The following is a 223,329-nucleotide window of genomic DNA, read 5'->3' as shown; positions in this document are numbered from 1 at the left end:
CGTGGCGAGCCGACGCGCGCGGCCGACGTGGCCGCCACACACCGAAGCCGCCCACTGCGCGCGCTCGGGGTCGACGTGGTCGCGGCGCACCAGGACGTCCGCGATCGCCTCCGGCGGCGGGGTCCGCAGCGCCACCAGGCGGCAGCGCGAGCGGATCGTCACCGAGATGTCCTCGGGGTGGTCCGACGGCGCGCAGAGCAGGAAGACCGTGCGGTCCGGCGGTTCCTCGACGGCCTTCAGCAGCGCGTTCGACGCGCCTTCGGTGAGCCGGTCGGCGTCCTCGATGATCACGACCTGCCACTGGCCGGTGGTCGGGCGGCGCGCGGCCGCCTGCACCAGGGCGCGCATCTCGGCGACCGAGATGGACAGGCCTTCCGGCACCACGAGCCGGACGTCGGCATGCGTGCCCGCCATCGTCGTGTGGCAGCCGGGGCAGGCGTCGCAGCCGGTGCCGGTGCTGCACTGCAGCGCCGCGGCGAACGTCCGCGCGGCCACCGAGCGGCCGGACCCGGGCGGGCCGGTGAGCAGCCACGCGTGCGTCATCGCGCCCGGCGGGGCGGGCTCGCCGGCGACGATCTTCGCCGCGGCGGACGCGGCCGCGGTCAGCGTTTCGACCGCGGCCTCTTGGCCGACCACCTGGTTCCAGACGCCGATGCGCTCGGTCGTCGTCACTTCGCCTCCACGCGAGGCTCATCGGGGGTTTCGACGGGCAGGGTGACGTCGATGTCGACGTCCAGCGGCAGCGTCACCGGCTTCTCCGTCGTCGGCGCCAGCGCGGACAGGCGGCCGACGAACACGGCGCGCAGCGCGGTGCGGATGCGCTCGGCGACCTCGGCGTCGGTGCCGTCGGCGTCGATCACGACGTACCGGTCCGGGTCGGCGGCGGCCATCTCGGTGAGCAGGTGCTGGACGCGCCACTGGTCGTTCATCGCGGACGACTTGTCGCGCGGCGCGCCGTGCGGCGCGGAGTCCAGCAGGACGGTCAGGTCCGGGCGCAGCCGCCCGGTCGCCCAGTCGGCGAGGCCTTCGAGCTCGTCGCTGTCCAGGCCGGCGACGGCCGAGAGGTGCGCCAGCGGCGAGTCGACGAACCGCTCCATCACCACGACCGAACCGGCGTCGAGCGCCGGCTGGACGTGCCGCTCGACGATGTCGGCCCGCACCGCCGCGGCGGCCAGCGCCTGGGCCCGCGCGCCGGTCAGCGACGCGCCGGAGACGAGGGCGGTGAGCCGCTTGTCGTCGAGCGCCGGGTCGGCCGCGACGACGACCGGGCGGGTGCCGCCGCGCATCCAGTCGGCGAGGTTGACGGCCTGGATCGCCGTGTTGATGGCGGTGGTGCCCTCGACGGCGATGAGGAAGCCGTTGACGCGCCGCGGCGTGCGGCGCAGCGCGTTGCGCAGGTCCGACAGGATCGGCTCGGTGCGCTTGTCGTCCATCTGCCGGTAGGCGAAGAGGCCCGCGACCAGCGCGATGGCGGCGCCGCCGATCATCACCGGACGGGTGCCGTCGATGGTGAGCGGGCTTCCCCAGACGGTGATCGTGTGGCGCTGCACCGCGCCGACGAGCAGCGGCACGGTGACCGTGGTGCCGAACAGCACCAGCTTCATCATCAGCTGGTAGATCGCGTTGATCCGGCCGCGGATCGCGTCTTCGACGCGGGAGCCGATGATCGTCACGCCGGTGAGGAAGGCGGTGCCGGCACAGACGCCGACCAGCACGACGGCGATCAGCGAGATCGTCAGGTGCGGCGACAGCGCCACCAGCAGGAGCGAAACCGCGGCCGCGATGATCGACAGGCCGAACAGCCGGTCGTGCGGGAGCCGGTGGGCGAGCTTCGGCGCGAAGACCATGCCGGTGGCGAGGCCGAGGAAGACCGCGAGGACGAGCAGGCTGAACGCCGAGTCACCGGCCAGCAGGCTCGAGGAGTACGGCTTGGCGGAGCCGATCACGGCACCGCCGGCGGCGAACGCCCCGAAGGCGCCCACCAGCAGGCCGCGCACGAGCGGCGTGCTGCGGATGAAGCGGAAGCCGTCGGCGATCATCGCGCCGACGCCGAGCTTCTCCTCGTCCGCGGCCTTGACCTTCTGCTCCGGCAGCGCGTGGACGTTGCGCAGCGACAGCTCGGGGATGCGCGTGGCGATGATGATCGCGCTGGCCAGGTAGAGCAGGCCGGTGATGATGACGACCAGCTTCGCGATGCTCAGGCTCGCGCTGTCGCCGGGGAACAGGTGGAAGGTCGTGTTGACGCCGGTGATGATCGCGTTCGCGCCGGCCGCGGTGATGACGGCGAGGCCGTAGGTCATCACCATGCCGAGCTGGTTGGCCGTCTCGACCTGGTCGGGCCGGCGGAGCAGGTTCGGGACCGCGGCCTCTTTCGAGGGGATCCACATGCTCGCCGCGCTGCCGACGAGGAAGTTGCCGACGAGCAGCCACCACGGCGCGCTGACGATCGCGACGGACAGCAGGAACCCGCACCGCAGCAGGTCGGCGACGACCATCACCTTGCGACGGTCGAACCGGTCCGCCAGCAGCCCGCCGACGGGGGCGAACAGCAGACCCGGCGCCAGGCCGGTGAGCACGACGCCGACGAACGCGAAGTTCTGGGCGAAGTAGTTGTCCGTCAGCTTCGTGGCCAGGCCGGTGAGGGCGAGGATGTTCAGCCAGTCGGCCACGCTGCACAGGTACGTGACGCCCCAGAGGCGCCGGAACGGTTTGATCGCCAGTACCCGCCGGACCCGGTTGATCGTGGACGCCTCGGCGCCCGACGACCCACCCGGGCCGGCCCCGGGTACCGATCGCACGCCCTCGCTGATACGCCCACCCCACTAGTCACGGCGGTGCCGGACGCCCTCGTGAGGTCGCCCGACCGTGAAGTCAGGGTAGCCCGATCGGCCCTTGCCGCGCGGACGGCCCCGAGGTCCCGGCGGGGTGGGGACCAGCGAGCGGACGCTAGTCGAACAGCCCGGTCACGCTGCTGACCAGGCTGGAGACCATCTCGATGGCGACGAATCCGAACACGATCAGCAACACCACGGCGAGCATGACCCCGGCCGCACTCGACGACGGCCGGTTGAACGCCGGCATCGACATCGACGGCAGCCGCCGCCGCTTGACGGGCACCACCTCGAGGTCTTCGTCGAAGTCGTCGTCCGCGTCCACGGGCGGCTTCCGCCGCAGGGGCCGCTGCAACGGCGGCCGGTTCGGCCAGGTGCGCCGCCGGTTCCGCTGCCGCGGGAGCAGCCCCATCGGCGGCCCTGCTTCCTCGCCGACACTGCTCGTGGTGCCCGCGGGTGGGATCGCCCCCGGGGTCTTGGCGTCCTCCTCCCGGAGGGTCTCCTCGACCATCCGGCGCACGGCCTCGTCGTCGTGCGGCACCGGCCCGGCGACCGGGACGGCGACGGGCTCGTGGCCATTCGCGACCGCGGTGCGTGGCTCGGGGTCGGCCGTGACCAGCCCCGAGACGGGGTCGGCGAACATTTCGCCGGGTGCTGCGGACAGAGTGCCGTCGCGCTGAGTGAGCTCGGGGGCATTGAAGAAGGGAGCCTCACCGTTCGCGCTCATGGTGACCACCTCACTACTGAATGTCCTCGCCTTTCCAGGGTAGCGACGCTGGCGGATAACGCATCCGCCCAATGGCTCTGTCTCCAGTGGAGGGTCGGTCACGCAGCGCAAGCCCGTGCCCGAACCCCCTGCAGTGTCCAGCCCGCCGGTGGCCCGGTCGACCGCCAATGGTGACGGATTGTAGTGAGTCCGATCACAGCGGCTTCCGGTGGGCGAGTGGCCGGCCGGTGGCCTGTGGTGACCAGTTTGCGGGGTTCTGGTCGGGTTGGGCATGGGTTTTGCCTGGAGACAGGGGTAGTGGGGGTGGGTCGGTTGGAGGTGCGGGCGGGGCGGTCGGAGCAGCGGCGGGGTTGGGGCGAACGGCGGCCTGCGGGGGCGGGCGGCAGGGGCTCGGGGTGCGGGCGCGCTTGGCCCGCGCGGTGCCGCCGGCTCGGCTCGGGCTCGGCTCGGGCTGAGCTGGGCTGGGCTCGGGCTGGGCTCAGCTGGCCCGGCCCGCGCGGTGCTCGGCTCGGCCCGGCCCGCGCGGTGCTCGGCTCGGCCCGGCCCGCGCGGTGCTCGGCTCGGCCCGGCCCGCGCGGTGCTCGGCTCGGCCCGGCCCGCGCGGTGCTCGGCTCGGCCCGGCCCGCGCGGTGCTCGGCTCGGCCCGGCCCGCGCGGTGCTCGGCTCGGCCCGGCCCGCGCGGTGCTCGGCTCGGCCCGGCCCGCGCGGTGCTCGGCTCGGCCCGGCCCGCGCGGTGCTCGGCTCGGCCCGGCCCGCGCGGTGCTCGGCTCGGCCCGGCCCGCGCGGTGCTCGGCTCGGCCCGGCCCGCGCGGTGCTCGGCTCGGCCCGGCCCGCGCGGTGCTCGGCTCGGCCCGGCCCGCGCGGTGCTCGGCTCGGCCCGGCCCGCGCGGTGCTCGGCTCGGCCCGGCCCGCGCGGTGCTCGGCTCGGCCCGGCCCGCGCGGTGCTCGGCTCGGCCCGGCCCGCGCGGTGCTCGGCTCGGCCCGGCCCGCGCGGTGCTCGGCTCGGCCCGGCCCGCGCGGTGCTCGGCTCGGCCCGGCCCGCGCGGTGCTCGGCTCGGCCCGGCCCGCGCGGTGCTCGGCTCGGCCCGGCCCGCGCGGTGCTCGGCTCGGCCCGGCCCGCGCGGTGCTCGGCTCGGCCCGGCCCGCGCGGTGCTCGGCTCGGCCCGGCCCGCGCGGTGCTCGGCTCGGCCCGGCCCGCGCGGTGCTCGGCTCGGCCCGGCCCGCGCGGTGCTCGGCTCGGCCCGGCCCGCGCGGTGCTCGGCTCGGCCCGGCCCGGCTCGGCTCGGCCCGGCTCGGCCCGGCCCGGCTCGGGCTGGGCCCGAGCTGGGCGAAGCTACCTTCCGGTCAGGGCATCTCCTCCTGTCCCAGGTCGATCATCTTGCGGCACCAGTCGCGCAGCATGCCGCGGCTGAAGGGGCTCAGCACCAGCTGGCGCAGGCCGTCGCCGCGGTCCAAGGCCGCCAGGGCGAACCTCCCCAAGTCCGTGTCCACCAGGACGAACCCGTGGTCGGGGAACTCCGCGCACAGGCCGCCGAACGCCAGCATGTCCAGGACCGCCGTGCCCGAACGGGGCCTCGCCAGGAGCTCGCGCATTGCCCATACGTCGTCGTCCTGGCCGTCGTGGACCAGGCCGTCGTCGTCCACCGACAGCCAGATCGCTCGGGGGGACGCCCCGAAGGGCGCCTCCGGCAGCTCCGCCACCAGCATCTCCGGCAGCTCCTCGAAGTCGGCCAGGTGGATCGCCGTGCGGCCCGGCAGCGCGCCCATCATGAACGCGCGCTCGCCGTCCGCGTAGCAGCGGATGTCCGCCGTCTCCGGCTCGCCGTCGAACACGCCGCACAGCGCCGCCCGCACCGAACCGCGCAGCATCAGCGACACCACCTCGAAGCCGAGCTCGTTGAGCTCGCCGTCCTCGCCGAACGGTGTGCCGTTGATCCAGGCCGCCCACGCCGTGTGCCGCTCGACCTCGGCCACCAGGTCCGCCGGGTCGTCCGAGACCGGGCCGTGGACCAGGATGTCGTGGTCGCTGACCTCCGGGTTGTACAGCCGGTCGACCGGGTCCCGGTCCGGCATCGCCGCCAGCACCGGACCGGCCGCCAGTTCGAGCAGCTCCCGGGCCGCCGTGCGCTCAGCCATTCCTTCCCCTCTCGCTCGGACCGGACTCGTCGTCCGCGCGCGGCTCCGGGACGCCGCTGTTCAGCTCGGCCGCCTCGAGGATCGCGTCGCGCACCGTCAGGTCCCGAGAGGCCGCCGCGACCACCCTGTCCACTCCCTCCCCGGACGTCGTCCGCACCGCCTCCTGCTCAGGCATGGCTCTGCACCGCCTCGACGATCCACTGCTCGGCCGTGCTCCGCGAGGCCGGACCCCACGTGACCGTCCAGCGCCCGGTCCGGCCGACCGCCGCGCTGAACTGGTACCGGCCCAGGTCGTTGTCCACCAGCCCGAACGCGCCGTGCGGGTACTCGGCCAAGATCGCGTCGCGCACCGCGAGGTCGACCAGCACCGTGCCCAGCCGCGGCCGGGCCGCGCACTCCCGGATCTGCTCCACCGCCCGCTCGCACCGGCGCGGGATCAGGCCGCCCTCGTCGGTCTCGATGCGCAGGTGCGGCCCGGGTCCCGGCGGCCGGTCGGGCAGGCCGTCGAACACCCAGCCCGGCAGCTCGCTCAGGAAGCCGGACCGCAGCCGCGCGCGGTTGCCCAGCTTGTGCAGCACCGTGGTGTAGTCCTCGTCGCCGAAGAACCGCACCTCCCACGGCTCCCGCCGGGCCGGGAAGACGCCGGTGACCACACCGCGGATGAACCCGCCGCGCAACGCCCGGTACAGCCCGACCGCTTCCGCCGTGACCTCGCCGCCCGGGGCGAGGCCGATCGCGGACATCCCGGCGACGAACCGGGTGTACTGCTCCACCTCGTCGGCGAGGCTCGACGCGGGCGAGGAGCGACGCCCCGGCAGCGGTTCGGTGTCCGCCAGCACCGGCGGGATCTCGAACTCGGGGTCGTAGAACTCCATCACCGAGGGCCGCTCCGGCACCTCGGCCGAGAGCGGGGCGATGACCTCGTCGATGACGTCGAAGACGGCGACTGAAGTGTTCACCCCTCGATTGAACACCCTGGCACCGACAATTTCTCGCACATATGTTCGAGAGGGTGACGTCCGTCGGTGAACGGTCGGCGAGCGGCTCACACATGCTCCGGCACCCGCCCGTCGACGAACTCCGCGAGCCGCTCCACGGTGCCGGGCAGCCACCACAACCGGCGGTGGCCACCCCGGGGTCTGCTCAGCGCCGCCAGGTGGCGGCCACGGTCGTCGTCGACGAACGCCAGCACCTCCCACCGCGACGGCGAGCCGTCGCGAGCGATGTCGAACTGGACGGTGCCGCGCCGGGTCCGCCGCAGATCGTCCACCAGGTCCAGGACGAGACACTCCTGCTCGGGCTCGAGCACTCCCCGCTCATCGGCGTCGAGGTACAGCCCTTCGCCCGGCGCCGGCGGCAGCGGAGGCAGGCGCGTCAACGCGAGCCGGAGCAGCTCCGCGACCGAACCCGGCGAAGGCCCGGAGAGCGACAGGCCGTCCCCGGCGATGCCGAACCTGTCTCGGTCGTCGAAGAACGCCGAGGTCCACGGCTCGTCGGACATCGCGACGGCGACGCCGCAGACTCCGCCGGTGCCGACGAAGCCGGTCAGCGACTCCATCATGTCCATGGCAGTGGAGCTGCCGGCGGCCGCCGCCCGGACCGGCTTGAGGATCTTGGTGGTCACCGTGTACACGGTGCGTGGTGTCTTGGTCACGCGTCCATGAAACCCGCGACCACCGACAATTTCCCGAACATCCGTTCGAGGTGTCACCCGAAAGTGTGGCCGGACGCCATGAAGGCCCCTGGCGCGCCAGGGGCCTTCATGAGCGGTCTTACTTGGCCTTCGTGGCCGTCGAGCCGCGCTTCGTCGTGGTGGACTTGGCGGCCGCGGCCTTGGCGGTCTTGCTCGTGCCCGCCTTGACCGTCTTCGCCGTCGTCGACGCCGGCTTGCGCGCCGGCGCCTTCCGCTTCGGCGCCGGCCCCTTGGCCCGCTTCTCGGCCAGCAGCTCCGACGCCCGTTCCGCGGTCAGCGACTCGATCTCGTCGCCCTTCCGCAGCGTGGCGTTGTACTCGCCGTCGGTCACGTACGGGCCGAACCGGCCGTCCTTGACGACCATCGGCTTCTTCGAAACGGGGTCCTCGCCGAGCTCCTTGAGCGGCGGCTTCGCCGTCGCGGAGCGCCCACGCTGCTTCGGCTCCGAGTAGATCTTCAGCGCCTCTTCGAGCGTGATCGAGAAGAGCTGGTCCTCGGTCGAGAGCGAGCGCGAGTCCGTGCCCTTCTTCAGGTACGGCCCGTAGCGCCCGTTCTGCGCGGTGATCTCGTCACCGGACTCCGGGTCCTTGCCGACCACGCGCGGCAGCGAGAGCAGCTTCAGCGCGTCGTCCAGCGTGATGGTTTCGATGTCCATCGACTTGAACAGCGAGCCCGTACGCGGCTTCGGCGCCTTCGCCTTGGCGGCCTTCTTCTGCGCGGCCGTCGCGTCTTCGGGGATCTCGATCTCCGGCAGCACTTCGGTGACGTACGGCCCGAAGCGGCCTTCCTTCGCGACGATGTCGTGCCCGCTCACCGGGTCGGTGCCCAGCGTGCGGCCCTCCTGCGGGGTCGCGAACAGCTTCTCCGCGATCTCCTGCGACAGCTCGTCCGGCGGCAGGTCCTCGGGCAGGTTCGCGCGCTGCGACTCGCCGTCGACCTCGCGCTCGAGGTACGGCCCGTAGCGCCCGACGCGGACCACGACCTTGTGCCCGTCGGCGTCGCTGAACAGCGGGATCGAGTTGATCTCGCGCGCGTCGATGTCCTCGACGCTGCCCTCGACCAGCTTCTTCAGCCCGCCCAGGCGGCCGATCGAGCCGTCGACGCCCATGTCGCCGCCGAAGTAGAACTTCGACAGCCACTGCGCGCGCTGCTCGTCACCGGCCGCGATGCGGTCGAGCTCGTCCTCCATGCCGGCGGTGAAGTCGTAGTCGACCAGCCGCTCGAAGTGCCGTTCCATCAGGCCGATCACGGCGAACGCGACCCACGACGGGACGAGCGCGGAGCCCTTCTTCCAGACGTACCCGCGGTCCTGGATGGTCTTGATGATCGACGCGTACGTCGACGGGCGGCCGATGCCCAGCTCTTCCAGCTTGCTGACCAGGCTCGGCTCCGAGTACCGCGCCGGCGGCGACGTGGTGTGGCCGTCCGGGTTCAGGTCCGACGCGGTGAGCGCCTGGTCCTTCTCCAGCACCGGCAGGCGGCTCTGCTTGTCGTCGGCCTCGCCACCGGTCTCGGTGTCGACCGCCTCGACGTACGCCTTGAGGAAGCCCGCGAAGGTGATCGTGCGGCCCGACGCGGCGAAGGTGCACTCCTCGCCCGAAGTCGCGTTGCCGACGATGCGCACGGACATCGTGGTGCCCTTGGCGTCCGCCATCTGCGAAGCGATCGTGCGCTGCCAGATCATCTCGTAGAGGCGGAACTCGTCGGTGTCCAGCTCGCCCGCGACCTGTCCCGGCGTGCGGAAGACCTCGCCCGACGGCCGGATCGCCTCGTGGGCCTCCTGCGCGTTCTTGACCTTGCGCGTGTACTGGCGCGGCGACGGCGAGACGTACTCCTTGCCGTACAGCTGCGTGGCCTGGCTGCGCGCCGCCGAGATCGCCGACTCCGACAGCGTCGTGGAGTCGGTACGCATATAGGTGATGTAGCCGTTCTCGTACAGCTTCTGCGCGATCCGCATCGTGCGCTCGGAGGTGAACCGCATCTTGCGGCCGGCCTCCTGCTGCAGCGTCGAGGTCATGAAGGGCGCGTACGGCTTCCGCGTGTACGGCTTCTCTTCGACGCTCGAGACCTTGAAGTCACGCTGCTTCAGCGCGTCGGCCAGGCGCCGGGCGTCGGCCTCGGCGAGTACGCGGACCTCGTTGTTCGACGCCTTGAGCTGCCCGTCCGAGCCGAAGTCGCGGCCGGTGGCCAGACGCGCGCCGTCGACGGCGACCAGGCGCGCCGGGAAGTTCCGCGGCGAAGCCTCTTCCCCGGCGTCCATGGTCGCCGAGATGTCCCAGTAGGACGCCGAGGTGAAGCGCATCCGCTCGCGTTCGCGCTCGACCACGATCCGGGTCGCCACCGACTGCACGCGGCCCGCCGAGAGCTTCGGCATGACCTTCTTCCACAGCACCGGCGAGACCTCGTAGCCGTAGAGGCGGTCGAGGATGCGGCGGGTCTCCTGCGCGTCGACGAGGTCGGCGTCCAGCTCACGGGTCGAGTCGGCGGCCGCGCGGATGGCCTGCTCGGTGACCTCGTGGAAGACCATCCGGCGGACCGGGACCTTCGGCTTCAGCGTCTCGAGCAGGTGCCACGCGATGGCTTCGCCCTCGCGGTCGGGGTCCGTGGCGAGGTAGAGCTCGTCGACGTCCTTCAGGAGGCCCTTGAGCTCGGTGACCTTGGACTTCTTGTCCGGGGTGACCACGTAGAGGGCCTTGAAGCCGTTGTCGACGTCGACGCCGAGGCGTGCCCAGGACTCGCCCTTGTACTGCGCGGGCACGTCGGCGGCACCACGCGGCAGGTCGCGGATGTGCCCGACGGAGGACTCGACGACGTACCCGCCGCCCAGGTAGGGGGCGATCTTGCGGGCCTTCGTCGGGGACTCGACGATCACCAGCCGCCGGTGCCCGGCGCCGTTGTCCGCCGAGGCTCCGTTCTTCTTGGTCCGTGCTCCTGCCACGCTGTCCTGCTCTCCGCTCATCTCGTCCCGCCAGGCGGAACTGCACCACGTCCCTGCCCAGGGCCCGCGTCTCGACCTGCCAGTGTGCACGCTGTTCCGGTCCGGACGGCGCGGAGGTGACCCAACACGCCGCCGGTCCTGTGTCCAGCGCATCGCCGCTGACCTCGACGATGTTTCCCCAACGTACCTGCCACGTGATTTCGGCCACGTCCCGCGCAGCCTAGCGCGTGACCGTCCGGATACCCTCCGTTCGACGGTGGTGGGCGCGGGGACGTGACCGCTTCACTGGTTTCCCCGCTCAGCCGAAAGGATCCGCCATGACCCGACGCCTCCTCGGCGCCCTGCTCACCGCCGCGACCGCCACAGTATTACTGGGGACGACCCCGGCGAGCGCGGCCGCGGCGAACTTCGCCGGCACGGTAGCGCTGTCCAACTGCTCGGGCTCGGTGGTGAAGCCGGCCGCGACGCCCGACACCGCCCCCGCGCTCGTCATGTCCAACGGGCACTGCCTCGAGACCGGCTTCCCGGCACCCGGGCAGGTCATCACCAACCGGTCGTCCAGCCGCACGTTCACGTTGCTCAACTCCAGCGGCGGCAACGCGGGCACCCTGCGCGCGAAGAAGATCGTCTACGGGACGATGACCGACACCGACGTGTCGCTCTACCAGCTCACCACCACCTACGCGCAGATCAGGTCGAGCTACGGGATTTCGCCGCTGGAGCTGTCCAACGCGCACCCGACGGCCGGCGCCGCGATCGACGTCGTCTCCGGCTACTGGAAGCGGATCTATTCCTGCAGCATCGACGGTTTCGTCTACCGGCTGAAGGAGGGCAGCTGGACCTGGAAGGACTCGATCCGCTACACGTCCGCCTGCCAGACCATCGGCGGCACGTCGGGTTCGCCGATCGTCTCCGGCGGCAAGGTCATCGGCGTGAACAACACCGGCAACGAGGACGGCGCCCGCTGCACGGACAACAACCCGTGCGAGGTCGACCAGGCCGGGAACGTGACCGTGCACTACAAGACGAACTACGGCCAGGAGACGTACGGCATTCCCGCGTGCCTCACTTCGGCCAACGAAATCGCCCTCACGCAGGCCGGTTGCACCCTGCCCCGGCCGTGACGCGCCGCCCGCGCCCGGTCAGGCCGTGCTCGTCACGGCCTCCGGGTGCGGGACCGGCTGCGGTGCCGCGCCGGGCCACGCCGCTTCGGCGCCCGGTGGCGGTTGCCCGATCAGTTCCAGCAGCGCCTCCAAGCGACGTTTCCCGGTGACCTTGACGGCCGGAACCTCGGCCTTCGGGCCGGTCAGCTTCGCCGCGACGCCCAGCGGCGTCAGCGCCTCGACCAGCCGCTCGTGCATGCCCGGCGCCAGCGGGTCGACGCCCAGCAGGTAACCCTGCGTGCCGGGGCGGCCGCCGGCGAGCGCCCACATCCGCAGCATCGCCCCGCTCAGCCGGAAGCCGTCCGGCACGGCTTTGCCCGAGTCGTCCTCCGCCGGGCCCGCGCAGCCCTCACGCAGCCATCTGAGCGCCAGCGGGAGCAGGTCGACGCGGAAGGACGTGCGCACCTGCGGATTGCCGCAGTCGGCCTTCGAGACCTGGGCGTCGGCACCGCGGCAGTGGAACTCGCGCGCCAGCACGTGCGCCCGCCACGGCTCCTCGACGACCACCGACAGCCGGGCGGCCGTGCGCCCGAAACCGGTGATCTGGCCGTGGCAGCACAACAGGCCGGCCAGGTCGCCCAGACCTGGCCCGCTGGCCTCGGCGGAGAAGAGCGAGATCGTCCGATCCACCGCGCCATACTAGAACACAAGTTCGATTCAGCGCGAGATCTTCACCTGGGAGATTGATCGAGCTGGCGGCACGCCGGAGCGCGCTGCTCCGCCGCGGCCAGCGCCGGCACGCCCCGGAGGCCCTTGAGGTAGTCGAGCGCGTCGATGCGGTCGAGCGTGGCCCTGGCCTCGCCGAGCGCCTCCTTCGTCGCCGCCGCGTCGCCGCGGACGGCGTCGATGCGCTGCCGGGCGCTCTCGGCCTGCGTGCGGATCTCGGAAAACTGGCCGATGACGTTCTCGCGGCCGCCGTCCCCGGACGGCACCGGGGGCGCGCCGAGCGCGGTCAACCCCGCCAGGCTCTGGTCGAGCCCGCCGACCACCGAGGAAAGCAGGTCACTGGACGTCCGGGACGCCTGCTGCGGCGTGCTGGGGTCCACGGTCGGCAGATCCGCCAGGGTGCGGACGAGGTGCGTCACCGCACCGCAGTAGGCGTCCGCCCATCTCGCCGCGGGATCGGCCTGCGGCACCACGGTCGTCACCGACAGACCCTGGTCCCGCGCCGGCGACTGCGCGGGAGCTTGCTGCCCGCAGCCGGCGAGGCCGATCGTGATCGTCGTGGTTAGGGCGGCGAAGACGGTTGACCGCGGCCGCACCTGAACACCTCCTGCTCGACGACGTCCCGGAAGGGCCGACGGTACCGATTCGATGCTGCTTCGCAAGTCGCCGAGCCAGGGTGGGATGTGCTGACACGCCCCGGGCCCGGCACGCGACGCTGCGTGCCGGGCCCGGGAACGGTGGTGCGTCAGGCCTTGATCTCCGTCGGGGAGTCGGTCAGGACCGTCCCCCGGCGCTTCGAGATCACGATGGCCGCCACGACGATGGCGAGCGCGACCAGCGAAATGATGATGCGCACCGCGGCGTTCTCGTCCGGACCGATCGAGAACTGGACGACGGCGGGCGCGATCAGGACCGAGACCAGGTTCATCACCTTGATCAGCGGGTTGATCGCCGGGCCGGCGGTGTCCTTGAACGGGTCACCCACGGTGTCACCGATGATGGTGGCCTCGTGCGCGGCCGAGCCCTTGCCGCCGTGGTTGCCGTCCTCGACCAGCTTCTTCGCGTTGTCCCACGCGCCACCGGAGTTGGCGAGGAAGATCGCCATCAGGGTGCCGCAGGCGATCGCGCCGGCCAGGTAGCCGGCGAGTGCGCCGGTGCCCAGGCCGAAGCCGACCGCGATCGGGGCGAAGACCGCCAGCAGACCCGGCGTCGTCAGCTCACGCAGCGAGTCGCGCGTGACGATGTCGACGACCTTGCCGTACTCGGGGCGGGTGGTGCCCTCCATGATGCCCGGGATGTCGCGGAACTGGCGGCGCACTTCGTAAACGACCGCGCCGGCGGCCCGGGACACCGCGTTGACGGCGAGACCCGAGAACATGAACACCACGGCCGCGCCGATGATCACGCCGACCAGCGTGTTCGGGCTGACGACCTGGTTGACGAACGACTTGGCCGCGTCCATGCCGGTGACCACGCCGTTGCCCATGCCCGCCAGCGTCTTCGTGATCGCGTCCGAGTAGGACCCGAAGAGCGCGGTCGCCGCGAGGACGGCCGTCGCGATCGCGATGCCCTTGGTGATGGCCTTGGTGGTGTTGCCGACCGCGTCCAGCTCCGTGAGGATCTGCGCGGCCTTCTCGTCGACGTCGCCCGACATCTCGGCGATGCCCTGCGCGTTGTCCGAAACCGGGCCGAAGGTGTCCATCGCGACGATGACGCCGACCGTGGTCAGCAGGCCGGTGCCCGCCAGCGCCACGGCGAACAGCGCGACGCCGCCGCCCAGCAGGTACGCGCCGAACACGGCCGCGCCGATGACCAGCGCGGTGTACACGGCGGACTCGAACCCGACCGAGATGCCGGACAGGATGACGGTCGCGCCACCGGTCTCCGACGTCTGCGCGACGTCCTTGACCGGCTTGTACTCGGTGCCGGTGTAGTAACCGGTCAGCTTCAGGATGACTGCCGCGAGCACGATGCCGATGATCACCGCGACGGTCGCGATGACCGCCGGGTTGCCCGCGTTCTCATACCCCGCGCCGAAGTCCGAGAAGCTGCTCGGCAGGTACACGAACGACGCGATCGCCGACAGCACCGCGGAAATGACCGCGGAGATGTAGAAGGAGCGGTTGATCGTGACCAGGCCGCCTTCGCCCGCGCGCGCCTTGGTGATGTAGACACCGATGACGGCGGTGATGACGCCGATGGCCGGCACGATCAGCGGGAAGATCAGGCCGTGCACGCCGAAGGCGGTGCTGCCCAGGATCAGCGCGGCGACCAGCATGACGGCGTAGGACTCGAAGAGGTCCGCGGCCATGCCGGCGCAGTCGCCGACGTTGTCGCCCACGTTGTCCGCGATGGTCGCGGCGTTGCGGGGGTCGTCCTCCGGGATGCCCTGCTCGACCTTGCCGACCAGGTCCGCGCCGACGTCGGCGGCCTTGGTGAAGATACCGCCGCCGACACGCATGAACATGGCGATCAGGGCGGCGCCGAAGCCGAAGCCCTCGAGCACCTTGGGCGCCTGGCCGGTGTAGACCAGCACGACGAGCGCGGCACCGAACAGGCCGAGGCCGACGGTGATCATGCCGACGACACCGCCGGTGCGGAACGCCACGCGCATGGCGATCTCGCGGCCGCCTTCCTCGCGCGACGCGGCGGCGACGCGCAGGTTCGCCTGCGTCGCCAGCCACATGCCGAGGTAACCGATCGCGAACGAGAACCCGGCGCCGACCAGGAAGAAGAGCGACCGGCCGATCTTCTCGTTCCAGTCGTCGGCGGGAAGTGCGAAGAGCAGGAGGAACACGATCACGCCGAAAATGGCGAGGGTGTTCCGCTGCCGCTTGAGGTAAGCGGCCGCGCCTTCCTGCACCGCCTTGGCGATGTCCTGCATCTTGGCGGTGCCCTGGCCTGCGGCCAGCACCTCCTTGAGCAGGACGTAGCCGATGACGAGTGCGGCAAGCGCGACCACGGCGACTACACCGACAATCGTGTAGCCACCTCCGGAGAGCGTGATGGACCCGCCCTCCGCGAGGAACTGCCGTGACATTCGTCCTCCAGGAGACGTCGCCGATCGCCAGCGTCGACGGCAAGCCGGGGGTTCGACACGGCCGACGCTGGCATGGACCCTGTACCGAGCGACACGCTAGCCGTGCGGCGATGCACGTCTCGCATGACGCTCACCACAGAGGGTGTGGATTGCGGGAGTGTATTGGTATCGCAACCAGCGCCTTTAAGGCGTCCCCGGGACAGTACATTCCGTTACCTTGTGAGCCTCCTCACTTGATCGATCCCTCTGGCCGGATTCCGTTGGGGCTCCGGCGATCTGGCGGAACTGTCGTACCCCTGTGCCAAGCTCGGCGGGTGGACGAATCACGGGGGCGGCGGCTGCTGGGGCGGGTGACCGCCGGCATCCCCGCGCGCGACGACCCGATCACGCACGTCGCGGACCTGCCGGGCCGGTCCGCGACGTGCGTGCCGTGGCCGTCGTGGGCCGATCCGGCGGTGGTGCGCGCGTTCGGTGACTGCGGGGTCGCGCTGCCATGGGCGCACCAGGCGGAGGCCGCGGCGCATGCGTACGAGGGCCGGCACGTCGTGATTTCGACCGGCACGGCGTCGGGCAAGTCGCTCGCCTACCAGCTGCCGGTGCTGTCGCGGCTGGCCGCGGGCGAGAAGGCGAACGCGCTGTACCTGTCGCCGACGAAGGCGCTGGGCGCGGACCAGCTTAGGTCGGTGTCCTCTTTGGACGTCCCGGGCGTCCGGGCGGCGTCGTTCGACGGGGACACGCCGATGGTCGAGCGGGACTGGGTGCGCGCGCACGCCAACTGGGTGTTCACCAACCCGGACATGCTGCACCGCGGGATCCTTTCGCAGCACGGGCGGTGGGCGGCGTTCTTCCGGCGGCTCAGCTGCGTGGTCGTCGACGAATGCCACAGCTACCGCGGCGTCTTCGGCTCGCACGTCGCTCTGCTGCTCCGGCGGCTTCGGCGTGTTGCCGAGCATTACGGTGCTTCGCCGGTGTTCGTGCTGGCCTCGGCGACGACCGCTTCGCCTGCTTCATTCGCTTCGCGGTTGACGGGCGTGCCTTGTGAGGCAGTGACGGAGGACGCGTCGCCGCGCGGCGCTCGGACGGTCGCGCTTTGGGAGCCACCGCTGCTCGACGAACTGACCGGGGAGAACGGCGCGCCGGTCCGGCGTTCGGCGGGCGCGGAGACGTCGCGGATCCTGGCCGACCTCGTCGTCGAAGGCGCGCGGTCGCTGGCGTTCATCCGGTCCCGGCGGGGCGCGGAGCTGGCCGCGCTGGGTGCGCGTCGCATACTGTCCGAAGTGGACCCGGCGTTGACGGAAACCGTTGCGGCGTATAGGTCTGGCTATCTTCCGGAAGAGCGTCGCGCGTTGGAGGCGGCGTTGTTGTCGGGACGTCTGCTGGGCGTCGCGACGACCAACGCCTTGGAGCTGGGCGTCGACATCGCGGGGCTGGACGCGGTGGTGCTGGCGGGCTACCCGGGCACGCTCGCGTCGTTCTGGCAGCAGGCCGGCCGGGCGGGCCGCTCCGGCGACTCGGCGCTGGTGGTGTTCGTCGCGCGGGACGACCCGCTCGACACGTACCTGGTGCACCACCCGGCGGCGCTGCTTTCGCGGCCGGTGGAGACGGCGGTGCTCGACCCGGCGAACCCGTACGTGCTGGCGCCGCAGCTGGCGTGCGCGGTGGCGGAGTTGCCGCTGACCGTCCCCGAGCTGGAGATGTTCGGCGGCGCGGCGGCCCAGGAGGTGCTGGCCGAGCTGGCGGAGCAGAAGCTGCTGCGCCGCCGGTCGAGCGGCTGGTACTGGACGTCCCGCGACCGGCCGCACGCCGAGGTCGGGATCCGCGGGACGGGCGGCGAACAGATCGCGGTGGTCGAGTCGGACTCCGGGCGGATGCTGGGCACGGTCGACCCGGGGTCGGCGTGTTTCGCGGTCCACCCCGGCGCGGTCTACCTGCACCAAGGTTCGTCATACGTCGTCGACGAGCTGGACCTGGACCAGGGGCTGGCGATGGTCCACGCGGAGAACCCGGACTGGACGACGACGCCGCGCGAGATCGTGGACATCGCGGTGCTGAGCACGCAGGAGAAGCAGGAGTTCGGCGGGGTGAGCGTGTGCCTCGGCGAGGTGGCGGTGACTTCGCAGGTGGTCGGCTACCTGCGGCGACGGCCGTCGGGTGAGGTGCTGGACCACACGCCGTTGGACCTGCCGGAGCAGAGCCTGCACACGCGGGCGGTCTGGTACACGATCTCGTCTTCGCTGCTGGGGCCGGCCGTACGTCCGCGGGTTTCGGGTTCGGCTTCGGGTTCGGCTGATGGCGAGGTGGGGACCGGGGGCCATCGGGTGGGGACCGAATCTGCGGGGCCGGTGGGGACCGGGGAGGAACCCCTGGCGAACGGTCGGGGGTCCGTTCACGAGGGTGGCAGGGCACCGGGGAGTGCCGGATTGGTTCCGGCACGAGTCCCCGGTGCCCTGCATGCCGCCGAGCACGCGGCGATCGGCCTGCTACCGCTGTTCGCTACGTGCGACCGATGGGACATCGGCGGGGTGAGTACCGCGTGGCACGAAGACACCGGGGAGGCGACGGTGTTCGTGCATGACGGCCATCCCGGGGGTGCGGGATTCGCCGAACGCGGTTATGCCGCGATTGTCCCGTGGCTGGCCGCAACGCGGGAGGCGATCGTCTCCTGCGAGTGCCCGACGGGATGCCCGTCCTGCGTCCAGTCGCCGAAGTGCGGGAACGGCAACGATCCGCTGGACAAGGCGGGGGCGGTGGCTGTCTTGGGAACCGTGCTCGGGGCGTTGCGTCAACACGGTGCCTAGACGGCCACTTGGTGGTTCATGGAGTTGTGTCGTGCTCCGCCTCGGCCGGGCTGGGACCGGCCGGCGGCGGTGGTTCGGAGTGGTTCAGGCCGCGGTGGACTGGACCAGCTGCGGGGCTTCGGCACCGGCCAGCGCGCGGACGAGCACGTCGTGCACCTCGGCGGCGTCCGGCAGCTGCCAGCCGCAGACCTCGGGCTTGACGCGCCAGTGCACGACACCGTGCTGGAACGGCGACGGCGGCAGCGGGATCCAGCTGTCCCTGCCGTGCCACTGGATCGAGGAGCGGGAGGCCAGCTCGGCCGGGATGTGGTCGGCGACGGTGGTCAGGAAGAGCCACCGGCCGTTCGGCAGCGCGATGATGGGCGCGGGGTGCCCGATGGCGCGCAGCAGGCGGCAGGCGCGCTTGCCGAGTTCGTCGTCGACCTCGATGGCGTCGAGGACGGTGCCGGTGGCGACGAGGAGGCTGTGGGTCCGGTCGGAGAACCAGGTGGCGACCTCGTGAGCGTGGGTGCCGATCTGCTCGCGCCAGGCGTCACTGGCCGGGACCGGACGACGCCAGGTGAGGTCGTCGCCTTCGGTGAGCGGAGCGGGGTTGACGCCCGGGAGCACCGGCCAGCCACGCCAGGCGAGACCGATCGCCTCCGCCCGCAGTTCGATGCGGAAGGCGCCGCGCCAGCTGTCCGGCCAATTCGCGTCCAACATTGTCTTTCCTGCCTTAGGTTCCGGTTCTCCGCGACCGGCTGGGACCCTGCCGTGGTGTCGCACATCTCACTTAACGGCAAGTTGCACATTGCCCGGAACCCCCGCGCGACAACCGGTGGTTACGCGGCGATGAACGCCCGGTAGTCCCTACGGCCCGACCGAACCCGTCGGCGCGGATCGACGGTGAACGGCAGCCGTCCGCGGACCGCTCGTCGCGCGAATCCCCAGGAGCGAAGGCCTGTCGCTCGGGTGAGCGGCGGCTTTTGCGAGGGGTATCGGCCCAGGTGAGCAGCGTGTTCGACCGCTCACCGTGCACTACCGACCGCTGCCCGTGACAATTGGCCACTTATCGTCCGCCCGGACGGATCAGCCGGTCACCGTGGCATACCGACCGGTCGGCGTCCGGCGAGCGGGCGGGCCGCGGGGGTCCCGGTGAGCGGTCGGCGGGCACGGCGATCCGGCGCGGTGGTTACGCCGGTCTCGCGCGATCGCCGGTCCGAGCGGGCCGCCGGTTGGGCCCGGCGCGGGCTCCGGCCGACGAGGCGGTCACGGCGGCAAGCCGACGGGGCGGGCGCCAACCTCGGCCGGCGAAGCGGTCACGGCGGCCCGCCAGCGGAGCGGGCGCCAACCTCGGCCGACAAGCCGACCACCGCGGCCAGCCGGCGGGGCGGGGGCGAGCCTTGGCCGATTGGCCATTCACCGCGGCCGGCCCGGGCCTCGGCCGATGAGCCGGTCACGGTGGCCGGCCCGCGGGTCCGGCTCGGGCTCTGGCGGATGGGCCGGCCAGTCCGCCGAACGCCAGGCCTGCTGCCTGCACCTCGACGAACGCGTCCAGTTGCTGCCATCTGCAGGCCAGGAGCGTGACCGCCATCCGGTCCGCGATCCACCTGGCGCGCTCGCAAGCCCTGGCTGGGCCTTCCACCGCGTGCGAGGCGGCCGCGAGCGCGCCCAGGTCGGCGGCTGTCTCTGCCCGGTGACGGGCGAGGACCGCCGTCGCCAGCCAGCAGCCGAGGACCGCTACTCCCGTCAGCGCTGCCACCGCCATCGCTGTCCAGATGGTGGCCACGCCGCTGTCCTCGCGTGGGTCAGCCTGGCTCACCGTCGGCCTCCGTCCCCGGTTCGGCGACCGCGTAGGCCGTCGCGTTCAAATGGACCGAGGGCAGCAGCCCGCCTGTCGGGTGGGCGGTCACCTCGACCGTTATCTCCTCGCCGTCCTGGCGGATGGCGAGGTTCGCGCCCGGCGGGGCGATCTGGTGGACCGCCGACGCCGCCTCGTGGGCCTGGCCTCTGGCCACAAGCCGCGCGGCTTCGCGGGCCGCGTCCGTGCAGCGGAGCTGGCTGGTCAGGAGCGTCAGGCCCGCGACCAGCAGGACCGTCACCACCGTCAGGCCGGCGAGGCCGAGGGCGGCTTCGACCGTCACTGCCCCTTCGTCTCTTCGGCTCACGACGGCACCGTCAGGGCCTTCATGACCAGGTTCGTCAGCCACGAGACGACCGAGTCGCCGGTGAGGAGGGTGTAGAGGACGGCCGCGAAAGCCGCGACGGCGACCGTGACGATCGCGTACTCGACCGTGGTGGAACCGTCGTCGGAGCGGGGCGTGCGCATGGGTTTCCCTTCAGTACTTGTCGGTGGTCAGAAGAGCGGGCCGAGCCGGCCGGCCAGGCCGAGGACGACCGGCAGCACGCCCAGGCAGAAGAAGGCCGGCAGGAAACACAGGCCGACGGGCAGTGCCAGCGCCACGCCGGCTCGTTCCGCGCGCTCCTCCGCTTCGGTGGCGAGTTCGTCGCGGAACCGTCCGGCGAGGTCGGCGGCCGCCGTGGCGAACGCGGCGCCCGAACGGGACGTCCGGATCGCCGCGGCCGCCAGTTCGCCGAGGCACGGGACGGTCTGGGCCCAGGCCTCCTCCGCCGAGGAACCGAGGGCGAGCAGGCCGGCGGTCGAGCGGAGGGCCGCACTCGCGTCGGCCGGCGCGGTATCGGCCACCGCGTCGAGGGCGGAAGGGACCGGCAGCCCGGCGCGGAGGCAGGCCGCGAGGAGATCGAGTGTCCTGGCGAGCCGGAGCTTGGCCGCCAGGTCCAGGTTGGGCGCGCGGGGGCGCCGGCTCCGGCGGACGGCCCGCCACCCGGCGGCGGTCACCAGGGCGCCGACGACCACTCCGGGGAGACCGCCGATCAGGACTGCGGTCGAGATGCCGCCGAGGGTGGTCGCGAGTTCGGGGATCGATCGAGGCCACTTGCGGGGTTTGGCGGTGGTGCCGGACAGCCAGGTGAAGCGCCTTGCCGCGGCTTCGTTCGGCCAGACGAGGAGAGCGGCGCCGCAGAGAAGGAGAGCTGTTGCGGTCATCGGCTACGCCTCCGGCCGCTCCGGGGACGTTGCGCGACGAGCGGGCGGGCGGTGGTGGTCATCGGAGCTTCACCCGGCCCGTCAAGGCTCGGCACCACGCCGTCCCCGCCCAAAGCAGGATGCTGCCCACCACCAGCAGCAGCTGGCCCGGCGTGCTCTCCGTCAGGACCTCCAGCGGGGACGCCCCCATCACCTGGCCGAGCGCTATGCACAGCGCCGGGAGGGCGGTGAGGACCGCTGCGCTGGCTCGGGGGCCTGCCAGCTTTGCGCGGGTTCTGCGCGCGAAGGTCAACGTTGCTTCCGCGTCTCTGCGGGTGGCCTCCAGGACGTCCGCCATCGGGAGGCCGTGGCGCTTGGCCAATGTCCACGCCGCCGCCAGTTCGGGGAGGGCCGGTGCCTTCAGGTCGCCGTCGAGGCGGGCCGATGTCGCCAATGCCCGCAAGTCGCCTGCTACCGGTGGGACCACCTCGGCCGCTGCTTCCGCCGCCGTCACCGGGTGGGCGCCGGAACGCAGCTCCGAGACCATTGTTCGCAACGCCGTCGCCGTGTGGGCTGCCAGCTCGATGTCCGCCGCCGTTCGGCGGTGGGCTTGGCGCTCCTGGTGCCAGGCCAGCGTCAGGACGCCCGCGGCGATCGCGCCTCCCGCGCCCGCCAGTACGCCCGCCGACGTGGCCGGCAGCAGCCAGCGGATCGCCGCCCACGCGTCGGGGACGCGGAACGTCGTCGGGGGCTCGACCGCGGCCTGGAGGCGGGTCGGGGCCGCCGGCCAGCACGCCAGGGCCGCTCCCAGGCACAGCGGGAACCACGGGGTGAGAAGCACGCTCAGCACGCGATCGCTCCCGTCGAGGCGAAGAGGTGGCGGTCGATCGTCCAGCGACCCGCTCGCCACACCGGGACGACTCGTGCGCGGCCGTGTTCCGCTCGGAGCACGCCCACTTCCGCCAGGCGGCGCCGGCCGCCGGGGTCTCGTCTCATGTGGAGGACCACGCGGATCGCCGCGACGAGCTGGCTGTGGACCGCGTCGCGGCCCAGGCCGCCCAATGCCGCCAGCGCCTCCATGCGGGCCGGGACCTCGGCCGGCGAATTCGCGTGGACCGTGCACGCGCCGCCGTCGTGGCCCGTGTTCATGGCCGCGAGCAACGCGCCCACCTCGGCGCCGCGGACCTCGCCGACCACCAGGCGGTCGGGCCGCATGCGCAGCGCCTGGCGGACCAGCTCCGGCAGGCCCACCGCGCCCGCACCCTCCACATTGGCCGGCCGGGCGACGAGGCTGACGAACTGCGGGTGCGCCGGGTGCAGCTCGCCGGCGTCCTCGACGCACACGATTCGCTCGGCCGGCTCCACCGCGCCGAGCAGCGCGGCCAGGAGCGTCGTCTTGCCCGCGCCCGTGCCGCCGGTGACGAGGAACGCCATCCGCCGTGAGACGACCGTCCGCAGCACCTTCGCGCCGTTCTCGTCGAACGCGCCGAGCTCCTGCAGCTTCGCGAGGTCGTGCGTAGCCGGGCGCAGGACCCGCAGCGACAGGCACGTGCCGTTCGCCGCGACCGGCGGGAGGACCGCGTGCACGCGGACGCGGCCGTGGGGGCCGGCCCCGGGGAGCCAGCCGTCCACAAAGGGCTGTGCGTCGTCGAGCCGGCGCCCGGCCGCGAGCGCCAGGCGCTGAGCCAGCCGGCGGACGGCTTCTTCGTCCTGGAACCGGATACCGGTGCGGGTCAGGCCTTCCGCGCCGTCCGTCCAGACCTCGGCCGGCCCGGTGACGAGCACGTCGGTCGTCGCCGGGTTCTCCAGGAGCGGCGCCAAGGGACCCGCGCCGACGAACTCGGCGCTGGCCCGGCGGGCCGCGTCGAGCACCGCGTCGTGGCCGAGGGCGCCGCCGGCTTCGGCCCGGACGGCCGTCGCGACCGCCACCGGATCGGCTTGGCGGCGGTCGCCGGCGAGGCGGTTGCGGACGCGGTCGACGAAGTCGGTCGTCACGGTCGCACCGCCGGGGGCCGGGTGGCACCGGGGTGGGCCGTCACACGGGTGCCCGCCAGTACGGTCAGGAAGTTCTCCGCACTGACCGGGCCGCGGCCGGCGAGGGCCAGGACCGTGGGCAGCAGGAGCTCCGCCACCCTGACCGGCGGGGCCGGCGGGTGGAGGCGGGGGCTCATCGGGCCGCCGCCCGGGCTTCGCGGCGGGCGAACGCCAGGACTGCCGATGCCGCTTTCGCCAATGGGCCCGCCGGCTTGGTCGGGAACTCGCCGCGCTCGATCGTCGCGGCCAGGCCGCGCTCCGGCTCCATCGACGCCAGCAGCGGCGGGCCGAGGAGGCCGACCGTCTGGTCCGCCGCGACGCCGGAGCGGGACCGTCCACACGCGACCACGCCGAGGCGTGCCGTCAGTGCCGACAGGGGCCGCAGCACCTGTTTCGCCGCCATGCAGGCGCGGAACTCGACCGGCGCCACCAGCACGACGAGGTCGGCCACCGCGACCGCCTCCGCCGCCGGGTCGCTCAGCGCGCGCGGGAGATCGCAGACCACCGTGCGGCCCGACCGGCGGCCGGCCGAGAGGACCGCCGACAGGGATTCGACCGCCGGGCCTTCGCCCTCCGGGCCGCACGCCAGCACCGGCAGGCTGCCGCCGCGATGCCTTCGCTGCGGTAGCGCCGTTGCCAGCGACGCTACCGAGACGCGGCCGCTCAGCCGGACCTCCGACCAGCGCGCTCCCGGGGTCTTTTCCAGCCCCAGCAACAGGTCCAGCCCGCCGCCGAGGGGATCGCAGTCGGCCAGCAGGGCGCCGCCCGGCTCCCGGTCGGCCGCCAGCGCCAGCGCCGCGGCGAAGACGGACGCGCCCGCGCCGCCCCGGCCGCCGACCACGCCGAGCACCAGGCCGGCCTCCTCCGCCGGGGTCTCGACGACGTCGGCGAAGGCGCCCGCGAGCTCGGTCTCCTCGTCCGGCAACGAGATCACGCGCTCGACGCCGCCGCGGAACGCGCTCTCCCACGTCCGCGGCCCCGGGTTGCCCTTGCAGACCAGCAGGATCCCGCCTCGCCGGGGCAGCACGGGTGGCAGCCGCGCCGCTTCTTCGTCGAGGACCACCAGTGGCGCGCGGGCCCAGTGGCCGCGGGCCGCCGTGAGGTCCGGTGCCCGGTCGAGCTCGCAGCCCGCGACCGCGGCCACGCGCAGGATTTCGTCGAGCACGGTTTCGTCCGCGGCGACCACGAGCGGTCGTTCCCCCGTCATGCGTTCCTCCCCCGTCGTCGGTGGGGGCCGTGGGTGGCCCGGGTTCCACCGTCGCGGGGGGCGGTACGGGGGCGCAACGGGGCGGACGGGCGGCTGTGGACAACCGGGGTGTTGTGGACAACTGCCGCCCGGGGCGCGGCTCGCGAGCCGGTCTTGTCGGTGGGGTGTGGCAAGATCGCGCCCGCCCGCGACGCACCTGCGGCGGGAAAGCCCGACGAATATCCGCATTCGACGAATTCGACCGAATCCGGGAATGGCTGATACGGCCTGGGGAAACGGAATCGAGAAAGGTTAGCGGAAGGCAAAAAGGCCCGCGCCGAAGGCGTGGGCCGAAAGGTAAGAGGAGAGTTAAGAGGGCGGCCCCCGCCAGGGGGGAGGGACGGGGGCCGCCGTGGGTTCAGCCCCGGGGGGTCGGACTGAACCGGCCCGGTTGGACACCGGGCTCCCTCACTGTAACTCCGCCGGTGGCCGGTTCGCGCGCCGGGCGAGGCACACAGTTCGGTAACGGCACGGCGCGCCGGAAGTGCCTGACTGTCATGGATTTTCCGCCCGCCGCGCCGCGCGGGTGGCGGATCGACGGGACGCGCCGCGATCAAGCTCCTATCCTGGGCACGTGGCCGAACCGAGCAGCGCGCCGTCGCGCATCCGGAAGCCGGGCCCGGAGCACGCGGTGGCCGCGTTCTTCGACCTGGACAAGACGATCATCGCCTCGTCGAGCGCGCTGGCGTTCAGCAAACCTTTGCTGAAAGAAGGATTGATCAACCGTCGCGCCGCGTTGCGAAGCGCCTACGCGCAGCTGGTGTTTTCGCTCGCCGGCGCCGACGAAAACAAGACCGAGCGGCTGCGGGCCGAGGTTTCCGCGTTGTGCGCGGGCTGGGACGTCGCCCAGGTTTCGGCGATCGTCCGCGAAACCCTGCACGACGTCGTCGACCCGCTCGTGTACGCGGAGGCAGCGGAGCTGATCGCGCGCCACCGCGAGGACGGGCACGACGTCATCGTGCTGTCCGCGACCGGCGAGGAGGTCGTCGCGCCGGTGGCGGAAATGCTCGGCGCGACCCGCAGCGTCGCGACGCGGATGCAGATCGTCGACGGCCGCTACTCCGGCGAAGTCGACTTCTACTGCTATGGCGCCAACAAAGCCGTCGCCGCGAAGCAGCTCGCCGCGACCCACGGCTACGACCTCGCCGAGTGCTTCGCCTACACCGATTCGAGCACCGACATCCCGCTGCTCGAGGTCGTCGGGCACCCGCACGCGGTCAACCCGGACAAGCTCCTGCGGCGCGAGGCCCTCGAGCGCGGGTGGCCGATCCTGGCGTTCGACCGGCCGATGTCGCTGCGCAGCCGGCTCCCGGCCCGGTCGGCGGGCATGGTCGCGCTCGGCGTCGGCGCGGTGGCGGCGGGAGCGACCTGGTACGGCCTCAATCGTCGCCGTCGGTCCCGATAGCCGACCAGCCGCCACCCACACGGCCGCAGGGCTTCCGGTTTGCTTGGCCCAGCCCCGAATTGTCCGTCGCGCAGGGTGCCGGTGTCACCCGATCCAGCCTCTGTACCGGTGCACCCATCCGCGCACTTGAAGTGACCGGGCTCACGGCGTAGAAAGTAGGTGCGGACGTTCGGTCGGCCAGGGAGCAGGTAGAAGAGAAGCCTGTTCCACCCCGGCAAACCTCCGTGCGCGGACTCCGGGTACCCACGCGCAGCGCGCCGCGGGAGGCTCGTCGTCTAGGGACTGCGTAGTGGGACGCCACACGCCGAGTCCATGTAGGTACGACCAGAGTTGCACGCTTGGTCGCCCGAGAAGTTCGCGCTTGCAGGCGGCGCCCGTTGGCCCTAGGCCACGGGCGCCGCCTCGTCTATGCGGAAAGCCCGGCGACGGCGAAGCCGGGGACAGCCCAGTCGCCGAGGTGGTCCGCCGCCCGTTCGGCCGCGCCGCACATGGTGCGAACGGCGACTTTCCTACCGATCCGGGTACGACCGGACCGTTCGCGCGGACGGTCGATGGACATCGACGGATTCGGTGAGTAGCTTCCCGATACTGGCGCCTCCGAGTGGACTTCTCACGTCCGCCGGGCGCCCGCAACTTTCTGGGAGGCTGGTCGTGACGACCCGAAATCGGAGGTTCCATGCGCTCGCCCTGCCCGTCGCGGGGGTGCTCGCCCTCACCGGTGTGGGTGTCGCGACCGCGGCGAGCGCACCGCGGGTGAGCGCCGACGCGCAGGCGGAAGCCGCGGCGTCGCAAGTGCTGCGGGGACTGACGCTCGAGCAAAAGGTCGGGCAGCTGTTCGTGACGTGGGTGAACGGCAAGTCGGCCGACGAGGTGAACCCGAAGAACCAGACCGACTTCGGGGTCGACACCCCGGCCCAGGTCGTCCGGAAGTACCACCTCGGCGGCGTCATCTACTTCAACAACGACTCGCGCGACAACTTCGACGACCCCGTGCAGGTCGCGAAGCTGTCCAACGGCCTCCAGAAGGCCGCCATCACCAGCGGGGCGCACATCCCGCTGCAGGTCGCCGCCGACCAGGAGGGTGGCACCGTCACCCGGATGGGCGCGCCGGCCACCGAGTTCCCGAACGCCATGGCCATCTCCGCCGGGCGGGACACCGGCCGCGCGACGAAGGCGGCGACCATCCTCGGCCAGGAGCTGCGGGCCGTCGGCATCAACCAGGACTTCGCGCCCGACTCCGACGTCAACTCCAACCCGGTGAACCCGGTCATCGGCGTCCGGTCCTTCGCCGGGCAGCCCGGCCTGGCCAGTGACTTCGTCACCGCCGAGGTCGGGGGCTTCCAGAAGTCCGTGGCCGCGACCGCGAAGCACTTCCCCGGCCACGGCGCCGCGCCGACCGACAGCCACACCGGCCTGCCGCGGATCGACAGCACCGAGGACCAGTGGCGCGCCACCGACGTGCCGCCGTTCAAGGCCGCCATCAAGGCCGGCGTCGACTCGATCATGACCGCGCACATCCAGTTCCCCAGCCTCGACCCGTCGCTCGAACCCGCGACGCTGTCGAAGCCGATCGTCACCGGCAAGCTGCGGGGCGAACTCGGCTACAACGGCGTCGTCATCACCGACTCCCTCGAGATGCAGGGCGTGCGCGAGCTGCACAGCGACGCCGAGATCCCGGTCCTGGCCCTCAAGGCCGGCGTCGACCAGCTGCTCATGCCGGTGCACCTCGACGTCGCCATCCACTCGGTGCTCGCCGCCGTGAAGTCCGGTGAGATCCCGATGCAGCGGATCGACCAGAGCGTGCTGCGGGTGCTGAAGCTGAAGTTCAAGAGCGGCATGCTCTTCGCGCCGTTCGTCGACCCGAACCGCGTGATGAAGACCGTCGGCACGCCGGCGAACCTCGCCACCGCCCAGGACATCGCCGACCGCGGCATCACGGCCGTCGCGAACGACGCCGGCTTGCTGCCGCTGAAGCAGAAGCCCGCCACGGCGCTCGTCACCGGCTGGGGCGCCACCACGACGACGACGCTCGCGCAGAAGCTGACCGCCCACGGCACGGCCGCGACGGCGTACCAAACCGGTCAGGCCCCGACGGACGCCCAGATCGCGCAGTCGGTCGCGAACGCCAAGAACGTCGACCTCGTCGTCGTGCTGACCAACAACATCGGCGGCTTCCCCCTGCAGACCAAGCTGCTGAACGCCGTGGGCGCCACCGGCAAGCCGGTCGTCGCGGTCGCCGCGCAGATCCCGTACGACGCCGGCTACCCGAGCGCCGTGCAGACCTGGCTGGCGACCTACGGCTACATCGGGCCGACGCTCGAAGCCCTGGCCAAGGTGATCCTCGGCGAGACGAAGCCGGTCGGGAAGCTGCCGGTCGACATTCCGGCGGGCACCGACGTGCACACCGTCAAGTACCCCTTCGGCCACGGGCTGACCTGGTGAACGTGAACCGGCGCCACTTCCTCGGCGCGGGCGCGCTGGCGGTCCCGGCTCTCGCGGGCGGCTCCGCGGTGGCCGGAGCCCAGCCCGAGCCCCAAGCCCAGAGCCATGGCCGGGTCCTCACCGGCGCGGAGCAGCTGGCCGCGCAGGGCTGGCGGTCGTTGAAGGGCCGCAAGCTGGGCGTCCTGTCGAACCCGACGGGCGTCCTGCTGAACGGCGACCACATCGTCGACTCGATGGTCGCGGCCGGCGTCAAGCCGGTCGCGGCCTTCGGGCCCGAGCACGGCTTTCGCGGCAGCGCGCAGGCCGGCGGCTCCGAAGGCGACTACACCGACCCTCGCACGGGCGTCCCGGTGTACGACGCGTACGGCGTCGACGCCGCGAAGCTCGCGACGCTGTTCACCAAAGCGGGCGTCGACACGGTCGTCTTCGACATCGCCGACGTCGGCGCGCGCTTCTACACCTACATCTGGTCGCTCTACACCGCGATGGTCGCCGCCGCGCAGGTCAAAGCGGCGTTCGTCGTGCTCGACCGGCCCAACCCGATCGGCGGCCGGGCGGCGGGCCCGCTGCTCGACCCGAAGTTCGCGTCCGGGATCGGACGGAAGCCGATCGTCCAGCAGCACGGCATGACCGTCGGCGAGCTGGCCCGCTTCTTCGCCGAGGAGTTCCTGCCCGGCGAAGGCGTCCGGCTCGCGCACCTTGACGTCGTGCAGGTCCGCGGCTGGCAGCGCGACACGCTCTTCGCGCAGACCGGCCTGAACTGGGTGCTGCCGAGCCCGAACATGCCGACGCCCGACACGGCGCTCGTCTACCCCGGCACCGGCATGTTCGAGGGCACGGTGTTCTCCGAAGGCCGCGGCACGACCAGGCCGTTCGAGATCATCGGCGCGCCCGGGCTCGACTGGCGATGGCGCGAGAAGCTCGAAGACCTGCGGCTGCCCGGGACGAAGTTCCGCGAGATCTACTTCGTGCCGACGTTCAGCAAGTTCGTCAACCAGACCTGCGGTGGCGTGCAGGTCGGCGTCGGCGACCCGCGGTCCTTCGACGCCATCCGCACCGCGGTCGCCATGCTCGTGACGGCCAAGGCGCTGCACCCGGACGTCTTCGCCTGGCGCCCGGACAACTACATCGACAAGCTCTCCGGGTCCGATCGCCTGCGGACCATGGTCGACGCCGGCGCGGGCGTCGACGAGGTCACCGGGGCCTGGCGGGCCGAGCTCGCCGAGTTCGACCGCAGACGTCGTCACTACCTGCTCTACCGCTGAGGGGGAACTCGTGCGTGCTAGGAAGGTCATCGCCGCGGCCACCGGAGTGCTGGTCGCGCTGACCACGTTGACCTCGGGAGCCAGCGCCATCGGACGCCACGACGACGCCGGCCGCTTCGACCGGCCGCAGCACGGCTTCGCCGCGCCGTGGACGACCCTGCGCGACGGGCGGCCGCAGGAGGTCAACCTCGACCCGGCGCCGATCAAGGCCGCCGAGGACTTCCTGGCGAGCTGGACGAAACCGGATGCCACCGGGCACCCGCACTTCTCCGGCGCGGTCGGCCTGCTGGCCCACGACGGCGTGGTCGTCGACCGCTACGCCGTCGGCGGCGCGCTGCGGTACGCCGACGCCGCGGGTACCGAACTGCCCGCCGGCCAGCAGGTGCCGATGCGCAACGACACCATCTTCGACATGGCGTCGATCTCGAAGCTGTTCACCTCGATCGCCGTGCTGCAGCTGGTCGAACGCGGTCAGCTCACCATCGACACCCCGGTGAGCCGCTTCTTCCCGGAGTTCGCGACCGGCGACAAGGCCGCCATCACGGTCAAGATGCTGCTCACGCACGTCTCCGGGTTCGACGCCGACCCGATCCCTTCGCTGTGGGCCGGCTACCCGGACATCCCGTCGCGCCGGCAGGCCGTGCTCGACAGCCCGCTGAAGAACAAGCCGGGCACGACCTACCTCTACTCCGACATCAACCTGCTCACCCTCGGCTTCATCGTCGAGAAGCTGACCGGGCAGAGCCTCGACAAGGTCGTCCACGACCGGATCACCGCGCCGCTCGGCATGGTCGACACCGGGTACAACCCGCCCGCGTCGAAGCTGAACCGGATCGCCGCGACGGAGTACGAAGCCAACCCGCCGCGCGGGATGGTCCGCGGCAGCGTGCACGACGAGAACGCGTGGTCGCTCGGCGGCGTCGCCGGGCACGCGGGCGTGTTCAGCACCGCGAACGACATGGCCGTCCTCGCCCAGACGATGCTCAACGGCGGCAGCTACCGCGGGCACCGGATCCTCCGCGAGGACACCGTGCGGCAGATGATGCTGACGAACTACAACCAGCAGTTCCCGGACGACGCGCACGGCCTCGGCTTCGAGCTCGACCAGCCCTGGTACATGGGCGCGCTGGCGTCGCCGGTCACCGCCGGGCACACCGGCTTCACCGGGACGACGCTGGTCATCGACCCCGAGTCGCGCTCCTTCGCGATCCTGCTGACCAACCGCGTGCACCCGACCCGCAACTGGGGTTCGATCAACACCGCGCGCCAGGTCTGGGCGACGTCGCTGGCCAGGGCGATGGCCGTCGAACCCAAAGCAGGGAAGGACGCCTGGACGAGCACGCTGGGTAACGCGAGCGTCGCCACGCTGAGTACCGGCCCGTTTACTACGCAAAGTGATCAAGCACGCGTGTCCTTTTACGCCTTCGTGGACACCGAAGGAAGCACTGATCCACTTCAGCTGCAGGCGTCCACCGACGGGGTGAACTGGCAACCGATCGCGCTCTCGGTTTCCGGTCCGGGCGCACCCTCCGGAGATGTGACGTCGCTCTCCGGACACGGGCACCGTGCCTGGTGGCGGGCCACGGGCACGCTTCCGCGTGGTACGGCGGTCAGCCTGCGGTGGCGTTACAGCACCGACCCCAATTACACGGGCCGCGGCGTTTCGGTCGACGGTGTGAAAGTCACCGAGAGCGGCCGATCACTCCTCGACGGTGAACGAAACCCTGCCGCGTTCGTCGCGGAGGGTTGGCACTTGAGCTCAAGGTGACGGCACTGTCGCTGACCGTCGAACATTCGGCCGAATTTACCGTCCGCTTGCTGCTTGCACCGCGACACTAAGTTGCCAAGTCGTTAGCTTGACCTCGTTAACAAGACCGACCTGGTTGGCGACTTTCTGGTCAGTGATTAATCGCAAATCCAGATCCGCAGACACGGACGGGTTGCGATCCGACCGAAGGGTGTGGGTAGCCTTGTCGCAGATGCCAACGGTTAGTAACTTTCCGACGGTGAGTGATACCGAATCCGTAGTCGGCACGGCACCGTCCGAGCCCGTATCGGTCCAGCCGGCCGTGCGGGACGCGGACGCCAGCCCGCTGGTCCGGATCCGGTCCCTGCTCCCCGGACTGGCCCGCGCCGAGCAGCGCGTGGCCAAGGTGGTGCTGGAAGATCCCGCCTCGGTGGCGAGACGCAGCATCACCGAGGTGGCCTTGGCCGCCAACACGAGTGAGACGACGGTGACGCGGTTCTGCAAGGCCGTCGGCGTCGGCGGGTACCCGCAGCTGCGCATCGCGCTGGCCGCGGACACCGCCCGCACCGAGGCGCGCACCACGCGCAACCTCGGCGGCGAGATCGGCCCGGAGGACGACCTGGCCGCCGTCATCGGCAAGGTCAGCTTCGCCGACGCGCGCGCCGTCGAAGAGACCGCCGACCAGCTCGACGTCGCCACGCTCGAGCGCGTGATCGAGGTCGTCGCCAGCGCCGGCCGCGTGGACGTCTACGGCGTGGGCGCCAGCGCGTTCGTCGCCGCGGACCTGCAGCAGAAGCTGCACCGCATCGGCCGCGTCTGCTTCTCGTGGTCCGACACGCACATCATGCTCACCTCGGCCGCGGTGCTGAGCCCCGGTGACGTCGCGATCGGCGTCTCGCACACCGGCGCGACCACCGACACCGTCGAGGCGCTGCGGGTGGCCCGGGAGCACGGCGCGATCACCATCGCCGTGACGAACTTCCCGCGCTCCCCGATCACCGAGGTCGCCGACTACGTTTTGACGACCGCGGCGCGGGAAACCACCTTCCGTTCGGGGGCCACGGCGAGCCGCATCGCCCAGCTCACCGTCATCGACTGCCTGTTCATCGGCGTCGCGCAGCGGCACATGGACGCGTCGGTCAGCGCCCTGGACGCGACCAGGGACGCGGTCGGCTCGCACCGCTTGGGGGTCAGGCCGGACGGTCGTCGCCGTCCGCGGGAAACCGGCAAGTAATGACCGGAGAAAATGTGAGGCGCATGATGACCGTCCCCACGCAGGCGGTGCACGTCGATTCGCCGACCGAAACCCGCAATCCCCGCACCACGGACATCGACCTGATGTCCACCGCGGGGATCCTGGGCGCGATCAACGCCGAGGACCGCACGGTCGCCGGCGCCGTCGCCGCGGTGCTGCCCCAGGTGGCGCGCGCGGTGGACTACGCGGTGGACGCCCTGCGGTCCGGCGGGCGGGTGCACTACGTCGGCGCGGGCACGTCGGGGCGCCTGGCCACGCTGGACGCGGCCGAGCTGGTGCCGACGTTCAACGTGCCGGCGGACTGGTTCATCGCGCATCACGCCGGCGGCGAGAAGGCCCTGCGCAGCGCCGTCGAAAACGCGGAGGACGACGACGGGGCCGGCGCGGCCGAAATGGCCGCCATGGTCCAGCCGGGCGACTTCGTGCTGGGGCTGACGGCGTCGGGCAGGACGCCGTACGTGCTGGGCGCGCTGGCCGCGGCGGCGCGCCAGGGTGCCCGCACCGGGCTCGTCTCGGGCAACCCGAAGGCCGCCAAGCCGGCGGGCGTCGACGTGCTCATCGCCGTCGACACCGGTCCGGAGGCGATCGCCGGCTCGACCCGGATGAAGGCGGGCACGGCGCAGAAGATGATCCTCACGTCGTTCTCCACGGCGACGATGATCAAGCTGGGCCGGACCTACTCGAACCTGATGGTCAGCATGCGGGCGACGAACGCGAAGCTGCGCGGCCGGACCATCCGGATCCTGCAGGAAGCCACCGGCATGACGATGGCGGACTGCTCGGACGCGCTCACCGAGGCCGGGGGCGACCTCAAGGTGGCGCTGGTGCACTTGCTGTCCGGCGAGGACGTCAAGAGCGCCGCGAAGGCGTTGCACGCGTCCGGTGGGCACGTGCGGAAGGCGTTGGACCTGGTGCGGGTGCGCGCTAGCTAGACCATCATCTGTTCACCTGTCTAACCTCTCAGATGAGGGAAGGCGGGTGGCGATGGTGGGGACGGACGACTCGCGGCGCGGGCTTTCGCGCCGCGAGTGGGTGTCGATCGGCGGGATGGCGGGGTTCGTCCTGCTCCTCAACGTCGTGGGCTGGGTGGTGCTGGCGGCCTTCGTCGCACCCCACCACTACGCGCTGGGCACGACGGGCGTGTTCGGGATCGGGCTGGGCGTCACGGCGTTCACGCTCGGCATGCGGCACGCGTTCGACGCCGACCACATCGCGGCGATCGACAACACGACCCGCAAGCTGATGGCCGACGGCCAGCGCCCGCTTTCGGTCGGGTTCTGGTTCTCGCTCGGGCACTCGACGATCGTGTTCGCGTTGTGCCTGCTGCTGTCGCTGGGTGTCCGCGCGCTGGCCGGGCAGGTCGAGGACGACTCCTCGGCGTTGCACAACGCGACGGGCCTCATCGGGACGTCGGTGTCCGGCGTGTTCCTGTACGTGATCGCGATCCTCAACCTCGTCGTGCTGGTCGGCATCCTGCGGGTCTTCCGGCGGATGCGCCACGGCGAGTTCGACGAAGCCGCGCTGGAGCACCAGCTGGACAACCGCGGCGTCATGAACCGGCTGCTGCGCGGCGCGACGAAGGCCGTGCGCAAGCCGTGGCACATCTACCCCGTCGGCCTGCTGTTCGGGCTGGGCTTCGACACCGCGACGGAGATCGGCCTGCTGGTGCTGGCCGCGGGCGCCGCGACGTTCGCCCTGCCCTGGTACGCGATCCTCGTGCTGCCGATCCTGTTCGCGGCCGGGATGAGCCTGTTCGACACCGTGGACGGCTGCTTCATGAACTTCGCCTACGGCTGGGCGTTCGCGAAGCCGGTGCGCAAGATCTTCTACAACATCACGGTGACCGCGCTTTCGGTCGCGGTGGCGCTGGTGATCGGGACCATCGAGCTGGTGTCGATCCTCGCCGAGAAGCTGGACATCACGTCGGGACCGCTGGCCGCGATCGCTTCGGTGAACCTGGACTACGTCGGGTTCGGGATCGTGGGGCTGTTCGTGCTGACGTGGGTCATCGCGCTGGCCGTGTGGCGGTTCGGGCGGATCGAAGAGAAGTGGTCGGCGAAGCTGTCCGGTTGACGCACAGCGCGAGCGCCGCGACGGCGGCGAGCGCCCCGGCGGGACCGACCCACCCCGGCCCCGCGGCGGCGAGGACGATCCCGCCGAGCGCCGGGCCGAGCGCGCCGCCGACGTAGATCGCCGAGCCGTTGACGCCCAGCGCGACGGTCGGGACGTCCGGCGCGATCGTGAAGAGCCGGTGCTGCTGCGGCACCATCAGCATCCCGCCGAAGACGCCGGCGAACACCGCGAACAGCAGCGCGCCAGGCAGGGACCGCACCGCGAGGTCCACGACGGCGAGCACGACCGCGGTGCCGGCCAGGGAAAGCGCGCGGACCCGCGCCGGGCCGAGGCGGTCGGTCGCGTGGCCGGTGACCGTCGTCCCGGCGAGCTGGCCGAGCCCGAACCCGACGAGCACCCACGACAGCACGGCGCCGCTCGCGACCGGGGCGACCAGCACCGGCAGGTAGCCGAACACGGTGAAGCCGGCGAGCGTGCCGAGGACCGTGATGAGCAGGACGCGGGCGACCGCCGGCCGCACGACGACCGCGAGCCGCTCCCGCAGGCCCGCCGCGGGCACGCGAACCTCGGGGATGACCGGGATCAGCGCCGCGACGACGACCGCGACGACCCCGATCGCCCACATCACCGCGCGCCAGCCGAACCACTGCCCCGCGAGCACGCCGATCGGGACGCCGAGCACCATCGAGACGCTCATGCCGGCGGCGACCGTGGACAGCGCCCGGCCCCGCCGCTCGTCGGAAGACAGGGCGCCCGCGAGGACGTAGGCGTCGGACTGGAACGCGGCCGCGCCCACCGCGGCGAGCAGCCGCGCCAGGGCGACCACGGTGAGCTGCTGGGCCGCGGCGGCGAGCGAGGTGCCAGGCGCCTGCTCGGATGGTAGCGCCGGCCCAGCCGATCGGCGGTTGTCCCCAGGCGCTCGCAGATGTGGACAACCGAGCTGCCATCGAGGCGTTTCGGCGGTTTTGTCGGCCGCTGCCGATAGACTGGACTCGGGGACGCCCCCCAAGGGAAGGGCGGGGGCTGCTGGTGTGGGCTGGCTGCCGGGGCTTGACAGCTGGGGCTTCCGGGCGTGCGATCCAGACGATCGCGAGCCATCGAGCCCAGTCGGGATCGGCGGCCTGCGGCCGCGCAGACCGGCCGTTGTCGAAACGATCCGAATGTGGCCGCGGTGGCCAGGACGCTGCCCCAGCCGGCAGTCGAGGCGATCGACATCGTGACGGTGCTGCAGGCCCTCGCCGATCCGGTGCGCCTGGAGATCGTCCGCGAGCTGTCACAGGAGACCGAGCCGCGCAGCTGCGCGCTCGAGGAGTACGACCTCGACATCACCGCCGCGACGCTGTCGCACCACTGGCGCGTGCTGCGCGAAGCGGGCTTGACCACGACGACCGTCGAAGGCCGCCGGCGATGGATCGTGCTGCGCCGCGAAGATTTGCAGAAGCGGTTTCCGGGACTGCTGAACGCTGTCCTGGCTTAAGAAGCCGCGTCCGAGATGCTCTTTGCTTCCCGCGCACCGGCTTCGAACGCTTCGCAGCAGAAGAGCAGCCACGCGCGGACGCCCTCGGGCTCCCCGCTCGCAAAGCCTTCCGCTGCTTCGAGATAGCGCGGGACCCGGCGGAAGAACGCGACTTCGGGAACGCTCAACGCCTTCGGGTCCAAGCCGGTCGCGATCATCGTCAGCCGGGCGGCCGCGCGGGCCACGACGCCGTCCGCGCTGCCGAACGGCTTGAGCGCCAGCAGTTCCCCGTGCACCACGGCCGTCAGGACCGGGCCCGGCACCGACGTCGCGCCCGTGACGAGCTGGGCCAGCAGCTCGAGCCGGCCGCCACCGGAATGCGGGCGCCCCAACGCGTCCAGGTCGTCGACGAGGTCGGCCGCGGCGAGAACGTGCAAGCGCGCCAAGGCTTGCAGAGGCGCGCGGCGCCACGTCGGGAGCAACGTTTCGAGGGTCTCCGCGACGCGCAGGGCGCCGGCCAGGACCGGGTCGGCGACCGCGCCGTCGGCGGGCAGCTCGGGGTTCGCGCCTTCGATGCCGGCGGACGCGCGGGCCGCGCGGACCGACGCCTCGGCCGCGGTCGCCGCGCCGCCGCGGAGGTTGGCCGGGAGGCGGTGGACCGCGAACACCGCGTCCTGGGCGGACTTCGCCGCCGCCGCGACGCCTTCGAGGCCGAGGAGGGGCTTGAGCGGATCAGGCATCGAGGACCTGGCCTTCGCGGGAGACCACGGGCGGCAGCACCGACCACGGGAAGTTGATCCAGCGGTCGGTGTGCCGCCAGACGTACTCGCACTTCACCGTCGAGTGCGGCTTTTCGTAGACGACCGCCGAGCGCACCTCGGCGACGTGCTCGAGGCAGAAGTCGCGGACCAGCTTGAGCGTCGCGCCGGTGTCGGCGACGTCGTCGGCGATCAGCACCTTCTTGCTCGTCAGGTCGACGACGTTGGGCACCGGCGGCAGCATCACCGGCAGGTCGAGGCGCTGGTCGACGCCGGTGTAGAACTCGACGTTCATCACGTGCAGGTTCTTCACGTCGAGCGCGTAGCCGAGCGCGCCGGCCACGAACAGCCCGCCGCGGGCGATGGACAGGATGAGGTCCGGCACGAAGCCGTCGTCGGCGATGGTGTGAGCCAGTTCACGGCTCGCCGTGCCGAACAGCTCCCAGCTCAGCTCTTCCCGCTCTTCGCCCATCGATCTCGCCCTTCGTCGTGGTCAGCCGAGCATAGGCAACCTCGAAGTGGCCTTTGACAATGCTCGAAAATTGGCTATCACAGGAAGCCAATGCTCCGCTTACGGTGATCAAGTGAGCGACTGGAGCACCCAACCGACCCTGTCCGGCGAACACGTGCGCCTGGAGCCGCTGACGCCCGAGCACGCCAAGGGCCTGCTCGAGGCGGGCGCCGATCCGGGCATCTGGGCGTGGCTGAGCATCCGGCAGCCGGGGGATCTTCCCGAAGCCGAGCGGATGGTCGAGCAGGCACTCGCCGACTCCGACCGGCGGGCGTTCGCGCAGATCGACGTCGCCTCCGGCCGCGTCGCCGGGACGACGTCGTACTACCAGGTCGTCGAGCAGCACCGGATCCTGTCGATCGGGCACACGTGGATCGGCGCGGACTGGCAGCGGACCGCGCTGAACACCGAAGCGAAGCTGCTCCTCCTCCAGCACGCGTTCGAAACCCTTGGCGCGCAACGGGTCGCGTGGGAGACCGACATCCGCAACCTGCGTTCGCAACGCGCCATCGAACGGCTTGGCGCGCTTCGCGAAGGAGTGCAGCGAGCGCACCGGATCCGGCCGGACGGCTCGTCCCGCGACACCGTCCTTTATTCGATGCTGGCGCCGGAGTGGCCGGCCGCGAAGGCCCGGCTGAACGAACGCTTAGTCACCGGGGCTCGCCTGGCGAGGTGAACCGGCCGGGCAACGTGGGTGCAACCTTTTACAAGGCGGACTAACGTCGCTAGCGTGCCGCTAGCCGTCATGTCGGCGCACTACAGGAGGCCTTGCAACCATGACCGAGCAGTCCCCAGCCCTGGACAACCTGCTCACCGAGAGCCGCACGTTCCCGCCCAGTGACGAATTCGCTGGCCAGGCGAACGCGAAGGCCGATCTCTACGCCGAAGCGGACGCCGATCGCGAAGCGTTCTGGGCGAAGCAGGCGGAGCGGCTGACGTGGGACACGAAGTGGACCACGGTACTGGACTGGACCAATGCGCCCTTCGCGAAGTGGTTCGTCGGCGGCAAGCTGAACGTCGCGTACAACTGCGTCGACCGGCACGTCGAGTCCGGGCACGGCGACCAGGTCGCGATCCACTGGGTCGGCGAGCCGGGTGACACGCGGGACATCACCTACGCCGAGCTGAAGACCGAGGTTTCCAAGGCCGCCAACGCACTCGCGTCCCTCGGCGTCACCGCCGGCGACGTCGTGGCGATCCAGCTGCAGATGGTCCCCGAGGCCATCTTCGCGATGCTCGCGTGCGCCCGGATCGGCGCGCTGCACAACGTCGTCTTCGGCGGCTTCTCCCCGACCGCGCTGCGGGCCCGCGTCGACGACGCCGCCGCGAAGATCGTGATCACCTCCGACGGCCAGTTCCGCCGCGGCAAGGCCGCGCCGATGAAGGCCAATGTCGACGAAGCGCTCGAAGGCGCCGAAACCGTCGAGAAGGTCATCGTCGTGAAGCGCACGGGCGACAAGCTCGAGGGCGACGTCCCGTGGACCGACGGCCGCGACCTGTGGTGGCACGAGCTCGTCGACGGACAGTCCGAAGAGCACACTCCCGAAGCGTTCGACAGCGAGCACCCGCTGTTCATCCTCTACACGTCCGGGACGACCGGGAAGCCGAAGGGCATTCTCCACACGTCGGGCGGCTACCTGACGCAGACGGCGTACACGCACCACAACGTCTTCGACCACAAGGCAGGCGAAGACGTCTACTGGTGCACCGCGGACATCGGCTGGATCACCGGCCACAGCTACATCGTCTACGGCCCGCTCGCCAACCGCGTCACGCAGGTCGTCTACGAAGGCACGCCGAACACCCCGCACGAGGGGCGGCACTGGGAGATCATCCAGAAGTACAAGGTCTCCCTCTACTACACGGCGCCGACGCTGATCCGCACGTTCATGAAGTGGGGCGCGGAGATCCCGGAGAAGTACGACCTGTCGTCGCTGCGGGTGCTGGGCTCGGTCGGCGAGCCGATCAACCCCGAGGCGTGGATCTGGTACCGCGAGAACATCGGCGCGGGCCGGACCCCGATCGTCGACACGTGGTGGCAGACCGAGACCGGCGCGATCATGATCTCGCCGCTGCCGGGCGTCACGTCGACCAAGCCGGGTTCGGCGCAGAAGGCGCTGCCGGGCATCTCCGCGAAGGTCGTCGACGACACCGGTACGGAGGTCGGGCACGGCGGCGGCGGGTACCTGGTGCTCGACAAGCCGTGGCCGTCGATGCTGCGCGGGGTCTGGGGCGACGAAGAGCGCTTCAAGGACACGTACTGGTCGCGGTTCAAGGACCAGGGCTTCTACTTCGCCGGCGACGGCGCGAAGTACGACAACGACGGTGACGTCTGGCTGCTGGGCCGCGTCGACGACGTGATGAACGTGTCCGGCCACCGCATTTCGACGACCGAGGTCGAGTCGGCGCTGGTCTCGCACCCGACGGTGGCCGAGGCCGCGGTCGTGGGCGCGACCGACCCGACGACCGGCCAGGGCATCGTCGCGTTCGTGATCCTGCGCGGCAACGCGGTCGACGGCGGCGAGGAGGCCATCCAGGCGCTGCGCAACCACGTCGCCAAGGAGATCGGGCCGATCGCGAAGCCGCGGCAGATCATGGTCGTGCCGGAGCTGCCGAAGACGCGCTCGGGCAAGATCATGCGCCGGCTGCTGCGCGACGTCGCGGAGAACCGGCAGGTCGGCGACGTGACCACGCTGGCCGACTCGTCGGTGATGGACCTGATTTCGTCGGGCCTGAAGTCGGGCAAGTCCGAGGAGTGAGCTAGCGTTCTCACTGACAGAGCCCTTCCGGCTTCGCGCCGGGAGGGCTCTGTCATGACCCCCCGAGTGGCACGGCTCGAACGCATGTTCTACGCTGTGCCGCGAACCACACCCCCTTCCCCGGGCAAGGAGACGACACGACGATGACCGTGGATGTCCTGACGCACGACGAGGAAACGGCTTCGGCCCCGGCTTCCGCACCGGAGGCTCCCGCCGCCGAGGCCGCTGTCGCCGAGTCCGCGTCCCCCTCTCCGGAAGGCTCGCCCGAGCCGGCCGCCGAGGAAGAGGCCCCCAAGCCCAAGCGCGGCCGCCCGAAGGGTGCGACGGCGTCGACGGCGAAGAAGACCCGCACGGTCGAGCTGATCCTCACGGTCACCGGCACCGCCGACGGCGAGTGGCAGGCCGAGCTGAAGAACGGTTCGAAGTGGGTCGCGAAGGGTCTGGAGATCCCCGCGGCGGCGGTGTCGCGCGCGGCCAAGGAGCTGCACGCGGACCTGTCCGGCCCGATCGACGAGGTGATCAACCAGGCCCGCGAGGCGCAGGCGGCGAAGGTCGCGGCGCTCGAGGCCGAGCTCGAGAAGGCCAAGCAGGCCCTCGCCGAGCTGGACGCCTGAGGCTTCACTCCAGGAAGCGCCCGGTTCCGCCTTGAGCGGGGCCGGGCGTTTCCGCTTTTCAGGCGATCGGCGGCCGGCCGGGCAGGGGTGACTTGAACTCCACCCACATCGAGTCCGTCAGCGCCTCCACATGGTGGGCCACCCCGCGTGGGTGGACCACCGAATCGCCGGGCTCAAGGACGGCCTCCACCCCGTCCACCGCGCCGCGCAGGCGGCCCGACAGCACGTAGACGATCGAGTCGTGGTCGTGCGCGTGCGTCGGTGATGCCACCCCCGCCGGGTAGTGGATCAAATACGCCAACCCGCTCGACGCCGTCTCCAGCAGCCGGAAGCGGCCCTCGCCGCCGTGCAGCGGGAGGCCCTCCACCGTCCGCAGCGGCTGCCACACCTGCTCCTCCATACCCGACATCATGACCCATCGCGGCTGAGAGTCCACACAGGACGGCTTAGGTAAGGCACGCATCAATTAGGCGTACCTGACAAAAAGAACAAGTCTCGCCACGATTCCGCATTCGTGTTTCACTTGTCGGGTGACCGATATTGCCGTGGAGCACGCCCACGAACCGCACCAGGGCGTCGGCGGGAAGCTGAACTGGCTGCGGGCCGGGGTTCTCGGGGCCAACGACGGGATTGTGTCCGTGGCCGGCATCGTCGTCGGGGTCGCCGGCGCGACCACCGAAAGCACCACGATCCTCACCGCCGGAATCGCCGGGCTCGTCGCCGGCGCCTTTTCCATGGCCGGCGGGGAATACGTCTCCGTGAGCACCCAGCGCGACACCGAACAGGCCTTGCTCCGGCTGGAAAAGCAGGAGCTCAAGACGATGCCGGAGGCCGAGGAGCGCGAGCTCGCCGGGATCTACGAAGACAAGGGGCTCTCGCCGGACCTCGCCAGCCGCGTCGCGCGGGAACTGACCGAAAAGGACGCCCTGCAGGCGCACGCCGAGGCCGAGCTCGGCATCGACCCGGACAACCTGACCAGCCCGTGGCAGGCGGCGTGGGCGTCGCTGCTCGCGTTCTCCGTCGGCGCGCTGCTGCCGATCCTGTCCATCGCCTGGGCCGGCGTCTCCCTGCGGGTGTGGGCATGCGCGGCCGCGGTCGTCGTCGGCCTGACGCTGACCGGGTACATCAGCGCCAGGCTCGGCGACGCGAACGTGGGGCGCGCGATCCTCCGCAACGTCGGCGTCGGCGCGCTCACCATGCTCGTAACCTACTTCGTCGGGGTGATCTTCGGGGTCACCGTGGGCTAGCCAGCCCGAGGCACTCTTTCCCGCCGAGGGCGCATCAGCTCAGTGGACGCCCTTCATCAGCTTGCGGATGAACGGGATGCCCAGGAACAGCAGCACGCCGACACCGATCGCGACCCCGCCGACCGTGCTGAAGTACGGCGCTTCGTCGTCCACCGTGTAGTACTCGGCGAGCTTGCCCGACATCGCCGTGCCGAACGAAATCGACAGGAAGTTCAGCGCCACCATCTGCGTCCGGAACGCCTCCGGCGCGAGCTTCGTCGACAGCGACAGCCCGACCGGCGAGAGACACAGCTCGGCGATCGTGAAGACGAACAGGATGCCGACCATCGCGAGCATCGGGCTCGCGTTCTTGCCGCTGCCCACCATCGGCAGGAACAGCAGGAACGCCGCGCCCATCAGCACGGTGCCGAGGACGAACTTCATCGGCGTCGACGGCTGGCGCTCGCCGAGCTTCGTCCACAGCGCCGCCAGGATCGGGGCGAAGACGATGATGAACACCGGGTTGATCGAGTTCACCCAGGACACCGGCATCTCCCAGCCGAACAGGTTCCGGTTCAGCCGCTGGTCGGTGTAGGCCGCGACGACCGTGAACTGCTGCTGGTACAGCGAGAAGAACACCGCGCTGGCGATGAACATCGGGATGAACGAGAACACCCGGCTCCGCTCGACGCCGGTGATCTTGCCGCTCGTCAGGATGACGAGGAAGTAGATCACCGAGATCACGCCGACCACCCACACGACGACGTCGGCGAGGTTGCCCGGGTTGACGACGCCGGTGACCACGAGCACGACGATCGCGGCGACCAGCACGACGGCGCCGCCGACCGCGAGCGCGCGCCGCGACGACGGCAGCGGGTTCGGGATCTCCCTGGCCTTGTCGCCGAGGTTCTTGCGGCCCAGCGTGTACTGGATCAGGCCGAGCGCCATGCCGATCGCGGCGAGGCCGAACCCGAGGTGGAAGCCGACCTCGGTCTGCGCCAGCCCGGTCAGCAGCGGGCCGACGAAGCCACCGAGGTTGACGCCCATGTAGAAGATCGTGAAGCCGGCGTCGCGCCGCTCGTCGCCGTCGGCGTAGAGCGTGCCGACGATCGCCGTCGCGTTGGACTTCAGCCCGCCGCTGCCGACCGCGACGCACACGAGGCCGACGCCGATGCCCGCCAGGCCCGGCAGCAGCGCCAGGCTGATGTGGCCGATCATGATCAGCACGGCGCTGTAGAACAACGTCCGTTCCGAGCCGAGCAGCCGGTCGGCCACCCACGCGCCGACGACGGCGGAGAGGTACACGAGGCCGCCGTACGCGCCGACGATGCCGAGCGCCGACTCCTGCGCCAGGCCCAGACCGCCCTGGTCGACCTTGTAGTAGAGGTAGATCGGCAGGATGCCGAGCATCCCGTAGTAGGAGAAGCGCTCCCACATCTCGACGCCGAAGAGGTTCGCCAGCCCTCGTGGGTGCCCGAAGAACCTCGTGTCCTGCTGGACCTCGGTAGAGGTGCTCACAACTGTCGTCATCCTTTGTCTCGGACTTCGTTGTCGCTTGGCATGCTATGAGCCCACCTGGTGACCCACCACCGACACCCCGTGTGGCGGCGGCCATAACGATCCGTGACAAAAAGTACTAAAATAACGTCAAGGTGCGCCGGGAAGTCTGGTCGGCAACAGTGATCAGCGACCCCGGGAGCCGCCCCGATGACCCGCCCGTTCAGCGAATTCGCCCGCTACCTGCGCACCGAGACGACCGGCGGGCTCATCCTGCTCGGCGCGACCGCGGTCGCCCTGGTCTGGGCCAACTCCCCGCTGCGCGACAGCTACCACGCGCTGCGCGACTTCCGGCTCGGCCCGGAGTTCCTGCACCTGGACCTGACGCTCGGCGACTGGGCGAAGGACGGCCTCCTCGCCCTGTTCTTCTTCGTCGCCGGCCTCGAGCTCAAGCGCGAGCTCGTCATCGGCGAGCTGTCCCGGTTCAAGCAGGCGATCCTGCCGGTCGTGGCCGCGGTCGGCGGCATGGTCGTGCCCGCGCTCGTCGCGCTTTCGGTCGGCTGGGGAACGCCGGGCATCGAACGGGCCTGGGCGATCCCGGTCGCCACGGACATCGCGTTCGCGCTCGGCGTGCTCGCGCTCACCGCGTCGAACCTGCCTTCGAGCGCGCGGGTCTTCCTGCTGTCGCTGGCCGTGGTGGACGACCTCGGCGCGATCATCGTCATCGCCGTCGTCTTCACGACCGGCTTCGACCTGGTCGCGGTGGCCGTGGCGGTGGCCGCGCTCGCGTTGTACGCCTTCCTGCAGCACCGCCGGGTCCGCACGCCGTGGCTCTACGTGCCGCTCGCGCTGGTCGTCTGGGTCGCCGTGCACTCGGCGGGCATCCACGCGACGATCGCCGGCGTCGCGCTCGGCCTGCTCACCCGCGTCCGGCCCGACGCAGGCGAGGCCGAGGCACCCGCGTTGCGGCTCGAACACCGGCTCCAGCCCTGGTCGGCGGCCGGCGCCGTGCCGGTGTTCGCGCTGTTCGCGGCCGGGGTCTCGGTCAGCGGCGACGCGCTCGGCGCGGTGTTCACGACGGCGTTGCCGCTCGCGGTGCTCGCCGGGCTGCTGATCGGCAAGGTCATCGGGATCCTCGGCGCGAGCGTGCTCGCCGTGAAGCTGCGCCTGGCGGAAAAGCCGCGCGGGATGGGCTGGCGGGACCTGGCCGCGTTGTCCGTGCTCGGCGGGGTCGGGTTCACGGTCAGCCTGCTGATCGCGGAGCTGGCGTTGCCCGAGGGGACGAGCGAGCTGACCAAGGCGGCGGTGTTGATCGCGTCGGCGACGGCGTCCCTCCTGGCGGCGGCCTTGCTACTCCGCCGTAGCAAGGTCCACGCAAGAATCTCCGACACACTGTGACGCCGCCGCGCCCGGTTTCCGGACACATGGCACGATGACCCGGTGAGCAGCCCCAAGCACGAACGCACCGGCCCCGACGGCGTGGGGGCCGTGCCTTACCTCCCGCTGTCCTCCGACACCGACGTCCCCGGCGACCAGTCGATCGGCAGGCTCGTCGGCGACGCGACCCAGCACATCTCGACCCTGGTCCGGGCGGAGATGGAACTGGCGAAGTCCGAGCTGGTCGGCGAGGTGAAGAAGGGCCTCAAGGGGGCCATCTACTTCCTGATCGCGCTGACAGTCCTGCTGTACAGCTCGTTCTTCTTCTTTTTCTTCCTGTCCGAAGGCCTCGCGGACTGGTTCCGGCCGCTGCACCGCTGGGGCGCGTTCGGCATCGTGTTCGTCCTGATGCTGCTGGTCGTGGGCGCGACCGCGTTCCTGGGCTACCGCAAGGTGAAGAAGTTCAAGGCGCCCGAGCGGACGATCGCCAGCGTCAAGGAGACGGCCGCCGCGCTCAAGCCGCACAAGGCGCCCGACGCCGACCTGACCACCACGCGCGACTGAGTCGTTGCACCCGTCCCCCGACCCGTCGAGCGTCCGGCTCGACGGCCCGTGGGCGCACCGCGACGTGTCCGCGAACGGCATCCGGCTGCACGTCGCCGAGCTCGGCGAGGGGCCCCTCGTGGTGCTGCTGCACGGGTTCGCCGAGTTCTGGTGGACCTGGCACCACCAGCTGCGCGCGCTCGCCGACGCCGGGTTCCGCGCGGTCGCCGTCGACCTGCGCGGCTACGGCGACTCGGACAAGCCGCCGCGCGGCTACGACGCGTGGACGCTCGCCGGAGACGTCGGCGGCCTGATCAAGTCGCTCGGGGCGCGCCGCGCCCACCTCGTCGGGCACGCGTGGGGCGGCCTGCTCGCCTGGACCGTCGCGTCGCTGCACCCCCGGCTCGTCGCGTCGGTGACGGCGATCGGTGCCGCCCACCCCCTCGCGCTGCGCTCGTCGGTCCGCCCGTGGCGCGGTCAGGGCCGCGCGGCCGGGCACCTCTTCCGCTTCCAGGTGCCGATGACGCCGGAGAAGTGGCTCGTGAAGAACGACGCCCAGGCCGTCGCGGACCTGTTCGGCGCCTGGGCCGGGAGCCGCTGGCGGTCCACTTCGGACTTCGACGGCAGCGTCGGGGCTTTCCGGCAGGCGATGCTCGTCCCCGGCGTCGCGCACAGCGCGCTCGAGTACTACCGCTGGGCGTTCCGCGCGCAGTTCCGCGGTGAGGGCCGCCGGTTCACCGAAGCCGTGGGCGGGCGGATCGCGGCGCCGACCCTGCAGCTGCACGGTGCCGACGACACCTGCATCCTCCCCGAGACGGCGACGGCGTCCGTGCGCTGGGCGGGCCCGCACGCCGAGCCGGAGCTCTGGCCGGGCGTCGGGCACTTCCCCCACCTCGAGGCGCCGGACCGCACCTCGGCGGCGCTAGTGGACTTCCTCAAGTGAGATGGCGTTCTTCGCCCGCTCGGTCGACTCCTCCGACGGGCCGCCCGTCGGGTTCTCCGTGGCGAGCGCCTGGTTGAGCGCCACGAACGGCCGCATCCGCCATTCGTAAGCCGCGAAGGCGGTTTCGTGGTCCGCGCGGCCCAGTTCCTGGGCGAGGACGTACGCGCCGACGAGCGCGAGGCTCGTTCCCTGGCCGGACAACGCGGACGCGCAGTAGCCGGCGTCCCCGACGAGCACCACGCGGCCGGCCGACCAGCGGTCCAGGTGGATCTGGGCCATCGCGTCGAAGTAGAACACCTCCGCGTCCGCCATGGCCTTCAGCAGCTTCGGCACCTCCCAGCCGACGCCGCCGAGCCGCTCGGCGATCAGCCGCTTCTGCTCCGGGACGGCCATCCGCGGCAGCGGTTCCGAGCCGAAGCCCAGCGTCACGCGCAGTTCGGTGTTGTCGCGCACCGGGTAGATCGCCCCGCCGGTCTCCTCGTGCCGGAACCAGACCTGCCAGTCCTCGAGGCCCAGGAAGTTGGCCGTGGGGAAGATCGCCAGGTACTGGCCGAGGTGGCGGACGAACTCCGCCTCCGGCCCGAAGGCCAGCCGCCGCACCGCCGAGTGCAGGCCGTCCGCGCCGACGACCAGGTCGAACGTCCGGAAGCCGGCGTGCTCGAACTCCACGCGCACGCCGTGCGGTTCCTCGGTCAGCGCCGTGATCGCGTCGCCGAAGACGTACTCCACGTCGGTCACCTCGTGCAGGATCGCGACGACGTCGTCGCGCAGGAGCTCGAAGTCGTCGCTGTCGAGCCGTCCGCTGCTGTAGGTGAACTCCTCGGACCGGAACAGCTCCTGGCCCTGACCGTCCACCATGGACATTCCCCGCATCCGGGTGCGCAGCGCGCGCAGCCGGTCGCCGAGGCCCATCCGGTCGACGACGTCGAGCGCCACCCCGCGCAGGTCGATCGCCTGGCCGCCGGTGCGCGGGCCGGGCGCGCGCTCCACCACCGTCACGGCGAAGCCCTGGCGCGCCAGGAACCAGGCGAGGGTCCCGCCGGCCACGCCGGCTCCCGAGATCAGAACGTTCCGCATCTTGTCCTCCAGAGTCGTACACTTCCTGCGTTCACCTTGGAGTCGACACAGCTGGAAGCCAACTTCTGTGCTAGCACAGATGAGGTTCTGTACTAGAACAGGAGACCGCCGTGAAGTACCTGGCCATCGCCGAGGAGCTGCGTGGCCGGATCGACCGCGGTGAACTCGCCCCCGGCGCGCGGGTGCCTTCGACGCGACGGCTCGCGACCGAGCACGGCGTCGCGATGGCGACCGCGGCCAAGGCGCTGGCCCTGCTGGGCCAGGAAGGCCTGGTGCACGCCGAGCCGCGGTCCGGCACGGTCGTCGCGAGCCGGAACCACCGCGGCGGCGGCCGGCGCGGGCTGACCCGCGAGCAGCTCGTGCGGACCGCGATCGCGATCGCCGACGCCGAGGGCCTCGGCGCGGTGTCGATGCGGGGCGTCGCGGCCCGCCTCGGCGTCGCGGCGATGGCGCCGTACCGGTACGTGCGGGGCAAGGACGAGCTGGTGCTGCTGATGGCCGACGCCGCGTTCGGCGAGCGCGGCTACCCGGCGAAGCCGACCGGGGACTGGCGCGAACGGCTGACGCTCGGCGGCCGCACGCTCTGGTCGCTCTTCAAGCGCCACCCCTGGCTGGCGCAGCTCGGGCCGATCACGCGCCCGCTGCCGCTGCGCAACCTCGCCGTCCACGGCGAATGGGCGCTCTCCGCGCTGGCCGAGCTGGACGTCGACGCCGCGACGCTGTGCGACCTGCACGTCCTGTTCTTCAGCCACGTCCAGGGCATGGCGGTCCACCTGGAACGCGAGCAAAGCGCGCTGGCGTCGTCCGGGCTGACCGAAGAGGACTGGATGGACCACCAGGGCCCCGCGGTGGCGGCGATGACGGCCGGGCACCCGACGTTCGCCCGGATGCTCGCCGACCTGACCGAGACCGGCTACGACCTCGTCCTGGACGACATCGTCGAGTCGGGCATGCGCGCACTGCTGGACGGCCTCGCGCTGCGGTTCGGGCGTTAGGCCGCGCAGGAGCCGGTGGAGACGTTCGTCGTCTGCGACGGCGCCGCGTCGACCTCGGCCCGCACCTGCTCGGCGGTGAGCGTGAAGCCGGTTTCCGGGTCCTCGACCGCCGCGCCGAACACGACGCCGATGACCCGGCCGTCCGGCGTCACCATCGGGCCGCCCGAGTTGCCGCTGCGGATCTCGGCGCGAACCGTGAAGACGTCCCGCTGCACGGTGTTGGCGTCGTAGATGTCCGGGCCGCGCAGGTTGATCCGGCCGCGCACCCGGGCCGGCGTCGCGCGGTACGGGCCGTCGAGCGGGTAGCCGAGCACGATCGCGCTGTCGCCCGCCCTGGCCGTCTCCGGCGCGAACTGCAGGGCCGGGGCGCGCAGCCGCGGCACGGCGAGCACCGCGATGTCGACCTCCGGGTCGAAGTAGACGACGCGGGCCGGGTAGTCGCCCTGGGTCGTCTCGATCCCGACGGTGTCGGTGCCGGCCACGACGTGCGCGTTCGTCATCACCCGCTGCGGCGCGATCACGAACCCGCTGCCTTCCAGCGACCGCGAGCACGAGCTCGCGCTGCCGCGGATCTTGACGATGCTGCCGTGCAGCTGCTGGACGGTTTCGCTGCTCTGCAGCGCCGGGTCCGGCGGCGACGTGTCGGCCGTCGGGGCCTTCTGGAACGGGTCGACGATGGACGGGAACCCGGAGGCGTCGAGCAGCTTGCGCAGCTGGCTCGGGAAGCCCTGCGCGGCTTCCGGCATGGCGTCGTTGACCTTGCCGAGCACCACCGAGCCGTTGATCGCCTTGGCGAGCCCCGGCACGCCGGACACGGTGGTCAGCGGCGTCGCGATCAGCCACGCCACCACGAAGACGACGAGGGCCTGCACGATCGCGCCGAGCGTCTTGTCGATGCCGGAGAGCTTGTCCGGGTTGATCTTCTGGCGGAGCTTGCGGCCGACGTAGACGCCGATCGCCTCGCCGAAGGCGACCAGGAACACGACGGTCGCGACCGCGAAGGCGACTTTCCAGACCGGGTCGTCGAAGAAGGCGACGACGACCGGCGCGAGCTTGATCCCGGCGAGCGCGCCGAGCACGACGCCGACGAGCGAGGGCAGCGCGACGATGACGCCCTGGTACGCACCGGACACCGCCGCCAGCACGGCCAGCAGCAGGACCAGCACATCGACCCAGTTCACCGCGTCACCCCTCAGCCAGCCGCGCCTGATAAGCGGCGAGCGCCTCGTCGAGGTCCCGGACGTCGCCCGAGTCCCATTCGCGCTCCCAGCCTCCCAGGCCGAGCAGGACGGACAGCAACCCGGCGGTGAAACCCCAGACGAACAGGCCGGAGACCTCGAACGCCGGGCCCTTCCACGGCGCGCCGGCCTTCTGGACCATGAACCGGTTGGCCGGGTCGGCCAGGTCGGCGAGCGCGACGCGGGCGACGGACGCCGTCTCGCCGGGGTCGACGGCGTGCACCGGCGACGGGGTGTCCCAGTGCGCCAGCACCGGCGTCACGGCGAACTTCGAGACCGGGACGAACAGCTCCGGCAGCACCGCGACCGGCCGGACGCCGGCCGGGACGACCCCGGTCTCCTCCTCGGCCTCGCGCAGCGCGGTGCCGATCGGGCCGCCGTCGCCGTCCTCGGCGCCGCCGCCCGGGAAGGCGACCTGGCCCGCGTGCGAGCCCAGGGTGTCGGCGCGGCGCTGCAGCAGGACGTCGGGCTCGCCGTCGGCCTCGCGTTCGCCGAAGAGGATGAGCACCGCGGCGGCGCGCGTGTAGGTGCCCTCGGGCGGGCTGAACCGGGTGAACGTCTTCGCATCGACCTCGCCGCTGACCTTGACCAGCGGCCGGAGCCACTCGGGGACGGACTCCGGCTCGACCAGCGGTCCGATCATGAAGTCCCTCCCACTGCCGCGCGCACCTGGTCAGTGTTCCCGAAGGTCGGTGGGTTCGCGATGAACCGCACTTCGCCGGCCGCGGTGACGAGGTAGGAGACCGGGAGCCGCGGCGGCACCTTCAGCGCGGTCCGGATCGGCCCGCTCTGCCCGTCGCCGTCGTAGACCGACGGCAGGTGCACGCCCAGCTTGGCGAGCAGTTCCAGCCCGTCCTTCGCGGGGCTCTGCACCTGGACGCCGAGCACGCGGACGGCACCCGGCTGCTTCGCGTACTCCTGGAGCACGGGCAGCTCGGTCCGGCACGGCTCGCACCACGACGCCCACACGTTGACCAGCACCGGAGCCCCGGCGAGGGCCTTGCCGACGTCGACGCTCGCGCCGTCGCCGAGGCAGTCCGCCTTGACGCCTTCGAGCTGCTTCACCGGCTGCTTCGTGCTGGGAGCCGGGCACGGCTGGAGCGCCGCCGCGGACCGGGCCGGACCCAGGTCTTCGGACGGCTTCGCGGCGCTGTCGTCACCCCCGCGGGGCAGCAGTGCGACGATGAGCGCCACCGCCAGCACGGCGGCGGCGAGCGCCCATTTGGTGACGGTCGTCACCGGGGCGCCGCCATGGCCAGAATGTGGTCCTTTTCGACCCCTTTGACCAGCTTCGCCGCTTCCTCGAAGCCGATCGGGCCGGTGCCGTACGACGGGCAGTCCCTGGCCAGCGGACAGGCACCGCAGGCGGGCTTCTTGGCGTGGCAGACGCGCCGGCCGTGGAAGATCACCCGGTGCGAGAGCATCGTCCACTCCTTGCGGGGGATCAGCTCGCCGACCGCGTGCTCGACCTTGACCGGGTCGTCCTCGGCCGTCCAGCCCCAGCGGCGGACCAGCCGGCCGAAGTGGGTGTCGACGGTGATGCCCGGGACGTCGAAGGCGTTCCCGAGCACGACGTTGGCCGTCTTGCGGCCGACGCCCGGCAGCGTGACGAGGTCCTCGAGCTTGCCCGGCACCTCGCCGCCGAAGCGCTCGACCAGCGCCGCGCCCAGGCCCATGACGGAGTTCGCCTTGGCCCGGTAGAAGCCGGTGCTGCGGAGGTACTCCTCCAGCTCGGCGCGGTCGGCGCCCGCGTAGTCGGCGGCGGTGCGGTACCGCTTGAACAGGGCGGGCGTGACGAGGTTCACCCGCACGTCGGTGGTCTGCGCGGACAGCACGACCGCGACCAGCAGTTCCAGTGGAGTGGTGAAGTCGAGCTCGCAGTGGGCGTCCGGATACACGTCGTCCAAGCAACGCTTCATCCGCCTGGCGCGTCTCACCAGAGCTAACCGGCTTTCACCAGCGCCCTCACGGGGGGCGTTCGTGGTGGCAGGTGGCACCCCGATAGCCTACGGGCGCCGTCGGACGAGCCGGTCAGTGCACCGGTGGACGACCGACACGCCAGAGCACCACCTCGGCGCAGTTTTCCGGCCGCCATGAGCGAGGATCTGGAGTAGATGCTTTTCACTGAGTGTTTCGGGGTCCGGTCATGACTGTCTGGTTCGTCATCCTGGTCCCCCTGGTGATCATGTTCTTCGCGCTGTTCATGGAGCGCGTGGAAAGCCGGCTCAAGCACGTCGCGGTGCAGGAGAACGAGGTCGAAGAGTTCCTCGAGCAGGCGCAACCCAACGAAGTCAGGGCGCTCTACGGGCACGGCATCGGCCGCGCGCTGGAGCTGTTCCGGCTGCGTAGGCTGGGCGGACGGGCAGCCAGGCTACGCGCGCGTCGCGTGCGGAGTTAGGCTCCACGTTCGAACGAGATCATCCGGTGGGCGCGCGCGTCCGACGGGCGATCTCGGGAGTACGCCCTAGACTGACGCGCAAGTGATCGGCGTCACGCTCTTCCACACACGGGAGGGCGTGAACGTTTCTCGACGAGGAGGCACCCGAGGTGGACGAAACCCTGGCCCGTGCGGGCATTTTCCAGGGTGTGGAGCCGGCAGCGGCGGAGGCGCTGGCCCAGACCTTGGAATCCGTGGAGTTCCCCCGCGGCCATGTCATCTTCAACGAGGGCGAGCCCGGCGACAAGCTGTACATCATCCAGTCCGGCAAGGTGAAGATCGGCCGCAAGTCCCCGGACGGCCGCGAGAACCTGCTGGGCATCTTCGGCCCGTCCGACATGTTCGGCGAGCTGTCCATCTTCGACCCCGGCCCCCGGACGTCGAGCGCGACCACGGTCACCGAGGTCCGCGCGGTCACCATGGACCGCCCGGCCCTGCGGCAGTGGATCTCGACCCGCCCGGAGATCGCCGAGCAGCTGCTGCGCGTGGTCGCGCGCCGCCTGCGCCGGACGAACAACATGGTCGCGGAACTGATCTTCACCGACGTCCCGGGCCGCGTGGCGCGGGCGCTGCTGCAGCTCGCGCAGCGGTTCGGCAGCCAGGAGGCGGGCCTGCTGCGGGTCACGCACGACCTGACGCAGGAAGAGATCGCCCAGTACGTGGGCGCGTCCCGCGAGACCGTCAACAAGGCTTTGGCTGACTTCGCCCACCGCGGGTGGCTGCGGCTCGAAGGCAAGAGCGTGCTGATCCTGGACCCGGAGCGCTTGGCTCGCCGGGCTCGCTGAGTTCTCACGTCGAAGGCTCCCTCACCCTTTCGGGGAGGGGGCCTTCTGCGTTGCGTACCCAAAACAAAGAGCCGGGCGCCACCCCCGACGTGGCGCACCGGCTCTTCGTTTGTCGCGCGGACCATCCCCCGACGATCCGCGCTCCCCGCCCTCCGGGATCAGGCCCCGACCCAAGTGCCGGAGGGAGCTGGGTTCTGTGCTGTTGTTCAACCATCACGGCCCATACCCACGAATTCAAGGCCATTCACTCTCAAGGACGCCGTCCCGGCCGTTTCGTTGCACGAGTTCACGGAGAATATCGTGACTGTTACCCGATCGAGACCCGGTGACGCACGCGACCCGTAAATAACTGGTACCCACGTACCACTCTGCGGCATACTGGTACGCGTGTCCCACTCTGAAGGTCGTACGTCTCTGGCCGACTACCGCGGCGCGCTGACGACCCGCGCCGCCCGGTGGCCCGCCGTCGCGTCCGTGCTCGCGCGCCTGCCGATCGCCATGATCGGCATCTCGGCCCTGCTCTACGTCCAGCGCGAGACCGGGTCCTTCGCCGCCGCCGGGCTCGTCTCGGCCGGCTCGCTCGTCGGCGTCTCGGTGGGCGCGGTGATCCAGGGCAGGCTGATCGACCGGTTCGGCCCGACGCGGCCGCTGCTCATCGTCTCGGCGCTCCTCGCGCTGTCCATGACCGCCCTGGTCACGGCCATCGAGTCGCACGCATCGACGACGGTGCTGGTGGCGTTCGCCGCGGCGACCGGCCTGTCGGAGCCGATGGTCGGCTCGGCCTCGCGAGCACTGTGGACGCGGCTGCTGCCCCCGGGTGGCGCGCGCAACGCGGCGTTCTCGTACGAGGCGATCAGCATGGAGGTGTTCTTCATCCTCGGTCCCGGCGTGGCCGGGCTGCTGGTCCTGGCCCCGTGGGCGGGCACGGGTCTGGTGCTGGGCGTCGCGCTGCAGTTCACCGGCGCGGTGCTGTTCGCGCTGAGCCCGGCCGTGCGGGCGTGGGGTCCTGCGGAATCTTCGTCCGGCTCGCTGCTGGGCGCGCTGGCCAGCCCGGGCATGCGGACGCTGGCGCTGGCCGCGCTCGGGTTCGGCATGGTGATCGGGTTCGTCGAGGTGGCGGTCCCGGCATCGGCGACCGAAGCCGGCGCTCCTTCGTTCGGTGGGCTCCTGCTTTCGGCGTGGTCGCTGAGCTCGGTGGCGTTCGGCGTGGCGTACAGCCTGCGACCGTGGCCGCGCCGGATGGGCCTCCGGCTGCCGGCGCTGCTCGGCGGCTTCGGCGCGTTGGTGGCGCTGCTCGCGTGGCCGTCGTCGCTGTGGGGTCTGGCGCTGATGATGCTGCTGGCAGGCGCGTTGATCACGCCCCAGTCGACGGCGCACTCGTCGGCGATCGAGCTGGTCGCGCCGTCCGGGACGGCGGCGGAGGCGTTCGGCTGGGTGCTGACGGCGGTGACGTTGGGATTGGCGGCCGGCCAGTCGGTCAGCGGGTACGTCGTGGAGCACGCCGGCCCTTCGGCGGCGTTCCTGACGGCCAGTGTGGCCGGGCTGGTGCTCGCGCTGCTGGTTTGGCTGCTGCGGGGGACGGTCCGGGCGCCCGCTTCGGCCGCCGCTGCTCGGCAGCTGGCCGGCGTCAGCTAGGCATTATCGCAGGTCAGCGGCGTCTTGCGGCGGTTTTGTCGGTGGTCGCCGCTAGCTTTGCGGGCATGGACGTCACCGCGCCTGCCCACCGCCTCTCGGCGGCCGTTTCCGCCGCTTCGCGGCTGCTGCCCGCCCGCGCCGGGCTGCGCCTGCGTGCGGACGCGGCCGGGCTGACGGTCGCGGGCAGCGACCCGGATCTGGCCGTCCGGTTCGACTGCCCGGCGACCGCCCACACGGACGGTTCGGTCACCGTCCCGGCGGCGCCGCTGGCCGAGACCTTGAAGATGCTCGACGGCCTCGTGCGCTTGGTCGTCGAGGGTAGCCGCCTGGCCCTGCGGGTCGACAACGCCCGGTTCGCGCTGCCTCTCTTGTCCACCGAGGCAGGCCCACCGGCTTCGGAGCCGCCGCTCGTGTCCGAAGTGGACGGTGCAGCGTTCGCATCGGCGCTGCGGATCGTCGCGGGAACGGCCTCGAAGGACGACCCGCTCCCGCTGTTCACGGGCGTTCGGCTGCAGGCGGGCGACCGCCTGACGTTGACGGCGTCCGACCGCTACCGGATGGCGGTGGCCCGGTTACCGCTGCGCTCCCCGGGTTCGTTGGACGTCCTGGTTCCGGCAACGCTGCTGGCCGAGGCGGCACGCCAGGCGAAGGGCGTGGTCGGCTTGCACGCGGGCCCGGGCCGGTTCGGGTTGAGCTGGCCGGGCGGCTTGGTGAGCACGGCGGTCCTCGACGCGGGGTTCTTGTCGGAAGACTCGATCCCTTCATCGGCGGTCGACACGAAGGTGACGCTGTCGGCGGACGCGCTCGGGGCGGCGGTCCGTCGGGTCGGGGTGTACGCGGAGGACCGGCGAGTGCTGACGTTGGAGGTCGGCGATTCGCAGGTCCGCTTGGCGAGTGCGCGCCAGGACACGGGCGAGGCGGAGGAGACGCTGAAGGCCGAGGTCAGCGGGGGTCGGACGTCGCCGTCGTTCCAGGCCCGGTACCTGCTCGACGCGTTGCAGGCGTTCGCGGGCGAGCGGGTCGAGTTGTCGATCCAGCCGGGGATGCGGGCGTGCGTTCTTCGGTCGGCGGAGCCTGGGGAGGTGGAGCTGACGTACTACCTCATGCCGATGCTCAGCCGATGATCTCGGTCAAGTCCCGGAGGGCGACTTCCGCGGCCGGTCCGTGGGTGAACTGGCTGACGGTCAGGTTGGTGCTCCCGAAGCGCCGCTTGTAGACCTCCCGCAGATTCGGCGAAGAGCGGCCGAGCATCCACTCGATCGTTGACGTGCTGGTTCGCAGGAAGTCGATGGGCTGGCGGCCGCGCACGTACAGCTCGGCGCGACGCTGGCCGCGGTGCAGGACCAGGCCGACCAGATCGGCGACGAGCAAGCGTTTGCGCATGGTGTCGCCGCCGGTCCACTGCGCGGTCTTGAACTCGGCGACCCGCCGGTCGGTTTCGAGATCGAACGGGCGGTCCGGGTCGTTTCCCGAAGCCAGTGACGGGCGACGGGCGATGCGCTCGCCGGGTTCGAGGATGTTCGGGAGCGTGCGGATGATCGTCGCCGCATGGATGAGGTCGTTGACGCGGCCGGCGTGCCGCCGCACCAACAGCGCGGCCTGAAGCAACTCATCGGTCATGCCGCCATCCCAGTGATCGAAGTTCCCGAGATCGGCTCCGTCCAGTCGCTGCTCCATGCGGCCGATGCGAGCCGTCAGGTCTTCGGCGGTCAGAAAGTCGACGAGGGACGCGAACGCTTTTGCCGGAGTTGCCCCAACGAGCCCATCCTGAGAAGCGGATTCTTGAGGGAGCGGGCTCGTCGGGAACCCGAGCCGGCGGAGGTGCCGGATCGCCGTGTGCGAGATGAACTCGTTCCGCGACACCCCCAAAGCGCGCTCGAAGAGCTGCCTCGGCGGCCACCGCTGGTCGCCGATGGCGACCCAATGCGTGCGGATCGGCTCCGGGCCACCCCGTGCCGCCGCGCTCAGCACCTCGGCGCGGGTCAGCCGGTGCTGCTCGCCGTTGAGTACGAAGTCGATCGTGTGCTCGTCGTTCACAGGCGGTGAGTCGCGCGCACCGCTCCTCTTGCTACACCGGCTGCAGGGTGCCGAAGCGCTTCAACGTGCGGATCATCGGGGCCGTCTCCACCTGCTGGACTCCCGCCAGCCCACCCAAGTCCTCCGCCAAGTACGCGTACAGCGCCGCGTCGTCGCGGCAGCCCACGTTCGCCACTATGTTCGCCGGGCCCGTGGTTGCCGCCGCGAAGGCCACCTGGGGGTGCTTCGCCAACGCGAGCCCCGTCGACTCCAGTGCCGATGGGGCCACCGTCAACCACAACGTCGCCGTCAGGGGGTAGCCCAGCAGGGCCGCGTCCACCTCCACGTCGAAGTACAACGCTCCCGACCCCCGCAACGCCGCCAACCTCCGACGGACCGTCGACTCCGAACGGCCCGATGCCGTCGACAATGTCGCCATGTCGACGCGGCCGTCGTGGGCCAGCGCCGTCAGCAAGCCCACGTCGCCCGGCTCCGGAAAATACGAAACCGACGTAAGAGCCGGCCGCAAAGCAGCCACCTGAGCAGCAGACAACGCGCTGGACCGGCCCGGCCACCCCGCCGGCCCGCCCGCGAACCGGCGCAGCAGCCGGTACGCCGTCATCGACACCACCCGCGGTGTCCGCGGCAACTGCCCCAGCAGCAACCCGTCCGTCTCCTCGCGCAACGGTGCCCGGACGAAGCACACGATCTCCGTCCCGCCCGACATCAAGCTCACCCACTGGGTGTCCGACCGCCGGGCCAAGGCCGCCGCGATCGCGCCCGCCGCGTCCGGGACGCAGCGCAGCCGGACCAGCCAGTGCACCTGCCCCAGCGGCGCCGCCTCCGGGACGCCCACCACCCGCAGCACCCCGGACGAACGCAGCTTCCGGTAGCGGCGCGCCACCGTCTGGTCCGAGACCCCCAGCACCGACGCGATCGTGCTGAACGACGCCCGCCCGTCCAGCTGCAGCGCGTGCGCCAGGCGGCGGTCCAGGTCGTCGAGCAGGCCGGATTCCACCAAATCAGCCTAGGCAGTGTCGGATTCCGCGCACAACACGAGCACAGGAGGAACAAAAGAGCGGGAGCCCGAATCCTGGAGTCATGCACATCGACCACACGGTCTTCCTGACCAGGGACTACGAACGCACCTGGCAGCGCTACGAGCAGCTCGGCTTCACGCTCAGCCCGCCGTCGCGGCACTTCGCGGCGACGGCCGAAACCAGCGAACCGGTCCCAAGCTGCACCGCGAACCGTTGCGCCTACTTCGGCGGGTCCTTCCTCGAACTCATCGGCATCGTCGACGAAGCCGCCGGCGACCCCTGGCACGTCCTGCCGATCCTCGACGCCCGCGGCGACGGCCTCCACGGCTGCTCCTTCGGCGTCGACGACTCCGACGAAGCCGCCAGAAGGCTGCGAGAAGCCGGCCTCTCGAACTCGGGTGTGCTGAAGCTGCGACGGGACGTCGAACTGCCGGAAGGCACTCGCACCGCGCGCTTCCGCAGTGTCCACATCAGACGCGACCGCACCCCCGAAGGCATCCTCCACACCGCCGAGCACCTCACCCCGAAGTACGTCCACCAGCCGCGCTACCTCGATCACCCCAACGGCGCCAAGGCCGTCGCCGGGATCGTCCTCGTCGTCCCCGACGACGAAATCGCCGCCTACCAGAAGCGCTACGACGTCATCACCAACGGCCGGCACCTCGTCGACATCGTCGGCGTGAACGACCTCCTGCCAGGAGAAACCCCGAAAGAACTGCCCTACTTCGCCGCCCACGGCGTCGTGGTCGCGGATCTGGCGAAAGCGCGGACACTGATCGAGCAGCACGTTCCGACCACGACCCACCGCAACGGATTCTTCGTCCGCGCCGAGGACGCCCTCGGGGCCGCCGTCTACTTCGAACAGGAGGCACGATGATCGTCGAAACCACCACCGGCCGGATCCGTGGCACCGCACACGAGTTCAGAGGAATCCCTTACGCCACTGCAAAACGATTCGAAGCGCCGGCAAGGCCGGAGCCGTGGACCGGCGTCCGCGACGCGCTCGAAGCAGGCCCCGCGGCGCCGCAACCGCCGTCACGCCTGGAGCACGCCCTCGGTCCGATGCCGCTGCCACAGAGCGAGGACTGCCTGAGCCTCAACGTCTTCACGCCGTCGACCAGCGGGAGCCGGCCCGTGCTCGTGTGGATCCACGGCGGTGGGTTCTCCAGCGGCTCGGGCGGCCAGATCTGGTACACCGGCACGCGCCTGGCCCGTGAGGCCGACGTCGTCGTCGTGACGCTCAACTACCGCCTCGGCGTGCTCGGATTCCTGCACGCCGAAGGGATTCCGCCGAACCTCGGCATCGCCGACCAGCTCGCCGCGCTCGAATGGGTCCGGGACAACATCGCCGCGTTCGGTGGGAACCCGGCCGAAGTCACCCTCAGCGGACAGTCGGCCGGGGCGCAGTCGACGCTCACGCTGTGGTCGGCACCGCGTGCCCGAGGGCTCGTCAAGCGGATCGCCCTGCAAAGCGCCCCTCTCGGCTTACCACCGTCCACATCAGACGAAGCCGCCGCGAACAGCCGGCTGCTGCGGGAAGAACTCGGCGAAGACCTCCGCGCGGCGCCAGTGGAGAAGCTGCTCCGAGCCCAGCTGGCCGTCGCGGCCAAGACCGCGAAGCCCGGCTCACTGGAAGTGCCGTTCCAGCTGGTCGCCGACAACGACCTCGTCGCGAAGGACCTCATCGAAGCCGCACCAGAGGGCCCGGCGCTGATCAGCTGGACGCGAGAAGAACTGCGCGCCTTCGTCCCCGACGCGCCCCAAGAAGTGATCGACCAAGCGAACGGCTTCTTCACCAGCGACCGGCTGGTGGAGAAACTCGGCGCCTTCACCTACCGCTTCGACTGGCAGGCCCCGGGCAACCGGTTCGGAGCCTGCCACTGCATCGACATCCCGTTCCTCTTCGGCACCCACGACGTCTGGGACGCGCCGATGCTCGAAGGCGCCCCGAAAGGCCTGGAGAACGCAACCGGGCTGCGCGAAGTGTGGGCCGCCTTCCTCCACGGAGCGCGGCCCGGCACGCTCAGCCCGCCGAAGCTGCCTTGACCGCGGCTTCGACCTCGGCGAAGGACGGGTTGACCAGCGCGGTCGACCCGACGATCACGGTCGGCACCGTCTCGTTGCCGTTCGCGACCTCGCGCACGCGCGCGGCGGCGGTCGGGTCCTCCCAGATGTTGATCTTGCGGATGTTGAAGCCGCTCTTCGACATCGGCCGGTCCAGCGCGGCGCAGAACCCGCACCCCGGGCGCCAGTAGAACTCGACCTCGACGTTGCTCATCCCTGTTCCTCCGACCGCAAGTAGTCCAGTTGCGCCTGCACGCTCAGTTCGGCCGGCGCCCACAGCGCCCGGTCGACGTCGGCGTACACGACCTCGACGACCTGGCGCGGGGTGGCGTCCGCACCCAGCTTCTTCAGAGCGGAACGCACCTGGTCCAGCCGCTGTTCCCGATGGGCAAGGTACTCGGCGGCGGTCGCGGCCAAGTCGGGCAGCTCTGGACCGTGCCCAGGGAGCCCGAGCGTGCCCGCCGGCAGCTCGATCAGCTTCCGCAGCGAGCGCAGGTAGTCGCCGAGGTCGTGCAGCACCGTCGTGCCGCGGCCGAGGATGGTGTCGCCGGTCAGCACCTGGCCGTCGAGCACCAGCGACACCGAGTCGTCGGTGTGGCCCGGCGTGTGCAGGACGCGGAGGGAGAGACCACCCGCCGAGATCATTTCACCGTCCACAAAGGACGACGCGCCGATGCACAGCGACGGGTCGAACGCCCGCACCGGCGCGCCGACGCGCTCGGCGAACCACGGCGCGCCCTCGGCGTGGTCGGGGTGGAAGTGCGTGAGCAGCACCAGCTCGACGTCGCCGACGCCGGCCAGCAGTTCGAGGTGCTCGAGGTCGCGGTAGCCGGGGTCGACGACGACGGCGGGCGAGTCCGGCGCCGCCCGCAGCACCCAGCTGTTCGTGCCTTCGAGCGTCATCGACGACGGGTTGTTCTCCAGCAGCACCGACGCCGTCTCGGACACCTGGCGCAGCACGCCGTACGCGGGGGCACTCATCGCTTCTCCAGCACGACGCGGACGTGGTCGTTCTCGCGGACGAGCGTCGGCGCGATGCGGACGATCTCGCGCTGCTCGTTCAGGATGTCGTCGGCGGTCGCGAACTTCGCCAGCTCGCTGAGCGTCAGCCAGGTCGGCGGCATCAGCATCCGGCGGCCTTCGCGCGCGTCGGCGATCGCGTCTTCGGGGCGCTGCCAGCCGGAGCTCGACGCCTCCGACGTCGCACCGTCGGCCTGCTGGCCATCCGGCAGCTTCGCGACGTAGAAACGGGTGTCGTACCGGCGCGGCTCCTGCTCGGGCGTGATCCAGTGCGCCCACGGGCGCAGCAGGTCGGCTCGCAGGGTCAGGCCCGCGTCGGCGAGGAAGCCGGCCAGCGACACCTCGCGCGTCTCCAGGGCTTGGCGGGCGGCCGCGTACGGCGTCACGTCGGTGAGCACGGCGTCGGCGCTGCCGGCGAGCAGCACGCCGGACTCCTCGAACGTCTCGCGCACGGCCGCGCAGGTCAGTGCCCGCGCGAGCGCGTCGTCGCAGCCGAACCGCGAGGCCCACCACGACGGGTCCGGGCCGGCCCACGCGACCGACGCGTCGGCGTCGCGCTTGTCGACCCCGCCGCCGGGGAAGACGGTCATCCCGCCCGCGAACGGCATGCCCTTGACCCGGTGCTGCAGGAAGATCTCGACGCCGTCGGCGCCGTCCCGGACCAGGATCACGGTGGCCGCGTCCTTCGGGACGACGGGCGGCCCGTCGGCGTTCGCGCGGGTGGCTACCCCGGCACCGACGGGGAGGTCGAAGACAAACTCCGTTGGCTGCTCCACCACCGGAACATACCTCCGGACCCCCGCGTTCCGTCGCGCAGTTGTGGCATCCCAGACACAGCGAAAGCGGCACTTTCATGTGAAAGTGCCGCTTTGCGCCGCAAAGCCTAGGGGGCGGTCCAGCCGCGCTGGTCGCCGCCGGAGCGGGAAGCGCCGTTGAGCCGCATCTTCGCCGCCTCGGCCCGCTCGCGCTCGGCCAGCTCGGCGTGCAGCTCACGCAGCAGCGCCCGGTCGCGCTCGCTCAGGCTCGGGTCGTCCAGGTCCAGCGCGGGCAGCTCGACGACCTCGTGCATCGACGGCTTGCCCGCGGCGATCTCGCGGCCCTTCTCCGGGTCCTCGGCCAGCGCCTGCCGCAGCTGCGCGACCTCGGCCGGCGTCAGGTCGGCGGTGCGCTCCGCCCGCGTCTCGGACCGGTCGGACGACCGCTCCGCCCGCGACTGGCGGGGCGGCTCCGGCGCGGGCGGCGGCGACACGATCGGCACCACCGGGGCCACCGGCTCCGGCGGGGTCGTCGTGGCCGTGCTCGACCGGATGCTGTGCCTGCTGCCCGACGACTCCGCGACCGGCTCGGCCTTCACCGTCACCGGCGGCTTGGCCGGCTCGGGCCGGTACACCGAGGTGGACGACGTCGTGCTCCCGGTCACCCACGCCGGCGACGCGGCCGCCGAAGCGGCCTGGTGGTACTCGGAGTGCGCGACGCCCGGACCGCTGACCTCGACGACGGAGTGGATCCCGGCCCGGCGCAACGCCGTGTCGACGCGGAACGCGACGGCGGGCGGGTTGCCCTCCGGCCCCAGCTCGACGAGCACCACTCGCTGCGGCAGCGCGCCCGGCACGCTGCCGGCCGGGGTGTTGCGCCACACCGCGTGCACCGACCGGACGTCCGGCAGCACCTGCAACGTGCGGTCGAGCGCCTCGGCGATGCCGAACTCCGGGGAGTTCTCGCCGCTGAACCGGTGCGTGTTGACCGGCTCGGCCTCGTCGACCAGCAGGTCGTTCGCCAGCGTCGCGTCCGACCGGCTCATCTCGAGGACCAGCGCGAGCTCGCGCTGCTCGGCGGAGCTGACCGGGATCCGGCCCGCGATGAGCGTGCCGGTGGTCAGCTCGACCGCCTCGTCGATGTGGGCCCGGGCGATCAGCTCACGCGCCTCGGTGAGCGCGCTGTCGTCGATCCGGCCCGCCAGGGCCAGCAACAGGTTGTGCAGGCGCAGGGGCACCGAAAACCCGTCCATGGGCGGGCCGTCGTGGACCTCCACCATTGCCTTGCTCCCTCCCAGCTCGCTGGCGGGCGAGCGTTATGCGGCTACTAGCCGGTTCCCTGCAGCGGCGCCCACGCAGACCAGTTCCGAATCGGCCAGCGCGGCCCGGTGGTACTCCGGCAGGTCGAAGCGCGGCGGGATGACCTCGACGCTGGGCTCTTCGTCGCCCAGAACGCGCAGCACCCGCTGCAGTTCGCCGGTCAACCTCGGCAGACCGTTGAGCGCGGTGATCAGCAGGACGCGCTTGGCCGTGCCCTGCCCGACCACACCGACGTGTCGCCAGCTCTGCCGCACTTCCCCCACGTCCGGGCGTCCTCGCAACGTTGCGTGGATCAACACGGACACGGAGTCGACCGAGTTAACCCATTCGGGCGCACTCGCCGTGAATGTGTACCGGTTCTCGGCAACGTCGTCTACCCCCAGCGTCGAACTGACCTGGTGCCAGTCGGCGCCGTGCGGGATGAGACCCGCCACGAGCAGGCGGTACTCCGTTTGGTCGAGGTCAATCCTGTGCTTAAGCAAAGACCTCGGCAGGGTCCGGGCGAGGGTGCCCATGGCGCCCTCGCCGAGCCAGTCGCGGAACCGCCACAGCAGCTGGTCGGGCAGCCGCCCGGCCAGCCGGAGCAGCAGCTCGTGGGTGGACTGCTCGATGTCCGGGTCCATCACTGCACCTCCACGATCAGTTCGACCTCCACCGGCGACCCGATGGGCAGCTCCGCGACGCCGACGGCCGAGCGGGCGTGGATGCCCGCGTCGCCGAAGACCTCGCCGAGCAGCTCGGACGCGCCGTTGACGACCGCCGGCTGGCCGGTGAAGCCCTCCGCGGAAGCCACGAAGCCGACAACCTTGACGATCCGCGTGACGTTGTCAATGCCCACCAGCGCGTGCACGGCCGCGAGCGCGTTGAGCGCCGACGTGCGGGCGTGGCCCTTCGCCTCTTCGGGGCTGATCTCCGCGCCGACCTTGCCGGTCGCGGCGAGGACGCCGTCGACGAAGGGCAGCTGGCCGGAGGTGTAGACGTGCTGGCCGCTCTGGACGGCGGGCACGTAGGCGGCCAGCGGGGCGGCCACGCCGGGCAGCTCGATGCCGAGCTCCTTCAGCCGTTCGCTCCAGCTCACGCGGGTCAGCCCTTCGGACGCTTGAGGTACGCGACGTGCTGCTCGCCGCTCGGGTTCGGCAGCACGGTGACCAGCTCCCAGCCGTCCTCGCCCCACTGGTCGAGGATCTGCTTCGTCGCGTGGATCAGGAGGGGGACGGTCGCGTACTCCCACTTGGTGGCGCTCATGAAACGGGAGCGTAGCCAAGCGGGCAAGACCACCGGGGACGGCCGCCGGAAAACGGCGCGCGACGCGCCGGAGTGTGGTCCATCTCACGCCGACCCCAAGCGCCCCAATGTGGCCTTCGGTGCGTCAGACGCACCCAAGGCGGCCTTCGGTGCGTGAGACGCAACCAAGGCCACATTGGGGCGCTTTGACGACCGCTAGCGTGGGCGCGTGGAAACGTGGCGCGTGATCGCGACGGCGCTGCTCGCGGCGGCCGGGCTGCCCCTGGTGCTCGTCGTGATGGCGAAGGTGCGCGACCGGACCCAGAACTCCGGCCAGGTCGCGCTCGGCGGCGTGATCACCTTCACGCTGCTGCTCGTCGTGGGTGTGCTCACCCTCACCGTGCTGCCCGGGCTCGTCGCCTGGGTGCTGGTCGCGGCGGTCGCCGCTGCGGTCAGCGTCATGCTGCTGGCCAGCTGAGAGCTGATTTAGGGTGAAGAAGTGACCACTCCCCATGCCGGCTGGACCGACGAGCTTGCCCGCGCCCGGCTGCACTTCGTCACCGGCAAGGGCGGGACGGGCAAGACGACGCTGGCCGCCGCGCTCGGCCTCGCGCTCGCCCGCGAGGGCCGCCGCGTGCTGCTCATCGAGGTCGAAGGCCGCCAGGGCATCGCCCAGCTCTTCGACACCGAGCCGCTGCCCTACGCCGAGCAGCGCATCGCCGCCGTCCCCGGCGGGGGCGAGCTGCGCGCGCTGCACATCGACGTCGAAGCCGCGCTGCTCGAGTACTTCGAGATGTTCTACAACCTGGGCTTCGCCGGCCGGACGCTGCGGCGGATGGGCGCGATCGAGTTCGCGACCACCCTCGCGCCGGGCCTGCGGGACGTCCTGCTCACCGGGAAGATCAAGGAGTGCGTCGGGCGCACCGAGTCCGACGGGCGGCACACCTACGACGCCGTCGTCGTCGACTCGCCGCCGACCGGCCGGGTCGTCAAGTTCCTCGACGTCACCAAGGCCCTCACCGACCTCGCGAAGACCGGCCCGATCCGCGGCCAGGCCGAAGGGGTCGTGCGGCTGCTGCACTCCGGCGAGACGGTGGTCCACCTGGCCACGCTGCTGGAGGAGATGCCGGTCCGCGAGACCGTCGAGGCCGTGGCCGAGCTGGACGGCGCCGACCTGCGCCCGGGCGCGGTGCTGGTCAACCGGGTCCGGCCGCCGCGGCTGCCCGCGCGGTCGGTGACCGCCGCCGCGGACGGGCGCGTCGACGCCTCCCGCGTCCGCGACGGGCTCGCGACGGCCGGGCTGAAGCTGCCGCAGGCGACCCTGGACGCGCTGGTCGACGAGACCGTCGAGCACGCCGTGCGGGTCGCCGCCGAGCAGCGGGCGCGCGAGCAGCTCGCCGAGGCCGACCTGCCGACCCTGGAGCTGCCGGAACTGACCGACGGCGTCGACGTCGCGGCCCTCTACGACCTGGCCGAGGCCTTGACCGACCAGGGGGTGCGGTTGTGACCACCATCGACATCGACGCGCTGCTCGACAACGAGGAAAGCCGCGTGATCGTCTGCTGCGGCTCCGGCGGCGTCGGCAAAACCACCACTGCGGCAGCGCTGGCCCTGCGCGCGGCCGAGCGCGGGCGGCAGACGGTGGTGCTGACCATCGACCCCGCGCGGCGGCTCGCCCAGGCCCTCGGCCTGCGCGTACTCGGCAACCACCCGAAGCAGGTGCAGGTCGAGGGGTTCGAGCCCAAGGGCGAGCTGTGGGCGATGATGCTCGACATGCGCCGCACGTTCGACGACATGGTGCGCGTGCACGCCGGCCCGGAACGCGCCGAGCAGCTGCTGAAGAACCCCTTCTACCAGACCATTTCCACGTCGTTCTCCGGCACGCAGGAGTACATGGCGATGGAGAAGCTGGGCCAGCTCGCGGCGACCGGCGACTGGGACCTGATCATCGTCGACACCCCGCCGAGCCGGTCCGCGCTGGACTTCCTGGACGCGCCGACGCGGCTGTCGTCCGCTTTGGACGGCCGGATGATCCGCCTCCTGACGGGACCGGCGAAGGCCGGCGGCTGGGGGCTGCGCAAGGTCGTCAACGCGGGGTTCTCGATGTTCGCCAAGGCGGTGTCGACGATCATCGGCGGCCAGCTGCTGACCGACGCGTCGGCGTTCATGCAGGCGTTCGACAGCATGTTCGGCGGCTTCCGCGAGCGCGCCCGCAAGACGGCGGAGCTGCTGCGCTCGTCGGGGACGTCGTTCCTGGTGGTGGCCGCGCCGGAGCCGGACGCGCTGCGCGAGGCGTCCTACTTCGTGGAGCGGCTGTCGTCGGAGTCGATGCCGCTGGCCGGGCTGATCGCGAACCGGACGCACCCGGTGCTGGCATCGCTGTCGGGCGCGGAGGCGCTGGCCGCGGCCGAGACGCTGCAGAACGCGCCGTTGGCCGAGGCGGTGCTGCGGCTGCACGCGGACCGGGTCAGCCTGGCAGCGCGCGAGGAGCGGCTGCTGGCGCGGTTCACCCGGGCGCACCCCGAGGTGGCGCTGGCCCGGGTGCCCGCGCTCGCCGGTGACGTGCACGACCTCGACGGCCTGCGCGACATCGGCGTGAAGCTCGCCGGTTGAGCCGTCCCGCCGCCAGATGACGTGAATGACTCATTCATGTCATCTGGTGACAGGGTCCCGGCAAAGTCAGGTCAGCGCGGCCGATCCGGTCGCCCGCACGTCATGAACGGGTCGTTCACCTCGTCAGACGACATGAACGACCCTTTCATGACATCGCCGCGACGCCGGGCAGGCCACGCGGCCACGACTTTGCCGGAGCCCTGTCGTCTGGCGACATGAATGAGTCATTCACGTCATCCCGGAACCGGCTCCCGAGGCGAGCCGGCCCGGTAAGAGAAGCGCCGTGGGGACGCGGCGGCAGGGCCGCGCCGCCCACGACGGCTTCAGCCGACTTCGACCCGCTCCTCCGCGTCCCGTTTGGCCGCGTCGAGCAGGTCCGCCCAGCTCACCACGTCGGGGCGGCGGCGCAGCAACGCCCGCCGCTCCCGCTCGGTCATGCCTCCCCACACGCCGAAGTTGATCCGGCCGTCGAGTGCTTCGGCGAGGCATTCCGTCCGGACCGGGCAGCCCATGCAGACCGCCTTGGCCCGGTTCTGCTCCGCGCCCCGGACGAACAGGCCGTCCGGGTCGGCGTCCCGGCAGGACGCGTTGATTCGCCAGCTCGACTGGTTGGTTTCCATACCCCCAGCTCCCTACCCTGGTGATCGACGCACCAGCGGGGAAAGGCACTGCGCTCCCTGCCCCCGCGAGCGTGTCTCCCTCTGCTCACGTCGGTTCCGGGCACCTCCCCGGTGCCGGTGCCGCCGTTCGGACCAAGCGAGCTCCCACCCGCGTTGATCCATCCGTCGGCTTGTCTTCGTGAGACGTTGACGGACTGTAGGGGCCCTCGGTTCCCCCCGTCGAGACCCAGGATGCCTTCCGTTACCAGATGTCACCGAAGGGGGTCGGTTTTGTCACTGAATTCACACCCTCGAAGACACGGCGTCACCGGCACCTGACCCGTCCCGGGTAGCCTGGCCCTCGTGCGAAAAGCGGATGGTTTGTTCAAGCTCATCGGCCTCTGTCTGCTCGCGGGGGTGCTCGTCGCCGGCATGCTCTTCCCCGTCGTGGGGGCCGCCGGGGTCATGTCCAACCAGGCCAGCGAGACGGTGGAGAAGACCTCCTCCGACCTCGCCGACATCCCGCCGCCCCTGGTGACGACGGTCACCGACAGCACCGGCAAGCCGATCGCGACCCTGTACGACCAGTACCGGCTCCCGATCAACGAGAACCAGATCAACGAAGCCATGAAGTGGGCGCTGGTCTCGGTCGAGGACAAGCGGTTCTACGACCACCACGGCGTCGACTGGCAGGGCACGCTGCGCGCGGCCGTCAGCAACAGCACGGGCGCCGACACGCAGGGCGCCTCGACGCTGACCCAGCAGTACGTGAAGAACTACCTCATCAACGTCGTCTACCGGAACGACGAGGTCGGCCAGAAGAAGGCCCAGGAGCAGTCGATCGCCCGCAAGCTGAAGGAAGCGCGGATCGCGATCCAGCTCGAGACGAAGCTGACCAAGCAGCAGATCCTCGCCGGCTACCTGAACATCGTCGAGTTCTCCCGGCAGATCTACGGGATCGGCGCCGCCGCGCACGCGTACTTCAACACGACCCCGGAGAAGCTCACCGTGCCGCAGGCCGCGCTGCTGGCCGGGCTGGTGAACAACCCGATCAACAACGACCCGTGGAAGCACGCGGACAAGGCGACCGCGCGCCGCAACCTGGTCCTCGACCGGATGGTGGAGAACAAGAAGCTGGCCAAGGCCGACGCCGACCGCTTCAAGGGCGAGCCGCTGGGCGTCGTGCCGGACTTCCCGGCGAAGCCCGCGGCCAACTGCATCGGCGCCGGCCCGGAGTCCGGGTTCTTCTGCCAGTACGTCGAGGACTACCTGCTCAAGGCGGGCGGGATGACGAAGGACCAGCTCTACACCGGCGGCTACACGATCAAGAGCACGCTGGACGAGCGCGCCAACCACGAGGCGAAGGTCTCGGCGGAGACGCAGGTCGGCAAGACCCAGAAGTACGTGGCGAACACGTTGTCGCTGATCAGACCGGGCAAGGACCGGCACGAGGTGGTCGCCTTGGCGGCGAACCGCGACTACGGCCAGGACCAGGACGCCGGCCAGACGACGTACGCGCTGCCCACCGGCGTCTACAACACCGGTGGCGCGGGGTCGACGTACAAGATCTTCACCTCGGCCGCGGCGCTCGAAAAGGGCGTGGCGGGGATCTATTCGCCGGTCCAGGTACCGGACACCTACGTGTCCCACGTGTTCAGCGGTGGTGGCAACAACTGCCCGCCGACGGGACCGCCGCTGCGGTCGCGCTGGTACTGCGTGGGCAACGCCGGTGACTACAGCCGGATCGCCCAGGGCGCGACCCTGCAGACGGCGCTCGCGACGTCGCCGAACACCGCGTTCGTCGAGCTCGAAGACCGGCTCGGCAGCACCGCGCCCGGCATCGACATGGCCCGGCGGCTCGGCATGCGCGACACGATGGCGAGCAACGCCGGCGGCGGCACGGTCGATCCGAAGTCGGACAAGGACGAGAAGCGGCTGAGCCAGGCCGAGTACTACGGCCCCAGGGGCAGCTGGCCGGGCTTCGGCGCGTTCACCCTGGGCTTCAGCCCGCTGAGCGGTCTGGAGCTGGGCAACGTGGCGGCGACGATCCTGTCCGGCGGCGTCTGGTGCCCGCCGACGCCGATCGCCGGCGTGACCGACCGCAACGGCCAGCCGGTGCCGGTCAAGGAAGCGCCGTGCGAGCAGGCGGTGCCTGAGGGCTTGGCGAACACCCTCGCGGTCGGCATGAGCAAGGACGACCAGCCGGGCGGCACGTCGGCCGGCGCGGCGAGCGCGGTGAAGTGGGACCGCCCGATCATCGGCAAGACGGGTACGACGCAGGGCAACGTCTCGGCGACGTTCGTCGGCGGAACGCCCCAGCTGGCGGGTGCGGCGATGACGTTCAAGTTCGGCGGTGGCCAGGGCGGCATCTGCGACGGCAACGCACCGGGCACCGTCCGGGTCTGCCCCACCGGGAACATCTTCGGCGGCAAGGCCCCGGCCCGGACGTGGTTCGGCGCGATGAAGAACATCATGGCGGGCCAGCCGGTGGTGCCCCTGCCGCAACCGGATCCGCAGTACATGGGCGGCGGCGCCCGGTAGCTCGGCAAGGAGGGCCCGCGGGAAACCGCGGGCCCTCCTTCAGTTCTGCGGCATGTCCGACAGGATCTCGGTGTTCCACCACTGGTAGAGCTTGTCCAGCTCGTCGTTGTCCTTCACCTTGGTGGACAGGAGGATCCCCGCCACCAGCTCCTTCTTCTCCGTCCAGACCAGCTGGGCCGGGTCGCCGAGGAAGCACGTCAGGTACTCGCCCGGGATCGGGTTCGGGACCTCGGCGCGGTAGTACGTCCCCCAGATCTTCGGGTACTTGTCCGGCCGGCACGCGCCCTGGGCGTCGTTGCGGGTGAGGCCCTGGGTCTTCACGATGTCCTGGAAGAACGCGTCCATCGCCGCCGCGTCCGCGAAGCGCAGGAACCGCGCCCCGGTTGGCTGCTGGAACACCACGTTGCCGATCTTGACGTCTCCGACGTTCGAGTCCGTGCACTCGGCCGCCGCGGCCGCGCCGGGCGGCGGCGCGGCGGGCACGCACGTGTACTGCTTGTAGACCGCGGGAAGCGCGGCGAACAGCTTGCTGTCGGGTGCCGGTTTCGATTCCGAAGTGGACGGTGGCGCGGTCGTGTCCGAGGTCGTCTCGGGCGGCGTCGACGGCGGGGAGTCCGTGACGGTCATGGGCGTGATCGGGCCCGGGCCGCCGGTCTGGGTCGTCTTGTCCTTGGTCACCACGTACGTGATCACCAGCGCCACCACCACGACTCCCGCCAGCGCGGCGCACAACGCGATCCACCGGTTCCGCTGGGACTTCGCCTGCGGCGCCGGCTGCGGCTGCACCGGGATCGGGGCGCTCCGCGGCCCGGTCGGCGGACCCGCGTACGTCCCGGTCGGCGGACCTCCGGAAGGCGCGGTCGGCATCGGCATCGGGCGCGGCGGGGTCAGCGGGGCCGGCCGCGTCGGCGGGTGCGCCGGGGCCGGGGTCGTGTGCTGCCACGTCGGCATCGGCGGCGCCGGCGCGGCGAGGGCCGTCCGGACGGCGTCGGCGAACGCCCGGGCCGTCGGGTAGCGGCCGGCCGGGTTCTTCGCCATCCCGCGCGCCACCACCGCGTCCAGCGCCGGCGGCAGGCCCGGCCGCTCCTGCGACGGCACCGGCGGCGGCGCGTTCAGGTGCGCGCCCATCTGCGCGGCCGCGCCCTCCGCCGGGAACGGGCGCCGCCCGGTGAGGCACTCGAAGAACACGCACGCGAGCGCGTAGACGTCGACGAGCCCGGTGATCGGCGCGTCGCCGAAGCGTTCGGGCGCCATGTAGTCGAGCGTGCCGATCACGTTGCCGGTACCGGTGATCGACGTCCCCTCGGCCGTCATCGACCGCGCGATGCCGAAGTCCACCAGGTACACGAAATCCGCGCTCGTCACCAGCACGTTGGACGGCTTGACGTCCCGGTGCACCAGGCCGTCTTCGTGGGCGGCGTCGAGCGCGCCCGCGACCTGGTCGACGATCCCGGCGGCCCGGGCGGGCTCGAGCGGGCCGTCTTCCAGCAGCTCCTTGAGGTCCTTGCCTTCGACGAGCCGCATGTCGAGGTACAGGCGGCCGTCGATCTCGCCGTAGGCGTGGATCGGGATGACGTGCGGCTCGCGCAGCCGCGCGACGATCTGCGACTCGCGGCGGAACCGCGCGCGGAAGGCTTCGTCGCCCGCGTTCGGCCCGGACAGCAGCTTCAAGGCGACGACGCGGTCGTGCGCGGTGTCGTAGGCGCGGTGGACCTCGCCCATGCCGCCGCGGCCGAGCAGGCCCTCGATCCGGTACGGCCCGAACTGCTCCATCGTTCTCCCCAAGCCCCCCGGCTCAGATCCCGTCTATCGGGCCGACGCAAATGCTAAGCGGCAGGTTCCCCGGAACGGCGGCGAGTTCACCCAACCGTTGAGCACGTATCCTGGACCTCGTGAGCACGCTCAGTAACACAAGCACGTCGGGGGCGACCGCGAAGCGCCTCGCCGCGGGGACGGTGGCGCTCGGCGTCGCGACCCTCGGTTACGCCGTCGGCATCGAACGGCGCCACTGGACCCTGCGCACCGCCGAGCTCCCGGTGCTGGCGCCCGGGTCCCGGCCCTTCACGATCCTGCACGTCTCGGACCTGCACATGCTGCCGGGCCACCGCAGCAAGCAGCGCTGGGTCGCCGCGCTCGACGAGCTGAACCCCGACCTCGTCGTCAACACCGGCGACAACCTGTCGCACCGCACGGCGGTCCCGTCGGTGCTGCGCGCGCTGGGCCCGCTGCTCGACCGGCCCGGGCTGTTCGTCTTCGGCAGCAACGACTACTACGCGCCGAAGCCCAAGAACCCGGCCCGGTACCTGATGCCCAAGGGCAAGAAGAAGCGCATCCACGGCGTCCAGCTGCCGTGGCGCGACCTGCGCGCGGCGTTCGTCGAGCACGGCTGGACCGACCTGACGCACGTCCGCCGCACGATCGACGTCGGCGGCCAGGCGGTGTTCGCGGCCGGCGTCGACGACCCCCACCTGCGCCGCGACCGCTACACCGACATCGCGGGCCCGGCCGACAGCGGCGCGGCCGTCCGCCTCGGCGTGACGCACTCGCCGGAGCCGCGGGTCCTCGACACGTTCGCCACGGACGGTTACGACCTGGTCCTGGCGGGCCACACCCACGGCGGCCAGCTCCGGCTCCCGGGTTACGGCGCGCTGGTCACGAACTGTGAGCTGGATCGCAGCCGGGCGCGAGGCGCGTCGCGGTGGGGCGCGCACATGTGGCTGCACGTTTCGGCCGGGCTGGGGACGTCGCCGTGGGCGCCGGCCAGGTTCGCGTGCCCGCCGGAAGCCAGCTTGTTGACCCTGGTCCCGCGCGGGTCGGGCTCGCCGAAGTCGCGTAAGACGGCCCCCCGAAAAGCCCGAGACACGGTCCGCTAGACTTCTCCACGACCCGTTAAGCAGTACCTCGGGGTGTGGCGCAGCTTGGTAGCGTGCCTCGTTCGGGTCGAGGAGGTCGTGGGTTCGAATCCCGCCACCCCGACGAGAGCACCGAGAGGGCCGTGTGTTGGCGGAAAGCGCCAACCACATCGGCCCTCTCGGTGTTTTTTGGGGTCGAACCCCAAACCCCGCCGGGCGGCTTCGCCCCCGGACCCCCGTGCGTCCCGGCTATCGCATTGCCGTCACCTCGACCCAGCACTGGCTGAAATCGCCGTCGCCGCCGCGGGTCCACATCCAGGCCGAACGCGCCGCGCTCGCCAGCTGGTCGCGGTCGCGGCCTTCTTCCTTGAGCGCCGCGTCCAATCTCGACTCCACGTACTTCGCCAGGTCGCGGTAGCTCATGTCCGAGCGGTAGCGGGCTCTCGACACGACCTCCGTGAACCCCGCCGTGACGCACTGGTCGGCGATCACCCGGCCCGCGAACGGGTTGCCGCCCGCCTGCCGGCGCAGCAGGTAGTGCCCTCTCAGCGCCGCGTCGACGTTCGCCGTCTTCGGGCGCAGCCTCGCCTTGCTCCAGTCCGATGTGGACAATGCCAGCCTGCCGCCGGGGCGAAGCACCCGGCGCAGTTCCGCCAACGCGTCCAGCGGGCGGGACAGGTGCTCGAACAACGCGTGGGAAAACGCCACGTCCACACTGCCGTCGGCGAACGGCAGGTCGTACGCGGACGCCACCAGGAAGTCCACAGTGGACCTGCCGGCCCGGCGGGCGGTGTCGCGGGCCATCGCGATCTGCCCCGCGTCGAGGTCGACGCCCGTCACCCGGGACTCCGCGGCGAGGCCGAGCGTGATCGAACCCGGGCCGCAGCCGAGGTCGACCACCCACATCCCGGGCTTGAACAGCGGCTGGGCGAACGTCGCGCGCTCCGCCGCCGTGCGCGCGGACATGATCGAAACCGCGTCTCGCCCGTAGCCCGGCGCGTAACCCTCCAGCACCCCGCACACAGTACGGCCAGAAGGTGGCAGGATCGAGGGGTGAGCACGCAGTCAGCGAACCAATATCCGCCCGCGGTGGTCCCGGACCGGCTGTTCGACGACGCCGAAGCCGAGAACCGCTGGCGCGCCCGCTTCCACGCCCCGCGGATCTCCACTCCCGACTGGGCCCGCGACGCCCCCGACGCCAACATCTACGTCTCCAATTCCAGCGGTGTCTGGGAGGTCTACGCCTGGAACCGCGCGACCGGCGAGCACCGCCGCGTCACCGACCGGCCGAACGGCACCCTGCACGCGACGCCGTCCCCGGACGGCGAATGGATCTGGTGGTTCGACGACACCGACGGCGACGAGTTCGGCTCGTGGGTGCGCGAGCCCTTCGCCGCGACCGAGGGCAGCGAACCCGAGAAGGCCGTGCCGGACGTCCACGACGGCTACCCGGCCGGCCTCGAGATCGGCGCGAACCTCGTCGCGGTCGGCGTCTCGACCGACGACGGCAGCGAGCTGTTCGCCCGGATCGGCGGCGAGACGCGGCGCTTCTACAACCACGCGGACGACGCCGGCATCGCGTCGCTGTCCCGCGACGAGAGCCTGATCGCGATCTCCCACTCCGAGCACGGCGACTCGCGCCACCCCGCCCTGCGGGTGCTCGCCACCGACGGGTTCGGGACCGTCGCCGAGAAGTGGGACGGCGAGGGCAAGGGCCTGACCGCCCTCGAGTTCTCCCCGCTGCCCGGCGACCAGCGCCTGCTGGTGCTGCACGAACGTCGGGGCCGCGAGGAGCTGCTCGTCTGGGACGTCCGCGAGGACACCGAGACCGAGATCGAGCTCGACCTGCCCGGCGAAGTCGTCGCGGGCTGGTACCCGGACGCGCGCGCCCTGCTCGTCGTCCACTTCCACGAAGGCCGCAGCTCGTTGTACCGCTACGACCTCGACTCGGCCGAACTGTCCTCTGTGGACACGCCGGCCGGGCGCATCGGCGGGGCCGGCGTCCGTCCGGACGGGACGGTCGAGTACTCGTGGTCCAGTGCCGCCGAGCCGGCCGCGGTCCGGGCGCGCACCGCCGACGGCACCGACTCGGTGCTGCTGGAGCCGCCGGGCGAGCGCGCGCCGGGGTCGGAGCCGGTGACCGACGCGTTCGTCGAAGGCGTCGGCGGGCGGATCCACGCGCTGGTCTCGCGGCCGTCCGGCGCGCCGGAGGGGCCGCTGCCGACGGTGTTCTCCCTGCACGGCGGCCCGCACGCGGCCGACGAGGACCGCTTCTCCGCTTATCGGGCGACTTGGCTCGACGCCGGATTCGCCGTCGTCGAGGTCAACTACCGCGGTTCGACCGGCTACGGCTCGGCCTGGCGCGACGCCATCGAGGGCCGGCCGGGGCTGACCGAGCTGGAGGACGTCGCCGCGGTGCACGACTGGGCCGTCCAAAGTGGACTCAGTGATCCGGCGAAGTGCGTCGTGAACGGTGCTTCGTGGGGCGGTTACCTGTCGCTGCTCGCGCTCGGCACGCAGCCGACGCGGTGGGCGGCGGGCGTCGCCGGGGTGCCGGTGGCGGACTACGTCGCCGCGTACGAGGACGAGATGGAGCAGCTGCGCTCGTTCGACCGCGCGCTCTTCGGCGGCTCGCCGGAGGACGTGCCGGCGGTGTACCGGGAGTGCTCGCCGATCACGTACGTCGACGCGGTGACGGCGCCGGTGCTCGTGCTGGCCGGCGACAACGACCCGCGCTGCCCGATCCGCCAGATCGAGAACTACCTCGACCGGCTCGGCGGCCGCGACCTGCACCACGAGTTCTACCGCTACGACGCGGGCCACGGCTCGCTGGTGATCGCGGAGACGATCAAACAGACGTCGATCGAGGTCCACTTCGCCCTGCGGGCGCTCGGCCTGCGCTGACCCACCCCCCGCACTTTCACGTGAAAGTGCCGCCCCCAGGGCCGCACTTTCACGTGAAAGTGCGTGCGTCAGCGCTCGGAGTGCAGGACGCCGCCGGTGGCCCAGTGGTCGGCGCCGATCTCGACGAGCGTCACCTGGACGCCTTCCGGCTTGCCGCCGCACGTGCGGACGAACGCGTCGGTCAGCTCCCGGACCAAGGCGCTCTTCTGGGCCGGGGTGCGGCCGGGGAACATGGCAACGCTGATCATCGGCATGACGCGCAGCCTAGAGCCCCCGGTTCACCGACTGCAGCTTCGTGACCGCGGCGGCGTCGCCTTCGAAGTCGAGGTTGACGGCGTCGCGGCCGAAGACGAACAGCAGCAGGTCGACGGGCTCGCCGACGACGGTGACCGGGTCGGGCCCGGTCTTGACGGCGGCCTCGCGGCCGTCCTTCGTCCGGAGGGTGACGCCGACAGGCGCCTTGCGGAGGTTGAGCTTGGCGGCCTGCCGCGCGGACTTCCAGGCGGCGGCGTCCCGGGTCGCGTCGGCAGGCCGGGGCTCCCAGCCGGGCTGCGCGCGCCGGACGTCCTCGTGGTGGACGAGGAACTCGGCGGTGTTGGTCAGCTCGTCGAGCGGGCCGACGGCGGTCGGCCAGAACTTCGCCGGGCCCTTCCGGACCTGCTCGACGAGGGTGCCCCAGGGTTTGGCGGCGTAGCGGTCCTGGACCTTCCGCGTGTACCCGGCGAGCGCGGGCACGACGATCCCGGGAGCGGCGTCGGGCCGGTGCTCGCGCACGACGAGGTGCGCGGCGAGGTCCCGCGTGGTCCACCCTTCGCACAACGTGGGCGCGTCGGGCCCGAGTTCGGCGAGCAGGGAGCTCAAGGCCTGGCGTTCGTCAGCAGCGACACCCATGTGGTCGACGTTACCCGCCGGTACAAGCTCCGGGCGACGGGAAGAGACGCCGGGCACGTGTCGTTGACCCAAGACGTGAGCCGACTCTTCAGCCCGATCACCGTCCGCGGCCTGACCCTGCCGAACCGCGCGTGGGTGTCGCCGATGTGCCAGTACTCCGCCACCGACGGCGTCCCCGGCGACTGGCACCTCGTGCACCTCGGCCAGTTCGCCACCGGGGGCGCCGGGCTCGTCATGACCGAAGCCACCGCCGTCGTCCCGGAAGGCCGGATCAGCCCGCAGGACACCGGCATCTGGAACGACACCCAGGCCGGTGCGTGGCGCCGGATCGTGGACTTCGTGCACGGCCAGGGCACGGCCATCGGCATGCAGCTCGGCCACGCCGGCCGCAAGGGCTCGGCGCACCGGCCGTGGGAAGGCCCCGGCAGCGTCCCACCCGCCGAAGGTGGCTGGCAGAGCGTCGGCCCGTCCGCGACGGCGTTCGGCCAGTACGCCACCCCGCGCGCGCTGACCACGGACGAAGTGGCAGCCCTGCCGGAAGCGTTCGCGGAAGCCGCTCGGAGGGCCATCCAAACCGGGTTCGACGTGCTCGAACTGCACTTCGCGCACGGCTACCTCGTCCACCAGTTCCTGTCGCCGCTGTCGAACACCCGCACCGACCGCTACGGCGGCGACTTCGAGGGCCGCACCCGGCTCGCGCTGGAGATCGCCGACGCCGTGCGGGCGACGACGAACGTCCCGCTCTTCGCCCGCCTGAGCGCCACCGACTGGACCGACGGCGGCTGGTCGATCGACGACTCCGTCCGGCTCGCGAAGCTGCTGGCCGAGCGCGGGATCGACCTGATCGACACCTCGACCGGCGGCAACACGCCGAACCCGGACATCCCGGTCGGCCCCGGCTACCAGGTGCCGTTCGCCGAGCGGATCCGCACGGAGACGGGCCTCCCGACCGGCGCGGTCGGCATGATCACCGACCCGCACCAAGCCGAGGAGATCATCGGCAACGACCAGGCGGACGTCGTGTTCCTGGCCCGCGCGCTGCTGCGGGACCCGCACTGGCCGCTGCGCGCGGCGAACTTGCTCGGCGCGGACGTGCCGTGGCCCGACCAGTACGCCCGCGCCAAGTCCTGGCACTAGTGGTGGAAGGCGGTCGCCTTCGCGGGATCCTTCGGGCGGCCGCCCTCCTTCGCCAGCTCCGGCAGCACCCGGGCCAGATCCGCCAGCAGCAGGTCCGCCAGGTCGTGCGTGAAGCCGTTGCGGACGACGATCCGCAGCACCGCCAGATCGGTCCGGTTCTCCGGGAACGTGTACGCCGGCACCAGCCAGCCCCGCTCGCGCAGCCGGCGTGACACGTCGAAGACGTCGAACCCCGCGTCCGCGCGGGTCGTGAACGCGAACACCGGCAACTGGTCCCCGCGAGTCAGCAACTCGAAGGGCCCGAGCCCGGCGATTCCGGCGGACAAGTGCAGAGCGACGTCTCGCGAAGCCTGTTGCACCGCCCGGAAACCTTCCCGGCCGAGCCGGACGAACGTGTAGTACTGCGCCGCCACCTCGGCGCCCGGGCGGGAGAAGTTCAACGCGAACGTCGGCATGTCGCCGCCGAGGTAGTTGACGTTGAACACCAGCTCCGACGGCAGCGCGGCCCGGTCGCGCCACACCACCCAGCCGACGCCCGGGTACACGAGGCCGTACTTGTGGCCCGACGTGTTGATCGACGCCACCCGCGGCAGCCGGAAGTCCCACTCCAGCTCCGGGTCGAGGAACGGCGCGATCATCGCGCCCGAAGCGCCGTCGACGTGCACCGGGATGTTCCAGCCGGTCCGCGCCTCCAGGTCGTCCAGCGCCGCGGCGATCTCCGCGACCGGCTCGTAGCTGCCGTCGAACGTCGAGCCGAGGATCGCCACCACGCCGATCGTGTTCTCGTCGCAGCGCGCGACCGCCTCCTCGGCCGTCAGGTGGTACCGGTCGCCGTCCATCGGCACCAGCCGCGGTTCGACTTCCCAGTACTCGCAGAACTTCTCCCAGCACACCTGGACGTTCACGCCCATCACCAGGTTCGGCTTCCCCGTGCGCCCGAGCTTCGACCAGCGCCGCTTCAACGCCATCCCGGCGAGCATGCAGGCCTCCGACGACCCGGTCGTCGAGCAGCCCATGATGTCCGCCGGGTCGGGCGCGTGCCACAGGTCGGCGAGGATGTTCACGCAGCGGCGCTCCAGCTCGGCCGTCTGCGGGTACTCGTCCTTGTCGATCATGTTCTTGTCGACGCACTCGGCCATCAGTTCGCGCGCCTGCGGCTCCATCCACGTCGTGACGAACGTGGCGAGGTTGAGCCGCGCGTTGCCGTCGAGCATCAGCTCGTCGCGCACGAGCTGCAGCGCGGTGTCCGGGGGCAGCGGGTCGTCGCGCAAAGTGTCGTGCGGCATGACGAAATCCGCCGCCAGTGCCGGGTTCGTCCCGGCGTAGAACGGATTCGTCCCGGCCGCGCGCTCCGGGCGGCCGGCGTTCCCCTGATGCAAGACCATGCCACCGAACGTACTGGCCGGCACCGACGAAAAAGGGCCGCTCCGTCCGGAACGGCCCTTTCGTGGCGGAAAATCAGGCCTGCTGGGCCTGCCACATCCAGTGCGCCTCTTCGAGCGCGCGGGTGATCTCGATCAGCAGGTCCTGCGTCACGAGGTCGCTCTTGTCGGTCTCGTCGATGCGCTGGCGCAGCCGCTCGATGAGCGCGGCGAGGATGTCGACGATCGCGGCGACCGTGGACTCCACGGACTGCCAGTTGTCGGGGTACTCGGGCACGCCCGAGCTCTCGACGACGGTCTTCGCCTTGCCGTTCGGCGAGATGCCGATGGCGTTGGCGCGCTCGGCGACCTCGTCGACGTACTGGCGCGCGGTGGTGACCAGCTCGTCGAGCTGCAGGTGCGCGCTGCGGAAGTTCGCGCCGACGACGTTCCAGTGCGCCTGCTTCGCGATGAGGGACAGGTCGACCAGGTCGACCAGCGTCGCCTGCAGGGCGTTACCGGTGATCTCCTTGTCGGCCTCGGAAAGCGGGCTCTTGATCGGAGACTTGCTCATCTCTGCGGATCCTTTCCTCGGACTCGTGCGGAAGGGGTGGTCAGACGGTGGCGGACAGCGCGACCTCGATGTTGCCGCGGGTCGCGTTGGAGTAGGGGCACACCTGGTGGGCCTGCTCGACCAGCTGGTCGGCCTGGGCCTGCTCGAGACCCGGCAGCGAGACGTTCAGCGCGACGCCGAGGCCGAACCCGACCTCCTGCTTGAGCACGCTGACCTCCGCGGTGACGGTCGAGCCGTTCAGCGGGACCTTGGCCTGGCGCGCGACCAGCTGCAGGGCGCTGTGGAAGCAGGCCGAGTAGCCGGCGGCGAAGAGCTGCTCGGGGTTGGTCTTGTCCCCGCCGGGGCCGCCCATTTCCTTCGGGATGGCCAGGGACTCGTCGATGACGCCGTCGGACGAGGTCACCTCGCCGTTGCGGCCGTCGCCGCGCGCCGTCGCCACCGCGGTGTAGATCGCCTGCCCCATGCTCAGCCTGCCTTCTGTCCCGGACGCTCCACAGCGAGCGTCTCACTGGACACAACATCCCGCACCCGCGGAACAGTGCCCCCACATGGCAGGCATCACGTCGATCGATTACCCGGCGGCCACCGGGCGAAACGTCATGCGGCGCGCGTCACCGCGAATTCGGCGACCTGCCGCCCGATCAGGCGAAGGGTGCGGACACTCTTCTCGTCCGACGCGCCACCGCCTTCGTCGAACTTGGTCTCGGCCGAGTTGATCGAACCCCCCAGCGGGGTGGCCCAGCCGCGCAGCGCGTGCGTGATCGTGCGCAGCTGCTCCAGCGTGGTGACCGCGGCCTGCCAGCCGTACGCGACGGCGGCCAGCCCGACGGCGCGGCCGTCGAGGTAGGGACGGCGGTCGTCACGCAGGTCTTCGACGTAGTCCAGGGCGTTCTTGACCAGGCCGGACAGCGCGCCGTGGTAGCCCGGCGAGACGACGATGAGCCCGTCGGCCTGCCGCACGGCTTCGATGAGGGTGGCGGCGCGCTCGTCGCGGTCCGGCTCGCCGGCGTCGTAGAACGGCAGCACCAGTTCCGGCCCGGCGAGCAGCCGGGTCCGGACGCCGACTTCCGCCGCGCCCTCGAGCGCGATCCGCAGCGCGCGTTCGGACTGGGAGCCCTCCCGCAGAGAGCCGCCGATCCCGAGCACGTTGAGCGTCCTGGCTGAAGTCACGTCTTTCAGGCTAACCCCTCGACTTAAGTGGATATCCAGAGTTTGGGACCGAGGGCCACGTCACAGCTGGACCTGTTACCTACTGACGAGTAACGTCCCTCGCGACCCTCAGGAGGCAACGATGGCGATCCCGCTCCCGGTCCGCGCCCAGGCCGCGGCGTCCCAGCTCGCGTTCTGGCTGCCCACGCCGTTGCGGCGGGCGGTCGCGGGGCGCCCGGTGCGCCGCGACGGCCAGGAGCTCGCGCTCGACGCCCAGCTGCTGCTCCGGCTGCAGAAGCTGTCCGGCGCCGAACTGGTGCAGGGGTCGGTCGAGCAGTCGCGCGCCCTGCTCGACGTCGGGCGGCACCTGGTCAGCGGCAAGCCGATCGAGCCGGTTTCGGTGCGCGAGATCGCCGTGCCGACGCCGGATGGCGACCTGCCGGCGACGCTCTACACGCCGGCCGGGCTGCCCGAGAAGTCGCCACTGCTGGTGTTCTTCCACGGCGGCGGCTGGGTGATCGGCACGCGCGCGAGCCACGACAACGCCGTCCGGTTCCTGGCCAAGCACGCCGGGGTGCGGGTGCTGTCGATCGAGTACCGGCTGGCCCCGGAGTTCCCGTTCCCGTCGGCGACGGAGGACGCGCTCGCGGCGTTCGAGTACGCGGTGGCGAAGGCGAGCGACCTCGGCGCGGACCCGGCGCGGATCGCCGTCGGCGGCGACAGCGCGGGCGGCAACCTCGCCGCGGTCACGGCGCAGCAGGCGGTGCGGCGCGGTGGCCCGGCGCCGGCGTTCCAGCTGCTGATCTACCCGGCGACGGACTTCGCGCGGCGGTACCGCTCGCAGGACCTGTTCGCCGAGGACCTGTTCCTGACGGACGTGCACATGAAGTGGTTCGAGGGCCACTACGTGCCTTCGGGCACGGACCTGACCGACCCGCGGCTGTCCCCGCTGCGCGCGGACGACCTGAGCGGCCTGCCGCCGGCCCTGATCGTCACGGCGGGCTTCGACCCGCTTCGCGACGAAGGTGAGGCGTACGCGGAGAAACTGCGTGAAGCGGGTGTCGAGGTGGCGTTGCGCCGGCACGAGGACCTGATCCACGGGTTCATCAACTTCACGGGGGTGGGCACCCGGTTCCGCGAAGCGCTGGCCGAGACGGCGGGCGCCCTGCGGCAGGGTCTGTCCAAACGCGACTGAGTACGTCCGCCACGGCTCTCTCCCCCGCCCGGACGTAGTGAATGACTCATTCATGTCGCCTGACGACATGAATGAGTCATTCACGTCGGCCGGTGACAGCGCTGCTTCACGCCCGGCACCACGAACCCGGAGCCCGGCGCGGAGGAATGTCCGCGACCGGGCTCCGGGTCCCCCTGTTTTCCGGTGGCTACGAGCCGGGAACCGGCAGTGGTGGCACCGGCAGCGGCGGCACGGGCAGGCCGCCGAGAAGCCCGCCGAGGATCCCGGTGACGGCGGCCAGCAGGGCCTTGACCAGGTCGCTGACGATCTTCAGCGGTCCCGGCAGGTCCGGCAGCGACGGGATCGGCACCGGGAGCGGCGGCAGCTGGCGGGCCTTGGCCGTCGGGTCGGCCAGGAGCCGGCTGGACTCGTCCGCCCGGCCCTTGGCCAGGCCGGCGAGCTGCTCGGTGTCGGTCTGGACGGTGTAGCGCTTCCCGGCAGCGATGTCCGCGAGCACGGGGCTCAGCTGACCGAGGTCGGCGCGCGTGGCCCCGACGTTGGCCGCGTAGGCCACCTTGGTCAGGTCGTCGCGCATCTGGAGCACCTGCGCGGCGAGGGCCTGGGTGCTGGAGGAACCCTTGCCCCCGTCCGGGCTCGCCGGGCTCGCCGAGGCGATCCCCGCCATTCCGACCGCCAGCAGACTGCTCGCGGCTACCAGGGCGACGGATCGCCCGAACTTGCCTTTCATTCCTACCTCCTGGCGTCGAGACCTGACGGGGTAAATCGATACCCCCCGTATCGGAGATAGGCCACCCGATCACCGGTTGGGGACGTTTTCTAACCCTTACGTGCCGGATGCGCGAGAGGCGAACTGGCCCGCAATTGATTAACGTCGAAAGCTTGCCCGTCCCCCTGAAGATCATCCTGATCGATTCTTCCCGTCACCGCTGGTAGCGGATGTCCACTGTGGAGCAGTTGGGTCACTCACGCGGGTGTAAACGGTGATCATTTGGCTTCATCACTCCGTCGGACCGCGTGTCGCGACTGCTCCAGACGGGTCGTCCCCCACGCTCGCACCGCCACCCACACGGTGTTGCCCGAGGTGAGGGCGGGAATGCGAAATCAATTCCGGAATCGGGCGCCGGGAAAGGCGGGGAAACCGCGGTCGGGGCGCGGTGGATGGGACGGGAGACACGGATGGCCGATCGGGGCGGGCCGGGCTTCCGCCTACCGACCGTACGCGCGCCGACCTCCCCGTAGGGCAGCCGCGCCGCACCGACCGCCCGCGCGAGCACCCCCGCCACACGCGCGCCGATCGCGAGCACACCAGCCCGCCGCCCCAGCGCCGCCGAGCCCTGCCCTACAGCGGCAACCCCGCCTCCAGGTGCGCCACCGCGCGATCCAGCACCAGCAACGTGTCCATCTCCGGGTCCGCCGCCGCGCCGACGAACGCCGCCAGCACCACCCCGACCACCGCCCCCGCCCAGTTGCGCACCTCGAAGTCGTCCGGCGCGCGGCCCGTTCGCTCGGCCGCCATTCCCGCCAGGAGCTCGATCCCCTCGGCGAACTTGTCCATCACCGCCGTGCGCAGCTCCGGCTCGCGGAACACCAGCAGCTGCCGCTGGCGCTCCTGCTCCCACGCCTCGCCGGACAGCTGCTCGCGGATCACGTCCACCGTCGCGCGCAACGCGCCGATCGGGCTCAGCTCGGCCGGCTGGGCCAGCGCCGCCGCGATGAGCAGCGGGTCGAACGGGTCGTACAGCACCGTCTCTTCCTTCGTCGGGAAGTAGCGGAAGAACGTGCTGGGCGAGATCTCCGCCGCCGCCGCGATCTGGTCGACCGTCGTCGCGCTGTAGCCCTGCTCGTGGAACAGCCGCAACGCGTGCCGCTGGATCGCGGCGCGCGTCTTGGCCTTCTTGCGTTCCCGCAGCCCCGAGGGCTCACCTGGCGACGACGTCATGCTCCGATTCTCGCGGCCGCACTTCCGGGGCCACCCGCCCGGGCAGGAACAACAGCGCGAGCAGCGCACCCACCACCCCGAGCCCGGCACACACCCACAGCGTCGCCGCCATGCCGTCGGTGAACGCCACCCGCGCGGAGTCGGCCAGCGACGGCAGGTGCAGCTTCTCCGCGACGGCCACCGCACCCGACGCGCTGCCGCGCACCGCGTCCGCCACCGGCGCCGGCAGGCCACCCGTGAAAACACCGTCCCGGTAGACGCCGTTGAGCACCGTGCCCAGCACCGCCACCCCGATCGTGCCGCCGACCTGGCGCAACACCTGGATCAGCGCCGATCCGGCCCCCGAGCGCCCCTCGGTGAGCGCGCCCATCGCCATCGACATCAGCGGCGGCAGCGTGCACCCCGTGCCCAGGCCGATGACGCTCTCCCAGGCCACGGTGACGCCGTAGCCGTCCGACGGCGACGTCGCCGAACCCCACGCCAGCCCGGCCGCGAGCAGCGCGAACCCCGCCGTGACGACCACCCGCACGCCCACCGCGGCGACCAGCCGTTCGGCGATCTTCGCCGACACCAGCATCCCGCCGATCAGCGGCAGCAGCCGCACGCCGGTCTGCAGCGCGTCGGCGCCCTGCACCGCCTGGAACAGCTGCGGCAGCACGAACAGCAGACCCATCAGCGCGAACGACGCCATCGTCGCGAGCACCGCGCCCCAGACGAACCGCGGCTCGCGGAACAACGCCAGGTCGGTGAGCGGCGCGGCCGTCCGCGTCTGCGTCCAGCCGAACACCGCGAGCACCGCGGCTCCGAGCGCGATCAGGCCGTACGTCACCGGGTCGGCCCAGCCGTGCTCGCCCGCGTGGACGAACCCGTACGTCAGCGCGACCAGGCCGGCGGCCGAGAGCGCGATGCCCGTGAAGTCGATCGCGCCCCGGCCGGAGCCGGCCGTCAGCGGCACCAGGACGAGCACCGCGACCAGGCCGACCACGGTCAGCGGGACGTTGATCAGGAACACCGAACCCCACGCGTAGTGGTCGAGCAGCCAGCCGCCGAGCAGCGGCCCGAGCGGGATGCCGACGAACGTCGCCATGACCCACGTCGTCAGCGCCTTCGCCCGCTCCTCCGGCGGGAACAGGATGTTGAGCAGCGAAAGCGACAGCGGGATGAGGAACGCGGCGCCGGCGCCGAGCACCACGCGGGCGGCGATCAGCTGGCTGGGCGTGCTCGCGTAGGCGCAGGCCAGTGAGGCCAGCCCGAACAGCGCGAGCGCGCCGAGCAGCAGCTTCTTCGGGCCGAACCGATCGCCCAGCAGGCCCGCCGGCAGCAGCAGGGCGGCCAGCGCGAGCGTGTAGGCGTTGCCGAACCACTGCAGCTGCGTGGTCGTGGCACCGAGGTCGACGGCGAGCGTCGGCACGGCGACGTTCAGCACCGTCAGGTCGAGCCCGACGGTCAGCAGGCTCACCGCGAGCGCGCCGAGCGCCCACCACCTGCGGGGCTGGAGTTGAGTCATAGCGACCCCCAGTTGATAGTGACTACCAAATGATAGTAACTCTCAAAATCTCCGGACGCCACCCGGAAATAACTTGCACGCGCGTACCACCTTGGGTTCTCATCGAGACGTGCCGTTCCAGCCGTACCGCCGGGTCCTGTCCGTCCCCCGAGTCCCGTCGACGATGGCGCTGATGTTCGCGGCGCGGCTGCCGATGACCATGAACGGCGTGCTGATGACGCTGTACGTCGTCACCGGGCTGGGCCGCGGCTACGGCGCCGCCGGGCTGGTCGGCGCCGGCGTCACGCTCGGCATGGCGCTCGGCGCGCCGCTGCTGGGCCGCTGCTTCGACCGCTACGGCCTGCGCCCGATCGTCGCCGTCTGCGGGATCGGCACGACGGTGTTCTGGTTCGCCGCGCCGCATCTGCCCTACGCGGCGCTCGCCGCGGTCGCCGTCCCGGCCGGGATGCTCTCGGTGCCCGCGGGCTCGCTCGCGCGGCAGGTCCTGGCCGCGCTCGTCCCGGTCGAGGAGCGCCGCGCGGCGTACTCGCTCGACACGATCTCCGTCGAAGCGACGTTCATGATCGGTCCCGCGATCGGCATCGCGGCCATCACCACGCTCTCCCCGACCTTCACGCTGAGCGCGCTCGGCGCGCTGTTCGGCGGCACGGCGTTCCTGATCTGGCTCATCGACCCGCCGATCCGCGAGTCGGTCGAGCCCGGCGCGTCCACCACCCGGCCGCCGCTGCGGAGCTGGCTGACCGGCCGGCTCGTGGCGACGCTGCTGATCGCCGCCGGCGCGCTGTTCGTGCTCGTCGGCACGGAGCTGGCGACGCTCGCGGCTCTGCGCGCGAACGGCGACATCGGCGTGACGGGGCTGGTGATCGCGGTGATGTGCGTGGCGTCGATCGCCGGCGGCATCGTGCACGGCGCGGTGAAGAAGTCGCTGCCGCAGGGCCTGCTGATGCTGCTGCTCGCGCTGCTGGTGGTGCCGGTCGGGCTGGCCGACCACCCGTGGTGGCTGCTGATGCTGGTGCTGATCCCGACCAACCTGCTCTGCGCGCCGACGCTCGCGGCGACCACCGAGACGGTCAGCCGGATCGCCCCACCGCAGGTCCGCGGCGAGGCGATGGGGCTGCAGGACGCGTCGACGCGGCTCGGCCTGGCGCTGGGCAGCCCGGTGGTCGGCTTCGCGATCGACCACTCGAGCCCGGCGTGGGGTTTCGCGGCGGCCGGGCTCGGCGGCCTGGTGATCGCCTCGGCCGGCCTGCTGCGCCGGCGCGCGCCGGAACCGGCCGCGGAGCCGGTCCCGGCGCTGGCCGAGAGTCAGCCGTAGCTTTCGCGGGTCAGCCGCAGGCCGCGCGGAGGGCGTCGAGCTTCTTGACGTTGCGCTGGACCCACTGGGCCACGACGCCGGCGTCTTCGATGCGTTCCTTCTGCACCTCGACGTACGACCCGGCCATGCCGAGCAGCGCGTTCTTGACGTCCTGGTCCTGGACGTCCGAGGCGAGCTCGCGCAGCCGCTTCTCCTTGTCCGCGGCCCGCGCCTTGAGCTTGTCCGGGTCGACCAGCGGGTTCAGGTCCGCCAGCCCGAGCGCCTCGGTGCAGACACCCACCTTGTCCACGGTCTTCGACCCCTGGTCGACCGCGTTGCGACCTCGGCGCACCCGCTCAGCAGCAGTGCGGCCCCGGCCAGCAGCGCGGCCGTCGTTCCACCCCTCGTCATGGCGCCAAGGTACCGCTCAGCCCTTGACGCAGACCACCTGCTTGAGGTGCGCCACGACCTCGACCAGGTCCGTCTGGGCCTGGATCACCGTTTCGATGTCCTTGTACGCGGCCGGGATCTCGTCGACGACCCCCGAGTCCTTGCGGCACTCGACGCCCGCCGTCTGCGCCGCGAGGTCGTCGGCCGTGAACAGCTTCTTGGCCTTGGTGCGCGACATCCGGCGGCCGGCGCCGTGCGACGCCGACTGGAAGGACGAGGTGTTCCCGAGGCCGCGGACGATGTACGAACCGGTCCCCATGCTGCCCGGGATGATCCCGAGGTCACCCGATCCGGCGCGAATCGCGCCCTTGCGGGTGACGAGCAGCTCGACGCCGTCGTAGGTCTCCTCGGCGACGTAGTTGTGGTGGCACGAGATCGCGTCGTCGAAGGTCGTGCCCGGCACCACCTCGGCGAGCGCCAGCTTCACGAGCGCGACCATCGTGGCGCGGTTGCGCGCCGCGTAGTCCTGCGCCCAGAACAGGTCGCGCCGGTACGCCGCCATCTCGGGCGTACCCGCGACGAACACCGCGAGGTCCCGGTCCGGCAGGTCGGCGTTGTGCGGCAGCTTCCGCGCGACGGCCATGTGCCGTTCCGCGAGCTCCTTGCCGATGTTGCGCGAACCCGAGTGCAGCATCAGCCAGACGCGGCCTTCGTCGGCGCCACCCTGCTCGAGGCAGACCTCGATGAAGTGGTTCCCGCCGCCGAGGCTCCCGATCTGGCGCGCGGCCCGGTCGTGCAGCTCCTGGACGCCTTCGTGCAGCCGGCCGAAACCCTTCCAGAAGGCGTCCCAGCCGCCGACGCCGTGCACCTTCGCGGGGTTCACGGGCGTCTTGTGCAGCCCGAAGCCCACGGGCACGGCGCTTTCGATCCGGCGACGCAGCTTCCCGAGGTCGTCGGGCAGCTCGGCGGCGGTGAGCGACGTCCGCACGGCGCTCATCCCGCACCCGATGTCGACCCCGACGGCGGCGGGCGAAACGGCGTCGCGCATCGCGATGACGCTGCCGACGGTGGCGCCCTTGCCGTAGTGCACGTCGGGCATCACGGCGACGCCGTGCACCCACGGCAGGTTCGCGACGTTCTGCAGCTGCCGCATGGCCTGGTCTTCGACCGACGCGGGATCCGCCCACATCCGGATCGGGACGCGCGCGCCGTCGACAGCGGTGTACATGGTTTCCTCCCCTTGACTTGCTTGCGGTGCACAGGATCCCCCGGCCGCCGCCAAAACACCAACGCGATTTCTTCGTGAGCAAAAAGAAATCCGCGGCGGCGATCGGTCCGGCAGAATGAGCCGGCCGTCCGGAAGGGACGGTGCGGGGGAGGATTCGTGAAGACGTCGTGGCGCGCGCTCGTCGCCGTCCTGTTGCTGGCCGGGTTCCCGGTGCTCGTGCTGCTGCTCGTCGGTGGCTTCGCCGTCGCCGAGTACTACGCCTTCCGGCAGTCCGGGCTGCTGGCGATCAAGCTCGGCATCGTGTTCGTCCCGGTGTCGTTCGCGCTGCTCAAGGCCCTGTTCGCGATCGAGCGGACCCGCGGTGGCGACCTGCCGGGGGCGCCGGTGACGCCGGCAGAGCAGCCCGGGCTGTGGGCGCTCGTCCGGGAGCTGGCCGACACTGTCGGCACCCGCCCGCCGGACTCGATCACGCTGGTCAGCGAGGTCAACGCCGGCGTGCGCGAACGGACCGGGTGGCTCGGCATGCGGGTGCGGCGGCGCGAGATGTTCATCGGTGCCCAGCTGCTCGCCGGCCTGCGCCACGACCAGCTGTGCGCCCTGCTCGGGCACGAGCTGGCGCACTACACGAATCGCGACACCCGGCTCGCCGGGCTGACCTACCGCGGCCGCCGGTCGATCGAGAAAGCGCTGACCGGCCTGGCCGGCGACGGTTGGTTCGAAGGCCTGGTCCGCAAGCTCTTCGTGCTCTACGCGAAGCTCTACTTCTCGGTGTCCGCGGCGGTTTGCCGCCGTCAGGAGCTCGCCGCCGACGTGGCCGCGGCGAGCCTCGCCGGCACCGCGGCCGCCACCACCGCGCTGCGCGAGGTCGAAGCCCTCGCGGTGGCCTGGGACTTCTACCTCGACCGCTACGTCTCGCTCGGCTGGGACGCCGGCTACCTGCCCGACCGGCTGGCCGCCGGGTTCCAGCTGCTGCTCGCCGACACCGAGCGCGCCCAGGAACTCGAGAAGATCCGCCGGAACCCGCCGGAAGAGCAGACATCGCGCTACGACACGCACCCGCCCACGCCGGCTCGGATCGCCGCGCTGGAGGCCCGGCCCGCGGTGCCGGCGCGGCCCGACGGCGCCCACCCGGCGAGCGAGATCCTGCGCGCCCCGGTCGCGACGCTGGACGCCGTCATGACCGAAGGGCTGTCACCCGAGGCGAAGGCCAAAGGGCGGCTCGACTGGGACGCCCTCGTGAACGTCGGTCTCCACCACACCGGTGCCCGGTTCGCCGCCGAGGTCCTCGCCGGGCGGACCCTGGCGGCAGCCCTCGACCTGATCGACACGGGCCGCGCGGCCCGTGCTGGCCGACCCGGCGAGCAAGCCGCCGGCATCGGCCGGGCCGCGGGCGAAGCGCGAGTTCCTGGCGACGTCCGTCCGCGAGCGACTGTCCGCTGTGGTCACTCCGGTGCTGGCCGAAGCCGGCGTGCTGCGCTGGAAGCTGTCCTGGTCCGGTCCGCCGGAGCTCGTCGTCGACGAGCCGTACGGCACCGACCTGCCCGCCGCCCTCGACGCCGCCGCGGCGGCCGACCCCGACACCGTCCCCCTGCGCCGCCTGCTCACCGCGGCCGGCGCGCTGCCCGTCCCTTCCTGAGGAGAAACCCTTGCTGTCCCTGTTCAACTCCAAGCGCCGCAAGGCCGCCGTCGCGCTGGTGAAGGCCGCGCGCGCCCGCGGGATGAGCGTCGAGGACTACGCGAAGACGCTCTCCCCGGCGGAGCTCGCGCAGTACGTGCCCGAGGACGACAAGCCGAAGGTCGAGATGCCGGACGTCGCGCTGTGGGGCCTCCCGCCGGACGACGCCGTCACGTCGGCGAAGTTCGTCGCCGACGCCCGCCTCGCCGAAGCCGTCGCGGCTTACCGCGCCGGAGACTGGCAGCCGGGTGCCGCGCTGCTGGACGACCTCGGCACCGACTGGGACCGCCGGGCCTTCGCCGTCCAGCAGCTCGGAGACGCCGCGGCGGACGACGACGCCCCGCTGAAGGCGTGGCGGACGGCCGGGAGCGCGGCCGCCGAAGCCGTCCACGCGCAGGGGCTGGTCGCGCTGGCCTGGCAGATCCGCACGTCGTTCACCCCCGAGCACGTTTCCGAAGACCAGTGGGCCGGGTTCTTCCGCGTGCTCGAGGAGGCCGAAGCGGCCGCCCGCGCCGCGGCCGAAGCGGCGCCGGACGACCCGACCCCGTGGTTCACCATGCTCACCGTCGCCCGCGGGCGGCAGTACGGGAACGACGACTTCCGCGCGGTGTGGGCGGAACTCGTGGGCCGCGACCCGCTCCACCGCCATGGCCACGAGCAGGCGCTGCAGTACTGGTGCGCGAAGTGGTTCGGTTCGCACGAGCAGATGTTCGCCTTCGCCGACGAAGCCGTCGCGAAGGCGCCGAAGCTCGCGGGCCTGGCTCTCGTCGCCGCGCACGAAGCGGAGGCGAAGGAGGTCGAGGCGTGGAAGAGCGAGCGGACCGGGCGCGCGCTGGACGTCGTCCTGCCCTGGCTGGCCGGTGCAGGCCGGGACCACCCGGCGAACCTCCGCGACCGCGCGTACGCGGCGAAGGCGCTGGTGGTGAACAGCCGCTGCGACGAAGCCGTCGAGCAGTTCAAGGTGCTCGGCGCGCACGCGGACGCGCTCGTCTGGGCCTACGGCGGCAAGCCGGTGTTCGAGTTCGTCAAGACGCGCTACCTGGCCTGCCACGGCGCGACCCGGCCGTGACCCGTGCGAAGGCCCCGCACCGGATCCGGTGCGGGGCCTCCACTGTGGACGTCAGTGCTGGTCGGCGATCAGTTCCGCGATCTGCACGGCGTTGAGCGCCGCGCCCTTGCGGAGGTTGTCGTTCGAGATGAACAGCGCCAGCCCGCGGCCGCCCTCGATGCCCTGGTCGACGCGGATGCGGCCGACGTAGCTCGGGTCGTTGCCCGCCGCCTGCAGCGGCGTCGGGACCTCCGACAGCTCGACACCGGGAGCGTGCGTCAGCAGCTCCGTCGCGCGCTCGACCGTCAGCGCCCGCTCGAATTCGGCGTTGACCGAGATCGAGTGGCCCGAGAACACCGGCACGCGCACGCAGGTGCACGAAACGCCGAGGCCCGGGATGCTCAGGATCTTGCGGCTCTCGTTGCGGAACTTCTTCTCTTCGTCCGTCTCGAACTCGCCGTCGTCCACAATGGACCCGGCCATCGGGAGGACGTTGAACGCGATCGGGCGGACGTACTTCTCCGGCTTCGGGAAGTCGATCGCCGCGCCGTCGTGGGTCAGCAGCGAAGCGTGCTCGGCGGCCGCCTTCACCTGACCCGCCAGCTCGTCGACGCCGGCGAGCCCGCTGCCGGACACCGCCTGGTACGTCGACGCGACCAGCCGGACCAGCCCGGCCTCGTCGTGCAGCGGCTTCAGCACCGGCATCGCGGCCATGGTGGTGCAGTTGGGGTTCGCGATGATCCCCTTGCGCGCTTCCTTGATCGCCTGCGGGTTGACCTCGCTGACGACCAGCGGCACGTCCGGGTCCATCCGGAACGCCGAGGAGTTGTCGATCACCGTCGCGCCCGCCGCGGCGAACCGCGGCGCCTGCGCCTTGGACGTCGACCCGCCCGCGGAGAACAGCGCGATGTCCAAACCGGACGGATCGGCCGTCGCCGCGTCCTCGACCGTGACTTCGGTGTCGCGCCAAGGCAGCTTCGAACCCGCCGAGCGCGCCGAAGCGAAGTACCGGAGCTCGGCGATCGGGAACTCCCGCTCCGCCAGCAGCTTGCGCATGACCGCGCCGACCTGGCCGGTCGCGCCGACCACCCCGACCCGCAGACCTTCCGCCATCAGCGACCACTCCCCGCGTAGACCACAGCTTCCTCGTCGCCACCGAGCTCGAACGCGTCGTGGATCGCGCGCACGGCGTCGTCGAGCTGCGCGTCGCGGATCAGCACCGAGATCCGGATTTCCGAGGTGTTGATGATTTCGATGTTGACGCCGGCGTTGGCCAGCGCTTCGCAGAACGTCGCCGTGACACCCGGGTGCGAGCGCATCCCGGCGCCGACCAGCGAGACCTTGCCGACGTGGTCGTCGTAGAGCACCGACTCGAAGCCGATCTCCGCCTTGACCTTCTCCAGTTCCTTGACCGCCTTGGCGCCGTTGGCCTTCGACAGCGTGAACGTGATGTCGGTGCGGCCGGACACGGTGCTGGACACGTTCTGCAGCACCATGTCGATGTCGATCTCGGCGTCGGCGATCACGCGGAAGATCCGGGCCGCGGCACCGGCGTGGTCCGGCACCCCGGTGACCGTGATCTTGGCTTCGGAGCGGTCGTGCGCCACACCGGTGATCAGGGCTTGTTCCACGGGGATCTCCTCGATAGAACCGGTCACCGTCGTGCCCGGCTTGTCACTGTAGGAAGAGCGGACTCGGATCGGGACGCCGTAGCGGCGCGCGTACTCGACCGAACGCAGGTGCAGGATCTTCGACCCGCTCGCGGCGAGCTCGAGCATCTCCTCGTAGGGGATGACGTCGAGCTTCTTCGCGTCCGGCACGATCCGCGGGTCGGCGGAGTACACACCGTCCACATCGGAGTAGATCTCGCAGACGTCGGCGTTCAGCGCGGCGGCCAGCGCGACGGCGGTGGTGTCCGAGCCGCCGCGGCCGAGCGTGGTGATGTCCTTGGTGTCCTGCGCGACGCCCTGGAAGCCCGCCACCAGCGCGACATAGCCCTGCTCGAGGGCTTCGGTGACGCGGCTCGGGGTGACGTCGATGATGCGCGCGTTGCCGTGCACCGACGTCGTGACGACGCCGGCCTGCGAACCGGTGAACGACCAGGCCTCGGCGCCCTGGGCCGCGATGGCCATGGCGACCAGCGAGTTCGAGATGCGCTCACCCGCGGTGAGCAGCATGTCCATCTCCCGCTCCGGCGGCGCCGGGTTGACCTGCTGCGCCAGGTCGAGCAGTTCGTCGGTGGTGTCACCCATCGCCGAGCAGACCACGACGACGTCGTTGCCCGCCTTCTTCGTGGCGACGATCCGCTCCGCTACGCGCTTGATCCGGTCGGCACTTTCCAGCGACGATCCGCCGTACTTCTGGACCACGAGGGCCACGCCCGAACCTCCTCGCGGGCCGGGCGGCTCCCTGGTGGGCACCGGAGAGCCCCCGCGTCCCATGATTTGCAGTGGAGCCTACCGGGGCGGAGACGGCCCGCCACCCTCTTGACGTGGGGCGGACCCCCGGCGCGGGTCGCTCGGAAGTAAATCTTCCGTAACACCAAGGAAATGCGCGGAGCCCTTCCTCCCGAGTGACGCACAGCACTCGTGGGTATGGTCAAGATCGTGCGAAAGCCAGCTGTGACGAGCGTCCCGATCGCTTCCCTGATGGCCGAGCGGTGGAGCCCGCGGGCGCTGGACGCGTCATTTTCGGTGACTGAGGACCAGGTGCGGGCGCTGCTGGAGGCGGCCCGCTGGGCCCCGTCGTTCGGCAACACCCAGCCGGCCCGCTACCTGGTGGGGCTGCGCGGGACCCCGTCGTTCGACGCGATCCTGGCGACGCTGAACTCGGGAAACCGGGCGTGGGCGCACCGCGCGAGCCTGCTGCTGATCGGCGTGATGGTGACGACGAACGAGAAGGGCTCGGTGCCGTACGCGGAGTACGGGCTGGGGCTGGCTTCGGAGAACCTCGTGCTGCAGGCCGTGGAGCTGGGGCTGGTCGCGCACCAGATGGCAGGGTTTTCGGCGGACGCTGTTCGTTCCGCGTTCTCACTCCCGGATGACGCTGTCCCTCGCGTCGCCATCGCGGTGGGCTCTCCCGCGGCCCCGGAGGTGCTCGAGGAGGACTGGCGGGTCGAGCGCGAGAAGTCGGAGCGGGTGCGGCTGCCGCTCGAAGAGTTCGCGTTCACCGATCAGTGGGGCAAGCCGGCGCTCTAACTCGGCAGGACGATCGCCCGGTCGCGTACCCGGTCGAGGGCCGCGTAGGGGACCACGGTGCCGACGTCGTCCACGGCGGCGAACCCGCCGACTTCCGCCCTGATGTCGACGATGGCGGCGGCCGTCTCCCGATCGTGGCGATGGTGCCTTCCGGTGTGCTGAAGCCGACCGGCGACGACCGTGCGTTACGAGCCCGCGCCGATCGTGATCACCGCGAAATCAGGAGCCCCCGCCGACCCGGCGGATGATCTTCGCGAGGATCCCGGACACCACGAGCCAGAAGATCGCCGCGATGCCGTAGTTCACCAGCACCCGCAGCTTCTCGTCACTCGGCGTGAATAAGTCGCTGAACCCCAGCGCCAGCGAATCCGCCCAGGACTTCACGAACGACACGATGCCGTTGTCCGGGTTCGCCGAGCCGACCGTGAAGATCACGTGGATCACCAGCAACGCGGCGAAGATCAACCCCACCCAGCGGACGATCGACGCCAGCACCGAGGCCGCCCGGCCGCCCGCGCCGCGCCAGTCGACCGGGGCCCGGCGGGAGACCTTCGTCTCCTCCGAAGACGACGCCGACGACGACTCTGCGTGCTCACCCATGCTCGCAGTTTCGCACGGCGACCGGCCAATGGCTACCCACAGGTAACCCCCGGAACGGGCCGCCCGGCTTCCCTCGCCCGGCGTTCCGTGGTTATGGTGGGGGCGTGGCGCGTGCTCTCCTGCTTCGGTGCCGCGACGGGGCCTGACCGGACCGGCTCCTCGTCGCGGGGCTTCGTGGTGCCGGTCGCACCCGTCTAGCTGGAGACCTTCGAAATCCCATGAGCAAGATCCGCAAGCCTTCGCGTCCCGCGCCCGCTGACCAGCCCGCCTGGAACACCCAGCGCGGCACGTCCATGCCGGTGCACCGCTACCGCCCCTGGTACGACCTCGTCGAGAACATCGACCTGCCCGACCGCACCTGGCCGACCAAGCGCATCGAGCGCGCGCCGCTGTGGTGCGCCGTCGACCTGCGGGACGGCAACCAGGCCCTGATCGACCCGATGTCGCCCGCGCGCAAGCGGAAGTTCTTCGACCTGCTGGTACGCATGGGCTACAAGGAGATCGAAGTCGGCTTCCCGGCCGCGAGCCAGACCGACTTCGACTTCGTCCGCGAGATCATCGAAGAGGGCGCCATCCCGGACGACGTCAGCATCCAGGTGCTGACCCAGTGCCGTCCCGAGCTGATCGAGCGGACCTTCCAGTCGCTCGAAGGCGCGCCGCGGGCGATCGTGCACATCTACAACTCGACCTCGATCCTGCAGCGCCGCGTCGTCTTCCGCGAGGAGCGCGAAGGCATCAAGAAGATCGCGACGCAGGCCGCGGAAATGGTCGTCGAGCTGGCCGCGAAGCAGCCGGACACCGACTTCCGCTTCCAGTACTCGCCGGAGTCCTACACCGGCACCGAACTGTCCTACGCGCTCGAGGTCTGCAACGCCGTCACCGAAATCTGGCAGCCGACGCCGGAGAAGCCGGTCATCCTGAACCTGCCGGCGACCGTCGAGATGGCGACGCCGAACGTCTACGCCGACTCGATCGAGTGGATGAGCCGGAACCTGGAGCGCCGCGACTCGGTGATCCTGTCGCTGCACCCGCACAACGACCGCGGCACCGGCATCGCCGCCGCCGAGCTGGGCTACCAGGCCGGCGCCGACCGGATCGAAGGCTGCCTGTTCGGCAACGGCGAGCGCACCGGCAACGTCGACCTGGTCGCGCTGGGCATGAACCTCTACAGCCAGGGCATCGACCCGCAGATCGACTTCTCCGACATGGACGAGATCAAGCGGACCGTCGAGTACTGCAACCAGCTGCCGGTCGGCGAGCGCTCGCCGTGGGGCGGCGACCTGGTGTTCACGGCCTTCTCGGGCAGCCACCAGGACGCGATCAACAAGGGCCTCGACGCGCTGAAGGACGCCGCCGACAAGGCGGGCGTCCCGATCGACGAGTACCCGTGGGAGGTCCCGTACCTGCCGATCGACCCGAAGGACGTCGGTCGCACGTACGAGGCCGTGATCCGGGTGAACTCGCAGTCCGGCAAGGGCGGCGTCGCCTACATCATGAAGGCCGAGCACCAGCTCGACCTGCCGCGGCGGCTGCAGATCGAGTTCTCGAAGGTCATCCAGCGCTACACCGACTCCGAGGGCGGCGAGGTCGACCCGGCCACGATGTACAACGCCTTCTCGGCCGAGTACCTGGAGCTGAAGACGCCGCTGGAGCTGGTCCGCCAGCACGTCCGCGACAACGGCGACGGCGAGTACGACATCACCGCGACCGTGAAGGTGGAGGGTGACGAACACGAGGTCACCGGCCGCGGCAACGGCCCGATCGCGGCGTTCTTCGACGCGCTGTCGACCGTGGGCTTCGACCTGCGGCTCCTGGACTACTCCGAGCACACGCTCTCCCCGGGCGACGACGCGCGCGCCGCGTCGTACATCGAGTGCGCGATCTCGGACCGGGTGTTCTGGGGCATCGGCATCGACCCGTCGATCGTGACGGCGTCGCTGCGCGCGGTCGTCTCGGCGGTGAACCGCGCCAACCGCTGAACCTGTGGGCCGCCTGTCGGGTTCCTGTGAGTCCTCCTCGATCAGGAGTTTTCCGGGCCCGGCGGGCGGTTAATGGAGATGTGGACGCGACTACGGCCGGACTGCTGGTGCTGTTCGTCGTCTCGCTGGTGCCGCTGCTGCCCACCGAGGTGACGCTCCTCGGCATGGGTGTCGCGGCGGCGCAGGGCGGGACGTCGCTCGCGGTGGTGATCGCCGTCGCGAGTGCCGGCTGCCTGGCGTCCGACCAGGCGCTCTACGCCCTCGGCCGGTTCGGTGGCCGGGCGGCGCTGAACCGGCTGAGCCGGCGGCGGAAGATCGCCGCCGGCATCGGCTGGCTCGACGGCCGGCTGCAGCGCCACCCGCGGCCGGTGCTGGTCGTCGCCCGCTGGCTGCCCTCCGGTGGCACGATCGGCGCCCTGCTCGCCGGTTCCCTCCGGTGGCCGATGGCGGAGTTCTTCACCGCCTCCGCCGTCGGCGTCACGCTCTGGACGTCCTACGTGGCCCTCCTCGGCTACGCCGGCGGCCAGATCATCACCGAACCCGGGATCAGCGTGCTGGTCTCCCTGGGCGTGGCGCTGGTCCTGGGTTCGGTGATCACCTACGGCGTCAAGCGGTCCGCTAAAGCGATTTGACCGCTTCGAGGATCTCCGCCGGCTCGGTGCGCGTGACGAAGTCCGGGTGGACGTCGACGAACCGGAGCACCCGGGCCTGGTCGACCACGAGCACCGCCGGGTGGACCAGCTCCCAGGTGCCGTTGACCTGCTCGAGGTCCGTGCCGAGCGTCTGCATGGCTTCGCGCACGGGCGCGGAAACCGGGTAGCTCAGCCCGAGCCGCCGCGCGACCGTGCTGCCGGCATCCGAGAGCACGGGGAACTCCAGGTCCGGGAGTGGGCCGTCCGGCCGCTGCGGGCTGATCGCCACCAGGCTCGCGCCGAGCGGTTTCAGCTCGGGCAGCAGTTCCCGCTGGTAGGTGCGCAGGGTCAGGTTGCAGTACGGGCACCACTGGCCGCGGTAGAACACGAGCACCGCCGGGCCCTCCGCGACCAGCTCCGCCAGTTTCGTCGGCGTGCCGTCGGCGCCCGGCAGCTCGAAGTCTTCGATCTCGGCGCCCACTTCGGCGAACTTCGTTCCGGCGGCCCGGCGACGGTCCGCGTCGAGAACTTCGGCGATCTCGGGCGGCAGAGCGTTCCGGAGCTGGTCGTTCAGCCCGGTCAGCGCGGTTTCGAGCGTCATGGGATCCCCCTAGCTCGTTGTACTAATCGGTACAGTGAGGCGAACTGTACTATTCAGTACATGGAGGCGCAAGCGGCTTCGACCCCGCGCGGCAAGCGGACCCGCGACGCGATCGTCGACGCGGCGGCCGCGCTGATGTACGTCGACGGCGTCGCGGGCACGAGCGTCGACAAGGTGCTCGCCGCGAGCGGGGCCGGGAAATCGCAGATGTACCACTACTTCAAGAACAAGGAACAGCTGGTCGGGGCCGTGATCGACCGGTACCTCGAGCAGATCCTCGGCAACCAGCCGGCGATCTTCACGCTGTCCTCGTGGGCCGATCTCGAGACGTGGACCGAGCAGCTGCTGGACGTCCACCGCCGCGCGGGCGGGCCGATCGCGTGCCCGCTGGGCAACCTCGCCGGCGAAGTCGGCGACAACCCCAAGCTCGCGCCGCTGGTCGACCAGGCCTACCGGACGTGGGAGTCCCACTTGGAACGCGGGCTGAAAGCGTTGCGCGACAAGGGAGAGCTCGCGCCGGACGCCGACCCGGCGCGGCTGGCGCAGGCGGCGATGACGTCCGTCCAAGGTGGACTGCTGCTGGCCCACATCCGGCACGACCTCACGGCGCTGGAGGACGCGTTGGGCATCGCGCTGGCCTACCTGCGCGGCTTCAAGCGGTGAGCTGGGCGACTTCCGCGCGCAGCTCGTCGATCACCTGGGCCACCGCCGGGCGCTGCAGGGCGCCGGTGCGGCACACCGCCTCCACCAGCCGCGCCGCGCGGATCCCCGCCAGCGGCCTGCTGACCAGGCCGCTGCCGCGGCGGGTGTCGATCGTGTAGCGCGGGACCAGCGCGATGCCGTGGCCCGCCGCGACGAGCCGCTCGGTGATGCGGAAGTCGTTGATCCGCTGCACCACCACCGGCCGCACGCCGGTGCGGACGGTCAGCGAGCGCAGCACGTCGTCCACCGGGAAGCCGTGGTCGACGCCGATCCAGCGTTCGTCGGCCAGCTCCGCGAGGTCCACCCGCCGCTTGGCCGCCAGCCGGTGCCCGGCCGGGAGCGCGACGTCGAGCGGCTCCCGCAGCAGCGGCACCACGTCCAGGCGGTCCCGGTCGAACTCCGGCGCGTGCTCGTCCCGGTGCGCGACGACGACGTCGTAGTCCGCGACCAGGCCGGGCACCTCCGGCGGCGTCATGTCGACGTCGCGGACGTCGACCTCCAGGCCGTCGTACCCGGCGACACGGGTCAGCAGGCCCGGCAACAGCATCAGCCCGGCCGACTGGAAGATCGCGAGCCGCACGCGCCCGCGCGGCGCGCTGCGGTAGGTGTCCAGTTCGGACTCCGCGCGTTCGAGCGCGGCCAGCACCTCGTCGGCGCGGGCGACCAGCGCGCGGCCGGCGTCGGTCAGCCGCAGCCCGCGCCCGGCCGGTTCGGTGAGCGGCAGCCCGACCTCGCCCTGGAGCGCGCGCAGCTGCTGCGAAACCGCCGACGGCGTGCAGTGCAGCGCCCGCGCGGCCGCCGTCACGCTGCCGCGGTCGGCGAACTCGCGCAGCGTGCGCAGGCGACCCAGGTCCACGGCCCCAGCGTAGTTGAAGCGCGGCTACACAGTGGCGACGCTTTCGGTGGCCGTCGCTTCACGGTCGTGGCGCAGCCGCGCGACCGTCCCGGCGCTGACCAGCGCGACGATCCCGGCCACGCAGCCGAGGGTGAGCACCGACGGCGTCAGGCGGTGGTCGGCGAGCTGCATGACGTAGGCGAACAGCGGCGACAGCGTCAGCAGGATCGACGCGGTGATCGGCTCGGTCCGCCGGATGCCGACCTGCAGCAGGTAGAGCGGCAGCGCGACGCCGAACAGGGCGATCAGCGCGGACGGCCCGAACGCCGCCCCGACCGCCGGCGCGTCGTCGACCGCGACGAGCGCCCAGGTCATCGCCAGGATGAGGAAGAACCGCACGGCGAGCACCCGGCGCGGCGGCAGCTCGGCGTCGCTCAGCCGCTTCGAGTAGATGACGTTGGTGACCGAGCCGACGCCGGTGATGAGCACGAGCACGACGCCGACGAGCGTCTCGCCGGGCGTCCGGTCGAGTCCACTGTGGCCAGTGAAGGAACCCCAGACCAGCAGCGCGATCAGCACCCCGATCCCGACCGCGACCCAGGCCTCGGCGCGCAGGATCGCGGTTCCCTTGCGCAGCAACGGGTTGAACGCCAGCGTCAGCACCGGGCCGAGCGCGATGCCGACGACGTTCACCACGGCCGGTTCGAGGTAGCGCAGCGCGAAGAGCATCGAAAGCCAGGTCGCGGCCGTCGTCACGTTGATCATCACGACGTCGCGGCGCAGGTCGCGCAGCGGGCGGAAGGTCGTGGCCACGCCGTCGCGCAGGAGGGCGAACCCCAGGAAGAACACGGCGGCGAGGGTGAAGGACACCGCCGCGACGGTCGCCGGCCGCAGCTGTTCCAGCTGGTTTCCGGCGAAGACGTCGAGCGCCGCCGTCAGCGCCGCGAACCCGGTCAGCGGCAGTACGCCTCGCAGCATCGGAAACTCCCAGTCGTCGGCGGACGCCCATCGTCACCGGATCCGGACATCCCGGGCAATAGCGTCCGGGCGGGGTGAGCAAGGCCCGAGAGGAGACGTCCACCGATCGGCCCAGGTCACGGGTGGTTTTTGTGAAGCTGGGCTACAAGGTTCGTGCAGATAATCTCGCTGGTCCTTCACTGTCGGCCTTGCGAGAGTGGAGGCATGCCCACCCGTGACCGCCTGCTCGCCGTGCTCGTCGCCGTCCTCTGGGGCCTCAACTTCCTCGCCATCCACGCCACGCTCGGCCAGTTCCCGCCGGTGTTCGCGGGCGCGCTGCGGTTCGCCGTCATCGCCGTCCCGACGATCCTGTTCGTGCCGTGGCCGAAGGTGAAGGTGCGGCACCTGCTCGGCTACGGCCTCGGGTTCGGCACCGGGCAGTTCGCGTTCTTGTTCATCGCGATGGACACCGGGATGCCGACCGGGCTCGCGTCGCTGGTGCTGCAGGCGTCGGCGCCGTTCACGGTGCTGCTCGGCGCGGTCTTCCTGCGCGAGCGCGTCACGCCGCACCAGCTGGCCGGCATCGCGCTGGCCGTCGCCGGGATGGTGGCGATCGCGTGGCAGCAGTCCGGGCACGCGGCGCTGCTGCCGATGGTGCTGACGCTGCTGGCCGCGCTGAGCTGGGCGTTCGGCAACCTGAGCACGCGCAAGGCCGAGCCGGACAACCCGCTGCACTTCACGCTGTGGATGTCGGTGGTGCCGCCGCTGCCGATGTTCGCGCTTTCACTGGTCATGGAGGGCCCGGCCGCGCAGTGGCGCTCGCTGACGACGCTCGGGACGCCGACCGGGCTGACCGCGCTGGGCGGGCTGACCTACGTGGTGCTGATCGGGACGGTCGTCGGCTCGGGCCTGTGGACGACGCTGATGCGCCGCAACCCGGCCGGCGTGGTGTCGCCGTTTTCGCTGCTGGTGCCGGTGGTCGGGCTGACGGCGTCGTTCGCGATCCTCGGCGAGCGGCCGACCTGGCTGGAGGTCGGCGCCGCCATCGTCGTGATCGCGGGGGTGCTGCTGGGATCGCTGCGGCCGGCGCGCAAGCCGTCGCCGCCGGAGCTGGCGACGGTCTAGGCCGCGTTTTCCTCTTGCTTCGGCGTCACTTCTTCGCCCTCGTGCTTCTTGCCGAGCCGCTTCTTCATGACGAAGAAGACGACGACGCCGATCACGATGGCGGCGACGAGGCCGTACTTGGAGAAGTTCCCGAGCCACTCTTCGGCGACGACGCCGAGGTAGTAGACGGCGGCGGTGGTGCCCCCGGCCCAGACGATGCCGCCGGCGGCGTTCGCGAGCAGGAACTTCGGGTAGTGCATCCGAAGCGAGCCGGCGAGCGGGCCGGCGAGGATGCGCAGGAAAGCGATGAAACGGCCGAGGAAGACGGCCCAGACACCGCGTTTGTTGAAGATCCGTTCGGCGTTGGCGATGTGCGTCGGGCCGAAATGCTTCGGGAATTTCCGGCCCGCCCAGGCGAACAGCCGTTGCCCGCCGGTCTTCCCGATCAGATAGCCGATGCTGTCCCCGATGATGGCGCCGGCGCTGGCGAGGATGCCGATCCACAGCGGGCTCAGGTTGCTGTGCTGCGAGGCCAGCAAGGCGGCGCTGACCAGCACGATCTCGCCGGGCAGCGGAATGCCGAGGCTTTCGATCATGATCACCGCGCCGACGATCAGGTACACCGAAAGCGGCGGGATCGCCTCCAGCCATTGGTCGATGTGCACTGTTCGTACCCCCTGCTGTCGCGGAATCTGCTTTTCGCAGGGTACCGGGGGTGGGGTGCTGGAGGCGGCCTACTCAGGTATTGCCAGGGGTACGACTTCAGTCGGGGGTCACCCGGTCGGTTCGGAGTTGTCCACAGGGTTCACCCCCATGTGGACAACTTGTGGGCGGTGGGGGCGAGCGGCCGTTTTGGTCGGTGGGCGCCGATAGACTGGACGTGGGCACGCCCCCCCCCAGGGACGGGCGGGGTCTCGGCAGGGCGGGGTCTCGGCAGGGCGGGGTCTCGGCAGGGCGGGGTCTCGGCAGGGCGGGGTCTCGGCAGGGCGGGGTCTCGGCAGGGCGGGGTCTCGGCAGGGCGGGGTCTCGGCAGGGCGGGGTCTCGGCAGGGCGGGGTCTCGGCAGGGCGGGGTCTCGGCAGGGCGGGGTCTCGGCAGGGCGGGGTCTCGGCAGGGCGGGGTCTCGGCAGGGCGGGGTCTCGGCAGGGCGGGGTCTCGGCAGGGCGGGGTCTCGGCAGGGCGGGGTCTCGGCAGGGCGGGGTCTCGGCAGGGCGGGGTCTCGGCAGGGCGGGGTCTCGGCAGGGCGGGGTCTCGGCAGGGCGGGGTCTCGGCAGGGCGGGGTCTCGGCAGGGCGGGGTCTCGGCAGGGCGGGGTCTCGGCAGGGCGGGGTCTCGGCAGGGCGGGGTCTCGGCAGGGCGGGGTCTCGGCAGGGCGGGGTCTCGGCAGGGCGGGGTCTCGGCAGGGCGGGGTCTCGGCAGGGCGGGGTCTCGGCAGGGCGGGGTCTCGGCAGGGCGGGGTCTCGGCAGGGCGGGGTCTCGGCAGGGCGGGGTCTCGGCAGGGCGGGGTCTCGGCAGGGCGGGGTCTCGGCAGGGCGGGGTCTCGGCAGGGCGGGGTCTCGGCAGGGCGGGGTCTCGGCAGGGCGGGGTCTCGGCAGGGCGGGGTCTCGGCAGGGCGGGGTCTCGGCAGGGCGGGGTCTCGGCAGGGCGGGGTCTCGGCAGGGCGGGGTCTCGGACGGGCGGGGTCTCGGCAGGGCGGGGTCTCGGCAGGGCGGGGTCTCGGCAGGGCGGGGTCTCGGCAGGGCGGGGTCTCGGCAGGGCGGGGTCTCGGCAGGGCGGGGCGGCGGCGATGTCATGAAAGGGTCGTTCATGTCGTCTGACGAGGTGAACGACCCGTTCATGACGTGCGGGCGACCGGATCGGCCGCGCTGACCTGACTTTTGCCGGGCCCCTGCCAGGGACGGGCAGGGTTCTGCTGCTGCCGGTCAGGGCTTCAGCTTCGCGGCCCGAGCCTGCAGATACCCCTGCTCCGGCAGACTCAACGTCCGCCGAGCGGCGGCCAAGTACGCCTCCCGAGCCCCGGCGAAATCCCCCACCTCCTCCAGCAAGTGCCCCCGCACGGCGTCCACCCGGTAGTGCCCCTCCAGGTCCACCTCAGCCAGCTCCGCCAACCCCGCCTCAGCCCCATGGACCTGCGCAAACGCCACCACCCGGTTCAACGTCACCATCGGCCCCGGAGCCACGACCCGCAGCAGGTCGTACAGCGTCAAGATCTGCGCCCAGTCCGTAGCTTCCGCCGAAGCCGCCTCGTCGTGGACCGCCGCGATCGCCGCCTGCAGCTGGTACGGCCCGATCGGGGCCGAGACCAGCGCCTCCGTGATCAACGCCGTCCCCTCCGCGATCATCTCGGCGTCCCAAAGCGAACGGTCCTGCGACGCCAACGGCACCAACGCCCCCGAAGCCGACACCCGGGCCGGACGGCGGGCCTCCGTCAGCAGCATCAGCGCCAGCAACCCCGTCACCTCGCCGTCGGCCGGGAGCTCCTGATGCAACCCACGGACCAGCCGGATCGCCTCCGCCGTCAGCTCGACGCGGCTCACCGCACCGCCCGAACTGGCCGTGTGGCCCTCCGTGAAGATCAAGTACAGCACCTGCAGCACCGCCGCCAGCCGCTCGGGACTCGCGTCCCCGGAGAACCGCTCGCCGCGCAGTGATCGCTTTGCCCGGCTGATCCGCTGGCCGATCGTCGCCTCCGGAACCAGGAACGCGCGGGCGATCTCCGCCGTCGTCAAGCCGCCCACTGCCCGCAGGGTCAAAGCCACCTGCGAAGGCCGCGAAAGCGACGGGTGGCAGCACAGCAGCAGCAACGTCAGCGTGTCGTCGACCGCGACCGGCGCGGGGTCCGGAGGCTCCGCCCAAAAGACTGCCTCCTCGCGCCGCTGCCGGGCCGAATCGCTGCGCCACTGCTCGATGCGCCGCCTGGACGCCGTCGTGATCAGCCACCCCTTCGGGTGGTCCGGAATCCCCGAAGACGGCCACTGCTGCGACGCCGCCAGCAGCGCCTCCTGGACCGCGTCCTCGCACGCCTCGAAGTCGCCGTAGCGCCGGACCAGCGCCGCCAGGACCTGGGGCGCCAGCGACCTCAGCAGCTCCGGGTTCACAGCTCCGGCCCGTGCAGGCCCATCACCGGCCGCACCTCCACCACCCCGAACGCCGCCTCCGGGACGCGGGACGCGATCTCCAGCGCTCGATCCACATCCGCGCAGTCGAGCAGGTAGAAGCCCGCGAGGAACTCCTTGGCCTCGGCGAACGGCCCGTCGGTCGTCGTGCCGGCGCTGATCGTCGTCGTCAGCTCCGGGTACGCCAGCCGCTCGGAGACGATCCGCTCGCCGGACTCGTCGAGTTCGTCGTTGAGCTGCTGGTAGTACGCCAGCCCGGCGGCCCGCTGCTCCTCGCTCATCCCCTCCCACGCCTGGCGCGATTCGGGGTTGCCGTAGATCAGCACCACGTATTTCACGAACGCCTCCCGGTCGGTGTCGAAATCCGCGCGGCGGCGCCTACGTCCCCTCCGAAGGCACCACACCCCAGGAGGATGGCATGACCGAGCAGCGGATTCGCGAACTGATGACGGCCCGTGCGACGGCGATGACCGCGCGCGACGCCCAGGCACTGGCGGCGCAGTACGCACCGGACGCCGTGGCGTTCACCCTCGCCCCGCCGCTGGTGCACCACGGCGAAGACGTCGAAGCCCGCGAAGCGTGGTTCGCGGGCTTCGACGGCCCGATCGAGTACGAAACCCGTGACCTCGAAATCACCGTCGGCGGGGGCATCGCGTACTGCCACGCGCTCACCCGCCTGTCGACGACGCCGAAGGGCCTGCCGCAGCCGTTCGAGCTGTGGTTCCGGTCCACCGTCTGCTTCCGCGAGCAGGACGGCGACTGGCGGATCACCCACGTCCACGACTCGACGCCGTTCTACATGGACGGCTCGATGAGCGCCGCGCTCGACCTCAAGCCGTGAAAAAGGGGCCGGCCGGGGCGAAACCCCGGCCGGCCCCCAAAACGAGAACTCAGAGGATCTCGGCGGCCGTGCCGACGTCCGGCGGGCCCAGGTCGGGGTTCAGCGCCCCGGTGAGCTCCACCAGCTCCGGCTCGACCGCGTGCGGCTGGATGCGCCCGTCGCGGATGTCCTCCGCGTAGTGGCACGCCACCCGGTGCCCAGCGCCGATTTCGCGCAGCTGCGGGCGGTCGGTGTCGCACAGGCTCGCCTGCTTCCACGGGCAGCGCGTGTGGAAGCGGCAGCCCGACGGCGGGTTCGCCGGCGAAGGCAGGTCACCGGCGAGCAGGATCTGCTCGCGGGTGTCCTCGACCTGCGGGTCCGGCACCGGGATGGCCGACAGCAGCGCCCGCGTGTACGGGTGCAGCGGGTCCCGGTACAGCGAGTCGGCGTCGGTCTCCTCGACCAGCGCGCCCAGGTACATCACGCCGATGCGGTCGGAGATGTGCCGCACCACCGCGAGGTCGTGCGCGATCACCACGTACGTCAGGCCGAGCTGGTCCTGCAGGTCCTCCAGCAGGTTGACCACCTGGGCCTGCACCGAAACGTCCAATGCGGACACCGGCTCGTCGGCGACGATCAGGTCCGGCTCCACCGCCAGCGCCCGCGCGATGCCGATGCGCTGGCGCTGCCCGCCCGAAAACTCGTGCGGGTACTTCCGCAGCGACGTCTCCGGGAGGCCGACCGCGGCCAGCAGCTGCCGCAGCCGCCGCTGGGTGGCCGCCTTGTCCTTGTCGAGGCCGTGCGCGTGCATGCCCTCGACCAGGATGGACTCCACCGACTGGCGCGGGTCCAAACTGGACATCGGGTCCTGGAAGATCATCTGCATCCGGCGCCGGGCCTTCCGCAGTTCCTCTCCCTTGAGCTGGGCGACGTCGGTGCCGTCGAACTTCACGGACCCGGAGGTCGGCTCGTTCAGCCGCAGGATGGCCCGGCCCAAAGTGGACTTGCCGCAGCCCGATTCGCCCACCAGCCCGTAGGTTTCGCCGCGGCGGATGGCCAGGTCGACGCCGTCGACCGCGTACACGTGCCCGACCGTCCGGTCGAACACGACGCCGCTCTTGATCGGGAAGTGCACCTTGAGGTCGTCGACCTCGAGCAGCACGTCACCAGCAGGACGGGTCATCGGGCTCCTCCTCCCGCCGCGACCGCGGGCCGCACGGGGTTGTGGCAGCGCAGCAGCGCGTTCCGGTCGGGCACCAGCTGCGGCTGGACCTCACGGCACACCTGCAGCGCGTTGGGGCACCGGGGGGCGAACGCGCACCCGTGGTCCCACGGGATGTTGTCGGCCACCGAACCCCGGATGGGGATCAGCTTCTCGCCGCGGCCCGCGTCCAGCCGCGGGATCGACGCCAGCAGGCCGTGGGTGTACGGGTGCCGCGGCTCGGCGAACAGCTGGTGCCGCTGCGCGCGCTCGACGATCTTGCCGCCGTAGAGCACGTTGACCTCGTCGCAGAGCCCGGCGACGACGCCGAGGTCGTGCGTGATCATGATCAGCGCGGTGCCGGTGTCCTGCACCAGTTCCCGCAGCAGCGCCAGGATCTGCGCCTGGATGGTGACGTCCAGCGCGGTGGTCGGCTCGTCGGCGATGAGCAGCCGCGGCCGGCACGCCAGCGCGATCGCGATCAGCGCGCGCTGCCGCATCCCGCCGGAAAGCTGGTGCGGGTACTCGGAAAGCCGCCGCGACGGGTCGGGGATGCCGACCTTGTCGAGCAGGTCCACCGCTTCGACGGACGCCGCCTTGCGCGCCATCCCGCGGTGGCGCTCCAGCACCTCGGTGATCTGCAGCCCGATCGGGATGACCGGGTTCAGCGAGGACAGCGGGTCCTGGAACACCATGCCGAGGTCGCGGCCGCGGCGGTCGCGCATTTCGCGGTCGGACAACCGGAGCAGGTCGGTGCCTTCGAAGCGCACCGAACCGCTGACCTTGTTGCCGCGCTTGGCGAGAAGCCGCATGATCGCCAGCGACGTCACGGACTTGCCGCAGCCGGACTCGCCGACCAGGCCGACCGTCTGGCCCGGTTCGACGTCGAAACTGACGTTGTCCACCGCGGTGAACGACTGCTCGCCACGGCGGACGAACTGGACCGTGAGATCACGGACCTCAAGGAGTGCCATGGGGGTTCACCGCCTGTTCTTCGGGTCGAGGGCTTCGCGGAGGGACTCGCCGAGCAGCGTGAACCCGAGCGCGACGACGATGATCGCGATCGCCGGGTAGTACGCCAGCTCGGGCCGGACGTCGAGGAACTGCCGGGCACCCTTGCTCAGCATGATGCCCCACTCCGCCCGGTTCGGGTCCGGGTCGCCCAGACCGAGGAAGGACAGGGCGGCGGCCTCCAGGATGGCGGTCGCCAGGGTCAGCGTGGCCTGCACGATGACCGGGCCGAGCGAGTTCGGCAGCATGTGCCGGAACACGATCGCGCCGCGCTTCACGCCCAGCGACGTCGCCGCGAGAACGTGGTCGCTGCTGCGCTGCGTCAGCATCGACCCGCGCAGCAGCCGCGCGAAGATCGGCACGCCGATCATCGACACGGCGAGGATCACCGTCCACTGGCTGGGCTTGGCGAACAACGCCGCCACCGAGATCGCCAGCAGCAGCGACGGCACCGACAGCATGACATCGACGAGCCGCATGAGGACGGTGTCGACCCAGCCGCCGAACGCGCCGGCCAGGCCGCCGATCACCACGCCGACGAGCACGCCGATCACCGTCGCCAGCACGCCGACGAGGAGGGTGTTCTGCGCGCCGACGATCAGCCGCGACAGCTCGTCGCGGCCGAAGTCGTCCACGCCGAGCGGGAAACCCGGCTGGGCGCCGGGGATGATCCCCTGGCCGAGCGCGACCTTGTCCTGCAGGTACCGCTCGAACGGGTCCTTGGGCGCGATCAGCGGCGCGAACACCGCCAGCAGCACGAACAAGCCGGTGATCGCGGCGCCGGTGATGGCGACCGGGCTGCGCAGCATCCGCCGCAGGGCTTCGCCGCCGAGGCTGTGCCCGCTCGCCGCGGCGAGCTTGTCGATCGGCTCTTTCTTCTTGTTCAGCAGAGTGTTCATCGCACACGCACCCTCGGGTCGATGATCCCGTACGAGACGTCGACCAGCATGTTCACCAGCACGTACACCAGTGCCCCGAACAGCAGCAGCGCCTGGAGCCGGGGGTAGTCACGCCGTTCGATGCCTTCGGCCAGCAGGAACCCGAGGCCGCGGAAGTTGAACACGCGCTCGGTCAGCACCGCGCCGCCGAGCAGCGCGCCGGTCTGCAGGCCGATCGTGGTGACCACCGGGAGCAGGCCGTTGCGCAGCACGTGCCGGCGGCGGACCACCGGCTGCGTGAGGCCCTTCGAGTTGGCCGTGCGGATGAAGTCCTCGTTGAGCACTTCCAGCACCGACGCGCGGGTGATCCGGGTGATCACCGCGAGCGGGATGGTCGCGAGCGCGAACGCCGGGAGGATCAGGTGCTTGATCGCGTCCCAGACGGCGTCCCACTCGCTGGTCATGATGCCGTCGAGGACGGCGAAGTTCGTGATGGCGGTGGCGTCCAGCCCGGCGGTCTGCCGGCCCTGCGACGGCAGGCCCAGCGGGCCGGCGAGCAGGTCCTGCATCATGTAGCCGAGGAAGAACACCGGCACCGCGACGCCGATCAGCGTCAGCACGATGATCACGTTGTCGGCGGCGCCACCGCGGTAGCGCGCCGCGAGGTAGCCCGCCGGGATGCCGATGAGCACCGCGATGATCATCGCGGAGATCCCCAGCTCGATGGTGGCCGGCAGGAACGTGCCGATCTCCGACATCACCGGCTGGGTGGAGACCAGCGAGGCGCCGAAGTCACCGGTGACCGCGCGGCCGAGGAACTTGAAGTACTGGATGATGACCGGCTGGTCGAGTCCCAGCACGTGGTTGAGGTTGGCGATCTTCTCCGGCGTTGCCTTGTCGCCGAGGAGGGCGGCCGCTGGCCCTCCGGGCAGCGAGCGGAGCCAGGCGAAGACCAGGATGGACAGGATGAGGAGCGTCGGTATCGCTTGTAGCAGCCGACGCACGAGAAAACGGAGCACTTGGTGTCCTTTGGGGCCAGCCCGGGAGGTACGGGCATGGGGTGGGCGCGGTAGCCCCCACCCCATGCCTCACAGGTGGAACGTCAGTTGACGGTCACGGTGTTGAACCGCTCGTCGGTCAGCGGACTGGCGACCAGGCCCTTGACCTTCGGGCCGACCACGATGGCGGGCGGGCCGTAGGAGATCGGGATCGCGGGCAGGTAGTCCATGATCTGCTTGTTCACTTCCTGGTACGCCTTGGCGTGCGCGTCGCCGGCGGGCGAAGCGTCCGCGGCGGCCAGCGCCTGGAACAGCTGCGGGTTGTCGAACCCGAACTCCGGCTTCTTGCGGCCGAAGAAGGTGCCGACGAAGTTCCCGGCGTCGTTGTAGTCACCGGTCCAGCCGAGCAGGTGGAGGTCCTGCTTGCCGAACTTCTGGACGTCGTCCTTGTAGCCACCGTTCCACGGCTTGGCGACGGCCTCGACCTTGATGCCGATGGCCTTCAGGTCCTCGGAGATCGACGTGAAGACGTCCGCCGGGTTCGGCATGTACGGACGCGTGACCTCGGTCGGGTAGTAGAACTTCAGCGTCAGGTTCGTCGCGCCGGCCTGCTGCAGCAGGTCCTTGGCCTTCTGCTGGTCGTACGGGTACTTGGTGACGTCGTCGGTGTAGCCGGAGATCGTCTTGGGGACGAACTCGGTGGCCACCTCGGAGCCCTCGGGCAGCTTGCTCTTGACGAACTGCTCGCGGTTGATGCCGTAGGCCAGCGCCTGGCGGACGCGGACGTCCTTCAGCTTCTCCCCGGCCGGGCCGGACTGGTTGATGCCCAGGTACAGCACGTTGAACGGCGGCCGCACGAGCACCTGCTCGCCGTCGCCGCGCAGGAGGTTGTAGTCCGCGGGCGCCGGGTAGTCGTAGCCCTGGATGTCGCCGGCCTTGAGCGCCTGCTTGCGGGCGTTCTCGTCCGGGATGACCTTGAAGATCAGCTTGTCGAGCTTCGCCGTCTGCGTCGGGCTGGTGTCGTTCTTGACGAGGGTGATCTCACCCTTGCCCTGGTCCCAGCTGTCGAACTTGAACGGCCCGGTGCCGACCGGGTGCTTGTTCGCGTACTCACTGTAGGTGAACGAGTCACCGCTCTGGGTGACCTGGTCCGCGTTGTACTGCTTCAGCGCGGCCGGGCTCTGCATCGAGAACGACGGCAGCGTGAACGCCGCCGGGAACGCGCCCTTGGCCTTGTTCAGGTTGAGGACCGCGGTCGCCGGGTCCTTCGCCTCGCAGCTCTTGTAGACCGGGTCGCTGTACTCGTCGCTCTCGTTCTTGGCGAAGCCGCCGAAGACGTCGGCGTAGTAGATCATCTGGCTCTGGGCGGCGGCGCCCTTCATGTTGAACCAGCGGTCGAAGTTGAAGCACACCGCGGTGGCGTCGAACGGCGTGCCGTCGGAGAACTTCACGCCCTGCTTCAGGCTGAAGGTCCAGGTCTTGCCGTCGTTGCTGGGCTCCCACTTGTCGGCCAGGGAGGGCTCGAGGTCGGCGGTGCCCGGCTTGTTCTGGATCAGCGTGTCGAAGATCTGCCGCGTGATCCGGAAGGTCTCGCCCTCGTCGTTGAAGATCGGGTCGAACAACTTCGGGTTACCGGCCGCACCGAAGATCATCGTGCCCCCGGAACCACCCCCCGCGCCCTCTTCACGCTTGGATTCCGCACAAGCGGACAGCGAAACCGCGAGCGCGCCGGCGAGCCCGATCAGGGCCACGCGGCGTGTTCGGGTCAGCCGCAATTGCTGCATCTGGCACCCCTTGGGAGATGTTCGGGTTTCAAAGTCACCGTCCGGTCGGTCAGGAACTCGACGGACGATCGGTGTGCCCAGCGACACTAGCGGGAAGTCGGCCTGGGCTTAAGTACGTGAGGTTACGATCGCGCTACGTGGGCGCCGATTTGACCGCAATGTGTCCGTAAATCGTGACAAAATGTGACCGTTTGTGGCCCGCAACTCCGGCCGGTGCCGGATCACTAACTCAGATGGCGGTACCAACGTTAGCCCGGTCGTGGTGGCGCAACCGTTCCACCTTGATCGATCCGGAGTCCAGTGTGTACACAGGGTGACCGAACGAACCCCTACGAAAGTCGGGTTCCGGCGGCTTCGCGCGTGCCGTCGACGGCGAACCAGCCCCGTTCGAAGCGCTGCCAGCGGCCCAGTTCCGCCTGTGCGGCCGCACCGTCGCGTTCGACGGCCCGGGCCAGCCGATCGGCTTCCGGTCCGCCGGAAAGCCAGCAGAGGTGCGAAAGCAGGGGTCTTACCGAAGTGCGGCCGCTCGAAACGCCCTCCAGCACCAGGACGTCCGGCACGGGCACCCGGACGAGCTCGCCCGGCCGGGGCGTCCCGCTGGTCCAGTCCATCCGCCGGTACGCGCCTTCGACGCCGGCCGCGAGGGGCCGCAGGACGCCGTCGACCAGTCGCGGCCACCAGGAAACCGGGTCGTCCCAGGTCGCGAAGGCGTCGGTGCTCACGAGCTCGGTCCGGCAGCCGCGAATACGCAGCTCGGCGACGACCTGGGCGGCCAGCGTGGACTTCCCCGCGCCCGACGGGCCGTCGACGGCCAGCAGCCGCACCGCCCCCAGCCGCGCGGGCGCGGCGAGCAGGGCGTCGATCACGCGGTCACTTGCTGACGCGCTCGACCTCGGGAAGCCCTTTGACGTCGTCCGGCGCGGTCGTGCGCGCCTCCAGCTCGGCGATCCGGCCCGCCAGCTCGCGCTTGGCGTCCTCGAGCTCGCAGCGCAGCAGCGCGATCTCCTCGACCGACGTGCGCACCTCCTCTTCCAGGTGCCCGACCTCGGTCGAGAGGTGCAGCGACACCAGGGCCAGCACGACGCCGGCGAGGAGGAAGACGAAGTTCGACGGCGTCTGCACGCCGGTGTGCTCGGCGAGGAACTCGGCCGCCTGCGGCAGCACCGCGAGGACGACCACGCCGACCGCGACGACGAGCCACACGCCCGCGTACTTCTCGCGCAGCTTCCGCCGCCGCATCATCTCGAGGACGACGAACAGCACGACACAGGCGACGACGATGCTGAGGACGCGCCAACCCTGCATTTCTGCTTCCCCTTACGCCGAGTCGGACGAGTCGACCGCGGGCCGGCGGCGCACCAGCGCCAGCAGCAGCGCGAGCCCGGCCCGGCTCAGGTAGACGGCGGACTTGATGGGCGAGTGGCTGGGCGTGCCGCCCGCCCGCTCCCGCATGACGACCGGGATCTCCTTGATGGTCAGCTTGGCCCGGATGGCCATCACCAGCGACTCCACGGTGTCGCCGAGGTACTCCGCCGGGTAGTAGCCGGCGAACAGCCGGATCGCGCGCGGCCCCATCGCCTTGAAACCCGACGTGACGTCGGTGAGCTTGGTCTTCGCCAGCCGCGAGAACACGATCGAGAGCGCGACCATCGCGTACTTGCGCGGCCCGCTCGCCTTGTACGAGCCCTTGCCGGCGAACCGGGAGCCGATCACGATGTCGGCGTCGTCGAGGCCGCGCAGCAGCGCGTCGAGCTCGTCGGGGTCGTGCTGGCCGTCCGCGTCGACCTGCACGACGACGTCGTACCCGCGGGCGGCGGCGTAGCGGAAGCCGGTGCGCATCGCGCCCCCGACGCCCAGGTTGACCGCGAGGCGGGCCACTTCGGCCCCGGCCGCGCGGGCGAGCTTGGCGGTTTCGTCGACCGAACCGTCGTCGACGACGAGCAGGTCACCGCTCGGCAGAGCGCGTTTCACCTGGTCGATGACCGAAGCGACGCTCGCGGACTCGTTCAGCGCGGGCATCACGATGAGCACGCGGCGGCTGGTCACGGAGGTGCTGGACACGCGATCACTCTAGCCTTTCACTGCCCGTTACCGGCCGCGGACCCTGGAGCCGCACCAGCTGCGACGACGCCCTGCTGGCCCTCGATCTCGTACACGGTCGCACCGGGGTTGCGGAACACGACCTTGAAGCCCGGGGTCGTGTCGAGGTGGCTCAGGCCGGGCCCATTGCTGGTGTCCTTCGTGACCTTGCCCTGGCCCACGAAGACGTACCGGACCTTGAGGTCGGTCAGCAGCTCCCGCACGCGCGGGAACTTGTCGATGTCGTCGAGGTAGACGCCGAGGTAGCCGGCCGGAGTGTTCCCCTCGGCGCCGTAGAACGTCCACTCGACCGGCTGGACGCCGTCGAGCGCGTACATCCAGACCGAGCCGTCGGCCTTGCCGTTCATCACCCGCTCGCCCGGCGCGACGTGCGCGGCGAGCCAGTCGAACGCCGAGCGCTCGTCGTTGCTGACCGTCGGGCCGCCGCTGTAGTTCATCTGCAGCCGGGCGGCGTTGCGGCCGATGTAGCCGCCGCGGCTCAGGCCGCCGATGACGACCACGAGCAGCACGACGCCGACCGCGGTGAGCGTCGCCGGCGAAACGTTCGGCAGCCGCCCGCCTGCCTTGCGCGCGATCCAGCGGGCGGCGGTGTCGGTGAACTCGCCGAACGCGACCGCGCCGGCCAGCGGGACCAGCGCGCCGATCCGCCAGTGGTCGTTGTAGAAGATGCCGGTGAGGGTGTGGATGAGCGGCGTCTCGAGCGACACGGTGGCCGCGAACAGCCCCCCGAACACGACGTAGGCGGCGACCATCCACAGCATCCGGCGGTGCTTCACCAGCAGGAAGATGCCGATCAGGGCGGGCACGCCGATCCACCACTGCGGGAACGCGGCCATCGGCGAGAAGGTGAGGGTCTCCCCGAGGCCGCCGGTGACAGTGGCCTCCGACGCCCAGAACGCGCTGGTCACGCCGCCCGCGTTGTACAGCGAAGGCAGCGCCAGCGGCAGCCCGCAGACGACGGCGAGCGCGACCGTGGCCCCGAGCGAGGCCGCGGACCGGCGCCAGTCGATCCGCTCGAACTTGAAGAGCACCGCGAGCAGGATCAGCAGGAAGTACACGACGACGACGAACGCGACGCTGGTGTGCAGGCCGATCAGGCCCGCGACGCCGACGCCGATCGCGACCGGGCCGGCGATCCCGCGCGGCTCCAGCAGCCGGCGCGCGAGCGCGAGCATCGCCGGGATCAGGGCGACGCCGGCGACGTACGGCCAGAGCGGGCCGCGCCACAGCGAGTCGTACGGGAAGTTGGTGAACGACGCCGACACCGCGGCGGCCGCGGCGACCGCCAGCGCGGGCATCCGCCAGACGTGGCCCATCGCCGCGACGCCGATCGGCACGCACAGGATGACGGTGAGCGCGCCCATGTTCAGCGTCGGCATCATCGCCAGGCCGGCCTTGTCGAAGACCAGCGCGAGCAGGGCGTGGTAGGTGTCGGGGTAGAAGTAGTTCGTCTGGTTCGGCAGGTTCGCGATGGTGCCGACGGTCGAGGGCCGGGCGTCGCCGTGCTCGGCGATCCAGCGGACGAGGTTGGCGTGGAACGGCGCGTCCCAGCCCTGCTGGACCTGGTTGAGCCCGCGGGCGCCGCGCAGGAACGTGACGATCCCGACGAGGCTGCCGGCGCCGACGCCGGCCCCGATCAGCAGGTGCTCGCGCAGCGAGCGGGCGGGAGCGGCCGCTTCGGCGTCCTTCTCGGCCCAGTCGGGGTGGCGGCGGGCGGTGAACCGCTGCACCAGGAACGCCAGGCCGAAGCCGACGGCCGACAGCACGAGCGTCCACAGGGCGACGTCGAGCGTGGTCCAGCGGATGCCGAGCCCGCCGAGGACCGGGACACCCAGGCTGACGATGCCGAACGTCAGGATCGGCGCGGCGGCGGCGAGCAGCCAGCCCCGCAGCCGGATCGCGGCCCCGAAGACGAGGCCCGGCAGCCAGAAGGCGAGCACGACCAGAAGTACGTTCATGGTTTTCCGCTGTCCAACCTCACCGGCGTTCCCCGCCGATCCTGTCCCGGTTCCGGCCGGGTCACCCTACTGGGACGTCCGGGGCGGGCCGCACGTTGCCCGGCCGCCGCAGGACGAACATCAACACGACCACCAGGCCCAGCGTGGGGCCCCCGGCCAGCCCGGCGACCGCCTTGAGGATCGGGTCGCCCGGCACGAGCAGCAGCGTCGCGGCGGTGGCGACCGCGACCACGGCCCAGGTGACGAGCACCTTGTTCGCCTCCTTGCGGGCCACCAGCACGGCGGTCATCAGCTGCAGCGCCGTGAGCAGCACCGCACCCCACACCATCCACGCCACCCACCAGCCCTGGGCGACGAAGCCCGAGCCGTAGAGCAGGGAGACCAGCCACGGCCCGATCAGCCAGCCGACCAGCCCGCCGACCACGCCGACCACGATCGTGCCGAGCGCGCCGGCCGCGAGGAGCTTCCGCAGCCGGTGCTGCCCGTCTTCGGTGCCCGAAAGCCGGACCACCGTCGGCACGGCGAGCGCCTGCAGCGGCGAGAGCAGCAGCAGCGGCACCCGGGACACGGTGAGCGTCGCGAAGAGGACGCCGACGTCGCGCTCGGAGCCGCCGGGCGCCAGCAGGCTCACCATCGCCGGGTAGCCGGTGATGACGCTCGCGGTCAGCGCGGCGCCGGTCAGCAGGACCAGGATCCGGCCGGTCACCGGGCCCCAGCCGTCGCCGTCGGCGTGCGGGTCGACCAGCCCGGAGACCGGCTTGACGAACAGCAGCCAGGCGAACGAGCCCGCCGCGGCCGCGATCGCGTACGACGTCACGCCGGTGAGCCCGGCGGCGGCGATCCCGAACAGCACGAGCACGCGGACCGCGGCCTCGGCCACGACCAGCCAGGAGTACGGCTTGATCCGCTGCTGCCCGACGAGCAGGCCGCGGGCGGCGAACTGGCAGGCGAACGAGATCGCGCCGCACAGCACGATGACGCCGAGCGCGGTGTTCCCGGCGTAGAGCCGGTCCGACAGCACCGGCACGGTCATCGTCAGCCCGGCGACGACGGCGACGGTCACGGCACCGACGGTCAGGGCGCGCAACGCGGGCTTGCCGGCCTTGCCGCCGTCGAGCGCGGCGACCGCGGACTGGCGGGACAGCTCCTGCTCCAGCGGCGACAGCGCGCTGCCGAGGCCCATCAGGATGCCCCAGAACGAGAGGTAGACCTTGCTGTTCTCCGGGCCGAGCCAGCGGGTGGCGAGCAGCGTCAGCACGTACCCGAGCGCGATCGCGACGAGCAGCGAGACGCCGATCTTCCCGGCCGAGCGCCCGGTCTCCTTCGCCAGGCTGCGCCCGTCCGCCTCGTCGGGCTCGCGAGTCACCGGTGAGCTCATCGTCCCCGCCGCCGGCGGGCGCGCAGCGCCATGACCAGCCCGCGGACCGCGCCGGCGCCGAAGCCGGCGCCGAACACCGGGGCGAGCTTCGCGACGGCCTTGGCCTCGGCGGTCGTCGCGCCGAAGCGCGTCACGGCGGCCCCGGCCGCGGCCGAACCGGCGGCCGCGAGCAGCACGGCCGTCTTCGGGCGTTTGACCGCGACGCCGAGGCCGAGCAGGCCGACGCCGAACGCGGCGAACAGGCCGTTGCGGGCCGGGCCGGGCGAGCCGAGGTAGGAGTCCACGAAGGTCGTCCCGCGGAAGTAGGCCTGGGCGGCGAACTTCTTGAAGCTGTCGCGCCCGTGGTAGGTCGCGGAGAACTCCGGCGCGAGGAAGATGCGGTGGCGCTCGGCGATCCAGCGCAGGACGCCGGTGTCGTCACTGGCGAAGCGCACGTCGTCGAACAGCGATACGAAAGCGTCCGAAGCCGCTTCGAGAACGCCGCGCGGCGCGGAAAAGAATCCGGTGCCCTTCGGGAAGAGGTCGAACTCCTCGATGCCGAAGGACATCAGGCGCGGGTCGGCGCAGTAGCGGCGCCAGGGAATCTTCACCAGGCCGGCCATGAAACCGGCGTACGGGTTGTTTTCGGAGGCGACGTTGACGTGGCCGTTCCACACCGTGCGCTCGGGGTGGTCGACGAGCTGGTCGCGCAGGAAGGTCAGCGCGCCCTCGTCCACCACGACCCGGCTGTCGAGCAGCAGGATCTGCTCCCCGGCGGCCTTGGCGATGCCCGCCCGCCGGGCCTCGAACCGGCCCGCGTTGGCCTGGCTGACGACGGTGATTCCGTGGCGTTCGCGCAGCTCGTCGAGCCGCGACGGCGTGGCGTCCGAGCTGCCGTCGTCGACGACCACGACCTCGATCGGCCAGTTCGCCGTCTCGGCCGAGGCGAGCAGCGCGCCGACACTGCGTTCGATCCAGTCCTGCTCGTTGTAGACCGGGATCACGACGCTGAGCGAGGGGAGGAGCGGGTTCGCACTCACCGGGCCGAGGCTACCCGGCGGCCCCCGCGGGAGGTCGGCCAGTATCCTTACGCCACCGCACCCGACCTGAAATGGGCTCCTCTGGTGATTTCCTTCATTCTCGGCACCACCGCGGAACTGATCAAAATCGCGCCCGTCTACCACGGGATCCGCGAGCGCGGGATGCGGCCGAAGATCTGGTTCACCGCGCAGCACGTCGACGAGGTCGCGGACGTCCTCGCGGACCTGAACATGCCGGAGCCCGACGTCTGGCTGGTGCCGGAGGAGAAGGCCCACAACCTCGAGTCGCCGGCGCAGGTGCCGGGCTGGGCCGCGCAGGTGCTGCGCACCGCGTGGAGCCGCCGCCACGAGCTGCGCGCCGCGCTGACCGAGGACGGCCGTCCCCCGCTGGTGCTGGTGCACGGCGACACGTTCACCACGCCGTACGGCTCGCTGATCGGGAAGCGGATCCTCAAGTCCCGCGTCGGGCACGTCGAGGCGGGCGCGCGGTCGGGCAGCATCCTGTCGCCGCTGCCCGAGGAGCTCAACCGCAAGATCGCGGCGAAGATCGTCGACATCCACTTCGCGCCGAGCGCGCGTGAAGTGAACAACCTCCGCAACGCCCGCGGCGTGGTCGTCGACACCGAGGCGAACACGGCGATCGACGCGATGCGCCTCGCCATCAACGGGCCGCTGGACGTGCCGAACCTGCCGGAGAAGTTCGGCCTGGCCACGCTGCACCGCTTCGAGCTGGTCTCGCGCCCGGACAAGTACCGCGAGGCGCTGGAGATCCTGCGCGAGCAGAGCCGCAAGATGCCGATCCTGTACATGGCGGGCGCGCCGGAGCGCGAGAAGATCCGCGCGCTGGGCATCGGGAACATCTTCGACGACCAGTTCATCGTCCAGCCGAAGATGCGGTACCTGAAGTTCCTCCCGCTGGTGGCGCGCGCCGAGTACGTCGTCACCGACTCGGGTGGTCTTTCGGCCGAGTGCTACTACCTCGGCCTGCCGTGCGCGGTGCACCGCGAGCGCACGGAGACGCCGCAGCACCTCGGCGAGACGGTCGTGCTCACGGAAATGCGCGGCGACAAGCTGCAGAACTTCCTCGACACGTACCAGAACCGGCGTGGTGAGTCCTGGATGGACAAGTACCACCCGTCCGAGATCGTCGTGGACACGCTGGCGCAGCTCGGCTACTGCTGAGGTCTCTTTGGGGTGACCCCGCGTTTTTCCGGGGGTGAGCCGGGCAAAGTGTCGCCATGATCCACATCGGACTGGCGGCGTTGCTGGCGGTGGTCCCGCCGATCGACCAGGCGTCGGTGCGTGACGCGGCGCTTTCCTCGGGCTTCCAGGAGGCGTACGTCGCTTCGGCGGGCCCCATCGCGCGGGAGATCCACGCGGCGTACGACATCCCGGCGTCGGTGACGGTGGCGCAGTCGATCCTGGAGTCGAACTGGGGCCGCAGCCGGCTGTCGGTGAACGAGCTGAACTACTTCGGCTTCAAGTGCGTGACGCCGACGAGCCCGGGGCCGATCGCGTTGCGGTGCGCTTCCTACCCGACGACGGAGTGCATTCCGGCGCCGTGCCACCCGGTGGACGCGTTTTTCCGCTCGTACGCGTCGGTTTCCGACTCGTTCCGCGACTACGGGCGGCTGCTGACGACGTCGTCGAACTACGCGGCGGCGTTGCCCGTGCGGGATGATCCCGACGCGTTCGTCCGGGCGGTGGCGCGGAAGTACGCCACCGACCCGGAGTACGCGAACAAGGTGATCAGGTTGATGGACCTGTACGACCTGAGGCGCTTCGATCGGTGAGCTTCCGGATGTCCCGGTCGAAGTTCCGGCCGGTCAGGTCCGCGAACTTCTCGAAGAACTCGACGCCGCCCTTGGCGAGGGCGAGCAGGTCCTCCTCGCCGGCGACACCGCTCCGGCGCGTGCCGTCGTCGAACGCCCGGGTGAACCGGACCAGACCACCCGGGATCGGCTCGAGCCGGAGCACGCCGGCCAACGGGGCGACGGGGAACCCGTCAAAGGACACGGCGGCCCGAGAGCGCGCGCCCCAGGGTCAGTTCGTCCGCGAACTCCAGGTCACCGCCCATCGGCAGGCCCGACGCCAGCCGCGTCACGCTCAAGCCCGGGAAGTCCCGCAGCATCCGGACCAAGTACGTCGCCGTCGCCTCGCCCTCCGTGTTGGGGTCGGTGGCGATGATGATCTCCTTGATGTCCGCCTCGCCGATGCGCTTGAGCAGCTCGCGCATCCGCAGCTGCTCCGGCCCGATGCCCGACAACGGGTCGAGCGCGCCGCCCAGGACGTGGTAGCGGCCCTTGAACTCGCGCGTCCGCTCGACCGCCAGGACGTCCTTCGGCTCCTCGACCACGCAGATGACCGTGAGGTCGCGGCGCTCGTCGCGGCAGATGCGGCACTTCTGCTGCTCCGAGACGTTGCCGCAGACCTCGCAGAACTGCACGCCCTCCTTGACCTTGCCGAGCACGTCCTGCAGCCGCGCGATGTCGGCCGGGTCGGTGGCCAGCAGGTGGAACGCGATCCGCTGGGCGCTCTTCGGCCCGACCCCGGGCAGCCGCCCGAGCTCGTCGATCAGGTCCTGGACGACACCTTCGTACAAGTTCGTCAGCCGCCGAAGCCGAGGCTGCCGAGGTCCGGCATGCCGCCACCGCCGCCGAGCCCGTTGGCCAGCGGGCCGAGCTTCTGCTCGGTGAGCTTCTGCGCGTTCGCCGACGCGTCGCGCACCGCCGCGACGACGAGGTCGGACAGCGTCTCGACGTCGTCCGGGTCGACGACCTTCGGGTCGATCTTGAGGCTCTTCAGCTGGCTGTCACCGGAGACGGTCGCGGTGACCAGCCCGCCGCCGGCGGTGCCGGTGACCTCGGTGTTGGCGAGCTCTTCCTGGGCCTCGACGAGCTTCTGCTGCATCTGCTGCGCCTGCTGCATGAGCTGGGAAATGTCGAAGCCGCCGCCGGGTTGCGCCATGATTCGCTCGGTCCTCTCTGCACGCCTGTGTCAGCCACCAGGGTAGTCGCGCCACGCGGGGTGCCGGGCTGTGGCACCGTGGTCGCCGTGCGACGCGCGACTGTCCCCTTCCTGCTGGCCGGTGCCCTGCTGCTCACCGGCTGCTCCGACGACGTCCCGGCGGCGCCGGCCACCTTGACCACGAGGACGGTCACGCCGGCGACCGTGACTTCCACGCCGGCTCCTCCGCCGGTCACTTCGTCGTCGGTCGCCGCGCCGCCGCCGGTCGCGGCCGGGAAGGTCGTCGTGCTGGATCCCGGGCACAACGGCGGGAACGGCGCGCACCCGGCCGAGATCAACCGGCAGGTGCCCGCGGGGCGCGGGCAGACCAAGCCGTGCAACACCACCGGCACTTCGACCAACGCCGGCTACCCCGAGCACGCGTTCACCTGGGACGTCGCGCAGCGCGTCGGAAAAGCGTTGTCAGGCAAGGGAATCCGCGTTGTCTACACGCGACAGAACGACACCGGCGTCGGCCCCTGCGTCGACCGCCGGGCGGCGATCGGCAACGAAGCGAACGCGGACGCGGTCGTCTCGATCCACGCGGACGGTTCGACCGCGGCGGGCGCGACCGGCTTCCACGTGGCGTATTCGTCGCCGCCGTTGAACGCGGCGCAGGGCGAGCCTTCGACGAGGCTGGCGCAGGTGGTCCGGGACACGCTGCGCACGAGCGGCTTCAGCACGTCGAACTACATCGGCGGCAACGGCCTGTCGGCGCGGGCGGACCTGGCCGGGTTGAACCTGTCGACGCGCCCGGCGGCGCTGGTGGAGTGCGGCAACATGCGCAACGCGGCGGAGGCGGCCCGCATGACGAGCGCGGAGGGGCGCCAGCAGTACGCATCGGCGATCGCGGCGGCGATCGAGGCCTACCTGGCTTCCTGAGCCGCGACGACGGCGTCGCCGTTGACCGTGGCCCACTTCGTGAGGACGCCGATGGGCTCGACGAGGGTCTGCCCGAGCTCGGTCAGGCGGTACTCGACGCGGGGCGGCGCCTCGGCGTACGCGCGGCGGTCGACGAGGCCGTAGCCCTGGAGCTTGCGCAGGGTCTGGGTGAGGACCTTGCGGGAGATGCCGCCGATGAGGTCGACGAGCTCGCCGTGCCGCCGCGGCCCGCGGCTGAGCGCGAACACGACGACGACCGCCCACTTGTCGGCGATGATCTCGATCGCCAGCCGGGCCGGGCAGTCGGCGAGGAAGACGTCGCCGGGGAAGTCACCCATGGGAACCAAGGTACCGAGCGGTTCCTTTCGGGTTCCTAGGCTCGGGGGCATGGAACTTCCCGAAAGCTGCCACCGCCTGTTCGAGCGGCCGTTCAACGCCGTGCTGACGACGATCAACCCCGACGGCTCGCCGCAGACCTCGATGGTCTGGGCCAGCCGCGACGGCGACGAGATCGTGATGGGCATGGAAGGCCGACGGCCCAAGGTGCGCAACATCCGCCGCGACCCGCGGGTGACGGTGCTGATCGAGGACCACGACGGGCACGACGCACGGGGGCTGCCCCAGTACCTGCTGGTCCGGGGGACGGCCCGGGTCGCCGGACCGGACATCGCCGACGAGTTCACCGCGCTGATGGACCGGCAGGCCCAGCGGTACCTCGGTGTCCCGAAGTACATGCTGGGCAACCAGGGTTCGCCGACCGCGGTGATCGTGCGGATCACCGCGGACCGGGTGACGGGCATCGGCCCCTGGGCGTCGTGAAGGTCAGTCCAGCGGGCGGGCGCCGAGGTGGTCGGAGATGAGCTTGCGGGCGACCTCGTCCGGGTCCTGGTCCGGCGGCGGCGGGGGCGGCGGCGGGGCCGGGCTGGCGTCCTCGTTGTAGAGGTCGTCGTCGTCCTCGTCGGCGGGTTCCGGGGGCAGCGGGATGTCCGGCTCGCTGGTGGTCACCTTCGGCCGCGCCGGCGCGGCGGGGGCCGGGGCGGGCGCGGGCCGTTCGACGGCCGGTGCGGGAGCGGCCGCGGACTGCCGGGTGAACGACCGCTCCGGCGCGGGCGCGGCCTGCTGGACACGCGCGGCGGCGGGCGCGGCCGGGGCGTTGCCGTGGACGCAGCGGACCTGCCAGTCGCCCCCGAGGACGTCGGACAGCGCGCCGGCGATCTTGCGGGCGTTGTCCTGGTCGGACAGGCGGCGGGCCAGGGGTTCGGACTTGTGGGTGAGGGTGAGGGAGTTGCCCTCGACGCTCGCGACGGTGGCCTGGGTCAGCATCGCTTCGAGGCTCCGGCCGCCGGTGAACTTGCGCAGGGCGGTCATGAGCTGCGGCCAGACGTTCCGGATCCCGGCGGCGTCGAGGGCACCGGAAGCCGCCGGGGCGCTGGGTTCAGCGGGGGTGGGCGGCTGGGACGCGGGAGCGGCCGGCTGGGCCGGAGTGCCGCCGCCTGGCGTGCGCGGGGTTCCCCAGCCGCCATCGGCGGACTGGGCAGCGGGTTTCGCCGCCGGGGCCGGAGTGCCGGCGTTCGCAGCTGCCGGTGCGGGAGCCGCGCCGCCGGGGGTGCGCGGCGTTCCCCAGCCGCTCTCCGCGGAACGGGCCGCTGGTGAGCTGGTAGCCGTGGCAACCGCCGCCGGGGCCGGCTCAGGAGCCACTGGTGCGGGTGCTGGTTCCGGAGCCGCCACCGGCGCCGAACCCCCACGCTGCGAAGGACGGGAGAACTCCCGCTCCGGCGCCGCCCGCACGGGAGGCTCCACGCCACCCTCCGCGGGCGCGCCACCCCCGCCCGCCAGCGTCGCCCGGCGCTCCAGCCGCTCGATGCGCGCCAGCAGCGCCTTCTCCGCCTCCGTCACCGACGGCAGCAGCATCCGCGCGCACAACAGCTCGAGCACCAGCCGCGGCGAAGTCGCGCCGCGCATCTCCAGAAGTCCATTGTGGACGATGTCCGCGTACCGGGACAGCGTCGCCAGGCCGATGCGTTCCGCCTGCGCCACCATCCGGGTCAGCTCTTCCTCCGGCGCGGACACCAGCCCGCCCGCGGAGTCCGGCACCGCGCGCAGCAGCACCAGGTCGCGCAGGCGGTCCAGCAGGTCCGTCGCGAAGCGGCGCGGGTCGTGGCCCGCCTCCGCGAGCTTCTCCACCGTCGAGAACACCGTCGCGGCATCCTCCGTCGACAACGCGTCGACCATGTCGTCGATCAGCGCGACGTCCGTGACGCCCAGCAGCGCCACCGCGCGCGAGTACGAAACGCCCTCCGGGCCGGCGCCCGCCAGCAGCTGGTCCAGCACCGACTGCGTGTCACGCGCCGAACCGCCGCCCGCGCGGATGACCAGCGGGTACACCGACGGCTCGACCTCGACGCCCTCCGCGGCGATGTTGCGCTCCAGCAGCGCGCGCATCGAGCTCGGCGGGATCAGCCGGAACGGGTAGTGGTGCGTGCGCGAGCGGATGGTGGTCAGCACCTTGTCCGGCTCGGTCGTCGCGAAGATGAAGATGACGTGCTCGGGCGGCTCTTCCACGATCTTCAGCAGGGCGTTGAAGCCCTGCGTGGTGACCATGTGCGCCTCGTCGATGATGAACACCCGGTACCGCGACTCGGCCGGCGCGTAGAACGCCTTGTCCCGCAGCTCGCGGGCGTCGTCGACGCCACCGTGGCTCGCCGCGTCCAGCTCCGTGACGTCGACGCTGCCCGAGCCCTCCGGCGCGAGCGCCTTGCACGAGTTGCACTCGCCGCACGGGTCCGGCGTCGGCCCCTTCACGCAGTTCAGCGAGCGCGCCATGATGCGCGCGCTCGACGTCTTCCCGCAGCCCCGCGGACCCGAGAAGAGGTAGGCGTGGTTGATCCGCCCGGCGGACAGCGCCGTGCGGAGGGGTTCGGTCACATGCTCCTGCCCGACGACCTCGGCGAAGGTTGCCGGACGGTACTTGCGGTACAGCGCGAGAGCCACGTCGCGAGGGTACCGGGCACCACCGACAACCTTCGCCGTGCGGTCAGGGCAGCTGGGCCAGCAGGCCGTTCACCTTGGCAACGTGGTCCGCGGTGAAGGCCTCACGCGCCCGCGCCTTGGCCAGTTCGGTGTCCAGGTACGGCTGCAGACCCGACCGCGGGCCGTCGAGCACGCCCTCCGCGACGGCGTTGACCTCGGGGCCGTCGGGCAGCGTCCGGGTCACGTAGACGTCCAGGTCGATCAGGTGCGCTTCGTGCTGACCGTGGGCCAGGAACTCGCGGACGTCCGCGACGGTGCCGTCCAGCGCCTGCTGCGCCCACGACTTCGTCGCGGGGCCGCCGGCCGCCATGATCTGGGCGACCTCGACGCGGTCGTCGGTGTCGCGGCCCGGGTAGTCCCCTGTGCGCAGCAGCGCGGCGACCCCGGCGTACGTCCCGGCGAGCGCGTCACGAGCGGCCTGGCGCAGGCCGGCGCGAGCCGTGGGGTCCGCCGCGATCGCCGCGACGGCGGCGCGGTCGTCGGTCTCCTGCGCGGCGGCGAGCCCGCTGCGCACGAACGTGACGACGTCGTCGTCAGTGCCGCTCAGCGCGGCGCGCGCGGCGTTCTTGACGGCGGCGCCGCCGTTGCGCAGCAGGTAAACCGACGCGACGGCCGTTCGGCACGGTCAGCGCCGGGTCGGCCGCGTCGGCGAGCAGCTTGTCGTTGTCCGTCTTGGCCTGCGCGGCGCGGGCGGCGGCGTCGCGGGCCTGCTGCCGCGCGGCGGCTTCGGCGCCCGCGGCCGCCCGGCCGTCCTGCTGGGCCGCGGACTGCTGGGCCGCGAGCCGGTCGGCGTTCGCCTGCCGCGCGTCCGACGCGATCTTCCGGGCTCGTTCCCCGGCCAACCGCACGATGAGCGGGTGGTGGGCGGCCGCGCCCGCCTTGGCGCCGTCGAGCTGGCCCTGGAGCGCGGCGAGCTCGGTGTCCCCGTTCGCGGCGACCTGGCGCCAGACGGAGAGGAAGTACCGGACGTCGGCCGGGATGCCGTCGAGCGCGGCGGCCTTCACCTCCGGGCCGCCCGCGGCGAGCGCCTGGTCGGTGGCGATCCGGTCGTCGGTGTCGCGCGCCTGCTGCAGACCGGTTTCGAGGAACGCCCGGACGTCGGCGGGGGTGCCGTCGAGCGCCTTCTGAGCGCGCTCGTTCACGACCGGGCCGCCGGTCGACAGGACCTGGGTGACCAGCACCCGGTCGTCGTCCAGGGCCTGCCGGCGGTCGGTCGCCAGAAAGGTCTGCAGGTCGGCCGAGCTGCCGAGCAACGCCGCTTCGGCGGCTCTGGCGACGCCGGGGCCAGGTACCCCACGGCCTGGGCCCGGTCGGGCAGGACGTCCGCGGCCGCCGGCGTCGCGAAGACACCGGCGGCGAGCGCCGCGGCGACGATTACTGCGTTCGCACGCAAGGAAAACCCCCTCGATCGATGATCGTCCCGCTCCCTCGTCGCCGGGCCGGTCGGAATGTTTCCGATACGCTGCGGCTTCGTGAGCCGTTCGCGAAAACCCGGTCCGGTGCCCGGGCGGTACCCGGTCCGGTTCGGGACGGCGGAGCTGCTCCGCGACGCCGACCGCGGCAACGCGTGGCTGGTGTCGGTGGACGGCGTCGCCCAGTCGTACGTCGACCTCGACGACCCGGCCAACCTGGAGTTCGATTACGTCCGCCGCTTCGGCGACGTCGTGGACCAGCTGCCGCCGGGGCCGGTGGACGCGCTGCACATCGGCGGGGCGGCGTGCACGTTGCCCCGGTACGTGGCGGCGTCACGCCCGGGTTCGCGGCAGCTGGTGTTCGACGCGGACGGCGAGCTGGTGGAACTGGTCCGCGCCCAGCTCGGGCTGCGGGTACCGGGCCTGCGCGTCCGCATCACGGACGGCCGGGCCGGCCTGGCAACCCGCCGCGAAGACACAGCGGACCTGGCGGTGGTGGACGCGTTCGAGCGGGCCACGCTGGCGGGCGGCCTGGCGACCTTGGAGGCAACCCGCGCGGTCGCGACGATCCTGCGTCCGCCGGGGATCTACCTGGCGAACATCACGGACGGCTCGGGTCTGCCGTTCGCGCGCCGTTTCCTGGCGACGCTGCGGGAGGTGTTCCCGGAGGTCCTGCTGCTGGCGGACCCGGCGGTGCTGAAGGGGCGCCGCTTCGGCAACCTGGTGTTCGCGGCCTCGGCATCCCCGCTGCCGACGGCGGAGATCGCCCGCCGAACGGCCTCGGCGGCGTTCCCGACGAGGTGCGTGGAGGGCGCGGAGCTGCGGAAGCTGGCAGGGAGGGCAACCCCGATCACGGACGAGGACCGGCCACCCTCGCCGCGGCCCCCGGACGACGTACTGGGCCTGTTCTAAGAGGCAGACCACCCAACGGGCGAGGTGGAAGGCCACGGAAGACCCGCAAACCAGGAGGAGAGGCACCGTGGGGGTCCGGGGGCTCGGCCCCCGGGTGAAACGACGGAATGAAGGGCCCGGCGAAGGGGCGAAGCCCCGAGAGCCGGAGCCCGAAAAGAAGGGGACCCCGCGCACCCGTCAGAGCCTGCTTATCCTTGCTGCCTTCCGGCCCTGGGGAGGTTCACAGGGTGGACGCCGCGCGGGGTCCGTGGATCAGTGTAGCGAAGGGCTCTCAAGCCCCCGCGCCCGCCTGGGCCCGGGCCTTCTTGAACGTGTTGTGCAGCACCGCCAGCAGGGCGTCGCGCACCGAAAGCTTCTGCCGCGCGTCGAACGTGATCAGCGGGACGTCCTCGCTCACCGCCAGCGCCCATCGGACGTCCTCCAGGTTGTGCCCGAGCGATCCGTCGAACATGTTCACCGCCACCACGAACGGCAGGCCCGCGTTCTCGAAGTAGTCGACCGCCGGGTAGCAGTCGTCCATGCGGCGGGTGTCGACGATGACCAGCGCCCCCAGTGCGCCGTGGACGAGGTCCTGCCACATGAAGCCGAAGCGGTCCTGGCCGGGCGTGCCGAACAGGTACAGCTTCACCTCGTCGTCGATCGTGATGCAGCCGAAGTCGAGCGCCACCGTCGTGGTGGTCTTGGCCGGGACGTGGCCGGTGCTGTCCACCGAAGCCGCCACCGACGTGATCGCCGCCTCCGTCGTCAGCGGCTTGATCTCCGAGATCGACGACACCGCCGTCGTCTTGCCGACGCCGAAGCCGCCCGCGATGACGATCTTGACCGGGGCCGGTGGGCGGGCCGCCGGTTCAGTGAATGGCTTCGAGTCCACGAATGACCCTTTCGATCATGCCGAGGTCTTGCGACGTGTGGTTCGCCGGCCGCCGGACGACGACGTAGCCCAGCTCGGCGAGGTCGGCCACCAGCACGCGGGCGACGCCGATGTGGAGGCCGAGCATGGCCGCCACCTCGGCGACCGACATGGTGTTCCGGCAGAGGGAGACGATCTCCTGCCGTTCGAAGGTGAGCTTCGGGTGCGACGCCGCGCCCAGGCGGGACGTCATGACCTGCGCCTCGATCTCCAGGCTCTGGTCGACCGGCTGGGCCCGCCCCGAGGTCATCAGGTACGGCCGCAGCAGCGAAGGTTCCTCGGTCATCACGACCCCACGGTGTTCTTCAGCTCCTCGATGAGCCCCGGCGTGAGGACTTCGGTGGCGCGGTTGGCGAACATCGCCATCTCGTAGGCGATCGTGCCGAGGCTCGCCTGCTTGTTGGCCAGCACGCCGAGCGAGCAGCCGATGCTGATGGTGCAGACCAGCAGGTACCCGTGCTCCAGCTCGATGATCACCTTGTCCGGCGAGCCGAGCGGGTGGCTTTCGGAGACGCCGTGGGCGAGGCCGAGCATGGCGGAGGAGATCGCGGCGAGGCGGTCGGCGTTGGACCGCTCGAGCTCCGACGACATCGCGATCAGCAAGCCGTCGGCCGAAACCGCGATGGCGGCGATCGCGCCCGCCGTGTGCTGCGCGAAGCGGCTCACCAGCCAGTTGAAGTTCTGGGCTTCGACACTGACGCCAGCTGCGGGGATGCTCATTTCCTGCTCTCTTCTGCTCGTTCCGTCACACGACCGGCGACCACGCCTCGCGGCGGGCTGTCTGCCGTCACCACGTCCGCCTTGGCGAGGCCGGCGGCGAACGCGTCGAACGCCGCTCGCTCGGCCGCCGGGTCCCGCCTGGTGCGGTTCACGACGGCGCGGGCGATCGGCCTGCCCGCGGGCTGCTGGCGCAGTCCGGGGGCGAGCTGGGCACCCGGGACGCGGCGGACCAGGCCGTCCCGGGACTGCGGGGCGGCCGGGACGCCGGCCGGCGGGGTCGCGAGGTGGTGCGACGCGGGCATCGCCGAGTCCCCGGGCACGCGCACCGGCAGCGACGCGCCGTCGCCCGGCGAGGGCACGGCCGCACTTTCACGTGAAAGTGCGGACCCCTGGTCGTCACTTTCACGTGAAAGTGCGGACTCGGCAGCTCTCGCGAAGGCGCTCTGGAAGCCGTCCATGGCGGTCCGGGTCGCTTCCGGGTCGTGGCGCGGCTGGTCGCCGGCCACCGGCGCGGTCGTGCCCGGGCCGGGCAGCTGGGCGCCGCGGACGCGGCGGCGCAGGCCACCGCGGGTCTCGGCGTCCGGTTCGGCCGCGGGCGGCTCGGCGGGTTCGGCCGGTTCGGCGTCCGGCCACACCGGTTCGAGCTGGTTGAACCAGCGGAAGCCGTTGGCGTGCGCGACGCCGAGCAGCGCCGGGATCGCCGGCGCCGGCAACGGCTCGACCGGCCGCGGACTGTCCGAAGTGGACACCGCGACGGCCTCGGCGGGCCGCGCCTCGACCGGGGTGGGCGCCGGTGCCGGGACCGGCACCGGCGGGCGCAGCCCGGACCGGTGGCTGAACAGCGACGGCGGGATCGTCAGCCGCGCGGTCACGCCGCCGGTGGTCGGCGTCGCGAGCAGTTCGACGCCCAGGTCGTGGCGCCGCGCGAGGCGGCCGACGACGAACAGGCCGAGCACGCTGGTCGGGGCCAGCTCGAGGCGTTCGCGCTCGACGAGCCGCTGGTTCTCCTCGGCCAGCTTCTCGGCGGTCATGCCGATGCCGTGGTCGACGATGTTCACCAGGCACGAGCCGTCGGCGAGCAGCATCGTGTCGACCTCGACCACCGACCCCGGCGGCGAGAACGACGTCGCGTTCTCCAGCAGCTCGGCGAACACCAGCACCAGGTCGGCGCCGAGGGCCGACGACAGCAGGATTTCCGCGACGACCCCGAGCTTGACGCGCTGGTAGTCCTCGATCTCGGCGAGCGCCGAGCGCAGGGCCGTGGCCAGCTCGATCGGGCCGGCGATCCGGGCTTCGTCGCGGGTGCCGGACACGACGAGCAGGTTGTCGGCGTTGCGGCGCAGGCGGGTGGAGAGGTGGTCGAGCCGGTAGAGGCTGGCCAGCAGCCGGGTGTCCTGCTCGTTGCGCTCGACCTCGTCGATCAGCGCGAGCTGGCGGCCGACGAGGTTCTGCGTGCGCTTGGCGACGTTCGCGAACATCAGGCTGGTGTTGCGCCGGGTGAGCGCCTGCCGTTCGACGAGCTCGGCCGCAGTGGTCTGGACCCGGTTGAACGCCGCGGCCAGCTTGCCCAGCTCGTCGTCGGAGACGACGTCGATGGTGGCCAGCCGGGGGATCTGCTCCTCGGCTTCCTCGGTGTCGGTCACGCGGACGAGCTCGGTGCCGGCGAGGTCGGCGACCGACGTCGCCGCGGTGGTCAGCCGCCGCAGCGGCCGGGCGATCGACCGGGACACCGCGACGGCGAGGAAGGCGACCAGCAGGAACAGCAGCCCGGCACCGGCACCGACCGTCCAGGCCAGCCGGGTGCCGGCGTCGGCGCGCCCGGTCGCCGAGTCGGCGATCTCGCCGGTGGCCCGTTCCTGCACGAGCTTCCGTTGCCCCGCATGGGTTTCCGCCGCGGCGAGCACGTCGGCGACGTACTGCGTGGTGCCCGCCGCATCCCGCGGGTTGCCGACCTGGGCGGCGAGTTCGTCGACGCGCCGGCCGGCGTCGCTCTGCTCGACCCGGACGACCAGCGCGGCCCGCTCGCTGTCGTCACCGTCGTCGCCCTGCTTGACGAACCGGTCGATGAAGATCGGCACCTGCTGGGTCGCGTCGTCCAGGATGGACTGACCGGCGTCCGGCGACACGGCGGTCACGATGAGGGCCATGGCGCGCAGCGAGCTTTCCTCGTTGGCCCGCAGCAGCGCGTCCAGCGCGGTCAGCTCGCGGGTGCCCTCGGCGTCGCTGGTGAGCTGCGGAACCAGGCGCAGGGAGTCGATCACCGCATCGATCACGGCGTGGTAGGTGCGGGCCACGCTGTCGAGCGCGACACCGCGCCGGGCGGCGTTCTCGCGCAGCTCGCCGAGCGAGCCGATCCGGGTCAGCGCCGCGGAAAGCTCGTCCGGGGCGTCGGCGCCCAGCGACCCGCGGACGTCGGCGATCATCGCGTCGACCGCCTTCTGCTGCTGCAGCATCCGGTCCGGGCTCGCCGACGGCGTCGCCACGAACGCGGCCGTGAGCAGCCGCTCGCGCTGCAGCTGCCACATCAGCCCGCCGAGCTGCTGGGCCTGGCGCGCCACCGTCGCCGACTGCGACGCCGCCAGCGCGCTGTTCGCCTGGGTCAGCACGAACGGCACCGACACCAGCACCACCGCGGCCAGCGGGGGCAGGAGCAGCAGGTTCAGCTTGCCGCGAATGCCGAGCCGGGCCAGGATTCCCCCGCCGCCGGCCCGTTCCGCGGTCGCCCCGCCGTGCCTCATCCCGCCACCTTCCTCCTCTGCCGTTCTCACTCGACCGCGGCCACCCGGCTCACGTGCCCGCGGTGCTGCTCCCGGACGAGGTCCTCGATCCGGGCGCGCAGCGCGAGGAACCGCGGTTCGCGCTTCACCGCCAGGTCGCGCTCGGCGGGCAGCGTCACCTCGACGTCGGCGGCGATCCGGCCGGGGTCGGAGGCGAGCACCACCACCCGGCCGCCCAGGAACACCGCTTCCTCGACGTCGTGGGTGACCATCAGCACCGTGGTGCCGGTGTCGGCCCACACCTGGCGGATGAGCACCTGCATGTCCTCTTTGGTCTGGACGTCCAAGGCGCCGAAGGGTTCGTCGAGCAGCAGGACGTCCGGTTCGCACGCCAGGGCCCGCGCGATCGCGACGCGCTGCTTCTGGCCGCCCGAAAGCTGTTTCGGCAGCGACTTGCGCACGGCGTCGAGCCCGGTTTCGGCGAGGTACCAGTCCACGCGCTTGGCGCGCTCGGCCGCGTCGACCGGCAGCAGCTCCAGTCCGAACGCGACGTTCTTCTCGACGCTGCGCCACGGGTAGAGCGCGCCGGCCTGGAAGACGAGCCCGCGGTCCGGGCCCGGGCCGGTCACCGGGACGCCGTCGAGCACGATCTCGCCCTCGGTCGGCTTGCCGAGCCCGGCCACCAGCGACAGCAGCGTCGACTTGCCCGAGCCGCTCGCGCCGACGACGCAGACGAACTCGCCGCGCAGCACCTCGAGGTCGACACCGTCGAGCGCGCGGGTCACCTTGCCGCGCACGGTGTAGTCCTTGGCGACGTTCCGCAGTTCCAGCGTCATGCCGCCCACTTCCCGACCCGCGTGCGCAGCAGGCGCAGCAGGACGTCGATGAGGAGCCCGGCGATCCCGATGACCACGAGCACGGCGAAGATCTTGTCCGTCTGCAGGAACCGCTGCGCGCGGACGATCCGGTAGCCGAGGCCGGCCGAGGAGTTGATCAGCTCGGCGACGACCACGAAGTTCCACGCCGCGGCGGCGTTGACGCGGATGGCATCGATCATGCCTGGCAGCGAGTGCGGCACGACGACCTTGCGCAGCACTTCGCCCCGGCGCGCGCCGAGCGTGTAGGAGACGTCGATGAGCGCGCCGGGCACGCCGCGGACGACGTCGGCGGTCATCAGCGTGTTGAAGAAGACCGTGCCGATGAAGAGGATGGCGATCTTCGAAGGCTCGCCGAGGCCGAGCCAGATGATCAGCAGCGGGATGAACGCGCTCGCCGGCAGGTAGCGCAGCAGCCCGATCAGCGGTTCGAAGAACGCCTGCCCGGCGGTGAAGGTGCCCATCAGGATGCCGAGCGGCACCGAGACGAGCACCGCGAGGCCGAAGCCTTCGAGCACCCGCTGGGTTGTCGCCCAGAGGTCGTCGAAGAGCTCACCGGTGCCCGCCATGTCGGCGCCCGCCTTGACCACCGCGGCCGGCGACGGCAGGAACGTCGAGTCGACGGCCCCGCTGACGCTCAGCACGACCCAGGCGAGGAACGGGATCGCGAAGGACAGCACCGCCAGCGTCCAGCGCGCCCCCGCGGAAATGGGCGTGCGCAAGGAAAAGAGCGGCGACGCGGCCTTGGGCGCGGCCCGGCGCGGCAGCGGGGCCCACCCCGAGCGAGCCGACTCACGGCGCTCGGTGAGCTGCTGGGCCGGACCGGTCACTGCGGCGCGGCCTTCACGAACTGGTCGTCGAACAAGCCGTCCAGCGACGGCCGCTGCTGCGCGAGCCCGGTGCTGACGATGAAGTCGACGATCTTGTTCGCCTGGAAGTCGAGGTGCTGCGCGGTGACCCCCGGCGTGAACGCGTCGATGTTCTGCTGGCGCGTGAAGATCGTGGTGCCGGCGTCGTAGGTCTTGTAGTCGGCGTCGGACACCCCGCCGCGCTTGGCCATGATCCCGACGGCCGCGTCCTTGTTGTTCTTGATCCAGGTCAGCGTCTCGAACCAGGTGTTGACCAGCGCCTGGACGTCCTTCGGGCGCTCCTTGACCAGCTTCTGCGACGTGACGAGGTGGTCCGGGATCGCGCCGGGGAACTCCGCCGACGTCGAGATCGCGCGGCTGCCCTGGCGCTCCAGGGCCTTCGAGGTGAACGGCGCGAACGCGCCCACCGCGTCGACCTGGCCGGCGACGAACGCGGCCGCGGCGGCGTCGGTCGGCAGGTTGACCAGCTCGATGTCCTTTTCGGTCAGCTTCGCCTCCTGCAGCGCGAGCAGCAGCAGGTAGTGGTCGACCGTGCCCTGCTCGACCGCGACCTTCTTGCCCTTCAGGTCGGCGACGGCGTTGATGCCCTCCCGCGCGATGATCTTGTCGTTGCCGGTGGAGTTGTCGTTCACCAGCACGATCGACAGCTTGGCGCCGCCGGAGGCCGAGGAAAGCGTGTCGTTGAGGGTCTGGCTGTTCGCGTCGATGGCCCCGCTGGACAGGGCGTTGATGCTGTCGGTGTAGTTGTCGAAGTACTTCAGGTCGACGTTCACGCCGTTCTTCGCGAACAGGCCCTGTTCCTGCGCCACCTGCCAGGGGAACCAACCCGGCCACGCGCTGAACCCGAGGGTGATCTTGCCGCCGGTGCCGGAGGCGTCGCTGTCGCTGCACCCGGAAAGGGCGGTCACACCGGCGAGGGTCAGCAGGGTCAGGAGCACCGTCAGCCGACGGGGGCGGAAAGTCACAGCGAAACTCCCAAAGGCGGGGGAAGTGGAGTGTTGCGGCGCCGAAAGCGCACAGTCATCGCTGCTCTCTTCCAGACGCACCTGATCGGGTCACGGGCAAGAAAACACGGACAGGGATCACCCACACCCAGTGAGATCCGGTCCCTCAGCGCACCGGATCAGCTACCCCTTGTCCCTCACCCGGCGGACAGCCTAGCGAGTAGCACAAGATCCCCACAACGCTTCGACAGTGCATCCGAACGAGTGACCATCAACCGTGTCAACCAGCAACATCGACGTCTTCGAAGATCAAGTACACGGGTGTTTCTGTCGGCCGCCCGGCCAAGATCGCGGCCGCGAGCCCGTGCAGTTGCACGGGCCGTAGCCCCTCGTCGTTACGCCACACTGTGATCATCACCGAGGGCTACCGATCGGCACCGAACAATCGTTCGCAATTCACCACTCAGCGGGATCGCGTTCGAACAGGTGTGCGCCTCCGTCGATAGCGCATCGGCTCCGGATCCGCGAATGGTTCCTCGACTGTTAACACGCCTGAAACAATCGACCCAATTTCGATCAATTGACCGATTTCGTCAGGTCGTAAACCGTCGTCCCGCCGACGGTGACCGGCGCGAAATTCCGCTCGACCCACGACTCGATCTCGCCCGAGGTCCCGCGGCCGCCGCCGAAGCCGCCGCGCCCGCCGGCGACGTAGTAGTGGATGTCGCCCGCGGCGACGTACTGCTCGAACTGCGCCAGCGTCGGCGCCGGGTCGCTGCCGGAGAAGCCGCCGATCGCGAGCACCGGGCGGTCGCTCGAGAGCGCGAGCCCGGCCGCCTGCATCGCCCCGCTCTGCGCCGCGGCCCACTTCGTCGTCGTGCTCTTCAGCAGGTCGATCACCGCGGTGTCGGCCTGCCCCTCGCCGAAACCGCCGGGGCGGAACCCGCGTCCACTCGCGACGGACGGGCCGGAGGACGGCGTCCCGCCGGAGTGCGCGGTCGCCGCCGTGGCGACGGTGAAGGACGCCGTCCCGAGCAGCGCGCCGCACAGGCCCACGGCGGCCACGACCGGACCGGCCCGCCGGACGCGGTCGGCGCCGAAGAGCAGCGCCAGGACGGCGGCCGCGGCGAGCACGAGCAGCGCGTAGCGGATCCACGGCTGCCACTCCGGTGTCCGCGCGAGCAGCACGAACCCCCAGACCGCGGTGACCGCGAGCAGGACGGCCAGCACCGCGCGGGCCGCGAAGTTCGCCCGGCCGCGCCAGAGCTCCCGCGCGGAGATGCCCAGCGTGCCGGCGATCCCGGGGGCCAGCGCGACCGTGTAGTACGGGTGGATGATGCCGCTCATGTAGCTGAAGACGACCGCGGTGCCGACCAGCCAGCCGCCCCACAGCAGCAGCGCCGCCCGCGTCCGGTCGGTGCGGGGCGCGCGGCGCGTGAACCACAGGCCGGCGACCAGGCCGATGACCGCGGCGGGCAGCAGCCACGACGCTTCCCCGCCGAACTCGCCGCCGAACAACCGCGTCAGGCCGGTTTCGCCGCCGAAGCCACCGAAGCCGCGGCCGCCGCCTCCGGCCGGGAACGTGCCCCCGCCACCGCGGCTCTCACCGAAGATCCGGCCGAGGCCGTTGTAGCCGAACGCCAGTTCCAGCACGGTGTTGTCGGTCGAACCGCTGATGTACGGCCGGTCGGCGACCGGCCACAGCGCGACGGCCGCGATCCACCAGCCCGCCGAGACGACCACGGCCCCGGCCGCGGCGAAGAGCTGCCCGATGCGACGCCCGAGCGACGTCGGCGCGGCGACGGCGTACGCCAGCACGAACGCGGGCAGGACGAGGAACGCCTGCAGCATCTTGTCGAGGAAGCCGAACCCGATCGCGACCCCGGCGAGCACCAGCCACTTCGTGCTCCCGCGTTCGAGCGCGCGCACGACGCAGTAACCGCCGGCGACGAGCAGCAGTACGAGGAAGGCATCGGGGTTGTCGTACCGGAACATGAGCGCGGCGACCGGCGTCAACGCCAGGGCGGACCCGGCGAGCAGGCCGGCGCCGGGGCCCGAAAGCCGCCGGACGGCGAGGTAGAGCAGGCCGACCGACGCGACCCCGGCGAGCGCGTTCGGCACGAGCAGGCTCCAGCTCGAGAAGCCGAAGATCCGGCCGGACAACCCCATGATCCAGAGGGAGAACGGCGGTTTGTCGACGGTGACGACGTTGCCCGGGTCGAGCGAGCCGAAGAACAGCGCCTTCCAGCTCCACGTGCCGGCCTGGGCGGCCATGGCGTAGAAGTCGTTGGCCCAGCCCGTCTTCGCCAGGTCCCACAGGTAGAGCAGGCCGGTCCCGAGCAGCAGCGCGGCCACGGAAGGCTTGACCCACCGCGGTTTCCGGACGGCGTCGGGAGCGGGCTGGGCGTGTTCGGGCGCCGACAGCGTGGTCGTCATGGCGTTCACCGTGTCGGCACCGCATGTGGTGAACTTGTGCCGAAGCTGTGCGCCGGCTGTGCATCGGCCCCCGATCGGGTGGTGAGGGTCATGACGGAGAACGGGACCGCGGAGTACGCGGCCGAGGACGGCTTGCCCGACCTGGTGCGCCGGGCCGTGGCGGCCGCCGAGCGCACCGGGTTCGGCTGGTCCTGCCGCCCCGCTCAGGGCCGGTTGCTGGAGTTGCTGGCGGGCGGCGTCGCGGGGGGCGCGATCGGCGAGACCGGGACCGGCTGCGGAGTCGGCCTCGCCTGGCTCGCCGCCGGAGCACCTCCCGGGACGACGCTGGTCAGCGTCGAACGGGACCCCGCGCGGCACGCGGCCGCGGCGGCGGTGTTCGCCGACGTGCCCGCCGTGCGTCTTCTGCTCGGCGACTGGACCGATCTGGCCGTGGCGGCGCCGTTCGACCTGCTGGTGCTGGACGGCGGCGGGCAGGGCAAGGGCGCGGAGCCACCACTGGAGCCGCGCGACTGGCTGCGGCCGCACGGCACCCTGGTCATCGACGACTTCACGCCGATGACATCGTGGCCGCCGACGTTCGAGGGCGAACCCGACACCGCACGGCTGCACTGGCTCCGGCACCCGGACCTGCTGGCGACCGAACTGCGCCTGGCGCCCGGCCTCGCGACCGTCGTCGCCCGGTACACCGCGAGGCGCTAGGCGGGCGTCGGCGCCGCCGGGAAGGTGATCTCGAACTCCGTGCGCCCCGGCCGGCTCTGCACCCCGACGCGGCCGCCGTGCGCGCCGACCACCGCGGCCACGATCGCCAGCCCGAGGCCCGTACTCCCCGCCGCGCGGGAGCGCGAGTTGTCCCCGCGGGCGAAGCGCTCGAAGACGTCCGGGAGGACGTCCGGCGGGATGCCCGGGCCGTCGTCGGCCACGCGCAGCCGAACGAATCCGTCCGATGTGGACAGTGTGGTCGTCACCGTCGTGCCCGCCGGGGTGTGCGTGCGCGCGTTGGCCAGCACGTTGATCACCACCTGATGCAGCTGCCCCGCGTCGCCGAACACGCCGATCGGTTCGCCCGGGACGTCCATCAGCCACTTGTGGTCCGGGCCCGCGACGTGGGCGTCCGCGACCGCGTCGGCCACCAGCCGGCACAGGTCCACCCACTCGTGCACCACCGGGCGCCCGGAGTCCAGGCGCGCGAGCAGCAGCAAGTCCTCCACCAGCGTCGTCATCCGGCGCGACTCGGACTCGACGCGGCCCATGGCGAACGCGACGTCCGGCGGCACCTGCTCGCCGCTGCGGCGGGTCAGCTCCGCGTACCCGCGGATCGCCGCCAACGGCGTGCGCAGCTCGTGGCTCGCGTCCGCGACGAACTGGCGGACGCGGTTCTCGCTCGCGTGCCGCGCGGACAGCGCGTTCGCGACGTGCTGCAGCATCCGGTTCAGCGCCGAGCCGACCTTGCCGACCTCGGTGCCCGGATCGGTGTCCGCCTCGGGAACCCGTTCGGACAACGCGACTTCGCCTCGGTCGAGCGGCAGTTCGGAGACGCGCGTCGCCGTCGCGGCCAGCCGGTCGAGCGGCTTCATCGTGCGCCGGATCGTGGCCGCGCCGACCGCGCCCGCCACCAGGATCCCGGCGAGCGCGACCCCGCCGAGGATGAAGCCCAGCCGCCAGAGGGTCTCGTTGACGTCCTTCAGCGGCAGGCCGATGACCGTCTTCTCGCCGTTCGGCGACATCGTCGAGACCACGCGGTACTCGCCGAGGCTGCCGCCGAGGTCGATGCTGCGCTGCTTCCCGTCGGACGGCACCGCCAGCAGCGCCCGCACCTGGTCCGCCGGGATCCCGCGGAACGGCGGCTTGCGCTTCGACGGCGCGCCGACGCTGGAGTCGAGCACGCTGCCCTGGGCGAGCGGTCCTTTTTGGACGACGGCGAGCGTCCCGTCGCCCTGGCCGAGCGCGCGCAGGGGGTCCGGCGGCGGGGCGTCGCCGTACGGCCAGGTCGACCGGTCCGGCGCGTGCGCGGCGCGGTCGGTCGCCGCGGCCAGCCGCTTGTCCTGCTGGCCGACGAGGAACTCGCTCAGCGCGAACTCCGTGACCACGCCGACGACCAGGCACACCAGCGCGAGCAGCGCGGCGAGCTGGACGATCAGCCGTCGTCGAAGCGACCACGGCCGGCGCGCGCGCTTCGGTTCAGCCTGCGGGCTTGAGGACATACCCGGCGCCCCGCATGGTGTGGATCATCGGCTCGCGGTCGGCGTCGATCTTCTTGCGCAGGTAGGAGATGTAAAGCTCGACGATGTTGGCCTGGCCGCCGAAGTCGTAGCTCCACACGCGGTCCAGGATCTGGGCCTTCGACAGCACGCGCTTGGGGTTGCGCATGAGGTAGCGCAGCAGCTCGAACTCGGTCGCGGTGAGCGGCACGAGGTCGCCGCCGCGGTGCACCTCGCGGCTGTCCTCGTCGAGGGTCAGGTCGCCGACGACCAGCTGCGACCCGCTCGCCCCGGTGACGCCACCCGCGCGGCGCAGCAACGCGCGCAGGCGCAAGGCGACTTCTTCGAGGCTGAAGGGCTTGGTGACGTAGTCGTCGCCGCCCGCGGTGAGCCCGGCGATGCGGTCCTCGACCGCGTCCTTCGCCGTCAGGAAGAGCACCGGCAGGTTCGGCGCCTCGGACCGCATGCGACGCAGGACTTCGAGGCCGCTGAAGTCGGGGAGCATGACGTCGAGGACGACGGCGTCGGGCCGGAAGTCGCGCGCGATCCGGACGGCCTCCGTGCCGTCGCCCGCGCTGCGCACCTCCCAGCCCTCCATGCGAAGGGCCATCGACACGAGCTCGGCCAGCGTCGCCTCGTCGTCGACGACGAGGACCCGCACCGGGCTCCCGTCGGCGCGGCGCAGGTCGGCCTTGCCGGGGCCGGGTGACGTGGCGTTCATAGCGGTCATAGTGCCATCTTCTCGGCGGCTCATCAGTGCTCACTGTGACACCGCTGTGCGTTTGCTGTGAGAGTTCGTTCGTTCGAGGCACAGCGCCCGCTGACGCCGCGCACAGCTCAAACACAGCCACGGCGGTGAACCTGGCCGGGACCAGTGTGGGCACCACCGGAGGACACGATGACGACCGAGCCGAACACGCCGCCCGAAGGCGCCGCGAACACCCCGGCCTGGGGTGAGCCGGCCCCGGCCAACTGGGGCGACCCGGCCCAGGCCGCGCCGAAGAAGGGCTGGTCCGGCAAGAAAACGGCGATCGCGGCCGGCATCGCCGTGGTGATCGCGGCCGGCGGCGGAGCGGCGATCTGGGCGGGCACGAGCAGCGCGGACAACGCGGCCCAGCAGGGCCCAGGCGGTTTCGGCGGCGGCCAGTTCCCCCGCGGCGGCCAGGGCCAGGGCTTCCCAGGCGGTGGCTTGGGCGGAGGGATGGCGGCACTGCGCGAAGCGCTGCACGGCGACTTCGTGGTGTCGAACGGCAGCGGCGGTTACACGACGGAGCGGCTGCAGACGGGCGACGTGACGGAGCTGAGCGCGACGTCGGTGACGTTGACGAGCAAGGACGGCTACAAGCAGACGTACACGATCGGTTCGTCGACGCAGAAGACTGGCGACGTGAAGCAGGGCGACACGAACGTGACGGTGGTGGCGAAGGTCGAGGGCACCACGGCGACGGCGACGTCGCTGGGGCAGGGCTTCGAGGCGGGCCAGGGGCAGCGGGGCCAGCGCCGCGGCGGGGAGTACTCGGCCCGCCCGACGAACTGAGCGAGAAAAAGAGCCCGGCCTCCAAGCCCAAGCGCCCACCTCAGCCGTCCGGCACGAGGTGGTGGCGGTAGGCGTAGACGACGGCGTGCACGCGGTCGGGGAGCCCGAGCTTGCTGAGCACGCGCGAAACGTGCGTCTTGACCGTCTCCTCGCCGACGTGCAGCTGCCGCGCGATCTCCGCGTTGCTGCAGGCGTTGGCGATGAGCAGCAGGACCTCGCGTTCGCGAGAGGTCAGCCGGGCCAGCTCGGGGGGTTCGGCGGCCGCAGGCTCGAGCACCGCGGCGAACTTCGCGACCAGCCGCCGCGTCACCGAGGGGTCGATGAGCGCGTCCCCGCGCGCGGCCACCCGCATCGCGGCGACCAGCTCCTCCGGCGCCAGGCTCTTCAGCAGGAACCCGCTCGCCCCGGCGCGCAGCGCGCGGTAGACGTACTCGTCGGCGTCGTAGGTGGTGAGCACGAGGACGCGGGTGTCGTTGCCCGGCGCGGCGAGGATGGCTTCGGTCGCGGCGAGGCCGTCGAGGCGGGGCATCCGGACGTCGAGGACGGCGACGTCCGGGCGCAGGCGCGCGGTCTCGGCGACGGCTTCGCGGCCGTCGGAGGCCTCGCCGACGCAGGTGAAGTCGGGTTGGGTGTCGAGGAGCGCGCGCATCCCGGAGCGGAACATCGCGTGGTCGTCGGCCAGCAGGACGCGGATCATGTGCTCTCCACCGGGAAGGTCGTGCGCAGCTGCCACCGGTCGTCGGATTCGCCGTAGGAGACCTGGCCGCCGAACAGGGTGACGCGCTGGCGGATGCCGGCCAGGCCGCGGTGGGCGTGCTCCTGTTGCGGGACGCGGCCGGCGCGCAGGCCGTTCGTCACCGTGAGCACGACCTCCGTGCGGCCGTGGTTCAGCTCGACCTCGACCGGGCCTTCGCCGTGGCGCAGCGCGTTGGTCAGGGCTTCCTGGGCGATCCGGTACAGGGCGACGTCGAGCGAGCCGGGCAGCTCGCGGGGTTCGCCGCGCAGGGTCAGCCGGGTCGGCAGGCCGGCCGCGCGGACGGTCTCGACCAGCTCGTCGAGGTTGTCGAGGCCGGGTTGTTCGGCGTTGGGCTGGGCGTGCAGGAGGTCGAGGAGCCGGCGCAGGTCGGCCATCGCCGAGCGGCTCGCCGACTCGACCGCGCCGAGGGACCTGCGGACCGGGCCGTCGCCGTCGGGCAGGCCGAGCCGGGCCGCGCCGGCGTGCACGCCGATGGCGCTGACGTGGTGGGAGATGACGTCGTGGAGGTCGCGCGCGATGGTCGTGCGCTCCTCGAGGACGGCTCGTCGGACAGCTTCTTCTTCGTGCTGGCGGCGTTCGTCGGCTTCGCGTTCGAGGTCGGCGATGTAGGCGCGGCGGGCCGTCGTGTACCGGCCGACCAGCCAGGGCAGGAGGCCGCTGACGCTGACGCTGATGGCGGTCAGCCGCCAGTCGGCGGCGGTGCGGCCGCCCCCTTCGATGCAGCCGGCGACGACACCGGCGAGCAGGGCGAGGAGCGCGAGGACGGCGGGTTTGGGGCGCAGCCACGCCCCGGCCCGGTAGCCGGCGATGAGGATGCCGGAGTTGTTGCCGACGACGTAGCCGGTGCAGGTGCAGAGGAGAAGGGGCGAGCCGGCGAAGAGGACGGCGTGCGCGAGGGCGACCCAGCCGGAGTACCGGGCGGGCCCGGCGAGGGCGGCGTTGACGGCGATCCCGCCGAGCAGGACGACCCAGGAGCGCCAGTCGGCATCGCCCCCGCCGATGGGGCCGCGAAGGGCGAAGAGGGCGGCATCGCAGACAACGCAGACGAGCGCGACCAGCAGCGACTGGCGTCGCAGGGAGCCGCGGATGTCGTGCACAGCTGCCACTGTGCCCGAAGGCGCGGCCGAAGGGAGTCGACTTCGGCATCTGCGCGAAGAGAACTGGCCGCCTACCGGCCCGGCGGGTGGCCACCGGCGAGGTCCGGCTCATCGACGCCCAGCCGGCTCCGGCTGCGCGACGGCTACCCGGCCAAGCCGGTCCCGTGGGCGGTAGCCGCCCGACCAAGCCGGTTCCACGCGCGGCAGCTGCCCAGCCGAGCCGGTCCAAGCGCGACAGCCACCCGACCAAGCCGGCCCCGCGGGCGGGCAGTTGCCCGACCAAGCCGGTTCCGTGCGCGGCAGCTACCCGGCCAAGCCGGCCCCACGCGCGACAGCCGCCTGACCAAGCCGGTTCCGCGGGCGGGCAGTTGCCCGGCCAAGCCGGTTCCATGTGTGGCAGCCACCCGGCCAAGCCGGCCCCCCGCCCGCCGCCGCGCGGACTCGTGCCGGACGGGCGGTCCGCCTAAGCTGGGCCGATGAGGCGGTGGATCACCCTCGCGGCCGGGGTCGTGCTCGTGCTGGTCGGCGCCGTCTGGGTGCTGCAGGGCATCGGCGTCATCACCGGCAGCTTCATGACCGGCCAGAAGCTGTGGTTCCTGATCGGGCTCGTCGCGTTCCTGGTGGGCGTGGTCCTGGTCGCGGCGAACCTGACGCGGCGCAAACCTACTTCGTGAAGATCTCGAAGATCGGGTAGCCGGGCGCGATCTCGCGCAGCTTCTCGTCCGACGCCTTGGCGTCGACGCCGTCGAAGAACACGCCGACCTCGAACTTCCAGCGCTTGAGGTACGCGCGGAGGATGCCCGGCTTCTCGTCGTCGGCCAGCTCCCGGAAGGTGAACGCCTCGACGCGCTTCCCGACGCGAAGCGTGCCTTCGCCGGCGACGCGCAGGTTGCGCACCCACTGCGTCTCACCGCGCGGAGCGACGAGGTAACGGACGCCGTCGACGGTCAGCAGGTTGACCGGCACCGACCGCGGCTCGCCGCTCTTGCGCCCGACGACGGTCAGCACCCGGCTGCCCCAGACGCTCACGCCCATCCTGGTCAGCTTCGCGACGACCTCGTTGAACGTGCTGGTGGCCTTCTTCGGCTCGATGTAGCGGGCGGCGGTCATGGCGTCCTCCGGGAAATTTGGGAGAGCAGTGCTCTCGGTTAAGAGCAGTGAACACCCTTGAGAGCACCGCTGTCAAGAGCAGTGCTCTCGGTTTTGTGCGGCGCTCTCGTCGTGGCACACTGATCCGCATGACCGCGACCCGCACCGCGCGCGAACGAGCCCGCGCCGAGCTCACGCAGGAGATCAAGGACGAAGCCCGCCGCCAGCTCGCCGAGGTCGGCGCGCACGGGCTGTCGCTGCGCGCGGTGGCGCGGGAGCTGGGGATGGTGTCGTCCGCGCTGTACCGCTACTTCCCCAGCCGCGACCGGCTGCTGACCGACCTGATCGTCGACGCCTACAACGCGATCGGCGAGGCCGCGGAGAACGCGGACCCGGGTGAAGGGGATCCGAAGGAGCGCTGGCTGGCCATCTGGCAGGGCACGCGGGACTGGGCGCGCGCGCACCCCCACGAGTACGCGCTGATCTACGGCTCGCCGATCCCCGGGTACGCGGCACCGCAGGACACCGTCGTGCCGGCTTCCCGCGTCGCGCTCGCCCTGGTCAAGGTGCTCACGCAGACCGAGCTGCGGGCCGAGGGCGACGTCCCGCCCGAGCTGCGCGCCCAGGCCGAGACGCTCACGAAGGCCCTCGGGCTCGTCGCCGGCCCCGAAACCGTGGCCCGGCTGCTCATGGCGTGGACCCAGCTGTTCGGCGCGATCAGCTTCGACCTGTTCGGCCAGTACGTCGGCAGCGTCGACCCGGCCGACGCGTTCTTCGCCCACTCGGCGAAGCGGATGGCGGAGTTCGTCGGCCTCTAGGCTGGGGGCGGGAGTCCAACGGCGGAAGGCGGCGCGACGTGACGGGGTGGGCCGGGAAGGTCGGCAGGATCCGGGTGATCGGGACCGGGGTGATGGGCCGCGGGATCGTCCAGCTGGCCGCGACCGCGGGGGTGACCGTCGAGCTGGCCGACGTCCGGCGCGAGGCCGTCGCCGAGGCGATCGACCACGTAGGCGCGATGGTGGACAAGCTGGCCGCGAAGGGCAAGCTCGACGACCCGGCGGCGGTGCGCGAGCGGCTCGTGCCGGTGGACGCGCCCGGCGCGCCCGCGGCCGGCGTCGACCTCGTCATCGAGGCCGTGCGGGAGGACCTGGCGACGAAGCGGGCCCTGTTCGCCGACCTAGAGCGCGTCTGTCCACAGGAGACGATCTTCGCGACGAACACCAGCTCGCTGTCGGTCACCGAGATCGCCGCCGACCTGGCCGAGCCCGGACGCCTGATCGGCCTGCACTTCTTCAACCCGGTGCCGCTGATGCGCCTGGTCGAGGTGGTCCCGGGCACGCGCACGCACGACTGGCTGCCCGCCGAGGCGCTCGACCTGGTCCGCGGCTGGGGCCACGAGCCGGTGCTGGCCAAGGACGCGCCGGGCTTCCTCGTCAACCACGCCGGCCGCGGCCTGAACACCGAGGCGCTGCAGATCCTCGCCGAGGCGCTGGCCGAGCCCGCCGACGTCGACCGCGTCGCGCGGGAAACGCTCGGCCTGAAGCTCGGGCCGTTCGAGCTGCTCGACCTGACCGGCCTCGACGTCTCGCACGCCGTCCTGGAAAGCATCTGGAGCGGCTTCCACGGCGACCCGCGGCTGCGGCCGTCGTGGCTGACCCGGCCACGCGTCGCCGCCGGCCTGTTCGGGCGCAAGAACGGCGAAGGCTTCTACACCTACGCCGACGGGAAGCAGCAGGTCGCCGACGAGCCGGCCGCGCCGCCGAAGCCGTCGAGCCCCGTGTTCACGGCGGATGAGCACCTCGCCCGCGTGCTGTCGGCGGCCGGCGTGCAGGTGGTGTCGGACGCGTACCCGGACGCCGTCCTGCTCGTGCCCCTGTACGGCGAGTCCACAGTGGACGCGGGTACCCGCGCCGGGCTGCCGCTGGACCGCGTCGCGGGCGTCGACCCGTTGGGCGGCTACGACCGGCGCCTGACGATGTCCGTCCACCCGGGACTCGACCCGGCGGCGGGCCGCGCGGCGTGGGGCGCGCTGGCGGCGACGGGCCGGCCGGTCACGGTGGTCCGCGACGGCCCTGCCCCGATCGCCCAGCGCCTGCTGGCCTCGATCGTCAACACGGCGTGCTTCATCGCGGGCCAGCACCTGGCGACGCCGTCGGACATCGACACGGCGGTCCGGCTGGGCCTCGGCTACCCGCGCGGCCCGCTGGAGTGGGGCGACCTGGTGGGCGGCGACATCGTGCTGCGCATCCTGCGCGGCCTGGCCGCGACGACCGGGGACCCGCGGTACCGGCCGAGCCCGTGGCTCACCGAGCGGGTCGCGCTCGGACTGCCGCTGACGTCGGCCGGGACGGCACCCGCCGATCTCCGGTCCTGAACGGACAGCGGGCCGCCTCCGGAATCCCGGAGACGGCCCGCTTTTTGTTCAGCTATCAGGAGAATCCGTCACCACGGACGGTCGACCGCTCCCGTCTGCGGCGTGTAGGTGATGTAGCCGCCCTGGAAGTCGCTGCGGTACACCCCGCCCGTCACGTACTCGTCCGTCGTCGGGTAGCGCAGGTACGACCGCTCCCAGCCCAGCGCCGCCCAGCGCTTGCGGATCTCGCCCTTGATCACGTGCGCCCCGGTGGCGTTCGTGAAGTAGATCGAGTGACCGAGGCTGAAGTGGTTGAACCGGCCGACGCCGTCCGGCGTACCGTCCTCGTCGTTCGTCGGGTAGCCGAGGCCGCGCTCGTACCCGTACGCCGCCCACTTCTTCCGGATCTCGCCGTAGATCGCCCGCGCGCCCGTCGAAGGCGTGTAGTAGATCGAACCGACGTTGTTGCCCTTGATGAAGTGGTTGAAGCGGCCGATGCCGTCGGGCGTCCCGTCTTCGTCGTTCGTCGGGTAGCCCAGGATCGCGCCGTAGCCGAGCGCCGCCCACTTCTTCCGGATCTCACCGTAGATCGCGTGCGCACCCGTCGCGGCCGTGTAGTAGATCGAGCCCACGTTGCCGCCGTTGTTGAAGTCGTTGAACTGCGCACCGTCCGAAGTGGACGCGGTGTCGCTCGTCGGCGGGCCGAGCTTGGTGAGCCCGCCCATGGCGACGTACTTGTCCAGCACCGGGCCGGTGATGAACTTCGTGCCGCCCACGGCACTCCAGTACAGGCGGCCGTTCGCGTACGCGCGGTAGTGGACCGCGCCGTCGGTGACCTCGGCCGCCGTCGGCGCCCCGAGCTTCGCCTGCAACGCCGGGTCGGCGTTGTAGCGCTGGTCGATCGGGGTCGCGTAGTTCGCCGTCAGCGTCAGGTCGCTCGTGCCGACCGTGACGACCCACGTCGTGTCCGTGGGGCCGCCCTGCCAGCCGGTGAACTTCGAGACGCCGTCGGTGCCCAGCGGCGAGGCTTCGACGTCGAAGCTGGCGCCCTCGGTCACCAGCGCCGTGCTGACGCCGCCCTCGACCGGGATGCTCAGCGCCGCGGGCTGCGTGCTGAGCAGGGTGATCCGGTGCTGGCGCGGCCACGCCGTGTACGTCTTGGACGTGGTGACGCCCGCGCTGTCGGTCACCGCCGCGGTGAACTCCATCCGGGAGTCCGGGTGCTCCGTGAACGGCTGCGCGAAGCTCGCTCCGGTGCCGCCGGCGCCGGGGTGCGAGTGGCAGGTCGCCTCGCTCGGGCAGTGCCGGACCGCGCTGGTCCAGGTGACCGTGAGCGGGCCGTCCTCGGTGTCGGTCGCCGTGGCGCTCAGGCCGACCTGCTGGTTGACCGCGAACGTCGCGGTGTCGCCCGGCGTGGTCAGCGTGAGCTGCGGGGTGTGGTTGCCCGGGGCGACCTTGATGTCGGTCGTGCCGGTGAGCCCCAGCGGGTCCCGGACCGTCAGCTTCGCGGTGAACGACTCGGTCCCGGCCGCGTACTGGTGGCTGGTGGTGGGCCCGGCGTCGGCCGCCGTGGTCCCGTCACCGAAGTCCCAGTCGTACTTCAGCAGGTCGTTGTCGTAGTCGACCGACGTCGAGCCGTCGAAGGACACCGTGCGGGTGTCCGGGTCGGTGGTCGTCGTGGCCTTGGCGACCGGCGCGGTGTTGCCCGCCGAGTAGCTCAGCCGGCGCAGGTTGCCGCTGAGGATGTCGGCGTAGACGATGTCGCCGTTCGGCGCCGCCGCGAACTTGACCGGGCCGCCGATGCCGGTGAAGACCGGCGGGTTCTCCGGGGCCTGCGTGAGCTTGCCCTGGTCGTCGTAGCGCAACGTCCAGATCTTGTTGGTCACGTAGTCGCCGAAGAAGTACGAGCCGCGGTAGGACGCCGGGTAGCTGGATCCGTTGTAGACGATCCCGCCGGTGACGCTGTTGCCCTGCATGGCGCCGGTACCGTGCTGGTACTCGAAGATCGGCGCCTGGTTCGGCACACCGGCGCAGCCCGCGAGCGTGCTGTAACCCGGGGTCGCGTGGTTGCCTTCCCAGCACGGCCAGCCCTGGTTGGACCCGCGCTGGACGACGTCGACCTCTTCCCAGGTGTTCCAGCCGACGTCACCGACGACCGGCAGGCCGGAGTTCGCGTCGATGGTCATCCGGAACGGGTTGCGGAACCCGCGCGCGAAGACCTTGCTGGCGGTCGACGCCGGGTTGGCGGCGTCGTAGTACGGGTTCCCCGGCACGCCCTTGCCGTCGGCGGCCAAGTGGAAGATCTTGCCGTACGGCTGGTTGATGTCCTGCGAGCGCAGCGCGCCCGGGTCCACCTTCGTGAAGTCGCCGTTGTCCCCGATGGACAGCCACAGCGTCCCGTCGGCGGCGGGGATGACGCCGTTGATGCCGTGGACTTCCGAGATGCCCGGCACCTCGAACAGCGCCTGCTCACCGCCCAGCGACGCGGGCGCGCCGGCCGCGTCCAGGCCCACGGTGAACTTCGAAAGCCGCATGACGAAGCCGCCGGTGACGTTCAGCGAGCGCGTGACGTAGATGGTGTGCGACGTCGCGTAGTCCGGTGCGACGGCCAGTCCGACCAGCCCGATGTCACTGATCTCGCGGGTCGGCAGCGTCGCGATGGTCCGCGGCGTCCCGCTGGTCGGGACCCACTGGACGCGGCCGTTCTTCGCCGTGGCGAGGACGGACTGGTCCGGCAGGTACGCGAAGTCGGTGAGCTGGTACTGCCCCGTGCCGGTGCTGATGTCCTGCAGGACGAACCCCGGCGGGAGCGAGGTCGCCGCTGCCGCCACCCCCGTGGTCACGACGGGCAGCAGCGCCCCTGTCAGCACCGCGGCCACGAAGGCGTGACGTAGTGCTCTGAGCTTTCCCAAGGCCATTTGGCCCCCCTTCCCAAGCGATCACTTATCGCCTGAACAGGGAGGCCAGTTGCACTCGGCCGAGTGAATTTACCTTACTGTGACCTACTGTCCGTGCTCGTTACGGCACAACCTGCACGACGTCACCGATGTGCAAAGTGTTGAAGAACTTCAGGGACGCGCTCGCCGACAGGTGGATGCAGCCGTGCGAGTAGACCGAGAGGCTGCCGGTGTGGAAGGCGTCGCCCGGGTAGAAGAACACCGAGTTCGGCATCGGCGCGTTGTCGAACTCCTTCGACAGGTGCATCTTCTCCTTCGACAGCACGTGGAACGTGCCGGTCGGGGTCGCGTAGCCCTTGCGGCCCGGCAGCATCGGCACCGGCCCGTAGACGACCTTGCCGCCCTGCAGGATCCACGCCTTGTGCGCGGAGATGTCGACGCAGGCGGCGGTACCGGAAGCGGCTGCCGCGGCGGCGCACGGGACGCCGGGGTCGCTCGCCGGAGCCGCCGGCTTGGGCTTGGGCTTGGGCTTCGGCTTGGTCGTCGTGGTGGTCGGCGCCGGCTTGGTGGTCGTCGGCGTCGGAGTGGCGCTGGCCGTCGTGGTGGGGGCCGCGCTGGTGGTCGACGTGGTGGGCGTCCCGCCCCCGGTCCCGGCCGCGGCGACGGCCCCGCCGCCCGCGTTCGGCGTCGCCGCCCCACCCCCGGAGCAGGCGGCCAGCACGAACGCGGTGGCCAGTGCGGCCGCTCCCGCCAGAAGCCTCTTCACGATCCGTAACCCCCAGTGTCGATCCTCGCTTGTGGACACCCGTAAAGACGGGGTTCACCCGGTCGAGGTTCGTCCGGGAAGGTCACGATTCGGTCAGTCTCAACCCGTGGGTTGAGCCCGGGATCAACCCCGGCCCGATCCCCGAGCCGACGAAACCGGGCCGCCGTTCACCGAAGCTGGGAGCACCGACAGAACCGAGGAGCCCGAAATGCCCAGCGCCGCGAACGTCCTGCTCTACGTGGCCATCGCCGCCTACGTCTTCTACCGGGTCGTCTACAAGCAGGTCCGCGGCACGCTGCTCAACCGGCGCACGCTGACGGTCATGCCGCTGATCCTGGTCGCCGTCGGCGCGTACCTCGCCGCGAAAGCGCTGCCCGGCGCGTCGGCCGCCGAACTGGGCCTGCTGGCCGCCGATCTCGTCGTCCTCGCCGGGCTCGGGGTGCTGCGCAGCACCACCACCACGCTCACCCCGCGCGACGGCACCACCTTCCAGAAGGGTTCGGCCGTCACCATCGGGTTGTGGGTGCTGACCATCGCCGTGCGCGTCGGGCTCGTCGCGCTCGGCACCGCGCTCGGCATCGCCGGCCCGCTGACCTCCGCCTCGATCGCGCTCACCCTCGGCGTCAGCATCGCCGTCCAGAACGCCACGACCTACGTCCGCATCCAGCGGCGTGGCCTGCCGCTCGCCGACCAGCGCCCGGCGGCGCTCAGCCGCTGACGCGCCCCAGCATCCGCGCGTACATCCGGCCCGGGCTGGGCACCGACGGCGGCAGGAGGAACCCCGGCAGCGGCGGCAGCGCGCCGACGAACGCGCCCAGCCGCTCGTACAGCACGGCCGCGCCGGGCGGCCGGGCTTCCGGGTCCTTCGCCAGCATCTCGGCGAGCAATGCGTTGAGCGGCTTGGGCACCCCCGGCACCGGCGGCGGCAGCTCCTTGACCTGCCGTTCGAACACGGCGTACGCGGTGGGCCCGTCGAAGAGCCGCCGCCCGGTGAGCATCTCGTGCAGTACGCAGCCCAGCGCGTAGAGGTCGCTGCGCGGTTCGGCGCCGCCGCGCTGGATCTGCTCGGGCGCCATGTAGGACGGCGTCCCCAGCAGCTGCCCGGCCCGCGTGAACTGCGCGGCGTCCGCCTCGCGCAGCACCGCGAGCCCGAAGTCCATCACCTTGACCCCGCCGTCCGGACCGAGCATCAGGTTGGACGGCTTCAGGTCCCGGTGGCACACCGCGAGCGCGTGGGCGGCAGCGAGCACCGCGCACGTCTGCGCCGCGATCGCCGCGGCCCACGGGATCGGCAGCGGCCCGTGCTCGGCGAGCAGGTCGGCCACGGTCACGCCGTCGACGAACTGCATGACCTGGAACAACCGGTCGTCGTGGGTGCCGTAGTCGTACAACGTCGGCACGCCGGGGTGGTCGAGCGTCGCCAGGATCCGCGCTTCGCGGGCGAAGCGGGCTTCGAGCTCTTCGTCGCGGCCCGGCAGCCTGAGCAGCTTGATCGCCACGCGCCGGCCCAGCCTGCGGTCGTGCCCGCCGTGCACCGCGCCCATCCCGCCGCGGCCGAGCGGCAGCTCGTCGAGCTCGTAGCGGTCGGCGATCAGCATCCGTTCCCCTAGTGGCCCGGCTTGAGCCGTCCTTCGACAAGTCCAGCGAAGCCTAGCCGGACCAGCTCGCGGCCCGTTTCCGCCGTCTGCCGCAGGACGGTGTCGAACTCGGCCAGGCGGCGGAAGACCCGGCCGTACTCGCGCTGGACGTCGATGGCCACCCGCGGGATCCGCACGCGCCTGCCGTCGATCCGCGTCGACGCCGACGCGGCGGGCAGGTCGGCCGCGCGCAGGCAGCCGGCCAGGAAGTCCGCGTCCAGCCGGTCCGGGTCGACGCGGTACACGGTGAGCCCGGCACCGACCGGCGCCGACGCTCCACTGTGGACGTACGCGATCCCGGTCACGGACGCGACGACGTCACCGTCTTCGGCGATCGGGTGCTCGCCGTCGGTGCGAGCCGCGTGCTTGACCTCGACGACTCCCGCCTTGACCAGCTCGCCGATCGTCGTGAACGCCGGCTCGCTGTCGGCCGCTTCGAGCGGCGGCAGCTGCGGCGTCAACTCGGCGAACCGGCCTTGCACGGCCTGGAAGGCACGGCCGAGGTCCTCGTCGCGACCGCGGCGCCGGGCCGGCGTCAGGTCGACGTCGTCGTCGAGCAGGTCGATGATCCGGACGCCGGATTCGGGACGGGCGCCGAACTCCCGCCACATTTCGTCCACTGTGGACAGGTCGTCGCCCGCCTCGGCGAGCAGCACGGTGGACGGCGGGCGCTCCCCGGGCACCGGCCGCCGCAGCAACCAGAGGTCCGGCCCCGCCTGAGTCAGCGTGACGACCGCGCGGACCGCGCCCGCGCGCAGCAGGTTGCCGCGGATGCGTTTGCCGCTGCGCCGCCCGGCCGCCGCGCCCGGCATCAGGATCGCCACCGTGCCACCGGGTTCGACGTGCGCGAGGCAGTGCTGCACCCAGGCGAGCTCGGGCTCGCCGCGCGGCGGCAGGCCGTACTCCCAGCGCGCGTCGCCGACGAGCTCGTCGTGCCCCCAGGCCCGTTCGTTGAACGGCGGATCGCACAGCACGGCTTCGGCGGTCCGGCCGGCGAAGGCGTCTTCGCGCAGCGCGTCGACCGCGTGGACCTCGGCCTCGATGCCACGCAGCCGCAGCCGCAGCGTCGCGATCGAGGCCGTCATCGGGTCGCTGTCCTGGCCCAGCACGGTTTTCGCGCCGCTCGCCAGCGCGAGCGCGCCGAAGCCGCAGGCGGGGTCGAGGATCGTCGACACCGGACCGGCGAGCCGGGCCATCAGTTCGGCAACCGGCTCCGGCGTGGCGGACAGCCGCCGCGAATGCGCCTCGAAGTACCGGTGGCACAACAGCTCGAAGGACTCGAGCGGGCCTGCCCGGTGCGTCATCTCGCTGAGCAGGGTGATCAGCTCGGGGTCGTCGAGCCTGCTGTCGAAGGTGTCGAGGAGCCCGGCCTGGAAGGCGAAGAAGACGCCGGCGCGGCTCACGCGCTCGGCGAGGTCGAGGTCGTCGCCCAGCGCGCGCAGGCGCTGCCAAGCGCGTTCGCCGGCGGACAGCTCGAACTTCTTGCCGCGGGCGCGGAACCAGCCGGCGACGGCGGACAGGCCGAACAACGGGCTGGACGCCGTGCCGCCGACCGGCGCCGGGAAGTCCGGGTAGCGACGGCGCCAGTTGCTCACCGCGGCCCGGCCGACCCCGGCGAGCCGCGCGATGTCGGCCGCGCTGACCGTGGCGTCGTCGTCCATGGCGGGCACTCTATCGGAGAATGCTCCATTCAGCCGAGTTGCTTGTGAACTCAGTCAACCAATGCTTTCATGGGTGGCATGACACACGATCGGTACGTCCTCCGGTACGCCGCGGGGTCGGACGTCGGCAGGCGCCGCAAGGTCAACGAGGACTCGCTGTACGCGAGTTCCCGCCTGCTCGCCGTCGCCGACGGCATCGGCGGCCAGCCGCACGGCGAAGTCGCCAGCGCGACCGCGGTCGACGTGCTGCGCGAGCTCGACGTCGACCTCCGGAGAATGGACCTCACGGGCGTCGACCTGGCGGCGACGCTGGCCGGCGTGGTCAAGTCGATCGACGACCGGCTGGCGGAAGTCGCTTCGAACGAGCCGACGACCGAGGGCATGGGCACGACGCTGACGGCGCTGATGTTCGACGGCGCCGAGTTCGCGGCGGCCCACATCGGCGACTCCCGCGGCTACCTGCTGCGCGGCGGCGACCTGCGCCGGCTGACCCGCGACCACACGCTGGTGCAGGCGCTGGTCGAGGACGGCCGGGTCGCGGCCGAGGACGCGGCGACCCACCCGCGGCGGTCGCTGCTGATGAAAGCGTTGCAGACGACCGGCTCCGGCGACCCCGACATCTGGACGTTCAAGGCGAAGCCGGGCGACCGGTACCTGCTGTGTTCGGACGGCCTGAGCGGCCCGGTCACCGAAGCGACCCTGCGCGACGTCCTGGACTCGAACCGCGAGCCGGCGGACGTGATCCCGGCGCTGATCCGCCTCGCCAACGAAGGCGGCGGGCCGGACAACATCACCTGCGTGGTGGCCGACGTCACGAGCTGACCCACCTTCACGGGAGAGCGGAGCCATCCGGTATCGTCTCTCGCGGAGGATTGGCCGAGCGGCCTAAGGCGCACGCTTGGAAAGCGTGTTGGGTTCACGCCCTCGCAGGTTCGAATCCTGTATCCTCCGCCCGTTGAACAGGCGAAACGCCGGGCCCGGTGCCCGGCGTTTCGTCGTTCGCGGTTCCGGAACCGGTGACGCGCCCCGGCCGGGACTCCGCCGATTGTCCCAATGTGAAAGCTTCTCGAACTTTCGCGCGGAAATTTTGGGTACACACACGGAGTTACGCGTGGGGCTGATCGCAGCCCGCTACTCCGGTCGCGCTAGTCTCACCCCGAACCAAGCCCGACGCTTCCAGAAAGGCCAGCAGTGGCACGAAAACCGCTCTGACCTGCGACAGCGCCGGCCAACGACGTTTCGCGTGCGGTCGTGCTGCCGGGCCACCCCCAGCACACACCGTGATCGGTCTGGCCCCGGACGTTCCCACGTCCGGGGCCTTGCTGATTTCGCGGTCGCGATCACTCCGCACAATCAGATGATCACGCTCAGTCGTTGGATCTGTTTCAATAGAAGTCCCCCTCTCAACCACCCCGATTCCGAGGAGTATGAGGCCCGATGGCCGGAGTCGAAGAGATCCGCGCTGGCATCGCACTCGCCAACGAAAAGGCGTCCGCGAGCATCGCCGCCCTGCAACAGGCAGCGCAGTCTCTCGAAGAAGCGCAGCAGTCGCTGTCGCAGGCGACCCAAGGCAGCAGCCAGCACGAAGTGAGCCAGGCCCACGGTCTGCTCGCGGAAGCCCTGCAAGGCATCAACGGTCTGCAGAGCACCGTCCAAGCGAGCATTTCCTCCGCCGACTCCTACTCGGCGCGTCTCTAGCGGGATGACGCTAGCCGAACTCCACCAGCTGCTCACCGCTGTCGTCACCGGGCTCGCCGACGCGCGAGCCCACTCCGAGCGCGCCACCAGCCTGCTCGGAGAAGCGCGACAGGCTCTCGTGGACGCCCAGGCCAAGGCCGATCCCTGGCTCCCTTCGCAGTACGCACAGGCCGGCGAGGGGCTGGACCAGCTCCTCGGCCGCCTGGCTTCCGCGGAAGATCTGGTGAGCGGATACCGGTCGCGTTTGTAATCCTTGCAGGGGACACCGTTTTTGGGGACGCCGATGGCCAACAGGGCAGCCGAACAACGCAACCGCGTCGAAACCGCGCTCGACCGGGTACGCCACCAGATCGGACTGGTGCTGGGCGCGGCGGCCGGTGCGCGCCAAGCCGCGGAGGCCGACCTCGCGAAGCTCGAGCTGGAGCGGGACATCGTCCGCGTCGGCATGAACCACGCGACCACCGAGCAGCAGAACGAATGGGCCAAACACCCCGCCGCACACGAGGTGTTCGGTGCGCTCGGCAGTGCGCGAAGCGCTTTCTACACCGACTGGAGCCAAGGTCCGGCGACGCTGCGCGAGCTGGTCGCGCAGAACGCGCCGGGCCCGGCCGGGCTGCCGCCGGGCGACTGGCTCGGGCGCGTCGGCCACAACGCCGGTCTCACGTCGCCGGGCCTGTGGCGCGTCGGTTCCGCGACGGCTGCGGGCAATGACCCCAGCCGCACGTTCGATGTCGCCGTCCCGCTCCTCGACGAGTCGCACCTGGCGATTACGTCGGCGCCGAAGACGCGGCCCGTCATCGACGGCATCGTCCAGAACCTGCTGCTCCGCGTGCTTTCGACGTTCGAAGCCGGCGCGGTGCGCGTGCACCTGTGGGACATCGGGCAGCTGACCGCGATCCTGCCGGACCTCTACCCGCTGAGCCGCACGAGCGCGCTTTCGCTGTACGACCCGGGCCGGCTCGAGGACCTTCTCGACGAGCTGGCCGGGCACATCCGCCGCATCCACGCCAGCTGCATGTCCGCCGGATTCACGTCGCTGCGGGAAATGCGGCAGAAGACCGGGCAGCGGAGCGAGCCGTTCCGCGTCGTCGTGCTGTACGGCAACGGCGAAACCCTGGAACCGGAACGCGCCCGCGACCTCAAGCGCGTCGCGAGCGGCGCGCTGGCCGCCGGGATCTGCCTGATCATGGTCGACGTGCCGACGGCGGTGAGCGCGCCCGTCGAGACGCTGAGCCTCGTCGACGACCGGCACGCGATCAGCAGCATGACCGGGACCGACCTGACCGTCGCCCTCGACCCGCCGCTGCCGTCGGGGCAGGTGATCCGCGCCGTCGCCAAGATCGCCGAAGCGCTGATCGCCAAGCAGGGCGGCCCGCGCTCGTTCGACGACCTGCTGCCGGCCGAGATCGGCCACGAGAGCTCCGCGCGGGAGCTGCGGGCGCCGGTCGGGTTCTACGAGGGCGAGCCGGTCGAGGTCGTCATCGGCGACGCGAGCCCGCACGCCCTGATCGGCGGACCGTCCGGTTCGGGCAAGACGAACTTCCTGTACGCGCTGCTCGGCAGTCTCGCGGCGCGGTACACCCCGGACGAGCTGGCGCTGTACCTGCTGGACTTCAAGGAAGGCGTCTCGTTCGCCGGACTGGCGCCGGGGCGCAAGGACGCGAGCTGGCTGCCGCACGCGCGGCTCGTCGGCGTGAACGTCAACACCGACCGCGAGTTCGGCCTGGCGCTGCTGCGCTTCCTGGCCGACGAGCTGCGGCGCCGGTCCGCGGCCGCGAAGGAGCACGAGGTCACCAACCTCGCCGACCTGCGCGAAGCCGACCCGGGTGGGCACTGGCCGCGGATCGTCGCGGTGATCGACGAGTTCCAGTACCTGTTCGCGGGCCGCGACCAGGTGACGGCGGCGGCGACCCAGCTGCTGGAGGACATCGCGCGGCGCGGCCGGTCGCAGGGCATCCACCTGGTGCTGGCCAGCCAGGACGTCGCCGGCATCGAAGCGTTCTGGGGCAAGCCGGCGGTGTTCGAGCAGTGCACGCTGCGCATCGCAATGCCGAAGGCGCGGCGGGTGCTGGCCGAAACGAACAACGCGGCGGTGTCGGCGCCGAAGTGGCACGCGGTGATCAACCACGATTCCGGTGTCGCGCACGGCAACCAGCTGGCGCACATCCCGGACGCGAGCAGCAAGAACGTGTTCGTCCGGCTGCAGCACCGGTTGTGGGAGGCGTACGCGGGCTACTTCCCGCGGCCGCGCCTGTTCGACGGCGCGCATTCGCCGATCCTGGAACAGTTCCCGGCGTACCTCGACCTCAAGACGAACGCGAAGCCGCGGGCGCTGCTGGGCCAGTCGATCGACGTGACCGAGACGGCGTGCGGAGTGGACCTGCCGCGGGCACCGGGCCGCAACGTCGCGGTGCTCGGGTCGGCGACGGCCGAGGCACTGTCCATCATGGACTCGGCGGCGCGGTCGCTGTCCCGGCAGTACGAAACCGGCGAGGTCGAGTTCCTGCTGAGCTGCCCGATCGAGGCGTGCGCGCCGGCCGCGCTGGAGCTGACCGAGCGCCTGCGCACGGACGGCCACGCGGCGACGCTGGTGGACGACCTGACCGGCGTGCTGGAATCGATGACCGGCGCGATGGCGGGCGGCGCGAAGATCCTGCTGCTGTACGGGGTCGACGCGGCGCTGCCGACGTTGGAGGCGAAGGCCGTCGGCCAGCTGAAGAGCGGCCTCGACCACCTGCGCGTGGTGCTGAAGCAAGGGCCGGGCCACGGCATCCACACGATCGGCTGGTGGCGCAGCATCGCGCGGTTGAAGGACACGCTGGGTTTCGCCGGCACCGACGACATCGGCACGTGGGCGGCGCTCGACGTCCAGGGCAACGAGCTGGCGCCGTTCGCGGCGGGCCAGGTGGTGCACTGGTCCCCGCGCCCGGGCCGCGCGTTGTTCTTCGACCGCACGACCCACGGCGCCCCCGAAGTGATCATCCCGTTCCAGCGTCCGGAGAACATCCAGTGACCGACGACGGCGCCACCGCGGCCATGCGGTACAAGGAAATCATCGCCCTGTCCCGCGGCTCGGCGGAGAACCTGCGCGCGTGGGAGTTGCAGCGCGCGGAGGCCTTGGAAGCGGAGATCGAGGCGGCCCGGACCGCGATCGAGGCGGCGGCCGACCGAGAGGCGCGAGCGGCCGAGCGCGCAACGCGCTGGTGGAAGATGGCGCTGCACAACATCCAGGGCTTGCTGTGGCTCGACCCGGGCGACGAGCCCCGCCCGGTGATGACGGCGCGTCCGGCGTACCTCGACCGGTACCTCGAGGAGGTCAAGCCGAGTTACCAGGAGCTGGTGCAGGCGGTGCTCGCGTTGGGCTGGCGGGCCAAGCGGGCGGCGCCGAAGCGCGGGGACCAGCCGCCGGTCTAGGTCAGACGTCGAAGACGGTGTCGTAGGGCTCGTCGTCATCGGTGGGCGCCGGCCGGCGCACCGGGGCAGGCCGCCCGGCGGCGGCGTCCTGGATGGCGGCGGTGATGGTTCGGCCGAGCGTCTCGGCGTCGAGCCGCATGGCGTCCGGCGCGAGCCGCACCTCGCTGACGATCCCACCGGGCCCGGTCAGCACGGTGACCATCCGCGTGGTGTGCTCACTTGCCGCGATGAGGCGCCGGTTTTCGGCCTTGCGGTCCTCGATCTGCTTGAGCTGCCAGCGCATTTCCTCGATGAGCTGCGCGTTGTTCACCGTGCCTCCTGGTGCCGCAGGAATTCGTAGTTCCGGCCGTTCCGCTGAACGGTGTAGCCCCTGCTGTGCGCCAGCACCATCAGCTCGACGAGGCTCAACGAGGTGTAAAAGACAGCCACCCGATGACTCGGGCGCCCATCGAGGTGCGCCGCGACCTCGTGCAGCAGGGGGTTGCCGGTGAAAGCCGTTTGGGGTGCGCCCCGCGCGAACTCGTACCGCGAGGCCGCGGGATCGGGCGCCATGGCATAGCCGTGCGCCTGAGCCGTGCTGAGCACATCGGGAACAGTCAGCAGGCAGTCACGGTAGGGGACGTACACGAGGGGCCGGCCGTCGAGCTGCTGGACGAGCCGGCGAATACGTTCTCGCCGGGTCTTTTCCCGCTTGTTGTTCACGAAGATGAACACCCCCGCGGCCACCAGGACGATCGCGGCGAGGGTTCCGGCTGTCCCGAACATCTCCGCTTGGCTGCCCTTGAACTGCGAGCCGGCAACGATGACCTCGCCGCTCACGACACGTCCTGGCTGCGCAGGCTCCAGGCGACCTTCGCCGTCGCCTCGGCGACGGCCGGCCAGGCGTCTTCGGACTCCGCGACCACCGAGAGGATCACCACGGACCGGCCGTCCGGCAACGGGATCTGGTACTCCGCCTTGATCTGCGTGCGCACGTCGTCCTCGGGCAGGTGAAACTCGCCGCCGCTGATCGCAACGAGAGCCGGGCCGATCGGCAGCCGCACCGGCTGGACCACCGCGAGCTTGTGCCGGCCGCGGTACTGCTCGGCCATCGCCGCCACGAGGGCGTCACGGTTCCCGGGCGCGGGGTCCGGCCACCGCGCCACCCCGAGCGTCAAGGTGGCGACGTCACCCTTGCGGCGACCGACCGCGAACTTGCCGAACACCCGGATTCCGTTCGCCTGCATGGTCGGGACCAGCGACATCAGGTAGCTGCCGAACTCTTCGACGGACGTCCCGGACGCCACGTTCTCGGCGATGGTCCAGGCGTGCCCGCGGTTCATCTTGTCGTCGGCGCCCACCGGCATGCCGGCGAACCCGGGCGGCAAGTCGATTTGGAGAGGCATCAGTTCCACACCTCGTCTTCCGCCCGCGCACGCCGGCGCTCCGGCGCGTTGTCCGCTCGGACGCCCGCTTCGGTCGCATTGCCCAGCGCCACCGCAACCCACGGGGCGGCCCCGACGATGATCGACGAACCGGCCGCGGCCCACTGACCGGCGTCTTTGGGAAGCCAGTAGTTGGTGAAGTCACCCCACGGACCTTCGAAGCTCTTGCCCGTCGCTCCGGCGGCAGCCTCGCCGGCGAGTTGCTCCGCCGGTAACCCGTAGGTGGACAGCTTGAGCGCCCACGTCGGTACGCCCGGTACCATGCCGGCCAGCGATGTGGCCGCCCCCATCGCATCGAAAGCGAGCGTCTCGGGGGCCACGTCGGCTCCGGCGGCCTTGGCCAGGGCGTGTCCGCTCAGTGCCCCCAGGCCCATCCCGGTGGCGATGGCGCCCGTCACCTCGTCCACCGGGGGCGGCAGGACGTCGCTCAAGATGCCCAGGCCGTTGCCGATGTCGCCCGCCACGTCGGAGAGCTTCGAAATCAGCTCCGCGTGGTCCTGGACGAAGTCCCAAGCCTGGTCCACCCCATCGGCGAGGGTGTTCGACAAGTCGACAAGTGCCCCGCCGACGGCGTCGCTCAGCTTGTCGAGGACGTCCGGCTTCTGCGGCGCCAGCTCCTTCGCCTTCCGCAGCGCCGCCGCGACCCGGCCCGCCGCCTCCGTGTGCTCCTGCTGGAGCTGCTTCGCCGCGTCCTGGACGTTCTGGCAGCCGTCGATCGCGGTCTGGAGCTGTTGGCCCGCGTTGTCCAACAAGCGCTGAGCGATCTGCAGCGACTGCTGGTCCGGGAACGTCCGGTTCGCCAGCGCCAGGTCCGGGTTCGCCCGTGCCGCTTCGGCCGCCTTCGCCGCCGCCTCGGCTCGGGCTTCCAGGTCCGCCGCTCGTTTCTGCAGGTCACCAAGGTCGTGCGACCACTTTTCGAGTGCGTCGGCCGCCGAGCCCATCGATCGCGCCGCGCCCTCGAGGTACTGCGGCAACGGGCCGATGCGCCTGGCGAAGGCCTCACTCGCCTCGCCCTGCCAGATGCCCTGCTTCCGGACGATCTGCCGCAGCGAGTCGTCAGCCTCGGCGAGGTCCTTGCTCACCGCGCGGTACTTGCCGGCCAGGTCGGTGCTGCCGTCGAGGTCGCCCGGCGCCGGGTCGAAGCCCAGGGCCGGGAAGTCGCGGGTGCTCACAGCCCGTCCAAGATGCCCGTGATGCCACCCGTTGCGCCGCCGCCGACCATGCCGTCGTCGCCGAGCACGTCGCCGATCGGCTGTTCGACCCTCGGGTAGGTCCCCCTCGTCCCGCAGGCGGGCCCGTCCCCCAACACCGCCGAGCCGAACTTCGACAACCCCTCGCCGAACTCCGCCTCGATCTGCTCGTACTTCCCCTTCGCCCGCGTCAGCCGCTCAGTGATCTCCGAAGCCGCGTCGCCGAGGCGCCCGATGCCGTACCCCCATGCCTCCTCGAACTCGACGCCCGCCTTGCCCAGGTCCGCCGTCCCCAGCGAGCCGAACGCCCCGCCGCCGCCCAGCTTCCGGTTGGCGTCGGCCATCCGGCCCGCCGCCGTGTCGAGGTCGCCGATGAGCTTGCCCAGCTCGTCGGCCTTCACCGCATACCCGTCCACGCCACCCTCCCCTGTGGTCCGTCGAAGCTCAGACGGCCCTCCACGCTGCGTGGTTCCATAGTCACCCATTGGCGCGGACACGGAAAAGGCCACCATCGGGGCAAAGCGCCCGACGGTGGCCCTTTTCCAGCGGAGACTTACGGGAAGTACTTGCCCAGTACCTGCTCCAGGTAGTCGAGCAGGTCGTTGAGCCCGTCCTGGATCGCGTTGCCCGAGCCCGGCCGGAACCGGATCACCTGCGGGTCGTGGTCGCTGGCCTGGTCGGCGAACTCCGCGTTGATGTGGACGACGTCGTAGTCCACCCCGCGCGGCGCCTTCGACGCCAGGATGTGGTCCAGCACCTGCGACTGGCCCTCGAACACGTAGCTGTACCGCTCGGCCTCCGGCACCGACGCGATCAGGTCCTTCAGCGCGCCACCGGCGGTGAGCGTCTGGACCGCCGGCGAGAACGGGTAGTCGTTCAGGTCACCGGCCACCACGATGTTCGCGCTCTTGTCCGACGCCAGCAGGGAGTCGACGAACCCGCGCAGCACCGTCGCCTGCTTCGCCCGCTGCACCTCGGAACTGCGCACCGGCGGCTGGAACCGGCCGTGCGTCGGCTGGTCGCCGCCCTTGGAGTTGAAGTGGTTGGCGATGACGAACACCGTGCGGCCCTTGAAGACGAACTCGCCGGCGAGCGGCTTGCGGCTGTTCTCCCAGGCTTCGTTCGTCGGGTCGACGCGGCCGGGCGACGCCGTCAGGTGCGTCTTCCCGTGGTCGCGGACGACGCCCACCGCGGTCGTCGGCGTCCCACCCGGACGGTCCACGAAGGACACGCGCGCCGGGTTGAACAGGAACGCCACGCGGATGTTGCCGCCCGGCTGGCCGCCGTCCTGGTCGTTCACCGGGTCGATCGAGCGCCACTGGTAGCGCGGGCCGCCCTTGGCGACGATGGCGTCGGTGAACTTCTGCAGCGTCCGGTCCGCCGCGACGGTCCCGTCGTCGGTCGCGCCCGTGTTGTCCTGGATCTCTTCCAGGTTGACGATGTCCGGCGTCGCGAGGTGCGTCACGATCGCCTCGCCGAGCCGATCGTACTTCGCCTGCGGGTCACCGGGCGCCAGGTTCTCGACGTTGTACGTCGCGACCGCGAGCTCGCCGGACCGCTGCTTGCGCGTGGTCTCGGCCGGCAGCCCGTTGTCCTTTTCGGTCCCCAGGACGCTGGCGAACAGCGTGTAGCCACCGAAGTTGCTGTACTCGACCGGGCCCGACGTGGTGCCGGTCAGCACGTCGCCGACGTTGAGCTTCGGGAACGGCCGCTGGTCGAACGGGATCAGCGACGACACCTTCATGACGCCGCTGTTGAGCTGGTCGTAGCCCAGGTAGACGCTGCCGCCGCGGACCGACTCGTGCTGGTCCGGCTTGGACGTCACGTACAGCTCGTTGAACGAGTTCGACGGGCCGACGACCCGCGCGTCGGTGACCGAGACGATCTCGCTCTCGTGGGACTCCCAGAAGTCCAGCGCGTACTTGGCGGGCTCCAAAGTGAGCGGTTCGATGTTCCCGCCGGGCGACGGCGCGTACGTCGTCGGCACGGTGTCGGGGTTCAGCACGGTCGGCGCGGGCAACGCGTTCCCGTGCGAGCCGACCGTCCACTGTGCACTGCTCAGCTCGGTCAGCGACTGGTAGTTCGACGTCGCCGGCGCGTCCGGGTAGAACTCGCGGACGGTGCCCGTCGCGACCACCGCGTCGCCGACCGCGACGGCCGGGCTGGTCGAGCCGGTGTAGACGAACAGGCCCTCGCTGGTGCGCGGGTCGGTGTCCGGATTCGGGTCGGTGAGCCAGAACCCGCGCGAAGAGCCGAAGGTGCGGGTCGCCGTCACGACGCCGGTGACGTCGCTGACCTTCTTGTCCTTGAACGGCGAAATGCGCGTGGTGCCCTGGATTTCGTGGATCTTCGCCGGGGTGCCGGGTTCGCCCGGGTTGCCGCCGCCGGTCGACTCGCCCTTGCTGTTGGTCGGGGTCGGGTCGCCGACCGCGAAGTCGGTGGCGTTGTCGTCGGTGTCGGCCAGCGACGCGGCGCGCGCGACGGACGTCGTGTTGGACGGCGCGGCCGTCGGGGCGCCTTCGCGCACGGTCGCCGTGCCGAAGCCGACGAGGTCCTTGATCCGCGTGTCGGCGGCGCAGTCCGCGGCGGTCTTGCAGGTCAGCGCGGTGGTGCCGGAGACGAGGGCGATCGTGCCCGCGGTCGCGGACATCGCGATCGCGCCGGTCGCGTCCGGGGCCGGCAGCGCGACCGTGCCGCCGCTGCCCTTGCCCTCCGCGACGAGGTAGCGCCCGCCGGGCGCGACGCTGCCGGTCAGCTGCGTCACCTGCCACGTGCTGGACGCGCTCGGCGAACCGGGCAGGTACTGGACGCTGAACCCGTCGACGCTCGCGGCCGCAGTACCGTGGTTGGCGAGCTCGACGAAGTCGTTGGTCAACGTGGCGCCGGAGTTGCCGCCACCGCCGTAGACCTCGGCGATGACCGCGTCGGCGCTCGGCGCGGCGAGCGCGGCCGGCGCGGCCACCCCGCCGAGTACGAGGCCGGACGCGACGGCCGCGGTGAGCGCGGCCTTGCCTCTGTGGGTCTTGGTCACCCTGAGTCCCCTTTGTGCTTGAACAGTCGTGGCATAGTCCCCCGGGCAAGTGAGGAGGAGGAAGACAAAGATGCAACGATTCGTAACAACTACTTTCGTCGTCACTCGTTCGGCAGAGCAGGTTTCGTGATCACGCTGGTACTCGGCGGAGACGTCAATGTTCAGGGGCGTGCGACGCCGTCGACGGCGTTCGAGCGGCTGGCACCGCTGCTCAAGGGCGCCGATGTCCGGTTCGCGAACCTCGAGGGTCCCCTCGACGCGGCGATGGCCGAAGCACTGACGTCCGGCGGCATCGACGTCGTCTCGTGCGCCAACGACCTCACTGTGCCGGCGACCCTCCCGGTCCTCGACCAGGCCGGGATCGCGCACTGCGGCGCCGGCCCGGACCTCGCCGCCGCGCACGCGCCCGCCGTGCTCGAACGGGCCGGGCAGACGGTCGCTTTCCTCGCGTACACGTCGCTTCGCCCCTACGGCGCGCATCTGGACTTTCCCGGCGTCGCGCAAGCGTTTGCGACGACGGCTTACCAGCCCGACCCGCGCGTCGCGGAGATCCCGGGCCGGCCGCCGCTGGTGCGCACGACACCGGTGCCCGAACACCTCGACCGGCTCGTCGCCGACGTCAAGCAGGCCAAGGCGGCCCACGACCACGTCGTCGTCTCGATGCACTGGGGCCTGCCGGGCCCTGAACTGGCCGAGTACCAGGTCGCCTACGGCCGCGCGGTGATCGACGCCGGCGCCGACCTGGTCGCGGGCCACGGGCCGCACACGATCCAGGCCGTCGAGGTGTACCGGGGCCGCCCGATCCTCTACAGCCTCGGGAACCTCGTCTTCGACTGGCCGGCGATGCGCGGGCGCCACGTCGACGGGCTGCTGGCCGGCTGCATGTTCGGCGACGAGCCGCGCCTCGAGCTGATCCCGGTGCGGCGCAACGCCGACAACGAGTGCGTACCGCTCGCCGGAGACGAGGCGGGCAAAGTGCTGCAGTACGTCGCGGATCTTTCGGCACGGCGCTTGACGACCGTCACCATCAGGGAAGGAATCGCGTCGGTAGCTGTTGGTGCGTAACCATTTGCGCGCGGGCTGTGACAGGTTTCGGCGCCGGTGTCACCCATCCGGCGCATCTGCCTTAAATGCTCCCTAAGACCGGGAACAACCCGCGTGAAGCGGCGGTACGGTCTGCGTGAGCCGCCGGAAAAGTGGCACAGACCACTCCTCGACAGCTCTCGACCAGCACGAACACGTGGGGGAGGGAGAACCATCATGTGGGGGCTGATTGTTCTCAGTTGCGTGTTCGTGCTGGTGCTGGGGATAGCCGCGGTCGTGGACCTTCGGGACCACGACCGCGGCGAACACCGGGTCTAGCGCACGGCCTGCTTCGCCTTGTAGCGGCCGAGAAGCGAGCGAGCGCCGGCAAGCGCGACCCGTCCGGCGCCCTTCGCGCTCGCGGCCAGGACCGTCGTCCAGTCGAAGTAGTCCCGCCAGAGCACGATCCGGCCGGCTTCGACCTCGAACGTGCCGCACACCCAGAACTCCGCTTCCCACGCGCCCCGGCGCAGCACGTCGGTGCGTTCGGTGAGCACGACGTTGCCGTCCGCGGCGATGTGGTGGGTCCGCGCCTCGAACCCGGAGCCGTACTTGGCCATGAGGCGCAGCTGCTTTTCGACCGCGGCGACGCCGCGAGCGGGCGGCAACGGCACGTTCTGGTACACGATGTCGCTCGCCGCGAACGTCAGCGCTCGGTCCACGTCGAGATCTTCGAGAGCCTTGAGGAAACCGGTCACCACTGCCTGGGGTTCATCGGTCATGACCCCAGGCTAAGGCTCAGAAGGGCCGATCGCCCGCGATGGCGACGCGCTCCGCGATCCGGACGTGCGGGTGGTAGTCGTTGACCGCGTAGTGCTGCGTCGCGCGGTTGTCCCAGAAGGCCACCGAGCCGGGCCGCCAGCTGAACCGGACCTGGAACTCGGGCGTGTGGGCCTGCAGGAACAGGTACCGCAGCAGCCGGTCGCTCTCGTCGCGGTCCATGCCGACGATGTGCGTGGTGAACGCCTGGTTGACGAACAGGGTGCGCCGCCCGGTCTCCGGGTGCGTCCGGACCACCGGGTGCTCGACCGGCGGGAACTCGTCCTGCCACCGCGCGAGCAGCGCGGGATCGGAGAACCGGTCGAAGCCGGGGAGGTAGTCGTGGACGGCGGTGAGCCCGTCGATGCGGGCGCGGACGTCTTCGGGCAGGTTGTCGTAGGCGGCGGCCATGTCGGCCCACATCGTGTCGCCGCCGACCGGCGGCACCTCGATCAGCCGCAGCACCGAGCCGAGCGCCGGGTTGGGCCGCCAGGTGACGTCGACGTGCCAGATGTTCTCGTAGCCGGGCATGGCGGCGGTCCGCTCGAAGCGCGTGACGGCGTCGTCGTCACCCTTCGGGATGAACGGGTTGGTCTCCAGCTCGCCCCAGTTCGCGGCGAACGCGCGCTGCTGCGCCGACGTGATGTCCTGGTCGCGGAAGAAGAGCACCTTCCACTCGAGCAGGGCGCGGTTGAGCTCTTCGCGCAGGTCGGGGGTGAGCGGCTCGCGCAGGTCGACGCCGTCGACCTCCGCGCCGATCACCCGGCCGAGCGGGCGGATCCGGAAGAGCTCGTACGTTTCCCGGGGATTGTGCAGGACGCGCGGGCCTTCGACGATGCCGTCGGCGGGCGTGCGGGCCTCGCGCAGCTGAATCCGGGCAGGGACGTCTACGGACATGGTTGTGCTCCAAGGGTTTTCGGGAGGGTTCGGACGCCGGGCTCGCGTCAGGCAGGGGGCGAGCCCAGGCGGCCGCGGCGCAGCAGGAGCTCCACGGTGCCTTCCCCGACCGACCGCTTGGAGGCGCGGCCGTGCCACCGGATTGGCGTGCTTTCCGAGGTGGCGGGCATGCGTTCATGGTCGCCTTCTTCCCGGCACGCGGTCAAGACGTCCACTTGGTGGAACGCTGTTCAACGCCGCAGGTCACCGCGATGCGGGGCGGCTCGGGGCCATGAGGCAAGATCTTCCACGATCGGGTGAGCGCCCTTGACGACGGAGGTCCCCATGCCGGAAGGCAGAGGCTCGCGGATCGACAGTGACATCCCGGGGCTGCGCCCCGGGGCCGGGGGCTTCGCCACCCGGAACCCCCCGACGAAGCCAGACCGGCTGCGCGCGGCCGCCGACCTGCTGGATCAGGCCGCGGCCGCGGACGACAAGGCGGCGGGGAGGTTCGCGGAGGCGCGCGTCGATTCGACGCCGTTCGGCATCTCGGCCCAGGCCCGCGAGCTGGCGGCCCGCTGGGCGGCGGCCCTGGCGGCCCGCGAAGCCGACGCGAGGGTGCTCGGCGACGCGACGTCCGACCTGGCCGGCCGCCTGCGCATGACGGCGGAGAGCACCCGCAGCACCGGCTTCCGCGGCCGCATCGCGGTGGCGCCGTGACCTCGCTCGTCGAGGTGTTCGAGCACCCGGCCCTGACGTCGGCGGCGTCCGCGCTGGCGGAGCTGCGAGCGGCGGCGGGCCGCATCGGCGCCCCGGACCCGGTCGCGGCCCTGCGCCACCTGGACTGTTCACCGCCATCGATCAACGCGTCGGCTACGGCGGTCGACGCGGGGGCGTCGCTGGTGACGTCGGCGTCGACGGAGTTCCGCACCGGCGTCGAGCACGCGGAGACGGGCGGCAGCGCGGAGACGTTCGGTATCTGGGCGGACACAGTGGACGGTCAGTACGGCGCGGCGGCCCGCGCGGCCGCCGCGACAGCCGCGTTGGGCGCCCGGATCGCCTCGGAGCTGGACACGTTGGCGGTTTCGACGGCAGCGCAGGTGCGCGAGCTGGCAGCGGCAGCCGCGGCATCGGTGGCGGCGGTCCTGGCGGGCGACCGCTCGGCCGAGGTGGTGAGCACGGTCAGTTCGACGTGCACGGCGGTGGTCCGGACGGTGTTCGCCCAGGTGGCGTCGTTGTCTTCGCTGGTGGCTGAGCTGGAGCCCCTGACGTCGCCGGCGGTCGAGCTCAGCTGAACCGTTCCCGCGCCCAGTCTTCGAAGGGCCGCGCGGGGTGGCCGGTGACCGTGGGGACGTCGAGCGAGACGGGTTCCGGTTCTGCCACGAGAGACGCCCAATAGGGCAGCGCTTGTGCCGCGAATTCTTTGCCGAGCTGTGTTATCGCTTCCTGTTCGGGTTGTTCTTCCCAGCGGACGGGCTTTCCCATCGCTTGCCCGATGATCTTCACCTGGTTTGCCTGGCTCAGGGCCTCCGGTCCGGTCACGAGGTAGACCTGTTTCGCGTGGTCTTCGGTGAAAGCTTTGACGGCCATGTCGGCGACGTCTTTCTCGTGCACGAGGGATCGTTTGGCTTGTCCGTACGGGGCGCGGACCTTGCCGGTTTTGGCTTGGGCCACCCAGCCGAGGGTGTTGGTGGCGAGGCCGGTGATGCGGAGGAAGGTCCAGTCATCGGTGACTTTCCCGATTGCGCTTTCCACTTCGCCCCAGAATCCGCCGTCCTCTGCTGCCGCGGACGAGACGTAGACGACTTTCTTGTCTTTGAAGGGTTTTACGGCTTTGTTGATTCCTTCGGAGGAGTAGAAGGGCCAGACGAAATAGACGGCATCAACCCCTTCGGCGGCTTCGGTTGGGTCCGTGATGTCGCCAACCGCGACTTCGCCCTGGCGGGCTTTGGACGGGTCCCGGACGAGCACTCTGACGTCGATGCCTTGGTCGAGCAGGCCGGTGACGACGTGGCGGCCGGTGTTGCCGGTGGCCCCGGTGACGAGGACCTTCATGTGGCGCTCCTTGGTGATCGGGTCTTACCGACCACGCTCACACTTCAAGTCCCCTTCAAGTCAAGCCGGCCGGGAGAAGCCACCGGGAACGCACGAACCCCCGGCCAGCTGAGCTGACCGGGGGTCCGGATGAGAGCGGTGGCGGTGGGATTTGAACCCACGGACGGGGATTAGCCGTCACACGATTTCGAGTCGTGCTCCTTCGGCCGCTCGGACACGCCACCGCCGAGAACAATACCCGAGGGCCTGCCGCGGCCTCACGAGGGGTCGATACGGCGCCCGGACCGGAGCCTGACCTGCGCCTCCCGCACCGCGCGGCCCGCCCGTACCCGGACGTCGTCGACCGCCGAGCGGAACTGGGCCGAGCGCTTCTGAGCGCGGCCCGATGACTCCAGACGGCGGTTACCGGTCACCTCGCCGGCCTTCTCGCGAGCACTACCCACTGCCTGCTGGATCTTGTGCTTCATCGTCATACCGGAGGAGTACCCAGAAATCAGCGACGCGTAGCGAAGTACGTCTCCAGGACCGCGGCGCACTCGTCGACCAGCACGCCTCCGTGCACCTCAGGCCGGTGGTTGAGACGGCGGTCACGCACCACGTCCCACAGCGACCCCACCGCGCCCGTCTTCGGCTCCCACGCCCCGAACACCAGCCGCGCGATGCGGGCCAGCACCAGCGCCCCCGCGCACATCGTGCACGGCTCCAGCGTCACCGCCAGCGTGCAGCCCTCGAGGCGCCAGCCGTCGCCGACCACGGACGCCGCCGCGCGCAGGGCCAGGATCTCCGCGTGTGCCGTCGGGTCGCCCAGCTCGACGCGCGCGTTGCGCGCCGCCGCCAGGGGGACACCGTCGGGGCCGAACACGACCGCCCCGATCGGGACGTCCGCGCCCGGAGCCCGCGCGGCCTCCAGCGCGGCCTCCACGGCCTCGGTGTCGGACAGCCGTCTCAGAGCTCGTCCAGGAGCTTGGCGAACTCGCTGCCGAACCCGCAGCGCTGCGCGACCATCTGCAGCTGCTCGTCCGGGTAGAGGTCGACCTCGCCGACGATGACCTCCAGCTCCGGCCCGGGCAGCCCGAGGTCCGCGAGGATCCCCAGGTCGCCCTCGGGCCAGACGGAGTCGTCCTCCTCGTCCGGTGGATCGACGCGCAGGACGTCGAGGACGTCCGCCGCGATGTCGTAGTCCAGCGCCGCCGCCGCGTCCGAGAGCAGCAACGACGGCCCCCGCGGGCTCGGGCGGACGATGACGAAGAACTCGTCGTCGACCGCCAGGAGCCCGAAGCTCGCGCCGGTGGAACGTAGTTTGCCCAGTTCAGTGATCGCTGCGTCCAGCTCGGTCAGCGCCCCCGGGTCGAGCGCACTGCACCGCCACCGACCGTCTTCCCGGACCACGGCTACCGCGAAGCCCGTGACCGGCTCATCCACCGCCATGCGCACACCGTATTCCGCCGCTCGACCGAACGCACGCACGGTGCGCCCGAAGCGCCGCATGGGGCACTATCGGGACCATGACCGGCCCCACTGACCTGCCCACCCTGCCCGGCACGCCGTTCGCCGGCCTCCTCGACGACGCGCGGGCGCTGCAGGACCGCACGGTCGCGCTCCGGCGCGTCGTCCACCGCCACCCGGAGCAGGGGCTCCACCTCCCGCGCACCCAGACGGCGATCAAGGAGGCCCTCGCCGACCTGCCGCTGGAGATCACCGAAGGCAAGGCCACGACGTCGCTGACGGCCGTCCTGCGCGGCGGGAAGCCCGGCCCCGCGGTGCTGCTGCGCGGCGACATGGACGCGCTGCCGCTCACCGAGGAGACCGGCCTCGACTTCGCCTCCGAGGACGAGGAGTCGATGCACGCGTGCGGGCACGACACGCACGTCGCGATGCTGGCGTCGGCGGCCCGGCTGCTCGCCGGGCGCAAGGACCAGCTGGCCGGCTCGGTCGTGTTCATGTTCCAGCCGGGCGAGGAGGGCCACCACGGCGCCCGGTTCATGATCCACGAGGGCGTGCTCGACGCCGCCGGGACGCGGGTCGAGCGCGCGTTCGGCGTGCACATCCTGGCCAACGCGCGCAGCGGGCTGCTGCAGGTGCGGCCGGGCCCGCTGATGGCGTCGGCGGACTCGTTCCACGTGCGCGTCACCGGCAAGGGCGGCCACGGCTCGGCGCCGCAGCACACGATCGACCCGGTGCCCGCCGCCGCGGCGATGGTCGGGGCGCTGCACACGATGATCACGCGCCGGGTCAGCGTGTTCGACCCCGCCGTGCTCTCGGTGACCCGGATCCAGGCCGGCACGACGTCCAACATCATCCCGGAGACCGCCGAGCTCGAGGGCACGATCCGCACGCTCTCCGAGCCGACGCGCGCGCTGGTCCGCGCCGAGCTGCCCAAGGTGTGCGAGCAGGTCGGCGCGGCGTACGGGTGCCGCGTGGTCGCCGACGTCGAGCCGGGCTACCCGGTGACGGTGAACGACGACCGCGTCGCCGCCGAGGTCCTGCGGCTCGGCGCGGAGGTGCTCGGCCAGGAGAACGTCGAGCTGCTCGCCGACCCGCTGATGGGCGCCGAGGACTTTTCCTATGTCCTGCAACGCGTCCAGGGCGCGTACGCGTTCCTGGGCGCGTGCCCACCCGGCGTCGACCCCGCCGAGGCGGCGGCGAACCACTCCAACCGCGTGCTCTTCGACGAGGACGCGATGCCGAGCGGCGTCGCGATGCTCGCCGCGTTCGCGCTGGACGCCCTGCGTTAAGGCCCGGTCCTGGATGGCCTCCCGTCCTCCAGGTGGCCGGCGAAGCGGCGGCGCCACCCCGGCGTCTCCAAAACGAGGTCGTACCAGCCGTTCGTCGCCGGCACCGGGTAGTCGTGCGACCCACCCGGCGGAAGGGTGACGTCGTTCAGCGCGACCGGCGCCGGCCCGCTGTTGGTCACCGTGACGCGCAGCGCGGGCGCCGGCGTGAACGTGACGGACGCGTCGAGGCCCGCCTTGCCGGAAGCCTCGACGACGAAGCCGTTCGGCCCGTGGATCGCGATGTCGTACGCCTCGGCGTAGGGGACTTCGCCGGTCATCTCGGTCTTCGGGGCGACGTCGAAGCGTTGTGACGCTCCGCCCGCGTGGTAGGCGTACGCGGCCAGCTGCAGCGTCTGCGTTCCGTGGTTGGCCAGGTGCAGCTTCAGCACACCCGGCCCGGCCGTGACCCAGGCGACCGGCTGGTACGGCAGCGGGCGCGCCTTCGCCGTGCCGGGGTCCTGGACGAGCGCCCCTGGCCCCAGCCCGGGCTTCGGCAGCCGGGACTGCGTCCGGTCGGCTTCCGCGCGCAACGCGTCCGCGTCCGGCAGCAGCGGGATCGTCGTGTCGTGCGCGCGGAAGTCGAAACAGCTGGTCAGGTCACCGCAGATGGCGCGGCGCCAGGCCGAGATGTTCGGCTCGCGCACCCCGGTCCAGGTTTCGAGGAACCGCAGCACCGACGTGTGGTCGAAGACCTGCGAGTTCACCCAGCCGCCGCGGCTCCACGGCGAGACGACGGTCATCGGCACGCGCGGCCCCAGCCCGATCGGCAGCGGCGCGCCGGACGCCCCACCCCTCTCCGGCCGATTGCCCGGCAGGTACTCGCCCGGGGTTCCGGGTGGCGGCGTCGGCGGGACGACGTGGTCGAAGAAGCCGTCGTTCTCGTCGTAGTTGATGAAGACGACCGTCGACTCCCAGAGCGAAGGGTTGTCCCACAACGCTTTCAGCATCCGCTGGATGTAGGCGGCGCCGTCGACCGGCCGGGCGGCGGGGTGCTCGCAGTAGCCGTACGGCGCCACGACCCACGACACCGCGGGCAACGTCCCAGCGGCGCAGTCCGCGAGGAACTCCGCCAGCACGTGGTCGAGCTCCTTGCCCTTCCCCGAATCGGGCAGCAGCTTCGTGCGCAGGTTCGCGCGCTCGGCCAGCCGCCGCTTCACCGGGTCCATCGAGTACAGCGCGTCGTGGAAGTTCTGGAACAGCCACAGCGGGTTGTCGCCGTAGTCGCCGACGAAGTGCTCGGGGACGCCGCGCTCCTCGTCGTTCGCGTAGATCCGCCACGTGATCCCGGCGGACTCGAGCCGTTCGGGGTAGGTCGTCCAGCGGAACGACGGCTCGTAGTCCGGGAAGTTGTGCGTGACCGGGCCGCCGGCAATGCCCTCCGGGTCGATCGTGCCGGTCCAGTGGAACAGCCGGTTCGGCTGCGTCGGGCCCTGGATCGAGCAGAAGTAGTGGTCGCACAGCGTGAACGCGCTCGCCAACGCGCGCTGGAACGGGATGTCGTCGCGCGTGAAGTACCCCATCGTCATGGGGCTCTTCGCGGCGACCCACGCGTCGTACGCGCCGCCGTTCCACGCGCGGTGCGTGCTGTTCCAGTCGTGCGGCAGCTCGCCGAGGTCCTGGCCGTCCACAACGGACGTGTCGACCCGGAACGGCAGCACCGGCGCGCCCTTGCCGCGCTGGCGGAAGACGTCCCGCAGCGCCGCGCGGTCGCCGAAGCCGCGGACGCCGGCCATCGTCCCGTAGTAGTGGTCGAACGACCGGTTCTCCTGCATGAGCACCACGACGTGGCGTACGTCGTCGATCGTCCCCTTGCGCGGCGGCGCCGCACACGCGGCCGTCAGCGAGCCGGCGACGGTCGCCGCGGCCGCGCCGCCGAGCACCGTGCGCCGCCGGATGCGGCCCATGCCTGCCTCCTCGCACGAGGTTCTCCCACGTCGGCGAACCAGGTAGCTTCGCCGACGGGAGAGAGGTGGAGCCATGCTCGGTTCAGCGGAACTGGTCGCCTTCGCACCGTCGACCGACCTGGAACGTTCACGTGCCTTCTACACGGATGTCGCCGGGCTCGAGTTCATCGAGCAGACCCCCTTCGCGTGTGTGTTCCGAAGCGGAACGACCATGCTGCGCGTCACCGCCGTCGCCGAATTCACGCCCCAGCCGTTCACGGTGCTCGGCTGGGCGGTCGCCGACATCCGGGTCGCGGTGGCCGGCCTGCGCGACCGGGGCGTGGAGTTCCTCACGTTCGACACGCTGCCACAGGACACCGACAAAATCTGGACCACGCCTGGCGGGCGGATCGCCTGGTTCCGCGATCCGGACGGCAACGTGCTGTCCCTGACCGAGTTCACTGGCGATTAAACAACAGTGTTGATTTAATGGGTGGATGACCGAAGCCGACCGCCTCGCCCAGCTCGCTGACCAGGAAGAACGTCTCCAGTTCACGAAGTTCGACAACGAGACGGCGCTGGCCCTCGGCGCCCAGCTGCTGGCCGCGGCGCGGGAGCGCGGGCTGCCGGTGACGATCTCGGTCCGCCGCGGCGGCCAGCGTCTCTTCCACGCGGCCCTGCCCGGGACGTCCGCGGACAACGACGCGTGGATCGACCGCAAGAGCCGCGTGGTCGACCGCTACGGCCACAGCTCGCTCTACGTGGGCACGCAGTTCCGCGCGAAGGGCGGCTCGTTCGAGGCGGACTCGCGCCTGGACCCGGACGAGTACGCGGCCCACGGCGGCGTGTTCCCGGTGCTGGTCCGCGGCGTGGGGCCGGTCGGGACGGTGGGCGTGTCCGGGCTCCCGCAAGCCGACGACCACGCGTTCGTCGTCGAGCAGCTGGAGCTGTTCCTGGCGTCCTGATGTCGATCCGGCGCCTCCCCGGGTGACGTACTGGTACCCGGCATCCGAGGAGGCACCATGAGCAAGCTGATCGCCACGACGTTCCTGAGCCTGGACGGCGTCTACCAGGGCCCGGGCGGCACCGACGAGGACACGTCCGGCGGGTTCGACCTGGGCGGCTGGGTGACGCCGTTCTACGAGGAAGGCATGGCGGCCCTCGCTGAGGAGTGGATCGCCCGCGCGGGCGCCTTCCTGCTCGGCCGTCGCACGCACGACATCTTCGCCGCGCACTGGCCGAAGGTCACCGACCCCGCCGACCCGCTGGCGTCGCGGCTCAACGGCCTGCCGAAGCACGTGGTTTCACGCACGCTGAAGGACTCTCCGTGGGCGGGCACGTCGATAGTGGGCGGCGACGTCGTCGAGTCCGTCCGCGACCTGAAGTCCCGGCCGGGCGGCGAGATCCAGGTCCACGGGAGCGGCGAGCTGCTGCGGACGTTGCTCGACCACGACCTCGTCGACGAGTACCGGCTGTGGTTCTTCCCGGTGGTGCTCGGCAAGGGACGGCGGCTCTTCCCGGACGGAGTCGTGCCGAAGAAGTTCGAACACGTCGAAACCCGGCGCACCGGCGCGGGCGTCACCGTGCTCGTGCTGCGGCCCGCCGGAAAACCGGACTTCGACACGTTCCGGCTCGTGCCGGAATAACAGCTGGACGATCCTGCTACCGTCGAATCCATGCAGCGCGCAGCGAACACGACGACGCCGGAAAGTGTCCCGGCGCGCTGATCCATGCTCACGAAAGCCCGGGGCGGTCGCCCCGGGCTTTCGTCTTGTGGTCCTCCGCCTCGCCGTCCACGAGGAGTCCACAGTGCACGACCACCGCAAGCTCGGCCGCGAACTCGGCCTGTTCGGCACCGACCCGCTCATCGGCGCCGGCCTGCCCTACTGGCTGCCCGACGGCGCCGTCGTCCGGCACAGCCTCGAGCAGTACGTCCACGGTCTCGAACGCCACGCCGGCTACCGGCACGTCCACTCGCCGGTGCTCGGAAAACGGGAACTGTACGAGATTTCCGGGCACTGGGCGCACTACCGCGACGACATGTACCCACCCATGGACGTCGACGGCGAGCAGTTCGTGCTGCGGCCGAGCCTCTGCCCGCACCACGCGCTGATCTACCGTTCGCGCGGCCGCAGCTACCGCGAACTGCCGCTGCGGATCGCCGAGCTCGGCGGGATGTTCCGGAGCGAGCTGTCCGGCGTGCTCGGCGGGTTGAACCGGGTGCGCGCGATCCAGCTCAACGACGCGCACGTCTTCTGCACCCTCGACCAGGTCGAAGCCGAGGCCGCCGCCGCGCTCGCGTTGATCCGGCAGGCCTACGACGCGCTCGGCATCCGCCCCGCGCGCTACCGCCTGTCCCTGCCCGGTCCCGGCGGGAAGTACGTGCCCGGCAACTGGGACGGCGCCGTGGCGATCCTGCGCTCGGTCCTCGACGGCCTCCCGTACGACGCGGTCGAGGGCGAAGCCGCCTTCTACGGCCCGAAGATCGACGTCCAGATCGCCGACAGCGCGGGTCGCGAGTCGACCCTGTCCACCGTCCAGGTCGACTTCCACCAGCCCGAACAGTTCGGCCTCGAGTACGTCGGCGCGGACGCCGCGAAGCACCGGCCCGTCATGGTGCACCGCAGCATCATCGGCAGCGTCGAACGCGCGGTGGCGCAGCTGGTCGAGGTCCACGGCGGCGCGTTCCCGGCCTGGCTGGCGCCGGTGCAGCTGCGGTTGCTGCCGCTGTCCGCCGCCGAACTCCCCTACGCGCGGTCGCTGTTGGACAGTTGCGACGACCTGCGCGTCGAGATCGCGTCCGAAGGCAGCCTCGGCGCGCGGATCCGGGACGGCCGGCTGGTGCCGTTCCAGGCCGTGATCGGGCCGCAGGAGGTCGCCGCCGGGCAGCTCTCCGTCCGGTTGCGCGACGGACGCCGGGTGGACGCCCAACCGGTGGAGGACGCGCTGGCATCGATCCTGGAGGCGGTCAGGCCGCCATGGCCTCGGCCAGCCAGTCGAAGGCGGGAGCCAGGCTTTCCGGTGCCGCCCAGCCGTTGATCACCCCCAATAGCTGCATATAGCGCTCGCGGCGCGGATCGTTGGCGACGTCGAGCCATTCCCGGAGCTCGCCGGGTTCGCGCCCCAGCCCGTCGACGATCGCCTTCGCCGCCGGGGACCTCGGCACGATCCCGGCCGCGACGGCCGGGGTGACGGCGTCCCGCACCTCGGCCGCCAGGTCACGACGCAACCCGGCTTCGTGACGGTCGGCGAACCGGCGCAGGTTCGCGCGGAACTCCGTGTCCCGCATCAGCGCGGCCAGCTCGAGCCACGCCTCGGCCTGCTCGGGGCTGGGGTCCTCGGGCAGGTCCGGGGTCAGGGTCCGGGCGATCCCCGCCAGCTCGGGACGAGCACCCAGCGCATCGGCGAGGAAGTCGCCGATCAGGCACTGCCGCTCCACTTCGGACAGCAATGCCCGCTGGTGCGAGAGACTCGTTTCCTCGGGGCACGAGCCGCGGTCCGCCACCGCGTTCAGCACCTCCCTTCGCCGGCGCAGCACGCCGATCTGCGCCTCCACCGCCGCGGCGTGCTCCGCCGCCACCTCCGCGACGGTGGTCTCGCCGTCGATCACCCGCCGGATCGTGGCGAGGTCGACACCGAGGTCGCGGAGGACCCGGATGACGTCGAGCCGGGCGAGCGCGGCGTCGTCGTAACGGCGCTGGCCCGCGGTGTTGCGCCCGGACGGCGGCACAAGGCCGCGATCCGAGTAGAACCGGACAGCCTTGACCGTCAGCCCGGTCCGGTGAGCGAGTTCGCCGATCGAATACCGCATGCCACAAGCGTGGCAGCTCCCCTCGGGGGAGGCGCAAGACCTGCGGATTCGCTCGATCGTGTCGATCATGCGTTCGACTTTTGGCGGTAAAGTCGAACGCATGAGCGAACTAGCTAGGCCTCCTCCCGGATCCGGGTGACCAGCTGGGTCGGGTTCACGAACCGCAACGCGACGAGAAGGAGCACGAGCATGGAAGCGGTGTAGATGGTCGCCATGGCGTCGACCGACTGGTTGGCCCGGATGCCCGCGGCGAACACGGAGTTGTAGAGCGCCACGACGAGGGTCGTCGAGTCCGGGCCGGCGGTGAGGAACGTCAGCTCGAACATGCCGACCGTCCGGACCAGCACGAGGATCGAGGCGGCCAGGATCCCCGGCAGCAGCAGCGGGCCGAGGATCCGAGTGAACACCGAGACCGTGCGCGCGCCGGACATGCGCGCGGCGGCTTCGATCTTCGGGTCGATCTGCTCGATGAACGGCGTCATGGTCAGCACGACGAACGGCACCGACGGCACCAGGTTGGCCAGGATGACGCCGGTGATCGTGCCGGCCAGGTGGAACTTGTAGAGCACGGTGGCCAGCGGGATGCCGTAGGTGATGGGAGGGATCAGGATCGGCAGCACGAACAGCAGCATCACCAGGCGCTTGCCGGGGAACGAGCGGCGGGCCAGCGCGTAGGCGGCCGGGACGCCGACCGCCACCGACACGGCGATCACCACCAGGGCGACGATCGCCGTGGTGAGGAGGACGTCGGAGAGGCCGAACTCGCGCCACGCGTCGGCGTACCAGTGGGTCGTGAAGCCGTCCGGGAGCCAGGTGCCGAACCACTGCACCCCAAAGGAGTCGACGACCACCGAGAGCACGACGCCGGCGAGGTTGACGAAGAAGAACGCGACGACAGCCCAGACGACCCAACGTCCGGGACGCGCGACCCAACCGGTCATCCCTTGCCTCCGGTCGCTCCGCGGTACAGCGTGCCGCGCCACGCCATGACCAGGCCGATCACGATCAGCATGACCACCGCCATGAGCATCGCGACGGCCGAGCCCATCGAGTAGTCGTACTCCTCGAACGCCGCGTGGTAGGCCGCGATCGAGATGACGCGGGTCTCGTTCGCGGGGTCGCCGACGAGTTGTGCGGAGGGGAACACGGAGAACGCCATCACGAACGAAAGGCAGAAGGTGATCGCCAGGCCGGGAGCCAGCAGGGGCAGCGTGATCCGGCGGAAGCGCTGGACCCGGTTCGCGCCGAGGGTCGCGGCCGCCTTCTCCAGGGAGGGGTCGATGCCCGAGAGGTAGGACAACGTCAGCAGGAAGGAGAACGGGAAGCCGGTGATCACCAGGGACAGCAGCACGCCGGTGTAGTTGTGGATCAGCTGGAGCGGCTGGTCGGTGACGCCGAGGACGGTGAGCAGCTTGTTCAGCCAGCCCGCCGGGCCGCCGTACATGATCAGGCCCTGCGCGGTGAGCACCGTGCCGAGCGTGATCGGCACGACGAGGATCGTCGTCAGGAGGCGCTTGCCGCGGACGCGGCCGCGCATCACGTACGCGATCGGGATGCTGGCGAGCACGTTGATGAACGTCGCGGGCAGCGCGATGCCGAGCGTCGTCCAGATGGTGTCGCGGAGGTAAGGATCGCCGAAGAAGCGCGCGTAGTTGGCGAAGACGCCGCCCCGGCGTGGGGCGAACGACAACTGGAGGCCGTACAGGAAGGGGTACAGGAACAGGCAGGCCGTGACCAGCAGGCCGGGCACCAGGAGGAACAGGGTGCGGTCGATGCCGCGTTCGGCCAGGCGGTGGCGCAGTGCCGGGCGGGCACTCGCGACGGCCGTCATGGCTCGAACACCAGGACGCGCTCGGCCGGGACGCCGATCCGGGTGGTGTCGCCGGGGGCCAGGCGCTTGTCCGTCCGGAAGTACACCGGCGTCCCGTTCTCGAGACGGGCCGAGACGGAAAGCTCGCGGCCGTGGTACTCGACGATCTCGACCGTGACGTCGAGGGCGTTCTCCGCGCCGTCGCCGACGACGAAGTCCTCCGGGCGGATCGCCACCTTGGCCGGGCCTTGCGCGAGCGAGCCGCGGCCGGTCAGGCGGACTCCCGCGCCCTCCACGGTGACCGAGGTGCCGGCGGTTCCGGTGACCGTCACGTCCAGCAGGTTGCGATACCCCATGAAGGAGGCGACATAACTGTTCACCGGCTGGGCGTAGACCTCTTCGGGCGTGCCGATCTGCTGCACCGCGCCCTCGCGCAGCACCACCAGGCGGTCGGCCAGTGACAGGGCCTCCTCCTGGTCGTGGGTGACGTACACCGTGGTCAGGCCGAGCGTCTGGTGGAGGCGGCGAATCTCCATCCGCATCTCGAGGCGCAGCTTGGCGTCCAGGTTGGACAGTGGCTCGTCCATCAGGACCACCGGTGGCTCGAGCACGACGGCGCGGGCGATGGCGACGCGCTGCTGCTGTCCGCCGGACAGCTGCGCGGGGAACTTCGCCGCGTGGTCGGTGAGCTGGACCAGGCGCAGGGCCTCGTCCACGCGCCGGCGGGCGTCGGCGCGGCCGACCTTGCGCATCTTCAGGCCGAAGCCGACGTTGGCGCGGACCGACATGTGCGGGAACAGCGCGTAGTTCTGGAAGACCATCCCGAACCCGCGTTGCTCCGGGGGCTGGCCGTCGATGCGGGTGTCGTCGAGCCAGATGCTGCCGCCCGTCAGGGGCAGCAGACCGGCCAGGCAGTTCAGCGCGGTCGACTTGCCGCAGCCGGACGGGCCGAGCAGGGCCACGAACTCGCCGCGCGCGATGGCGAGGTCGAGGCCGCTCAGGGCGTTCGCGGTGCCGAAGCTGCGCGAGACGCCGTCCAGCCGCAGCTGCCCGAACGTCACTTCTTGCCGACCTTCGAGCCGCCGACCAGCTGGTTCCACTTGTCGAACGCCTTCACCTGCTGGTCGGCCGGCAGCGAGGTCTCCTTGGGGTACTGCGCGATCCACTGCTCGTACTCCGGGCGCCCGAACTGCTTGATCGTGTCCTGGCTCTTCTGCGGTGCCATCTGCAGGGTGACGTCCTTGACCGCCGGGCCGGGGTAGAAGTAGCCGTCGTCGTAGGCGATCGCCTGCTGGTCCGGCTTCAGCATCCAGGCGATCAGCTGCAGGATCGCCGACTCCTGGTCGGGCGAGAGGCCCTTCGGGATCAGGGCGTACTGGGCGTCGGTGACCCAGTGCATCGGCTGCATGATCGCGGTCTTGACCGTGTTGGGCACCGTGCCGAGCTTGCGCGGGTTGATGTCCCAGCCGGTCGTCGACATGATCACGTCCACCGAGCCGGACGCGAGGTTCTTCATGGTCTCGGTGGTGCCGGAGGGGTAGTACTTCACGTACTTGCCCAGCTCCTGCAGGAACGCCCAGGTCTTGTCCCAGCCCTTGTCCGGGTCCTTCGGGTCCTTGTCACCCAGCAGGTACGGCAGGCCCATCAGGAACGTCCGGCCCGGGCCGGAGTTGGACGGCTGCGCGTACTGGAACTTCTCCGGGTGGGCCTTGGCCCAGTCGAGCAGCTCCTGCGGCGACGCGGGCGCCGTGGGCACCGCACCCGGGTTGAACTCCAGCAGCGGGCCGGACGGGTAGTAGACGACCTCGACGCCGTAGCCGTTGGCCAACTCCTGCATCTTGGCCGCGGGTTCGAGGTAGTTCTGCATGAGGTTCGGGAACCGGCCGGCGAAGTCCGGGAGCACCTTCGCCAGCGTGCCGTTCGCAATGCCGGCGGAGAGGCCGTCCGTGCCGCTGAGGACGAGGTGCGTCTGGGCGACGCCGCCGTCCTGCTCGGCCTTCAGCTTGCCCGCCATGCTCGGCGCGGGCGCCGTCGAGTACGTGACCTTCGAGAGCACTTCCGGGTGCGCGGCCTTGAAGTTCTCGATCATCTGCTTGGTGAGCTGCAGGTTGCCCGCGACGTCGAGGATGTTCAGGTCGACGGGCTTGCTCGGCTTGTCCGGCACGGCCGAAGGATCCGCCGCCTGGCCGCCGTCCCCGCCGGGCGCGCCACAGGCCGCCAGACCGGCGGCGAGGCTCGCCGCCAGGAGCACTCGTCGGAATCGGAAGCCGGTGCGACGCTGCATGGCTGCTCCCTGGGTCCGTGATAATGTTGTATGTCGCATCGTATATCAGATCGGACATGCCAGTGGCGAGCACTTCTTCGGCCAGGAGGCCGCCGCCGCCCGTCTCGCGCACCGATTTCGTGCGCGACGCGATCAAGGAAGCGATCTTGAGCGGGGAGTTCGGGCCGGGCGAAACGCTCGTCGAGGCCGAGGTGGGCGCCCTGCTCGGGGTGTCGAAGACACCGGTGCGCGAAGCGCTGCGGATCCTCGCCGGTTCCGGTTTGGTCACGATGAGCACGTACAAGGGAGCGGCGGTCCGGGTCATGGACGCCGAAAGCGCCCACGCGGTGTACGACCTTCGCGCGCTCCTTGAGCCCGAAGCCGTCCGACGCGCTGTCGAGCGCGGCGCGGACTTCGGTGACGCGCGGCAGGTGCTGGCCGGCGTCGAGACCGGCGCGAACGCCACTGACCGCGCGAAGGCGAGCCTGACCAACCGGCTGTTCCACCGCGCGCTCTACGCCGGCTGCGGGAACCCGCTGCTGGTCGAGGTCCTCGACGGCCTGCGCGACCAGGCCGCGCTGATCACCGTCACCGGCTGGGGCATCAGCCCGACGTGGCAGGGCGAGGCGGCCGAGCACCGGGCGATCCTGGCCGCCGCCGAGAGCGGGAACGCCCGGCAGGCGGAACACCTGCTTCGCCGGCACATCACGGACTTCCTCGACCGGGTCGCGTGCGGCCTGCCGGGTGAGCACAGCAGCGAGACGAAGGGAGCCCGATGACGTTCGAGCAGCAGAGGCGGCGGCTGTCCGGGGTGGTGGCCATCCCGGTCACGCCGTTCGACGCCGAGGGCGCCGTCGACGGGCAGACGTACGCGAAACTCGTCGACCGGCTGGTCACCGGCGGCATCGAGGTCGTGACGCCGAACGGGAACACCGGCGAGTTCTACGCGCTGGACGCGGCGGAAGCCCGGCAGTGCCTGGAGGTCACCGTCGAAGCCGTGGCCGGGCGGGCCAGTGTGCTCGCCGGGATCGGCCACGACGTCGCCTCGGCGACGCGGGCCGCCGCGCACGCGCAGGAGGCGGGCGCCGACATGATCATGGTCCACCAGCCGGTGCACCCGTACATCTCGGGCGACGGCTGGGTCGACTACCACGCCGCGATCGCGTCCGCGGTGCCCGAACTCGGTGTCGTGCTCTACGTCCGCAACCCGGCGATCGCCGGCGAACAGCTGCGGGCGCTGGGCGAGGCGGCGCCGAACGTCATCGGTGTGAAGTACGCCGTGCCGGACCCGGTGCGGTTCGGCTCGGTCGCGCGGGACGCGGGCTTCGAGCGGTTCGTGTGGATCGCCGGCCTGGCCGAACTCTCGGCGCCCGGCTACTTCGCCGTCGGCGCGACCGGGTTCACGTCGGGGCTGGTGAACGTCGACCCGGCGATCTCGCTGGAGATGTTCCGCGCACTGTCCACAGGGGACTATCCGGCGGCGATGTCGGTCTGGGAGCGGATCCGGCCGTTCGAGGAACTGCGTGCCGCGAACGGGAACGCGAACAACGTCAGCGTGGTGAAGGACGCGCTCGGCCAGCTCGGCCTGTGCCGCCCCGACGTCCGGCCGCCGAGCCGGCTGCTGACGGGAGCCGAACGCGAACGGCTCTTCGGACTGCTTTCGTCGTGGGGGCTTTCGTGAAGGTGGTGGCTCGTCGGCGCGCCGGAGCGCGGTGACGCCGAAGTCCGGCTCGCCGACGAGCCACCTGATGACCGGAGTCGCGCCGGAAGAAACAAGCTGTAGCAACCCAATTGGGCGCCTCGGGCGTCGCTGAGCGCGACCACGGGCGGCTGCTCGCCGGCCGATCGGCCGACACGGTTGCGTACGAGCGGGTTCCGGACCCGGACTCGGCTCCTGTCCCCCGGCCGGAGCTGCCCGACCGGGACGTTTCGGGTGTGTGGTAAGTCACCTTCATCCCGATGCGGCTGACTGTACACCTCTTCGGCAGGCGGTGGGGAATTGCCATGACGGCGGCGGGATGGGAGGCTGGGGACAGGACGCGGTACCACCGCGACCAGGCCCCAGTGCCCTTTTCCCGGACCGGACCCGGACCCCGTCGGGGACGGAAACCGTTGCTGGACAAGCCTTTACGACTTAGCCAGAGCGGTGACGCCGAATGACTTCCACCCAGGTTCCGGACACCCCCGCGACGGCCGGCAGTGACTTCGCCGAGCTGTCCCGGCTCATCAAGGACGCGGGACTCCTCCGCCGGCGACGGCGGTACTACGCGGTCCGCATCGGGCTCAACCTCGCCGCGTTCGGCGGCGGCTGGGTCGCGTTCGCCTACCTCGGCGACTCGTGGTGGCAGCTGTTCCTCGCGGCCTTCTTCGCGATGATGTTCGCGCAGCTGTCCTTCATCGGTCACGACGCCGGGCACAAGCAGATCTTCCGCGGCCGCCGGGCGAACGACGTCACCGGGATCGTCCACGGTGGACTCACCGGGCTGAGCTACGGCTGGTGGATCGCGACGCACGCGCGGCACCACGCGAACCCCAACCACGAGGACGAGGACCCGGACGTCGACATCGCCATGCTCGCGTTCAGCAAGGCGCAGAGCTCGCAGAAGCGTGGTTTCCTGCGCTGGGTGGCGAAGTACCAGGCGTTCCTGTTCTTCCCGCTGCTGTTGCTGGAAGGCCTGAACCTGCACGTCTCGAGTGTGAAAGCGGTGCTGGGCAAGGATCTTCGGCGCCGCAAGCTGGAGTCGGCGTTGCTGATCGCGCACCTGGTGGCGTACCTCGCCGCGGTGTTCATCGTGCTGTCGCCGCTGACCGGGATCATCTTCATCCTGGTGCACCAGTTCCTGTGGGGCCTGTACATGGGCTGCTCGTTCGCGCCCAACCACAAGGGCATGGAGATGCTCGCGACCGGGCACAAGCTCGACTTCCTGCGCAAGCAGGTACTGACGTCCCGCAACATCCGCGGCGGCCGGATCGTCGACTTCGCGCTCGGCGGGCTGAACTACCAGATCGAGCACCACCTGTTCCCGAGCATGGCCCGGCCGAACCTGAGGCACGCGCAGGTGATCGTCAGCGACTTCTGCGCGCGGCGCGGGATTTCCTACGCCCAGTGCGGCTGGGCGCGTTCGTACGGGTACGTGCTCCAGCACCTCCACGAGTCGAGCGAGCCGCTGCGAAAGCCGCGGGTGGCGGCATGACGGCCCCAGTGCCCGACGCACCCGAGGCCTCGCGATCCGGCACGCGCTGCCCGAGCTGCCCCCACCCACTGGGCACGCACGACGAGATAGCCCGCCGCTACTGCGCGGCAACGGCGGCGGGCAAGGGAGCGGACCGAGGCTGCGTCTGCGGCACGGCGGCGGACCACAAGCCGGCTTGACCGGCTCGGGGCGGCGTGACAGGCCGCCCCGGCCGTTCCCGCCTACGCCTCCTCCGCCAACACCGCCGGCAGGCCGAACGCCCCGAACACCGCCGGCACGAAGGTCGTCACCTCGGCCACCCGCCCTTCGACGATCCGCAGCGCGTTGAGCCCGAACGCCCGGAACTCCCCATCGAATCGAAGGTACGTCGCCACCCCGGGACCGCCGTTCGCCTGGACCGGCACCATCCGCAACTCCATCGACCGCGGCCCGCGCAGCACCGGCGCCCAGCCTTCGAGGACCGTCGCCCGGCCGCTGTACCAAGTCGGCTCCGGGCCCTCGTGGCCGCCCGCTCCCGGCTGGTGGCTGCAGCGGACATCCTCGCTGAGCACCGCCGCAATCGCCGCGTCGTCCGCTGTCGTCAACGCGGAGATGTACCGCGCCACCACTTCGCGCTCTTCGCTGCTCGAAGACACGCGCCACTCCGTACGCCGCGAAGGCAGCTGCTCCTTCAACTCCGCCCGCGCCCGCTGAAGCGAGCTGCTCACCGAAGCCGGGGTTGTCGACAACGCCGTCGCTGTCTCCTTCGCCGACCAGCCGACGACGTCGCAAAGGATGAGTACCGCGCGTTGCCGTGGCGAGAGGTACTGGACGGCCGCGAGGAACGCCAGTTCCACCGTCTCCCGCGAGATGGCTGCTTCGAGGAGGTCGTCCGGCGCCGGCTGCAGCCACGGGACCGCTGCCGCGGGGCGGGGCGCCAGGTGTGAACCGGACGCCGTCGGCAAGTCGACAACCGGGATCGCCCGCGGCGAACGATCCAGGAAGTCCAGGCACGCGTTGGTCGCGATCTTGTACAGCCAGGCCCGCACGCTCGCCCGCCCGGCGTACCCCGCACGCCCGCGCCAAGCACGCAGGAACGTCTCCTGCACCAGGTCCTCCGCCTCGTCCAGCGAGCCCAGGAACCGGTAGCAGTGCACCCGCAGCTCCCGCCGGTGCTGCTCGGTCAGCTCGGCGAACTCCGTCTCGTCCATCGTGTCGGTAACCATGCCCCGTGTGACGCCCTCCGCCGCAGAGATTCAGCTCTTCGCAGGTCAACCGGGGTGTGGCCGAAGTTACTCGCGCGTTAACAACACGTCAGCGGCCGGCGGAAACCCATCAGGACGGCATTCACGGGTGAGCCCCGGAGGCACGAAGAGCGGTGTCCTGGCGAAGTCCGATCCGCCGTGATGCCCGGAGGCACCCGTGACGCTCAGCGAGCTTCTTCCCAGCCTCGGCTGCGAAGCCGCCGATCACCTCGAGCCAGGAGTCTGGCCGCGAAGCACCCGACTCGGCGAAGACGGCGAACTCCTCTTCGCCGGCGCGAAGGTCAGTCACCTCGCCGCCCGCTTCGGGACGCCGTCCTACCTCCTCGACGAGCAGCAGGTCCGCGACACCGCCCGCGAATACCGCGAAGCGCTGCCGGACGTCGAAGTCGCGTACGCGAGCAAGGCGCTGTGTACGCGGTCCGTACTGCGTTGGGTCGCCGAAGAGGGGTTGTCGCTCGACACCTGCTCCGCGGGCGAGATAGCCGTCGCGCGCGCTGTCGGCTTCCCCGCGAAGCGCATGCTGCTGCACGGCAACGCGAAGACGCCCGAAGACCTGAAGGCCGCTCTCGAGTACGGCGTCCGGCGGATCATCGTCGACTCGCTCGACGAGATCGAGCAGCTCGGCGCGCTCGCGCACGGCGGGCAGCAGGTGATGATCCGCGTGACGCCGGGCGTCGCGGCCGGGGCGCACGCGTCGATCAGCACCGGTACCGAAGGCCAGAAGTTCGGCTTCTCGCTCCTCGACGGCGTTCCCGACAACGTCGACGCCGCCGTCGAGGCAGTGAAAAGGCAACCCGGGTTGCGACTTCAGGGCCTGCACTGCCACATCGGCTCCCAGGTGACCCGAATCGACCGGTACGAGGCGGCCGCGCGGCGGATGGCCGAAGTGCTCGTCCGGCTCCGCGACACCCACGGCGTCACGCTGCGGGAGCTCGACCTCGGCGGCGGGCACGCGGTGCCGTACGTCGGCGGCGAGCCCGCGTTCGACCTCGGCGGTTACTCGCGACGGCTGCGCGTCGCCCTCGCCTACGAGTGCGCGGCGCACGGATTCCCGATGCCCCGCCTGACGATCGAGCCGGGCCGGGCGATCGTCGGGCCGGCCGGGATCACGGTGTACCGCGTGTGCGCGGTCAAGCGCGGCAGCCGCACGTTCGTCGCGGTCGACGGCGGCATGAGCGACAACGCCCGCCCGTCGCTCTACGGCGCCCGGTACACGACGCGCCTGATCGGGCGCCGCTCCAAGGAAAAGCGCGTCCCGATGACCGTCGTCGGCCGGCACTGCGAATCCGGCGACGTCCTCGCCGACGGCATCGGCCTGCCCGGCGACCTGCACGCCGGCGACCTCCTGGCCGTCCCGTGCACCGGCGCGTACCACCACTCGCTGGCCTCGAACTACAACCAGGTCGGGCGGCCGCCGCTGGTCGGCGTCAAGGACGGCGTCGCGACGCTGCTCGTGCGCCGCGAAACCGACGAGGACCTCAGCCGCCGCGACCTCGGTTAGCCACCGCCAACCCGGCGAGCAGCACGCCGAGCGCGTACCGGAAGTCGTCGTCGACCGTCGATCCCGCGCGTTCCCGCAACCCCTGCGCCATCAGCGGAAACGGGAACGACTCCGACGCGATCACCGCGGCCTCTTCGGAAGGCGACGGCCGTGTCTGGGCTTCGACGGCCCGCCCCAGCACGAAGTGCACCAGCACCCCGGCCGCGCGGGTGGCCTCCCCGAGCGGGAAGCCCGCGTCGTGCAGCACGCCTACCGCGCGCTCGGCCACCTCGCCGAGCGCGCGGGCCACGGTGAGGTCCGCGCCCAGCGCGACGCGGGCGCCGTCGCGGTGCGCGAGCAACGCCGTGTGCAGCGCGAAGCCCGCGTCTTCGAGCCACTCGAGCCACGGCCCCGACGAAGGCAGCCCGGCGACCACCGGCGCGACGATCGCGTCCGTCATGTGGTCGAGCAGCGCGCGCTTGCTGCGGAAGTGCCAGTACAACGCGGGTGCCTTGACGCCCAGCTCGGTCGCCAGCCGCCGGACGGTCAGCTTGTCCAGCCCCTCGGCTTCGAGCAGGCGAAGCGCGACGCGCACCGCGCCGTCGACGTCCAGCGACATGCTCCTCCTTGACGCCTTAACTAGTTAAGGACATCCTAGCCCTTAACTAGTTAAGGAGGAACCGTGGATGCCGACGTGATCGTCGTGGGTGCGGGCCCGGTGGGCCTGTTCCTCGCGGCCGAACTCAAGCTGGCCGGCGCCGAACCCCTGGTCCTGGAACGGCTGACCGAGCCGTCCGAAGAGCCGAAGGCACGCGGCTTGGGCGCGCTGGCGACCGAGGCGCTCTGGCGACGCGGTCTCGGCCGCCAGCTCGCCGAAGCCGACGTCGAAGGCACGAAGGACCTCGCCCGCGACCACGGCACCACCCGCGGCCACTTCGCGAACATCTTCAAGATCGAGCCCCGGGAAGACCGCCCCCGGACCAACATCTGGCAGCCCGAACTGGAGCGTGTCCTCGCCAAGCACGCCGAAGGCGTCCGGGTGTTGCGGGGCCACGAGGTCACCGCCCTGGAGTCCGATGTGGACGGTGTCACCGTGACCGCCGGAAGGACGTGGCGCGCGAAGTACGTCGTCGGCTGCGACGGTGGCCGCAGCGCCGTCCGGAAGCTGGCCGGCTTCGCCTTCCCCGGCACGCCGGCGCTGCTGCGCACGGTCGCCGGACAGGCGCGGTTCGCCGGGGCCGTCCCGCCGGCCGGGCGGTACGCCGGGGGCGCCTTCCTGCACGGCGGCAGCATGGTCGGCATCACCGAACCCGCGTCGAACCCGGAGCCGGTCGCCGCGGCCGGCTTCGCCGCGAGCATCCGGCGGATCACCGGCGCGGACGTCGTCGTCGAGGAGTTCCGCGAGGAACGGCGGTTCGGCGACCAGGCCCGCCAGGTCGACGACTACCGCCGCGGCCGCGTCTTCCTCGCCGGCGACGCGGCGCACGTGCACTCGCCCAGCGGCGGCCAGGGCCTCAACCTCGGCTTGCTCGACGCGCTCAACCTCGGCTGGAAGCTCGGCGCCGTCCTCCGCGGCGACAAGCCCGAAGCGTTCCTCGACACGTACACGCGCGAGAGGCACCCCGCCGGCGAAGCGGTGCTACGCAACACGCGGGCGCAGTCCGCTCTGCTGGCGCCGGGCCCGCACGTCGACGCACTGCGCGAGATCGTCGCGGAGCTGATGGACCTGCCCGAGGCGAACAAGTACTTCGCGGACCTCCTGTCCGGGGTCAACACCCGCTACGAGTTCCCTTACCCCGCCCGAAAGCCGGTCGGCGAGCACTGCCCGGACTTCGAAATCGTCGATGAGCACGGCCGCACGTCCCGGCTGCACGAGCACACCCGCACCGGCCGCGGCCTCCTGCTCACGACCGAGCCCGTGACCGAACCGCGGGTCGACGTCGTCCGCGTGACGAACACCGGCCCGCTGCTGCTGCGCCCCGACGGCGTCATCGCGTGGGCAGGCGAAGGCTCGCCGGCGACGGCGTTGAACACCTGGTTCCAGAGCGGCGCACAAACCGCCTCGGAATGACTCGTGAGTTTCCCCCTCAGCCACCGAATCCTCGGCAAATCACGATCCTGGCGCCGGATCACGTGAAGCTGCGGCAGGGGTCTCGCTTTCTGGTCAGGTCTCGATACGCTGCGCACTTGACAAATCACATGCCGAAACACAGGGAGGGACGGCATGGGTGACGATTCACGTGCGCGCGGACTGGACAACACGGACAGATCGCTCATCGCCCTGCTGCAGCAGGACGGCCGCGCGTCGTTCACCGCGCTCGCGAAGGCGGTGGGGCTTTCGGAGGGAGCCGTCCGCCAGCGCGTGCAGCGGCTGCTGCGCGACGACCTCATGCAGATCGTCGCGGTGACCGACCCGGTCAACGTCGATCTGACGCGCCAGGCGATGGTCGGCATCAGCGTCGACGGCGCTGATCCGCGCGAGGTGGCGGACAAGCTGTCCGAGCTCGCGCACGTGCACTACGTCGTGCTGTGCGCCGGGCGCTACGACCTGCTGGCCGAGCTCGTCTGCCGGGACGACGACCACATGCTCGAGGTGCTGGGCGAAGAGATCCGCAAGATCGACGGCGTGTCCGGGACCGAGCTGTTCGTCTACCTCAAGCTGGCCAAGCAGAACTACGCCTGGGGCCGGCTCACGGCGTAGCCGCTCGTGAGTGAGAAACAGGGTTGGACACTGTTTCTCACTCACGAGGCCGCTACAGGAACCGCCGGTGCCCGGCGCGCGCCGGCGAGCCCGCTTCGGCGAGCCCCGACAACACAGCCGGCAGCGGATCCCGGTGCAGCACACCGAGGCGCTGCGTCGCGCGGGTGAGCGCGACGTACAGCTCGGCCGCGCCCCGCGCGCCTCCGGCCAGGATCCGCTCCGGTTCGACGACGAGGACGGCGTCGAACTCCAGGCCCTTGGCCGCCGACGGCGGGACGGTGCCGGGCACGCCCGGCGGGCCGATGACGACGCTGGTGCCTTCGCGCCCGGCTTCGTCGCGGACGAACTCGTCGATGGCGTCACGCAGCTCGCCATCGGCGATTCGCCGTGCCCACGGCCGGATCCCGCACGCGCGCACCGATTCCGGCGGCCGCGCGTCCGGCGCGAACTCGGCGAGCAGCCCGCCGGCGACGGTCATGATCTCCGCCGGGGTCCGGTAGTTGACGGTCAGCTCCCGGTGCACCCACCGGTCGGCGACGTACGGCGCCAGCACCGGTCCCCACGCCGTCGCCCCGGCCGGGCTGCGCCGCTGCGCCAGGTCGCCGACGATCGTGAACGAGCGGCTCGGGCACCGCCGCATCAGCACCCGCCAGTCCATTTCGGACAGTTCCTGCGCCTCGTCGACGACGACGTGCCCGTACGTCCAGTCGCGGTCGGCGGCCGCGCGTTCGGCGAGGTCGCGCGCGTCCCGCTCGACGAACCGGCCGGCCAGGTCCTCGGCGTAGAGCAGGTCGGTGGCGACCAGGCCGAGGTCTTCGTCCAGTTCCTCGCGGTCCAGCTTGATCAGGTCCATGACGCCTTCGGCGTACTCGGCGTCCTCCCGCGCCCGCCGGCGAGCGGCGGCCCGTTCGGCGGAGTCGTCGCGGCCGAGCAGGTCGACCAGTTCGTCCAGCAACGGCACGTCCGAAACGGTCCACGCCGCGCCGTCCGCGCGGGACAGCGCCGGGTCGGCCCCGGCGGCCTCGAGCCGGCGCGGCGACATGTACAGCGGCGCCAGCAATGTCTCCGGCGTCAGCTCCGGCCACAACGCGGCCAGCGCGGCGTCGAGGCCTTCGTGCCCGGCCAGCTCGTCGAGGACGTCGGCGCGCAGGCCGGCCCACGCCCCGCGATCCTCGCTGGTCAGCCAGCCTTCGCCGATCCGGGCCACGGCCCGCTCGGCCAGCATCGTCACGACGTGCTCGCGGAAGACCGCGCGGGCCTCGTTGTGCGGCAACCCGGACCGGCGCGCCTCGAGCCGGGCTTCGTCCGCGATGCCGGCGTCGAGGTCGACGGTGACGTCGGCCAGCTCGACCGGCACCGGCTCGTCGGGCACCTTCTGCCGGTCGGCGACCGCCGCCTCCAGCACGTCGAGGATCTTCAGCGAACCCTTGAGCCGCGCCGCTTCCGGCGTGTCCTCGGCGGTCACGCGCAGCCCCGGGACGAGGTCGCCGGTGGTCCGGAAGACGACGTCGGACTCGCCGAGCGACGGCAGCACCCGGCCGATGTGGTCCAGGAACAGCGGACTCGGCCCGACCACCAGCACACCGCTGCGCGACATCCGCTCGCGCCGGGTGTAGAGCAGGTACGCGACGCGGTGCAGCGCGACGGCCGTCTTGCCGGTGCCCGGCCCGCCCTCGACGACGAGCACCCCCGGGTGGGCGAGCCGGATGATCTCGTCCTGCTCGGCCTGGATCGTCGCGACGATGTCCCGCATGCCCTCGCCGCGCGGCGCGTTGACCGCGGCCAGCAAGGCCGCGTCGCCGCGCGCTGTGAAACTCTCCTGGGGGGACGACCCCCCAGACCCCCCGAATGTGTCGGAGCCCGGCCGGCCGAGCACCTCGTCGGTGAAATCGACGATGTTCCGCCCCAACGTGTGGAACTGGCGACGGCGGCGGGTGTTTTCCGGCGTCGCCGCGGTGGCGACGTAGAACGGGCGCGCCGCCGGCGCCCGCCAATCCAGCAGAAGGGGCTCGTAGTCGTTTTCGCCGTCGAAGAGACCGATCCGGCCGATGTAGCTGGTTTCGCCCGTAACGGCGTCCAACCGGCCGAAGCAGAGCCCGTTGTCGGCGACGTTCAGCCGGACCGTCTCGCGCGCCCGGACGCGCACGTCCGCGTCCCGCTCCACCAGCGTGGTCCCCGGTTCCCCGAGTGCGCGGTCGTAGCGGATGCGCGCTTCGTCACGTTCACGGTCGAGGCGCGCGTACAGCCCGTCGACGTACGCGCGCTCCGCCCGCAATTCCTCGTCGTACCCCTGGTTTGACAAATTCCCCTCACAGCGGTTAGACTGACGCTACATTCGACGGGTCTTCCTATTTCAATCGGAAGGCACGTCGATTTTTTATTGTCCACCCGCTGTCAAGGGCCTCAGCCCAGCATGAATTCACGCGGGTTCAGCGGCCGGTCGGCCACCCGCACGTCCCCCAGCAAGCCGGCGAAGCTCCGGTCCACCTTGCTGTCGTACGACGACGCGCCGACCAGCCACGACCCGCCCGGGTTCGCGAGCCCGACCGCCGGCGTGGCCGGGTTCCGCACCACCGGGCAGCCGTCGACGTACACGACCGTGCGCCGCCCGTCGTTGACCACCGCGACGTGCCACCACCTCTCGACCGGCAGCTCGTGGCCCCAGTTCGTCGAGATCCGGTCCTGGTTCAACGGGAACACCGCCCACTGCAGCTCGCCACCGTCCGAAAGGGACAGTGTGGCGGCCGATTCCTTCGGGTCGTCGCCGGTCTTGCCCGCTGCCGCGCCGCTGCCCTCGCGGGCGAACAGGCCGCACCAGCCGTGGTGGCCGTCCTTGAAGTTCGCCGGCAGCCAGAAGAACGCCTCGACGGTGTAGCCGCGTTCGAACTTCAGCTTGTTCATCGGCGCCGTGTCGACCGTGCGCAGGTACGCGCCCCGGCTCGGGTCGCGGCCGCCGTCGAACCGCAGGCTCGCCCGCGACGGCTGCCGCGGCGAGAACTCGCTCGAGAACTTCAGCGCGTCCGGGCCGCTGCCCGGCGCGGTGACGCGGGTGAGGTCGTTGCCGCGCCCGGTCTGGTCGCGCACGACGACGTTGTCCGGCACGGGCTTGCCGTCCTGACCGCCTTCGAAGCGCCAGTAGGCGACCGTGCCCGGCACCAGCAGCTGCTTCGCCGGACGTCCCGGCGGGACCGGCACCGGCGCGAAGCCCCGGAAGCGCTCGGCGAAGTCGATCTCCAGGCTGAAGTAGTCGGCGGTGCCGCTGCGCTCGACCTCGATCCGCTGCATCTCGCTGAGGCGGTCCTGCGCGGCGAGCCACGGCGAGAACGTCCGGACGTCGATCACGCCGCGCGCGAGGTCGAACTGGTAGAGCCGGACCATCGCGCTGCCGCCGTAGTAGCGGTCCTGGTAGTTGGCGATGTGGACGTGGACGTCGTGCCCGGCGGCGTTCTTGCGGACCGTGCGCCCGGTCGGCCAGTAGTGGCCGTTCAGCGTCAGGAAGATCTGGTCGTTGCCGTTCACCAGCTCCTTCCAGACCATTTCGCCGAAGGTGGAGAACTGCGCTTGGGCGTCGTCGTCGGCCCAGACCAGCTCGTGGATGGTGAGGATCGCGGGCAGCGTCGGGTGCTGCGCGAGGACCTGCTTCGCCCAGTTCAAGCCGCCGGCCGAGGGCCGCCAGTCGAGGGCGAGCAGCAGCCAGTCACGGCCACCGCCGCGGAAGACGTGGAAGGTGTTGTAGCCGTCCTTCGAGGCGCCGCGGAACGTCGGCGAGTTGCGCTGCCGCTGCGGACCGAACGCGTCCAGGTACGGCGACGGGCCGCGCTGGTCGTCCTTCGAGCCGTCGATGTCGTGGTTGCCCGCGAGCGTGCTGTACGGGAACCGGCGCCGGTCGAGGGCCTGGAACGACTTGCTGATGCGGGCGAACTCGTCCGCGCGGCCGTTCTGGGTGAGATCTCCGAGGTGAGCGAGGAAGACAACGTTGTCATCCGCCTCGTCGAGGACGTAGCGCAGCGAGGCGTCCAGCGGGGCCGCGTCGCCGCGGTCCTCGTCGAACAGGTACTGCGTGTCCGGCATGACCACGAGCGTGAAGCGCGGATCTTCGGCGTCGGGGCGGTGCGGGCCCTGTGCTTGGGCGGCCGGCGCGCCGAGGACGTTCGGCAGGGTCGCCGCGGCGGCGACGGCCGGGGCGCCGAGGAGGAAGGTCCGGCGAGAAGTGTCAGTCACGGGCGGGAAGCTACGGGCGCCGGCCGACCGCCCCGGCAACTGCCGCCGAACACGGGATGAACAGCGGTACTGTGCGCGCATGCGGGTCTTCCGGCTGATCCAGCCCGTCGACGACATCGAGGTCGCGGTCGCCTTCTACGCCGCCGTCTTCGGCGACCCCGGCGAGCGGATCTCGGTCAACCGGCACTACTTCACCTGCGGCGGCGTGGTGCTCGCCTGCGTCGAGGCACCGCTCGAACACCGCGAACCGCGGCCGCGCAAGGACCCGCGGATCGTCTACCTCGCGGTCGACGACGTCGAGGAGACGTTCGAGCGCGTGCGCGGCGCCGGTCCGCGCTGGATCGACGACGCCATCGAGACGCAGTTCTGGGGCGAACGGTCCTTCTACGCCGACGACCCGTTCGGCAACCCGCTCTGCTTCGTCCAGGAGGACACGCTCTACTTGGGCGGTCCCGTCGGCTGATCGCCGTTCTCGGGGTTCAGCCGCAGCGGCATGGCGAACCAGAGGATGCCGAAGATCAGCACGCACAGCACGCCCATGACGACCATCGCGATCTCGCCGTAGACCACCTTGGCGATCAGCGCGACCGTCGACGTGATCGCCAGGGCCAGGCAGACCAGCCCGACCAGCACCAGGCGGTTGCCGACCGTGAGGATCCGTTCGCGGCTCCCGGTGCGGAAGAGCAGGCGGTGCCACGCGGCGGGCGCGGTCAGCAGCGCCGTCGCGGCCACCGCGAGCGCCACCGCGGACAGGTGCAGCGACTTCTCGAACCCGCTGGCGTCGTGGAAGCGGTCGGTGAACACGACCGAAAGCAGGAAACCGAAGAGGATCTGCACGCCCGCCTGGGCGACACGCAGCTCCTGCAGCAGCTCGCCGACGTTGCGCGTCAGCTGCTCGTTGCGGGTCTCGCCGGTGTGTTCGGCCACGGAAAAACGATACGTGGACTCCCCGGCGGCCACCCGCTGGGAAACGAAGGTTGCTTTCCGCTCAGGAACGGGGACTTTCGGTGGCCGCGAGCAACCGTTGCCCGAGGACGCGGACGGCGTCCCGGAGTTCGGGGCACCGCACGATCCGGAACGGCGCCGGGACCCGGGCGAGCTGCTCGGCGTACCACGCGGGATTGCTGGTGCTGCCGGTCAGCCGCGTCGTTCCGTCGTCGACGCGCTCGAGCTTCCCGACGGCGCGCGGCAGGCACCGGCCCACGCGGTCGAGCGGCGCGTCGACCACGACCTCGACGTCGTACTCCCAGCCGACGGCGAGGTGCTCCTCGACCGTCGCGACGGGATCGAGGTCCTCGGGCGGCTCGAAGGTGTCGTCGCCGATCTCGACGCTGCGGACGCGGTCGATCCGGTACGCGCGCCGCGCGCCCTTCGGGTGGGTGCGGCAGAGCAGGTACCACCGGCCGTGGCGGACGACGACCGCCCACGGGTCGACCTCGCCGGCCCACTCCTTGCCCGCCTCGGAGCGGTAGCCGAGCCGGACCCGCCGGTGGTCGGCGCAGGCGTGCACGAGGGCCGCCGTGGTGTCGGGGTCGGGCCGCGCGGCGGCGGTGTCCGGGGCGGGCGCGGCGGTCCGCCGGACGGCCTCGGCCTGCGCGGCGACTCCCTCCGGGAGGGCTTGCACGATCTTCCCGAGCGCGCCGCCGACCAGGGTGGCGGCGTCCCGGGCGTCGTGGTGGCCGTCGAGCACCGCCATGACCAGGCCGAGCGCCTCGGCGGGGCTGAACGTCAACGGCGGCAGCCGCAGGCCGCGCCCGAGCCGGTAGCCGCCGTACGGCCCGCGGGTGGCCACGACCGGGATGCCGGCCTCGCGCAGGATGCCGACGTAGCGCCGCGCGGCGCGTTCGGACACGCCGAGCTTGCCGGCCAGCCGCTCGGCGGTGATGCCCGGACCGGCCTGCATGAGCTCCAGCGTGCGCAGCGCCCGCGCCGTCGGGCTCGTGTCGTCCGCCATGGGAATTCTCGATTCCGGAAGTGGATCGTCCGGAACCGATCCTAGGCTGCGCGGCCATGACCGACTCCTACGCGACCGTCGTGGTGGACGGCGACGAGATCGCGACCCTGCTCAGCACCCTCGACCGGATCCGGCGCACCTTCGCCTGGAAGTGCGGTGGCCTGGACGCGGACCAGCTGCGCGCCACCACGGCGGCGAGCACGATGACGCTCGGCGGGCTGCTCAAGCACCTCGCGTTCGTCGAGGCGGAGTGGTTCGCCGTCCGGCTGCGCGGTGAGCCGATCGGGCCGCCGTGGGACACCGCCGAGCCGGACACCGAGTGGCAGACGGCCGCCGGCGACAGCCCGTCCGAGCTCTACGCCCTCTGGGACGCCGCCGTCGCCCGGTCACGCGCGATGGTCGCCGCCGCGCTGGCCGAGGGCGACGGTGGCCTTCCGGGCGCCGTCTCCTGGCCCGACGGGCGGACGCCGAACCTGCGACGGATCATCGTCGACATGCTCGAGGAGTACGCGCGCCACACCGGCCACGCCGACCTGCTGCGCGAAGCCGTCGACGGTCTCGTCGGCGAGGACGCGCCGGCATGACAGCCGACGTCGAGGTCGTCCCCGCCAACGAGGCGTCCTGGGACGACCTCGTCGCGATCTTCGGCACCGCCGACTACCCCGGCCGCTGCCAGTGCCAGCGGTTCAAGATCGCCGGCTGGTTCTGGCGCGACTCCACGCAGGAGCAGCGGACCGCCATGCTGCGAAGCCAGACGGGGTGCGGTGACCGGGATGCCGCCACGAGCGGGCTCGTCGCGTACGTCGACGGCGAACCCGCCGGCTGGGTCGCCGTCGAGCCGCGGACCGCCTACCCCAAGCTGCGCGGCTCGCGCGTCCCGTGGTCCGGCCGTGCCGAGGACAAGGACGACGACGGCGTCTGGGCCGTGACGTGCTTCGCCGTCCGCAAGGACTACCGCGGCCGCGGTCTCACCTACCCGCTGGCCGAGGCGACGATCGGCTTCGCCCGCGAGCGCGGTGCGCGCGCACTCGAGGCGTACCCGATGATCACCCAGCCGGGCAAGGAGATCACGTGGGGCGAACTGCACGTCGGCGCCCGTCAGGTGTTCGCCGACGCCGGGTTCACCGAAGTCAGCCACCCCACACCGCGACGCGTGGTCATGCGTATTGAGTTGTCTACAGTGGACTGATACTCACCACCCCCAGGAACGGTCGGGCACCACGCGGATGCGGACGGAGTACTCGGCGTCGAAGGCGTCGGGCGTCTCGAACCCGATGGCGGCGTACGCCGGGCCGTACTTGTCGAGGTAGCCGGGCGCGTCCGACGCCTTCCCGGCTTCGATGTGCGCCTTGCCGTTCACGACGAGGATCGCGCCGCCGCTTTCGTTGCCGTTGAGGTGAAAGCTCACCTCGGGGTTGGCTTCGATGTGCCGCAGTTTCGCGGTGTCGGGCTTGCTGAACACCAGGATGTCGTCGCCGTCGAGGACGAACCACACCGGTCGCGGTGCGGGCCGCCCCTTCGGCGTGACGGTGGTCAGCCAGGCGATCCTCTCCGCGGACCGGTCGGCGAGGTTCGGTTGGGTCATCGGTGGTCCCCCTGGTCGTCGGGCATGTGACCCAGGTAACCACAGGGGTACGACAATTCTTCCCGCGTCAGCGCGAGGCGACCCGCCGCGCGTACCGCGTCCCCGCCGCGAGCAGCACCAGTCCGGCGCCGAGGAACGCGCCGACGCGCGCGAGGCCGTCCAGCGTCGCCAGGTCGAACAGCACCAGCTTGAGCACGGCGGCGCCGACCAGGACCAGGCCGATCACGCGCAGCGCGACGACGTCGATGCCGCGCAGGAGCAGCACGAGCGCCGCGATCGTCCAGGACACCGTGATCAGCGCGTGGCCGAGCAGGAAGCCGGTGCGGCCGGGGACGGCCAGCAGCGACCCGCACAGCACGACCCCGGCGGCACCGTACAGCGCGGAAACCCCGGCGACCAGCCAGATCGGCAGGTCGTCGGCCGGCCCGCGGAAGACCTCGAGGCGCAGCGCCGCCCATGGCAACGCGACCGAAACCGCGAGGAGCAGCGCGGCGACGGCGAGCGCACCGGCGACGTCGCCGGCCGGCCGGATCCGGTACACCATCAGCAAAACGGGGGTGACGTCGAAGAACACGCCGATCACGCCGCCGATCGTCGCGAAGCCGAGCGCGGCGCCCAAGGCGAACTTGTTGCGCCCGCCCAGCGCGGCCACCACGAGCAGCAGCGCCTCGCCTAGCAGCACGGCGGCGCGGGCCGGGCCGTCGAACTGCGTGACGGTCGCCTGCAGGATCGCCAGCAGCCCGGCGAGCCCGGCCAGCTGCCCGGCGAGGCCCGGCCACCAGCGGCGCGCCGCCCACACGGCGAGCAGGACGATCCCGGCACCGGCCGCGACGGGCACCGCCTGGACCTTGGGCAGCAGCACGGCCGCGACGAGCGTCGGCAGGATCGCCGTCGCCAGCAGGGAAAGCGCGGCGGGGTCGTTCTCGCGGCGGCGCAGGACGATGAGCGCGAGCGTGACGCCGACGAGCCCCGCGCCGAGCGCCGCGGCGGTGTTCGGCCGGCTGCTGTGCACCACCGCGGTGCTGACGACCGACGCGAACAGCGGCGGCACGCCGGCGGCGAGCGTCAGGGACGACCAGTCGCGGCGCAGCTGCGCCGGCACCGTCGCGAGCTGGACCATCAGCAGGAAAGCGACGAGTTCGGCGCTGAAGCCGCGAGTGATCATCGGCGCGCAGACGGCGCACCCGAGGACGACGACGGAAGCCAGCAGCGGCGACTCCCACCGCACGGCCACGAGCAGCCCGCCGGCGGCGACCGCGAGGCCCGCGGCGAGCCCGGCGAGCACCGGCAGGAAGTCGTACAGCGTCGTCGCGGCGACGACGTCGAGGTAGAGCGTCGCGATGCCGGTCCAGGCGAGGGCGAACGCCCCGGTGCGGCCGGCGGGCTTGCGGTGCAGCCAGACGCCGGCCCCGGTCAGCGCGAGCCCGAAGGCGGCCCCGACGAGCACGCGCGGCAGCGGCCCGAGCCAGCCGCGTTGGACGGCCAGCACGAGCAGCAGGACGACGCCGAGCAGCGTGACGGCACCGCCGACCCAGGCCAGCACACGGCTGCCGGCGCCTTCCTTGCCGAGCTTTTCGCCCAGCGTCGGCCGCGGCGGGGGCGGCAGGTAGGGCGACGGCGGCGGGACGTACTGCTGCCGGGGCGGCTGCCAGGGGCTCTGCGGCCACGGCGGCGGCGTCGGGTGCGGCCAAGGCTGGGGCTGGGGCTGGGGCTGAGGCTGAGGCTGAGGCGGCACGGCTTGCCGAGGTTGCTCAGCCGGCTGTTCGGCAGGTTTCGGCTGCTCAACACGGACGGAACGCAGTTCGGAGCCCACCACGGCGAGACGACGCCCCAAGTCGTCGATCTCGCCGGCGAGCCGGAGGAGCACATCTGCTTCGGTGGTCATACCGGACAGCGTCACTCACCACGGCCCACCAGCGGATCCGTAGCACTACTCAACCGCGCTGAGTACCCGGTCCATGGTCGTCATGATGGAAACGGTCTCGGCGAGCGGCATGAGCGGGCTTTCGGTCTCACCGGCCGCCAGCCGCCGCGCGACCTCGTCGGCCTGGTGCCGCAGGCCACGGCCCTCGTCGACGTACTCGTGGCGGACCCGCTCGCCTTCGCGCGGGACGAGCGTGAAGGACGCGGGAGCGTAGAACGGGCCGTCGACCTCGATGCGCGCGTCCGTGCCGACGATGACCGCGGTGGTCGGCGAAACGGCGCTCAACGTGCAGTTCAGCACGGCCTGCGCACCGCTCGGGTAGCCGAACAGCATCGACATCTGCGCGTCGACGCCGGTGAAGGCGGGGGTCGCCATGGCGGCGACCCGGTCGGGCGTGCCGAGGACCATCGACGCGAAGGAGACGGGGTAGATCCCCAGGTCGAGCAGCGCGCCACCACCGAGTTCGGGCGCGAAGAGCCGGAAGGCGGGGTCTTCGGCGAACCACTGCCCGTGGTCGGCGGCGACGGTGACGACGTCGCCGAGGCTCGGCAGCAGCTCCCGGATGCGCCGGATGTGCGGCAGGAAGCGCGTCCACATGGCTTCCATCAGGAAGAGGTTCCGTTCCTTCGCCAGCGCGACGAGGTCCCGCGCCTCTTCGGCGTTCATGGTGAACGGCTTTTCGACCAGCACGGGCTTGCCGGCTTCGAGCGCGAGCCGCGCGTTGCCGTGGTGCAGGGGATGCGGAGTGGCGACGTAGACGACGTCGACGTCAGGATCGTTGGCGAGGGCTTCGTAGCTGCCGTGGCGGGTCGGCACACCGCGCGCGTCCGCGAACCGGTCGGCACTCTCGGCCGTACGCGACCCGACGGCCGTGACGACTCCGGAGTCCGTCAGCTCGAGGTCGTCCGCGAAGGCCCCGGCGATGCCGCCGGTCCCCATGATTCCCCAGCGCAGGGGCTTGTCGGTCATGCCGGAACCCTATGTCGGCAAAAGCACGGTGGGTGCCCGCCGCGCGGTCGGGCACGGTGGAGGTTCCCGAGTCGAGCGGAGGCTCGCCGTGCCCCGTCGCCGTGTGCCCGAACGCGCCACCCCCGTCGGTGCCGGCCGGATCTTCCTGCCGGTGATGCTGGTCGTCTTCGGCCTGGGCACGCTGGTGCTCCTGATCGCCGAGATCCGCGTCCTGGCGAACGACTCCGACCGTTCGCCGTGGTTGCTGCTGTCGGCGTTCGCGACGGCGATCCAGCTGGTCGCGGTCGTCGCGCTCGGCTTCAAGCGCCGCTGGGGCGCGCAGGTGCTGGCGGGGGCGTTCGTGGCGAGCGTGCTGCTGGACTTCACGGCGCTCACCGGGCTGACCACGGGAGCAGTCCTGATCAAGATCATCGTGGCCGGCCTCCTGGCGACGGCGGTCCTGGTCCGCTGGGACGACCTCGTCGCTTGACCGCCCCTGGTCGACGTGATCGACACCACAGGCGACAATGGAGGACGTGACCGCCACCCTGAGCAAGCCCGCCCTGAAGATCGGCCCCTACCAGGTCGATCCTCCCGTCGTGCTCGCTCCGATGGCCGGCATCACCAACGTCGCCTTCCGCCAGCTGTGCGCCGAGTACGGCGCCGGCATCTACGTGTGCGAAATGATCACCGCGCGAGCCGTCGTCGAACGGCACCCCGGGACCATGCACATGATGACCTTCGGGGCCAACGAAAAGCCCCGGTCCATGCAGCTCTACGGCGTCGACCCGAAAACCATGGCCGAAGCGGTCCGGATCATCGTCGGCGAGGGGCTCGCCGACCACGTCGACTCGAACTTCGGCTGCCCGGTCGCGAAGGTGACGCGCAAGGGCGGCGGGGCAGCGCTGCCGTACAAGCGGAAGCTGTTCGAGGCGATCGTCCGGGAGTCCGCTCGCGCGGCGGGTGACGTGCCGTTCACGGTGAAGTTCCGCATCGGCATCGACGACGACCACCGCACGTTCCTCGACGCCGGCCGCATCGCCGAAGCCGAGGGCGCGGCCGCCGTCAGCCTGCACGCGCGCACCGCCGCGCAGCGCTACTCCGGCCAGGCCGACTGGACGAAGATCGCCGAGCTGAAGGAAGCCGTCACGAGCATCCCGGTGCTGGGCAACGGCGACATCTTCAGCTCCGACGACGCCCTCCGCATGGTCGCCGAAACGGGCTGCGACGGCGTCGTCGTCGGTCGCGGCTGCCTGGGCCGCCCGTGGCTGTTCGGCGAGCTGGAAGCGGCCTTCGCCGGCCGCCCGCTGCCGACCCCGCCGAACCTCGGCGAGGTCGCCCGCGTGCTGCGCCGCCACACGGAACTCCTCATCGAGCACGACGGCCACGACAAGGCCATGCGCGACATCCGCAAGCACATGGCCTGGTACCTGATGGGCTTCCCGGTCGGCTCGGAGTTGCGTCGCGGGTTCGCGATGGTGTCGTCGATGGACCAGCTGGACGACCTGATCGCCCAGCTCGACCACGACGCACCTTTCCCCGAGGCGGCAACGGGCCCGCGTGGACGTCAGGGCTCCCCGGGCAAGGTCACGCTGCCACACGGCTGGCTCGACGACCCGGACGACGGCTGCGTCCCCGAGGCGGAAGACATGCACTCAGGCGGCTGAGGCTCACCCCGAAGAGCACCACCCCCAGCGGCACGTGCACGACCTTGACGTGCGCGATCCCCAGGAAGACCTGCGCCAGCACGAGCGCGAGGAAAACCACCGCGAACAGGATCGGCCGCGGTGAGCCGCCACCGGGCTTCCACGCGAGGACAGCCGCGACGACCTGCACCACCGCGACGACGAACACGGTGTAGGCCGCCGCGCTGTGCAGCGGGTGGCCGGATCTGGTGGTGAGCAGCAGACCGGCGGTGACGGCGGAGAAGAAGAGCGCGAGAGTCTGCAGGCCGATCGTGACGCGCAAGAAGGTTCCCATGCGGACCCGACGACGCAGGCGTGACATCTGTCAGGTCCAAGTCGTGGCGGACGGCATCCGTCCCGAACCCCTCACCGCGACAAGCTTTTCCCATGACGAACAACGGTTCCCCGCTCAAGTCCCTCGCGATCGACATCGCCGTGCCGATCGGCGTCTACTACGGGCTCCACGCGCTCGGCGTGAGCGTCTTCCTGTCGCTCGCCCTCAGCGGTGTCGTCCCGCTCGCGCGGACGCTCCAGCAGTTCGCCAAGCACCGCACCCTCAACGGCCTCGCACTGGTCGTGCTGGTCACGAACGTCGTCGGCATGCTGCTGACCTTCGTCTCCGGCGACGCGCGCATGATGATCGCCAAGGACTCGCTCGGCAGCGGCATCACCGGACTCGTCATCCTCGCCTCCGCGTTCACCGCGGCGCCGATCATGACCAAGACGATCCAGCCGTTCCTCACCCGCGGCAAGCCCGAAAACGAGGCCGCCTGGGAACGCCTCGCCGGCACCCCGCGGTTCGAAGCGATCATGCGCCGTACCAGCGTCATCTGGGGCATCGGCTTCGTGCTCGAGTCCGCTGCTCGCGTCGTCGGGGCCTTCACGCTGCCGATCGAAACCATGGTCTGGCTGAGCACCGTCATCTTCGTGGGCGCCTTTGCGGTGATCATGGTCATCGGCGGGAAGACGGCCGAACAGGCGGGCAAGATGATCGAGGCCGACGTGAAACACCTGGTCGCGGCTTGACCTGCGACAACCCCGACGTGTACAGGTGTGTACATGTACAGCAAGCGGCAGCAGCTCGTCGGCGACCTCTCCGACCTGATCCGCTCGGGCCGGCTCGCCCACGGCGAACGGCTCCCCGGCGAAAACCAGCTCGCCCTGCAGTACCAGGTCAGCCGCGGCACGGTCCGCAGCGCCCTCTCCGAGCTCCAGCAGCTCGAGCTCATCTCCACCCAGGCCGGCGTCGGCTCGTTCGTCACCTTCGACGGCGTCCAGCTCGACCAGCGGATCGGCTGGGCCCGCGCCCTCGCCGACGCCGGCGCGCCCGTCACCACCGAACTCCTCGGCATCGAGGCCGTCGAAGACCAAGCCCTCGAAGAGGAGTTCGGCGAGACGGCCTACGTCGCCGTGCGGCGGCTGCGGCGCGAGCACGAGCGGGGCGTCTCGCTCGAAACCGCCACCGTCCCCGCCGCCGGCCTGCTCGCCGACCTCCCCGAGACCGGCCTCCGCGACGGCTCCCTGACCAAGACCCTCGAAGCCGCCGGGCGGATCTCCGTCGGCGGCGACCAGTGGATCAGCACCGAACGCCTCGACGCCTGCGCCGCCGAGCTCCTCGGCCGCAGCATCGGCGAGCTGTTCCTCCGCGCCGAGCGCACCTCGGTCGACGTCGAAGGCCGGCTCGTCGAACGCGTCGTCAGCCTGCTGGACCCCGACCGGTTCCAGTTCCACCTCACCTTCGGACACCGGTGAGCGCGCGGGACCGGGCGCTCGGCGCCTTCACCGGCCTGGCCGTCGGCGACGCGCTCGGCATGCCGACGCAGTCCATGTCCCGCGCCGCGATCGCCGCGACTTACGGCCCGGTCACCGGCCTGCTGACCGCCGTCGCCGAGCAGCCGGTCGCGCCGTCGATGCCCGCCGGGTCGGTCACCGACGACACCGAACAAGCCGTCCTGCTGGCCCGGCTGCTCATCGACGGCCGCGGCACCGTCGAGCCGCACGTCTTCGCCGACGCCCTGCTCATCTGGGAGGCGGACATGGTCCGCCGCGGCTCCGCGGACCTGCTCGGCCCGTCGACGAAACGCGCGCTTTCCCGGCTCCAGGACGGCGTCCCGGCCGACGAGGCCGGCCGCACCGGCACGACCAACGGCGCCGCCATGCGCGTCACGCCGGTCGGCATCGCCACGCCGTCCGAGGACCTGCACCGGCTGGTCGACGCCGTCGTCGCGACCGCGCGCGTCACGCACAACACGAGCCTCGGCATCGCGTCCGCCGCCGCGGTCGCGGCGGCCGTGTCCGCCGGGGTCGACGGCGCGAGCCTGCCCGAAGCGCTCGACGCCGGCGAGCGCGCGGCCGTCGTCGGCGGGGAACGCGGCCACTGGGCGCCCGGCGGGGAGATCGCCGCGCGGATCCGCTGGGCCCGCGGCTGGGTGCGGGGCATGGCGCCGGACGCCGTCGCCGACGCGGTCGCCCGGGTCATCGGCACGTCGGTCGCGTCGCAGGAGTCGGTCGTGGCCGCGTTCGCGCTGGCCGAGGCCATGGGCGACGACCCGCCGGCGGCGTTGCGGCTGGCCGCCGGGCTCGGCGGCGACACCGACACGGTCGCCGCGATCTGCGGGGCGATGCTCGGCGCCGCGCACGGCGTCGGCGTCTTCCGCCCCGACGTCGTCGAGACCGTCCTGGCGGTAAACCGCCTCGAATTCGGCCCGCTGGTCGACGAGCTCCTCAAGCTGCGCCGCCGATGAGCGGGCGGCTGGTGCACACCGGGCAGGTCGTTCTCGACCTCGTCATGGCGGTGCCGGCCCTGCCCCCGCCGGGTGGTGACGTCATGGCGTCTTCGACGAACCTGTTGCCCGGCGGCGGTTTCAACGTCATGGCCGCGGCCGCGCGCTCCGGGGCCCGGGTGCTTTACGCGGGCAGCCACGGCGCCGGCGCCTTCGGCGATCTCGTGCGTGCGGCCCTGACGGCCGAAGGCATCGAACTGGCCCACGAACCGACGCCCGAGCTGGACACCGGCGTCGTCGTCGCGCTCGTCGACGCGAGCGGCGAGCGCACTTTCGCGACCGGCACCGGCGCCGAGGGACGGTTGCGATCCGCCGCGCTCGCCGAAGTCGTTCCAAAGGATGACGACGTGGTGTACGTGACTGGCTACAGTTTGTTGCATAAGAGCAATCGCACGGCTCTCCTCGAGTGGCTACCCCGCCTGCCCGGCTCGAGGATCCTGTTCGACCCCGGCCCGTTGGCCGCCCAAATCACCCCTGGAGACCTTCACGACTTACTGTCCATTGTAGACATCCTGAGCTGCAACGCCCGCGAAGCGGACGTGCTCGGGGCGCTGCCGCCGGTTGCCGTCGTCCGCGAGGGCGCGAAGGGCTGCCGCGTCCTCGAGCACGGGCGCGTCACCGACGTGCCGGGCTTCCCCGTGGACGCGGTGGACACCAACGGCGCCGGCGACACGCACTGCGGCGTACTGGCCGCGGAGCTGCTGCGCGGCAGTACCCTCCTCGACGCCGCCGTGCGCGCCAACGCGGCGGCCGCGCTTTCGGTGACCCGCCGCGGCCCGGCGACGGCACCGCGCCGGGCGGAGATCGACAAGCTGGTGGAGGCCACGACATGAGCGGTACCCGCAGGCTCGAGGTGGAGACCAACGGCCTCGACGTGATCGACGACGCCGAGCGCCGCGGGCGCCCGCGGCAGCTGTTCTGGCCGTGGTTCGGCGCGAACGTGTCGGTGCTGGGGCTGAGCTACGGCTCGTTCACGCTCGGCTTCGGCATCTCGTTCTGGCAGGCGCTGGTCGCCGGCGTCGTCGGCATCCTGTTCTCGTTCCTGCTGTGCGGGTTCATCGCAATCGCCGGCAAGCGCGGTTCGGCGCCGACGATGCTGCTCTCGCGCGCGGCGTTCGGCGTGCGCGGCAACCGGCTGCCGTCGGCGATCTCGTGGCTGCTGACGGTCGGCTGGGAAACCGTGCTGACGGCGTTGGCGACGCTGGCGACGTCGACGGTCTTCGAGCGCCTCGGCTGGGGCGGCGGGACCGCGACGAAGGTGATCGCCCTCGTTGTGGTCGCCGCGCTGACGGTCGCCGCCGGCGTGCTCGGCTTCGACGCGATCATGAAGCTGCAGACGTGGATCACCTGGATCACCGGCGTGCTCACGGTGGTCTACGTGGTCCTCGTGGCGGGTGACGTGCACTGGGACGCGGTCAGCGCGCTGCCGTCGGGTTCGGCGCAGCAGTGGGTCGGCGCGCTGGTGTTCCTGATGACCGGCTTCGGCCTCGGCTGGGTCAACGCGGCCGCGGACTACTCGCGCTACCTGCCGCGTTCGTCGTCGAGCCGCGGCGTGGTCGGCTGGACGACGTTCGGCGCGTCGGTGGCGCCGCTGGTGCTGCTGGTGTTCGGGCTGCTGCTGGCCGGCTCGTCGCCGGACCTGAACAAGGCCATCGCGGCCGACCCGATCGGCGCGCTGACGACGTTGCTGCCGCTGTGGTTCCTGGTGCCGTTCGCGATCGTCGCGGTGCTCGGCCTCGTCGGCGGCGCGGTGCTGGACATCTATTCATCGGGCTTGGCGCTGCTCTCGGCGGGGTTGCGCGTACCGCGCCCGGTGGCGGCCTTCGTCGACGGCGTGCTCATGGTGGCGGGCACGATCTACATCGTCTTCTTCGGCGGCGAGTTCCTCGGCCAGTTCCAGGGTTTCCTGGTGACACTGGGCGTCCCGGTGGCGGCGTGGTGCGGCGTGATGCTCGCGGACGTCCTCCTACGGCGGCGCGACTACGCGGAGCGCGACCTGTTCGACCCGGCCGGCCGCTACGGCAACGTCCGCGTCGGCCCGATCGCACTGGTCCTGGTGGCGACGGCGCTGGGCTGGGGCCTGGTGACGAACACGTCGGCGGATTGGCTGAAGTGGCAGGGCTACCTGTTGGAGCCGCTCGGCCTGGGCGGCCGCGACGGCTCGTGGGCGTACGCGAACCTCGGCGTACTCCTGGCACTGGCGCTCGGTTTCGTGGTGACGTTGTCTACGCGGCAACGCATCCGCGCGCAGGAGGCAGCGTGAGATCGGTCCTGGCGGTCATCGACCTGCAGAACGTGTTCGCGGACCCGGCGAGCGAGTGGTTCACGCCGCGCTTCGCCGAGATAGTCCCGCAGATCCACCGCCTGACAGCGGCATTCGGCGACGACGTGGTGTTCACGAGGTTCATCGCGCCCGCGCGTCCGGAGGGGGCGTGGAAGCAGTACTACGAGCAGTGGCCGTTCGCGTTGCAGCCCCCGGATTCCCGGCTGTACCAGATCATCGACGCGTTCCAGCCACCATCCACAGTGGACGCGAGCACGTTCGGCAAGTGGACAGCCCGCATGGCCACCCGAGTAGGCGGCGCGAGGTTGGTGCTGGCGGGCGTGTCAACGGACTGCTGCGTGCTGTCAACGGCACTGGCGGCAGCGGACGCGGGGGTATCGGTAACGGTGGTATCGGACGCGTGCGCAGGCGTGGACGACGAGAGCCACACGAAGGCGCTGGACGTCATGAGGCTGTACGGCCCGTTGGTGAAGGTGGCCACAACGGAGGAGGTGCTGGCCTGACACCGGACGTTCAACCGCGCGAAGTAGATTCGGCCCCGTGATCGACCACATCAGCATCCCCACCGAGGCCGGTTCCTTCGACGCCATCGCGGCCGGGCCCGAAGACGGCCGGCCCGTGTTGCTGCTGCACGGCTTCCCCGAAGCCGCCGTCGAGTGGGAGCACCAAGTCGCCACCCTCGGGGTGCTCGGCTACCGCGCCGTCGCGCCCGATCAGCGGGGGTACTCGCCCGATGTGCGCCCCGAAGCCGCCGGCGACTACTCCATCGACCACCTCGTCGGGGACGTTGTCACGATCACCGAACAGCTCGGCTGGAAGCAGTTCGACCTCGTCGGGCACGACTGGGGCGGGGCCGTCGCCTGGTGGACCGCCGACGCGCACCCCGAACGGCTGCGCAGCCTCACCGTCGTCTCCACGCCGCACCCGGCCGCGCTCGCCGATGCCATGAAGACCGACGAGGACCAGCACCTGCGGACGCGGTACATGACCGAGTGGCGCCAGACCCGCGTCACCGAGCGGCGGATGCTGGAGAACGACGGCCGCGCGCTGCGGGAGATGTTCGAGCGGCGGCTGCCGCCGTCGAAGGTCGACGACTACGTGCAGCGGCTGTCCGAGCCGGGCGCGCTCACCGCGGCCCTCAACTGGTACCGCGCCGGCCGTCCCGGCGGGAAGATCGGCAAGATCTCCGTGCCGACGCTCTACGTCTGGAGCACCGAGGACGTCTCGTTCGGCTCGACCGCCGCGCTCGACACCGCGAACTGGGTCACCGGGCCCTACCGGTTCGAGATGCTCGAAGACGTGACGCACTGGGCGCCGGAAGAGGCGCCGGAAGCCGTCACCACGCTCATCGTCGAGCACCTCGACGCGCGGTAACGGCCCGTCACCCGGCCGGGCGGACCGCCGGTAACCCACCCGCATCGCGGTACGGGGGCCGCCCGTCCGTCGTGTTCACTGGGGTTGTGGACATCGCGACCGAACCCGAGACCGAGCAGGTCGTCTTCGTCACCGAAGACGGCGTGCCCACCGGCGAAACCGGCCCGAAGCTGGCCAGCCACCACGAGCACACCCGGTTGCACCTGGCCTTCTCGTGCTACGTCCTGCGGCGCGCCGACAACGCGCTGTTGATCACCCAGCGCGCGCTGCACAAGAAGGTCTGGCCGGGGGTCTGGACCAACAGCGTCTGCGGCCACCCGGCGCCGGGCGAGCCGCTCGAGGACGCCGTCCGCCGGCGCGCGGACTACGAGCTCGGACTGCCGTCGCTGTCCGGGCTGCACTGCGTGCTGCCGAAGTACCGCTACCGGACGCCGCCGTTCCAGGGGATCGTCGAGAACGAGTTCTGCCCCGTCTTCGCCGCCTGGGCCGACGACGAGCCCCAGCCCAACCCGGCCGAGGTCGGCGAGTGGCGCTGGGTTGCGTGGACCGACTACCAAGAGCTACTGAACGACGAAACGGCTAATGTGAGTTACTGGGCCAAGGACCAGTTCAGCCAGCTCAAGGGCATCGAGCCGTTCTCCGGACTCTGACGGCACGACTCCGGAGCGTCACCGGCGCCCTCCCGTTTGAGCGAAATTCACCTTCATCCTCAAGCGCGGCCCCCGCTACGACGACAACCAATGCGTGGTGGAGGTGGGCATGGTCGCCGGGGACGAAGCCGTGCTGCGTCGGAGCCCACAGGCACCGGATCTGCTCCGCCTGCACGAGGCCGTCGCGACGCTCTTCGCCACCCAGGGCGACTGGCGGCGCGCCTACCAGCACCTTCGCTCCGCGCTGGACATCGCGCGCGACGGCAGCCTGCGCGACGCGCTGACGTCGAGCTACAACCGCCGCTACCTCGACGAGCGCTTGTACCGACCGTTCGCCGATCGGCAGCCCGGTCCGCTCGGCATCGCGCTCGTCGATCTGGACCGGTTCAAGCGCGTGAACGACACGTACGGTCACCTCGTCGGCGACCGCGTCCTCCGCCGGGTGGCCGACCTGCTCCAGGAGGAGCTGCCACCGGACGGGTTCTGCGCCCGCTACGGCGGCGAGGAGTTCGTGCTGTGGCTGCCCGGCGTCGACTCCGGGCACGCGCTCCGGATCGTCGACGCCGCCCGCGTGCGCGTCGCCCGTCATCCCTGGTCAGAACTGCAGCCGGGACTGCGCGTGACGATCAGCGCCGGCCTCGCCCACGAGGGGCCGGACGCCCCGGCGCCGCCCGAGCGCCAGCTGCGCGACGCCGATGACCTGCTTTACGCCGCGAAACGGGCCGGACGGAACAAAGTCGCCTATCACGACGCGCAAAGCACGCGGTTAATATCCAACTCTGAGTAACGTAAACCGCGCATTACCCCGGAAAGCTGCGGGCATCGGTCACCCGTTTGTCGACGGCCAGCGGCCGTTCGTCGACTCAAGGTGAAGAAAATTCCGGGAGGGTGTCGTCACGAACGGGGGGTATCCGTACGATAACGAAAACCTCCGGGGGAACGATCACCTCTCGCGGGGGAAGACGGCCAAGTCACGACCCCGCCTTCGATCGCGCGAAAGGAGACCGAGTGCCGGACGAGCACGACAGCCCGGGAACCGGTCGCCGTTCGGACGGTCCCGCGCGGCCCCGCACCGGCAGACGCCGGTCGATGGAGGACCAGGGCGGGATCAGCGTCTCGGACGTCGTCGCCAAGTCCACCGGCGTTCGCCCGCTCCCGGCGCGCGCGGACCGTCCCGAGCAGCCCGGGCACCGTGCCCGCGCGGCCGAGCCACCTGCTCCGCCGCGAGCGCGGCCGTCGGACCCCGGCGAGGACCCAGTACCCACGGACGCGACTCGTCAACCGCGCCCGCCGAGGCCGCGCCAGCCGCGCCGCACGACGGCGGCGGCCCCGGCCCCCGAGGCCCCGCTCCAGCGCCGGCCCCCGGCGGCCAACCCAGGCCCCCAGCAGACGGCGGCGGCTCCCCAGCCGCCGCGGCGCTTGAGGCGGCCGGCTCCGGAGGGGGAGGGAGCCGCACCGCAGCGCCCGTCCGCGACCGGTAGTCACCGTGCCGCGAGCGAAGGACGCCAGGCGCCTGAGGGGTCTTCCGAGGTAGCCGTATCGCGCCCAGGCCGACGCGCAGCCGAGGGACGCCCAGCTCCTGACGGATCTTTCGAGACAGCCGCCGCGCCCCCCGCCCACCGCACCGCCGACGGACGCCCAGCTCCCGACGGATCTTTCGAGACAGCCGCACCCCGCACCGCCCGCCGCGCCGCCGACATACCCCCAGCTCCCGACGGACCTTCCGAGACAGTCGCCGCGCGCCCCGCCCGTCGCGCCGCCGAGGGACGCTCAGCTCCGGACACCTCTCCCGAAGCCGCCGCGCCCCGCCCGGTCGTCGGCCGACGCGCTGCCGGCGAAGGCCGCCCGGGGCCCGACGCTTCCTCGGAAGCAGCCGCACCCCGCACCGGCCGTCGCGCCGCTGAAAGCGCTCCCGACGCAGCACACCCGGCCGCTCGCCGTGCCGCCGACGGCTCTCCCGACGCAGCGCAGCGCCCCGGTGCCGCCGCTCGGCGCGGTGCGGCCGACGGCCCCGCCGCCTCTTGGCGCACCGAAAGCTCCCCCGACGCGGCCGCGCCGCAGCGTCCGGCCCCCGCCGGTGGTGCAGCCGCTCGCCGGGCCGCAGCGTCCGACGCCCGGCGCCCCGCCCCCGAGGGCTCAACCGCCGAGGCAGCCGCTCCGCAGCGTCCGGCCCGCCGGCCCGCGGCCGAAGCGCCCCCGCGCCGCACGAGCCCCGAAGCGGCCGGGCCCCGACGCGCCACTCCCGACAGCCCCGGCCCGCGCCGCGCCGCGGCCGAGGGCGCCGCCGCTCAGAGCGGTGCCGACGCCGTCGATGCCCCCACCCAAAAGCGCCCTCCGGTTCCCGAACCGCCCAAGCGGCGTCCCGGCGCGGTGCCGGCTCGGGCCGAGCTCGATCCGCTCACCATGACCGACGAAATGGAAGCGATCGACGAGGCCACCCAGTACCGCCGCAAGATCGACCACACGCTCGCCCGCTTCTCCGCCGCCCACGACGAGATGGAAGCCGAAGAAGCGAAGCGCCGGGAACGCCGTGAGCGCCTCTCGCCCGCTTCGCTCATCGAGAGCACCCGTACCGCTCTCCAACGCGTCGTCGCGCCCACGCCTCCACCCGAAGAAACCGAAGAAGAAGCTGCGCAGACCCGGCTCCAGGAAAAGAAGGCGCGGAAGATCGAACGTTCCGTGCGGTACGGCCGGATCGCCGCGGCCGTCGTCGCCGGGCTCGTCTTCCTCGGCATCGGGGGTGCCTGGGGCGCTCAAACGTACTTCGACGCCAAGTTCACGCAGGTCTCCGCGCTCGACGAGAACTCGTCCGACATCCAGGACGCCGACGCGCAGGCCAACGACGAGAACTTCCTGATGGTCGGCTCCGACACCCGTGACGGCGCGTCCGCCGAGGAAGGCGTCGGGACCGCCGACAGCACTCCGGGCGCCCGGAGCGACACCGTGATGGTCGCGCACATCCCGGCCGACCGGAAGCGGGTCGTCGTCACGTCGTTCCCGCGCGACCTCGAGATCGACCGGCCCGAATGCCAGCGCTGGGATCCCGCGCAGAGCAAGAACACCGACGAGAAGGTCCCCGGCCAGAAGATCGCGAAGCTCAACACCGCGTACGCCGTCGGCGGGCCGTCGTGCGTCACGAAGGTCATCCAGCAGATCACCGGGCTGCGGATCAACCACTTCGTCGGCATCGACTTCAACGGCTTCAAGGAGATGGTCGACGCGGTCCACGGCGTCACCATCCACAACGAGACCCCGATCGACGACACCGTCCTCGGCAAGGTGCTGCTGGAGACCGGCGACGTCACGATCTCCGGTGACCAGGCCCTGAACTACGTCCGCGCGCGGCACGTGAAGGGCGACCCGACGTCGGACTACGGCCGCATCAAGCGGCAGCAGGCCTTCATCGGCGCGCTGCTGAAGAAGGTCATGTCGTCGGACGTCGTGCTCGATCCCGGCAAGCTCAGCGACTTCATCACGGCGTTCGCGAAGGCCACCTTCGGCGACAACCTCGGCGTCAAGCAGATGATGACGCTGGCGCAGTCGATGAAGGGCCTGGATCCGTCGAAGATCTCGTTCCTGACCGTGCCGACGGTCGGCCTGCCCAACAGCCGCGGCAACGAGGTGCTCGTCCGCAGCAAGACGAAGGCCCTCTTCGACGCGCTGCGCAACAACACCCCGCTGCCGGACCCGAACGCGCCCATCCCGCAGAGCGAGCAGGCTCCGCCGACGAGCACGTCGAAGTCGAAGACCAGCACGTCCAAGTCGACGACGAGCAAGAAGAGCGGCACCACGGGCTGATCCGCGAGGATCGTTAGACCGGGTTCACGTGCGGTTCACCCGGCGATGCGGTGTTTGGTCACGGTTGGCCGTAGGGTTGGGCCATGCGTGAGGCTTACCATGTCGAACTCGAACAGCTCGCCGTCAACCTGGCCGCCATGTCGGTCCAGGTCGCCGACGCCATGGAGCGCGCCACACGGGCACTGCTGGAGGTCGACCTCAGTCTCGCCGAACAGGTGATCAGCGACGACGCGAAGGTCGACGACGCCCGCGCCCAGTGCGAGGAGCAGGCGTACGCCCTGCTGGCCCTGCAGGCGCCCGTGGCCACCGATCTGCGCACGGTGCTGGCGGCGATCCACGCCGCCGAAAGCCTGGAGCGGATGGGCGACCTGGCGCTGCACGTGGCGAAGGCCGCGCGGCGCCGGCACCCCGACCCGGTGCTGCCCGAGGCGGTGAAGCCGTACTTCGCCGAGATGGGCGAGGTCGCGGTCAAGCTGGCCCGGTCCACCGAGCAGGTCATCAAGTCGAAGGACGTCGAGGCGGCGAAGACCCTCGAATCCGACGACGACCAGGTGGACGACATCCACCGCCACCTGTTCACGGTCCTGATGGACCGCGAGTGGCCGCACGGCGTGGCCGCGGCGGTCGACGTGACGCTGCTGGGCCGCTTCTACGAGCGCTACGCCGACCACGCGGTGTCGGTCGCGAAGCGGATGATCTTCGTGGTCACCGGCAAGATGCCGGGCTACGGCTCCGACGACGACATCTGAGCACCCCTTCGAAAAGGCCCCTGACGCAGGTCAGGGGCCTTTTTCGTGGGGACCGATGAGTTTCGCGCGGCCGGTGTCTCTCAAGGGATGACAGCACACTCACGAAGGAGCCGGACATGCGCAAGGTCATCGCCTACGTCAACCTCACCCTCGACGGCCACCTGGCCGGCCCGGCGGGCGAGCTGGACTGGATGACGCCCGACCCGGCGATGAACATCGCCCTGTCGGACGAGCTGCGGTCCCGGGTCGACACGATCCTGACCGGACGCACCTTCCACCACGGGATCGAGCAGAACTTCCGCGCCCAGGCGACGGACCCGGCGAGCCCGGCCGAGCTCGTCGACTTCGCGACGTGGATGATTTCGACGCCGCAGGTGGTGTTCTCGCGATCGTTGACCGAGGTGGCCGCGCCGCACCGCCTGGCCGGCGAGGACCTCGTCAGGGTGGTCAAGAAGCTGAAGGCGTTGCCCGGCAAGGACATGGTGCTCTTCGGCGGGGTGTCGACCGTGCGGCAGTTCGTCCGCGAGGGGCTGGTGGACGAGTACTGGACGAAGCTCTACCCGACGGCGATCGGCGCGGGACAGCCGATGTTCACCGAGCGCCGGGAATTGAAGCTGGCGGAAAGCAAAGCGTGGGAATCGGGAATCCTGACGCTGCGCCACGTTCCGGCGTGATCCACAAAGGACAAAAGAAAAGGCCTTTCTCGCCGGCCCCGAGCACCGGCGAGAAAGGCCTTGTCCCCCAACGACGATCAGCCGAAGCGGCCGGAAATGTAGTCTTCCGTGGCCTTTTCGTCGGGGTTGGAGAAGATCTTCTCCGTGTCGTTGAGCTCCACCAGCCGGCCCGGCTGCCCCACGCCCGCCAGGTTGAAGAACGCCGTCTGGTCGGAAACCCGCGCCGCCTGCTGCATGTTGTGCGTCACGATGACGATCGTGTAGTCCTTCTTCAGCTCGCCGATCAGGTCCTCGATCGCGAGCGTCGAAATCGGGTCCAGGGCCGAGCACGGCTCGTCCATCAGCAGGACGTCCGGCTGGACCGCGATCGCCCGCGCGATGCACAGGCGCTGCTGCTGACCGCCCGACAGCCCGCCGCCCGGCTTGTTGAGGCGGTCCTTGACCTCGTTCCACAGGTTCGCGCCGCGCAGGGCGCGCTCGGCGATGTCGTCGAGGGTCTTCTTGCCCTTGGTGCCGCCCAGCTTCAGGCCCGCGACGACGTTGTCCTTGATGGACATCGTCGGGAACGGGTTGGGGCGCTGGAACACCATGCCAATCGTGCGGCGGACCTGCACCGGGTCGACCGACGACGCGTAGATGTTCTCACCGTCCAGCAGGACGTCGCCCTCGACGCGGGCGCCGGGGATGACCTCGTGCATGCGGTTGAGCGTGCGCAGCACCGTCGACTTGCCGCAGCCGGACGGGCCGATGAACGCGGTGACGTTGCGCGGCGGCACGGAGAGGGTGACACCGTCCACGGCGTGGAACTTGCCGTAGTAGATGTCGACGTCCTTGACATCGAGTCGTTTGGCCATCAGGAACAGCTCACTTCTTCTTCGGGGCGACGAGGCGCGCGAACACGGTGGCGAGGAGGTTGATCAGCGCGATGATGAGCACCAGGGTCAGGGCCGCACCCCAGATCCGGTCGAAGCCGACCGAGCCGGGATCCATCGAGTTGGTGACGCGCTCGTTGTTCATCAGCAGCGGGAGCGCCGCCTGTTCGCCGCTGAAGATGTCCCAGTTCGTGTAGGCCGAATAGCCGACCAGGACCAGCAGCGGCGCCGTCTCGCCCATGACGCGGGCCAGGGCCATCATGATGCCGCCGATGATGCCGGACATGGCCGTCGGCAGGACGATCTTCATGATCGTCTTCCACTTCGGCACGCCCAGTGCGTAGGAAGCCTCGCGCAGGTCGTCCGGGACGATCCGCAGCATCTCCTCCGACGAGCGGACGACCACCGGGATCATCAGCAGCACCAGGGCCAGCGAGACCGCGAAACCGCTGCGCGGCAGGCCGAACGTGGTGATCCAGAGCGCGTAGATGAACAGCGCGGCGACGATCGAGGGGACACCGGAGAGGATGTCGACCATGAACGTCGTGGCCTTCGCGAGCTTGCCCCGGCCGTACTCGACGAGGTAGATCGCGACGAGCATGCCGATCGGCACCGCGATGACCGCGCAGACGAGGCCCTGCAGCAGGCTGCCGATGATCGCGTGCAGCACCCCGCCGCCGACCTCGTCGGACAGGTAGTTGCCCAGGTCCTGCGACCACCAGTTGCTGTACGGGATGCGCTTGATGCCGTTCGCGACCACCGTGTAGAGCACCCACACCAGCGGGACGACGGCGATGAGGAACGACAGCCAGACGAGCGTCGTCGCGATGCCGTTCTTGACCTTGCGGGCCAGGCTGACCTGCTGGAACGCGGGGGTCGTGGCAGGGGCTTCGAGCGTGGTGGTCATGCTCAGTCTCCCTTCTTGCCGATGACGGACCGGGCCGCGAAGTTGACGAGGAACGTGAGCACGAACAGCACCAGGCCGGCCGCGATGTACGCGCCGGCCGAGATCTCGTTGTTGAACTCGCTGTAGTTCGCGGCGATCTTCGAGGCGAAAGTGGCACCGCCGTCGAAGAGGCTCCAGTCGAAGTTCTTGCCCTGCGGGATCAGCAGGATGACGGCCAGTGCGATCGTCTCGCCGAGCGCGCGGCCGAGGCCGAGCATGGACGCGCCGATGTACCCGGCCTTGCCGAACGGCAGCACCGTGGTGCGGATGACCTCCCACCGGGTGGCACCGAGGGCGAGCGCGCCCTCCATGTGCGGGGTGGGCGTGCGCTCGAAGACCTCGCGCGAGAGCGACGTGATGATCGGCAGGATCATGACGGCCAGCACGATGCCGGCGGTGAAGATCGTGCCGCGCACGCTCGGCGCGACGTTGCCGGGCGCCAGCAGCGGGAACCACGAGAACGTCGTGTTGATCCACTGCGAGAACGGCTCGATGGCCGGCGCGAACACCAGGATGCCCCACAGGCCGAAGATGATCGACGGCACCGCGGCGAGCAGGTCGATGACGTACGCGAACGGCCGCGCGAGCCGCTTCGGCGCGTACTGGGTCAGGAACAGCGCGATGCCCAGCGAGACGGGCATCGCGATGATCAGCGCCACGACCGACGTCGCCACGGTCACCTCGAGCAGGTCGAGGATGCCGAACGACATGTTGGCCGGGTCGTTGGTCGACCAGCCGTGGTTCGTCAGGAAGTTGGCGTTGTCGGCCTGCAGCGCCGGGATCGCCTGGATGAGCAGGAAGAGCCCGATCAGGCCGATCAGGGCGACGACGAAGACACCCGCCCCGGTGGTCAGGTTCTGGAAGATGCGGTCACCGGGCCGCTTCTTCGGTTTCTCGCTCGCGGGCGGCTGCGGCGCCGCCGGGGAGCCTGGTTGCTCCGAAATCGGGACCTCCGGGGGCGTCGTGGCGGACGACGAACGCCCACCGGGGTCGCCGGTGGGCGTTCGCGTCGAGGATGACTCGCTCATCAGCTACTTCTGACCAGCCTCTATCACTCGGAATTCAGTCGCAATGCCGGTTCAGGAGATCGCCTTGACGGCGGCCAGCACCTTGGTCTGCAGCGACTGCGGGATCGGCACGTAGCCCTTGGCGGACAGCGGCTGCTGGCCCTCGGTCGCGGCCACCGTCAGGAACGCCTTGACGGCCTTCGCGACGTCCGGGTTCGCGTACTTCGAGCAGACGATCTCGTAGGTCGTCAGCAGCAGCGGGTAGGCACCCGGGGTGTTGCTGGCGTAGATGCCGTTGAGGTCGAGCGCGAGGTCGTTCGAGCCCTCGTTGAGGAACTTCGCCGCGTCCAGGGACTTCGCCACGTTCGCCGCGTTGAGCTCGACGCCGCCGGAGCCGCTGTCGATCAGGGCCGGGGTCAGGCCGTCCTTGGCGAACGCGCCCTCGACGTAGGTGATGCCACCGTCGGAGGCCTTCACCGCGGTCGCGACACCGTTGGAGCCCTGCGCACCGTTGCCGACGCCACCGTTGAACTTCTTGCCGGCACCCTTGGTCCAGTCCGCCTTCGCGGCCGCGCCGAGGTACTTCTGGAAGTTGTCGGTGGTGCCCGACTCGTCGGCGCGGGAGACGACCTGGATCGGCTTGTCCGGCAGGTTCAGGCTCTCGTTGCCCTTGACCGCCTTGATGGCCGGGTCGTTCCACTTCGTGATGCCACCGCTGAAGATCTTGGCGGTCACCGACGGGGTCAGCGTCAGCTTGTCCACACCGGACAGCTTGTAGGCGACCGCGATCGGGCCGACGACCAGCGGGATGTTCCAGGCGTCGCTGGCGCAGCGGGCCTTGGCGGCCGCGGCGTCGGCGTCCTTGATCGGCGAGTCGGAGCCGCCGAAGTCGATCTGGTTGGCGTTGAACTGCTTGACGCCCGCGCCCGAACCGCTCGGGTTGTAGTTGACCTGCTGGCCGGCGCACTTCTTGCTGTACTGCTGCGTGAAGATGTCGATGGCGTTCTTCTGGGCCGACGAACCTTCCGCGGAGAGCGGGCTCTTGCCACCGCACTCCACGTCGGCGGTGCCGGTGGCAGCGGGGGCCGAAGCCGCGTTCGAGCTGCTGCTGTTGGACGCCGCGGGGTCGGTACCACAGGCGGCGAGCACGAGGGCGGCGCTCGCGACGATGCCCACCGCGCTCAGGGGCCGCATGATCTTCACTGCTGTTTCCTCCATCAGGAGCTTGACCGGGTCGTCGCGGCGTGGTGCCGCGCCGGATCCGGACATTAGGCAGCCCTGGTGGACGCTCGGCCCTCATCAAATGAACGCGAAGTGAACAAGGCGCCCGATGTGAGGAGTGCTACTACCTGGAAAGGGCGCCGTGTCCTGGCCGTGACCTGCGCGTATGCCCTCAGTGACGAGCCGCTCGCGCCGCGTCGACCGTGGTCACCGACCGTACTGGACGTCGGTTTCGTGACGGGTGAACCCGAGCTTGGTGTAGACCGCGAGCGCCGGGGCGTTGTCGCCCTCGACGTACAGGATGATCTGCCGCAGCCCGCGGCTCGCGAGGTACCGCAGACCGGCGAGCGTCAGCGCCCGCCCCAGCCCGCCGCCCTGCGCCGCCGGGTCGACGCCGACGACGTAGACCTCGCCGACGCGCTCGCCGCCGAACCGGCCCGGCGTGGGCTCGTGGACCTTCGTCCAGTGGAAGCCGATGACCTGGCCGTTTTCTTCGGCGAGGAAAAACCCGTCGGCGTCGAACCAGGCACGTCCCTCGTCGGCGCGGAGGTCGCCGGCGGTCAGCGCGCCCTGCTCGGGGTGCCAGTCGAAGGCCAGCGCGTTGACCCGGACGACGGCGTCCTCGTCCTGCCCCGGGACGAACGTGCGCAGCGAGACGCCGTCACGCAGCCGCGGCTCGGGCCAGTCCGCGCCCTCGACGTCCGTGTGCAGGATGAGCAGCTCGCGCTTGCGCTCGAAGCCGGTCTTCAGCGCCAGCTTGCGCGCCGCCGGGTGGTCGCCGTGCGCCCAGATGCGGAACCCGACCGCGGCGCGCTGGTCGACCGCCTGCAGGAGCTTCGCGCCGTAGCCGCGGTCGCGGTGGGCCGGGTGCACGAACAGCTCGGCGACCTGGTGCCCGAACGAGTCGCCGGTGGTGTCGAGGTGGGCGTAGCCGACGACCTCGCCCTCGACGCAGGCGACGAGGTGCTCGCCGCCGTCGAACTCACCGGGCAGGGCCCCCTCGGGCTCGACCTCCGGCCGCCCGTCGGCGTCGCGGACGGCCAGCAGCAGCCCGCGGACGTCGTCGAGCTGCTTGTCGTCCAGTTCCTGGCGCCACTCGCCGTCTCCAGTCACCCTGCGACCGTACCCGTGCCGGAGGCAACGCGAAGGCTGTCACCGCGTCCTGGAAAGTGTGACGGCGTCAGTGCGTGAGCTCGGGGGTCTCCGCCGGTGCTTCGACCGGGACCGCCGCCTGGCGGGGGACGCCGCCCTTGGCGGGCCGCTCGAACTTGTAGCCGACGTTGCGCACGGTGCCGATCATCTGCTCGTGCTCGGGGCCGAGCTTGGCGCGCAGCCGCCGGACGTGCACGTCGACCGTGCGGGTGCCGCCGAAGAAGTCGTAGCCCCAGACCTCCTGCAGCAGCTGGGCGCGGGTGAACACCCGGCCGGCGTGCTGGGCGAGATACTTGAGCAGCTCGAACTCCTTGTAGGTCAGTTCGAGGGTGCGCTTGCGCAGGCGGGCGGTGTAGGTCGCCTCGTCGATGACCAGCTCGCCGACGCGCAGCTCGGCGTCGACCTGCTGGGAACCGCCGTCGCGGGTCGTGACCAGCCGCAGCCGGGCGTCGACCTCGGCCGGGCCCGCGGTGGGCAGCAGGATGTCGTCGGTGCGCCACTCGGCGCTCACGGCGACGAGCCCGCCCTCGCCGACGACGGCGATGATCGGGGTCGCGGCCTCGTCCTCGCCGGTGCCCTTGAGCAGCCGGCAGAGGCTCTTCGCCGAGGCCAGGTCGCTGCGGGCGTCGAGGAGGATCACGTCGCGGTGGCCCGCGTCGAGCAGGGCGGTCACCTCGGGAGCGCGGACGCGTACGGTGTGCGGCAGCAGGTCCAGCGCGGGGAGCACCGAAGTGGCGTCGGCTTCCGCAGTCAGTACCAGAAGGTCCAGGCTCATCAGCCGCACCGCCTTCACAAGTCGTCGCCTCACGGGTGGCGTTTGCCGGTGCTAAGTGAGAATAGCGGCTGAACGGCCGGGCACCTAACCCTTGCTGGATCGATCACACCTGGAGAAAACCCCGGTGTCCCCGACGAACAGGAGTACGGACGCGATGGTGAGCAGGCCCGTGACCCGGGACGACCGACCCGCACCGAGGCCGGACGCACGGCGCCGCGGGCGCCGGGCCCGGCGCTGGGTGATCGCGCTCGTCGTCCTGGTGTTGCTGCTGGTCGGCGCCGATTTCGGGGCCGCGGCGTACGCCGAGCACATGATCTCCCAGAAGGCCCGTACGCAGCTGCAGCTGACCGATGACCCGTCGGTGACCATCCACGGCTTCCCGTTCCTCACGCAGGCCCTGGGCGGTGACTACAGTCACATCAGCGTGTCCGCCGCCGGCGTGCCGGTCGCCGACAAGCTCCAGGACGTCGCGGTGAACGCCGAGCTCGAGGACGTCACGGCGCCGCTGTCCGACCTCACGAACGGCAACACGAAGGCGATCACGATCGGCAAGCTGACCGGCTCGGTGACCATCAAGGCCGCCGACCTCGCGCGCCTGTCGCCGCTGGACAAGATCAAGGACCTGCGGATCGAGCCGTCGACCGCCGAGTACGTCCAGAACGGCGACAGCGGGCAGAGCGAGCCGGCGCCGACCACGACGACCACCGAGGGCCAGGCCGGCCAGGACGAGTCGAGCACCGGTGTCCGCATTTCGGGACACCTTTCGTTCGCGGGCAAGGATCTGGAAATCTTCTGCTTCGCGATGATCGAGGCCGACGCGAAGGGCGGGACGATCGACTTCGTCCCCAAGCGGCTGCAGTTCGGGAATGACCAGGAGACCACGGTCGTTCCCCAGGCGGTGCAGAACGCGCTGATGCCGAACTTCAAGGCGTCGATCAGCACGAAGGACCTGCCGCTGTCGGTCACCCCGACCGGCGTGCGGGTGCAGAGCGGATCGGTGACGATCAAGGGCGAAGCGACGAACGTGTCCTTCGCGGACCTGAGCAAGTAAGGGAGCTGCCGGTGACGGGGCTGTGGGTGCTCGTGGCGACGCTGGTGGCCGCCGCGGCCGTCGGCGTGCTGCTGCGGGCGCGCGACGGCCGCGTGCGGGACGCTCGGAAGTCGCCCGCCCGCGAGCTGCCCGGCCCCGTCACCGACGTGCTCGACCCGGCGTCCGCCGTGACGCTGGTCCAGATCTCCACCACCTTCTGCGCGCCCTGCCGGCACGCGAAGGCCGTGCTCGAGCCGCTGGCCGAGCGCACCGACGGCCTGCGCCACGTCGAACTCGACGTCACGAACTCCCCGGAGGTCGCGCAGTCGCTGTCCGTGCTGCGGACGCCGACCACGATCGCGCTGACCCCGGACGGCCGCGAGCTGCTGCGCGTCGGCGGCGTCCCCAAGGGCCCCGAACTGCTGGCCGCGCTGCGGCCCCATCTCACCGCACCCACCCCCTGACGTTCGCGTTCGCACATTCACTTTCTCCACGAAAGATGCGTACGAGGGGGTGCGGCGTCCCACAGGCCGGGAATCGTCCCAAGGTATGAACGTGGTTCCCACTCTGAGGGAGCTCTGGGTACCCTCGCACCCGTGACCGGGCTGACCACCTTCTTGACGCAGCGACGCGCAGTCGACCTCTGCCGCGTCCGCAGCAGCCTGTGTCGCGCTTCCTCCGACCGGCGCTGAAGCACGTCCGGTCCCAGCCAGCCCTGATGCCGCTGACGCGTGCCGTTCGCACGCACCCCGCTCTGCTCCAGCTGGAGGAACCATGTCCGCCGGACCGGCCGTCGACCCGCGTGGCCCGCGGTTCGCCGCCATCCTGACCACGATCGTGCTCGCGGTCGTCCTGGTCACCCAGTGGTGGCCGCTGCTGGCGATCCAGACCGTCGTGTTCGCCATCGGCGCGTTCGTCGGGCTCAAGCCGGCGCCCTACTCGATCGTGTACCGCACGCTCGTGGCCCCGCGCCTCGGCCCGACGTCCGAGCGCGAAGACGCCGCCCCGCTGCGGTTCGCCCAGGCCGTCGGGTTCGTGTTCGCCCTGGTGGGCACGATCGGATTCGCTGTGGGGATCGTCCCGCTCGGCATCGTCGCGACGGCGTTCGCGCTGTTCGCGGCCTTCCTCAACGCGGCTTTCAACTTCTGCTTGGGCTGCGAAATGTTCTTGCTCTTCAAACGCTTCACCCCCTCCCGCGCGTCCTGAAAGTCCGACCCAGAAAGAGAGTTCAGTTCCCATGAGCCGTGAAGACGTCCTGGTCACCACCCAGTGGGCCGAGGAGAACCTGGACACCCCCGGCGTCGTGTTCGCCGAGGTCGACGAGGACACCACCGCCTACGACGCCGGCCACATCCGGGGCGCGGTGAAGTTCGACTGGCGCAACGACCTGCAGGACGGGGTGCGCCGCGACTTCGTCTCCAAGGAGGGCTTCGAGAAGCTCCTGTCGGAGAAGGGGATCTCGAACGACGACCTCGTCATCCTCTACGGCGGCAACAACAACTGGTTCGCGGCGTACGCGTACTGGTACTTCAAGCTGTACGGCCACGACAAGGTCAAGCTGCTCGACGGCGGCCGCAAGAAGTGGGAGCTCGACGGCCGCGAGCTGAACTCGGACGAGGTCAAGCGCGACCGCACCGAGTACAAGGCGCAGGACCAGGACCTTTCGCTGCGCGCGTTCCGCGACGAGGTCGTCCAGTCGATCGGGTCGAAGAACTTCGTCGACGTGCGCTCGCCCGACGAGTTCTCCGGCAAGCTGCTCGCCCCGGCGCACCTGCCGCAGGAGCAGTCCCAGGTTCCCGGGCACATCCCCGGCGCGCTGAACGTGCCGTGGGCGAAGGTCGCCAACGAAGACGGCACCTTCAAGACCGAGGAAGAGATCAAGGAGCTCTACAAGGACGAGGGCATCGACGAGGGCAAGGGCACCATCGCCTACTGCCGCATCGGTGAGCGCTCCTCCATCGCCTGGTTCGCGCTCCACGAGCTGCTGGGCTACGAGGACGTCAAGAACTACGACGGTTCGTGGACGGAATACGGCTCGCTGGTCGGCGTGCCGGTCGAGTTGGGAGCCAAGTGATGGCGGTAGACGACAGCTGCGGCGCACCGGTCCAGGAGGCCACGCCGGCGGACTTCGACACCCGGGGGCAGGTCGTGCTCGCCGGCAAGGTGACGGGCGCGAACGGCCCGGTGGGCGGCGCGTTCGTGAGGCTGCTGGACGGCGGCGGCGACTTCACGGGCGAGGTGGTCTCCTCGGCCGAGGGCGACTTCCGCTTCTACGCGGCGCCGGGCGACTGGACGGTCCGCGCGCTGCACCGCACGGGCAACGGCGAGGCTTCGGTCACCGCGGAGGGCCCGGGCCTGCACCAGCTGGCCATTTCGGTCGGCTGACGTTCGTTCCCCAGGAAGGGCACTTCCACTTCGGTGGACGTGCCCTTCCTGGCGTTTCCGGCCGGGTGACTGTGCTCACCGTGACGACCCTGCGCGGCGCCGGACGCGGGGCGGCGGACTAAGCTGCCAGCCGTGGAAGCCTTGTTTACGACCCTCCTGGTGCTGGCGGGCGTCGCGATCACCTGGTTCGCCGTCTACGTCGTTTACCGGCTGTACGCGGACCAGCGCTGACCCATGACCGCCAGCGGCGACGAAGCCATCGCGGCAGCGGAGAAGCGCGCCGAAAGCACGCGTGCGCGCAACCTCCCGCTGTGGGACGACCTGCCCATCCCGAACGACACCGCGAACCTGCGTGAGGGGCCGAACCTCAACGACGCC

At 71.2% G+C, this 223,329-nt stretch carries 226 protein-coding genes, 3 tRNA genes, 1 other RNA gene and 1 pseudogene (2 of these 231 running past the window's edge); 98 read left to right on the top strand and 133 right to left on the bottom strand.

From position 1 onward, the window contains the following. From ABFJ78_RS05525 to topA, 8 genes are all read right to left on the bottom strand, one after another. Window positions 1-672, bottom strand: the 5' portion of a protein-coding gene (locus ABFJ78_RS05525) for a DNA polymerase III subunit delta' (RefSeq protein ID WP_436384594.1). The gene continues 534 nt to the left of window position 1, outside the view; 672 of the gene's 1,206 nt are visible here — the first part of the coding sequence; it begins with the start codon at window positions 670-672; its stop codon lies beyond the left edge, outside the window. Then, window positions 669-2,798, bottom strand: coding sequence for a bifunctional MFS transporter/dTMP kinase (locus ABFJ78_RS05520; RefSeq protein WP_436384593.1), 2,130 nt, complete (start codon window positions 2,796-2,798; stop codon window positions 669-671). Before ABFJ78_RS05520 ends, ABFJ78_RS05525 begins: the two co-directional genes overlap by 4 nt. Window positions 2,799-2,946: 148 nt before the next feature. After that, on the bottom strand, window positions 2,947-3,558 hold the full coding sequence (locus tag ABFJ78_RS05515; RefSeq protein ID WP_436384592.1) for a hypothetical protein: 612 nt from the start codon (window positions 3,556-3,558) through the stop codon (window positions 2,947-2,949). A gap of 1,344 nt (window positions 3,559-4,902) precedes the next feature. Further along, on the bottom strand, window positions 4,903-5,694 hold the full coding sequence (locus ABFJ78_RS05510; protein WP_436384590.1) for a hypothetical protein: 792 nt from the start codon (window positions 5,692-5,694) through the stop codon (window positions 4,903-4,905). Beyond that, window positions 5,687-5,869, bottom strand: a complete 183-nt coding sequence (locus ABFJ78_RS05505) for a hypothetical protein (RefSeq protein ID WP_436384589.1) — start codon at window positions 5,867-5,869, stop codon at window positions 5,687-5,689. Before ABFJ78_RS05505 ends, ABFJ78_RS05510 begins: the two co-directional genes overlap by 8 nt. Next, entirely contained in the window at window positions 5,862-6,653 is a 792-nt protein-coding gene (locus ABFJ78_RS05500) for an ESX secretion-associated protein EspG (protein ID WP_436384588.1), read from the bottom strand. Before ABFJ78_RS05500 ends, ABFJ78_RS05505 begins: the two co-directional genes overlap by 8 nt. Window positions 6,654-6,739: 86 nt before the next feature. Next, window positions 6,740-7,348 carry a hypothetical protein gene (locus ABFJ78_RS05495; RefSeq protein ID WP_436384587.1) on the bottom strand — a complete coding sequence of 203 codons (609 nt, stop codon included), beginning with the start codon at window positions 7,346-7,348 and terminating at the stop codon, window positions 6,740-6,742. A gap of 118 nt (window positions 7,349-7,466) precedes the next feature. Continuing rightward, the gene (gene topA / locus ABFJ78_RS05490) at window positions 7,467-10,346 is read right to left on the bottom strand and encodes a type I DNA topoisomerase (protein ID WP_436384586.1); all 2,880 of its coding nucleotides are present in this window, start codon (window positions 10,344-10,346) and stop codon (window positions 7,467-7,469) included. A gap of 296 nt (window positions 10,347-10,642) precedes the next feature. On the opposite strand from topA, the gene ABFJ78_RS05485 reads away from it, so the two are divergent. Further along, the gene (locus ABFJ78_RS05485; protein WP_436384585.1) at window positions 10,643-11,449 is read left to right on the top strand and encodes a S1 family peptidase; all 807 of its coding nucleotides are present in this window, start codon (window positions 10,643-10,645) and stop codon (window positions 11,447-11,449) included. An 18-nt stretch (window positions 11,450-11,467) separates the two neighbouring features. Here the strand turns inward: ABFJ78_RS05485 and ABFJ78_RS05480 are convergent, their stop codons facing one another. From ABFJ78_RS05480 to ABFJ78_RS05470, 3 genes are all read right to left on the bottom strand, one after another. Then, entirely contained in the window at window positions 11,468-12,118 is a 651-nt protein-coding gene (locus ABFJ78_RS05480) for a hypothetical protein (protein WP_436384584.1), read from the bottom strand. A 41-nt stretch (window positions 12,119-12,159) separates the two neighbouring features. Further along, window positions 12,160-12,750, bottom strand: a complete 591-nt coding sequence (locus ABFJ78_RS05475) for a hypothetical protein (RefSeq protein ID WP_436384583.1) — start codon at window positions 12,748-12,750, stop codon at window positions 12,160-12,162. 149 nt (window positions 12,751-12,899) lie between these two features. Next, a complete protein-coding gene (locus ABFJ78_RS05470) occupies window positions 12,900-15,194 on the bottom strand; it encodes a sodium-translocating pyrophosphatase (RefSeq protein ID WP_436384581.1) in 2,295 nt (764 codons plus the stop codon). Between the two features lie 350 nt (window positions 15,195-15,544). On the opposite strand from ABFJ78_RS05470, the gene ABFJ78_RS05465 reads away from it, so the two are divergent. Continuing rightward, window positions 15,545-17,992, top strand: coding sequence for a DEAD/DEAH box helicase (locus ABFJ78_RS05465; protein ID WP_436385390.1), 2,448 nt, complete (start codon window positions 15,545-15,547; stop codon window positions 17,990-17,992). Window positions 17,993-18,076: 84 nt separating this feature from the next. Here the strand turns inward: ABFJ78_RS05465 and ABFJ78_RS05460 are convergent, their stop codons facing one another. The 9 genes from ABFJ78_RS05460 to ssd all read right to left on the bottom strand — a co-directional run bounded on the left by ABFJ78_RS05460 (window position 18,077) and on the right by ssd (window position 24,258). Further along, window positions 18,077-18,694 carry a bifunctional DNA primase/polymerase gene (locus tag ABFJ78_RS05460; protein ID WP_436384580.1) on the bottom strand — a complete coding sequence of 206 codons (618 nt, stop codon included), beginning with the start codon at window positions 18,692-18,694 and terminating at the stop codon, window positions 18,077-18,079. A 733-nt stretch (window positions 18,695-19,427) separates the two neighbouring features. Next, window positions 19,428-19,760: an Rv3654c family TadE-like protein gene (locus tag ABFJ78_RS05455; protein ID WP_436384579.1), complete on the bottom strand. Its 333-nt coding sequence runs from the start codon at window positions 19,758-19,760 to the stop codon at window positions 19,428-19,430. A 19-nt stretch (window positions 19,761-19,779) separates the two neighbouring features. Then, a complete protein-coding gene (locus tag ABFJ78_RS05450) occupies window positions 19,780-20,115 on the bottom strand; it encodes a TadE family type IV pilus minor pilin (RefSeq protein ID WP_436384578.1) in 336 nt (111 codons plus the stop codon). 20 nt (window positions 20,116-20,135) lie between these two features. Next, window positions 20,136-20,300, bottom strand: a complete 165-nt coding sequence (locus ABFJ78_RS05445) for a DUF4244 domain-containing protein (protein ID WP_436384577.1) — start codon at window positions 20,298-20,300, stop codon at window positions 20,136-20,138. Window positions 20,301-20,327: 27 nt separating this feature from the next. Next, a complete protein-coding gene (locus ABFJ78_RS05440) occupies window positions 20,328-21,038 on the bottom strand; it encodes a type II secretion system F family protein (protein ID WP_436384576.1) in 711 nt (236 codons plus the stop codon). Window positions 21,039-21,096: 58 nt separating this feature from the next. After that, complete coding sequence (locus ABFJ78_RS05435) at window positions 21,097-21,867, bottom strand: type II secretion system F family protein (RefSeq protein ID WP_436384575.1); 771 nt, start codon at window positions 21,865-21,867, stop codon at window positions 21,097-21,099. Beyond that, window positions 21,861-23,012, bottom strand: a complete 1,152-nt coding sequence (locus ABFJ78_RS05430) for a TadA family conjugal transfer-associated ATPase (protein WP_436384574.1) — start codon at window positions 23,010-23,012, stop codon at window positions 21,861-21,863. The genes ABFJ78_RS05435 and ABFJ78_RS05430 overlap by 7 nt, the downstream gene beginning before the upstream one ends. Then, window positions 23,009-23,188 carry a hypothetical protein gene (locus ABFJ78_RS05425; protein WP_436384573.1) on the bottom strand — a complete coding sequence of 60 codons (180 nt, stop codon included), beginning with the start codon at window positions 23,186-23,188 and terminating at the stop codon, window positions 23,009-23,011. The genes ABFJ78_RS05430 and ABFJ78_RS05425 overlap by 4 nt, the downstream gene beginning before the upstream one ends. Further along, a complete protein-coding gene (gene ssd / locus ABFJ78_RS05420) occupies window positions 23,185-24,258 on the bottom strand; it encodes a septum site-determining protein Ssd (protein ID WP_436384572.1) in 1,074 nt (357 codons plus the stop codon). The genes ABFJ78_RS05425 and ssd overlap by 4 nt, the downstream gene beginning before the upstream one ends. A gap of 613 nt (window positions 24,259-24,871) precedes the next feature. Between ssd and ABFJ78_RS05415 the strand changes: the two genes are divergently transcribed. From ABFJ78_RS05415 to ABFJ78_RS05385, 7 genes are all read left to right on the top strand, one after another. Then, on the top strand, window positions 24,872-25,702 hold the full coding sequence (locus ABFJ78_RS05415) for an HAD family hydrolase (protein ID WP_372671564.1): 831 nt from the start codon (window positions 24,872-24,874) through the stop codon (window positions 25,700-25,702). Between the two features lie 702 nt (window positions 25,703-26,404). Continuing rightward, window positions 26,405-28,144 carry a glycoside hydrolase family 3 protein gene (locus ABFJ78_RS05410; protein ID WP_436385389.1) on the top strand — a complete coding sequence of 580 codons (1,740 nt, stop codon included), beginning with the start codon at window positions 26,405-26,407 and terminating at the stop codon, window positions 28,142-28,144. Then, window positions 28,141-29,409, top strand: coding sequence for an exo-beta-N-acetylmuramidase NamZ family protein (locus ABFJ78_RS05405; protein ID WP_436384571.1), 1,269 nt, complete (start codon window positions 28,141-28,143; stop codon window positions 29,407-29,409). Before ABFJ78_RS05410 ends, ABFJ78_RS05405 begins: the two co-directional genes overlap by 4 nt. 46 nt (window positions 29,410-29,455) lie before the next feature. Further along, window positions 29,456-31,177 carry a serine hydrolase gene (locus tag ABFJ78_RS05400; protein WP_436385388.1) on the top strand — a complete coding sequence of 574 codons (1,722 nt, stop codon included), beginning with the start codon at window positions 29,456-29,458 and terminating at the stop codon, window positions 31,175-31,177. A gap of 238 nt (window positions 31,178-31,415) precedes the next feature. Further along, window positions 31,416-32,390, top strand: coding sequence for a MurR/RpiR family transcriptional regulator (locus tag ABFJ78_RS05395; RefSeq protein WP_436384570.1), 975 nt, complete (start codon window positions 31,416-31,418; stop codon window positions 32,388-32,390). Between the two features lie 23 nt (window positions 32,391-32,413). Continuing rightward, window positions 32,414-33,343: an N-acetylmuramic acid 6-phosphate etherase gene (locus ABFJ78_RS05390; protein ID WP_436384568.1), complete on the top strand. Its 930-nt coding sequence runs from the start codon at window positions 32,414-32,416 to the stop codon at window positions 33,341-33,343. A gap of 52 nt (window positions 33,344-33,395) precedes the next feature. Beyond that, window positions 33,396-34,484, top strand: a complete 1,089-nt coding sequence (locus ABFJ78_RS05385; protein WP_436385387.1) for a HoxN/HupN/NixA family nickel/cobalt transporter — start codon at window positions 33,396-33,398, stop codon at window positions 34,482-34,484. On the opposite strand, the gene ABFJ78_RS05380 is transcribed toward ABFJ78_RS05385, so the two are convergent. Next, window positions 34,417-35,493 (bottom strand): MFS transporter, encoded by a 1,077-nt coding sequence (locus tag ABFJ78_RS05380; RefSeq protein WP_436384566.1) that lies wholly within the window; start codon window positions 35,491-35,493, stop codon window positions 34,417-34,419. The genes ABFJ78_RS05385 and ABFJ78_RS05380 overlap by 68 nt on opposite strands. 162 nt (window positions 35,494-35,655) lie before the next feature. Between ABFJ78_RS05380 and ABFJ78_RS05375 the strand changes: the two genes are divergently transcribed. Then, window positions 35,656-35,961 (top strand): ArsR/SmtB family transcription factor, encoded by a 306-nt coding sequence (locus tag ABFJ78_RS05375; RefSeq protein ID WP_436384565.1) that lies wholly within the window; start codon window positions 35,656-35,658, stop codon window positions 35,959-35,961. Here ABFJ78_RS05375 and ABFJ78_RS05370 read toward each other — a convergent pair. Continuing rightward, on the bottom strand, window positions 35,958-36,680 hold the full coding sequence (locus tag ABFJ78_RS05370) for an oxidoreductase (RefSeq protein WP_436384563.1): 723 nt from the start codon (window positions 36,678-36,680) through the stop codon (window positions 35,958-35,960). The two genes, ABFJ78_RS05375 and ABFJ78_RS05370, sit on opposite strands and share 4 nt — an antisense overlap. Continuing rightward, complete coding sequence (locus ABFJ78_RS05365) at window positions 36,673-37,170, bottom strand: phosphoribosyltransferase (RefSeq protein WP_436384562.1); 498 nt, start codon at window positions 37,168-37,170, stop codon at window positions 36,673-36,675. Before ABFJ78_RS05365 ends, ABFJ78_RS05370 begins: the two co-directional genes overlap by 8 nt. Before the next feature lie 112 nt (window positions 37,171-37,282). Here ABFJ78_RS05365 and ABFJ78_RS05360 point away from each other — a divergent pair, with 112 nt between their 5' ends. From ABFJ78_RS05360 to ABFJ78_RS05350, 3 genes are all read left to right on the top strand, one after another. Beyond that, window positions 37,283-37,885, top strand: a complete 603-nt coding sequence (locus tag ABFJ78_RS05360) for a GNAT family N-acetyltransferase (RefSeq protein WP_436384561.1) — start codon at window positions 37,283-37,285, stop codon at window positions 37,883-37,885. Between the two features lie 100 nt (window positions 37,886-37,985). Beyond that, window positions 37,986-39,968 carry an acetate--CoA ligase gene (acs, locus tag ABFJ78_RS05355; protein WP_436384560.1) on the top strand — a complete coding sequence of 661 codons (1,983 nt, stop codon included), beginning with the start codon at window positions 37,986-37,988 and terminating at the stop codon, window positions 39,966-39,968. Window positions 39,969-40,111: 143 nt separating this feature from the next. Then, window positions 40,112-40,582, top strand: coding sequence for a DUF6319 family protein (locus tag ABFJ78_RS05350; RefSeq protein ID WP_436384559.1), 471 nt, complete (start codon window positions 40,112-40,114; stop codon window positions 40,580-40,582). Window positions 40,583-40,640: 58 nt separating this feature from the next. Here ABFJ78_RS05350 and ABFJ78_RS05345 read toward each other — a convergent pair whose 3' ends face one another. Next, window positions 40,641-40,994 carry a cupin domain-containing protein gene (locus ABFJ78_RS05345; RefSeq protein ID WP_436385386.1) on the bottom strand — a complete coding sequence of 118 codons (354 nt, stop codon included), beginning with the start codon at window positions 40,992-40,994 and terminating at the stop codon, window positions 40,641-40,643. Window positions 40,995-41,112: 118 nt separating this feature from the next. Here ABFJ78_RS05345 and ABFJ78_RS05340 point away from each other — a divergent pair, with 118 nt between their 5' ends. Further along, window positions 41,113-41,829 carry a VIT1/CCC1 transporter family protein gene (locus ABFJ78_RS05340; RefSeq protein ID WP_436384558.1) on the top strand — a complete coding sequence of 239 codons (717 nt, stop codon included), beginning with the start codon at window positions 41,113-41,115 and terminating at the stop codon, window positions 41,827-41,829. Window positions 41,830-41,868: 39 nt separating this feature from the next. Here ABFJ78_RS05340 and ABFJ78_RS05335 read toward each other — a convergent pair whose 3' ends face one another. After that, entirely contained in the window at window positions 41,869-43,326 is a 1,458-nt protein-coding gene (locus tag ABFJ78_RS05335) for a peptide MFS transporter (RefSeq protein ID WP_436384556.1), read from the bottom strand. Between the two features lie 189 nt (window positions 43,327-43,515). On the opposite strand from ABFJ78_RS05335, the gene nhaA reads away from it, so the two are divergent. The 3 genes from nhaA to ABFJ78_RS05320 are packed head-to-tail and all read left to right on the top strand — an operon-like array spanning window position 43,516 to window position 46,168. Further along, window positions 43,516-44,703 (top strand): Na+/H+ antiporter NhaA, encoded by a 1,188-nt coding sequence (gene nhaA, locus ABFJ78_RS05330; protein WP_436384554.1) that lies wholly within the window; start codon window positions 43,516-43,518, stop codon window positions 44,701-44,703. A 42-nt stretch (window positions 44,704-44,745) separates the two neighbouring features. Continuing rightward, on the top strand, window positions 44,746-45,246 hold the full coding sequence (locus ABFJ78_RS05325; protein WP_436384553.1) for a phage holin family protein: 501 nt from the start codon (window positions 44,746-44,748) through the stop codon (window positions 45,244-45,246). 4 nt (window positions 45,247-45,250) lie between these two features. Continuing rightward, on the top strand, window positions 45,251-46,168 hold the full coding sequence (locus ABFJ78_RS05320) for an alpha/beta fold hydrolase (protein WP_436384552.1): 918 nt from the start codon (window positions 45,251-45,253) through the stop codon (window positions 46,166-46,168). Here ABFJ78_RS05320 and ABFJ78_RS05315 read toward each other — a convergent pair. After that, window positions 46,148-47,245, bottom strand: coding sequence for an FAD-dependent monooxygenase (locus ABFJ78_RS05315; protein WP_436384551.1), 1,098 nt, complete (start codon window positions 47,243-47,245; stop codon window positions 46,148-46,150). The genes ABFJ78_RS05320 and ABFJ78_RS05315 overlap by 21 nt on opposite strands. Window positions 47,246-47,355: 110 nt before the next feature. Here ABFJ78_RS05315 and ABFJ78_RS05310 point away from each other — a divergent pair, with 110 nt between their 5' ends. Beyond that, window positions 47,356-48,240, top strand: coding sequence for a GntR family transcriptional regulator (locus tag ABFJ78_RS05310; protein WP_436384550.1), 885 nt, complete (start codon window positions 47,356-47,358; stop codon window positions 48,238-48,240). Here ABFJ78_RS05310 and ABFJ78_RS05305 read toward each other — a convergent pair. Genes ABFJ78_RS05305 through nth form a run of 4 tightly spaced genes read right to left on the bottom strand, consistent with a single transcriptional unit; the run spans window position 48,237 to window position 51,397 of the window. Continuing rightward, entirely contained in the window at window positions 48,237-49,421 is a 1,185-nt protein-coding gene (locus tag ABFJ78_RS05305; protein WP_436384549.1) for a MarP family serine protease, read from the bottom strand. The genes ABFJ78_RS05310 and ABFJ78_RS05305 overlap by 4 nt on opposite strands. A 4-nt stretch (window positions 49,422-49,425) precedes the next feature. After that, window positions 49,426-50,121 (bottom strand): NUDIX hydrolase, encoded by a 696-nt coding sequence (locus ABFJ78_RS05300; RefSeq protein ID WP_436384547.1) that lies wholly within the window; start codon window positions 50,119-50,121, stop codon window positions 49,426-49,428. Then, window positions 50,118-50,717, bottom strand: a complete 600-nt coding sequence (locus ABFJ78_RS05295) for a TlpA family protein disulfide reductase (protein ID WP_436384546.1) — start codon at window positions 50,715-50,717, stop codon at window positions 50,118-50,120. The genes ABFJ78_RS05300 and ABFJ78_RS05295 overlap by 4 nt, the downstream gene beginning before the upstream one ends. Further along, window positions 50,714-51,397: an endonuclease III gene (nth, locus tag ABFJ78_RS05290; RefSeq protein WP_436384545.1), complete on the bottom strand. Its 684-nt coding sequence runs from the start codon at window positions 51,395-51,397 to the stop codon at window positions 50,714-50,716. The genes ABFJ78_RS05295 and nth overlap by 4 nt, the downstream gene beginning before the upstream one ends. 227 nt (window positions 51,398-51,624) lie before the next feature. On the opposite strand from nth, the gene ABFJ78_RS05285 reads away from it, so the two are divergent. The 4 genes from ABFJ78_RS05285 (at window position 51,625) to ABFJ78_RS05270 (ending at window position 55,459) form a co-directional block, all read left to right on the top strand. Next, window positions 51,625-51,876: a hypothetical protein gene (locus ABFJ78_RS05285; protein ID WP_013230551.1), complete on the top strand. Its 252-nt coding sequence runs from the start codon at window positions 51,625-51,627 to the stop codon at window positions 51,874-51,876. A gap of 149 nt (window positions 51,877-52,025) precedes the next feature. Then, window positions 52,026-52,700, top strand: a complete 675-nt coding sequence (locus ABFJ78_RS05280) for a Crp/Fnr family transcriptional regulator (protein WP_003081747.1) — start codon at window positions 52,026-52,028, stop codon at window positions 52,698-52,700. Between the two features lie 387 nt (window positions 52,701-53,087). Beyond that, window positions 53,088-54,335: an MFS transporter gene (locus ABFJ78_RS05275; RefSeq protein ID WP_436384544.1), complete on the top strand. Its 1,248-nt coding sequence runs from the start codon at window positions 53,088-53,090 to the stop codon at window positions 54,333-54,335. A 65-nt stretch (window positions 54,336-54,400) separates the two neighbouring features. After that, entirely contained in the window at window positions 54,401-55,459 is a 1,059-nt protein-coding gene (locus ABFJ78_RS05270) for a DNA polymerase III subunit beta (protein WP_436384543.1), read from the top strand. Here the strand turns inward: ABFJ78_RS05270 and ABFJ78_RS05265 are convergent. Continuing rightward, the gene (locus tag ABFJ78_RS05265; protein WP_436384541.1) at window positions 55,449-56,372 is read right to left on the bottom strand and encodes a hypothetical protein; all 924 of its coding nucleotides are present in this window, start codon (window positions 56,370-56,372) and stop codon (window positions 55,449-55,451) included. The two genes, ABFJ78_RS05270 and ABFJ78_RS05265, sit on opposite strands and share 11 nt — an antisense overlap. A 31-nt stretch (window positions 56,373-56,403) precedes the next feature. Beyond that, entirely contained in the window at window positions 56,404-57,369 is a 966-nt protein-coding gene (locus ABFJ78_RS05260) for an Lrp/AsnC family transcriptional regulator (protein WP_436384540.1), read from the bottom strand. 83 nt (window positions 57,370-57,452) lie between these two features. Here ABFJ78_RS05260 and ABFJ78_RS05255 point away from each other — a divergent pair, with 83 nt between their 5' ends. Together ABFJ78_RS05255 and ABFJ78_RS05250 are read left to right on the top strand one after the other, a co-directional pair. Then, window positions 57,453-58,268, top strand: a complete 816-nt coding sequence (locus tag ABFJ78_RS05255) for a VOC family protein (RefSeq protein ID WP_436384538.1) — start codon at window positions 57,453-57,455, stop codon at window positions 58,266-58,268. Next, the gene (locus ABFJ78_RS05250; RefSeq protein WP_436384536.1) at window positions 58,265-59,437 is read left to right on the top strand and encodes a carboxylesterase family protein; all 1,173 of its coding nucleotides are present in this window, start codon (window positions 58,265-58,267) and stop codon (window positions 59,435-59,437) included. Before ABFJ78_RS05255 ends, ABFJ78_RS05250 begins: the two co-directional genes overlap by 4 nt. On the opposite strand, the gene ABFJ78_RS05245 is transcribed toward ABFJ78_RS05250, so the two are convergent. From ABFJ78_RS05245 to ABFJ78_RS05215, 7 genes are all read right to left on the bottom strand, one after another. Beyond that, window positions 59,415-59,669, bottom strand: a complete 255-nt coding sequence (locus ABFJ78_RS05245) for a glutaredoxin family protein (protein ID WP_436384535.1) — start codon at window positions 59,667-59,669, stop codon at window positions 59,415-59,417. The two genes, ABFJ78_RS05250 and ABFJ78_RS05245, sit on opposite strands and share 23 nt — an antisense overlap. Next, window positions 59,666-60,436, bottom strand: a complete 771-nt coding sequence (locus ABFJ78_RS05240) for an MBL fold metallo-hydrolase (RefSeq protein ID WP_436384534.1) — start codon at window positions 60,434-60,436, stop codon at window positions 59,666-59,668. The genes ABFJ78_RS05245 and ABFJ78_RS05240 overlap by 4 nt, the downstream gene beginning before the upstream one ends. Next, window positions 60,433-61,251, bottom strand: coding sequence for an NUDIX hydrolase (locus tag ABFJ78_RS05235; RefSeq protein ID WP_436384532.1), 819 nt, complete (start codon window positions 61,249-61,251; stop codon window positions 60,433-60,435). Before ABFJ78_RS05235 ends, ABFJ78_RS05240 begins: the two co-directional genes overlap by 4 nt. Window positions 61,252-61,358: 107 nt before the next feature. Then, the gene (locus tag ABFJ78_RS05230) at window positions 61,359-62,510 is read right to left on the bottom strand and encodes a hypothetical protein (protein WP_436384530.1); all 1,152 of its coding nucleotides are present in this window, start codon (window positions 62,508-62,510) and stop codon (window positions 61,359-61,361) included. 36 nt (window positions 62,511-62,546) lie between these two features. Next, window positions 62,547-63,173 (bottom strand): hypothetical protein, encoded by a 627-nt coding sequence (locus ABFJ78_RS05225; protein WP_086679262.1) that lies wholly within the window; start codon window positions 63,171-63,173, stop codon window positions 62,547-62,549. Next, entirely contained in the window at window positions 63,173-63,628 is a 456-nt protein-coding gene (locus ABFJ78_RS05220) for a RidA family protein (protein ID WP_364562729.1), read from the bottom strand. The genes ABFJ78_RS05225 and ABFJ78_RS05220 overlap by 1 nt, the downstream gene beginning before the upstream one ends. A 5-nt stretch (window positions 63,629-63,633) precedes the next feature. Then, on the bottom strand, window positions 63,634-63,795 hold the full coding sequence (locus ABFJ78_RS05215; protein ID WP_003068074.1) for a DUF4177 domain-containing protein: 162 nt from the start codon (window positions 63,793-63,795) through the stop codon (window positions 63,634-63,636). A 208-nt stretch (window positions 63,796-64,003) separates the two neighbouring features. Here ABFJ78_RS05215 and ABFJ78_RS05210 point away from each other — a divergent pair, with 208 nt between their 5' ends. The 3 genes from ABFJ78_RS05210 to ABFJ78_RS05200 are packed head-to-tail and all read left to right on the top strand — an operon-like array spanning window position 64,004 to window position 66,387. Then, the gene (locus tag ABFJ78_RS05210) at window positions 64,004-64,252 is read left to right on the top strand and encodes a hypothetical protein (protein ID WP_436384529.1); all 249 of its coding nucleotides are present in this window, start codon (window positions 64,004-64,006) and stop codon (window positions 64,250-64,252) included. A gap of 21 nt (window positions 64,253-64,273) precedes the next feature. Continuing rightward, window positions 64,274-65,281, top strand: a complete 1,008-nt coding sequence (locus ABFJ78_RS05205) for an ArsA-related P-loop ATPase (RefSeq protein ID WP_436384528.1) — start codon at window positions 64,274-64,276, stop codon at window positions 65,279-65,281. After that, window positions 65,278-66,387 (top strand): ArsA family ATPase, encoded by a 1,110-nt coding sequence (locus ABFJ78_RS05200; protein WP_436384527.1) that lies wholly within the window; start codon window positions 65,278-65,280, stop codon window positions 66,385-66,387. Before ABFJ78_RS05205 ends, ABFJ78_RS05200 begins: the two co-directional genes overlap by 4 nt. 323 nt (window positions 66,388-66,710) lie before the next feature. Here ABFJ78_RS05200 and ABFJ78_RS05195 read toward each other — a convergent pair whose 3' ends face one another. Beyond that, complete coding sequence (locus ABFJ78_RS05195) at window positions 66,711-67,007, bottom strand: WhiB family transcriptional regulator (RefSeq protein ID WP_086679223.1); 297 nt, start codon at window positions 67,005-67,007, stop codon at window positions 66,711-66,713. A gap of 342 nt (window positions 67,008-67,349) precedes the next feature. Here ABFJ78_RS05195 and ABFJ78_RS05190 point away from each other — a divergent pair, with 342 nt between their 5' ends. Then, a complete protein-coding gene (locus tag ABFJ78_RS05190; RefSeq protein ID WP_436384525.1) occupies window positions 67,350-69,527 on the top strand; it encodes a transglycosylase domain-containing protein in 2,178 nt (725 codons plus the stop codon). 39 nt (window positions 69,528-69,566) lie between these two features. Here the strand turns inward: ABFJ78_RS05190 and ABFJ78_RS05185 are convergent, their stop codons facing one another. After that, entirely contained in the window at window positions 69,567-71,300 is a 1,734-nt protein-coding gene (locus ABFJ78_RS05185; protein ID WP_436384524.1) for a protein kinase domain-containing protein, read from the bottom strand. A gap of 119 nt (window positions 71,301-71,419) precedes the next feature. On the opposite strand from ABFJ78_RS05185, the gene ABFJ78_RS05180 reads away from it, so the two are divergent. After that, window positions 71,420-72,400, top strand: coding sequence for a metallophosphoesterase (locus ABFJ78_RS05180; RefSeq protein ID WP_436384523.1), 981 nt, complete (start codon window positions 71,420-71,422; stop codon window positions 72,398-72,400). Between the two features lie 29 nt (window positions 72,401-72,429). Further along, window positions 72,430-72,503: transfer RNA gene (locus ABFJ78_RS05175), tRNA-Pro, on the top strand. A gap of 125 nt (window positions 72,504-72,628) precedes the next feature. Here the strand turns inward: ABFJ78_RS05175 and ABFJ78_RS05170 are convergent. Further along, window positions 72,629-73,393 carry a class I SAM-dependent methyltransferase gene (locus ABFJ78_RS05170; RefSeq protein WP_436384521.1) on the bottom strand — a complete coding sequence of 255 codons (765 nt, stop codon included), beginning with the start codon at window positions 73,391-73,393 and terminating at the stop codon, window positions 72,629-72,631. Between the two features lie 39 nt (window positions 73,394-73,432). Between ABFJ78_RS05170 and ABFJ78_RS05165 the strand changes: the two genes are divergently transcribed. Beyond that, window positions 73,433-75,283 carry a prolyl oligopeptidase family serine peptidase gene (locus ABFJ78_RS05165; protein ID WP_436384520.1) on the top strand — a complete coding sequence of 617 codons (1,851 nt, stop codon included), beginning with the start codon at window positions 73,433-73,435 and terminating at the stop codon, window positions 75,281-75,283. A gap of 68 nt (window positions 75,284-75,351) precedes the next feature. Here ABFJ78_RS05165 and ABFJ78_RS05160 read toward each other — a convergent pair whose 3' ends face one another. Together ABFJ78_RS05160 and ABFJ78_RS05155 are read right to left on the bottom strand one after the other, a co-directional pair. Continuing rightward, the gene (locus tag ABFJ78_RS05160; protein WP_086859558.1) at window positions 75,352-75,537 is read right to left on the bottom strand and encodes a tautomerase family protein; all 186 of its coding nucleotides are present in this window, start codon (window positions 75,535-75,537) and stop codon (window positions 75,352-75,354) included. 10 nt (window positions 75,538-75,547) lie between these two features. Beyond that, the gene (locus ABFJ78_RS05155) at window positions 75,548-76,174 is read right to left on the bottom strand and encodes a TIGR03085 family metal-binding protein (protein ID WP_436384519.1); all 627 of its coding nucleotides are present in this window, start codon (window positions 76,172-76,174) and stop codon (window positions 75,548-75,550) included. 75 nt (window positions 76,175-76,249) lie between these two features. On the opposite strand from ABFJ78_RS05155, the gene ABFJ78_RS05150 reads away from it, so the two are divergent. Continuing rightward, entirely contained in the window at window positions 76,250-77,311 is a 1,062-nt protein-coding gene (locus tag ABFJ78_RS05150) for an NADH:flavin oxidoreductase/NADH oxidase (protein ID WP_436384518.1), read from the top strand. Here the strand turns inward: ABFJ78_RS05150 and ABFJ78_RS05145 are convergent. The 4 genes from ABFJ78_RS05145 to ABFJ78_RS05130 all read right to left on the bottom strand — a co-directional run bounded on the left by ABFJ78_RS05145 (window position 77,308) and on the right by ABFJ78_RS05130 (window position 80,392). Continuing rightward, window positions 77,308-78,696, bottom strand: coding sequence for a glutamate decarboxylase (locus ABFJ78_RS05145; protein WP_436384517.1), 1,389 nt, complete (start codon window positions 78,694-78,696; stop codon window positions 77,308-77,310). The two genes, ABFJ78_RS05150 and ABFJ78_RS05145, sit on opposite strands and share 4 nt — an antisense overlap. Window positions 78,697-78,769: 73 nt before the next feature. Further along, window positions 78,770-79,246, bottom strand: coding sequence for a Dps family protein (locus ABFJ78_RS05140; RefSeq protein ID WP_436384516.1), 477 nt, complete (start codon window positions 79,244-79,246; stop codon window positions 78,770-78,772). A 40-nt stretch (window positions 79,247-79,286) separates the two neighbouring features. Then, the gene (locus ABFJ78_RS05135; protein WP_285457651.1) at window positions 79,287-79,709 is read right to left on the bottom strand and encodes an organic hydroperoxide resistance protein; all 423 of its coding nucleotides are present in this window, start codon (window positions 79,707-79,709) and stop codon (window positions 79,287-79,289) included. A gap of 134 nt (window positions 79,710-79,843) precedes the next feature. Further along, window positions 79,844-80,392 carry an NADPH-dependent FMN reductase gene (locus ABFJ78_RS05130; protein WP_436385385.1) on the bottom strand — a complete coding sequence of 183 codons (549 nt, stop codon included), beginning with the start codon at window positions 80,390-80,392 and terminating at the stop codon, window positions 79,844-79,846. Between the two features lie 145 nt (window positions 80,393-80,537). Between ABFJ78_RS05130 and ABFJ78_RS05125 the strand changes: the two genes are divergently transcribed. Then, entirely contained in the window at window positions 80,538-81,590 is a 1,053-nt protein-coding gene (locus ABFJ78_RS05125) for an alpha/beta hydrolase fold domain-containing protein (RefSeq protein WP_436384514.1), read from the top strand. Window positions 81,591-81,777: 187 nt separating this feature from the next. On the opposite strand, the gene ABFJ78_RS05120 is transcribed toward ABFJ78_RS05125, so the two are convergent. The 3 genes from ABFJ78_RS05120 to ABFJ78_RS05110 all read right to left on the bottom strand — a co-directional run bounded on the left by ABFJ78_RS05120 (window position 81,778) and on the right by ABFJ78_RS05110 (window position 85,036). After that, a complete protein-coding gene (locus ABFJ78_RS05120; RefSeq protein ID WP_436384513.1) occupies window positions 81,778-82,317 on the bottom strand; it encodes a hypothetical protein in 540 nt (179 codons plus the stop codon). Window positions 82,318-82,929: 612 nt separating this feature from the next. Continuing rightward, window positions 82,930-83,529, bottom strand: a complete 600-nt coding sequence (locus ABFJ78_RS05115) for a TetR family transcriptional regulator (protein WP_436384512.1) — start codon at window positions 83,527-83,529, stop codon at window positions 82,930-82,932. Next, on the bottom strand, window positions 83,510-85,036 hold the full coding sequence (locus tag ABFJ78_RS05110; protein ID WP_436384511.1) for a DHA2 family efflux MFS transporter permease subunit: 1,527 nt from the start codon (window positions 85,034-85,036) through the stop codon (window positions 83,510-83,512). The genes ABFJ78_RS05115 and ABFJ78_RS05110 overlap by 20 nt, the downstream gene beginning before the upstream one ends. Before the next feature lie 172 nt (window positions 85,037-85,208). Between ABFJ78_RS05110 and ABFJ78_RS05105 the strand changes: the two genes are divergently transcribed. Then, a complete protein-coding gene (locus tag ABFJ78_RS05105; RefSeq protein WP_436385384.1) occupies window positions 85,209-86,351 on the top strand; it encodes an MFS transporter in 1,143 nt (380 codons plus the stop codon). 10 nt (window positions 86,352-86,361) lie between these two features. Here the strand turns inward: ABFJ78_RS05105 and ABFJ78_RS05100 are convergent. Together ABFJ78_RS05100 and ABFJ78_RS05095 are read right to left on the bottom strand one after the other, a co-directional pair. Continuing rightward, window positions 86,362-86,741, bottom strand: a pseudogene (locus ABFJ78_RS05100) (hypothetical protein). A 16-nt stretch (window positions 86,742-86,757) separates the two neighbouring features. After that, a complete protein-coding gene (locus ABFJ78_RS05095) occupies window positions 86,758-87,948 on the bottom strand; it encodes an RtcB family protein (protein WP_436384510.1) in 1,191 nt (396 codons plus the stop codon). Window positions 87,949-88,104: 156 nt separating this feature from the next. On the opposite strand from ABFJ78_RS05095, the gene ABFJ78_RS05090 reads away from it, so the two are divergent. Next, the gene (locus tag ABFJ78_RS05090) at window positions 88,105-89,646 is read left to right on the top strand and encodes a M48 family metalloprotease (protein WP_436384508.1); all 1,542 of its coding nucleotides are present in this window, start codon (window positions 88,105-88,107) and stop codon (window positions 89,644-89,646) included. After that, window positions 89,595-90,692: a DUF4034 domain-containing protein gene (locus tag ABFJ78_RS05085; protein ID WP_436384506.1), complete on the top strand. Its 1,098-nt coding sequence runs from the start codon at window positions 89,595-89,597 to the stop codon at window positions 90,690-90,692. Before ABFJ78_RS05090 ends, ABFJ78_RS05085 begins: the two co-directional genes overlap by 52 nt. Window positions 90,693-90,743: 51 nt before the next feature. On the opposite strand, the gene ABFJ78_RS05080 is transcribed toward ABFJ78_RS05085, so the two are convergent. Next, window positions 90,744-91,784 (bottom strand): aspartate-semialdehyde dehydrogenase, encoded by a 1,041-nt coding sequence (locus tag ABFJ78_RS05080; protein WP_436384505.1) that lies wholly within the window; start codon window positions 91,782-91,784, stop codon window positions 90,744-90,746. Continuing rightward, window positions 91,784-93,049 (bottom strand): aspartate kinase, encoded by a 1,266-nt coding sequence (locus ABFJ78_RS05075; protein WP_436384504.1) that lies wholly within the window; start codon window positions 93,047-93,049, stop codon window positions 91,784-91,786. Before ABFJ78_RS05075 ends, ABFJ78_RS05080 begins: the two co-directional genes overlap by 1 nt. Window positions 93,050-93,277: 228 nt before the next feature. Between ABFJ78_RS05075 and ABFJ78_RS05070 the strand changes: the two genes are divergently transcribed. Then, a complete protein-coding gene (locus ABFJ78_RS05070) occupies window positions 93,278-93,868 on the top strand; it encodes a nitroreductase family protein (protein ID WP_436384503.1) in 591 nt (196 codons plus the stop codon). A 219-nt stretch (window positions 93,869-94,087) separates the two neighbouring features. Here ABFJ78_RS05070 and ABFJ78_RS05065 read toward each other — a convergent pair whose 3' ends face one another. Then, the gene (locus ABFJ78_RS05065) at window positions 94,088-94,468 is read right to left on the bottom strand and encodes a hypothetical protein (protein ID WP_436384502.1); all 381 of its coding nucleotides are present in this window, start codon (window positions 94,466-94,468) and stop codon (window positions 94,088-94,090) included. 218 nt (window positions 94,469-94,686) lie between these two features. On the opposite strand from ABFJ78_RS05065, the gene leuA reads away from it, so the two are divergent. After that, complete coding sequence (gene leuA / locus ABFJ78_RS05060; protein ID WP_436384501.1) at window positions 94,687-96,447, top strand: 2-isopropylmalate synthase; 1,761 nt, start codon at window positions 94,687-94,689, stop codon at window positions 96,445-96,447. Between the two features lie 80 nt (window positions 96,448-96,527). Next, window positions 96,528-97,079, top strand: coding sequence for a DedA family protein (locus ABFJ78_RS05055; RefSeq protein WP_436384500.1), 552 nt, complete (start codon window positions 96,528-96,530; stop codon window positions 97,077-97,079). Here ABFJ78_RS05055 and ABFJ78_RS05050 read toward each other — a convergent pair. Beyond that, window positions 97,066-97,680 (bottom strand): peroxiredoxin-like family protein, encoded by a 615-nt coding sequence (locus ABFJ78_RS05050; protein WP_436384498.1) that lies wholly within the window; start codon window positions 97,678-97,680, stop codon window positions 97,066-97,068. The two genes, ABFJ78_RS05055 and ABFJ78_RS05050, sit on opposite strands and share 14 nt — an antisense overlap. Window positions 97,681-97,740: 60 nt before the next feature. On the opposite strand from ABFJ78_RS05050, the gene ABFJ78_RS05045 reads away from it, so the two are divergent. Further along, window positions 97,741-98,343 carry a TetR/AcrR family transcriptional regulator gene (locus ABFJ78_RS05045; protein WP_436384497.1) on the top strand — a complete coding sequence of 201 codons (603 nt, stop codon included), beginning with the start codon at window positions 97,741-97,743 and terminating at the stop codon, window positions 98,341-98,343. Here ABFJ78_RS05045 and ABFJ78_RS05040 read toward each other — a convergent pair. Both ABFJ78_RS05040 and ABFJ78_RS05035 read right to left on the bottom strand, forming a co-directional pair. Then, the gene (locus ABFJ78_RS05040) at window positions 98,333-99,238 is read right to left on the bottom strand and encodes a LysR family transcriptional regulator (protein WP_436384496.1); all 906 of its coding nucleotides are present in this window, start codon (window positions 99,236-99,238) and stop codon (window positions 98,333-98,335) included. The two genes, ABFJ78_RS05045 and ABFJ78_RS05040, sit on opposite strands and share 11 nt — an antisense overlap. A 24-nt stretch (window positions 99,239-99,262) precedes the next feature. Beyond that, entirely contained in the window at window positions 99,263-100,195 is a 933-nt protein-coding gene (locus tag ABFJ78_RS05035; protein ID WP_436384495.1) for a DMT family transporter, read from the bottom strand. Between the two features lie 204 nt (window positions 100,196-100,399). Here ABFJ78_RS05035 and ABFJ78_RS05030 point away from each other — a divergent pair, with 204 nt between their 5' ends. Then, complete coding sequence (locus ABFJ78_RS05030) at window positions 100,400-101,299, top strand: EamA family transporter (protein WP_436384494.1); 900 nt, start codon at window positions 100,400-100,402, stop codon at window positions 101,297-101,299. On the opposite strand, the gene ABFJ78_RS05025 is transcribed toward ABFJ78_RS05030, so the two are convergent. The 3 genes from ABFJ78_RS05025 to ABFJ78_RS05015 all read right to left on the bottom strand — a co-directional run bounded on the left by ABFJ78_RS05025 (window position 101,296) and on the right by ABFJ78_RS05015 (window position 104,730). Next, window positions 101,296-101,943 (bottom strand): DedA family protein, encoded by a 648-nt coding sequence (locus ABFJ78_RS05025; protein WP_436384492.1) that lies wholly within the window; start codon window positions 101,941-101,943, stop codon window positions 101,296-101,298. The genes ABFJ78_RS05030 and ABFJ78_RS05025 overlap by 4 nt on opposite strands. 1,255 nt (window positions 101,944-103,198) lie before the next feature. Then, window positions 103,199-104,374, bottom strand: coding sequence for an RNA polymerase sigma factor (locus ABFJ78_RS05020; RefSeq protein WP_436384491.1), 1,176 nt, complete (start codon window positions 104,372-104,374; stop codon window positions 103,199-103,201). Then, complete coding sequence (locus ABFJ78_RS05015) at window positions 104,371-104,730, bottom strand: YciI family protein (protein WP_436384490.1); 360 nt, start codon at window positions 104,728-104,730, stop codon at window positions 104,371-104,373. The genes ABFJ78_RS05020 and ABFJ78_RS05015 overlap by 4 nt, the downstream gene beginning before the upstream one ends. Window positions 104,731-104,810: 80 nt before the next feature. On the opposite strand from ABFJ78_RS05015, the gene ABFJ78_RS05010 reads away from it, so the two are divergent. Continuing rightward, complete coding sequence (locus ABFJ78_RS05010) at window positions 104,811-105,233, top strand: YybH family protein (protein ID WP_436384489.1); 423 nt, start codon at window positions 104,811-104,813, stop codon at window positions 105,231-105,233. A 49-nt stretch (window positions 105,234-105,282) separates the two neighbouring features. On the opposite strand, the gene ABFJ78_RS05005 is transcribed toward ABFJ78_RS05010, so the two are convergent. The 11 genes from ABFJ78_RS05005 to ABFJ78_RS04955 all read right to left on the bottom strand — a co-directional run bounded on the left by ABFJ78_RS05005 (window position 105,283) and on the right by ABFJ78_RS04955 (window position 117,539). Further along, window positions 105,283-106,395: an ABC transporter ATP-binding protein gene (locus ABFJ78_RS05005; protein ID WP_436384488.1), complete on the bottom strand. Its 1,113-nt coding sequence runs from the start codon at window positions 106,393-106,395 to the stop codon at window positions 105,283-105,285. Beyond that, window positions 106,392-107,387, bottom strand: a complete 996-nt coding sequence (locus tag ABFJ78_RS05000) for an ABC transporter ATP-binding protein (protein ID WP_436384487.1) — start codon at window positions 107,385-107,387, stop codon at window positions 106,392-106,394. Before ABFJ78_RS05000 ends, ABFJ78_RS05005 begins: the two co-directional genes overlap by 4 nt. A gap of 6 nt (window positions 107,388-107,393) precedes the next feature. Beyond that, complete coding sequence (locus tag ABFJ78_RS04995) at window positions 107,394-108,323, bottom strand: ABC transporter permease (RefSeq protein ID WP_436384485.1); 930 nt, start codon at window positions 108,321-108,323, stop codon at window positions 107,394-107,396. After that, a complete protein-coding gene (locus tag ABFJ78_RS04990; protein ID WP_436384483.1) occupies window positions 108,320-109,321 on the bottom strand; it encodes an ABC transporter permease in 1,002 nt (333 codons plus the stop codon). The genes ABFJ78_RS04995 and ABFJ78_RS04990 overlap by 4 nt, the downstream gene beginning before the upstream one ends. Before the next feature lie 83 nt (window positions 109,322-109,404). After that, entirely contained in the window at window positions 109,405-111,084 is a 1,680-nt protein-coding gene (locus tag ABFJ78_RS04985) for an ABC transporter substrate-binding protein (protein ID WP_436384482.1), read from the bottom strand. A 329-nt stretch (window positions 111,085-111,413) separates the two neighbouring features. Beyond that, a complete protein-coding gene (locus ABFJ78_RS04980) occupies window positions 111,414-111,950 on the bottom strand; it encodes a uridine kinase family protein (RefSeq protein ID WP_436384480.1) in 537 nt (178 codons plus the stop codon). A 4-nt stretch (window positions 111,951-111,954) separates the two neighbouring features. After that, complete coding sequence (locus tag ABFJ78_RS04975) at window positions 111,955-112,389, bottom strand: DUF2304 domain-containing protein (protein WP_436384479.1); 435 nt, start codon at window positions 112,387-112,389, stop codon at window positions 111,955-111,957. A 12-nt stretch (window positions 112,390-112,401) separates the two neighbouring features. Next, window positions 112,402-113,103, bottom strand: a complete 702-nt coding sequence (locus ABFJ78_RS04970; RefSeq protein ID WP_436385383.1) for a glycosyltransferase family 2 protein — start codon at window positions 113,101-113,103, stop codon at window positions 112,402-112,404. Window positions 113,104-113,162: 59 nt separating this feature from the next. Further along, window positions 113,163-115,142, bottom strand: a complete 1,980-nt coding sequence (locus ABFJ78_RS04965; protein ID WP_436384477.1) for a DUF6541 family protein — start codon at window positions 115,140-115,142, stop codon at window positions 113,163-113,165. 61 nt (window positions 115,143-115,203) lie between these two features. Continuing rightward, window positions 115,204-116,508, bottom strand: a complete 1,305-nt coding sequence (locus ABFJ78_RS04960; RefSeq protein WP_436384476.1) for a hypothetical protein — start codon at window positions 116,506-116,508, stop codon at window positions 115,204-115,206. Between the two features lie 8 nt (window positions 116,509-116,516). Then, complete coding sequence (locus ABFJ78_RS04955; protein ID WP_436384475.1) at window positions 116,517-117,539, bottom strand: glycosyltransferase family 2 protein; 1,023 nt, start codon at window positions 117,537-117,539, stop codon at window positions 116,517-116,519. Window positions 117,540-117,623: 84 nt separating this feature from the next. Between ABFJ78_RS04955 and ABFJ78_RS04950 the strand changes: the two genes are divergently transcribed. After that, the gene (locus ABFJ78_RS04950) at window positions 117,624-118,721 is read left to right on the top strand and encodes a UDP-N-acetylglucosamine 2-epimerase (RefSeq protein ID WP_436384473.1); all 1,098 of its coding nucleotides are present in this window, start codon (window positions 117,624-117,626) and stop codon (window positions 118,719-118,721) included. 56 nt (window positions 118,722-118,777) lie between these two features. Then, window positions 118,778-119,332 (top strand): glucosaminidase domain-containing protein, encoded by a 555-nt coding sequence (locus tag ABFJ78_RS04945; protein ID WP_436384472.1) that lies wholly within the window; start codon window positions 118,778-118,780, stop codon window positions 119,330-119,332. Here ABFJ78_RS04945 and ABFJ78_RS04940 read toward each other — a convergent pair. Genes ABFJ78_RS04940 through ABFJ78_RS04930 form a run of 3 tightly spaced genes read right to left on the bottom strand, consistent with a single transcriptional unit; the run spans window position 119,289 to window position 120,506 of the window. Next, window positions 119,289-119,525 carry a hypothetical protein gene (locus tag ABFJ78_RS04940; RefSeq protein WP_436384471.1) on the bottom strand — a complete coding sequence of 79 codons (237 nt, stop codon included), beginning with the start codon at window positions 119,523-119,525 and terminating at the stop codon, window positions 119,289-119,291. The genes ABFJ78_RS04945 and ABFJ78_RS04940 overlap by 44 nt on opposite strands. A 19-nt stretch (window positions 119,526-119,544) precedes the next feature. Continuing rightward, window positions 119,545-120,141 (bottom strand): recombination mediator RecR, encoded by a 597-nt coding sequence (recR, locus tag ABFJ78_RS04935; protein WP_364014686.1) that lies wholly within the window; start codon window positions 120,139-120,141, stop codon window positions 119,545-119,547. 5 nt (window positions 120,142-120,146) lie between these two features. Continuing rightward, window positions 120,147-120,506, bottom strand: a complete 360-nt coding sequence (locus tag ABFJ78_RS04930) for a YbaB/EbfC family nucleoid-associated protein (protein WP_436384470.1) — start codon at window positions 120,504-120,506, stop codon at window positions 120,147-120,149. Between the two features lie 78 nt (window positions 120,507-120,584). On the opposite strand from ABFJ78_RS04930, the gene ABFJ78_RS04925 reads away from it, so the two are divergent. Further along, complete coding sequence (locus ABFJ78_RS04925; RefSeq protein WP_436384468.1) at window positions 120,585-121,427, top strand: N-acetylmuramoyl-L-alanine amidase; 843 nt, start codon at window positions 120,585-120,587, stop codon at window positions 121,425-121,427. Here the strand turns inward: ABFJ78_RS04925 and ABFJ78_RS04920 are convergent. Further along, complete coding sequence (locus ABFJ78_RS04920; RefSeq protein ID WP_436384467.1) at window positions 121,412-121,765, bottom strand: winged helix-turn-helix transcriptional regulator; 354 nt, start codon at window positions 121,763-121,765, stop codon at window positions 121,412-121,414. The genes ABFJ78_RS04925 and ABFJ78_RS04920 overlap by 16 nt on opposite strands. Before the next feature lie 49 nt (window positions 121,766-121,814). On the opposite strand from ABFJ78_RS04920, the gene ABFJ78_RS04915 reads away from it, so the two are divergent. Further along, window positions 121,815-122,246, top strand: a complete 432-nt coding sequence (locus tag ABFJ78_RS04915) for a TIGR03618 family F420-dependent PPOX class oxidoreductase (RefSeq protein WP_436384466.1) — start codon at window positions 121,815-121,817, stop codon at window positions 122,244-122,246. A gap of 3 nt (window positions 122,247-122,249) precedes the next feature. Here ABFJ78_RS04915 and ABFJ78_RS04910 read toward each other — a convergent pair whose 3' ends face one another. Genes ABFJ78_RS04910 through ABFJ78_RS04900 form a run of 3 tightly spaced genes read right to left on the bottom strand, consistent with a single transcriptional unit; the run spans window position 122,250 to window position 125,710 of the window. Further along, window positions 122,250-124,418 carry a DNA polymerase III subunit gamma and tau gene (locus ABFJ78_RS04910; protein WP_436384465.1) on the bottom strand — a complete coding sequence of 723 codons (2,169 nt, stop codon included), beginning with the start codon at window positions 124,416-124,418 and terminating at the stop codon, window positions 122,250-122,252. 43 nt (window positions 124,419-124,461) lie between these two features. Beyond that, window positions 124,462-125,004, bottom strand: a complete 543-nt coding sequence (locus ABFJ78_RS04905) for an ALF repeat-containing protein (protein ID WP_436385382.1) — start codon at window positions 125,002-125,004, stop codon at window positions 124,462-124,464. Beyond that, window positions 124,991-125,710: an ALF repeat-containing protein gene (locus ABFJ78_RS04900; protein ID WP_436384463.1), complete on the bottom strand. Its 720-nt coding sequence runs from the start codon at window positions 125,708-125,710 to the stop codon at window positions 124,991-124,993. Before ABFJ78_RS04900 ends, ABFJ78_RS04905 begins: the two co-directional genes overlap by 14 nt. 195 nt (window positions 125,711-125,905) lie before the next feature. On the opposite strand from ABFJ78_RS04900, the gene ABFJ78_RS04895 reads away from it, so the two are divergent. Beyond that, a complete protein-coding gene (locus tag ABFJ78_RS04895; protein ID WP_436384461.1) occupies window positions 125,906-126,781 on the top strand; it encodes a spermidine synthase in 876 nt (291 codons plus the stop codon). 155 nt (window positions 126,782-126,936) lie between these two features. Here the strand turns inward: ABFJ78_RS04895 and ffs are convergent. The 9 genes from ffs to ABFJ78_RS04850 form a co-directional block, all read right to left on the bottom strand. Further along, window positions 126,937-127,031: signal recognition particle sRNA small type (gene ffs, locus ABFJ78_RS04890), an RNA gene on the bottom strand. Between the two features lie 21 nt (window positions 127,032-127,052). After that, window positions 127,053-127,652, bottom strand: coding sequence for a GTP-binding protein (locus tag ABFJ78_RS04885; RefSeq protein WP_436384460.1), 600 nt, complete (start codon window positions 127,650-127,652; stop codon window positions 127,053-127,055). Next, a complete protein-coding gene (locus ABFJ78_RS04880; RefSeq protein WP_400869452.1) occupies window positions 127,630-127,977 on the bottom strand; it encodes a DUF742 domain-containing protein in 348 nt (115 codons plus the stop codon). The genes ABFJ78_RS04885 and ABFJ78_RS04880 overlap by 23 nt, the downstream gene beginning before the upstream one ends. Then, window positions 127,977-128,411: a roadblock/LC7 domain-containing protein gene (locus ABFJ78_RS04875; RefSeq protein WP_361087652.1), complete on the bottom strand. Its 435-nt coding sequence runs from the start codon at window positions 128,409-128,411 to the stop codon at window positions 127,977-127,979. The genes ABFJ78_RS04880 and ABFJ78_RS04875 overlap by 1 nt, the downstream gene beginning before the upstream one ends. Next, on the bottom strand, window positions 128,408-131,149 hold the full coding sequence (locus tag ABFJ78_RS04870; protein WP_436384459.1) for a sensor histidine kinase: 2,742 nt from the start codon (window positions 131,147-131,149) through the stop codon (window positions 128,408-128,410). Before ABFJ78_RS04870 ends, ABFJ78_RS04875 begins: the two co-directional genes overlap by 4 nt. A 26-nt stretch (window positions 131,150-131,175) precedes the next feature. Further along, window positions 131,176-131,964, bottom strand: coding sequence for an ABC transporter ATP-binding protein (locus ABFJ78_RS04865; RefSeq protein ID WP_372671657.1), 789 nt, complete (start codon window positions 131,962-131,964; stop codon window positions 131,176-131,178). Then, complete coding sequence (locus tag ABFJ78_RS04860; RefSeq protein ID WP_436384458.1) at window positions 131,961-132,833, bottom strand: ABC transporter permease; 873 nt, start codon at window positions 132,831-132,833, stop codon at window positions 131,961-131,963. The genes ABFJ78_RS04865 and ABFJ78_RS04860 overlap by 4 nt, the downstream gene beginning before the upstream one ends. After that, complete coding sequence (locus tag ABFJ78_RS04855; RefSeq protein ID WP_436384457.1) at window positions 132,830-133,837, bottom strand: ABC transporter substrate-binding protein; 1,008 nt, start codon at window positions 133,835-133,837, stop codon at window positions 132,830-132,832. The genes ABFJ78_RS04860 and ABFJ78_RS04855 overlap by 4 nt, the downstream gene beginning before the upstream one ends. Before the next feature lie 555 nt (window positions 133,838-134,392). After that, window positions 134,393-136,252, bottom strand: coding sequence for a glycosyltransferase family 39 protein (locus ABFJ78_RS04850; protein WP_436384456.1), 1,860 nt, complete (start codon window positions 136,250-136,252; stop codon window positions 134,393-134,395). 90 nt (window positions 136,253-136,342) lie between these two features. Between ABFJ78_RS04850 and ABFJ78_RS04845 the strand changes: the two genes are divergently transcribed. Continuing rightward, the gene (locus tag ABFJ78_RS04845; RefSeq protein ID WP_436384454.1) at window positions 136,343-136,951 is read left to right on the top strand and encodes a class I SAM-dependent methyltransferase; all 609 of its coding nucleotides are present in this window, start codon (window positions 136,343-136,345) and stop codon (window positions 136,949-136,951) included. On the opposite strand, the gene ABFJ78_RS04840 is transcribed toward ABFJ78_RS04845, so the two are convergent. Beyond that, the gene (locus tag ABFJ78_RS04840) at window positions 136,948-138,453 is read right to left on the bottom strand and encodes a sensor histidine kinase (protein ID WP_436384453.1); all 1,506 of its coding nucleotides are present in this window, start codon (window positions 138,451-138,453) and stop codon (window positions 136,948-136,950) included. The genes ABFJ78_RS04845 and ABFJ78_RS04840 overlap by 4 nt on opposite strands. Beyond that, window positions 138,431-139,180, bottom strand: coding sequence for a response regulator transcription factor (locus tag ABFJ78_RS04835; RefSeq protein ID WP_086845625.1), 750 nt, complete (start codon window positions 139,178-139,180; stop codon window positions 138,431-138,433). The genes ABFJ78_RS04840 and ABFJ78_RS04835 overlap by 23 nt, the downstream gene beginning before the upstream one ends. Before the next feature lie 168 nt (window positions 139,181-139,348). Here ABFJ78_RS04835 and ABFJ78_RS04830 point away from each other — a divergent pair, with 168 nt between their 5' ends. Next, window positions 139,349-139,987 (top strand): hypothetical protein, encoded by a 639-nt coding sequence (locus ABFJ78_RS04830; RefSeq protein ID WP_436384452.1) that lies wholly within the window; start codon window positions 139,349-139,351, stop codon window positions 139,985-139,987. Window positions 139,988-140,027: 40 nt separating this feature from the next. Here the strand turns inward: ABFJ78_RS04830 and ABFJ78_RS04825 are convergent, their stop codons facing one another. Next, a complete protein-coding gene (locus ABFJ78_RS04825) occupies window positions 140,028-140,684 on the bottom strand; it encodes a response regulator (RefSeq protein WP_436384451.1) in 657 nt (218 codons plus the stop codon). After that, a complete protein-coding gene (locus ABFJ78_RS04820) occupies window positions 140,681-141,841 on the bottom strand; it encodes a sensor histidine kinase (RefSeq protein ID WP_436384450.1) in 1,161 nt (386 codons plus the stop codon). Before ABFJ78_RS04820 ends, ABFJ78_RS04825 begins: the two co-directional genes overlap by 4 nt. A 476-nt stretch (window positions 141,842-142,317) precedes the next feature. On the opposite strand from ABFJ78_RS04820, the gene ABFJ78_RS04815 reads away from it, so the two are divergent. Next, a complete protein-coding gene (locus tag ABFJ78_RS04815) occupies window positions 142,318-142,515 on the top strand; it encodes a hypothetical protein (protein WP_378190370.1) in 198 nt (65 codons plus the stop codon). Here ABFJ78_RS04815 and ABFJ78_RS04810 read toward each other — a convergent pair. Further along, window positions 142,505-142,951 carry a nitroreductase family deazaflavin-dependent oxidoreductase gene (locus tag ABFJ78_RS04810; RefSeq protein WP_436384449.1) on the bottom strand — a complete coding sequence of 149 codons (447 nt, stop codon included), beginning with the start codon at window positions 142,949-142,951 and terminating at the stop codon, window positions 142,505-142,507. The genes ABFJ78_RS04815 and ABFJ78_RS04810 overlap by 11 nt on opposite strands. A gap of 128 nt (window positions 142,952-143,079) precedes the next feature. On the opposite strand from ABFJ78_RS04810, the gene ABFJ78_RS04805 reads away from it, so the two are divergent. Then, window positions 143,080-143,748, top strand: a complete 669-nt coding sequence (locus tag ABFJ78_RS04805) for a TetR/AcrR family transcriptional regulator (protein WP_436384448.1) — start codon at window positions 143,080-143,082, stop codon at window positions 143,746-143,748. A gap of 38 nt (window positions 143,749-143,786) precedes the next feature. Next, window positions 143,787-145,304: a 3-hydroxyacyl-CoA dehydrogenase gene (locus ABFJ78_RS04800; RefSeq protein WP_436384447.1), complete on the top strand. Its 1,518-nt coding sequence runs from the start codon at window positions 143,787-143,789 to the stop codon at window positions 145,302-145,304. Window positions 145,305-145,372: 68 nt separating this feature from the next. Here the strand turns inward: ABFJ78_RS04800 and ABFJ78_RS04795 are convergent, their stop codons facing one another. Both ABFJ78_RS04795 and ABFJ78_RS04790 read right to left on the bottom strand, forming a co-directional pair. Further along, entirely contained in the window at window positions 145,373-148,201 is a 2,829-nt protein-coding gene (locus ABFJ78_RS04795; protein WP_436384446.1) for a PQQ-dependent sugar dehydrogenase, read from the bottom strand. A gap of 100 nt (window positions 148,202-148,301) precedes the next feature. After that, window positions 148,302-148,946, bottom strand: a complete 645-nt coding sequence (locus tag ABFJ78_RS04790) for a L,D-transpeptidase (RefSeq protein ID WP_436384444.1) — start codon at window positions 148,944-148,946, stop codon at window positions 148,302-148,304. 208 nt (window positions 148,947-149,154) lie between these two features. Between ABFJ78_RS04790 and ABFJ78_RS04785 the strand changes: the two genes are divergently transcribed. Next, on the top strand, window positions 149,155-149,664 hold the full coding sequence (locus ABFJ78_RS04785) for a hypothetical protein (protein ID WP_436384443.1): 510 nt from the start codon (window positions 149,155-149,157) through the stop codon (window positions 149,662-149,664). On the opposite strand, the gene ABFJ78_RS04780 is transcribed toward ABFJ78_RS04785, so the two are convergent. Continuing rightward, window positions 149,654-150,544 (bottom strand): serine/threonine-protein kinase, encoded by an 891-nt coding sequence (locus ABFJ78_RS04780; RefSeq protein ID WP_436384441.1) that lies wholly within the window; start codon window positions 150,542-150,544, stop codon window positions 149,654-149,656. The two genes, ABFJ78_RS04785 and ABFJ78_RS04780, sit on opposite strands and share 11 nt — an antisense overlap. An 8-nt stretch (window positions 150,545-150,552) precedes the next feature. Further along, window positions 150,553-152,244, bottom strand: a complete 1,692-nt coding sequence (locus ABFJ78_RS04775; RefSeq protein ID WP_436384440.1) for an HsdM family class I SAM-dependent methyltransferase — start codon at window positions 152,242-152,244, stop codon at window positions 150,553-150,555. 78 nt (window positions 152,245-152,322) lie between these two features. Between ABFJ78_RS04775 and ABFJ78_RS04770 the strand changes: the two genes are divergently transcribed. From ABFJ78_RS04770 to ABFJ78_RS04745, 6 genes are all read left to right on the top strand, one after another. After that, window positions 152,323-153,066, top strand: coding sequence for a PP2C family protein-serine/threonine phosphatase (locus ABFJ78_RS04770; protein ID WP_436384439.1), 744 nt, complete (start codon window positions 152,323-152,325; stop codon window positions 153,064-153,066). Window positions 153,067-153,110: 44 nt separating this feature from the next. Beyond that, a tRNA-Ser gene (locus ABFJ78_RS04765) sits at window positions 153,111-153,195 on the top strand. Between the two features lie 486 nt (window positions 153,196-153,681). Continuing rightward, on the top strand, window positions 153,682-153,942 hold the full coding sequence (locus ABFJ78_RS04760; RefSeq protein WP_086677306.1) for a hypothetical protein: 261 nt from the start codon (window positions 153,682-153,684) through the stop codon (window positions 153,940-153,942). 4 nt (window positions 153,943-153,946) lie between these two features. Then, entirely contained in the window at window positions 153,947-154,192 is a 246-nt protein-coding gene (locus ABFJ78_RS04755; protein ID WP_086677304.1) for a hypothetical protein, read from the top strand. A gap of 33 nt (window positions 154,193-154,225) precedes the next feature. Next, the gene (locus tag ABFJ78_RS04750) at window positions 154,226-156,955 is read left to right on the top strand and encodes an FtsK/SpoIIIE domain-containing protein (protein WP_436384438.1); all 2,730 of its coding nucleotides are present in this window, start codon (window positions 154,226-154,228) and stop codon (window positions 156,953-156,955) included. Further along, window positions 156,952-157,356, top strand: a complete 405-nt coding sequence (locus ABFJ78_RS04745) for a hypothetical protein (RefSeq protein ID WP_436384436.1) — start codon at window positions 156,952-156,954, stop codon at window positions 157,354-157,356. Before ABFJ78_RS04750 ends, ABFJ78_RS04745 begins: the two co-directional genes overlap by 4 nt. A 1-nt stretch (window position 157,357) precedes the next feature. Here the strand turns inward: ABFJ78_RS04745 and ABFJ78_RS04740 are convergent, their stop codons facing one another. From ABFJ78_RS04740 to ABFJ78_RS04715, 6 genes are all read right to left on the bottom strand, one after another. Then, complete coding sequence (locus ABFJ78_RS04740; protein ID WP_436384435.1) at window positions 157,358-157,666, bottom strand: YbaB/EbfC family DNA-binding protein; 309 nt, start codon at window positions 157,664-157,666, stop codon at window positions 157,358-157,360. After that, the gene (locus ABFJ78_RS04735) at window positions 157,663-158,175 is read right to left on the bottom strand and encodes a hypothetical protein (RefSeq protein WP_436384433.1); all 513 of its coding nucleotides are present in this window, start codon (window positions 158,173-158,175) and stop codon (window positions 157,663-157,665) included. Before ABFJ78_RS04735 ends, ABFJ78_RS04740 begins: the two co-directional genes overlap by 4 nt. Then, complete coding sequence (locus ABFJ78_RS04730) at window positions 158,172-158,741, bottom strand: hypothetical protein (protein ID WP_364447506.1); 570 nt, start codon at window positions 158,739-158,741, stop codon at window positions 158,172-158,174. The genes ABFJ78_RS04735 and ABFJ78_RS04730 overlap by 4 nt, the downstream gene beginning before the upstream one ends. Beyond that, window positions 158,741-159,952 carry a putative T7SS-secreted protein gene (locus tag ABFJ78_RS04725; RefSeq protein WP_436384432.1) on the bottom strand — a complete coding sequence of 404 codons (1,212 nt, stop codon included), beginning with the start codon at window positions 159,950-159,952 and terminating at the stop codon, window positions 158,741-158,743. The genes ABFJ78_RS04730 and ABFJ78_RS04725 overlap by 1 nt, the downstream gene beginning before the upstream one ends. Then, window positions 159,949-160,386 (bottom strand): hypothetical protein, encoded by a 438-nt coding sequence (locus ABFJ78_RS04720; protein ID WP_436384431.1) that lies wholly within the window; start codon window positions 160,384-160,386, stop codon window positions 159,949-159,951. Before ABFJ78_RS04720 ends, ABFJ78_RS04725 begins: the two co-directional genes overlap by 4 nt. Window positions 160,387-160,523: 137 nt before the next feature. After that, a complete protein-coding gene (locus tag ABFJ78_RS04715) occupies window positions 160,524-163,001 on the bottom strand; it encodes an endonuclease/exonuclease/phosphatase family protein (protein WP_436384430.1) in 2,478 nt (825 codons plus the stop codon). Window positions 163,002-163,127: 126 nt separating this feature from the next. Here ABFJ78_RS04715 and ABFJ78_RS04710 point away from each other — a divergent pair, with 126 nt between their 5' ends. Next, window positions 163,128-164,066, top strand: a complete 939-nt coding sequence (locus ABFJ78_RS04710; protein WP_436384428.1) for a CapA family protein — start codon at window positions 163,128-163,130, stop codon at window positions 164,064-164,066. A gap of 293 nt (window positions 164,067-164,359) precedes the next feature. On the opposite strand, the gene ABFJ78_RS04705 is transcribed toward ABFJ78_RS04710, so the two are convergent. Both ABFJ78_RS04705 and ABFJ78_RS04700 read right to left on the bottom strand, forming a co-directional pair. Continuing rightward, window positions 164,360-164,806: a limonene-1,2-epoxide hydrolase family protein gene (locus tag ABFJ78_RS04705; protein ID WP_372671689.1), complete on the bottom strand. Its 447-nt coding sequence runs from the start codon at window positions 164,804-164,806 to the stop codon at window positions 164,360-164,362. A 16-nt stretch (window positions 164,807-164,822) separates the two neighbouring features. Next, window positions 164,823-165,740 carry a TauD/TfdA dioxygenase family protein gene (locus ABFJ78_RS04700; RefSeq protein ID WP_436384427.1) on the bottom strand — a complete coding sequence of 306 codons (918 nt, stop codon included), beginning with the start codon at window positions 165,738-165,740 and terminating at the stop codon, window positions 164,823-164,825. 324 nt (window positions 165,741-166,064) lie between these two features. Between ABFJ78_RS04700 and ABFJ78_RS04695 the strand changes: the two genes are divergently transcribed. Next, a complete protein-coding gene (locus tag ABFJ78_RS04695) occupies window positions 166,065-166,439 on the top strand; it encodes a hypothetical protein (protein WP_436384426.1) in 375 nt (124 codons plus the stop codon). Beyond that, complete coding sequence (locus tag ABFJ78_RS04690; protein WP_436384425.1) at window positions 166,436-167,014, top strand: hypothetical protein; 579 nt, start codon at window positions 166,436-166,438, stop codon at window positions 167,012-167,014. Before ABFJ78_RS04695 ends, ABFJ78_RS04690 begins: the two co-directional genes overlap by 4 nt. Here ABFJ78_RS04690 and ABFJ78_RS04685 read toward each other — a convergent pair. The 5 genes from ABFJ78_RS04685 to ABFJ78_RS04665 form a co-directional block, all read right to left on the bottom strand. Beyond that, on the bottom strand, window positions 167,007-167,774 hold the full coding sequence (locus ABFJ78_RS04685; protein ID WP_436384423.1) for an SDR family oxidoreductase: 768 nt from the start codon (window positions 167,772-167,774) through the stop codon (window positions 167,007-167,009). The genes ABFJ78_RS04690 and ABFJ78_RS04685 overlap by 8 nt on opposite strands. 136 nt (window positions 167,775-167,910) lie before the next feature. After that, window positions 167,911-167,998: transfer RNA gene (locus tag ABFJ78_RS04680), tRNA-Ser, on the bottom strand. A 33-nt stretch (window positions 167,999-168,031) separates the two neighbouring features. Continuing rightward, a complete protein-coding gene (locus ABFJ78_RS04675; RefSeq protein WP_400867091.1) occupies window positions 168,032-168,247 on the bottom strand; it encodes a CsbD family protein in 216 nt (71 codons plus the stop codon). Between the two features lie 20 nt (window positions 168,248-168,267). Continuing rightward, window positions 168,268-168,696 carry a nucleoside deaminase gene (locus tag ABFJ78_RS04670; protein WP_436384422.1) on the bottom strand — a complete coding sequence of 143 codons (429 nt, stop codon included), beginning with the start codon at window positions 168,694-168,696 and terminating at the stop codon, window positions 168,268-168,270. 23 nt (window positions 168,697-168,719) lie between these two features. Then, window positions 168,720-169,202, bottom strand: a complete 483-nt coding sequence (locus ABFJ78_RS04665; protein WP_436384421.1) for a tRNA adenosine deaminase-associated protein — start codon at window positions 169,200-169,202, stop codon at window positions 168,720-168,722. A gap of 77 nt (window positions 169,203-169,279) precedes the next feature. Between ABFJ78_RS04665 and ABFJ78_RS04660 the strand changes: the two genes are divergently transcribed. Then, the gene (locus tag ABFJ78_RS04660; RefSeq protein WP_436384419.1) at window positions 169,280-170,509 is read left to right on the top strand and encodes a M20 metallopeptidase family protein; all 1,230 of its coding nucleotides are present in this window, start codon (window positions 169,280-169,282) and stop codon (window positions 170,507-170,509) included. Here ABFJ78_RS04660 and ABFJ78_RS04655 read toward each other — a convergent pair. Further along, a complete protein-coding gene (locus tag ABFJ78_RS04655) occupies window positions 170,506-172,452 on the bottom strand; it encodes a phosphocholine-specific phospholipase C (RefSeq protein ID WP_436384418.1) in 1,947 nt (648 codons plus the stop codon). The genes ABFJ78_RS04660 and ABFJ78_RS04655 overlap by 4 nt on opposite strands. 73 nt (window positions 172,453-172,525) lie before the next feature. Between ABFJ78_RS04655 and ABFJ78_RS04650 the strand changes: the two genes are divergently transcribed. The 4 genes from ABFJ78_RS04650 (at window position 172,526) to thrS (ending at window position 175,470) form a co-directional block, all read left to right on the top strand. Continuing rightward, on the top strand, window positions 172,526-172,903 hold the full coding sequence (locus ABFJ78_RS04650; RefSeq protein ID WP_372671700.1) for a VOC family protein: 378 nt from the start codon (window positions 172,526-172,528) through the stop codon (window positions 172,901-172,903). A 25-nt stretch (window positions 172,904-172,928) separates the two neighbouring features. Beyond that, window positions 172,929-173,396, top strand: coding sequence for a heme-degrading domain-containing protein (locus ABFJ78_RS04645; protein WP_436384417.1), 468 nt, complete (start codon window positions 172,929-172,931; stop codon window positions 173,394-173,396). 57 nt (window positions 173,397-173,453) lie between these two features. Beyond that, window positions 173,454-174,077, top strand: a complete 624-nt coding sequence (locus ABFJ78_RS04640) for a dihydrofolate reductase family protein (protein ID WP_436384415.1) — start codon at window positions 173,454-173,456, stop codon at window positions 174,075-174,077. Between the two features lie 127 nt (window positions 174,078-174,204). Continuing rightward, window positions 174,205-175,470: a threonine--tRNA ligase gene (gene thrS / locus ABFJ78_RS04635; RefSeq protein WP_436384413.1), complete on the top strand. Its 1,266-nt coding sequence runs from the start codon at window positions 174,205-174,207 to the stop codon at window positions 175,468-175,470. Here the strand turns inward: thrS and ABFJ78_RS04630 are convergent. From ABFJ78_RS04630 to ABFJ78_RS04610, 5 genes are all read right to left on the bottom strand, one after another. Further along, the gene (locus tag ABFJ78_RS04630; protein WP_436384412.1) at window positions 175,400-176,242 is read right to left on the bottom strand and encodes a MerR family transcriptional regulator; all 843 of its coding nucleotides are present in this window, start codon (window positions 176,240-176,242) and stop codon (window positions 175,400-175,402) included. The two genes, thrS and ABFJ78_RS04630, sit on opposite strands and share 71 nt — an antisense overlap. 113 nt (window positions 176,243-176,355) lie before the next feature. Further along, window positions 176,356-177,183 (bottom strand): ABC transporter permease, encoded by an 828-nt coding sequence (locus ABFJ78_RS04625; protein WP_436384411.1) that lies wholly within the window; start codon window positions 177,181-177,183, stop codon window positions 176,356-176,358. Next, window positions 177,180-178,073 carry an ABC transporter permease gene (locus ABFJ78_RS04620; protein WP_436384410.1) on the bottom strand — a complete coding sequence of 298 codons (894 nt, stop codon included), beginning with the start codon at window positions 178,071-178,073 and terminating at the stop codon, window positions 177,180-177,182. The genes ABFJ78_RS04625 and ABFJ78_RS04620 overlap by 4 nt, the downstream gene beginning before the upstream one ends. Beyond that, the gene (locus ABFJ78_RS04615; protein ID WP_436384409.1) at window positions 178,070-179,113 is read right to left on the bottom strand and encodes an ABC transporter ATP-binding protein; all 1,044 of its coding nucleotides are present in this window, start codon (window positions 179,111-179,113) and stop codon (window positions 178,070-178,072) included. Before ABFJ78_RS04615 ends, ABFJ78_RS04620 begins: the two co-directional genes overlap by 4 nt. Next, window positions 179,110-180,336 (bottom strand): extracellular solute-binding protein, encoded by a 1,227-nt coding sequence (locus ABFJ78_RS04610; RefSeq protein ID WP_436384408.1) that lies wholly within the window; start codon window positions 180,334-180,336, stop codon window positions 179,110-179,112. The genes ABFJ78_RS04615 and ABFJ78_RS04610 overlap by 4 nt, the downstream gene beginning before the upstream one ends. Window positions 180,337-180,398: 62 nt before the next feature. Between ABFJ78_RS04610 and ABFJ78_RS04605 the strand changes: the two genes are divergently transcribed. From ABFJ78_RS04605 to ABFJ78_RS04590, 4 genes are all read left to right on the top strand, one after another. After that, entirely contained in the window at window positions 180,399-181,094 is a 696-nt protein-coding gene (locus tag ABFJ78_RS04605) for a GntR family transcriptional regulator (RefSeq protein ID WP_436385381.1), read from the top strand. Further along, the gene (locus ABFJ78_RS04600; protein WP_436384407.1) at window positions 181,091-181,996 is read left to right on the top strand and encodes a dihydrodipicolinate synthase family protein; all 906 of its coding nucleotides are present in this window, start codon (window positions 181,091-181,093) and stop codon (window positions 181,994-181,996) included. The genes ABFJ78_RS04605 and ABFJ78_RS04600 overlap by 4 nt, the downstream gene beginning before the upstream one ends. 475 nt (window positions 181,997-182,471) lie before the next feature. Then, the gene (locus tag ABFJ78_RS04595) at window positions 182,472-183,509 is read left to right on the top strand and encodes a fatty acid desaturase family protein (protein WP_436384405.1); all 1,038 of its coding nucleotides are present in this window, start codon (window positions 182,472-182,474) and stop codon (window positions 183,507-183,509) included. After that, window positions 183,506-183,688: an RGCVC family protein gene (locus ABFJ78_RS04590; RefSeq protein WP_436384404.1), complete on the top strand. Its 183-nt coding sequence runs from the start codon at window positions 183,506-183,508 to the stop codon at window positions 183,686-183,688. The genes ABFJ78_RS04595 and ABFJ78_RS04590 overlap by 4 nt, the downstream gene beginning before the upstream one ends. A gap of 42 nt (window positions 183,689-183,730) precedes the next feature. Here the strand turns inward: ABFJ78_RS04590 and ABFJ78_RS04585 are convergent, their stop codons facing one another. Then, complete coding sequence (locus tag ABFJ78_RS04585; protein WP_436384403.1) at window positions 183,731-184,714, bottom strand: RNA polymerase subunit sigma-70; 984 nt, start codon at window positions 184,712-184,714, stop codon at window positions 183,731-183,733. A 196-nt stretch (window positions 184,715-184,910) separates the two neighbouring features. Between ABFJ78_RS04585 and lysA the strand changes: the two genes are divergently transcribed. Further along, window positions 184,911-186,254: a diaminopimelate decarboxylase gene (gene lysA / locus ABFJ78_RS04580; RefSeq protein ID WP_436384402.1), complete on the top strand. Its 1,344-nt coding sequence runs from the start codon at window positions 184,911-184,913 to the stop codon at window positions 186,252-186,254. Here lysA and ABFJ78_RS04575 read toward each other — a convergent pair. Next, window positions 186,232-186,852, bottom strand: coding sequence for a TetR/AcrR family transcriptional regulator C-terminal domain-containing protein (locus tag ABFJ78_RS04575; RefSeq protein ID WP_436384401.1), 621 nt, complete (start codon window positions 186,850-186,852; stop codon window positions 186,232-186,234). The genes lysA and ABFJ78_RS04575 overlap by 23 nt on opposite strands. A 63-nt stretch (window positions 186,853-186,915) precedes the next feature. On the opposite strand from ABFJ78_RS04575, the gene ABFJ78_RS04570 reads away from it, so the two are divergent. Together ABFJ78_RS04570 and ABFJ78_RS04565 are read left to right on the top strand one after the other, a co-directional pair. After that, entirely contained in the window at window positions 186,916-188,304 is a 1,389-nt protein-coding gene (locus tag ABFJ78_RS04570; RefSeq protein ID WP_436384399.1) for an FAD-dependent monooxygenase, read from the top strand. Window positions 188,305-188,457: 153 nt separating this feature from the next. Continuing rightward, window positions 188,458-188,934 (top strand): Lrp/AsnC family transcriptional regulator, encoded by a 477-nt coding sequence (locus ABFJ78_RS04565; RefSeq protein ID WP_086677247.1) that lies wholly within the window; start codon window positions 188,458-188,460, stop codon window positions 188,932-188,934. A 52-nt stretch (window positions 188,935-188,986) separates the two neighbouring features. On the opposite strand, the gene helR is transcribed toward ABFJ78_RS04565, so the two are convergent. Together helR and ABFJ78_RS04555 are read right to left on the bottom strand one after the other, a co-directional pair. Then, window positions 188,987-191,236 carry an RNA polymerase recycling motor ATPase HelR gene (gene helR, locus ABFJ78_RS04560; protein WP_436384398.1) on the bottom strand — a complete coding sequence of 750 codons (2,250 nt, stop codon included), beginning with the start codon at window positions 191,234-191,236 and terminating at the stop codon, window positions 188,987-188,989. Window positions 191,237-191,337: 101 nt separating this feature from the next. Beyond that, window positions 191,338-193,155, bottom strand: a complete 1,818-nt coding sequence (locus tag ABFJ78_RS04555; protein WP_436384397.1) for a LamG-like jellyroll fold domain-containing protein — start codon at window positions 193,153-193,155, stop codon at window positions 191,338-191,340. A 79-nt stretch (window positions 193,156-193,234) separates the two neighbouring features. On the opposite strand from ABFJ78_RS04555, the gene ABFJ78_RS04550 reads away from it, so the two are divergent. Next, window positions 193,235-193,618, top strand: a complete 384-nt coding sequence (locus tag ABFJ78_RS04550) for a VOC family protein (RefSeq protein WP_436384396.1) — start codon at window positions 193,235-193,237, stop codon at window positions 193,616-193,618. Here the strand turns inward: ABFJ78_RS04550 and ABFJ78_RS04545 are convergent. Beyond that, window positions 193,594-194,082: a DUF6328 family protein gene (locus ABFJ78_RS04545; RefSeq protein ID WP_436384394.1), complete on the bottom strand. Its 489-nt coding sequence runs from the start codon at window positions 194,080-194,082 to the stop codon at window positions 193,594-193,596. The genes ABFJ78_RS04550 and ABFJ78_RS04545 overlap by 25 nt on opposite strands. 61 nt (window positions 194,083-194,143) lie before the next feature. Next, window positions 194,144-195,109: a helix-turn-helix transcriptional regulator gene (locus ABFJ78_RS04540; RefSeq protein ID WP_436384393.1), complete on the bottom strand. Its 966-nt coding sequence runs from the start codon at window positions 195,107-195,109 to the stop codon at window positions 194,144-194,146. A gap of 56 nt (window positions 195,110-195,165) precedes the next feature. Between ABFJ78_RS04540 and ABFJ78_RS04535 the strand changes: the two genes are divergently transcribed. Continuing rightward, complete coding sequence (locus ABFJ78_RS04535) at window positions 195,166-195,693, top strand: DinB family protein (protein ID WP_436384392.1); 528 nt, start codon at window positions 195,166-195,168, stop codon at window positions 195,691-195,693. Continuing rightward, the gene (locus ABFJ78_RS04530; protein WP_436384391.1) at window positions 195,690-196,298 is read left to right on the top strand and encodes an N-acetyltransferase family protein; all 609 of its coding nucleotides are present in this window, start codon (window positions 195,690-195,692) and stop codon (window positions 196,296-196,298) included. Before ABFJ78_RS04535 ends, ABFJ78_RS04530 begins: the two co-directional genes overlap by 4 nt. Window positions 196,299-196,301: 3 nt before the next feature. On the opposite strand, the gene ABFJ78_RS04525 is transcribed toward ABFJ78_RS04530, so the two are convergent. From ABFJ78_RS04525 to ABFJ78_RS04515, 3 genes are all read right to left on the bottom strand, one after another. Continuing rightward, on the bottom strand, window positions 196,302-196,694 hold the full coding sequence (locus ABFJ78_RS04525) for a TIGR03667 family PPOX class F420-dependent oxidoreductase (protein WP_436384390.1): 393 nt from the start codon (window positions 196,692-196,694) through the stop codon (window positions 196,302-196,304). A 67-nt stretch (window positions 196,695-196,761) separates the two neighbouring features. Beyond that, a complete protein-coding gene (locus ABFJ78_RS04520; RefSeq protein ID WP_436384389.1) occupies window positions 196,762-198,579 on the bottom strand; it encodes a DUF2339 domain-containing protein in 1,818 nt (605 codons plus the stop codon). A 45-nt stretch (window positions 198,580-198,624) separates the two neighbouring features. Next, window positions 198,625-199,587 (bottom strand): Gfo/Idh/MocA family protein, encoded by a 963-nt coding sequence (locus tag ABFJ78_RS04515; protein ID WP_436384388.1) that lies wholly within the window; start codon window positions 199,585-199,587, stop codon window positions 198,625-198,627. An 88-nt stretch (window positions 199,588-199,675) separates the two neighbouring features. Here ABFJ78_RS04515 and ABFJ78_RS04510 point away from each other — a divergent pair, with 88 nt between their 5' ends. Together ABFJ78_RS04510 and dusB are read left to right on the top strand one after the other, a co-directional pair. Continuing rightward, complete coding sequence (locus ABFJ78_RS04510; protein WP_436384387.1) at window positions 199,676-200,056, top strand: hypothetical protein; 381 nt, start codon at window positions 199,676-199,678, stop codon at window positions 200,054-200,056. 37 nt (window positions 200,057-200,093) lie between these two features. Beyond that, the gene (dusB, locus tag ABFJ78_RS04505) at window positions 200,094-201,233 is read left to right on the top strand and encodes a tRNA dihydrouridine synthase DusB (protein WP_436384386.1); all 1,140 of its coding nucleotides are present in this window, start codon (window positions 200,094-200,096) and stop codon (window positions 201,231-201,233) included. On the opposite strand, the gene ABFJ78_RS04500 is transcribed toward dusB, so the two are convergent. Next, entirely contained in the window at window positions 201,154-201,546 is a 393-nt protein-coding gene (locus tag ABFJ78_RS04500; protein WP_436384385.1) for a hypothetical protein, read from the bottom strand. The genes dusB and ABFJ78_RS04500 overlap by 80 nt on opposite strands. Window positions 201,547-201,638: 92 nt before the next feature. Between ABFJ78_RS04500 and ABFJ78_RS04495 the strand changes: the two genes are divergently transcribed. The 12 genes from ABFJ78_RS04495 to ABFJ78_RS04440 all read left to right on the top strand — a co-directional run bounded on the left by ABFJ78_RS04495 (window position 201,639) and on the right by ABFJ78_RS04440 (window position 213,563). Continuing rightward, window positions 201,639-202,277, top strand: coding sequence for a VC0807 family protein (locus ABFJ78_RS04495; protein ID WP_436384384.1), 639 nt, complete (start codon window positions 201,639-201,641; stop codon window positions 202,275-202,277). A gap of 33 nt (window positions 202,278-202,310) precedes the next feature. Continuing rightward, window positions 202,311-203,003 (top strand): GntR family transcriptional regulator, encoded by a 693-nt coding sequence (locus tag ABFJ78_RS04490; protein ID WP_436384383.1) that lies wholly within the window; start codon window positions 202,311-202,313, stop codon window positions 203,001-203,003. After that, on the top strand, window positions 203,000-203,995 hold the full coding sequence (locus tag ABFJ78_RS04485; protein ID WP_436384382.1) for an ADP-ribosylglycohydrolase family protein: 996 nt from the start codon (window positions 203,000-203,002) through the stop codon (window positions 203,993-203,995). The genes ABFJ78_RS04490 and ABFJ78_RS04485 overlap by 4 nt, the downstream gene beginning before the upstream one ends. Then, complete coding sequence (locus ABFJ78_RS04480) at window positions 203,992-204,867, top strand: PfkB family carbohydrate kinase (RefSeq protein ID WP_436384381.1); 876 nt, start codon at window positions 203,992-203,994, stop codon at window positions 204,865-204,867. Before ABFJ78_RS04485 ends, ABFJ78_RS04480 begins: the two co-directional genes overlap by 4 nt. Further along, window positions 204,864-206,297 (top strand): purine-cytosine permease family protein, encoded by a 1,434-nt coding sequence (locus tag ABFJ78_RS04475; protein ID WP_436384380.1) that lies wholly within the window; start codon window positions 204,864-204,866, stop codon window positions 206,295-206,297. The genes ABFJ78_RS04480 and ABFJ78_RS04475 overlap by 4 nt, the downstream gene beginning before the upstream one ends. Continuing rightward, window positions 206,294-206,821: a cysteine hydrolase family protein gene (locus ABFJ78_RS04470; RefSeq protein ID WP_436384378.1), complete on the top strand. Its 528-nt coding sequence runs from the start codon at window positions 206,294-206,296 to the stop codon at window positions 206,819-206,821. The genes ABFJ78_RS04475 and ABFJ78_RS04470 overlap by 4 nt, the downstream gene beginning before the upstream one ends. 37 nt (window positions 206,822-206,858) lie before the next feature. Further along, complete coding sequence (locus ABFJ78_RS04465; RefSeq protein ID WP_436384376.1) at window positions 206,859-207,692, top strand: alpha/beta fold hydrolase; 834 nt, start codon at window positions 206,859-206,861, stop codon at window positions 207,690-207,692. An 86-nt stretch (window positions 207,693-207,778) separates the two neighbouring features. Further along, window positions 207,779-208,342 carry an isopentenyl-diphosphate Delta-isomerase gene (gene idi, locus ABFJ78_RS04460; RefSeq protein WP_436384375.1) on the top strand — a complete coding sequence of 188 codons (564 nt, stop codon included), beginning with the start codon at window positions 207,779-207,781 and terminating at the stop codon, window positions 208,340-208,342. A gap of 109 nt (window positions 208,343-208,451) precedes the next feature. Next, window positions 208,452-209,129 (top strand): GGDEF domain-containing protein, encoded by a 678-nt coding sequence (locus ABFJ78_RS04455; protein ID WP_436384374.1) that lies wholly within the window; start codon window positions 208,452-208,454, stop codon window positions 209,127-209,129. A 1,616-nt stretch (window positions 209,130-210,745) separates the two neighbouring features. Beyond that, complete coding sequence (locus tag ABFJ78_RS04450; RefSeq protein WP_436384372.1) at window positions 210,746-212,140, top strand: LCP family protein; 1,395 nt, start codon at window positions 210,746-210,748, stop codon at window positions 212,138-212,140. A gap of 83 nt (window positions 212,141-212,223) precedes the next feature. Continuing rightward, window positions 212,224-212,889, top strand: a complete 666-nt coding sequence (gene phoU, locus ABFJ78_RS04445) for a phosphate signaling complex protein PhoU (RefSeq protein ID WP_436384371.1) — start codon at window positions 212,224-212,226, stop codon at window positions 212,887-212,889. Window positions 212,890-213,005: 116 nt separating this feature from the next. Next, the gene (locus tag ABFJ78_RS04440) at window positions 213,006-213,563 is read left to right on the top strand and encodes a dihydrofolate reductase family protein (RefSeq protein WP_436384370.1); all 558 of its coding nucleotides are present in this window, start codon (window positions 213,006-213,008) and stop codon (window positions 213,561-213,563) included. Window positions 213,564-213,640: 77 nt separating this feature from the next. Here the strand turns inward: ABFJ78_RS04440 and pstB are convergent, their stop codons facing one another. From pstB to ABFJ78_RS04410, 6 genes are all read right to left on the bottom strand, one after another. After that, window positions 213,641-214,417, bottom strand: coding sequence for a phosphate ABC transporter ATP-binding protein PstB (gene pstB, locus ABFJ78_RS04435; RefSeq protein ID WP_020642202.1), 777 nt, complete (start codon window positions 214,415-214,417; stop codon window positions 213,641-213,643). Window positions 214,418-214,427: 10 nt separating this feature from the next. After that, window positions 214,428-215,342, bottom strand: a complete 915-nt coding sequence (gene pstA, locus ABFJ78_RS04430) for a phosphate ABC transporter permease PstA (protein WP_372671738.1) — start codon at window positions 215,340-215,342, stop codon at window positions 214,428-214,430. 2 nt (window positions 215,343-215,344) lie between these two features. Beyond that, the gene (gene pstC / locus ABFJ78_RS04425; RefSeq protein WP_436384368.1) at window positions 215,345-216,409 is read right to left on the bottom strand and encodes a phosphate ABC transporter permease subunit PstC; all 1,065 of its coding nucleotides are present in this window, start codon (window positions 216,407-216,409) and stop codon (window positions 215,345-215,347) included. 51 nt (window positions 216,410-216,460) lie between these two features. Next, window positions 216,461-217,591 carry a phosphate ABC transporter substrate-binding protein PstS gene (gene pstS, locus ABFJ78_RS04420; protein ID WP_436384367.1) on the bottom strand — a complete coding sequence of 377 codons (1,131 nt, stop codon included), beginning with the start codon at window positions 217,589-217,591 and terminating at the stop codon, window positions 216,461-216,463. Between the two features lie 225 nt (window positions 217,592-217,816). Further along, window positions 217,817-218,722 carry a mycothiol synthase gene (gene mshD, locus ABFJ78_RS04415; RefSeq protein ID WP_436384365.1) on the bottom strand — a complete coding sequence of 302 codons (906 nt, stop codon included), beginning with the start codon at window positions 218,720-218,722 and terminating at the stop codon, window positions 217,817-217,819. A 67-nt stretch (window positions 218,723-218,789) separates the two neighbouring features. Next, window positions 218,790-219,536 (bottom strand): winged helix-turn-helix transcriptional regulator, encoded by a 747-nt coding sequence (locus ABFJ78_RS04410; RefSeq protein ID WP_436384364.1) that lies wholly within the window; start codon window positions 219,534-219,536, stop codon window positions 218,790-218,792. 154 nt (window positions 219,537-219,690) lie between these two features. Here ABFJ78_RS04410 and ABFJ78_RS04405 point away from each other — a divergent pair, with 154 nt between their 5' ends. The 7 genes from ABFJ78_RS04405 to ABFJ78_RS04375 form a co-directional block, all read left to right on the top strand. Further along, on the top strand, window positions 219,691-220,587 hold the full coding sequence (locus tag ABFJ78_RS04405) for an LmeA family phospholipid-binding protein (RefSeq protein WP_436384363.1): 897 nt from the start codon (window positions 219,691-219,693) through the stop codon (window positions 220,585-220,587). A gap of 11 nt (window positions 220,588-220,598) precedes the next feature. After that, the gene (locus tag ABFJ78_RS04400; protein WP_436384362.1) at window positions 220,599-221,030 is read left to right on the top strand and encodes a TlpA family protein disulfide reductase; all 432 of its coding nucleotides are present in this window, start codon (window positions 220,599-220,601) and stop codon (window positions 221,028-221,030) included. Between the two features lie 132 nt (window positions 221,031-221,162). Beyond that, entirely contained in the window at window positions 221,163-221,258 is a 96-nt protein-coding gene (locus tag ABFJ78_RS04395) for a putative leader peptide (protein WP_436384361.1), read from the top strand. An 82-nt stretch (window positions 221,259-221,340) separates the two neighbouring features. Next, window positions 221,341-221,772 carry a DUF4395 domain-containing protein gene (locus ABFJ78_RS04390; RefSeq protein WP_436384359.1) on the top strand — a complete coding sequence of 144 codons (432 nt, stop codon included), beginning with the start codon at window positions 221,341-221,343 and terminating at the stop codon, window positions 221,770-221,772. 31 nt (window positions 221,773-221,803) lie between these two features. Beyond that, window positions 221,804-222,640 (top strand): sulfurtransferase, encoded by an 837-nt coding sequence (locus ABFJ78_RS04385; protein ID WP_436384358.1) that lies wholly within the window; start codon window positions 221,804-221,806, stop codon window positions 222,638-222,640. Further along, entirely contained in the window at window positions 222,640-222,951 is a 312-nt protein-coding gene (locus tag ABFJ78_RS04380) for a DUF1416 domain-containing protein (protein ID WP_436384356.1), read from the top strand. Before ABFJ78_RS04385 ends, ABFJ78_RS04380 begins: the two co-directional genes overlap by 1 nt. Before the next feature lie 234 nt (window positions 222,952-223,185). Further along, on the top strand, window positions 223,186-223,329 hold the beginning of the coding sequence (locus ABFJ78_RS04375) for an FABP family protein (protein ID WP_436384355.1). The gene runs 471 nt beyond the window's last position; only the first 144 of its 615 coding nucleotides appear in the window; the start codon lies at window positions 223,186-223,188; the stop codon falls past the right edge of the window.

Source organism: Amycolatopsis sp. MEPSY49, from assembly GCF_051337345.1.
In the GTDB taxonomy this organism is placed as follows: domain Bacteria; phylum Actinomycetota; class Actinomycetes; order Mycobacteriales; family Pseudonocardiaceae; genus Amycolatopsis.
Note: the sequence above shows the minus strand (reverse complement) of the source record. Positions and strands in the feature narration are given on the sequence as shown.

Coding starts and splice junctions, on each gene's coding strand:
- ABFJ78_RS05515 (WP_436384592.1), bottom strand. CDS start 3,558: ATGAGCGCGAACGGTGAGGCTCCCTTCTTCAATGCCCCCGAGCTCACT.
- ABFJ78_RS05510 (WP_436384590.1), bottom strand. CDS start 5,694: ATGGCTGAGCGCACGGCGGCCCGGGAGCTGCTCGAACTGGCGGCCGGT.
- ABFJ78_RS05505 (WP_436384589.1), bottom strand. CDS start 5,869: ATGCCTGAGCAGGAGGCGGTGCGGACGACGTCCGGGGAGGGAGTGGAC.
- topA (WP_436384586.1), bottom strand. CDS start 10,346: ATGAGCGGAGAGCAGGACAGCGTGGCAGGAGCACGGACCAAGAAGAAC.
- ABFJ78_RS05485 (WP_436384585.1), top strand. CDS start 10,643: ATGACCCGACGCCTCCTCGGCGCCCTGCTCACCGCCGCGACCGCCACA.
- ABFJ78_RS05470 (WP_436384581.1), bottom strand. CDS start 15,194: ATGTCACGGCAGTTCCTCGCGGAGGGCGGGTCCATCACGCTCTCCGGA.
- ABFJ78_RS05460 (WP_436384580.1), bottom strand. CDS start 18,694: ATGTTGGACGCGAATTGGCCGGACAGCTGGCGCGGCGCCTTCCGCATC.
- ABFJ78_RS05445 (WP_436384577.1), bottom strand. CDS start 20,300: ATGCGCACGCCCCGCTCCGACGACGGTTCCACCACGGTCGAGTACGCG.
- ABFJ78_RS05440 (WP_436384576.1), bottom strand. CDS start 21,038: ATGACCGCAACAGCTCTCCTTCTCTGCGGCGCCGCTCTCCTCGTCTGG.
- ABFJ78_RS05425 (WP_436384573.1), bottom strand. CDS start 23,188: ATGAGCCCCCGCCTCCACCCGCCGGCCCCGCCGGTCAGGGTGGCGGAG.
- ssd (WP_436384572.1), bottom strand. CDS start 24,258: ATGACGGGGGAACGACCGCTCGTGGTCGCCGCGGACGAAACCGTGCTC.
- ABFJ78_RS05390 (WP_436384568.1), top strand. CDS start 32,414: ATGATGACCGTCCCCACGCAGGCGGTGCACGTCGATTCGCCGACCGAA.
- ABFJ78_RS05385 (WP_436385387.1), top strand. CDS start 33,396: ATGGTGGGGACGGACGACTCGCGGCGCGGGCTTTCGCGCCGCGAGTGG.
- ABFJ78_RS05370 (WP_436384563.1), bottom strand. CDS start 36,680: ATGCCTGATCCGCTCAAGCCCCTCCTCGGCCTCGAAGGCGTCGCGGCG.
- ABFJ78_RS05365 (WP_436384562.1), bottom strand. CDS start 37,170: ATGGGCGAAGAGCGGGAAGAGCTGAGCTGGGAGCTGTTCGGCACGGCG.
- acs (WP_436384560.1), top strand. CDS start 37,986: ATGACCGAGCAGTCCCCAGCCCTGGACAACCTGCTCACCGAGAGCCGC.
- ABFJ78_RS05350 (WP_436384559.1), top strand. CDS start 40,112: ATGACCGTGGATGTCCTGACGCACGACGAGGAAACGGCTTCGGCCCCG.
- ABFJ78_RS05345 (WP_436385386.1), bottom strand. CDS start 40,994: ATGATGTCGGGTATGGAGGAGCAGGTGTGGCAGCCGCTGCGGACGGTG.
- nhaA (WP_436384554.1), top strand. CDS start 43,516: ATGACCCGCCCGTTCAGCGAATTCGCCCGCTACCTGCGCACCGAGACG.
- ABFJ78_RS05315 (WP_436384551.1), bottom strand. CDS start 47,245: ATGCGGAACGTTCTGATCTCGGGAGCCGGCGTGGCCGGCGGGACCCTC.
- ABFJ78_RS05300 (WP_436384547.1), bottom strand. CDS start 50,121: ATGATCGGACCGCTGGTCGAGCCGGAGTCCGTCCCCGAGTGGCTCCGG.
- nth (WP_436384545.1), bottom strand. CDS start 51,397: ATGAAGCGTTGCTTGGACGACGTGTATCCGGACGCCCACTGCGAGCTC.
- ABFJ78_RS05285 (WP_013230551.1), top strand. CDS start 51,625: ATGACTGTCTGGTTCGTCATCCTGGTCCCCCTGGTGATCATGTTCTTC.
- ABFJ78_RS05270 (WP_436384543.1), top strand. CDS start 54,401: ATGGACGTCACCGCGCCTGCCCACCGCCTCTCGGCGGCCGTTTCCGCC.
- ABFJ78_RS05255 (WP_436384538.1), top strand. CDS start 57,453: ATGCACATCGACCACACGGTCTTCCTGACCAGGGACTACGAACGCACC.
- ABFJ78_RS05250 (WP_436384536.1), top strand. CDS start 58,265: ATGATCGTCGAAACCACCACCGGCCGGATCCGTGGCACCGCACACGAG.
- ABFJ78_RS05245 (WP_436384535.1), bottom strand. CDS start 59,669: ATGAGCAACGTCGAGGTCGAGTTCTACTGGCGCCCGGGGTGCGGGTTC.
- ABFJ78_RS05240 (WP_436384534.1), bottom strand. CDS start 60,436: ATGAGTGCCCCCGCGTACGGCGTGCTGCGCCAGGTGTCCGAGACGGCG.
- ABFJ78_RS05230 (WP_436384530.1), bottom strand. CDS start 62,510: ATGGTGGAGGTCCACGACGGCCCGCCCATGGACGGGTTTTCGGTGCCC.
- ABFJ78_RS05225 (WP_086679262.1), bottom strand. CDS start 63,173: ATGGACCCGGACATCGAGCAGTCCACCCACGAGCTGCTGCTCCGGCTG.
- ABFJ78_RS05215 (WP_003068074.1), bottom strand. CDS start 63,795: ATGAGCGCCACCAAGTGGGAGTACGCGACCGTCCCCCTCCTGATCCAC.
- ABFJ78_RS05195 (WP_086679223.1), bottom strand. CDS start 67,007: ATGGAAACCAACCAGTCGAGCTGGCGAATCAACGCGTCCTGCCGGGAC.
- ABFJ78_RS05185 (WP_436384524.1), bottom strand. CDS start 71,300: ATGGAGCAGTTCGGGCCGTACCGGATCGAGGGCCTGCTCGGCCGCGGC.
- ABFJ78_RS05160 (WP_086859558.1), bottom strand. CDS start 75,537: ATGCCGATGATCAGCGTTGCCATGTTCCCCGGCCGCACCCCGGCCCAG.
- ABFJ78_RS05155 (WP_436384519.1), bottom strand. CDS start 76,174: ATGGGTGTCGCTGCTGACGAACGCCAGGCCTTGAGCTCCCTGCTCGCC.
- ABFJ78_RS05145 (WP_436384517.1), bottom strand. CDS start 78,696: ATGGTCTTGCATCAGGGGAACGCCGGCCGCCCGGAGCGCGCGGCCGGG.
- ABFJ78_RS05140 (WP_436384516.1), bottom strand. CDS start 79,246: ATGAGCAAGTCTCCGATCAAGAGCCCGCTTTCCGAGGCCGACAAGGAG.
- ABFJ78_RS05135 (WP_285457651.1), bottom strand. CDS start 79,709: ATGGGGCAGGCGATCTACACCGCGGTGGCGACGGCGCGCGGCGACGGC.
- ABFJ78_RS05125 (WP_436384514.1), top strand. CDS start 80,538: ATGGCGATCCCGCTCCCGGTCCGCGCCCAGGCCGCGGCGTCCCAGCTC.
- ABFJ78_RS05120 (WP_436384513.1), bottom strand. CDS start 82,317: ATGAAAGGCAAGTTCGGGCGATCCGTCGCCCTGGTAGCCGCGAGCAGT.
- ABFJ78_RS05115 (WP_436384512.1), bottom strand. CDS start 83,529: ATGACGTCGTCGCCAGGTGAGCCCTCGGGGCTGCGGGAACGCAAGAAG.
- ABFJ78_RS05110 (WP_436384511.1), bottom strand. CDS start 85,036: ATGACTCAACTCCAGCCCCGCAGGTGGTGGGCGCTCGGCGCGCTCGCG.
- ABFJ78_RS05105 (WP_436385384.1), top strand. CDS start 85,209: ATGTTCGCGGCGCGGCTGCCGATGACCATGAACGGCGTGCTGATGACG.
- ABFJ78_RS05095 (WP_436384510.1), bottom strand. CDS start 87,948: ATGTACACCGCTGTCGACGGCGCGCGCGTCCCGATCCGGATGTGGGCG.
- ABFJ78_RS05080 (WP_436384505.1), bottom strand. CDS start 91,784: ATGGCGGAAGGTCTGCGGGTCGGGGTGGTCGGCGCGACCGGCCAGGTC.
- ABFJ78_RS05065 (WP_436384502.1), bottom strand. CDS start 94,468: ATGGGTGAGCACGCAGAGTCGTCGTCGGCGTCGTCTTCGGAGGAGACG.
- leuA (WP_436384501.1), top strand. CDS start 94,687: ATGAGCAAGATCCGCAAGCCTTCGCGTCCCGCGCCCGCTGACCAGCCC.
- ABFJ78_RS05050 (WP_436384498.1), bottom strand. CDS start 97,680: ATGACGCTCGAAACCGCGCTGACCGGGCTGAACGACCAGCTCCGGAAC.
- ABFJ78_RS05045 (WP_436384497.1), top strand. CDS start 97,741: ATGGAGGCGCAAGCGGCTTCGACCCCGCGCGGCAAGCGGACCCGCGAC.
- ABFJ78_RS05035 (WP_436384495.1), bottom strand. CDS start 100,195: ATGCTGCGAGGCGTACTGCCGCTGACCGGGTTCGCGGCGCTGACGGCG.
- ABFJ78_RS05030 (WP_436384494.1), top strand. CDS start 100,400: ATGCCCACCCGTGACCGCCTGCTCGCCGTGCTCGTCGCCGTCCTCTGG.
- ABFJ78_RS05010 (WP_436384489.1), top strand. CDS start 104,811: ATGACCGAGCAGCGGATTCGCGAACTGATGACGGCCCGTGCGACGGCG.
- ABFJ78_RS05005 (WP_436384488.1), bottom strand. CDS start 106,395: ATGACCCGTCCTGCTGGTGACGTGCTGCTCGAGGTCGACGACCTCAAG.
- ABFJ78_RS05000 (WP_436384487.1), bottom strand. CDS start 107,387: ATGGCACTCCTTGAGGTCCGTGATCTCACGGTCCAGTTCGTCCGCCGT.
- ABFJ78_RS04995 (WP_436384485.1), bottom strand. CDS start 108,323: ATGAACACTCTGCTGAACAAGAAGAAAGAGCCGATCGACAAGCTCGCC.
- ABFJ78_RS04985 (WP_436384482.1), bottom strand. CDS start 111,084: ATGCAGCAATTGCGGCTGACCCGAACACGCCGCGTGGCCCTGATCGGG.
- ABFJ78_RS04975 (WP_436384479.1), bottom strand. CDS start 112,389: ATGCAGGGTTGGCGCGTCCTCAGCATCGTCGTCGCCTGTGTCGTGCTG.
- ABFJ78_RS04970 (WP_436385383.1), bottom strand. CDS start 113,103: ATGCCCGCGCTGAACGAGTCCGCGAGCGTCGCTTCGGTCATCGACCAG.
- ABFJ78_RS04965 (WP_436384477.1), bottom strand. CDS start 115,142: ATGAACGTACTTCTGGTCGTGCTCGCCTTCTGGCTGCCGGGCCTCGTC.
- ABFJ78_RS04945 (WP_436384472.1), top strand. CDS start 118,778: ATGATCCACATCGGACTGGCGGCGTTGCTGGCGGTGGTCCCGCCGATC.
- ABFJ78_RS04930 (WP_436384470.1), bottom strand. CDS start 120,506: ATGGCGCAACCCGGCGGCGGCTTCGACATTTCCCAGCTCATGCAGCAG.
- ABFJ78_RS04920 (WP_436384467.1), bottom strand. CDS start 121,765: ATGGGTGACTTCCCCGGCGACGTCTTCCTCGCCGACTGCCCGGCCCGG.
- ABFJ78_RS04915 (WP_436384466.1), top strand. CDS start 121,815: ATGGAACTTCCCGAAAGCTGCCACCGCCTGTTCGAGCGGCCGTTCAAC.
- ABFJ78_RS04895 (WP_436384461.1), top strand. CDS start 125,906: ATGTTTCCGATACGCTGCGGCTTCGTGAGCCGTTCGCGAAAACCCGGT.
- ABFJ78_RS04880 (WP_400869452.1), bottom strand. CDS start 127,977: ATGACCGAGGAACCTTCGCTGCTGCGGCCGTACCTGATGACCTCGGGG.
- ABFJ78_RS04875 (WP_361087652.1), bottom strand. CDS start 128,411: ATGAGCATCCCCGCAGCTGGCGTCAGTGTCGAAGCCCAGAACTTCAAC.
- ABFJ78_RS04870 (WP_436384459.1), bottom strand. CDS start 131,149: ATGAGGCACGGCGGGGCGACCGCGGAACGGGCCGGCGGCGGGGGAATC.
- ABFJ78_RS04865 (WP_372671657.1), bottom strand. CDS start 131,964: ATGACGCTGGAACTGCGGAACGTCGCCAAGGACTACACCGTGCGCGGC.
- ABFJ78_RS04850 (WP_436384456.1), bottom strand. CDS start 136,252: ATGACGACCACGCTGTCGGCGCCCGAACACGCCCAGCCCGCTCCCGAC.
- ABFJ78_RS04845 (WP_436384454.1), top strand. CDS start 136,343: ATGACGGAGAACGGGACCGCGGAGTACGCGGCCGAGGACGGCTTGCCC.
- ABFJ78_RS04840 (WP_436384453.1), bottom strand. CDS start 138,453: ATGTCCTCAAGCCCGCAGGCTGAACCGAAGCGCGCGCGCCGGCCGTGG.
- ABFJ78_RS04835 (WP_086845625.1), bottom strand. CDS start 139,180: ATGACCGCTATGAACGCCACGTCACCCGGCCCCGGCAAGGCCGACCTG.
- ABFJ78_RS04830 (WP_436384452.1), top strand. CDS start 139,349: ATGACGACCGAGCCGAACACGCCGCCCGAAGGCGCCGCGAACACCCCG.
- ABFJ78_RS04825 (WP_436384451.1), bottom strand. CDS start 140,684: ATGATCCGCGTCCTGCTGGCCGACGACCACGCGATGTTCCGCTCCGGG.
- ABFJ78_RS04815 (WP_378190370.1), top strand. CDS start 142,318: ATGAGGCGGTGGATCACCCTCGCGGCCGGGGTCGTGCTCGTGCTGGTC.
- ABFJ78_RS04810 (WP_436384449.1), bottom strand. CDS start 142,951: ATGACCGCCGCCCGCTACATCGAGCCGAAGAAGGCCACCAGCACGTTC.
- ABFJ78_RS04805 (WP_436384448.1), top strand. CDS start 143,080: ATGACCGCGACCCGCACCGCGCGCGAACGAGCCCGCGCCGAGCTCACG.
- ABFJ78_RS04795 (WP_436384446.1), bottom strand. CDS start 148,201: ATGGCCTTGGGAAAGCTCAGAGCACTACGTCACGCCTTCGTGGCCGCG.
- ABFJ78_RS04785 (WP_436384443.1), top strand. CDS start 149,155: ATGCCCAGCGCCGCGAACGTCCTGCTCTACGTGGCCATCGCCGCCTAC.
- ABFJ78_RS04780 (WP_436384441.1), bottom strand. CDS start 150,544: ATGCTGATCGCCGACCGCTACGAGCTCGACGAGCTGCCGCTCGGCCGC.
- ABFJ78_RS04775 (WP_436384440.1), bottom strand. CDS start 152,244: ATGGACGACGACGCCACGGTCAGCGCGGCCGACATCGCGCGGCTCGCC.
- ABFJ78_RS04770 (WP_436384439.1), top strand. CDS start 152,323: ATGACACACGATCGGTACGTCCTCCGGTACGCCGCGGGGTCGGACGTC.
- ABFJ78_RS04760 (WP_086677306.1), top strand. CDS start 153,682: ATGGCCGGAGTCGAAGAGATCCGCGCTGGCATCGCACTCGCCAACGAA.
- ABFJ78_RS04755 (WP_086677304.1), top strand. CDS start 153,947: ATGACGCTAGCCGAACTCCACCAGCTGCTCACCGCTGTCGTCACCGGG.
- ABFJ78_RS04750 (WP_436384438.1), top strand. CDS start 154,226: ATGGCCAACAGGGCAGCCGAACAACGCAACCGCGTCGAAACCGCGCTC.
- ABFJ78_RS04730 (WP_364447506.1), bottom strand. CDS start 158,741: ATGCCTCTCCAAATCGACTTGCCGCCCGGGTTCGCCGGCATGCCGGTG.
- ABFJ78_RS04705 (WP_372671689.1), bottom strand. CDS start 164,806: ATGACCGATGAACCCCAGGCAGTGGTGACCGGTTTCCTCAAGGCTCTC.
- ABFJ78_RS04700 (WP_436384427.1), bottom strand. CDS start 165,740: ATGTCCGTAGACGTCCCTGCCCGGATTCAGCTGCGCGAGGCCCGCACG.
- ABFJ78_RS04695 (WP_436384426.1), top strand. CDS start 166,065: ATGCCGGAAGGCAGAGGCTCGCGGATCGACAGTGACATCCCGGGGCTG.
- ABFJ78_RS04685 (WP_436384423.1), bottom strand. CDS start 167,774: ATGAAGGTCCTCGTCACCGGGGCCACCGGCAACACCGGCCGCCACGTC.
- ABFJ78_RS04675 (WP_400867091.1), bottom strand. CDS start 168,247: ATGACGATGAAGCACAAGATCCAGCAGGCAGTGGGTAGTGCTCGCGAG.
- ABFJ78_RS04665 (WP_436384421.1), bottom strand. CDS start 169,202: ATGGCGGTGGATGAGCCGGTCACGGGCTTCGCGGTAGCCGTGGTCCGG.
- ABFJ78_RS04660 (WP_436384419.1), top strand. CDS start 169,280: ATGACCGGCCCCACTGACCTGCCCACCCTGCCCGGCACGCCGTTCGCC.
- ABFJ78_RS04655 (WP_436384418.1), bottom strand. CDS start 172,452: ATGGGCCGCATCCGGCGGCGCACGGTGCTCGGCGGCGCGGCCGCGGCG.
- ABFJ78_RS04650 (WP_372671700.1), top strand. CDS start 172,526: ATGCTCGGTTCAGCGGAACTGGTCGCCTTCGCACCGTCGACCGACCTG.
- ABFJ78_RS04645 (WP_436384417.1), top strand. CDS start 172,929: ATGACCGAAGCCGACCGCCTCGCCCAGCTCGCTGACCAGGAAGAACGT.
- ABFJ78_RS04640 (WP_436384415.1), top strand. CDS start 173,454: ATGAGCAAGCTGATCGCCACGACGTTCCTGAGCCTGGACGGCGTCTAC.
- ABFJ78_RS04630 (WP_436384412.1), bottom strand. CDS start 176,242: ATGCGGTATTCGATCGGCGAACTCGCTCACCGGACCGGGCTGACGGTC.
- ABFJ78_RS04625 (WP_436384411.1), bottom strand. CDS start 177,183: ATGACCGGTTGGGTCGCGCGTCCCGGACGTTGGGTCGTCTGGGCTGTC.
- ABFJ78_RS04620 (WP_436384410.1), bottom strand. CDS start 178,073: ATGACGGCCGTCGCGAGTGCCCGCCCGGCACTGCGCCACCGCCTGGCC.
- ABFJ78_RS04610 (WP_436384408.1), bottom strand. CDS start 180,336: ATGCAGCGTCGCACCGGCTTCCGATTCCGACGAGTGCTCCTGGCGGCG.
- ABFJ78_RS04600 (WP_436384407.1), top strand. CDS start 181,091: ATGACGTTCGAGCAGCAGAGGCGGCGGCTGTCCGGGGTGGTGGCCATC.
- ABFJ78_RS04595 (WP_436384405.1), top strand. CDS start 182,472: ATGACTTCCACCCAGGTTCCGGACACCCCCGCGACGGCCGGCAGTGAC.
- ABFJ78_RS04590 (WP_436384404.1), top strand. CDS start 183,506: ATGACGGCCCCAGTGCCCGACGCACCCGAGGCCTCGCGATCCGGCACG.
- ABFJ78_RS04585 (WP_436384403.1), bottom strand. CDS start 184,714: ATGGTTACCGACACGATGGACGAGACGGAGTTCGCCGAGCTGACCGAG.
- ABFJ78_RS04575 (WP_436384401.1), bottom strand. CDS start 186,852: ATGTCGCTGGACGTCGACGGCGCGGTGCGCGTCGCGCTTCGCCTGCTC.
- ABFJ78_RS04565 (WP_086677247.1), top strand. CDS start 188,458: ATGGGTGACGATTCACGTGCGCGCGGACTGGACAACACGGACAGATCG.
- ABFJ78_RS04550 (WP_436384396.1), top strand. CDS start 193,235: ATGCGGGTCTTCCGGCTGATCCAGCCCGTCGACGACATCGAGGTCGCG.
- ABFJ78_RS04540 (WP_436384393.1), bottom strand. CDS start 195,109: ATGGCGGACGACACGAGCCCGACGGCGCGGGCGCTGCGCACGCTGGAG.
- ABFJ78_RS04535 (WP_436384392.1), top strand. CDS start 195,166: ATGACCGACTCCTACGCGACCGTCGTGGTGGACGGCGACGAGATCGCG.
- ABFJ78_RS04530 (WP_436384391.1), top strand. CDS start 195,690: ATGACAGCCGACGTCGAGGTCGTCCCCGCCAACGAGGCGTCCTGGGAC.
- ABFJ78_RS04525 (WP_436384390.1), bottom strand. CDS start 196,694: ATGACCCAACCGAACCTCGCCGACCGGTCCGCGGAGAGGATCGCCTGG.
- ABFJ78_RS04520 (WP_436384389.1), bottom strand. CDS start 198,579: ATGACCACCGAAGCAGATGTGCTCCTCCGGCTCGCCGGCGAGATCGAC.
- ABFJ78_RS04515 (WP_436384388.1), bottom strand. CDS start 199,587: ATGACCGACAAGCCCCTGCGCTGGGGAATCATGGGGACCGGCGGCATC.
- dusB (WP_436384386.1), top strand. CDS start 200,094: ATGGAGGACGTGACCGCCACCCTGAGCAAGCCCGCCCTGAAGATCGGC.
- ABFJ78_RS04500 (WP_436384385.1), bottom strand. CDS start 201,546: ATGGGAACCTTCTTGCGCGTCACGATCGGCCTGCAGACTCTCGCGCTC.
- ABFJ78_RS04495 (WP_436384384.1), top strand. CDS start 201,639: ATGACGAACAACGGTTCCCCGCTCAAGTCCCTCGCGATCGACATCGCC.
- ABFJ78_RS04490 (WP_436384383.1), top strand. CDS start 202,311: ATGTACAGCAAGCGGCAGCAGCTCGTCGGCGACCTCTCCGACCTGATC.
- ABFJ78_RS04480 (WP_436384381.1), top strand. CDS start 203,992: ATGAGCGGGCGGCTGGTGCACACCGGGCAGGTCGTTCTCGACCTCGTC.
- ABFJ78_RS04475 (WP_436384380.1), top strand. CDS start 204,864: ATGAGCGGTACCCGCAGGCTCGAGGTGGAGACCAACGGCCTCGACGTG.
- ABFJ78_RS04455 (WP_436384374.1), top strand. CDS start 208,452: ATGGTCGCCGGGGACGAAGCCGTGCTGCGTCGGAGCCCACAGGCACCG.
- ABFJ78_RS04450 (WP_436384372.1), top strand. CDS start 210,746: ATGACCGACGAAATGGAAGCGATCGACGAGGCCACCCAGTACCGCCGC.
- phoU (WP_436384371.1), top strand. CDS start 212,224: ATGCGTGAGGCTTACCATGTCGAACTCGAACAGCTCGCCGTCAACCTG.
- ABFJ78_RS04440 (WP_436384370.1), top strand. CDS start 213,006: ATGCGCAAGGTCATCGCCTACGTCAACCTCACCCTCGACGGCCACCTG.
- pstB (WP_020642202.1), bottom strand. CDS start 214,417: ATGGCCAAACGACTCGATGTCAAGGACGTCGACATCTACTACGGCAAG.
- pstA (WP_372671738.1), bottom strand. CDS start 215,342: ATGACCACCACGCTCGAAGCCCCTGCCACGACCCCCGCGTTCCAGCAG.
- pstC (WP_436384368.1), bottom strand. CDS start 216,409: ATGAGCGAGTCATCCTCGACGCGAACGCCCACCGGCGACCCCGGTGGG.
- ABFJ78_RS04410 (WP_436384364.1), bottom strand. CDS start 219,536: ATGAGCCTGGACCTTCTGGTACTGACTGCGGAAGCCGACGCCACTTCG.
- ABFJ78_RS04405 (WP_436384363.1), top strand. CDS start 219,691: ATGGTGAGCAGGCCCGTGACCCGGGACGACCGACCCGCACCGAGGCCG.
- ABFJ78_RS04390 (WP_436384359.1), top strand. CDS start 221,341: ATGTCCGCCGGACCGGCCGTCGACCCGCGTGGCCCGCGGTTCGCCGCC.
- ABFJ78_RS04385 (WP_436384358.1), top strand. CDS start 221,804: ATGAGCCGTGAAGACGTCCTGGTCACCACCCAGTGGGCCGAGGAGAAC.
- ABFJ78_RS04380 (WP_436384356.1), top strand. CDS start 222,640: ATGGCGGTAGACGACAGCTGCGGCGCACCGGTCCAGGAGGCCACGCCG.